The 226,225-nt window shown below is 64.1% G+C and carries 214 protein-coding genes, 1 tRNA gene, 6 rRNA genes and 4 pseudogenes (2 of these 225 only partly in view); 71 read left to right on the top strand and 154 right to left on the bottom strand.

What is annotated here, in order from left to right; translation table 11 throughout:
• The 3 genes in view from ACUYMZ_RS02475 to ACUYMZ_RS02465 are tightly spaced (at most 8 nt apart) and all read left to right on the top strand, a layout consistent with a single transcriptional unit that may run on beyond the window.
• Positions 1-241: the final stretch of a phytoene desaturase family protein gene (locus tag ACUYMZ_RS02475; protein ID WP_481601986.1), read on the top strand. Its footprint begins 1,352 nt before the window's first position; only the last 241 of its 1,593 coding nucleotides appear in the window; its start codon lies beyond the left edge, outside the window; its stop codon occupies positions 239-241.
• Between the two features lie 8 nt (positions 242-249).
• A complete protein-coding gene (locus ACUYMZ_RS02470) occupies positions 250-1,026 on the top strand; it encodes a cyclase family protein (protein ID WP_481601985.1) in 777 nt (258 codons plus the stop codon).
• The gene (locus tag ACUYMZ_RS02465; RefSeq protein WP_481601984.1) at positions 1,023-2,708 is read left to right on the top strand and encodes a thiamine pyrophosphate-binding protein; all 1,686 of its coding nucleotides are present in this window, start codon (positions 1,023-1,025) and stop codon (positions 2,706-2,708) included. The genes ACUYMZ_RS02470 and ACUYMZ_RS02465 overlap by 4 nt, the downstream gene beginning before the upstream one ends.
• Positions 2,709-2,789: 81 nt before the next feature.
• On the opposite strand, the gene ACUYMZ_RS02460 is transcribed toward ACUYMZ_RS02465, so the two are convergent.
• Positions 2,790-3,221, bottom strand: coding sequence for a universal stress protein (locus tag ACUYMZ_RS02460; protein WP_481601983.1), 432 nt, complete (start codon positions 3,219-3,221; stop codon positions 2,790-2,792).
• Positions 3,222-3,375: 154 nt separating this feature from the next.
• Here ACUYMZ_RS02460 and ACUYMZ_RS02455 point away from each other — a divergent pair, with 154 nt between their 5' ends.
• Both ACUYMZ_RS02455 and ACUYMZ_RS02450 read left to right on the top strand, forming a co-directional pair.
• Positions 3,376-4,182: an SDR family oxidoreductase gene (locus ACUYMZ_RS02455; RefSeq protein WP_426005393.1), complete on the top strand. Its 807-nt coding sequence runs from the start codon at positions 3,376-3,378 to the stop codon at positions 4,180-4,182.
• Positions 4,183-4,295: 113 nt separating this feature from the next.
• Positions 4,296-4,505, top strand: coding sequence for a dodecin (locus ACUYMZ_RS02450; RefSeq protein WP_426005392.1), 210 nt, complete (start codon positions 4,296-4,298; stop codon positions 4,503-4,505).
• Between the two features lie 63 nt (positions 4,506-4,568).
• On the opposite strand, the gene ACUYMZ_RS02445 is transcribed toward ACUYMZ_RS02450, so the two are convergent.
• Entirely contained in the window at positions 4,569-5,450 is an 882-nt protein-coding gene (locus ACUYMZ_RS02445) for a helix-turn-helix transcriptional regulator (RefSeq protein WP_481601982.1), read from the bottom strand.
• A 214-nt stretch (positions 5,451-5,664) separates the two neighbouring features.
• Here ACUYMZ_RS02445 and ACUYMZ_RS02440 point away from each other — a divergent pair, with 214 nt between their 5' ends.
• The 5 genes and pseudogenes from ACUYMZ_RS02440 (at position 5,665) to ACUYMZ_RS02420 (ending at position 10,440) form a co-directional block, all read left to right on the top strand.
• Positions 5,665-6,486: an aldo/keto reductase gene (locus tag ACUYMZ_RS02440; protein WP_481601981.1), complete on the top strand. Its 822-nt coding sequence runs from the start codon at positions 5,665-5,667 to the stop codon at positions 6,484-6,486.
• Between the two features lie 25 nt (positions 6,487-6,511).
• Positions 6,512-7,483, top strand: coding sequence for an aldo/keto reductase (locus ACUYMZ_RS02435; protein WP_442424266.1), 972 nt, complete (start codon positions 6,512-6,514; stop codon positions 7,481-7,483).
• Entirely contained in the window at positions 7,480-8,496 is a 1,017-nt protein-coding gene (locus tag ACUYMZ_RS02430) for an NAD-dependent epimerase/dehydratase family protein (protein ID WP_481601980.1), read from the top strand. Before ACUYMZ_RS02435 ends, ACUYMZ_RS02430 begins: the two co-directional genes overlap by 4 nt.
• A gap of 77 nt (positions 8,497-8,573) precedes the next feature.
• Positions 8,574-9,403: pseudogene (locus ACUYMZ_RS02425) on the top strand (aldo/keto reductase).
• A 2-nt stretch (positions 9,404-9,405) separates the two neighbouring features.
• Entirely contained in the window at positions 9,406-10,440 is a 1,035-nt protein-coding gene (locus ACUYMZ_RS02420; RefSeq protein ID WP_481601979.1) for a lactonase family protein, read from the top strand.
• 71 nt (positions 10,441-10,511) lie between these two features.
• Here ACUYMZ_RS02420 and ACUYMZ_RS02415 read toward each other — a convergent pair whose 3' ends face one another.
• The 4 genes from ACUYMZ_RS02415 to ACUYMZ_RS02400 form a co-directional block, all read right to left on the bottom strand.
• The gene (locus tag ACUYMZ_RS02415) at positions 10,512-10,742 is read right to left on the bottom strand and encodes a hypothetical protein (protein WP_426005380.1); all 231 of its coding nucleotides are present in this window, start codon (positions 10,740-10,742) and stop codon (positions 10,512-10,514) included.
• Positions 10,739-10,936 carry a hypothetical protein gene (locus ACUYMZ_RS02410; RefSeq protein WP_347109223.1) on the bottom strand — a complete coding sequence of 66 codons (198 nt, stop codon included), beginning with the start codon at positions 10,934-10,936 and terminating at the stop codon, positions 10,739-10,741. Before ACUYMZ_RS02410 ends, ACUYMZ_RS02415 begins: the two co-directional genes overlap by 4 nt.
• 192 nt (positions 10,937-11,128) lie before the next feature.
• Entirely contained in the window at positions 11,129-12,142 is a 1,014-nt protein-coding gene (locus ACUYMZ_RS02405; RefSeq protein WP_481601978.1) for a hypothetical protein, read from the bottom strand.
• Position 12,143: 1 nt separating this feature from the next.
• Positions 12,144-12,653 carry an RNA polymerase sigma factor gene (locus tag ACUYMZ_RS02400; RefSeq protein WP_481601977.1) on the bottom strand — a complete coding sequence of 170 codons (510 nt, stop codon included), beginning with the start codon at positions 12,651-12,653 and terminating at the stop codon, positions 12,144-12,146.
• Positions 12,654-12,787: 134 nt separating this feature from the next.
• Here ACUYMZ_RS02400 and ACUYMZ_RS02395 point away from each other — a divergent pair, with 134 nt between their 5' ends.
• Positions 12,788-13,756, top strand: coding sequence for a serine hydrolase domain-containing protein (locus tag ACUYMZ_RS02395; RefSeq protein ID WP_481601976.1), 969 nt, complete (start codon positions 12,788-12,790; stop codon positions 13,754-13,756).
• 136 nt (positions 13,757-13,892) lie between these two features.
• Here the strand turns inward: ACUYMZ_RS02395 and ACUYMZ_RS02390 are convergent, their stop codons facing one another.
• The 8 genes from ACUYMZ_RS02390 to ACUYMZ_RS02355 form a co-directional block, all read right to left on the bottom strand.
• On the bottom strand, positions 13,893-14,936 hold the full coding sequence (locus ACUYMZ_RS02390; protein WP_481601975.1) for a HoxN/HupN/NixA family nickel/cobalt transporter: 1,044 nt from the start codon (positions 14,934-14,936) through the stop codon (positions 13,893-13,895).
• Complete coding sequence (locus tag ACUYMZ_RS02385) at positions 14,936-15,685, bottom strand: urease accessory protein UreD (protein ID WP_481601974.1); 750 nt, start codon at positions 15,683-15,685, stop codon at positions 14,936-14,938. Before ACUYMZ_RS02385 ends, ACUYMZ_RS02390 begins: the two co-directional genes overlap by 1 nt.
• 263 nt (positions 15,686-15,948) lie before the next feature.
• Positions 15,949-16,566 (bottom strand): urease accessory protein UreG, encoded by a 618-nt coding sequence (gene ureG, locus ACUYMZ_RS02380; protein WP_481601973.1) that lies wholly within the window; start codon positions 16,564-16,566, stop codon positions 15,949-15,951.
• Positions 16,567-16,579: 13 nt separating this feature from the next.
• Positions 16,580-17,260 (bottom strand): urease accessory protein UreF, encoded by a 681-nt coding sequence (locus ACUYMZ_RS02375; protein ID WP_481601972.1) that lies wholly within the window; start codon positions 17,258-17,260, stop codon positions 16,580-16,582.
• Positions 17,241-17,717: an urease accessory protein UreE gene (gene ureE / locus ACUYMZ_RS02370; RefSeq protein ID WP_481601971.1), complete on the bottom strand. Its 477-nt coding sequence runs from the start codon at positions 17,715-17,717 to the stop codon at positions 17,241-17,243. The genes ACUYMZ_RS02375 and ureE overlap by 20 nt, the downstream gene beginning before the upstream one ends.
• A gap of 8 nt (positions 17,718-17,725) precedes the next feature.
• Positions 17,726-19,471 (bottom strand): urease subunit alpha, encoded by a 1,746-nt coding sequence (ureC, locus tag ACUYMZ_RS02365; RefSeq protein WP_481601970.1) that lies wholly within the window; start codon positions 19,469-19,471, stop codon positions 17,726-17,728.
• On the bottom strand, positions 19,468-19,806 hold the full coding sequence (locus ACUYMZ_RS02360; RefSeq protein WP_481601969.1) for an urease subunit beta: 339 nt from the start codon (positions 19,804-19,806) through the stop codon (positions 19,468-19,470). The genes ureC and ACUYMZ_RS02360 overlap by 4 nt, the downstream gene beginning before the upstream one ends.
• Before the next feature lie 8 nt (positions 19,807-19,814).
• Complete coding sequence (locus ACUYMZ_RS02355; protein WP_426005358.1) at positions 19,815-20,117, bottom strand: urease subunit gamma; 303 nt, start codon at positions 20,115-20,117, stop codon at positions 19,815-19,817.
• 301 nt (positions 20,118-20,418) lie between these two features.
• Between ACUYMZ_RS02355 and ACUYMZ_RS02350 the strand changes: the two genes are divergently transcribed.
• Together ACUYMZ_RS02350 and ACUYMZ_RS02345 are read left to right on the top strand one after the other, a co-directional pair.
• Entirely contained in the window at positions 20,419-21,618 is a 1,200-nt protein-coding gene (locus tag ACUYMZ_RS02350) for a pyridoxal phosphate-dependent aminotransferase (RefSeq protein ID WP_481601968.1), read from the top strand.
• Positions 21,615-22,574 carry a 2-hydroxyacid dehydrogenase gene (locus ACUYMZ_RS02345; protein WP_426005356.1) on the top strand — a complete coding sequence of 320 codons (960 nt, stop codon included), beginning with the start codon at positions 21,615-21,617 and terminating at the stop codon, positions 22,572-22,574. The genes ACUYMZ_RS02350 and ACUYMZ_RS02345 overlap by 4 nt, the downstream gene beginning before the upstream one ends.
• A 49-nt stretch (positions 22,575-22,623) precedes the next feature.
• On the opposite strand, the gene ACUYMZ_RS02340 is transcribed toward ACUYMZ_RS02345, so the two are convergent.
• The gene (locus ACUYMZ_RS02340; RefSeq protein ID WP_481601967.1) at positions 22,624-23,727 is read right to left on the bottom strand and encodes a D-TA family PLP-dependent enzyme; all 1,104 of its coding nucleotides are present in this window, start codon (positions 23,725-23,727) and stop codon (positions 22,624-22,626) included.
• The gene (locus ACUYMZ_RS02335; RefSeq protein ID WP_481601966.1) at positions 23,724-24,749 is read right to left on the bottom strand and encodes a LacI family DNA-binding transcriptional regulator; all 1,026 of its coding nucleotides are present in this window, start codon (positions 24,747-24,749) and stop codon (positions 23,724-23,726) included. Before ACUYMZ_RS02335 ends, ACUYMZ_RS02340 begins: the two co-directional genes overlap by 4 nt.
• Before the next feature lie 217 nt (positions 24,750-24,966).
• Between ACUYMZ_RS02335 and ACUYMZ_RS02330 the strand changes: the two genes are divergently transcribed.
• Both ACUYMZ_RS02330 and ACUYMZ_RS02325 read left to right on the top strand, forming a co-directional pair.
• A complete protein-coding gene (locus tag ACUYMZ_RS02330) occupies positions 24,967-25,215 on the top strand; it encodes a hypothetical protein (protein WP_426005350.1) in 249 nt (82 codons plus the stop codon).
• 106 nt (positions 25,216-25,321) lie between these two features.
• Positions 25,322-25,684, top strand: a complete 363-nt coding sequence (locus ACUYMZ_RS02325) for a hypothetical protein (RefSeq protein WP_442424251.1) — start codon at positions 25,322-25,324, stop codon at positions 25,682-25,684.
• On the opposite strand, the gene arfA is transcribed toward ACUYMZ_RS02325, so the two are convergent.
• From arfA to ACUYMZ_RS02295, 6 genes are all read right to left on the bottom strand, one after another.
• Positions 25,681-27,204, bottom strand: coding sequence for an arabinosylfuranosidase ArfA (gene arfA / locus ACUYMZ_RS02320; RefSeq protein ID WP_481601965.1), 1,524 nt, complete (start codon positions 27,202-27,204; stop codon positions 25,681-25,683). The two genes, ACUYMZ_RS02325 and arfA, sit on opposite strands and share 4 nt — an antisense overlap.
• A gap of 170 nt (positions 27,205-27,374) precedes the next feature.
• The gene (locus tag ACUYMZ_RS02315; RefSeq protein WP_481601964.1) at positions 27,375-27,872 is read right to left on the bottom strand and encodes a hypothetical protein; all 498 of its coding nucleotides are present in this window, start codon (positions 27,870-27,872) and stop codon (positions 27,375-27,377) included.
• A 191-nt stretch (positions 27,873-28,063) separates the two neighbouring features.
• Entirely contained in the window at positions 28,064-28,549 is a 486-nt protein-coding gene (locus ACUYMZ_RS02310; protein WP_481601963.1) for a hypothetical protein, read from the bottom strand.
• Positions 28,550-28,741: 192 nt separating this feature from the next.
• Positions 28,742-29,335, bottom strand: a complete 594-nt coding sequence (locus ACUYMZ_RS02305; protein ID WP_481601962.1) for a hypothetical protein — start codon at positions 29,333-29,335, stop codon at positions 28,742-28,744.
• A gap of 23 nt (positions 29,336-29,358) precedes the next feature.
• Positions 29,359-31,404 carry an alpha/beta hydrolase gene (locus tag ACUYMZ_RS02300; RefSeq protein ID WP_481601961.1) on the bottom strand — a complete coding sequence of 682 codons (2,046 nt, stop codon included), beginning with the start codon at positions 31,402-31,404 and terminating at the stop codon, positions 29,359-29,361.
• 124 nt (positions 31,405-31,528) lie between these two features.
• Positions 31,529-31,601 (bottom strand) — tRNA-Lys (locus ACUYMZ_RS02295).
• A gap of 225 nt (positions 31,602-31,826) precedes the next feature.
• On the opposite strand from ACUYMZ_RS02295, the gene ACUYMZ_RS02290 reads away from it, so the two are divergent.
• On the top strand, positions 31,827-32,486 hold the full coding sequence (locus ACUYMZ_RS02290; RefSeq protein ID WP_426005336.1) for a hypothetical protein: 660 nt from the start codon (positions 31,827-31,829) through the stop codon (positions 32,484-32,486).
• A gap of 179 nt (positions 32,487-32,665) precedes the next feature.
• Here ACUYMZ_RS02290 and ACUYMZ_RS02285 read toward each other — a convergent pair whose 3' ends face one another.
• A complete protein-coding gene (locus ACUYMZ_RS02285) occupies positions 32,666-33,391 on the bottom strand; it encodes a hypothetical protein (protein WP_481601960.1) in 726 nt (241 codons plus the stop codon).
• A gap of 211 nt (positions 33,392-33,602) precedes the next feature.
• Between ACUYMZ_RS02285 and ACUYMZ_RS02280 the strand changes: the two genes are divergently transcribed.
• Together ACUYMZ_RS02280 and ACUYMZ_RS02275 are read left to right on the top strand one after the other, a co-directional pair.
• A complete protein-coding gene (locus ACUYMZ_RS02280) occupies positions 33,603-34,220 on the top strand; it encodes a DUF47 domain-containing protein (protein WP_426005333.1) in 618 nt (205 codons plus the stop codon).
• A 1-nt stretch (position 34,221) separates the two neighbouring features.
• Complete coding sequence (locus tag ACUYMZ_RS02275) at positions 34,222-35,244, top strand: inorganic phosphate transporter (RefSeq protein WP_442424248.1); 1,023 nt, start codon at positions 34,222-34,224, stop codon at positions 35,242-35,244.
• A 180-nt stretch (positions 35,245-35,424) separates the two neighbouring features.
• On the opposite strand, the gene pstB is transcribed toward ACUYMZ_RS02275, so the two are convergent.
• From pstB to pstS, 4 genes are all read right to left on the bottom strand, one after another.
• The gene (gene pstB / locus ACUYMZ_RS02270; protein WP_426005329.1) at positions 35,425-36,204 is read right to left on the bottom strand and encodes a phosphate ABC transporter ATP-binding protein PstB; all 780 of its coding nucleotides are present in this window, start codon (positions 36,202-36,204) and stop codon (positions 35,425-35,427) included.
• A gap of 64 nt (positions 36,205-36,268) precedes the next feature.
• Positions 36,269-37,372, bottom strand: coding sequence for a phosphate ABC transporter permease PstA (gene pstA, locus ACUYMZ_RS02265; protein WP_442424247.1), 1,104 nt, complete (start codon positions 37,370-37,372; stop codon positions 36,269-36,271).
• Positions 37,373-38,305 (bottom strand): phosphate ABC transporter permease subunit PstC, encoded by a 933-nt coding sequence (gene pstC / locus ACUYMZ_RS02260; RefSeq protein ID WP_426005325.1) that lies wholly within the window; start codon positions 38,303-38,305, stop codon positions 37,373-37,375. It lies immediately after the preceding gene.
• Between the two features lie 136 nt (positions 38,306-38,441).
• Complete coding sequence (gene pstS, locus ACUYMZ_RS02255; RefSeq protein WP_481601959.1) at positions 38,442-39,563, bottom strand: phosphate ABC transporter substrate-binding protein PstS; 1,122 nt, start codon at positions 39,561-39,563, stop codon at positions 38,442-38,444.
• Between the two features lie 237 nt (positions 39,564-39,800).
• Here pstS and ACUYMZ_RS02250 point away from each other — a divergent pair, with 237 nt between their 5' ends.
• From ACUYMZ_RS02250 to disA, 5 genes are all read left to right on the top strand, one after another.
• Positions 39,801-40,928, top strand: coding sequence for an FUSC family protein (locus ACUYMZ_RS02250; protein WP_426005321.1), 1,128 nt, complete (start codon positions 39,801-39,803; stop codon positions 40,926-40,928).
• 47 nt (positions 40,929-40,975) lie between these two features.
• Positions 40,976-41,680, top strand: coding sequence for a phosphatase PAP2 family protein (locus ACUYMZ_RS02245; protein WP_481601958.1), 705 nt, complete (start codon positions 40,976-40,978; stop codon positions 41,678-41,680).
• Positions 41,681-42,064: 384 nt separating this feature from the next.
• The gene (radA, locus tag ACUYMZ_RS02240; RefSeq protein WP_426005317.1) at positions 42,065-43,438 is read left to right on the top strand and encodes a DNA repair protein RadA; all 1,374 of its coding nucleotides are present in this window, start codon (positions 42,065-42,067) and stop codon (positions 43,436-43,438) included.
• 54 nt (positions 43,439-43,492) lie between these two features.
• Positions 43,493-44,116, top strand: coding sequence for a Pr6Pr family membrane protein (locus ACUYMZ_RS02235; RefSeq protein WP_481601957.1), 624 nt, complete (start codon positions 43,493-43,495; stop codon positions 44,114-44,116).
• 220 nt (positions 44,117-44,336) lie between these two features.
• The gene (gene disA, locus ACUYMZ_RS02230; protein WP_426005313.1) at positions 44,337-45,413 is read left to right on the top strand and encodes a DNA integrity scanning diadenylate cyclase DisA; all 1,077 of its coding nucleotides are present in this window, start codon (positions 44,337-44,339) and stop codon (positions 45,411-45,413) included.
• 86 nt (positions 45,414-45,499) lie between these two features.
• Here the strand turns inward: disA and ACUYMZ_RS02225 are convergent, their stop codons facing one another.
• Both ACUYMZ_RS02225 and ACUYMZ_RS02220 read right to left on the bottom strand, forming a co-directional pair.
• Positions 45,500-46,201, bottom strand: a complete 702-nt coding sequence (locus ACUYMZ_RS02225) for a hypothetical protein (RefSeq protein WP_481601956.1) — start codon at positions 46,199-46,201, stop codon at positions 45,500-45,502.
• A gap of 104 nt (positions 46,202-46,305) precedes the next feature.
• Positions 46,306-47,763: a protein adenylyltransferase SelO gene (locus tag ACUYMZ_RS02220; protein WP_481601955.1), complete on the bottom strand. Its 1,458-nt coding sequence runs from the start codon at positions 47,761-47,763 to the stop codon at positions 46,306-46,308.
• A 152-nt stretch (positions 47,764-47,915) separates the two neighbouring features.
• On the opposite strand from ACUYMZ_RS02220, the gene ACUYMZ_RS02215 reads away from it, so the two are divergent.
• The 3 genes from ACUYMZ_RS02215 (at position 47,916) to ACUYMZ_RS02205 (ending at position 49,831) form a co-directional block, all read left to right on the top strand.
• Positions 47,916-48,866 (top strand): HhH-GPD family protein, encoded by a 951-nt coding sequence (locus ACUYMZ_RS02215; RefSeq protein ID WP_481601954.1) that lies wholly within the window; start codon positions 47,916-47,918, stop codon positions 48,864-48,866.
• Positions 48,867-48,972: 106 nt separating this feature from the next.
• Positions 48,973-49,455, top strand: a complete 483-nt coding sequence (locus ACUYMZ_RS02210; RefSeq protein WP_481601953.1) for a hypothetical protein — start codon at positions 48,973-48,975, stop codon at positions 49,453-49,455.
• 88 nt (positions 49,456-49,543) lie between these two features.
• Positions 49,544-49,831: a DUF3040 domain-containing protein gene (locus ACUYMZ_RS02205; protein ID WP_426005304.1), complete on the top strand. Its 288-nt coding sequence runs from the start codon at positions 49,544-49,546 to the stop codon at positions 49,829-49,831.
• A gap of 68 nt (positions 49,832-49,899) precedes the next feature.
• Here the strand turns inward: ACUYMZ_RS02205 and ACUYMZ_RS02200 are convergent, their stop codons facing one another.
• The 13 genes from ACUYMZ_RS02200 to ACUYMZ_RS02140 form a co-directional block, all read right to left on the bottom strand.
• Positions 49,900-51,363: an APC family permease gene (locus tag ACUYMZ_RS02200; protein WP_481601952.1), complete on the bottom strand. Its 1,464-nt coding sequence runs from the start codon at positions 51,361-51,363 to the stop codon at positions 49,900-49,902.
• 122 nt (positions 51,364-51,485) lie between these two features.
• On the bottom strand, positions 51,486-52,145 hold the full coding sequence (locus tag ACUYMZ_RS02195; protein WP_481601951.1) for a TetR/AcrR family transcriptional regulator: 660 nt from the start codon (positions 52,143-52,145) through the stop codon (positions 51,486-51,488).
• A gap of 51 nt (positions 52,146-52,196) precedes the next feature.
• Positions 52,197-52,850, bottom strand: a complete 654-nt coding sequence (locus tag ACUYMZ_RS02190; RefSeq protein WP_442424238.1) for a carboxyltransferase domain-containing protein — start codon at positions 52,848-52,850, stop codon at positions 52,197-52,199.
• 90 nt (positions 52,851-52,940) lie between these two features.
• Positions 52,941-53,138 (bottom strand): hypothetical protein, encoded by a 198-nt coding sequence (locus ACUYMZ_RS02185; protein WP_426005296.1) that lies wholly within the window; start codon positions 53,136-53,138, stop codon positions 52,941-52,943.
• Between the two features lie 138 nt (positions 53,139-53,276).
• Positions 53,277-56,198, bottom strand: a complete 2,922-nt coding sequence (locus ACUYMZ_RS02180) for an FAD-binding and (Fe-S)-binding domain-containing protein (RefSeq protein WP_481601950.1) — start codon at positions 56,196-56,198, stop codon at positions 53,277-53,279.
• Positions 56,199-56,319: 121 nt separating this feature from the next.
• Positions 56,320-57,288: a sugar ABC transporter substrate-binding protein gene (locus ACUYMZ_RS02175; protein WP_426005292.1), complete on the bottom strand. Its 969-nt coding sequence runs from the start codon at positions 57,286-57,288 to the stop codon at positions 56,320-56,322.
• An 88-nt stretch (positions 57,289-57,376) separates the two neighbouring features.
• Positions 57,377-58,375 carry an ABC transporter permease gene (locus ACUYMZ_RS02170; protein WP_426005291.1) on the bottom strand — a complete coding sequence of 333 codons (999 nt, stop codon included), beginning with the start codon at positions 58,373-58,375 and terminating at the stop codon, positions 57,377-57,379.
• Entirely contained in the window at positions 58,372-59,283 is a 912-nt protein-coding gene (locus tag ACUYMZ_RS02165) for an ATP-binding cassette domain-containing protein (protein ID WP_481601949.1), read from the bottom strand. The genes ACUYMZ_RS02170 and ACUYMZ_RS02165 overlap by 4 nt, the downstream gene beginning before the upstream one ends.
• 314 nt (positions 59,284-59,597) lie before the next feature.
• Positions 59,598-60,608, bottom strand: a complete 1,011-nt coding sequence (locus ACUYMZ_RS02160; RefSeq protein WP_481601948.1) for a Gfo/Idh/MocA family oxidoreductase — start codon at positions 60,606-60,608, stop codon at positions 59,598-59,600.
• Positions 60,609-60,643: 35 nt separating this feature from the next.
• Positions 60,644-62,101 carry an APC family permease gene (locus ACUYMZ_RS02155; RefSeq protein WP_481601947.1) on the bottom strand — a complete coding sequence of 486 codons (1,458 nt, stop codon included), beginning with the start codon at positions 62,099-62,101 and terminating at the stop codon, positions 60,644-60,646.
• Between the two features lie 37 nt (positions 62,102-62,138).
• On the bottom strand, positions 62,139-63,092 hold the full coding sequence (locus ACUYMZ_RS02150) for a D-2-hydroxyacid dehydrogenase (RefSeq protein WP_481601946.1): 954 nt from the start codon (positions 63,090-63,092) through the stop codon (positions 62,139-62,141).
• Positions 63,093-63,215: 123 nt separating this feature from the next.
• A complete protein-coding gene (locus tag ACUYMZ_RS02145; protein ID WP_426005284.1) occupies positions 63,216-64,973 on the bottom strand; it encodes an IlvD/Edd family dehydratase in 1,758 nt (585 codons plus the stop codon).
• Between the two features lie 53 nt (positions 64,974-65,026).
• A complete protein-coding gene (locus ACUYMZ_RS02140) occupies positions 65,027-65,779 on the bottom strand; it encodes an SDR family NAD(P)-dependent oxidoreductase (RefSeq protein ID WP_481601945.1) in 753 nt (250 codons plus the stop codon).
• A gap of 187 nt (positions 65,780-65,966) precedes the next feature.
• Between ACUYMZ_RS02140 and ACUYMZ_RS02135 the strand changes: the two genes are divergently transcribed.
• A complete protein-coding gene (locus tag ACUYMZ_RS02135; protein WP_481601944.1) occupies positions 65,967-67,151 on the top strand; it encodes a Gfo/Idh/MocA family protein in 1,185 nt (394 codons plus the stop codon).
• A 76-nt stretch (positions 67,152-67,227) separates the two neighbouring features.
• On the opposite strand, the gene ACUYMZ_RS02130 is transcribed toward ACUYMZ_RS02135, so the two are convergent.
• From ACUYMZ_RS02130 to ACUYMZ_RS02085, 10 genes are all read right to left on the bottom strand, one after another.
• On the bottom strand, positions 67,228-68,583 hold the full coding sequence (locus ACUYMZ_RS02130) for an aldehyde dehydrogenase family protein (protein WP_426005279.1): 1,356 nt from the start codon (positions 68,581-68,583) through the stop codon (positions 67,228-67,230).
• A gap of 78 nt (positions 68,584-68,661) precedes the next feature.
• Positions 68,662-70,623, bottom strand: a complete 1,962-nt coding sequence (iolD, locus tag ACUYMZ_RS02125) for a 3D-(3,5/4)-trihydroxycyclohexane-1,2-dione acylhydrolase (decyclizing) (RefSeq protein WP_481601943.1) — start codon at positions 70,621-70,623, stop codon at positions 68,662-68,664.
• 187 nt (positions 70,624-70,810) lie between these two features.
• Entirely contained in the window at positions 70,811-71,944 is a 1,134-nt protein-coding gene (locus ACUYMZ_RS02120) for a Gfo/Idh/MocA family protein (protein WP_262276846.1), read from the bottom strand.
• 82 nt (positions 71,945-72,026) lie between these two features.
• Positions 72,027-73,787, bottom strand: coding sequence for a hydantoinase B/oxoprolinase family protein (locus tag ACUYMZ_RS02115; protein ID WP_426005277.1), 1,761 nt, complete (start codon positions 73,785-73,787; stop codon positions 72,027-72,029).
• Positions 73,788-73,789: 2 nt separating this feature from the next.
• The gene (locus ACUYMZ_RS02110; protein ID WP_426005276.1) at positions 73,790-75,880 is read right to left on the bottom strand and encodes a hydantoinase/oxoprolinase family protein; all 2,091 of its coding nucleotides are present in this window, start codon (positions 75,878-75,880) and stop codon (positions 73,790-73,792) included.
• Between the two features lie 33 nt (positions 75,881-75,913).
• Complete coding sequence (locus ACUYMZ_RS02105) at positions 75,914-76,813, bottom strand: fumarylacetoacetate hydrolase family protein (RefSeq protein WP_426005274.1); 900 nt, start codon at positions 76,811-76,813, stop codon at positions 75,914-75,916.
• 2 nt (positions 76,814-76,815) lie between these two features.
• On the bottom strand, positions 76,816-78,111 hold the full coding sequence (locus ACUYMZ_RS02100; RefSeq protein ID WP_481601942.1) for an aspartate aminotransferase family protein: 1,296 nt from the start codon (positions 78,109-78,111) through the stop codon (positions 76,816-76,818).
• 36 nt (positions 78,112-78,147) lie between these two features.
• The gene (locus ACUYMZ_RS02095) at positions 78,148-79,095 is read right to left on the bottom strand and encodes a C-terminal binding protein (RefSeq protein WP_481601941.1); all 948 of its coding nucleotides are present in this window, start codon (positions 79,093-79,095) and stop codon (positions 78,148-78,150) included.
• A gap of 312 nt (positions 79,096-79,407) precedes the next feature.
• Entirely contained in the window at positions 79,408-81,204 is a 1,797-nt protein-coding gene (locus tag ACUYMZ_RS02090) for a sigma-54-dependent Fis family transcriptional regulator (protein WP_481601940.1), read from the bottom strand.
• Between the two features lie 31 nt (positions 81,205-81,235).
• On the bottom strand, positions 81,236-81,460 hold the full coding sequence (locus ACUYMZ_RS02085) for a hypothetical protein (protein ID WP_481601939.1): 225 nt from the start codon (positions 81,458-81,460) through the stop codon (positions 81,236-81,238).
• 139 nt (positions 81,461-81,599) lie between these two features.
• On the opposite strand from ACUYMZ_RS02085, the gene ACUYMZ_RS02080 reads away from it, so the two are divergent.
• Positions 81,600-82,253, top strand: a complete 654-nt coding sequence (locus tag ACUYMZ_RS02080; RefSeq protein ID WP_481601938.1) for a TetR/AcrR family transcriptional regulator — start codon at positions 81,600-81,602, stop codon at positions 82,251-82,253.
• 39 nt (positions 82,254-82,292) lie between these two features.
• Positions 82,293-83,096, top strand: coding sequence for an SDR family NAD(P)-dependent oxidoreductase (locus tag ACUYMZ_RS02075; RefSeq protein WP_481601937.1), 804 nt, complete (start codon positions 82,293-82,295; stop codon positions 83,094-83,096).
• 44 nt (positions 83,097-83,140) lie between these two features.
• Here ACUYMZ_RS02075 and ACUYMZ_RS02070 read toward each other — a convergent pair whose 3' ends face one another.
• From ACUYMZ_RS02070 to ACUYMZ_RS01980, 19 genes are all read right to left on the bottom strand, one after another.
• Positions 83,141-83,503 carry a VOC family protein gene (locus tag ACUYMZ_RS02070; protein ID WP_481601936.1) on the bottom strand — a complete coding sequence of 121 codons (363 nt, stop codon included), beginning with the start codon at positions 83,501-83,503 and terminating at the stop codon, positions 83,141-83,143.
• Between the two features lie 3 nt (positions 83,504-83,506).
• Positions 83,507-83,767 (bottom strand): DUF4235 domain-containing protein, encoded by a 261-nt coding sequence (locus ACUYMZ_RS02065; RefSeq protein WP_426005262.1) that lies wholly within the window; start codon positions 83,765-83,767, stop codon positions 83,507-83,509.
• A 97-nt stretch (positions 83,768-83,864) separates the two neighbouring features.
• Complete coding sequence (locus ACUYMZ_RS02060; protein WP_426005261.1) at positions 83,865-84,041, bottom strand: CsbD family protein; 177 nt, start codon at positions 84,039-84,041, stop codon at positions 83,865-83,867.
• Between the two features lie 86 nt (positions 84,042-84,127).
• On the bottom strand, positions 84,128-84,811 hold the full coding sequence (gene dhaM / locus ACUYMZ_RS02055) for a dihydroxyacetone kinase phosphoryl donor subunit DhaM (RefSeq protein ID WP_481601935.1): 684 nt from the start codon (positions 84,809-84,811) through the stop codon (positions 84,128-84,130).
• Positions 84,808-85,476, bottom strand: coding sequence for a dihydroxyacetone kinase subunit DhaL (gene dhaL / locus ACUYMZ_RS02050; protein ID WP_481601934.1), 669 nt, complete (start codon positions 85,474-85,476; stop codon positions 84,808-84,810). Before dhaL ends, dhaM begins: the two co-directional genes overlap by 4 nt.
• A 2-nt stretch (positions 85,477-85,478) precedes the next feature.
• Complete coding sequence (gene dhaK, locus ACUYMZ_RS02045) at positions 85,479-86,480, bottom strand: dihydroxyacetone kinase subunit DhaK (protein WP_481601933.1); 1,002 nt, start codon at positions 86,478-86,480, stop codon at positions 85,479-85,481.
• Positions 86,481-86,574: 94 nt separating this feature from the next.
• Positions 86,575-86,793: a hypothetical protein gene (locus ACUYMZ_RS02040; RefSeq protein ID WP_481601932.1), complete on the bottom strand. Its 219-nt coding sequence runs from the start codon at positions 86,791-86,793 to the stop codon at positions 86,575-86,577.
• Positions 86,794-86,817: 24 nt separating this feature from the next.
• Positions 86,818-88,263: an FAD-binding oxidoreductase gene (locus ACUYMZ_RS02035; RefSeq protein ID WP_481601931.1), complete on the bottom strand. Its 1,446-nt coding sequence runs from the start codon at positions 88,261-88,263 to the stop codon at positions 86,818-86,820.
• A 125-nt stretch (positions 88,264-88,388) separates the two neighbouring features.
• Positions 88,389-88,901 carry an amino-acid N-acetyltransferase gene (locus ACUYMZ_RS02030; protein WP_426005255.1) on the bottom strand — a complete coding sequence of 171 codons (513 nt, stop codon included), beginning with the start codon at positions 88,899-88,901 and terminating at the stop codon, positions 88,389-88,391.
• A 47-nt stretch (positions 88,902-88,948) separates the two neighbouring features.
• On the bottom strand, positions 88,949-89,227 hold the full coding sequence (locus ACUYMZ_RS02025; RefSeq protein ID WP_481601930.1) for a hypothetical protein: 279 nt from the start codon (positions 89,225-89,227) through the stop codon (positions 88,949-88,951).
• Positions 89,228-89,334: 107 nt separating this feature from the next.
• The gene (locus ACUYMZ_RS02020; RefSeq protein WP_481601929.1) at positions 89,335-90,009 is read right to left on the bottom strand and encodes an SDR family NAD(P)-dependent oxidoreductase; all 675 of its coding nucleotides are present in this window, start codon (positions 90,007-90,009) and stop codon (positions 89,335-89,337) included.
• The gene (locus tag ACUYMZ_RS02015) at positions 90,006-91,247 is read right to left on the bottom strand and encodes a sialidase family protein (protein ID WP_481601928.1); all 1,242 of its coding nucleotides are present in this window, start codon (positions 91,245-91,247) and stop codon (positions 90,006-90,008) included. The genes ACUYMZ_RS02020 and ACUYMZ_RS02015 overlap by 4 nt, the downstream gene beginning before the upstream one ends.
• A 2-nt stretch (positions 91,248-91,249) precedes the next feature.
• On the bottom strand, positions 91,250-92,044 hold the full coding sequence (locus ACUYMZ_RS02010; RefSeq protein WP_481601927.1) for an HpcH/HpaI aldolase family protein: 795 nt from the start codon (positions 92,042-92,044) through the stop codon (positions 91,250-91,252).
• Between the two features lie 39 nt (positions 92,045-92,083).
• A complete protein-coding gene (locus ACUYMZ_RS02005) occupies positions 92,084-93,073 on the bottom strand; it encodes an aldo/keto reductase (RefSeq protein ID WP_442424218.1) in 990 nt (329 codons plus the stop codon).
• 51 nt (positions 93,074-93,124) lie between these two features.
• Entirely contained in the window at positions 93,125-93,958 is an 834-nt protein-coding gene (locus tag ACUYMZ_RS02000; RefSeq protein WP_481601926.1) for an ATP-binding cassette domain-containing protein, read from the bottom strand.
• Positions 93,955-94,893 (bottom strand): ABC transporter ATP-binding protein, encoded by a 939-nt coding sequence (locus tag ACUYMZ_RS01995; protein WP_481601925.1) that lies wholly within the window; start codon positions 94,891-94,893, stop codon positions 93,955-93,957. Before ACUYMZ_RS01995 ends, ACUYMZ_RS02000 begins: the two co-directional genes overlap by 4 nt.
• Position 94,894: 1 nt before the next feature.
• Positions 94,895-95,824, bottom strand: a complete 930-nt coding sequence (locus tag ACUYMZ_RS01990; protein WP_481601924.1) for an ABC transporter permease — start codon at positions 95,822-95,824, stop codon at positions 94,895-94,897.
• Entirely contained in the window at positions 95,821-96,756 is a 936-nt protein-coding gene (locus ACUYMZ_RS01985; protein WP_442424214.1) for an ABC transporter permease, read from the bottom strand. The genes ACUYMZ_RS01990 and ACUYMZ_RS01985 overlap by 4 nt, the downstream gene beginning before the upstream one ends.
• 3 nt (positions 96,757-96,759) lie before the next feature.
• Positions 96,760-98,334, bottom strand: a complete 1,575-nt coding sequence (locus ACUYMZ_RS01980) for an ABC transporter substrate-binding protein (RefSeq protein ID WP_481601923.1) — start codon at positions 98,332-98,334, stop codon at positions 96,760-96,762.
• A gap of 186 nt (positions 98,335-98,520) precedes the next feature.
• Here ACUYMZ_RS01980 and pdxA point away from each other — a divergent pair, with 186 nt between their 5' ends.
• Both pdxA and ACUYMZ_RS01970 read left to right on the top strand, forming a co-directional pair.
• Positions 98,521-100,899: a 4-hydroxythreonine-4-phosphate dehydrogenase PdxA gene (gene pdxA, locus ACUYMZ_RS01975; protein ID WP_481601922.1), complete on the top strand. Its 2,379-nt coding sequence runs from the start codon at positions 98,521-98,523 to the stop codon at positions 100,897-100,899.
• Between the two features lie 76 nt (positions 100,900-100,975).
• Positions 100,976-101,791, top strand: a complete 816-nt coding sequence (locus ACUYMZ_RS01970; RefSeq protein ID WP_481601921.1) for a DeoR/GlpR family DNA-binding transcription regulator — start codon at positions 100,976-100,978, stop codon at positions 101,789-101,791.
• A 478-nt stretch (positions 101,792-102,269) separates the two neighbouring features.
• On the opposite strand, the gene ACUYMZ_RS01965 is transcribed toward ACUYMZ_RS01970, so the two are convergent.
• Positions 102,270-102,650, bottom strand: coding sequence for a DUF7793 family protein (locus ACUYMZ_RS01965; RefSeq protein WP_481601920.1), 381 nt, complete (start codon positions 102,648-102,650; stop codon positions 102,270-102,272).
• A 111-nt stretch (positions 102,651-102,761) separates the two neighbouring features.
• Here ACUYMZ_RS01965 and ACUYMZ_RS01960 point away from each other — a divergent pair, with 111 nt between their 5' ends.
• Complete coding sequence (locus tag ACUYMZ_RS01960; protein ID WP_481601919.1) at positions 102,762-103,502, top strand: ANTAR domain-containing protein; 741 nt, start codon at positions 102,762-102,764, stop codon at positions 103,500-103,502.
• A gap of 122 nt (positions 103,503-103,624) precedes the next feature.
• Here ACUYMZ_RS01960 and ACUYMZ_RS01955 read toward each other — a convergent pair whose 3' ends face one another.
• The 17 genes from ACUYMZ_RS01955 to lysS form a co-directional block, all read right to left on the bottom strand.
• Positions 103,625-104,107 carry a hypothetical protein gene (locus ACUYMZ_RS01955; protein WP_481601918.1) on the bottom strand — a complete coding sequence of 161 codons (483 nt, stop codon included), beginning with the start codon at positions 104,105-104,107 and terminating at the stop codon, positions 103,625-103,627.
• Complete coding sequence (locus ACUYMZ_RS01950) at positions 104,104-106,569, bottom strand: molybdopterin oxidoreductase family protein (RefSeq protein WP_481601917.1); 2,466 nt, start codon at positions 106,567-106,569, stop codon at positions 104,104-104,106. Before ACUYMZ_RS01950 ends, ACUYMZ_RS01955 begins: the two co-directional genes overlap by 4 nt.
• Before the next feature lie 153 nt (positions 106,570-106,722).
• On the bottom strand, positions 106,723-107,043 hold the full coding sequence (locus ACUYMZ_RS01945) for a hypothetical protein (protein ID WP_481601916.1): 321 nt from the start codon (positions 107,041-107,043) through the stop codon (positions 106,723-106,725).
• Positions 107,040-107,642: an Asp23/Gls24 family envelope stress response protein gene (locus tag ACUYMZ_RS01940; protein WP_481601915.1), complete on the bottom strand. Its 603-nt coding sequence runs from the start codon at positions 107,640-107,642 to the stop codon at positions 107,040-107,042. The genes ACUYMZ_RS01945 and ACUYMZ_RS01940 overlap by 4 nt, the downstream gene beginning before the upstream one ends.
• Positions 107,639-108,214: an RNA polymerase sigma factor gene (locus tag ACUYMZ_RS01935; protein ID WP_481601914.1), complete on the bottom strand. Its 576-nt coding sequence runs from the start codon at positions 108,212-108,214 to the stop codon at positions 107,639-107,641. The genes ACUYMZ_RS01940 and ACUYMZ_RS01935 overlap by 4 nt, the downstream gene beginning before the upstream one ends.
• A gap of 234 nt (positions 108,215-108,448) precedes the next feature.
• Entirely contained in the window at positions 108,449-108,679 is a 231-nt protein-coding gene (locus ACUYMZ_RS01930; protein WP_481601913.1) for a CsbD family protein, read from the bottom strand.
• 35 nt (positions 108,680-108,714) lie between these two features.
• The gene (locus tag ACUYMZ_RS01925) at positions 108,715-109,320 is read right to left on the bottom strand and encodes a hypothetical protein (protein ID WP_481601912.1); all 606 of its coding nucleotides are present in this window, start codon (positions 109,318-109,320) and stop codon (positions 108,715-108,717) included.
• Positions 109,317-109,898, bottom strand: a complete 582-nt coding sequence (locus ACUYMZ_RS01920; protein ID WP_481601911.1) for an Asp23/Gls24 family envelope stress response protein — start codon at positions 109,896-109,898, stop codon at positions 109,317-109,319. Before ACUYMZ_RS01920 ends, ACUYMZ_RS01925 begins: the two co-directional genes overlap by 4 nt.
• Positions 109,895-110,239: a hypothetical protein gene (locus ACUYMZ_RS01915; RefSeq protein ID WP_481601910.1), complete on the bottom strand. Its 345-nt coding sequence runs from the start codon at positions 110,237-110,239 to the stop codon at positions 109,895-109,897. The genes ACUYMZ_RS01920 and ACUYMZ_RS01915 overlap by 4 nt, the downstream gene beginning before the upstream one ends.
• Positions 110,236-110,427 carry a DUF2273 domain-containing protein gene (locus tag ACUYMZ_RS01910; RefSeq protein WP_426005203.1) on the bottom strand — a complete coding sequence of 64 codons (192 nt, stop codon included), beginning with the start codon at positions 110,425-110,427 and terminating at the stop codon, positions 110,236-110,238. Before ACUYMZ_RS01910 ends, ACUYMZ_RS01915 begins: the two co-directional genes overlap by 4 nt.
• Positions 110,424-110,927, bottom strand: coding sequence for an Asp23/Gls24 family envelope stress response protein (locus ACUYMZ_RS01905; protein WP_426005201.1), 504 nt, complete (start codon positions 110,925-110,927; stop codon positions 110,424-110,426). Before ACUYMZ_RS01905 ends, ACUYMZ_RS01910 begins: the two co-directional genes overlap by 4 nt.
• A gap of 146 nt (positions 110,928-111,073) precedes the next feature.
• Entirely contained in the window at positions 111,074-113,170 is a 2,097-nt protein-coding gene (locus ACUYMZ_RS01900; RefSeq protein WP_481601909.1) for a S9 family peptidase, read from the bottom strand.
• Between the two features lie 111 nt (positions 113,171-113,281).
• A complete protein-coding gene (locus tag ACUYMZ_RS01895) occupies positions 113,282-114,466 on the bottom strand; it encodes a glycosyltransferase (protein ID WP_481601908.1) in 1,185 nt (394 codons plus the stop codon).
• Positions 114,467-114,598: 132 nt separating this feature from the next.
• Complete coding sequence (locus tag ACUYMZ_RS01890) at positions 114,599-117,091, bottom strand: ATP-dependent Clp protease ATP-binding subunit (protein ID WP_426005196.1); 2,493 nt, start codon at positions 117,089-117,091, stop codon at positions 114,599-114,601.
• A gap of 438 nt (positions 117,092-117,529) precedes the next feature.
• On the bottom strand, positions 117,530-117,856 hold the full coding sequence (locus ACUYMZ_RS01885; protein ID WP_426005194.1) for a histone-like nucleoid-structuring protein Lsr2: 327 nt from the start codon (positions 117,854-117,856) through the stop codon (positions 117,530-117,532).
• A 129-nt stretch (positions 117,857-117,985) separates the two neighbouring features.
• Positions 117,986-118,159 carry a hypothetical protein gene (locus ACUYMZ_RS01880; RefSeq protein ID WP_426005193.1) on the bottom strand — a complete coding sequence of 58 codons (174 nt, stop codon included), beginning with the start codon at positions 118,157-118,159 and terminating at the stop codon, positions 117,986-117,988.
• A 2-nt stretch (positions 118,160-118,161) separates the two neighbouring features.
• The gene (gene lysS, locus ACUYMZ_RS01875) at positions 118,162-119,691 is read right to left on the bottom strand and encodes a lysine--tRNA ligase (RefSeq protein ID WP_481601907.1); all 1,530 of its coding nucleotides are present in this window, start codon (positions 119,689-119,691) and stop codon (positions 118,162-118,164) included.
• Positions 119,692-119,747: 56 nt separating this feature from the next.
• On the opposite strand from lysS, the gene ACUYMZ_RS01870 reads away from it, so the two are divergent.
• From ACUYMZ_RS01870 to ACUYMZ_RS01855, 4 genes are all read left to right on the top strand, one after another.
• Positions 119,748-120,638, top strand: coding sequence for an alpha/beta fold hydrolase (locus ACUYMZ_RS01870; protein ID WP_426005191.1), 891 nt, complete (start codon positions 119,748-119,750; stop codon positions 120,636-120,638).
• A 9-nt stretch (positions 120,639-120,647) separates the two neighbouring features.
• Positions 120,648-121,511 (top strand): alpha/beta hydrolase, encoded by an 864-nt coding sequence (locus ACUYMZ_RS01865; RefSeq protein WP_481601906.1) that lies wholly within the window; start codon positions 120,648-120,650, stop codon positions 121,509-121,511.
• A 62-nt stretch (positions 121,512-121,573) separates the two neighbouring features.
• Positions 121,574-122,407 carry an alpha/beta fold hydrolase gene (locus ACUYMZ_RS01860; protein WP_481601905.1) on the top strand — a complete coding sequence of 278 codons (834 nt, stop codon included), beginning with the start codon at positions 121,574-121,576 and terminating at the stop codon, positions 122,405-122,407.
• Positions 122,408-122,500: 93 nt separating this feature from the next.
• The gene (locus ACUYMZ_RS01855) at positions 122,501-123,658 is read left to right on the top strand and encodes an IS30 family transposase (protein ID WP_481601904.1); all 1,158 of its coding nucleotides are present in this window, start codon (positions 122,501-122,503) and stop codon (positions 123,656-123,658) included.
• 157 nt (positions 123,659-123,815) lie between these two features.
• Here ACUYMZ_RS01855 and rrf (ACUYMZ_RS01850) read toward each other — a convergent pair.
• The 3 genes from rrf (ACUYMZ_RS01850) to ACUYMZ_RS01840 form a co-directional block, all read right to left on the bottom strand.
• Positions 123,816-123,932 (bottom strand): 5S ribosomal RNA (gene rrf, locus ACUYMZ_RS01850).
• 145 nt (positions 123,933-124,077) lie between these two features.
• Positions 124,078-127,225, bottom strand: a 23S ribosomal RNA gene (locus ACUYMZ_RS01845).
• Positions 127,226-127,811: 586 nt separating this feature from the next.
• Positions 127,812-129,337: ribosomal RNA gene (locus ACUYMZ_RS01840) — 16S ribosomal RNA — on the bottom strand.
• The 16S, 23S and 5S rRNA genes sit together here, the layout of an rRNA operon.
• A 591-nt stretch (positions 129,338-129,928) precedes the next feature.
• Between ACUYMZ_RS01840 and ACUYMZ_RS01835 the strand changes: the two genes are divergently transcribed.
• Positions 129,929-130,504, top strand: a complete 576-nt coding sequence (locus ACUYMZ_RS01835) for an HhH-GPD-type base excision DNA repair protein (RefSeq protein ID WP_442425147.1) — start codon at positions 129,929-129,931, stop codon at positions 130,502-130,504.
• Between the two features lie 72 nt (positions 130,505-130,576).
• On the opposite strand, the pseudogene ACUYMZ_RS01830 reads toward ACUYMZ_RS01835, so the two are convergent.
• The 15 genes and pseudogenes from ACUYMZ_RS01830 to ftsH all read right to left on the bottom strand — a co-directional run.
• Positions 130,577-130,921: pseudogene (locus ACUYMZ_RS01830) on the bottom strand (IS30 family transposase); the annotation flags it as partial.
• 854 nt (positions 130,922-131,775) lie between these two features.
• Positions 131,776-131,892 (bottom strand): 5S ribosomal RNA (gene rrf, locus ACUYMZ_RS01825).
• A 145-nt stretch (positions 131,893-132,037) separates the two neighbouring features.
• Positions 132,038-135,185: ribosomal RNA gene (locus tag ACUYMZ_RS01820) — 23S ribosomal RNA — on the bottom strand.
• 586 nt (positions 135,186-135,771) lie between these two features.
• Positions 135,772-137,297, bottom strand: a 16S ribosomal RNA gene (locus ACUYMZ_RS01815).
• 659 nt (positions 137,298-137,956) lie between these two features.
• Positions 137,957-139,435 (bottom strand): DHA2 family efflux MFS transporter permease subunit, encoded by a 1,479-nt coding sequence (locus ACUYMZ_RS01810; RefSeq protein WP_481601903.1) that lies wholly within the window; start codon positions 139,433-139,435, stop codon positions 137,957-137,959.
• Between the two features lie 103 nt (positions 139,436-139,538).
• Entirely contained in the window at positions 139,539-140,441 is a 903-nt protein-coding gene (gene panC / locus ACUYMZ_RS01805; protein WP_481601902.1) for a pantoate--beta-alanine ligase, read from the bottom strand.
• 5 nt (positions 140,442-140,446) lie between these two features.
• Positions 140,447-141,355 (bottom strand): Rossmann-like and DUF2520 domain-containing protein, encoded by a 909-nt coding sequence (locus tag ACUYMZ_RS01800; RefSeq protein WP_481601901.1) that lies wholly within the window; start codon positions 141,353-141,355, stop codon positions 140,447-140,449.
• Complete coding sequence (locus ACUYMZ_RS01795; protein WP_481601900.1) at positions 141,348-143,102, bottom strand: PH domain-containing protein; 1,755 nt, start codon at positions 143,100-143,102, stop codon at positions 141,348-141,350. Before ACUYMZ_RS01795 ends, ACUYMZ_RS01800 begins: the two co-directional genes overlap by 8 nt.
• On the bottom strand, positions 143,099-143,611 hold the full coding sequence (locus ACUYMZ_RS01790; RefSeq protein WP_426005180.1) for a PH domain-containing protein: 513 nt from the start codon (positions 143,609-143,611) through the stop codon (positions 143,099-143,101). The genes ACUYMZ_RS01795 and ACUYMZ_RS01790 overlap by 4 nt, the downstream gene beginning before the upstream one ends.
• Complete coding sequence (locus tag ACUYMZ_RS01785; RefSeq protein ID WP_442424626.1) at positions 143,592-144,113, bottom strand: DUF3180 domain-containing protein; 522 nt, start codon at positions 144,111-144,113, stop codon at positions 143,592-143,594. Before ACUYMZ_RS01785 ends, ACUYMZ_RS01790 begins: the two co-directional genes overlap by 20 nt.
• Positions 144,114-144,115: 2 nt before the next feature.
• Positions 144,116-144,655: a 2-amino-4-hydroxy-6-hydroxymethyldihydropteridine diphosphokinase gene (gene folK / locus ACUYMZ_RS01780; protein ID WP_426005178.1), complete on the bottom strand. Its 540-nt coding sequence runs from the start codon at positions 144,653-144,655 to the stop codon at positions 144,116-144,118.
• The gene (gene folB, locus ACUYMZ_RS01775) at positions 144,652-145,014 is read right to left on the bottom strand and encodes a dihydroneopterin aldolase (RefSeq protein ID WP_426005177.1); all 363 of its coding nucleotides are present in this window, start codon (positions 145,012-145,014) and stop codon (positions 144,652-144,654) included. The genes folK and folB overlap by 4 nt, the downstream gene beginning before the upstream one ends.
• Before the next feature lie 12 nt (positions 145,015-145,026).
• On the bottom strand, positions 145,027-145,932 hold the full coding sequence (gene folP / locus ACUYMZ_RS01770; RefSeq protein ID WP_426005176.1) for a dihydropteroate synthase: 906 nt from the start codon (positions 145,930-145,932) through the stop codon (positions 145,027-145,029).
• Positions 145,933-145,939: 7 nt separating this feature from the next.
• On the bottom strand, positions 145,940-146,572 hold the full coding sequence (gene folE / locus ACUYMZ_RS01765; protein ID WP_426005175.1) for a GTP cyclohydrolase I FolE: 633 nt from the start codon (positions 146,570-146,572) through the stop codon (positions 145,940-145,942).
• 10 nt (positions 146,573-146,582) lie between these two features.
• Positions 146,583-148,652, bottom strand: coding sequence for an ATP-dependent zinc metalloprotease FtsH (gene ftsH, locus ACUYMZ_RS01760; protein ID WP_481601899.1), 2,070 nt, complete (start codon positions 148,650-148,652; stop codon positions 146,583-146,585).
• Between the two features lie 451 nt (positions 148,653-149,103).
• Here ftsH and ACUYMZ_RS01755 point away from each other — a divergent pair, with 451 nt between their 5' ends.
• A complete protein-coding gene (locus ACUYMZ_RS01755) occupies positions 149,104-150,084 on the top strand; it encodes a hypothetical protein (protein ID WP_481601898.1) in 981 nt (326 codons plus the stop codon).
• 195 nt (positions 150,085-150,279) lie between these two features.
• Here ACUYMZ_RS01755 and hpt read toward each other — a convergent pair whose 3' ends face one another.
• From hpt to dacB, 4 genes and pseudogenes are all read right to left on the bottom strand, one after another.
• A complete protein-coding gene (hpt, locus tag ACUYMZ_RS01750; RefSeq protein WP_426005171.1) occupies positions 150,280-150,831 on the bottom strand; it encodes a hypoxanthine phosphoribosyltransferase in 552 nt (183 codons plus the stop codon).
• Positions 150,832-150,862: 31 nt separating this feature from the next.
• Entirely contained in the window at positions 150,863-151,909 is a 1,047-nt protein-coding gene (gene tilS, locus ACUYMZ_RS01745; protein ID WP_481605794.1) for a tRNA lysidine(34) synthetase TilS, read from the bottom strand.
• 92 nt (positions 151,910-152,001) lie between these two features.
• On the bottom strand, positions 152,002-153,123 hold the full coding sequence (locus tag ACUYMZ_RS01740) for a zinc-dependent metalloprotease (RefSeq protein WP_426005170.1): 1,122 nt from the start codon (positions 153,121-153,123) through the stop codon (positions 152,002-152,004).
• Positions 153,124-153,309: 186 nt separating this feature from the next.
• Positions 153,310-154,754 (bottom strand): annotated as a pseudogene (gene dacB, locus ACUYMZ_RS01735) (D-alanyl-D-alanine carboxypeptidase/D-alanyl-D-alanine endopeptidase).
• 213 nt (positions 154,755-154,967) lie between these two features.
• Here dacB and ACUYMZ_RS01730 point away from each other — a divergent pair.
• The 6 genes from ACUYMZ_RS01730 (at position 154,968) to ACUYMZ_RS01705 (ending at position 159,455) form a co-directional block, all read left to right on the top strand.
• A complete protein-coding gene (locus ACUYMZ_RS01730; protein WP_426005168.1) occupies positions 154,968-155,456 on the top strand; it encodes an inorganic diphosphatase in 489 nt (162 codons plus the stop codon).
• Positions 155,457-155,686: 230 nt separating this feature from the next.
• On the top strand, positions 155,687-156,667 hold the full coding sequence (locus tag ACUYMZ_RS01725) for a hypothetical protein (protein ID WP_426005167.1): 981 nt from the start codon (positions 155,687-155,689) through the stop codon (positions 156,665-156,667).
• Positions 156,664-157,476, top strand: a complete 813-nt coding sequence (locus ACUYMZ_RS01720) for a hypothetical protein (protein ID WP_481601897.1) — start codon at positions 156,664-156,666, stop codon at positions 157,474-157,476. Before ACUYMZ_RS01725 ends, ACUYMZ_RS01720 begins: the two co-directional genes overlap by 4 nt.
• 46 nt (positions 157,477-157,522) lie before the next feature.
• Positions 157,523-158,158 carry a hypothetical protein gene (locus ACUYMZ_RS01715; protein ID WP_426005164.1) on the top strand — a complete coding sequence of 212 codons (636 nt, stop codon included), beginning with the start codon at positions 157,523-157,525 and terminating at the stop codon, positions 158,156-158,158.
• Entirely contained in the window at positions 158,145-158,780 is a 636-nt protein-coding gene (locus tag ACUYMZ_RS01710; RefSeq protein ID WP_481601896.1) for a hypothetical protein, read from the top strand. The genes ACUYMZ_RS01715 and ACUYMZ_RS01710 overlap by 14 nt, the downstream gene beginning before the upstream one ends.
• Positions 158,781-158,855: 75 nt before the next feature.
• A complete protein-coding gene (locus tag ACUYMZ_RS01705; protein WP_426005161.1) occupies positions 158,856-159,455 on the top strand; it encodes a hypothetical protein in 600 nt (199 codons plus the stop codon).
• 194 nt (positions 159,456-159,649) lie between these two features.
• On the opposite strand, the gene ACUYMZ_RS01700 is transcribed toward ACUYMZ_RS01705, so the two are convergent.
• Genes ACUYMZ_RS01700 through ACUYMZ_RS01690 form a run of 3 tightly spaced genes read right to left on the bottom strand, consistent with a single transcriptional unit; the run spans position 159,650 to position 161,594 of the window.
• Positions 159,650-160,246: a DUF3618 domain-containing protein gene (locus ACUYMZ_RS01700; RefSeq protein ID WP_442424622.1), complete on the bottom strand. Its 597-nt coding sequence runs from the start codon at positions 160,244-160,246 to the stop codon at positions 159,650-159,652.
• Positions 160,243-160,674, bottom strand: coding sequence for a phage holin family protein (locus tag ACUYMZ_RS01695; protein WP_426005157.1), 432 nt, complete (start codon positions 160,672-160,674; stop codon positions 160,243-160,245). Before ACUYMZ_RS01695 ends, ACUYMZ_RS01700 begins: the two co-directional genes overlap by 4 nt.
• The gene (locus ACUYMZ_RS01690; protein ID WP_481601895.1) at positions 160,671-161,594 is read right to left on the bottom strand and encodes a hypothetical protein; all 924 of its coding nucleotides are present in this window, start codon (positions 161,592-161,594) and stop codon (positions 160,671-160,673) included. Before ACUYMZ_RS01690 ends, ACUYMZ_RS01695 begins: the two co-directional genes overlap by 4 nt.
• 175 nt (positions 161,595-161,769) lie before the next feature.
• On the opposite strand from ACUYMZ_RS01690, the gene ACUYMZ_RS01685 reads away from it, so the two are divergent.
• The gene (locus ACUYMZ_RS01685; RefSeq protein WP_481601894.1) at positions 161,770-162,852 is read left to right on the top strand and encodes an FUSC family protein; all 1,083 of its coding nucleotides are present in this window, start codon (positions 161,770-161,772) and stop codon (positions 162,850-162,852) included.
• Positions 162,853-162,875: 23 nt separating this feature from the next.
• Here the strand turns inward: ACUYMZ_RS01685 and ACUYMZ_RS01680 are convergent, their stop codons facing one another.
• Together ACUYMZ_RS01680 and rfaE2 are read right to left on the bottom strand one after the other, a co-directional pair.
• Positions 162,876-163,910 (bottom strand): NAD-dependent epimerase/dehydratase family protein, encoded by a 1,035-nt coding sequence (locus ACUYMZ_RS01680; RefSeq protein WP_481601893.1) that lies wholly within the window; start codon positions 163,908-163,910, stop codon positions 162,876-162,878.
• Between the two features lie 23 nt (positions 163,911-163,933).
• On the bottom strand, positions 163,934-165,451 hold the full coding sequence (gene rfaE2, locus ACUYMZ_RS01675; RefSeq protein ID WP_481601892.1) for a D-glycero-beta-D-manno-heptose 1-phosphate adenylyltransferase: 1,518 nt from the start codon (positions 165,449-165,451) through the stop codon (positions 163,934-163,936).
• A gap of 114 nt (positions 165,452-165,565) precedes the next feature.
• Between rfaE2 and ACUYMZ_RS01670 the strand changes: the two genes are divergently transcribed.
• Positions 165,566-166,774, top strand: a complete 1,209-nt coding sequence (locus ACUYMZ_RS01670; protein WP_481601891.1) for a glycosyltransferase family 9 protein — start codon at positions 165,566-165,568, stop codon at positions 166,772-166,774.
• Here the strand turns inward: ACUYMZ_RS01670 and ACUYMZ_RS01665 are convergent.
• Genes ACUYMZ_RS01665 through ACUYMZ_RS01635 form a run of 7 tightly spaced genes read right to left on the bottom strand, consistent with a single transcriptional unit; the run spans position 166,743 to position 173,723 of the window.
• Positions 166,743-167,438, bottom strand: coding sequence for an SDR family oxidoreductase (locus ACUYMZ_RS01665; protein WP_442424616.1), 696 nt, complete (start codon positions 167,436-167,438; stop codon positions 166,743-166,745). The two genes, ACUYMZ_RS01670 and ACUYMZ_RS01665, sit on opposite strands and share 32 nt — an antisense overlap.
• Positions 167,439-167,482: 44 nt before the next feature.
• Complete coding sequence (locus ACUYMZ_RS01660) at positions 167,483-168,931, bottom strand: PfkB family carbohydrate kinase (protein WP_481601890.1); 1,449 nt, start codon at positions 168,929-168,931, stop codon at positions 167,483-167,485.
• Entirely contained in the window at positions 168,928-169,608 is a 681-nt protein-coding gene (locus tag ACUYMZ_RS01655; RefSeq protein WP_426007636.1) for a D-sedoheptulose-7-phosphate isomerase, read from the bottom strand. Before ACUYMZ_RS01655 ends, ACUYMZ_RS01660 begins: the two co-directional genes overlap by 4 nt.
• 56 nt (positions 169,609-169,664) lie before the next feature.
• Positions 169,665-170,933: a glycosyltransferase gene (locus ACUYMZ_RS01650; RefSeq protein WP_481601889.1), complete on the bottom strand. Its 1,269-nt coding sequence runs from the start codon at positions 170,931-170,933 to the stop codon at positions 169,665-169,667.
• Complete coding sequence (locus ACUYMZ_RS01645; RefSeq protein ID WP_481601888.1) at positions 170,930-172,030, bottom strand: glycosyltransferase; 1,101 nt, start codon at positions 172,028-172,030, stop codon at positions 170,930-170,932. Before ACUYMZ_RS01645 ends, ACUYMZ_RS01650 begins: the two co-directional genes overlap by 4 nt.
• Positions 172,027-173,115 (bottom strand): glycosyltransferase family 9 protein, encoded by a 1,089-nt coding sequence (locus tag ACUYMZ_RS01640; protein WP_481601887.1) that lies wholly within the window; start codon positions 173,113-173,115, stop codon positions 172,027-172,029. Before ACUYMZ_RS01640 ends, ACUYMZ_RS01645 begins: the two co-directional genes overlap by 4 nt.
• Positions 173,112-173,723, bottom strand: coding sequence for a D-glycero-alpha-D-manno-heptose-1,7-bisphosphate 7-phosphatase (locus ACUYMZ_RS01635; RefSeq protein WP_481601886.1), 612 nt, complete (start codon positions 173,721-173,723; stop codon positions 173,112-173,114). Before ACUYMZ_RS01635 ends, ACUYMZ_RS01640 begins: the two co-directional genes overlap by 4 nt.
• Positions 173,724-173,809: 86 nt before the next feature.
• On the opposite strand from ACUYMZ_RS01635, the gene ACUYMZ_RS01630 reads away from it, so the two are divergent.
• The gene (locus ACUYMZ_RS01630; protein WP_481601885.1) at positions 173,810-174,778 is read left to right on the top strand and encodes a glycosyltransferase family 9 protein; all 969 of its coding nucleotides are present in this window, start codon (positions 173,810-173,812) and stop codon (positions 174,776-174,778) included.
• 33 nt (positions 174,779-174,811) lie between these two features.
• Here the strand turns inward: ACUYMZ_RS01630 and ACUYMZ_RS01625 are convergent, their stop codons facing one another.
• The gene (locus ACUYMZ_RS01625) at positions 174,812-175,582 is read right to left on the bottom strand and encodes a sigma-70 family RNA polymerase sigma factor (protein WP_426005137.1); all 771 of its coding nucleotides are present in this window, start codon (positions 175,580-175,582) and stop codon (positions 174,812-174,814) included.
• A gap of 142 nt (positions 175,583-175,724) precedes the next feature.
• Between ACUYMZ_RS01625 and ACUYMZ_RS01620 the strand changes: the two genes are divergently transcribed.
• Positions 175,725-176,468: an ANTAR domain-containing protein gene (locus ACUYMZ_RS01620; RefSeq protein WP_481601884.1), complete on the top strand. Its 744-nt coding sequence runs from the start codon at positions 175,725-175,727 to the stop codon at positions 176,466-176,468.
• A gap of 27 nt (positions 176,469-176,495) precedes the next feature.
• Complete coding sequence (locus tag ACUYMZ_RS01615) at positions 176,496-176,945, top strand: SRPBCC family protein (RefSeq protein WP_426005134.1); 450 nt, start codon at positions 176,496-176,498, stop codon at positions 176,943-176,945.
• Between the two features lie 6 nt (positions 176,946-176,951).
• Here ACUYMZ_RS01615 and ACUYMZ_RS01610 read toward each other — a convergent pair whose 3' ends face one another.
• The 4 genes from ACUYMZ_RS01610 to serS all read right to left on the bottom strand — a co-directional run bounded on the left by ACUYMZ_RS01610 (position 176,952) and on the right by serS (position 180,567).
• On the bottom strand, positions 176,952-177,347 hold the full coding sequence (locus ACUYMZ_RS01610; protein ID WP_426005133.1) for a DUF1761 domain-containing protein: 396 nt from the start codon (positions 177,345-177,347) through the stop codon (positions 176,952-176,954).
• Positions 177,348-177,436: 89 nt separating this feature from the next.
• Positions 177,437-178,279 (bottom strand): DUF6597 domain-containing transcriptional factor, encoded by an 843-nt coding sequence (locus ACUYMZ_RS01605; protein WP_481601883.1) that lies wholly within the window; start codon positions 178,277-178,279, stop codon positions 177,437-177,439.
• Positions 178,280-178,297: 18 nt separating this feature from the next.
• Positions 178,298-179,143 (bottom strand): HAD family hydrolase, encoded by an 846-nt coding sequence (locus ACUYMZ_RS01600; protein WP_481601882.1) that lies wholly within the window; start codon positions 179,141-179,143, stop codon positions 178,298-178,300.
• 137 nt (positions 179,144-179,280) lie between these two features.
• The gene (gene serS, locus ACUYMZ_RS01595; RefSeq protein ID WP_426005129.1) at positions 179,281-180,567 is read right to left on the bottom strand and encodes a serine--tRNA ligase; all 1,287 of its coding nucleotides are present in this window, start codon (positions 180,565-180,567) and stop codon (positions 179,281-179,283) included.
• 55 nt (positions 180,568-180,622) lie between these two features.
• Between serS and ACUYMZ_RS01590 the strand changes: the two genes are divergently transcribed.
• Positions 180,623-181,684, top strand: a complete 1,062-nt coding sequence (locus ACUYMZ_RS01590) for a diacylglycerol/lipid kinase family protein (protein WP_481601881.1) — start codon at positions 180,623-180,625, stop codon at positions 181,682-181,684.
• Here the strand turns inward: ACUYMZ_RS01590 and ACUYMZ_RS01585 are convergent.
• From ACUYMZ_RS01585 to ACUYMZ_RS01575, 3 genes and pseudogenes are all read right to left on the bottom strand, one after another.
• A complete protein-coding gene (locus tag ACUYMZ_RS01585; RefSeq protein ID WP_426005125.1) occupies positions 181,681-181,911 on the bottom strand; it encodes a hypothetical protein in 231 nt (76 codons plus the stop codon). The genes ACUYMZ_RS01590 and ACUYMZ_RS01585 overlap by 4 nt on opposite strands.
• A 108-nt stretch (positions 181,912-182,019) precedes the next feature.
• The gene (gene pheA, locus ACUYMZ_RS01580; RefSeq protein ID WP_481601880.1) at positions 182,020-182,952 is read right to left on the bottom strand and encodes a prephenate dehydratase; all 933 of its coding nucleotides are present in this window, start codon (positions 182,950-182,952) and stop codon (positions 182,020-182,022) included.
• A gap of 26 nt (positions 182,953-182,978) precedes the next feature.
• Positions 182,979-183,305, bottom strand: a pseudogene (locus ACUYMZ_RS01575) (rhodanese-like domain-containing protein).
• Between the two features lie 140 nt (positions 183,306-183,445).
• On the opposite strand from ACUYMZ_RS01575, the gene ACUYMZ_RS01570 reads away from it, so the two are divergent.
• The 6 genes from ACUYMZ_RS01570 to ACUYMZ_RS01545 all read left to right on the top strand — a co-directional run bounded on the left by ACUYMZ_RS01570 (position 183,446) and on the right by ACUYMZ_RS01545 (position 190,462).
• The gene (locus ACUYMZ_RS01570) at positions 183,446-184,189 is read left to right on the top strand and encodes a Type 1 glutamine amidotransferase-like domain-containing protein (protein ID WP_481601879.1); all 744 of its coding nucleotides are present in this window, start codon (positions 183,446-183,448) and stop codon (positions 184,187-184,189) included.
• Complete coding sequence (locus ACUYMZ_RS01565) at positions 184,182-185,594, top strand: amidase (protein ID WP_481601878.1); 1,413 nt, start codon at positions 184,182-184,184, stop codon at positions 185,592-185,594. Before ACUYMZ_RS01570 ends, ACUYMZ_RS01565 begins: the two co-directional genes overlap by 8 nt.
• A gap of 54 nt (positions 185,595-185,648) precedes the next feature.
• On the top strand, positions 185,649-187,148 hold the full coding sequence (locus ACUYMZ_RS01560; RefSeq protein ID WP_481601877.1) for a peptide MFS transporter: 1,500 nt from the start codon (positions 185,649-185,651) through the stop codon (positions 187,146-187,148).
• A 257-nt stretch (positions 187,149-187,405) separates the two neighbouring features.
• A complete protein-coding gene (locus tag ACUYMZ_RS01555) occupies positions 187,406-189,319 on the top strand; it encodes a hypothetical protein (protein ID WP_481601876.1) in 1,914 nt (637 codons plus the stop codon).
• A complete protein-coding gene (locus ACUYMZ_RS01550; protein WP_481601875.1) occupies positions 189,316-189,834 on the top strand; it encodes a hypothetical protein in 519 nt (172 codons plus the stop codon). The genes ACUYMZ_RS01555 and ACUYMZ_RS01550 overlap by 4 nt, the downstream gene beginning before the upstream one ends.
• 178 nt (positions 189,835-190,012) lie before the next feature.
• The gene (locus ACUYMZ_RS01545) at positions 190,013-190,462 is read left to right on the top strand and encodes a hypothetical protein (RefSeq protein WP_481601874.1); all 450 of its coding nucleotides are present in this window, start codon (positions 190,013-190,015) and stop codon (positions 190,460-190,462) included.
• 181 nt (positions 190,463-190,643) lie between these two features.
• Here ACUYMZ_RS01545 and ACUYMZ_RS01540 read toward each other — a convergent pair whose 3' ends face one another.
• The gene (locus ACUYMZ_RS01540) at positions 190,644-191,306 is read right to left on the bottom strand and encodes a DUF4190 domain-containing protein (RefSeq protein ID WP_481601873.1); all 663 of its coding nucleotides are present in this window, start codon (positions 191,304-191,306) and stop codon (positions 190,644-190,646) included.
• Positions 191,307-191,527: 221 nt separating this feature from the next.
• On the opposite strand from ACUYMZ_RS01540, the gene pgm reads away from it, so the two are divergent.
• A complete protein-coding gene (gene pgm, locus ACUYMZ_RS01535; RefSeq protein WP_481601872.1) occupies positions 191,528-193,189 on the top strand; it encodes a phosphoglucomutase (alpha-D-glucose-1,6-bisphosphate-dependent) in 1,662 nt (553 codons plus the stop codon).
• Here the strand turns inward: pgm and ACUYMZ_RS01530 are convergent.
• Together ACUYMZ_RS01530 and ACUYMZ_RS01525 are read right to left on the bottom strand one after the other, a co-directional pair.
• A complete protein-coding gene (locus ACUYMZ_RS01530) occupies positions 193,179-193,715 on the bottom strand; it encodes a 2'-5' RNA ligase family protein (protein WP_481601871.1) in 537 nt (178 codons plus the stop codon). The genes pgm and ACUYMZ_RS01530 overlap by 11 nt on opposite strands.
• A 188-nt stretch (positions 193,716-193,903) precedes the next feature.
• Positions 193,904-194,509, bottom strand: a complete 606-nt coding sequence (locus tag ACUYMZ_RS01525; protein ID WP_426005110.1) for a malonic semialdehyde reductase — start codon at positions 194,507-194,509, stop codon at positions 193,904-193,906.
• A 247-nt stretch (positions 194,510-194,756) separates the two neighbouring features.
• On the opposite strand from ACUYMZ_RS01525, the gene ACUYMZ_RS01520 reads away from it, so the two are divergent.
• Entirely contained in the window at positions 194,757-196,112 is a 1,356-nt protein-coding gene (locus ACUYMZ_RS01520) for a uracil-xanthine permease family protein (RefSeq protein ID WP_481601870.1), read from the top strand.
• 260 nt (positions 196,113-196,372) lie between these two features.
• On the opposite strand, the gene ACUYMZ_RS01515 is transcribed toward ACUYMZ_RS01520, so the two are convergent.
• Positions 196,373-196,594 carry a helix-turn-helix domain-containing protein gene (locus ACUYMZ_RS01515; RefSeq protein WP_442424594.1) on the bottom strand — a complete coding sequence of 74 codons (222 nt, stop codon included), beginning with the start codon at positions 196,592-196,594 and terminating at the stop codon, positions 196,373-196,375.
• On the bottom strand, positions 196,594-197,085 hold the full coding sequence (locus ACUYMZ_RS01510) for a DUF2975 domain-containing protein (protein ID WP_481601869.1): 492 nt from the start codon (positions 197,083-197,085) through the stop codon (positions 196,594-196,596). Before ACUYMZ_RS01510 ends, ACUYMZ_RS01515 begins: the two co-directional genes overlap by 1 nt.
• Before the next feature lie 225 nt (positions 197,086-197,310).
• On the opposite strand from ACUYMZ_RS01510, the gene ACUYMZ_RS01505 reads away from it, so the two are divergent.
• Both ACUYMZ_RS01505 and ACUYMZ_RS01500 read left to right on the top strand, forming a co-directional pair.
• Positions 197,311-197,877, top strand: a complete 567-nt coding sequence (locus tag ACUYMZ_RS01505; RefSeq protein ID WP_481601868.1) for a type 1 glutamine amidotransferase domain-containing protein — start codon at positions 197,311-197,313, stop codon at positions 197,875-197,877.
• 212 nt (positions 197,878-198,089) lie between these two features.
• Positions 198,090-198,401 carry a hypothetical protein gene (locus ACUYMZ_RS01500; RefSeq protein WP_426005104.1) on the top strand — a complete coding sequence of 104 codons (312 nt, stop codon included), beginning with the start codon at positions 198,090-198,092 and terminating at the stop codon, positions 198,399-198,401.
• A 122-nt stretch (positions 198,402-198,523) separates the two neighbouring features.
• Here ACUYMZ_RS01500 and ACUYMZ_RS01495 read toward each other — a convergent pair whose 3' ends face one another.
• On the bottom strand, positions 198,524-198,823 hold the full coding sequence (locus ACUYMZ_RS01495) for a hypothetical protein (RefSeq protein ID WP_426005103.1): 300 nt from the start codon (positions 198,821-198,823) through the stop codon (positions 198,524-198,526).
• A 235-nt stretch (positions 198,824-199,058) separates the two neighbouring features.
• Between ACUYMZ_RS01495 and ACUYMZ_RS01490 the strand changes: the two genes are divergently transcribed.
• On the top strand, positions 199,059-199,802 hold the full coding sequence (locus ACUYMZ_RS01490; protein WP_481601867.1) for an MBL fold metallo-hydrolase: 744 nt from the start codon (positions 199,059-199,061) through the stop codon (positions 199,800-199,802).
• A gap of 12 nt (positions 199,803-199,814) precedes the next feature.
• Here the strand turns inward: ACUYMZ_RS01490 and ACUYMZ_RS01485 are convergent, their stop codons facing one another.
• Positions 199,815-200,258: a YdeI/OmpD-associated family protein gene (locus ACUYMZ_RS01485; protein ID WP_481601866.1), complete on the bottom strand. Its 444-nt coding sequence runs from the start codon at positions 200,256-200,258 to the stop codon at positions 199,815-199,817.
• Positions 200,259-200,359: 101 nt separating this feature from the next.
• Between ACUYMZ_RS01485 and ACUYMZ_RS01480 the strand changes: the two genes are divergently transcribed.
• The gene (locus tag ACUYMZ_RS01480; RefSeq protein WP_426005099.1) at positions 200,360-200,602 is read left to right on the top strand and encodes a DUF2630 family protein; all 243 of its coding nucleotides are present in this window, start codon (positions 200,360-200,362) and stop codon (positions 200,600-200,602) included.
• Between the two features lie 3 nt (positions 200,603-200,605).
• Here ACUYMZ_RS01480 and ACUYMZ_RS01475 read toward each other — a convergent pair whose 3' ends face one another.
• Both ACUYMZ_RS01475 and ACUYMZ_RS01470 read right to left on the bottom strand, forming a co-directional pair.
• Positions 200,606-201,748, bottom strand: coding sequence for a glycerate kinase (locus ACUYMZ_RS01475; protein ID WP_481601865.1), 1,143 nt, complete (start codon positions 201,746-201,748; stop codon positions 200,606-200,608).
• A 94-nt stretch (positions 201,749-201,842) separates the two neighbouring features.
• Positions 201,843-202,805 carry a D-2-hydroxyacid dehydrogenase family protein gene (locus tag ACUYMZ_RS01470; RefSeq protein ID WP_481601864.1) on the bottom strand — a complete coding sequence of 321 codons (963 nt, stop codon included), beginning with the start codon at positions 202,803-202,805 and terminating at the stop codon, positions 201,843-201,845.
• A 122-nt stretch (positions 202,806-202,927) separates the two neighbouring features.
• Between ACUYMZ_RS01470 and ACUYMZ_RS01465 the strand changes: the two genes are divergently transcribed.
• Complete coding sequence (locus ACUYMZ_RS01465) at positions 202,928-204,763, top strand: glycoside hydrolase family 2 protein (RefSeq protein WP_481601863.1); 1,836 nt, start codon at positions 202,928-202,930, stop codon at positions 204,761-204,763.
• Positions 204,764-204,835: 72 nt separating this feature from the next.
• Here the strand turns inward: ACUYMZ_RS01465 and ACUYMZ_RS01460 are convergent, their stop codons facing one another.
• The 5 genes from ACUYMZ_RS01460 to ACUYMZ_RS01440 form a co-directional block, all read right to left on the bottom strand.
• Positions 204,836-205,975: a baeRF2 domain-containing protein gene (locus tag ACUYMZ_RS01460; RefSeq protein ID WP_481601862.1), complete on the bottom strand. Its 1,140-nt coding sequence runs from the start codon at positions 205,973-205,975 to the stop codon at positions 204,836-204,838.
• Entirely contained in the window at positions 205,968-206,180 is a 213-nt protein-coding gene (locus tag ACUYMZ_RS01455) for a hypothetical protein (RefSeq protein WP_481601861.1), read from the bottom strand. Before ACUYMZ_RS01455 ends, ACUYMZ_RS01460 begins: the two co-directional genes overlap by 8 nt.
• A gap of 45 nt (positions 206,181-206,225) precedes the next feature.
• Entirely contained in the window at positions 206,226-206,504 is a 279-nt protein-coding gene (locus ACUYMZ_RS01450) for a hypothetical protein (protein WP_481601860.1), read from the bottom strand.
• A 196-nt stretch (positions 206,505-206,700) separates the two neighbouring features.
• Positions 206,701-207,480: a glycerophosphodiester phosphodiesterase family protein gene (locus ACUYMZ_RS01445; protein ID WP_481605792.1), complete on the bottom strand. Its 780-nt coding sequence runs from the start codon at positions 207,478-207,480 to the stop codon at positions 206,701-206,703.
• A gap of 38 nt (positions 207,481-207,518) precedes the next feature.
• A complete protein-coding gene (locus ACUYMZ_RS01440) occupies positions 207,519-207,767 on the bottom strand; it encodes a hypothetical protein (RefSeq protein WP_481601859.1) in 249 nt (82 codons plus the stop codon).
• Between the two features lie 139 nt (positions 207,768-207,906).
• Here ACUYMZ_RS01440 and ACUYMZ_RS01435 point away from each other — a divergent pair, with 139 nt between their 5' ends.
• A complete protein-coding gene (locus ACUYMZ_RS01435; protein WP_481601858.1) occupies positions 207,907-208,764 on the top strand; it encodes an SDR family oxidoreductase in 858 nt (285 codons plus the stop codon).
• 27 nt (positions 208,765-208,791) lie between these two features.
• Here ACUYMZ_RS01435 and ACUYMZ_RS01430 read toward each other — a convergent pair whose 3' ends face one another.
• Positions 208,792-209,601 (bottom strand): HAD family hydrolase, encoded by an 810-nt coding sequence (locus ACUYMZ_RS01430; protein ID WP_426007635.1) that lies wholly within the window; start codon positions 209,599-209,601, stop codon positions 208,792-208,794.
• Positions 209,602-209,684: 83 nt separating this feature from the next.
• On the opposite strand from ACUYMZ_RS01430, the gene ACUYMZ_RS01425 reads away from it, so the two are divergent.
• Positions 209,685-210,740 carry a glutathione S-transferase family protein gene (locus tag ACUYMZ_RS01425; RefSeq protein ID WP_481601857.1) on the top strand — a complete coding sequence of 352 codons (1,056 nt, stop codon included), beginning with the start codon at positions 209,685-209,687 and terminating at the stop codon, positions 210,738-210,740.
• A 4-nt stretch (positions 210,741-210,744) separates the two neighbouring features.
• Here ACUYMZ_RS01425 and ACUYMZ_RS01420 read toward each other — a convergent pair whose 3' ends face one another.
• Together ACUYMZ_RS01420 and ACUYMZ_RS01415 are read right to left on the bottom strand one after the other, a co-directional pair.
• Positions 210,745-211,680 (bottom strand): carbohydrate kinase family protein, encoded by a 936-nt coding sequence (locus tag ACUYMZ_RS01420; protein WP_481601856.1) that lies wholly within the window; start codon positions 211,678-211,680, stop codon positions 210,745-210,747.
• 39 nt (positions 211,681-211,719) lie between these two features.
• Positions 211,720-212,541 (bottom strand): alpha/beta hydrolase, encoded by an 822-nt coding sequence (locus tag ACUYMZ_RS01415; RefSeq protein WP_426005086.1) that lies wholly within the window; start codon positions 212,539-212,541, stop codon positions 211,720-211,722.
• Positions 212,542-212,651: 110 nt separating this feature from the next.
• Here ACUYMZ_RS01415 and ACUYMZ_RS01410 point away from each other — a divergent pair, with 110 nt between their 5' ends.
• The 3 genes from ACUYMZ_RS01410 (at position 212,652) to ACUYMZ_RS01400 (ending at position 216,423) form a co-directional block, all read left to right on the top strand.
• Positions 212,652-213,758, top strand: a complete 1,107-nt coding sequence (locus tag ACUYMZ_RS01410; protein WP_481601855.1) for a GTP pyrophosphokinase — start codon at positions 212,652-212,654, stop codon at positions 213,756-213,758.
• A gap of 6 nt (positions 213,759-213,764) precedes the next feature.
• Positions 213,765-215,261 carry a SulP family inorganic anion transporter gene (locus ACUYMZ_RS01405; RefSeq protein ID WP_426005083.1) on the top strand — a complete coding sequence of 499 codons (1,497 nt, stop codon included), beginning with the start codon at positions 213,765-213,767 and terminating at the stop codon, positions 215,259-215,261.
• A 181-nt stretch (positions 215,262-215,442) separates the two neighbouring features.
• The gene (locus ACUYMZ_RS01400) at positions 215,443-216,423 is read left to right on the top strand and encodes a bile acid:sodium symporter family protein (RefSeq protein WP_481601854.1); all 981 of its coding nucleotides are present in this window, start codon (positions 215,443-215,445) and stop codon (positions 216,421-216,423) included.
• Here ACUYMZ_RS01400 and ACUYMZ_RS01395 read toward each other — a convergent pair.
• Entirely contained in the window at positions 216,420-217,424 is a 1,005-nt protein-coding gene (locus ACUYMZ_RS01395) for a LacI family DNA-binding transcriptional regulator (RefSeq protein WP_481601853.1), read from the bottom strand. The two genes, ACUYMZ_RS01400 and ACUYMZ_RS01395, sit on opposite strands and share 4 nt — an antisense overlap.
• Positions 217,425-217,551: 127 nt before the next feature.
• On the opposite strand from ACUYMZ_RS01395, the gene ACUYMZ_RS01390 reads away from it, so the two are divergent.
• A complete protein-coding gene (locus ACUYMZ_RS01390; RefSeq protein ID WP_481601852.1) occupies positions 217,552-218,805 on the top strand; it encodes an FAD-binding protein in 1,254 nt (417 codons plus the stop codon).
• A 68-nt stretch (positions 218,806-218,873) separates the two neighbouring features.
• On the opposite strand, the gene ACUYMZ_RS01385 is transcribed toward ACUYMZ_RS01390, so the two are convergent.
• Genes ACUYMZ_RS01385 through ACUYMZ_RS01370 form a run of 4 tightly spaced genes read right to left on the bottom strand, consistent with a single transcriptional unit; the run spans position 218,874 to position 224,426 of the window.
• On the bottom strand, positions 218,874-220,625 hold the full coding sequence (locus tag ACUYMZ_RS01385) for an acetyl/propionyl/methylcrotonyl-CoA carboxylase subunit alpha (protein WP_481601851.1): 1,752 nt from the start codon (positions 220,623-220,625) through the stop codon (positions 218,874-218,876).
• A 7-nt stretch (positions 220,626-220,632) separates the two neighbouring features.
• Positions 220,633-222,276: a 5-oxoprolinase subunit B/C family protein gene (locus ACUYMZ_RS01380; protein WP_481605790.1), complete on the bottom strand. Its 1,644-nt coding sequence runs from the start codon at positions 222,274-222,276 to the stop codon at positions 220,633-220,635.
• Between the two features lie 18 nt (positions 222,277-222,294).
• Positions 222,295-223,632 (bottom strand): MFS transporter, encoded by a 1,338-nt coding sequence (locus tag ACUYMZ_RS01375; protein WP_426005075.1) that lies wholly within the window; start codon positions 223,630-223,632, stop codon positions 222,295-222,297.
• On the bottom strand, positions 223,629-224,426 hold the full coding sequence (locus ACUYMZ_RS01370) for a LamB/YcsF family protein (RefSeq protein WP_481601850.1): 798 nt from the start codon (positions 224,424-224,426) through the stop codon (positions 223,629-223,631). Before ACUYMZ_RS01370 ends, ACUYMZ_RS01375 begins: the two co-directional genes overlap by 4 nt.
• Positions 224,427-224,535: 109 nt before the next feature.
• On the opposite strand from ACUYMZ_RS01370, the gene ACUYMZ_RS01365 reads away from it, so the two are divergent.
• Positions 224,536-225,234, top strand: coding sequence for a GntR family transcriptional regulator (locus tag ACUYMZ_RS01365; protein WP_481601849.1), 699 nt, complete (start codon positions 224,536-224,538; stop codon positions 225,232-225,234).
• A gap of 34 nt (positions 225,235-225,268) precedes the next feature.
• On the opposite strand, the gene ACUYMZ_RS01360 is transcribed toward ACUYMZ_RS01365, so the two are convergent.
• A complete protein-coding gene (locus tag ACUYMZ_RS01360) occupies positions 225,269-226,021 on the bottom strand; it encodes a LysR family transcriptional regulator substrate-binding protein (protein WP_426005069.1) in 753 nt (250 codons plus the stop codon).
• Between ACUYMZ_RS01360 and ACUYMZ_RS01355 the strand changes: the two genes are divergently transcribed.
• Positions 226,020-226,225 carry the 5' end (the start) of a DUF5997 family protein gene (locus ACUYMZ_RS01355; RefSeq protein ID WP_426005068.1) on the top strand. 241 nt of this gene lie beyond the right edge of the window, so the window shows 206 of its 447 coding nt (coding positions 1-206); the start codon lies at positions 226,020-226,022; its stop codon lies off the right edge, out of view. The genes ACUYMZ_RS01360 and ACUYMZ_RS01355 overlap by 2 nt on opposite strands.

Here is a 226,225-nt window from a genome sequence, read left to right as displayed (position 1 = left end):
CACGGACCTCGCGGCTGCCAATCCGAATGCAGTCCACGGCGATCCCTACGGCGGCTCTGCGGAGCTCTTCCAAAACCTTTTGTGGCGCCCGTTCCCGCAGGCCGCTGGGCATCAAACACATATCAGGGGTCTCTGGCACATCGGCGCGTCGACCCACCCGGGACCGGGCCTGTCGGGCGGGTCCGGCCACCTTGCGGCGCAGCGCCTTACGACCAAACGATCCAAGAACACCACGCGATAGGAGAACAAATGTCTGTTCTGGCCGGGCTCACAGCAGCCCTTTCGAATGGCTCGGTGGAGATTATCGACCTCACCACCCCGCTCAGCTCCGAAACACCCATCCTGAACCTTCCGCAGCCGTTCGCGAACACGGTTGGATTGTCCGTCTCACCGGTCAGCAATTTCGACGACGCCGGACCGGCCTGGGCGTGGAACGACGTCACCGTAGGTGAGCACGCAGGGACGCACCTGGACGCCCCGGTCCACTGGATCACCGGCAAGGACGGCAAGTCAGTGGACAAGATCGAACCCCATCGCCTGGTGGGACCGCTGGTGGTGATTGATAAGACAGCCGAGGCGGCGGACAACCCAGACTTCCTGCTGGAACCGGAACACTTTGAGCAGTGGCAGTCCGAGTACGGGTTGTTCCCGGAAAACTGCTGGGTCATCTTCCGCACGGGATGGGCGGCCCGTGGCGGGGACGCTGCAGCTTTCGTCAACGCGGACGACGCCGGTCCCCACACTCCCGGGGTTTCCGCGGCGGGTGCCAAGTGGCTTGCGGGCAACGCATCGATCAGCGGTTTTGGCGTGGAAACCGTGGGCATCGACGCCGGGCAGGCCGGTGCCTTGGATCCGATGTTCCCGGTCCACTCCTTCCTGCTGGGCGCGGACAAGTATGGTGTGACGTCGCTGCGGAACGTGGACCGGCTCCCCGTCACGGGCGCCACATTGGTGGTTGCCCCGCTGCCCATCGTTGGTGGCACGGGAAGCCCCAGCCGCGTGTATGCGCTGGTAGAGCACGCATGAGCGCGGAACTGGAATCGGTCAGAGTTTCCACACTGGTCGGACGAACGTTGGCCAAGCTCGGCGTCGGCCATGTCTTCGGGGTGGTGGGCAGCGGCAACTTCGATGTCACCGGCACGCTCATGGCCGAAGGTATCCCCTTTACGGCTGCACGGCACGAAGGTGGTGCCGCCACCATGGCCGACGCTTACGGGCGGATGTCCGGCAAGGTTGGCGTAGTCACCACCCACCAAGGCTGTGGACTCACCAACGCCATCACCGGCGTAGGAGAAGCCGCGAAAAGCCGCACCCCCATGATCGTCCTGACCGCAGACACCCAGGCAGCCGCCACCAGGTCCAATTTCAAGATCGACCAGGATGCCTTGGCCCGCAGTGTCGGGGCGGTGGCCGAAAGGATTCATTCGCCCGCCTCGGCCGTCGCGGATACGGTCCGGGCATTCCGCACGGCCGTCAACGAACGGCGCACCGTGGTCCTCAGCTTGCCGCTGGACATCCAAAGTGGAACCGCCGCAGACGAGGTGGGTGCCGCCGTCGTGCCTGTCCCTTTGAAGGTGCGGCCGGACGCTGCCGCGGTTCAGCAGCTGGTGGCGTTGATCGCCGGGGCTGACCGGCCGGTGTTCGTGGCCGGGCGTGGCGGACGGGGTGCCCGGGAGGAGATCCTGGTTCTGGCTCGGCATGCCGGTGCCTTGGTGGCTACCTCCGCGGTGGCGAGCGGCCTGTTTAACGGCGATCCGCACAACCTCGGAATTTCCGGGGGCTTCTCCTCGCCTGTGACCGCGGAGCTCATCAGTGGAGCCGACCTGATTGTTGGATGGGGCTGCACGCTGAATATGTGGACGATGCGGCACGGGCGGCTGATTTCGCCGGGCACCAAAGTGGTGCAGATCGACGTCGAGGATGCCTCGCTGGGTGCCAACCGTCCCATCTCGCTGGGCGTGCTCGGGGATGCCGCCCTGACCGCCACGGATGCTTTGGCGGCGCTGCGTTCCGTGCAGGCAGAACCGGTGGAAAAGTACCGCACGGAGGCCGTTGCGACGGCCATCAAGGAGCGCTCGCGCTGGCGCGACGTCGCCATCCAGGATGTGTCGACCGAATCACGGATCGACCCACGCGTCCTGACCCGGGAACTGGATTCGATGCTGCCCATCGAGCGGATCGTGTCCGTGGATTCAGGCAACTTCATGGGCTATCCCAGCCAGTACCTCGCCGTCCCGGATGAGTTTGGGTTCTGCTTCACACAAGCATTCCAAGCGATCGGGTTGGGGCTGTACACGGCGATCGGGGCCGCCGTGGCGCAACCGGGCCGCTTGCCGGTGCTCGGTGCCGGCGACGGCGGTTTCCTCATGGGCATCAGCGAACTCGAAACCGCTGTCCGGATGAAGCTGCCGCTGGTCTGCATCGTGTACAACGACGCAGCGTACGGGGCAGAGGTACACCACTTCGCATCAGGTCATCCCGAGCAGGACCTGTCCAGCGTCGTGTTCCCGGACACGGACATCGCAGCAATCGCGCGGGGGTTCGGGGCGGAGGGTGTCACTGTAAGGACCGTGGGCGATCTGGCCGCAGCCCAGCCGTGGCTGGAGGCGTACGCTGCCGGAACGCAGGACAGGCCGTTGGTCATCGACGCCAAGATCGCCTCTGACGGCGGATCGTGGTGGCTGGCTGAGGCATTCCAGGGCCACTAAGCCCCGGGCTTCCCCAACTGGGTCGCAGTTAAGCGCGTTATGAGCCCTCAAAACGCGCTCAACTGCGACCTACTTGGGTGCTTACGCGTCCACTTCCGTGTTCACGATGTACACATCGCACGGCGCCCCGTGGGCCACGCTGTTCGCGATGCTGCCCAGGACGCGGCCCAGGCCCTTCATCCGCTTGTTGCCCACCACGATCAAGGAGGCGTTGTGCGTCTCCGCGTAGTTGATGAGGGCGTTCGCCGGAGTGCCCCGGGCGGCGTAGTACTTAACGCTGTTGCCGGGGATGTCCAGGTCTTCGGAGACCTTACGCGCCACGTACTCTGCGGAGTCCGCCGAAGAAACCGTAATGCGGTCGCTGCCACTGCCGAACTCTTCGATGCGGTCATCAGAGAAACCGCTGATGACGTGCAACTCGGCGCCGAGCGCAGTAGCCAGCTTGGCTGCTGCCACGGCCGCACGCTTGGCTGTTTCACTGTTGTCAACGCCGACAACGATTACATCTGGCATGAGTTCTCCTCATTGATGGATTCATGGGTGGTGCTCCACAGCAATTTACACGCCATCACGCCCGCCAGGGATCCCTCCCGTCAGTGTGTTTACGGTGCGCCGATACGGGTAAGGGTAAATCATCGAAAACGATCACTGACCGGAAGGCAAGATCATGAGCGACCCAGAGTTTTCACCGCAAACCGCCATCGTCACGGGATCGGATTCAGGCATCGGCCGGGCAACCGCCGTTGCCCTGGCCAAGGCAGGCCTGGACGTGGGCATCACCTGGCATTCGGACCAGCAGGGCGCCGAGGAAACCGCCGAAGAGGTCCGCAGCCTGGGGCGCAAGGCCGTTGTACAGCAACTCGACACCACCAAAGCGGCGGAGACTGCCGCCGCCGTGAACCAGCTGGCCGACCAACTGGGCGGCGTGGATGTGTTCGTCAACAACTCGGGCACAGGCGACGGCACCAAGTTCCTGGAACTGGACTACGCCACCTGGATGTCCACCCTGGACACCAATCTCAACGGGGCCTTCGTGGCGATGCAGGCCGCGGCCAAGCGCATGGTCCAGGCCGGCAGAGGTGGCCGGATCATCGCCGTCACGAGCGTGCACGAATTCCAGCCGCGCGTGGGGGCGTCGGCCTACGACGCCTCCAAGCATGGACTGGGCGGGCTGATCAAGACCATGGCCCTGGAACTTGCCGAGCACGGGATTACCGCCAACAACGTGGCCCCTGGCGAGATCGCAACGCCCATGACGGGCCAGGAAGATGAGGATCCGCGGCAGAAGGAACGCCCCGGCGTGCCCCTGGGACGCCCCGGTGATGCCCGCGAAATCGCCGCCGTCATCGCCTTCCTGGCATCCCCGCAGTCCAGCTACGTCACCGGCGCTTCCTGGCCCGTGGACGGCGGGATGCTCCAGATGGGGCCGCAGGCCGGCTCGCATATTACGGGCAATGACTGGCGGGAAAGCTAGGCCCTGCCAACCTCTGGCCGCACGGTAATCCGTGGGCTAGTCTGCATGGACGACCTGCCTGGCGGGTCTGATTTACCTTTCCAAAGATTCGTAAGACGTTGATGAGGAGCACCATGGCTGGCCACACATATAGCGTTTCCGAAATTGTAGGAACTTCCACCGAGGGTGTGGATGACGCCATCAGGAATGGCATCGCGACCGCCTCGCAGACGCTGCGGCACCTGGACTGGTTTGAAGTCAAGGAAATCCGTGGCCACCTTGAGGACGGCGCGGTTGCCGACTGGCAGGTCACCATCAAGCTTGGCTTCAGACTGGAACGCTGAATTACCCGCCCCGCCCTTCGCCGAATTGACAGTTGATGCCAATGTTTTCAGCAAACATTGGCATCAACTGTCATCTCGGCGGGCGGGCTCGGGGACCTCGGCCTGGGTGGCCACGCCGCCGAAGCTGCTGAGCAGCGTCAAAGCGTCCGACGACGGCGAGCCGGCCTTCGCGGAATACACCCTCAGCAGCTGGTCGGGATCGTCCGGGAGACCGAGCGTCTCGAAGTTCAGTTCAAGGTCCCCCACCACCGGGTGGTGCAGCCGGATGGTACCGGCGGAACGGGTGGCGACCCGGTGCCCGGCCCACCATTGGCGGAAATGCTCGCTGTGCACGGCAAGCTCGCCCACCAGCTGGTTGGTCCGGGGATCGTTGGGGTGCCGTCCGACATCCATGCGCAAGGACCCCACTGCCTCCGCGGCCACCGTTTTCCAGTCCCGGAAAAGGTCCCGCGCGGCGTCGTCGAGGATCGTCCAGCGGGTGAGGTTCCGTTCGGTTGCCGGCATGGAGGAGAAATCCGTCAGCAGCAGGCTGGCCATGCGGTTGGCGGCCAGGACGTCGGCCCGCCTTCCGAGCACCATGGCAGGTACATCCCCGACGGCGTCCAGCAACTGCCGCAGGGCAGGCCTCACTTTTTGCGCGGGGCCGGGGTTGGCGGCAGAACTTGCACAGTGCTCCAGGAGGTCCATCATGTGCGCGTGCTCACCGGTGTCCAGCCGCAGTGCACGCGAGACCGACTCAAGCACCGCTTTGGAAGGGTGGATGTTCCTGCCCTGCTCAAGGCGGGTGTAATAGTCCGTACTCACGCCGGACAGCCTGGCCACCTCTTCGCGGCGGAGCCCGGGTACGCGGCGGGAACCGCCGGACTCTGTCGCCCCGGCGTCCTCGGGAGAGAGCCTGGCCCGCATGGCTTTGAGGAACTTGCCGAACTCAGCGCTTTGACCCATCCGTCCATTTTGCCGCCCCTGGCCTGCCAAAACCACACCAGTGGGTAGGACTGGCAGACCTAGGAAAAACAGAATCAGGCAGAACTGCTGACTCCGTGCACAAAACTGAATAGGCTCATGAAAGAGCCGTCCGAAAACGCTTTCACACAGACGGCCCACCGGTTGCCCGGTGGATTCGGAAGGACCACACTTTCTACCTCTTAAGGAGACCCTCATGGCAGAGCTGACCTTGAACAACGGCGTCACCATTCCCCAGCTCGGATTCGGTGTCTTCCAAGTGCCTCCGGAAGAGACGCAAAAGGTGGTGGAAGACGCTCTCGAAGCCGGATACAGGCACATCGACACAGCTGCCGCCTACCGCAACGAAGCCGGCGTGGGGGCTGCCATTGCGGCTTCCGGCATCCCCCGCGGGGAGCTCTTCATCACCACCAAGCTTCGTAACGGCGAACAGGGCGAAGCCTACGACGCGTTCCAGCGCAGCCGTGACGCCCTGGGCCTGGACGTTGTTGATCTGTACCTGATCCACTGGCCGGTCCCATCGCAGGGCCTCTACACCCAGGCCTGGAAGGAAATGGAGAAGCTCTACCAGGACCAGCAGATCCGGGCGATCGGCATCTCCAACTTCCTGCCCGACCATGTGGACACTTTGCTTCGCGAGGCCGACGTTGTGCCGGCAGTGAACCAGATCGAGCTTCACCCCACCTTCCAGCAGGCTGAGCTTGCCAACAAGTGCCGCGACCTGACAATCGCCGTGGAGGCATACAGCCCCCTCGGACAGGGCAAGGACCTGAACGCGGAGGCCGTCGCCTTGGTCGCAGCAGCCCATGAAACCACCCCGGCGCAGGTGATCCTCGCCTGGCACCTCGCCCAGGGAACGATCGTGATTCCCAAGTCTGCAGACTCGGCACGCATGCGGGAGAACTTCGGCGCGGCCGACCTCACCCTCACGGAATCAGAACTCGCCGCCATCACCGCCCTGGAGGCGGGAGCCCGCATTGGTTCCGATCCCGCCGTCGCGGCCTTTACCCAGCTCTGACCCTCAACCCGAAGGACCCACCACCATGCAGTACACGCACCTCGGCCGTTCCGGCCTTAAAGTCTCCCGCCTCTGCCTGGGCACCATGAACTTCGGCCCCAAGACCGAAGAAGAGGCCTCGCACTCGATCATGGACTCCGCCCTGGATTCGGGCATCAACTTCTTTGACACCGCCAATGTTTACGGCGGCACCGAACACCGCGGCTGGACCGAGGAGATCATCGGCCGCTGGTTCGCCAAGGGCGAGGGGCGGCGCGAACGGACCGTGATTGCCACCAAGCTCTACGGCACCATGACCGACCGCCCCAATGAATCCAAGTTGTCTGCACTGAACATCCGGCGAGCGCTGGATGCCAGCCTGAAGCGCCTGCAGACCGACTACATCGATATCTACCAGTTCCACCACATCGACCGCGATACTCCGTGGGACGAGATCTGGCAGGCTATCGAGGTCGCGGTCCAACAGGGCAAGATCCTGTATTCGGGCAGCAGCAACTTCGCCGGTTGGCACATTGCGCAGGCCCAGGAGGCGGCACGACGCCGCAACTACACCGGGCTGGTCAGCGAGCAGTCCATCTACAACCTCTTCCGCCGGGAGTTGGAGCTGGAGGTCATCCCCGCAGCCCAGGACTACGGTCTTGGACTGATTCCCTGGTCACCGCTGCAGGGCGGCCTGCTGGGTGGTGTCCTCAAGCAGGAGGAACAGGGCGTCCGCCGCACGGAAGGCCGGGCCCTGGAGACCCTGAAGAAGCACGAGGACCAGATCCGGCAGTACGAGGATTTTGCCGACGAACTGGGACACGCACCCGGCGATGTCGCACTGGCCTGGCTGCTCCACCAGCCGGCGGTGACGGCACCGATCGTCGGTCCCCGCACGCAGGAACAGCTGGACTCGGCCATCCGCGCCCTGGATGTCACGCTGAATGAAGATGCGCTCAAACGGCTGGATGACATTTTCCCGGGCCATCGCACCGCTCCGGAAGACTACGCCTGGTGAGCAACATCCTGTTCATCGGCGGGACGGGCGTCATCAGTGCGGCGGCGGCTGAACGCGCCGTCGCACTGGGCCACCGGCTGACCATCCTCAACCGAGGGCGGTCAACCGGGAGACCGGTTCCCGAAGGTGTGGAGATCCTGCACGCCGATATCCGCGACGCCGCGGCGGTACGTGGGGTACTTGGCGCACAGGAGTACGACGCCGTTGCGGACTTTATCTCCTACACTGCAGAGCAGGCTCGCACGGCCTTGGAGTTGTTCCGCGGGCGGACGGGGCAGTATGTCTTCATCAGTTCCGCTTCGGCGTACCAGAAACCGCCAACCACCCTGCCGATCCGGGAGTCCACGCCCCTCAAGAACCCGTTCTGGCAGTACTCCAGGGACAAGATCGCCTGTGAAGAGCTGTTCTATGAGGCGTACCGCGAGCAGGACTTTCCCGTGACCGTGGTCCGGCCATCCCATACCTATGACCGGACCAAGATCGCCATGCTGGGTGGCTGGACGGACATCCACCGGATGCGGGCCGGACTCCCTGTCCTTGTCCACGGCGATGGCACGTCGCTTTGGACATTGACCCACAGCCGTGACTTTGCCAAGGCCTTTGTCGGTTTGCTGGGTCGGCCGCAGGCCATTGGCGAGAGTTACACCATTACTTCGGACGAATATTTGCCGTGGGACCAGGTGTTCCGCTTGTTTGCCCGCGCCGCTGGTGTTCCGGATCCCGAGCTCTTCCATGTTTCCTCGGAGACGATTGCGGCCCACGCCCCGGAGCTTGGGCCCAACCTGCTGGGCGACCGTTCCCATTCCGTGGTCTTTGACAACTCCAAGATCAAGGCTTTGGTACCGGATTACCGGGCCACGATCCCGTTTGCGGATGGCGCCCGCGAGATTGTGGAATGGCACGACCAGCACCCGGAACTTCAGGTGGTGAAGGATGACCACATGGAGCTGAGCGACCGCCTCTATCAGTGGTCGCAGCGTCAATTGTTGCCAAGTACCGCTTCACCAGCGTAGAAAAGCAAGGAACCTTTCTTTTTTCGCCACAGCTAATACGCACAGCCACTTCGCCCAGCTAGAAGGAGATCGCGCCCATGGCCCAAGCCCCGCTCGTGGAACTCAACGACGGCCACAAAATCCCGCAACTGGGCCTGGGCACCTGGCCCTGGATGACGCAGAGGTTGCGCAGGCTGTAGCTGAAGCCGTCTCGCGCGGATACCGCCACATCGACACCGCCGTGAAGTACGGCAATGAGACCGGCGTGGGCAATGGAATCCGGAACAGCGGCGTGGACAGGGAAGAACTGTTCATCACCACCAAACTCGACGGTGAGTTCCAAGGCTCCGGCAAAGCCGTCGCCGGCCTTGACGGCTCCCTGAAGCGCCTCGGCCTGGATTACGTGGACCTGTTGCTGATCCACTGGCCCCTGCCCCGCCGCGACGAGTACATCTCAACATGGAAGACTTTTGAGGAACTGCAGGCCTCGGGGAAGGTCCGTTCAATCGGCGTCTCCAACTTCAAGCCCACCCATCTTGACCGACTGTTCCGCGAAACCGACGTGGTGCCGGCGGTCAACCAGATCCAAGTGAGCCCGTCCATTCCCCGTCCGGCAGCCCGCGCCTACAACGGCAACCACGGGATCGTCACCGAGTCCTACAGTCCCCTGGGCGCCAGGAGCGACCTCCTGAACGCCCCCGTCCTGGCGGGAATCGGCCACAAACATGGGAAGACGCCGGGCCAGGTGGTCCTGCGCTGGCACATCCAGCAGGGACTCGTGGCCATTCCCAAGACCTCCAATCCCCAGCGGATGGAAGAGAACCTGGACATCTTCGACTTCCAGCTGGACCAGGAGGATCTCACCGGACTGCAAACCCTCGACGCCGGGCCAGACGCCGGCGTGGACTCGGACGTACAGGGGCACTGATCATGAACACGCTTATCTGGACCGGCTCATACACTGCAGACCGCAACGCCAACGGCAAAGGGATCGGCGCGATCAGCGTGGACTCGGATGGAAAACTGACATCGCTGGGTCTCGCTGCAGCCGCCGATTCTCCGTCCTTCCTGGCCAAGCACCCCACCCTGCCGGTCATCTATGCGGTCGCCGAAGAGGGCCAGGTAGTCCAGGCCTACCGGCGGACACGGACCGCTGAACTGGAACCCATGGGCAAGGCCTGGCACTCGGGCGAGGCCACGTGCCACGTCGCCGCCGATCCCCACGGGCGCTTCATCATTGCCACCTGCTGGGGTGATGGTCAGGTGGTCCTCTACGAACTTGACGACGACGGCGCCATCACCTCGCGCACGAGCGCGGAAGCCGCCGTCGACCCTCACCAGACCGGCCCCACCGATGACCCGCGCCCCAGCAGGGCGCATTCGAGCCACATGCTCCCGGATGGCCGGATACTCACCACGGACCTCGGCCACGACCTGGTGCGGGTGTGGCGCTACCAGCAGGGAACGGGTTTGGTGCCTGACCACCAGGTGGTGCTGCCCAAGGGCTCAGGCCCCCGGCATATGGTCCGGCATCCCAGCGGCACGGTGTTCATCGACACCGAGTACTCCGTTGAGGTAGCCGCAATCCGCGCCGAGCCGCAGGGCGTTTACGAACTCACCGCGATCGTCCCCGCCAGCGTGAACAAAGCGTTCGACGGCGACGCTGCGGCCGAGATTGCCCTTTCACCTGACGGCCGGTTCGCTTATGTGGGCGTGCGGGGCTCCGACCGCATCTGCATCCTGAAAGTGATTGACGGCGGAACCGCGCTGGAACCGCTGGCGGACGTGCCCAGCGGCGGGGACTGGCCGCGCCACCATCTGGTCCACGGCGAGTGGCTCTTTGTAGCCCACGAGGGGTCCGATGACGTGGTCAGCTACAGGCTGGATCCGCAGACAGGCCTTCCGGACGGACCCGTCAGCAGGGTGGAAACCGGCTCACCGAGCTTCCTCATGGCCGCCCATTAAACCCGCCGAGATGGCATTAAGTGCCAATGCTCCGCTCAAACATTGGCACCTAATGCCATCTCGGTGGTGTTTCAGGCGGCCCAGACCTCAACGTCGTCGGTGCCGCAGATGAGCTTGCGACCGGTGGGCTCGAGGATGACCCAGAGGAGTTCCTGGTGCTGGGATACATCGTCCACCCGGCCGGTCCCGGCGCCCCAGGCGACGTCGTAGATCCAGACGGGGTCGCCCGTTTTCAGGCTGGTCCATTCCGATGCCGGGACGTGCTGGTAGTCCTCGGGCCTGCCCAGGGTGGCCCGGGTCATGCCGTGACGTCGGCGGAGACCCGGCGGCGCCACACCGTCGGTACGCCATTGTGGGCCGGAAGGACGTGGCCTTCGGGGAACACCTGGACTGCGTCCGGTTCGGAGTCCGGGCTCCATACACCCGAAGCCGGGCAGTGGGAACCAGTGGGCATGACGCGGGTGGCTCGTTCGCGCAGGAGGGCGATGCTCTTCATCGTTGAAACTCGTCCTTGGTAGTTCTGGCTCTGCGGGTGTGAAGCAGATCTCCTCAACCGTATGAAACTCCCAAGACGTTTGTTATAGGCAAATGCACAAGGTTTTCGCACGGTGGTATGCAATTGACCAGCATGGTAGGGGCGGGTCCCGCAGCACAACGGAAGAGTGGCTGCGGGCCCGCGCGATCCGGCCTATTTGTAACTCAGGCTCATCAGCATCGCCTTGAGTTGGGCATACTGCTGGGTGCCCATCCAGGCCTTCGCTGCCGCGGGGGTGGCGAAGGTGGGTTGCTTCTCGTAGTCGAACAACACACGTGCAGTCATGAAAAGGCTTGGCGTCATGACCAGCGGTGGACCCGAGCCCATCTCACCGTCTTTGAACTCCCCTGCAATACGAACATCCATGAAATAGTAGGCGCTGCTCTCCGACCAGGACTCTGTCGGAGTCGGCAGGCCTTGGCTGGTGTGGGGCAGGATGATGTCCGAAGCGAATCCAAACTCCGTAGCCCGTCCCGAGCTGTCTGTAAGTCCAGGGACCACAGCCTTGTCCAGGACAGTCCTTCTGACCCAGCCGCCCGTTCCTCCGCCGTAGGAGCCGCTGGCTACAAAGGCCACCTCCGCACCGGAACTGTCCATGATGGTCGCGTTCACGGCACCTGCCTTCGTTTCCTCCGTCAGGTAGGCCCCCTGCCCGGTCTTAACCGTCCAATCTGACGGGTACGTGAAGGACAAGTGGCCGTCCGGAAAGGTGAATGTCTTGAGCGCTGGCGCCTGGACCGGGGGAACTACCGGAACTGTGGTGGCCACTGCCGGCACGGTGGGCGTCGGCACCTGGGCGGGCTCCGGCGTCGTGCTTGCCGAAGGCGTTACGGAAGGCGTGGGGGTGGGTGCGGCAGTGACCGAAACCGTGGGTGACGGCGTGCTGGTTTCCATAGTGACCGCCGGCGCAGGAGTGGAACTCACCTGGCCGAAGTTGGCAGCCACCAGCACGCCCGCGGTCACGGCCGCTGCCCCTAAGAGCAGGCCGCCCGCGATCCGGGCCTTCCGCCGCCGACGATCCTCCAGCGAGGGGACGCCCCGCAGCGGTTTGGCGTCGCTGTACATCGTGGAGCCTGACAGCATCCGGTGCAGCGCTTCCTGCCCATCCGGCTCCGTTCCCGGTTCGAACGGGTCGATTGCGGCAATCTGGTTCTTGATCGGATCCATGTCAGACCCCCAACTTTTCTGTAGCGGATGCGGAACCTGCAGGCAGTTGTTTTTGGAAGGCTTTGCGGGCTCGGTGCAGGCGGACCTTGGCGGCCGACTCGCTGCACTGGAGGACCCCGGCTATTTCGGCAGGGCCCAGTCCGTCCCAGTAAGCCAGCTGAAGGATGTCGCGGTCCTGCCCACGCAGGCGTTCCATGGCGTCCTGGACCATCGCGTTGCCGGAGTCGGGACCAAAGCGTTGGACCGCCGTCGTCCGCAGTTTTTCCTGGAGTGCCGACTGACGCTCGCGGCTGCGGTAGGCGTTACCCACCAGGTTGCGGGCGATCCCGAGCAAGTAGCCGAGCTCGGGCCGGGTATCGTCCGACCACTTCTGCCAGACCACCCGGAATACATCGGCGGCAATTTCCTCCGCCACCTCCAACGACTCAACGCGTCGGCCAACAAATCTGAAGACGGCTGGGTAGCTGTCTTTGTGAATGGCGATGAACGCCAGTTCGCGCTCGGAAAGCACGATTCCCCCTGATAAATAGAGCCCGGACTGCAGGATACCCATATAGTTTCCGGCCCCCCTCCCGCGGTTACACGCGCCCAAAAAATTCTGCGGAAGCGACCGTCTCCGACGTATAGTCAACAACCATGGTGACTATGGGACCGGCCGCTGACTGGGCACGCAGGCAAGTGGACACCGGACGCGTTCCGGTGGCTGCGCTGGGCGTCGCGTCGAGCCACGGCATTGAGGACATTGTGGCATTCGGCAGCGACGATGGCCGCCCGGCCTCCACGGAGGACCACTTTGCGTTGTTCTCCGTCACCAAGCCCATCACTGCGCTGACGGTGATGCGCAACGTAGAGCTTGGCCGGCTGGCGTTGGGGACGCCGCTGTCCGCCGCGGTGCAGGGTTTCGGCGCCAGCCGTACGGACACCGTCACGCTGGAACACCTGCTGAGCCATCGGTCCGGTATCACCGACCCGAAGATCGACGACGTCACTCCCCTGCGTGATTCCCTCATGGCCGCGGGACAAACCTTTTACGCGGGTTCGCTGGTGCAGTACTGCAACCTGGCGTTCGAAGGGGCTGCCGCCATGGCTGAGTGGGCCGCCGGGCGTCCGTTCGAAGCCCAGGTCCAGGCCTTGGCTGACGACACCGGCGCAGGCGGGCTTACCTTTGACTCCGATTGCAATCCGCACACTGTCCATGTGGACAGCGAGCCCAGCCTCAACGTTCACGCGATGTACAAGAACCGGCACCCCGGGGCGGGCCTGTTCGGAAGGGCAGCGGATCTCCTCAACCTGGGCACTGAACTGCTCCGTGACTCAGGCAAGGCCGTCCAGCCGGCTACGTTGGCGGCGATGCGTCGGCCGCGGACCACGGGCGTGCCGTTCATCAGCATCCTTGAGTCTCCCCGCCGCCACACAGGGCTGGGCTTCCAGATGCCCGCGTACGAATCGGAGCTCCTGGCCAACGGAATCTACGGCCACCCGGGGTGGGCGGGCACGGAGTGGTGGATGCTCCCGGAGCAGGACAGGTGCGTGGTGTTCCTGACCAACGTTCTGGACACTCCGGACCTTGGCGTGGACACCACGGAACTGTTCAACGCGGTAGCGGCCTCCTAGCCCCGGCTCACCCAACTGGGTCGCAGTTGTGCGCGTTTTGAGGGTTCTAAACGCGCTTAAATGCGACCTAGTTGGGCAAGGGACATAGGGCGGGACAGGGGGCACAGGGCGGGGCAGGGGACACAGGGCGGGCAGGTCAGACGGCGGGCTTGGTCCGGCCGCGCCACGCCGAGACGGCCCACACGATCACGAACAAGCCGACCAACACCAGGCCCGCGTCACCCAGATCCAGTGCGCCCAACCACGCGGTCAAGGGATCGTCCAGGCCAAACGCTGCATTTGCCAAACCGCCCAGCGTGATCACCGAGATGAAGAGCGCCGAGACCGCGGAAATGCCCGTGATCACCGCGTTGAAGCCGAGCTTCCGCTGCGGATCCGCGATAGCCGAACGGTACATGCGCATCATCGCCACGCCGTTCACGGAATCACACAGCGTCATGGCGGCCGTGAAGGCCAGCGGCAACGCCATCAAGGCAAGCGGCGGGACTCCGGCGAGGGTCGCCGTCGTGGTGATCAGCAGCAGCCCGATGGTAGTGGCGGTGTCGAACCCCAGCCCGAAGAGGAAACCAATGACGTAGATGTTCCTCGGCCGCTCCACCCGCGCCAAAGGTTTGGCCAGGAGCCTGGCCCCGAAACCCTTGGCCTCCAGGTCTTCTTCCCGGACTGCGGCACCTTCCTGCGCGCTTCGGTAAACCTTCAGGGCACGCAGGAACGCCGAACCGTTGAACAGTCCCATGGCCAGCAGGAACAGTCCCGAAACACCGCCGCCGATCATCCCCAGCACCATGTTCCCGGTTGTGCCATCCTCCATGAGCTGCCCGATCATCGATGCCCCGGCCACCACCAGCAGCCCGGCCAGAACCACCACGGAACTGTGACCCAGGCTGAACGCGAACCCGACGCTCACCGGGTCCTTCCGCTGTGCCACGAACTTCCGGGTGGAGTTGTCGATCGCTGCGATATGGTCCCAGTCGTAGCTGTGCTTGACGCCCGCCAGGTAGGCGGTGACCACAAGCCCCAACGCCAGCGGCTCCGCACCACCGGCGGAGCCCAGCAGCAGAAGTACGACGGCGGCACCGTGCAAAGCGGCCACCGCACCGAACGTGAACAACAGCCTCGTGCGGAGGGACAGGGCATCCCGTTCCCGGTACAGGGTGGTGAATCCGGTCAGAGCGCTCATCAGTGTTTCCTCAAGTTCAAGGGCGCCTGCCCATACCAGCGCTCGCGCAGCAGCCCGGTACAAGCACCCAGCAAGCGGTTCAGTTCCCCGGTGCTGTTGGACAACGACCTCAAGACGAGCCCCCGGGTCCCGGCAGTGCCCATGGTCAATGAAACACCGGTACAGGCATCAAAATCACGGGCCACCGAATGCAGTAGGTCAGCCAGCTCCTGGTTCACCCTTGGGTCGACCACCACCAGTGAACCCAGATGGCTGTATCCCTCCATGAACCCCAATCCTGTGACGTCGACCAGGGGCGGCCTGATAAGCACGTTGTCCAAAGCCAACAGCCTGCTGCCCTGTTGCGTTTCCACCCGGATTTCGTTGCGGAGCCGGATCTCTTCGAAGCCAAACGCGCCGCCGTCCGGCGACCACCCCGGCGTGATGACCTCCGCCATGACAAGGCTCGATGACGGGTGGACACTGATGTGCGAAACCTGCCTGTAGCTGGCCTCCCGGTAGGCGATCAACTGGTCCGGCACCAATTCCAACCGGGCCCCCTCCCCCAAACGGACGGTCATGCGCTGCTCAGCAAACGACCCCGGAGTCCTGTAAACCTTGGTGGCCGACTGCGTGGTCAGAAGCAACTCAGCCCCGTCCCCCACGTCCAGCTCAACAAGGAACAAATCCGCCCCCAAATAAGCCCCGCCAGGATTGACCACGACATAACAAACCTGTCCACTGTCGTCGAGGTAGTGCGGCCGCAACACGCGTAAAGCTCCCTCGTGGAACTGCCGCGAAGCAACGGACTTCCCACCCCGCTCGACGATCCCCAGCCTGAGTTCGCCCCGCGGTGAGAGGACCGTTGAGGCGGCTGAGCCGGATTTTTGGGCCGCGGCGTGGCGGGCTCCGCGGGGGGCCCACTGCTGCGAGGGCCCGGACTCGAGCTTGCGAGAGTTGGGAGCAGCTGGGGACGGGCACGGCCCAAAATCCGGCGAAGCCGCCGGAGCCGCGGCAGCGCTGCTGGCGCTACTCACTGCGCCAGATCGAGCATCAGGACGTCCCGCTTGATCCAGCCAAGGACCTCCCCCAACCCCTCATCGGTCTTCAAATTCGTGAAGCAGAACGGCTTGTTGCCCCGGAATTCCTTGGAGTCCCGCTCCATAATGGACAGGTCCGCCCCCACGTGCTGCGCCAAGTCGGTCTTGTTGATGATGAACAGGTCGGACTTGATCATGCCTTGCCCGGCTTTCCGGGGGATTTTTTCGCCCTGGGCGACGTCGATGATGTAGATCGAGAAGTCCACGAGTTCCGGGCTGAAGGTGGCGGAAAGGTTGTCGCCGCCGGATTCGACGAAGATCACCTGCAGGTCGGGGTGGCGTTGCTTGAGTTCTTCGATGGCGGCGGTGTTCATGGAGGTGTCTTCGCGGATGGCGGTGTGGGGGCAGCCTCCGGTTTCGACGCCGATGATGCGGTCCTCGGGCAGGATGCCGTTGGCGGCCAGGATCTTGGCGTCCTCGATCGTGTAGATGTCGTTGGTGATGGCGGCCATGGAGGTGTCGCCGCTCATGTGGCGGGTGATCCGCTCCACGAGCTGGGTCTTGCCGGCTCCGACGGGCCCTCCGACGCCGATGATGATGGGTTCTGTCATGTGTCCTCCTGCGTTAGCTCATGAACATGCGGGCGCGTTGCCGTTCGTGCTGCATCTGTGAAATTTCGAGGCCGGGGATGACCGCGCCGAAGTCGTCCCAGCCCAGGTGGGGTACAGCGTCGACGGCGGCAGCAACGGCGTCGTGCGCGTGCCGAAGTACCCGCTGCCCGGCGTTCTGGCCGAGCGGGATGGCGCGGACGGCGTTCTGGGTCAGTGAAGTGGCGGTGGCGAAGAAGTAGGCGGCCAGCGCCTCGCGGAGTGGCACCCCGAGGGAGCGCGCGACGACGGCGAACGCCAGGGGCTGGTGGCCCGCCGCCCGATCCTCCCGGACCAGCGAGCGGTAGGCGTCGAGCTCCGGGGAGGGGAAGACCTCGGTCCCGATGTCGAGCAGCCGCCCACCCATCTTGATGGAGGCTTCCCGGCCCTCCTTCGCCAACAAGCAGCCGGTCAGCATCCCGTCCAGCACGCCGATGTCCCCGCCCTCATAGAGGAGGCGGACAGCCAGCCCGTCCGTGTAAACCAACTGATGCCTGACAAACACCGTCAGCCAGGTCGAAAAGGTCCGCTCATCCCGGACGACCCCTCGGTCGATGTAGGTCTCAAACCCCAGGGAATGGGCGAACGCCCCGGTGGGCAGCGCCGAATCAGTCAGCTGCTGGAGGGCCAATTGGTAGTCAGTGCGTGTGCCCTGCATGGCGGAATGGCACCGGCATCACCCGTTCCTGCCTCTGGTAGGGCACGCCGACGTGCTTCAAGTAGTCCTCCACGGTGTGGTCGTATTGGCAGACCATGACCTCTGCCGCGTACTCGGAGGACGCGTCGAAGAACTGCGCCTGCAGGTGCCGGTTGCCCAGCGAGTGTGCCACAACGCCCATCTCGTGGATGGTCCGGGGTGAGATGACCAGGACGTCGGTAGGCAGGACGGATATGACAATGAGGTTCGTGTCCTCCATGGCGAGGATGTCGCCGTCGCGCAGGTCCCCCGAGCCGGCGGGAAGTCGGATGCCCAGTTCCTTGCCGTGGTCTGTGGTGACGCGCTGGATGCGCTTGACCAGCAGGCTGCTGGGCAGCACCACCTTCTCCTTATGGTGCCCTGCATAGGTTTCCGGCGGCTGTTCATGCAGGTTGCCCAGGATTTTTTCGATGATCACGGTAGCTCCTAGAACAAGAAGTAGCGTTGGGCCATGGGCAGTACATCGGATGGTTCGCACGTGACGTCCACGCCGTCCACCTTCACGCTGTAGGTTTCGGGGTCGACGGCGATGTCCGGGGTTTCGCCGTTGTGCTTCAGGTCAGCTTTGCGCAGCGTCCGGATACCGCGGACGGGCCTGACGATGCGCTCAAGGCCGAGCTGCGCGGGGACGCCGGCGTCGATGGCGGCCTGGGACAGGAACGTGATGGACGTTTCCTGCACGGCCTTGCCGTAAGTAGCGAACATGGGCCGCATGGTGCGGGGCTGCGGTGTGGGGATGGAGGCGTTCGAGTCGCCCATGAGGGCATATGCGATCTGCCCACCTTTGATGACAAGTTCCGGCTTCACCCCGAAGAATGCAGGGTCCCACAGCACCAGGTCGGCGAACTTCCCCTCCTCGACGGAGCCGATGACCTCCGCCATGCCCTGGGCAATGGCGGGATTGATGGTGTACTTGGCCACGTAGCGCTTGAGCCGGAAGTTGTCGCTGTCCGGCGAACCGTGCACCGTGCCGGAGGGGTCGTGGAGAACCCCGCGCTGGCGCTTCATCGCGTCCGCCACCTGCCAGGTCCGGGTGACCACTTCACCCACGCGGCCCATGGCCTGGGAGTCGGACGAGGTGATCGCAAAGATGCCCAGATCGTGAAGAACGTCTTCGGCCGCGATGGTCTCTGCCCGGATCCGGGAATCAGCGAAGGCCACGTCTTCCGGAATGTCCGGGTTGAGGTGGTGGCACACCATGAGCATGTCCAGGTGCTCTTCGATGGTGTTCTTCGTGTACGGCAGGGTAGGGTTGGTGGAGGCCGGAAGGACATGGGGCAGGCCTGCGATCCTGATGATGTCCGGCGCGTGGCCCCCACCTGCGCCTTCGGTGTGGAAGGTATGGATCACGCGTCCATCGATTGCGCGAATGGTGTCTTCGACGAATCCGCACTCGTTGAGCGTGTCCGTGTGAATGGCCACCTGCACGTCGTATTCGTCGGCAACCCGCAAGGACATGTCGATGGAGGACGTGGTGGACCCCCAGTCCTCGTGGACTTTAAGCCCCACGGCACCGGCGCGGACCTGCTCCGCCAGCGGTTCGACGGCGGACGCGTGCCCCTTCCCGAACAGGCCGATATTGACGGGCAGACCTTCAGCGGCCTGCAGCATCCGGGAGATGTGCCACGTACCCGGGGTGACGGTGGTGGCCTTGGTCCCTTCGGCGGGTCCGGTGCCGCCGCCCACCATGGTGGTGACTCCGCTGCACAGCGCCGCGGGTACCTGCTCCGGCGAGATGAAGTGGATGTGGGTGTCGATGCCACCGGCAGTGAGGATCCTGCGTTCACCGGCGATGATCTCCGTGCTCGATCCAATGATGATGTCCACGCCGTCGGTGATCTGCGGGTTGCCCGCTTTGCCGATCTTGAAGATGTGGCCGTCCTTGAGGGCAACGTCAGCCTTGTAGATCCCCGTGTAGTCCAGAACCACAACGTTGGTGATGACGGTATCCGGCACACCGTCGCCGGGACCGGAACCGTCGCGCGTCAGTTGGCCGTTCTGTCCCATCCCGTCGCGAATGACCTTGCCGCCTCCGAACACCACCTCTTCCCCGTGCACCGTGTAATCGTGCTCAATCTCGAGGAACAGTTCCGTGTCGGCGAGCCGGATGGCGTCACCTGTGGTGGGGCCGTACAGCTCAGCGTATTGCCGCCGTGGAAGCTGGAAGCTCACTGCGCGCCCCCCTTAAGGTGAGTGCCGCCGTCGAGCTTTCCGTTGACCGCATTGCTGAGGCCGTAGACCTCGCGGCTGCCGGCGATCGTGATCAGGTTGACGGTCCGGCGGTCGCCGGGTTCAAAACGGGCCGCGGTCCCGGCAGGGATGTCCAGGCGGCGGCCGTGCGCGGCGTGGCGGTCGAACTCAAGGGCAGGGTTGGCCTCGGCAAAGTGGAAGTGGGAGCCCACCTGGACGGGGCGGTCGCCGCGGTTGACGACCTCGACGACGATCGCCTCACGTCCGCGGTTGCATTCGATGGATCCTGGGCCGAGCCGGTATTCACCGGGAATCATGGCTGCTCCTAACGGATGGGGTTGTGGACGGTGACGAGCTTGGTGCCATCCGGAAAGGTGGCCTCGATCTGGACGTCGTGGATCATCTCGGGAACCCCTTCCATGACCTCGTCGCGGGCCAGCACCGTGGTCCCGAAGCTCATGAGGTCAGCTACGGTCCGCCCGTCGCGGGCGCCCTCGATCAGCTCGTAGCTGATGACGGCGACGGCTTCGGGGTAATTGAGCTTGAGCCCGCGGGCCTGGCGGCGCCGGGCGAGGTCGGCGGCCACCACGATCATGAGTTTTTCCTGCTCACGTGGCAAAAGGTGCATGGTTCTCCTACAACCTGGGGATCACCGGGGACGGTTGCTGCCAGCGTAGGGAGCGGACGTTTCGACGACGTTTCCAAACTGTCTCAGCCGCGGGTCAAAACTCTGTGCAATGGCGGCGAGGGGGCTGGGCAGGGGCCATTCCAGGGCCGGCGCGGAGGCCGCGCGAAAGCGGCGCGGGGCAGCGATGCGGGGGCCGCGCGAAAAGTTATGGAAACCGTAGACAGCCTAATACATCACTAATATACTAGTTGCGTACTTCACGCTGCTGGCGTGATCAGCTCGACGAGGAGTTATACCGCATATGCAGAAACTCGCACACCGGCTCGAACGACTTGGCACTGAAACTGCTTTCAGCGTCGCGCAGGCCGCCGCTGCGTGGAAGGCGAAGGGCAACCTGGTCTACCCCTTCCACCTCGGTGACATCAACATTCCCACCGCACCGCACATCATCGAGGCCATGAACAAGGCGATCGCCGATGGCTACACCGGGTACTGCCCCGGCCCGGGCATCCCGCAGCTGCGCGAAGCGCTGGCCGAGGACATCGGATCGCGCCGCGGAATCGAATTCACCCCGGAGAACGTGGTGGTCATGACCGGCGGCAAGCCCGTGATCACCAAGTTCCTGCAGGCGGTCATGAACCCGGGCGAGGAAGTGCTGTACCCGAACCCGGGCTTCCCGATCTACGAATCCCAGATCGAGTACCTTGGCGGCACGGCCGTGCCTTACCGCTACGTGCCCACAGACAAGGGCTTCGCGATCGACCTGGACCAGGTCCGGGCCTCGATCACGCCGAACACCACGGCGATCATCTACAACGACCTGCAGAACCCGATCTCGGCCGAGTCCACCGCCGCCGAGCGTGAGGCAATCGCCCGGATCGCGATCGAACACGATCTCTGGGTCCTCTCCGACGAGGCGTACTTCGAGACCCGCTACGAAGGTGTTTCCTCCTCCATCACCTCCATTCCGGGCATGGCCGAGCGCACCGTGATCCTGTACACGTTCTCCAAGAAGTTCGCCATGACCGGTTCCCGCCTGGGCTGCGCCGTCGCGCCCAAGGAGATCGCCCAGGTCCTGTCCACCCTGAACACCAATGACGAATCCTGCACCACCCACTATGTCCAGTGGGCCGGCATCGAAGCCCTCCGCGGCCCGCAGGAACCCGTCCAGGACATGCTTGACATCCTCAAGGGCCGCCGCGACGCCGCCTGCGACATCGTCAACTCCATCCCCGGCATGAGCGTCGCCGTTCCGCAGTCCACGTTCTACCTGTTCCCGGACGTCACTGAAGCCATGCAGAAACTCGGGTACACCGCTGTGGGCGACTTCGCCTCCGACGCCCTGTACAAGACCGGCGTGTCCTTCTGCACCCGCGAGCACTTCGGCCGCCGCCTGCCCGGCGAAGACCGCCAGTACATCCGGCTGGCCTACTCCGGCATCGAAACACCAGCCATCCAAGAGGGCCTCGGCCGCCTGCGTGAATGGATCGCAAACGCATGAGCCGCGTCGTCGTCACGGGGCGCATCCCCGAAGCCGCCCTCGAAAACCTCCGCGCCAACCACGACGTCCTTGCTTGGGAAGGCGAGGGGTCCATCAGCCGCGAGGAACTCCTCCGCCGCGTCGCCGGGGCTGACGCGATCGTCAGCCTCCTCACCGAACGCGTCGACGCGGAACTGCTTGACGCTGCCGGCCCGCAGCTGAAGGTTGTCTCCAACGTTGCCGTCGGCTACGACAACATCGACGTCCCGGCCTGCACCGAGCGCGGCATCACCGCCACCAACACCCCCGGTGTGCTCACCGAGGCCACCGCGGACATCGCCTTCGGACTGATCCTCATGGCCACCCGCCGCCTCGGCGAAGGTGAACGGCTCATCCGCGCCGGCCAGCCGTGGAAATGGGGAATGTTCTTCCTGCTCGGCTCCAGCCTGCAAGGCAAAACCCTCGGCATCGTGGGCATGGGCGGCATCGGCCAGGCCACCGCACGCCGCGCCAAAGCCTTCGGCATGGAAATCGTCTACCAGTCACGCAGCGAAATCGACCCCGCCATCGCCGCTGAACTCGGCGCCCGACGCGTGGAACTGGACGAACTGCTGGCCATCTCCGACGTCGTCTCCCTGCACTGCCCGTACGGACCGAACACCCACCACCTCATCGGACCCGAGCAACTCGCAGCCATGAAGGACACCGCCTACCTGGTCAACACCGCACGCGGACCCATCATCGACGAAGCAGCCCTCGCCACCGCACTGCGCGAAAACCAGATCGCCGGCGCCGGACTGGACGTCTTCGAAAACGAACCCAAGGTCCACCCCTGGCTCCTCGAACTCGACAACGTCACCCTCGTCCCGCACCTCGGATCGGCCACGGTGGAAACCCGCACCGCCATGGCCGTCCTCGCAGCCACCAACACCCTCGCCGTCCTGGGCGGCGAACAACCACCAACACCCATCAACTGACAACAACAAAGCGGCGGTCGGGGCACTCCCCGACCGCCGCTTTTCCTTACTAGTTGTTCTTCCCCCGGGCTGCGACTTTCCAGGTGTCCACCACCGCACCATCCCGGACCGCCGTGACGTGGTCCACCAGGTTCATGGCCAGGCACACGTGGTTCGGGATGACCCTCAACCGTTCGCCCAGACGCGGCAGGCCGGCATCATCAGGCCACACAATAGTGGCATGGTGCTCTGACAAGGCCGTGATCCGGGCGTCGCGGAACCCGGGAAGCCGCCCATATCCGGAAGCCCAATCCGGCCTGTCGCTGCCCAGGACCTTGCTTCCGGCATCCACGACGATCCGGCGCACATTTCCGCCGCCCGCCCCGTGTCGGCTTACTACCGTGGCGGCCACCGTCAGTGCGATGTCGTCCCACGAGCAACGCTCAAGCTCAAGCTGCTGGGCATCCCCCAAAACGTAGACGCCCGGACGCAGCTCCGTGGCCGCAGTTTCATTCCCGATCAAGGCCGTGGGAGTTGACCCGCCGCTGATGGTCCGTACCGTGAAACCTGCACGGGTCAACGCCGCGGCTGCCTCCCCCAGTGCCTGGTTCTCGTTGTTGGCAGCGCCCGTGGGCATGCCCGGCTTGTAACTGTGGCCGGGGAACGTGAAAACGCCCGCAACATCAAGGCCTGCATCAGCTGCTGCCCGTGCCACCTCCACCGCTTCCTCCGGAAGGACCCCACTGCGATGGTGCCCGCTGTCAATCTCCACCAGCACCCCAACGGCACCAGCGCTTTCCCCGAGGCGGCGGCCCATCGCCGTCGCACCTTCCACCGAATCGACGCCCAGCGCCAGGGTGCAGGCCCCGGCCAACCGGCGCAGCCGTTCAGCGTGGTGTTCTTCCACCCACAACGGATAGGCAATGAAGATGTCCCTCACACCGCCGTCGGCAAATACCTCAGCCTCGCCGATCGTGGCCACGGTAATGCCCACAGCCCCGGCCGCGAGCTGCCTGGCCGCGATTTCCAGCGTCTTGTGCGTCTTCACGTGCGGGCGGAGCCCGATGCCCCTGTTCTTCATCGCCGCGGCCATGCGATGGATATTCCGGTCCAGGACGTCGACGTCGATCATGATGGCGGGCGTGACAATATCTGCGGGAATTACCTGGGTCATCCTTCGACAGTAACGTCCCCCGGTGCCGACTGCCGCACCCGCAACGAGAACGCCGCCTCCGGCTGCTCCACGTCCACGGCGTTGCCCTTGCGCTCGATCCTCTTGATGAGGAGTTCGACGGCGCGCTCCGCAATTTCCGTACGGCCCGGCGCCACCGTGGTCAGGGAAGGAGAGGCGAAGCGGGCCTCATCGATGTCGTCGAAACCGGCCACGGCAATGTCTTCCGGAACCTTCCTGCCGCGCACCAAGAGTTCGTGCAGGGCACCGAGGGCCACTGCGTCATTCAAACCGAACACGGCATCGAACTCCGTCCCGCTCTCCAGCAACCGTCCAACGGCGTCCGCCCCGCCGTCACGCCGCCACCCACAAGGAATCACCAGCTCAGGGTTGTACTCGACACCCGCGGCAGCGAGCGCAGCCCGGTATCCCTGAAGGCGGAGGCCGCCACTGCCGCTCGTGTCGCCGTCGTTCGCGCCAAGGACGGCTATACGACGGCGGCCGCCCGCCAGCAGGTGCGTGGTCACCGCCGCGGCGGCCTCGTGGTTCTGGATGAGGACCATGTCCAGACGCGGATCCTGCACGTACTCACCGAGGAGGACCAAGGGTTTCTGCCCTGCCGCCTGAATGATCTGGTCCGCATCAAGTCCCAAGGGGATGAACAGCAGCCCGTCCGTGAGGCTCCGGAACTGGCCCTGGAGCGCTGCCCGTTCATGGTCCGCCTGGTTGCCGGACTGCTCCACCAGCACCCGGTAGCCCTTGGCCCAGGCCGCCTTCATGATGTCCGACGCGAGCTCGGCGTAGTACGGGACGTTCAGGTCCGCGAGGACCAATCCGATCATGTTGGTCTTCCCCGAACGGAGGCTGCGGGCCGTCAGGTTGGTCTCATAACCGAGCTGGTCGATGGCATCAAGGACGCGCTGCTTGGTTTCCGGGCGGATGAACTCGTAATTGTTGATCACATTGGAGACCGTCTTGAGGGAAACGCCTGCAGCGCGCGCAACGTCGTTCATGGTGACGGCCATGCCTGTACTCCTTTGGATCGCCGGGCAGCCGGCTGGCGGGTGTCCCTTGCCGGAGGTCCTTTTTACTGGTGGTCCCGGCACGGGAGAAGCTACGATGGGAACTACACGGAAGTCTAGCGATCACACACGCACACCGGCCGCCCACGGCACCTATACCAAGCCGACCATCATGAGCTTCTATCCGAATGAACCTGAGCAAAGCAGAAGGCTCCAAGCAGTGCTGACAGCAGCGGATATCAGCAGCGATTCGCTCTGGCTTTACTACTTCAGCATCGGCGGGTCCATGGGCGAATGCGAGGTCGAAGCGTACGTCCAGGGCATGTTCTCCGTCCCCGAACTCGAACGCGACCTCCTGGCCATGGCAGCCAACGAGCTTACCGACGACGCAGCACCCCATGCACCGTACGCGGAAGAACTCCGCAAGGGCGACCCCACCTCCGGGCCGCAGAACATCTCCGCCCCATAGCCGGTCACAGGCGCCGTCACACAGCGCTCATCATTTTGCAACGCCCCCGCAACATGAATGCGGAAAGCTGGATTCAACGGAGCCAGCCCAGCTGAAGGGGACAGACATGAGCATCGCAAACAGGGACCTATTCCTGGCACTCAAGACACAGGCCAGCCTGGCCCAGGCGTTCGGCAGCCTGCCGGGAACCACGGAAGACACGCACCCGCTGGCGGAGGGCCAGTTCATTGAAGCCTGGCACAACGGGCGCCTCTACCACCGGGGCACGGTGGTCAAAACCGTTGCTGGTACGGAACTCTTCTGGCTGCAGGATGAGACCGGCAACCGGCGTCTGCTGGACATGGAGTCACTGGAGATTGTCACGGCAGAGGGCGAAGCTCCGGCCCCCATCAAGGAGCCGGAGCCGGCCACGGTCACTCCGCTCTCGGTGTTTCCCGTTTTCCAGGACGGTTCCCAGGCAATTGCCTAGGCCAGCTGCAACCTGACCATGGTCCAGGACACCGCCGGAAGCCCGGCGGTGAGGCGGCCGCCGTCGAGCTTTACACTGACGTTCTCGGATGGCAGGACCGACGTCGAATCATCAGCAGTTGCCTGCCAGTACGGATCCTTGTTGGTGTAGGTCACCGCCTCAATGACCTTGGTTGCGCCCAGGCTTCCGACGGCGGCATCCAGGGTGAGTGCCTCGGTCGCCGAACGGTTGACGGCGAAAACCACAGCTTCCTTGGCCCCGGCATCATAAGTGGCCACCGCGGAGAGCGCCGGGAAGCCGGACGTCTTGCCGCTATCCAGGGTTGGCGATTCCACCGCGAGATTCAGCACCGTTCCCGAGGCATGCCTGGACGTGAGCGCGAACGGGTGGAAGGTGGTTTGCTTCCACGAGCGGCCACCCGGCTCGGTCATGATGGGGGCGATCACGTTGACCAGCTGCGCCAGGCTCGCGGAGTGGACCCTGTCCGTGTTCCGCAGCAGGGTGATGAGGAGATCGCCCACCACCACGGCGTCGGCCACGGTGTAGCGGTCCTCCAACAGCACGGGTGCCACGGGCCAATCATCACCTGTGGGCGCCTTGGACTCGTCCCGGGACATGTGCCACACGTTCCACTCGTCAAAGGAGATGTTGACCTGCTTTTGGGACTTCAGGGCGGACTTCACGTGGTCGATGTGGGACACAAGATCCTTGATGAAGGCTTCCATCCGGTGCCCGGCGGACAGGTGCTCCTGCAGGTCACCGAAGTCCTCGAAGTACTGGTGGGCTGAAATCAGGTCAACAACGTCATAGCTTTCCGTGAGCACCACCCGCTCCCATTCGCCGAAAGTGGGCATGGCAGGAGCCGAACTACCGCAGGCCACAAGCTCAAGGCCCGGGTCCACCATGCGCATGGCACGCGCAGTTTCTGCCGCCAGCCGGGCGTACTCAGACGCCTTCTTGTGCCCGATCTGCCACGACCCATCCATCTCGTTGCCCAGGCACCACATCCGGATGTTGTGCGGTTCCACCGTGCCGTTGGCCTTGCGCTGCTCAGACAGGGCCGTGCCGCCCTTGATGTTGCAGTACTCCAGGATGTCCAGGGCTTCCTGCGTTCCCCGCGTGCCGAGGTTCACGGCCATCATGGGTTCCACGCCGGCCTTCCTGGACCAGGCACCGAACTCGTCCACGCCCACCAGGTTGGGGTCCGTGGAGTGCCACGCGAGGTCCAGGCGTGCAGGGCGTTGTTCTTGGGGGCCAACGCCGTCCTCCCAGCGGTAGCCGGAGACAAAGTTGCCGCCCGGGTACCGGACCGTTGAGACGCCGAGTTCCTTGGTGAGTTCGAGGACGTCGGTTCGGAATCCGTCTTCGTCGGACTTGGGGTGGTCCGGTTCGAAGATGCCGGTGTAAACGCAGCGGCCCAGGTGCTCGACGAAGGCTCCGAACGTCTTCCTCCGGACAGGGCCCACGGCAAACGCGGGGTCAATGGTGATTTTGGCTGTGGGGATTTCTGGGGTTTCCAAACGGGGCGTCCTCTGCGTGGGCTGGGCTTTACTGGTTTACAACGTTGTAGAAACCATGCTGACGGGCCGGAGGGGTGGGAGTCAAGAGATTTCTTAATGCGCCCCGGGTTGCTTGGGCTGCTGGATGCGCCGAGGCGTTGATCTGGCGTTGGTTTCAGCGGGCATGAGGCTTACCCGGACGTCGCGGAGGAACTGGGACTGGGACGGAGGCCGAAGTTCCCGGGATACAGCTCCTTATAGATTGCCGTTTGGTCGCCGGCGACGCAGGCACTGTCCATCTCGAGGCTGGAGCCTTTGCTGGTGGCGGTGAAGGATATGAGGTGTCCGCCGTTCTCGTTGGCGTAGAGGCGGATGACTCCCGGCTCCCTGGGGTTGGTTTCAGTACGGGTGGCGAAGCCCTTGGACTCCCAGAACGATTTGACCACGTTGACCGAGGCTTCCAAGTCGAGGGTTTCCATTGTTTGGCTCATGACGCTGTAATTCACGCCTTCTTGCCCGTCTGGTGTGGTGCAGGCACTATTTCGGAGGTTCTTGTCCGTCCACTGCTGGGGCCCGATGGCTTTTTGGGTTTCGGTTTTGAAGGCGTGGAGGTCCGCGAGGGCCTGCTTGAGTTTTTCGACCCGGGCCTTGACGGTTGCCGGGTCGCTCGGATTGTTCGAGCCTGTCATGGGTTTCTCCGTGGTGGTGGATGTGCAGGCGCTCAACGCAAAAACTGCGCAGAGCAGCACGGCAAGAAAACTGCGGGCCTTTGGACGGCCATTGAATTCAGCGGCATGCGTATCACTCTTTCCAAGACTGCTACCCGGCCCACACCGCAATGAGCGGGCCGGCCACCCAGGAGACATCATGCACAACCGATTCAAGTAGTGGCGGGATCGGGACTGGAACTCGCGTCCTGCCTGTCCAGCTCTTTGTAGATCGCCGTTTGGTCGCCGGCGACGCAGGCGCTGTTCATCTCAAGGCCGGAGCCGTCAATGTTGGCGGTGAACGATATGAGATGCCCGCCATTCTCGTTAGCGTAGAGGCGGATGACTCCCGGGTCTCTGGGGTTGGTTTCGACGCGGGTGGTGAAGCCCTTGGACTCCCAGAACGATTTGACGACGTTGACGGAGGCTTCCAAGTCGAGGGTTTCCATTGTTTGGCTCATGACGCTGTAATTCACACCGTCTTCCCCACCAGGTGTGATGCAGTCCATGTTTCGGAGGTTCTTGTCCGCCCACCGCTGGGGCCCGATGACCCTTTGGGTTTCGGTTTTGAAGACGTAGACATCGGCGAGGGCCTGCTTCAGTTCTTCGACCTGGGCCTTGACGGTTGCCGGGTCGCTCGGATTGTTCGAGCCTGTCATGGGTTTCTCCGTTGTCGTGAGTGTGCAGGCGCTCAACGCAAAAACTGCGCAGAACAGCACGGCAAGAAAACTGCGGGCCTTTGGACGGCCATTGAATTCAGCGGGCATGCGTATCACTCTTTCCAAGACTGCTACCCGGCCCACACCGCAATGAGCGGGCCGGCCACCCAGGAGACATCATGCAAAACCGATTCACGTAGTGGCCGGAACGGGACTGGAACTCGCGTCCTGCCTGTCCAGCTCTTTGTAAATTGCGCTGAGGTCGCCGGCGACGCAGGCGGTATCCATTTCCAGCCCGGATCCTTTGACATTTGCGAAATAGGACAGGATGCGTTCGCCGCCCTTATGAGCGTAGAGGCGGATGAGGCCCGGCTCCCTGGGGTTGGTTTCGGTACGGGTGGTGAAGCCCTTGGATTCCCATAACGTCCTGACGATCTCTGTTGACGATTCCAGGTCTACAGGATCGGCTGTTTGGCTCAAGATGATGTAGTTCACACCATCCTGCCCCCCAAGCGTGGTGCACGCACTGTTTCGGGCGCCCTTGTCTTTCCATGTCTGGGGTCCGATGGCCTTCTGGGTTTCGGTTTTAAAACCGTGGAGGTCCTCGAGGGCCTGCTTGAGCTCTTCGACCTGGGCCATGACGGTTGCCGGGTCGCTCGGATTGTTCGAGCCGGTCATGGGTTTCTCCGTCGTGGTGGGTATGCAGGCGCTTAGCGCGAAAGCTGCGCATAACAGCACGGCAAGAAAACTGCGGGCCTTTGGAGGGCAATTGAATTCAGCGGGCATGCGTTTCACTCTTCCTGTGTTGATCATCGGCCAGCAAATCCTGCGGGAGGTGTCATGGGCCGCGCGCCTTGCAGGACACTGTCTCCGTGACCGGTCGATGTGAGGGCAGCTTGATGTAGGGCGGTGGTTCCTCGGTCCAGGTATCCGTAGCCGTCGCCGTCTTTTCTGTGGACCAGCGTGTTGTGTTCCGTGGTGCCTCGATAGCGAGTCCCATCAATGGTGGCCTCTTCCGAGGAGAACACTTTGGCGCCGAAAGACTCCAGACGCGGATCCTGGCGCAGGAAGCGGCCCATCTGAGCCAGACCATCACCTGCTGCGTGGCTGACGTACACCTCTCCAGCAGGCACATTAAGCGCTGCGGCGCTCCCGATCTCCTTTTCCATGCCGGCAGAGCCCAGCATGGTGAACGAGGCGACATTCAGTTCCCCGGTGGCAAGGGCATTGGACGTCACGGTTGTCCCGTAGGAGTGGCCCAGTACGTGCAGGGTCTCCGACGTTCCGTTTCCCAGGCCTTTCCTGACGGCGTTGAACCCCTGAAGGTCAGCCACGAAGCGGGTGGCACCGACCCGGGCGGCATCACCGCTGTTCACGGTGGCCGGGTTGGGCGGTTCGTAATTGATCCAAGCCACCACCGCGATGGATTCACCTTCGTCAAGCAAGAGTTGCTGCTCCGCAAGGTTCGCAGCATTCTCGGCCCAGTCGTTGAACCCGCTTTGGGGAGTGATGTTCATGCCGGACACAGCGTAGGTGACATTGTCAGCTGTGTCCGGATTGCCCGCAGAGACCTGCGCCTTGGGTGAGCCGGGAGCGAGATCGAAACCAAGCAGGACAGCGTTGATGCCTCCTGCGTTTCTCAGTGCTTCCGTGATCCCATCAAGTGCCTGCTGCTGCGTCTGCAGGTTTGTCCAGTTCGGGTTGGGTATGGCCTGTCCCGTGGTGGTGAACAGGAATTCCGGCGTCCTGGCCAGCTCCGAATTGATGCGTTCCTGCTCGGTGATGAGACGCTTCCGGTTGGCGAGATCCCGTGCTGTCGCGGTCACCCCGTTCAAGTTCCCGATAACCCCGGGGAGGGCTACGATCAGGAGCTGCTGCCTTTCACCGACAATGACGGTCCCGGCGTCCACGGACTGGCCGAACCCGGCCCACCACTTGGCAATCACTACAGGGTCCAAGCCAGGTTGTCCGAGGAGCCCCTGAAGCCGGCTCTTGTTCGCAGGCGCGGCGAGCCAGGCTTTCAGTTGCCCGGCGTTCAGCGCCCCGATGTCGTTCAGATTGACTTGTTCTGGTGGCGCATACAGTATGAGTGCACTGTTGAGCATTGTGTCACTCATGGACCCGCTGCCAGCCGTCTCGAATGCCGTGGCGATCTGCTCAAGCCAGGTCGCGTCAGCGCCGTTTTCAGCCAGCAGTTGCTCGAAGCCCGACACGAGCGTGATGGTGCCCCTGTTCACCCATGAACACGAGGCGACGAATCCGCTCCATGCATTCCTGACCCGCCCAAGCTCCGCCTCCAGGAAAATCGTCGAGGCGCGGGATCGTGCCGCGCACTCGCGCAGCTTTCCGGCATCGGCCGAGCTGGTTCCACCTCCGGATCCACCGGCGAAACGCACCCGCTCCTGCGCGGAAAACACCGCTGAAATTGTCGGTGCGGCGATCGGAATTTCCTCGGGCTTCGGATCATGAGCCATGCTCAGCAGAGCCGCGGACTGACGGGCAGGGTCAAGGGACGCCAGTTCCTGCTCACGGGCAACGGCGCGTCCCCGCCAAGCAGCAACTTCCTTGAGCCGGGCCTTCTCCCGCTGGGCCAGCAGTTTCGCTTCCCGGACATCGTCAGCCAACGCCGCGAGAACAGCGGCAAGCCGGCCACGATCCTCGGCCCTCATGGCACAGGCTTGGGTGAACAAGCGTGCATAGTCGCCCTTGAAGTCCTCCATCGCAAACTCCAAGGCGCCGGCCAGCGACCAGCCCTCGGAACGCAGCGCGTTGTCAGCGGAATCGGCAGCGCTGATCAGGGCGTCGGCAGCGCCGTCGTCGAACGCAATCTCCATCGCCACATCAAAAACCGTCACAACCAATCCCCCAAACAGTTAATCCATCGAATGGCGTAACCGATATTCGAGCAAGGATCAGCCATGGCCAGGGAACGAAAAAAGACAGGCCGGAGACTCATGGTCTCCGGCCTGTCTTGGAGGGTGGGCCCTGTGGGGATCGAACCCACGACCCACGGATTAAAAGTCCGATGCTCTACCAACTGAGCTAAAGGCCCTCCAGCTGTAGAAACAGCCATGAATACTGTACCCCAATGCCGGAGCTGCAACAGAACCGTACCGCCACCACCCACTTTGAGCGGAGAACGACGACGGCGCGCAGCCACAGCGGCGCGTCGGCCCACCGGCGGCCGCAAAGTGGGTGGCAGCGGTACAGCCAAACGTCGAACCAGCCCAAACAACCGTTACTCGACCCCGCCAGAGCACAGGAGTACGGTGAACTCATGAGCGAACAGTCAGGATCACGTGCGTACGGCGGAGCGAACAGGCACCACAAACCCAAGCCTTTTGCGCCCATCGATTTCGAACCGTTCGCTGGCGGAGCGGATCCTGCCCGGGTCTCTGAAGCAGCGCATCTGGCCGCCCAGGCATTGGTCAGGCGCGGCCGCGACAGTGACGACCCCAAGGTTACCCGGCGCCTGGTGAAGCTGGCCGACGAACAAGGCCTTGAGGCAATTGCAGAAATGTGGGCCGAAAGCCCCGCCCGATCCCTCCCGGGTGCCCTGTGGCGGCTCTACGCACTGCGGGCTGCCACCATCCAGAACCCCGAACGCATCTCCGTATACTTCAGGGCCGGACGCGACACAGCACAGGTATCCAATGTGGTTGCCGGCGCCGCCGAGCCTCCCGGAGCCGAAGAGATGAAGACCATGGCGGACGCCATTTTGTCCGGAGCCTTCGATGGAGATTTCGACGTCGCCTTGGAACGTTCCGCTGCGTTCTGCCGGGTGGTGGCACTCGGCCAGGCGACCCTCGCCGACGGCGCCGAGCACAGCAACGAAGGCCACGCCAGCAAGCTCACGCGCAACTCCCACCAACTGGTGAAGACGGCCGAAGACCTCGAACACGCCGCCAACGCATGGCGCCTAGGCGAACTGGACTAGGCCGAAACCAAAGCCGGACCGTACCTACTGCTCGCCGCCGATGTCAATGTTGACTTAGGAGCGGCCCCGTAGAAAACTAAAACTGGTGCCGAACCGCGAAACCCCCGGGCTTCAACTTATAGCCGCTTCGAGCGGCCTACCGCCGAGAGGCGTATCCGGTTCGGCACCATTTTCATGCCCTACTTCAGGGTGACCGTGGTTTCAGCCTTTTCCTTCTTGTCATGGTCCAGATCGCCGGACGCATCAACAGGCGTCATGGTTGCCGAAATTTCCGCTTCCTTTCCCGCCGTGTACCCAAAGTTCTCCGCGATGTTGAACGACTCCCCCGGGCCCAACTTGAACGGAGCTTCCTCCTTGAGCTTCATGCCGGAGTTAGTCAGTCCGTGCTTCTTGTAGCCGTCAGTGCTTGAGTCGGAGGGCATACCGCCCAGGTACTTCCAGTCCGTGTACTTGGCCGACGGGGAAACCAGTGAGTGCCCCAAGGGGATCTCCGCCGATGACGTGTTGGTGACCACGTAGTTGATGTAGACGATGGGCGCGCCCTTCTTGAGCAGGTTTTCCTTGGTCTCCTTGTCCACGAACATGCTGTCCTTGGACGCCGCATCGGTGGCCACCTGGTAGATGTCCACACTGAAGCTTTCGCCCTTGATGGTTCCGAGCTTGTCCCCTGCTTCCGAGATGGGCTGGGCCCAGGAAGCCGCCTTGTAGGCACCCGACGACGTGCCGGCATCCGCCGAGGCAGAGGTGGACGGTGAAGATGACGGCGAAGAAGCCGAAGAGGAGGACGACGACGGCGGCTGGGAACCTTCCGCCGTCGTGCTTGAACTTCCGTTGCCGCAGCCGCTCAGGGCGAGCATCCCCGCGATCGCAAGCCCGGTAATCTTCACTACATTATTGACTGGCATAGTTCCCCCATTGAGTGGATTAATTGGTAACCCGCCTAGACTTTCACGCCTGCTTGGGTTTTGCCATGGGGAGATGTGTCCCGCTTGCCGATCGGCGCAGCGCCCATCGCGAAGCACGGACCTGAGTCCGGTACCGGTAAAGTTGGGGCTGAAACGGTCAGCGTCAAGTCAAGCTGCCCGCCCCACCCGACCGCCCCCGACCGGAAGCGTTATGAAGCTGCGCCTTTTCCCCCAGGAGCCCGCAGGACTTGCACTGCTCGCGCAGATGGCAGGCGTTATTGTGGCTGCGACCGGAACCCTGTCCGAGATTCTCGGCGCTCCCGCGAGCGAACACGATCGGCTCAGCGAAGAACTCCACGAACACGAATCCAAGTCGCTCGACCTGCATTTCGCGCTCCTGACCCATATGCGCACGAGCTTTGTGAACCCGCTCCCCCGCGAGGACATGTACACGCTCTCCCGGCACCTGAACGAGGCCATGGAGAAGCTGGACGCCGCCGGGGAACTCGTTGCCCTGTACAAGCTGGACCGCTTGCCCAAGCGCGCCGCTGACCAACTGGAAATCATCAGCCGCCAAGCGGAACTCACGGTCAACGCCATGCGGAAGCTGGAAGACCTCGATGAGCTGGAAGATTACTGGATCGAGGTGCTGCGGCTAGCCAAAAGGGCCGAACGGACGCATCGGATCTGGGTGGCGGAAATGCTGCGGGACATGAAGCCGACGCCCTACTCACGGCACCGGGACATTGCCAACCAGTTGGTGGAAGTCACCAAGGACATGCGCAAGATCGCCACCCAGGTAGGCAGCATCATCGTCAAGGAATCATGACGTGACCACTGCAATCCTGTTCCTGGTGGTGGGCTTGGCCGCAGGATTCGCGTTCCTCAATGGATTCCGCGACGTCTCCAATGCCGTGGCCCTGTCCACCAGGACCCGTGCGCTCACGCCGTCCATCGCGGTGTTGCTCGCCGTGATCTTCAACTTCGTGGGCGCCATGCTGAGCGGCGGCTTCGTGCTGGCGTTCACCCAGGCATGGATTTCCCTTCCCTCCGGGATCAGCGGGCTCACCATGCTGGCCTCGTCCTTGACGGCAGCCATCCTGTGGGGTGTTTATGCGTGGTGGCGGGGCATCCCCCTGTCCTCTACGAACTCGCTTATGGGTGGCTTGGTGGGTGCAGGCTTGGCGAGTATCTCGGTGGGCGGCAACTTCATTGACGGCGTGGACTCGGCACTGGTGGGGCAAGTGGTGCTGCCGCTGCTGGTCTCGCCCCTGGTGGCCTTCGTGGCTGCCTACCTGTTGGTGTGGCCCGTGACGTGGGCGGCCCGCTACGCCCAGCCCAGCGTGATCAACAGGCGCTTCCGCCGGGCGCAGGCAGTGTCTTCGGCGGCGGTGGCGTTCGGCCATGGACTGCAGGATGGCCAACGTACTACCGCCGTCCTGTTGCTGGCACTGGTGGCCGCGGGCCTCGATTCCGGGGACGACGTACCCTTCTGGATCCTGCTCCTGACGGCCATCATGCTCACGGCGGGAACCCTGTTTGGCGGGTGGAGGATTTCCCACACCCTGGGCCACAAGCTCATCCGCGTCGATCCCCAGAGGGGCTTCATCGCGCAGACGTTGACGTCCGTGATGCTCTTTGTCGGCGCGATCGGGCTGCACTTCCCGTTGTCCACCACCCACACCCTGACAGCGTCCGTGCTGGGCGCCGGAACCAACCAGCGCTTCCACGTTGTGAACCGCCGGGTGGTCCGCCGCATCCTGCTCTTCTGGCTCGTCACTCCCCTGGTCACGGCCGCCATCGCGTTCATTCTGGAGCTCGCGTTCTCTCCCCTCGCAGACCTCCCCAACTAGGTCGCAGTTAAGCACGTTTAGCGGGCTCAAAACGCGCACAAATGCGACCCAGTTGGGTAAAAAAGTGGGTGGCGGGAGCGGGTATGACGGTATGACAAAACGACGGCGGCCGTACCCCCAAGGCGACGGCCGCCGTCGTTGTCACTGCCGGCTCCCCCATGAAGCCGGAACCTGCAACCCTTATCCGAAGCGGCCGGAGACGTAGTCTTCCGTGGCCTTCTGGGAGGGGTTGTTGAAGATGGTGGTGGTGTCGGCGAACTCGATCAGGCGGCCGGGCTTGCCGGTGCCGGCGATGTTGAAGAACGCCGTCTTGTCCGACACACGCGCAGCCTGCTGCATGTTGTGGGTCACGATCACCACGGTGTACTGGTCCTTCAGCTCATTGATGAGGTCCTCAACGGCCAAGGTGGAAATGGGGTCCAGGGCGGAGCACGGCTCGTCCATGAGGATCACCTGCGGCTCCACGGCAATGGCGCGGGCAATGCAGAGACGCTGCTGCTGGCCACCGGAAAGACCCGAGCCGGGCTTGTCCAGGCGGTCCTTGACCTCGTTCCACAGGTTGGCGCCTACCAGGGACTTCTCAACGAGCGCGTCAGCAGCACCCTTGGAGATCCTCTTGTTGTTCAGCTTGACCCCGGCCAGCACGTTGTCGCGGATGGACATGGTGGGGAACGGGTTGGGGCGCTGGAACACCATGCCCACCTGGGTGCGGACGGTCACGGGGTCCACGCCGGGTCCGTACAGGTTGTCGCCGTCGAGCAGGACTTCACCCTCAACCCGGGCGCCGGGCAGGACTTCGTGCATGCGGTTCAGCGTGCGGAGGAAGGTGGATTTGCCACAACCGGACGGGCCGATGAAGGCGGTGACGGACTTGGCTTCGATGTTGATGTTCACGTCCTGTACGGCCAGGAAGTTGCCGTAGTAGACATTCAAGTCTTTGACGTCGATGCGCTTGGACATGGTGTTCCTTTTTTCCTTGGGGGGTTTGGAAGTGTGTAGTGGGGCAGCAATGCTGCCCGCCCGGTTACCGGCCCGTCTTGGGCGCGAAGATGCGGGCGATGAGGCGTGCTCCGAGATTCAGGAGCATCACCAGGATGATCAGCACCAAGGCGGCACCCCAGGCACGCTGGTCTGACGGACCAGGGTTGGACGGCGACGTCGGGTTGAGGATCTGGGTGTAAATGAACGTGGGCAGGGAGGCCATCCAGCCGCCGAACACGTTGTTGTTGATGGTGGTGGCGAAGCCTGCGGTGACGAGGATCGGCGCGGTTTCGCCGATAACCCGGGCAATGGCCAAGGTGACACCGGATGCGATGCCGGAGATCGCCGTCGGAATAACCACCTTGGTGATGGTGCGCCACTTGCGCACGCCGAGCGCGTACGAGGCTTCGCGGAGTTCGTTCGGGACGATCTTGAGCATTTCCTCGCTGGAGCGGACCACCACCGGGATCATCAGCACTGAAAGCGCGACGGCGGCTACCGCACCGGTCTTGGTGCCGGGGCCTACGAGTGCGAAGAAGAAAGCCGCAGCGAAAAGGCCGGCCACGATGGACGGGATACCGGTCATGACGTCCACGAAGAACGTGATGGCACGGGCCAACGGGCGGTCGTTGCCGTACTCCACCAGGTAGATCGCGGTCAGCAGGCCAACGGGCACGGAAATGACGGTGGCCAGCAGCGTGATCTGGATGGTGCCGAGCAGGGCGTGGTAGATACCGCCCAGCACGGGAGCGCCTTCTTCGGCTGCCCGGTTGTCGTAGACGCCAGTGACACCGTTCATGGACGTGGAGAGGAAACCGGGGGTGACCAGGCCGGGGATGCCGTTGACCAGTACGGTCCAGATCACGGAGATCAGCGGAAGCAGGGCGATCAGGAAGGCGCCGACCACGAGGCAGGTGGCCAGTTTGTCCTTGGCCTTGCGGGCTCCTTCAACAGCGCCGCTCCAGGAAACCAGTCCGATGGTGAAGAGTATGGCCGAGACAATGCCCCAGCCGAAGGCATTGAAGCCGATGAGGGCAAGGATGGCCGCGCCGACGATCAGTGCGACGGCAAGGACGACATACGGTGCGAACCTGGGCAGCTGCCCCTTGGTGAGCGCCGAGCGCTTACGGACTACTGTGGCGGTCATTTAGTTGGCTCCCGAGAATTCTTTGTGCCGGGCAATGATCCAGCGGGCGATCATGTTGACGCCGAGCGTGATGACGAACAGCACCAGGCCCGCGGCGATCAACGTGTTGACCTTGAGTCCGCTGGCTTCGGGGAAGTTCAGGGCGATCTCGGCGGCGATGGTCTGGTTGCCCGACTGGATGAGGCTGGCGGTCAGGACACCGGAGGAGAGCACCAGGGCAACGGCCATGGTCTCACCGAGGGCACGACCCAGGCCGAGCATAACGGCGCTGATGATGCCGGGGCGGCCGAACGGCAGGACGGCCATCTTGATCATTTCCCAGCGGGTGGCTCCCAGGGCCAGCGCGGCTTCCTCGTGCAGCTTGGGGGTCTGCAGGAAGATTTCGCGGGACAGGGAGGTGATGATCGGAAGGACCATGACGGAGAGGACGATGCCGGCGGTGAGGATGGTCTTGCCGGTTGCGGAGGCCGGACCCTGGAAGATCGGCAGCCAGCCCATGTTGTTGGCCAGCCAGTCGTAGGCGGGCGAGATTTCCTTGGCCAGGAACGCAGCGCCCCAGGCGCCGTACACCACGGAAGGGATGGCGGCCAGGAGGTCCACCACGTAGCCGAGCCCGGATGCCAGGCGGCGGGGTGCGTAGTGGGAGATGAACAGGGCGACGCCGATGGCCACCGGCGTGGCAATGATGAGGGCGATCACGGCGGCGATCAGCGTGCCGACCACGATCGGGGCGATGTAGGCAAAGAAGCCGTTGCCGCCCTGGATGTCCGCCGCAGGGGCGGTCAGCGCGGGGATCGCCTGGACTACGAGGAACAACGCAACCCCGAAGAGGACCGCGAGGATAAGGCACCCTGCGGCCAGGGCGGCCCCGGAGAAAACCTTGTCCCCGGCGCGTCCGGCGCCTTGGGAGGTTGTCAGGGAGTTGGTGGTCACTTCACGATCCTTCAGGTTTCAGTGAACTGGTCATACATGGCTAGTTCCCTGTCCCGCGGAGCGGCTTCTTCAGCCACTCCGCGGGACAGGGAACTTCAGTGTTCAGCCGGGTTCAGGCGAACCTACCGGGGAACCCTCAGGCCTTGGCCTTGACGGTCTCGATGGCAGCCTTGGCCTTGTCCTGCAGCGCCTTGGACAGCGGTGCGGACTTGGCGGCGTCAGCAGCGGTCTTCTGGCCCTCGTCGGAGACAACGTAGGACTCGAAGGCCTTGACCAGGTCGGCAACTTCCTTGGTCTCGTACGTCGTGCAAACAACGTGGTAAGAGACGAGGACTACCGGGTAGGCACCGGCAGCGGTGGTCTTGCGGTCCAGCTTGATGGCTACGTCGTTGGCTGCGCGGCCTTCGACGGGAGCGCCGGCTTCGACAGCCTTGGCAGCAGCCTCTGCGGAGATCTTGACGAATTCCTCGCCGACCTTGATGGACGCGGTGCCCAGCTTGCCGGAGACAGCGGAGTCGTCAGCGTAGGTCACGGCACCGGGGGTGTCGGTAACGGTCTTGACGACGCCGGAGGTGCCCTTGGCGTTCTCGCCCTGGAGGCTGGCGGGCCACACGCCTGCAGCCTTGTCGGTCCAGACCTCGGGAGCAGCAGCTGCCAGGTAGTCGGTGAAGTTGGTGGTGGTGCCCGAGTCGTCGGAGCGGTTCACGGGGGTGACCTTGAGGTCAGGCAGGGTAACGCCTTCGTTGAGGGCGGCGATCGCGGGATCGTTCCAGTTGGTGATCTGGCCGCGGAAGATCTTGGCGACCGTTGCTGCGTCGAGCTTCAGGTCGGTGACGCCGGGGACGTTGAAGGCGACAGCGATCGGGGAGATGTACACCGGGATGTTGATGGCGCCGTCGGGGCCGCACTTGGCCTTGGAGCTCTCCAGTTCCTCGTCCTTCAGGTAGGCGTCGGAACCGGCGAACTGGGCGGAGCCGTCGATGATGGCCTTGCGGCCTGCGCCGGAGCCGTCCGGGGAGTACTGAACGGTGGCGCCCTGGTTTGCGGCGGAGAAGCCGGCCTTCCAGGCGTCCATGGCTGCGCCGGTGGAGGAAGCGCCGATGCCGGTAAGGGTACCGGTGACGTTGGCGCCGGATGCAGCAGACTGGGTGCCGGCCGAGGTGCCGGTTGCGTTGTCTGAACCGCAGGCAGTGAGCGCCAGAGCGCCGGCTGCGATGACCGCGAGTGCCGCGTTGCGGCCGAAGTGAGTTGCCTTCACTTGGATGTGCCCCTTCCAGGGTTTCTTCGATGCGGGCCGAACGGAGATTTCGGCGTGCGCGAGCTAAGGACCTTTTCGTTCCTTTACTGAAGGTAAAGAGCGCAGGTAACGGGACCTGTTGTGGAAAGTGAACGGAAGGTGAACGACGGCGGACCATTGGGTTATGTGGCGCGCGCCACCTTGAGTGGGGCGCCCCGTCCCGTTCGGGTGCGGGCTGCGGCAAATAGACTGGAAGGCATGGCCGCCGTGAAGGGACTTTCCGCAAGCAAGAGATTCGTGCGGGCACGGTTCCGCACCGGCCTGGTCCGCAGCCGCACGTCCCTGGTCCCCGCGATCCAGATGACCGTGTGCGCGGTAGGCGCCTATGCCTTTGCTGAGTACGTCCTGGGCCACCAGGGTCCCCTGTTCGCGGCCACCTCGTCTCTGATTGCCCTTGGATTCTCCCGCGACCCGCGCCTGCGGCGGGTCATCGAAGTCGGCCTTGGCTGCACACTCGGCATCGTGGTTGGCGACCTGCTGCTCCACTGGCTGGGCGCCGGAATCTGGCAGGCCGCCGTCGTACTTCTTTTCTCCATCCTGCTGGCCAGGTTCCTGGACAGCGGCACCATCTTCACTACCCAGCTGGGACTTCAGTCGCTGCTGGTGGTGCTGCTGCCGGCGCCGGCCGGCGGGCCGTTCACACGCAGCCTGGATGCCGTGATCGGGGGCGTGTTTGCGCTCCTGGTGACCATCCTGGTGCCCAAGGATCCACGCCGCGAGCCGCGCAAGGATGTCCAGAAGATCCTGCATGAACTCTCGGAAGTGCTGCGCGAGTGCGCCAAGGCGATGATCGAAAGCGACTCCACGGCCGCCTGGCATGCCCTGATCCGCGGCCGTAATTGCCAGCCGCTGGTGGACCGGATGCGGCAGACGCTGCGGGCGTCCGGTGAGGTGGCCACGCTGGCTCCTGCGCACCGACGGCACCGGGATGAGCTGGCCAGCCTCGAGCATTCGCTGGAGTACATCGACCTGGCGCTCCGGAACAGCCGGGTCTTCGCCAGGCGATTGACCAGTGCCATCAACCACGCAGCCCTGTCCGATGAGGCGATCGACAGCATCGCCGAGGTCCTCCAGGAAACGGCCGCCGCCGTGGACGAACTCAATATCGGCCTGTCCGAGCAGAGTGAAGGGGCGCGGCGGGTGCACCTGAGGCGTGCCCGGACCGATCTGTCCGTGATCGCGTCCCGGCTGCACCCCAAGATGCTGGATGTCCAAAGGCTCGAGGGCGAAACCGTGGTCATGCTGTTCCGCCCGCTCATGGTGGATCTTTTGGAGGCCAGTGGCGTGGAGCCGGACGAAGCCCGGGCGGTACTGCCGCCGCTCTAGCGCCCTGCGTTTAGGGAAGCCCCGGCTTCATGGGGGAAAATGGGGCGATGACTCCCGCCGCCCCGACGCGTTTCCGCGCCGCACCCGCCCTCAGGCTGCGCCAGCAACCGCTGTTCCTGTGGGCAGGTGGTTTGCTGGTGGCAGGAGATGTGGTGTTCTGGCTGATGTTTGCCGCCGTCATGTCTGAGTCCGGCCTGGCCACTGCCGACGTTTCGGTGCACACCTTCGTGGTGGACTCGCGCACCGGTTGGGCTACGGCACTGTTCGCGTTGCTGTCCACCATCACCTCGCCGCCGTGGTTGTCCGTACTTACCGTTGCCGTGGCCGTCGGCTGGGCTCTGTGGAAGAAGGAAGTGTGGCGCCCGGCCATCCTGGCAGGTGCCATGGGATTGTCCGTGGTGCTGACCACTCTCGTCAAGCACGAAGCGGGGCGCTCCCGCCCGCCGTCCTCGGACTTCCTGATGGGCCCGGACGATGCCCTCTCCTTCCCCTCCGGCCACGTCATGGGCGTCTGCATCTTCGCCCTGGTCCTCACCTACCTGCTGGTCTCGCGTTCGGGCACACGGACGACGGCGGTCCTTGCCTTCGCCGCGGCCGCTTTGTTGTCCCTGGTGGTCGCCTTCAGCCGGATGTACCTGGGCTACCACTGGCTCACCGACGTGGTGGCATCCTTGGGTGTGGCACTGGGCGTGACGGGCATTGCCATTTTTGTGGACGCTGCACGGCACGGCAGGGCCCTTGAAACTGCTTGATCCAGGCCGTCATTCCGGCCGACTGACCAAGTAGCCGCCCCCGGCAACCTGAGTACAGGACGGGTGCCGGCGCCCCGGAATGCCTGAACTAATCGAGTACCAACTACTCGTGTACTGATTTTCGCCGGGCGGTTAACTGTTTCTTGGAAGAACGGTTAGCCCCAAGCATCGCCGGATTTCCACAGTCGCAACAACCGCATCGGTGGTCTCTTTGAGCCGATGCCCCGGCCGCCACCGCGCGGTCCGGCCCTTGACGAAGCCGGCGGCGACAGAGTCTTCTGAGACCGAGACTCTCCCCCCAGCCGCCGCCGGCTTCAAGGCCACGTTGCCGCTTCCGATCCCCTGGCACCTATCCTGTCAGTCCCCGCGGCTAACCTTGGATCCATGGCTTCAAAGACCTCCCGTGCTTCCAAGACCCCTGCCTACAAATGCTCCGAATGCGGCTGGACCGCCATCAAGTGGGTGGGCCGGTGCGGTGAGTGCCAGGCGTGGGGAACCGTTGAAGAGTACGGCGCCACTGTTGCGCGTACGACGGCGGCCGCTTCAGTCCTGGAGCCTGCCCGCCGGATCGCGGAGGTAGACGGGACCACGGCAGCGTTCCTGCCCACGGGCGTTGATGAGCTTGACCGCGTTCTGGGAGGAGGGCTGGTTCCTGGTGCCGTGATCCTGCTTGCCGGGGAACCCGGCGTCGGGAAATCCACCCTCCTGCTGGACGTCGCCGCCAAGTTTGCCCGCACGGGGCAGGACGTCCTGTACATCACCGGTGAGGAGTCAGCTGCCCAGGTCAAGCTCCGGGCGGAGCGGATCGATGCCGTGGCGCACACCCTCTACCTGTCCGCAGAGACGGACCTTGGGCAGGCCCTGGGCCAGGTGGAGAAGCTCGAACCCAAGCTGCTGATTGTTGATTCCGTGCAGACGCTGAGCAGCACGGAAGTGGAGGGCAGTGCCGGCGGCGTATCCCAGGTGCGCGAGGTTGCCGCTTCCATCATCGCCGCGGCCAAGCGCCGCAACATGACCACCCTGCTGGTAGGCCATGTCACCAAGGACGGCACCATTGCCGGCCCACGCCTGCTGGAGCACCTGGTGGATGTGGTGTGCCAGTTCGAGGGTGAGCGCCATTCCCGGTTGAGGCTGCTCCGCGCCGTCAAAAACCGGTACGGAGCAACGGACGACGTCGGGTGTTTCGACCTGAACGAGGCCGGAATCGAAGGCCTGGCCGACCCCAGCGGGCTGTTCGTTTCCCGGACCCGGGAGCCGGTGTCCGGCACCTGCATCACCGTCACCATGGAGGGTCGCCGCCCCCTGCTGGCCGAGGTCCAGTCACTCCTGGCGGAAAGCGCCAATGCCCAGCCACGGCGTGCCACCAGCGGACTGGAAAGCTCCCGGGTGGCCATGCTGCTGGCGGTCCTGCAGCAGCGGGCCGGGTGCATGCTCCATAAAGACGACTCCTATGTAGCCACCGTGGGAGGCGTCAAGCTCAGCGAACCTGCTACGGACCTCGCCGTGGCCCTGGCGGTCGCTTCGGCGAAGTCGCGGAAGGCACTCCCCCAGCGGCTCATTGCATTCGGCGAGGTGGGCCTGGCCGGAGAGGTACGGCCGGTGCCGGGGATCAACCAGCGCATCCAGGAGGCCCACCGGCTGGGCTTCACCCACGCGATTGTCCCAGCGAGTCCGGCCGGCGCAGGCGTCATTCCGGATGGTTTCTCTGTCAAGGAAGTCGGCCACCTGGCCGAGGCGCTGGAACTGCTGATCACTTAACCCTTTCGGGGTGTCGCAGGGCTGCCGCAAGGGCGTTCGGCAAGGATGGGACGCATGACCAAACGGACGGTGCTTATCGGGGGACGCTTTTTCTTTGGGATTCTGACGTTGGTGGCTGTGGCGACCCAGCTGGTGGTCCACATCAGCCTGAACTACGACGTCGGCAACTTCTTCAGCTACTTCACCAATCTCTCCAACATCTTCGCGGCGGTTGTGCTGCTGGTCAGCGGATACCGGGTGCTGGTAGGAAAGCGACCCAGCGAGGCTGACGACGTCACCAGGGGAACGGCAACCATCGCCATGGCCGTGGTGGGCATTGTCTTCGGCGCGCTGCTGGCCGGGGAAGACCTCGGCTCCATGGTCCCGTGGGTCAACTTCGTGGTGCATTACCTGATTCCCGTAGTCATGGTGGTGGACTGGCTTTTCCAGCCGCCGCGGGCCAAACTCCTGCTCCGGCACATCTGGTACTGGTTGATCTACCCCGTCGCCTATCTGACCTACAGCCTGGTCCGCGGGTCGATCGTGAACTGGTACCCGTACTGGTTCATCAACCCGGATCGCGCCGGCGGGTGGGGTGGCGTGGTGTTCTACGCCATCGCGATCGCCATCGGTTTCCTGGTGGTCAGCCTTGCCATGCTCTGGCTTGGCAACAAAATGAAGCGCAACGTGGACTACTGACCCCTCAAATGGCTCTGCCGGGCGCCGGCCGAAACCCACTTTTGGGAGCGCCTCGCTGATAACAAAATGGTCCACTTTGGGGCTTGCTGGTGCGGTTAACGGTGCCGGGAAGCCCTATCATGGTGCTAGTCGCCTTTGGGGCATTTTTGCTGCGCCCCTGAACGCGAAGAACCAGCTTGTCTGTGAGCCGTGGCTTGCACCTTCGAAAGGGAAAGACCGTATGGCCCGGAGCCCGGAAGAAACGCTCAAAGCGACCCTGGCCAGGGTCGCCCCCGGAACTCCCCTCCGTGACGGCCTTGAACGCATTCTCCGCGGCCGCACCGGCGCCCTGATCGTCCTCGGATACGACCGCACCATCGATTCCATCTGTTCCGGCGGCTTCGATATCGGCATCGAGTTTTCCCCCACCCGGCTCCGGGAGCTGGCCAAGATGGACGGCGCCATCATCTGCGACAAGGACGCCAGCAACATTGTCAGGGCTGCAGTGCAACTGGTGCCGGACGCAAGTATCGAAACCCAGGAATCGGGCACCCGCCACCGCACGGCCGAACGCGTGGCCATCCAGACCGGCGTCCCGGTGATCTCCGTGAGCCAGTCCATGCAGATCATCGCGCTGTACGTCAACGGCCTGCGCCACGTCCTGGAAGGCTCCGAGAAAGTCCTGGCCCGCGCCAACCAGGCCCTGGCCACGCTGGAGCGTTACAGCGCCAGGCTTGACCAGGTCACCAGCTCCCTCTCGGCATTGGAGATCGAGGCGCTGGTCACGGTTCGCGACGTCGCCGTCACGCTGCAGCGCCAGGAAATGGTCCGCCGCATTTCAGAGGAAATCGCCCAGTACGTGTTGGAACTCGGCGAAGACGGCCGTTTGCTGTCCCTGCAGCTGGAAGAGCTCACCATGGGCCGGGGCCCGGGCAGCGACATCATCATCCGCGACTACGCCGACCCCAACGCCACCCCCGAGGACATTGAGGAGTCCGTCCAGGCGCTTCTCAACCTCGGCCCCACGGAACTGATCGACCTGAGCCGGATCGCCCACATCATCGGCTTCGCCGGCGGCGTGGAACAACTCGACGCCGTGGTCCAGCCGCAGGGCTACCGACTGCTGTCCGGGCTGAAATCCGTACCCAAGGCTGTTGCAGACCGTTTGGTGGAGTATTTCGGCGGGCTCCAGAACCTGATGGCCGCCACCATCGACGACCTCATGACCGTGGATGGAATCGGCGATCAGCGCGCCCGCACAGTCCGCGAAGGCTTGAGCCGCATGGCTGAGGCCAGCCTTCTGGACCGGTTCCTTTAAGGCGGGATCCGCCGTCGTGCCTTCACGGAAGCGACCCGGCACGAGCTTAAGCGATCCGCGAGCCAAAGCGCCCCGGCGCGTGAACGTCAGTTGAGCTGGAAGACAGCCTTGGGGCTGGACTTGTTCCCGAGCCGCGCCTCGAACGTGTAGTAGGCGCCGCCCGCGCCGGGCTTGGCGTTGATCGCAGCGCAGCCTTCCAGGGTGCGGTTGCGCTGCCACGGGAAGTTGGCGGTTTCGCTCTTGCCGGGCTGGATGGTTTTGATGAGGTCCACGCCGCCGGTCTGGCAGTCCTTGGAGGAGAAGATCCGGTCCGCCCCGCTCATGACCAGGTACTCCATTTGGGAGGTGCCCACGTTGACTTCGCAGGGGGCCGAGCCGCCGTTGGTGATGGTCATGGTGAGCATGGGTTTCTCATCCGCGCCATAGGCAGCCTTATCGGTCTTGGCTGCGACGGTCATCAGGTTGAAGTCGCACACGGGGGTGGGTTTGGCCGACGGCGACGCTGAAGCGGCGGCCGTTGGCGCGGCGTCCTGGGTGGGGCCCTGGCTGGCCTCCGGCGTGCCCGTCGCCTGGGGTGCAGGGCTGCCGGCCAGCGCAGAACCGATGGCGACTACGCCGCCCACGAGGAGTGCCACCACCACCAGCAAGGCGCCGAACACCACGAGTCGTCGACGGCGGTACACGGCAGGGCTCGGACGTCGCCGGGCGCCGGGGCGGCTCTGTCCGCGGGCAGCGCCTTGCGCCGGCGCGGACTTGCGCACGGTGGACTGCTTACCCTGATTGGCCATGTTTCTAGGCTAGGCGCGCCGGGCTGGGCCAGCCCCGCCACCACGCCGCCGGGCGCCAAACCGGACGCATGTGACGTGTGCCATGCCGTACCCCGCGGGCACTGTCACGTCCCGCAGAAGGTCCTGTAGGGGCCGAAGTCGTCCGGAGCCGGCTCAGCGTAACGTTCCCGGCCGGGACGTTCGTCGAAGGGGGCGGTCACGTCGGTGAGCAACTGCCGGGCAGGTTCCATGTCGCCAGTGGTCGCAGCCGCGAGCGCCTCTTCAACAAGGTGGTTGCGGGGGATGTAGAGGGGGTTGACCTTGTCCATGGCATCGGCGTCGGGCTTCAGGGCCTGCCACCGCGCCAACCATTCGTCGAACGCGGGCAGGTCCAGCACCATGCCCCGCGCCGGTCCGGTATGTCCGCGGGCTGCTTTGCCGAGATTCCGGAAGAAGGAGGTGTAATCCGCCCGTGCTTCCTGGACCAGTTTGAGCAGGTCATCCACAAGGGGCGAGGCCTGATCGTCATCAAGGTCCGGCAGTCCCATCTTGGCCTTCATGCCGGAAAACCACGCGGCACTGTACTGCGTGCGGAACCCGTTGAGGGCCTGCACTGCCAGTTCCACGGCCTTGTCCTGGTCGTCGTGGATGAGGACTGCCAGCGATTCGGCGAACCGGGCCAGGTTCCACTCGGCCACCACCGGCTGGTTGCGGTAGGCGTATCGTCCGGATTCGTCGATTGAGCTGTAGACGGCGCCCGGATCAAAGCCTTCCATGAAGGCGCAGGGGCCGTAGTCGATGGTTTCACCGGAGATGGTCATGTTGTCCGTGTTCATGACACCGTGGACGAAGCCCACCAGCATCCACTGGGCCAGCAGCCTGGCCTGGACGGCGATGACCCCTTCGAGCAGGGCCAGGTACGGATTCGGTTCCTCCGCCGCCGAAGGGTGGTGGCGGGCGATCGCGTGGTCGGCCAGGCGACGCAGCAGGTCCAGGTTGTTGGTGTTCCTGGCGTACTGGAAGCTGCCGACGCGCAGGTGGCTGCCGGCAACCCGGGCCAGGACGGCACCGGGCAGGAGCGACTCACGCTGCACCTGCCGTCCCGTGGCCACGACGGCCAGCGACCTGGTGGTGGGAATCCCCAGGGCATGCATCGATTCGCTGAGGAGGTACTCGCGGAGCATGGGTCCCACCACGGCCTGCCCATCACCATTGCGGGCAAACGGAGTGCGGCCGGACCCCTTCAAGTGGAGGTCACGCAGGCCGCCGTCTGAGTCGACCTCGCCCAGCAGGAGGGCACGGCCGTCACCCAGCCGGGGCGAATACCAGCCGAACTGGTGCCCGGAGTAGGCCTGGGCTACCGGCGTGGCGCCTTCCGGGACATGGTTGCCGGTGAGGAACCGTACCCCTTCGGGGCTGCGGAGGTATTCCGGGTCCAGGCCGAGCTCAACGGCAAGGGCGTCGTTGAGGACCAGAAGCTGCGGTTCCGGGGCGTCCTCGGCCTGCCACGGAATGGCCATCTCCTGGAGTTCGCGGGCAAACCGCCCCTGAAGCGTGATGGTTGAATGCGCAATGCCACTCATCGAACAAGTTTACCTTCTGCTCCCGCGGAACAACCGGCCGGCGGGGTAGCAGCACGGCCTGCCGGACCGTGACCTTCCACTACAGTTGATGTCAGCCAACACCGTTCCGCACCGGCGGACCACGCCATCCAGAACAGGGATTCCCAGCACGCATGACGCTTCCGGGCACCGACGAACTCGCCGGCCTGCACCAGGCCCTGGACCACTGGTTCACGCAGGCAGCCAGGGATTTGCCATGGCGCGACCCGGACTGCGGCCCGTGGGGAATCCTGGTCAGTGAGGTCATGCTGCAGCAGACCCCGGTGGTCCGGGTGTTGCCCGTCTGGCGGGACTGGATGGAGCGCTGGCCCTCCCCTGCCGACCTCGCCAACGAACCGTCGGGAGAAGCGGTGCGGCATTGGGGGCGGTTGGGGTATCCCCGCCGGGCTTTGCGCCTCCATGCCGCTGCCGTGGCCATCCGGGACATTCACGATGGCAAGGTACCCGATACCTACGCCGAACTCCTGGGCCTGCCAGGGGTCGGCAGTTACACAGCTGCCGCCGTCGCCTCCTTTGCGTTCGGCCGCCGCGAGACCGTGGTGGACACCAACATCCGCCGCGTCCACGCCAGGCTTTTCATGGGCACAGCGCTGCCGGCCCCTGCCCTGACGGCCGCCGAGATGAAGCTGGCGGTTGCTGCCCTTCCGGAGGACCGGCAGCTGTCCGTCCGGTGGAACGCGTCCGTTATGGAGTTGGGCGCCACGGTTTGCACGGCACGCAGCCCCAAATGTGCCGACTGTCCTGTCCGCGCACGGTGCGCCTGGTTGGCGGCAGGCGAGCCTCCGCCGTCGTACACCCCCAAGGGTCAGGCCTGGCACGGCACCGACCGGCAGGTCCGCGGTGCCGTGATGGCCGTACTGCGCGAGGCCGCCGCGCCGGTTCCGCGTGAGTTGTTCGAGCGGGAGCCGGCGGACCTCGGATTCGGACCGTCCGGCGTCGGGGTTCCCCTGGCGGCGCTACACCGGCTCAATACTGCTCCGGAGCAGCTCGAGCGGGCACTGGACGGCCTGCTCCAGGACGGTTTGGCTGAAATGCACGACGGCGGGCTGCGGCTTCCAGCCTGACCGGCCGGGTGTCGCTTTGGCCACAGAGCGGGACGACGGGTAACAATGCGGGCGCTGTTCCGCGGATACCGGATCCCCCCGGGCGTCGCCGGGCCTACCCTGAAGCATGGGGAAAACCGCACTGGCGTTGACCTTGGCCGGAACGGCGGCGCTGCTGCCCGGCTGTCTGGAGGAACCCGTGGCGTGCCCCGCCGTAGGGCAGGTTCCCGGGGTTTCAATCACGGTGGCTGCCAGCTACGCGCCCTCGGTGGATTCCTTGACCATGAAAGCCTGCCAGGACGGGACGTGCACACAGGAAGAGCTTGTCCTGCACCCCGGGGCCGTGGCTGTGGACCAGGGATGCACGCCGGAGGGTACGTGCTCGGCCACGACATCGCCCGACGGCACTTTGCAAGGGTCCCTCATGCTTCCTGTGCTCACGGAGTCACCGCTGGAGGCGACTGTTTCCGGAACGGCCCCGGACGGAGCGTCCCTCCCTGTCAGGAGCCTGACGTTCACGCCCAAGGGTGAATATCCCTTCGGTGAGCAGTGCGGGCGGTTTATCACCGCGCATGTGCTGCTGGACGCCGCTGGCCTGAGGCAGGACTAACCAATTTTGTTGGGGGCTGCCGCATAACCGGGCCGGAAACGGGTACGCGTGCATTCATCACCATGTGGATCCACGCTGGAGGTCTCCCGTGCCTTTGTCCGAACATGAGCGACGGGTTCTGCAGAACGTCGAACGTGAACTTTTCATAGAAGACCCCGCTTTGGCCCGACGGCTTGAATCGGGCCGGGCCGAAGACGGCCATGTCCCGCGGCGGACGTTGGGCCTGGTTGCCTTGGCGGCAGGTGTCCTGTTCTTCCTGCTGGGGCTGCTGGAGAACCTCGCGGCGGTGGGCTGGCTCGGATTCCTGGTGGCGGGGCTGGCGTTGGTCGACTTGTGGACGCACCGGAGAGAAGGGCGGGGCAGGAGGGGCAGATAGGCGATTCCCAAGGGGATGTATCGCGTTCAGACTTGCCCGGGAGGCAACTCCCTGCTCTGCCCCTCTTGTCAATCGACTACCCGCCGTCCCAGCCGGGAGTATACGTCCGGTCGCTTTGAGCGAAGGTACAGCGCGTAGACGATGCCGCCGATGAACAGAGCGAACGTGAATGACATAAAGATGACGGTCAGAACGGCCGATCCGCCAATCAACTCAGGGTAATTGGTGATGGCCAGCCACGTAATGGCACCGAGGAACAGCACACTGATCAAGGGGGCCACGATCGTCTTCCAGACAGACCCCGGAGTGGTACCGCGGCGGCGGGCAAAGTAGACCAGGACAGCCCCGCTGGTGATAAACATCAGGAGCAATACAGCAAAGGTGCCACTGCCGCTGGCAATCGGATAGAGGACCTCCGGAGCAACCCCCAGAACGGTGAAGAGCACCGTTGCCGCCGCCCAGACCAAACCAACAGCAAGCGCAGATACGTATGGAGACCTATGGCGCGGATGGACACGGCCCAGGATTGAGGGCAACGCATGGTCCTGCGCCAGCGAGAAACTGTACCGGGCCGAGATGTTCTGGATGGACAGCATGCAGGCCAGAACCGAGGTGATCAGCAGAACCATGGCAATATCGGCGAAGATCCTTCCCGCCAGGGCCGCCGCGGCATCATTGAAGAGATTGACGGTGTTCTCTTGGGCAGCGGTCTGGATATTGTCAGCTCCAAGGAAGGCTATGTATGCCCATGCCGCCACCGCATAAAAGATTCCGATTCCCACCACGGCAATGTATGTTGCCCGGCCGATGGTCTTGTCGGGGTTCTTGACCTCATCGCGGTAGATGACCGTCGCTTCAAAACCAAAGAAATTGCCCACAGCAAAAAGCAACGCCAAACCAAGCGAAGCATCCGTGACCGACGGCAGGGCGAAGCCGGCGGTTTGCACTGCCTCCAGGCCGCTGGCGGAGAACGACACCAGATCGAAGACCACGATGACGGCAACTTCGAGGAGCATCACGATCGTGAGGACCTTGGCGGAGAGGTCGATCCGGTGATAAGCCAGAATGGTCGTCACCGCAGTGATACCCAGCGCGTACCAGTACCAGGCAATCTCCGGACCACCCAGCGTGTTCACCACGAAGCCCTGGAGCGTGACGCCGAAGAACGACGGGGCGAAGAAGCCGATGAAGATGTAGCCGAAGAGTGCGAGCAGCGCGCCGCCAAGGCCCGCCGGTTTGCCGAGGCCCTCCGTCACGAATGAATAGAATCCTCCGGCGCCTTTGACGCTGCGGCTCATCTTCACAAAGCCAACGGAAAAGATCAGCAGCATCAACGTCACCAGCAGGTAGATCGCCGGGGCGGTCTTTCCGCTGAACATCAGCAACACCGGCAAGGTTCCGGCTACCGTTGCCAGCGGCGAGGAGAACGCAAGCACATTCATGACGAGCTCACCAACTCCCATGTTGCCACTGAGCTTGTTCGTCCGGACCTGGCGCGCCAACCCAGGTGTGTCTGTTGCGGTGTTGTTCATGTAATCCTCATCACTGGATATTGCGTGCCGGATCACACTATCCGGGCGGCAATTGGGGAACATGTGCCATGTTGGGACACCACCGCCCTGGAAGTCGATGCCGGCGGCAAAGGGCGGTTGACCTAAGTCGGGACTCCGGAGCCGATCTCGAGAATGGAACGTGAAAGCGCCACTGTGCGGTCCACCAGGACCTGCAACTCCGGCTCGCCGCCGTTCCAGGCCGCCCATCGTCCCGCACCGTCAAGGAGCGTAAGAATAACGTGGGCAGTCTGGCGGGAGAGCGGGTATCCCATGTCCTGCGCCGACGCGACAAACATGGCTTCGCGCAAGCGCAACCAGGCGGAAATTTCTTGCCGGACTTCCTCGCTGAAGAACCGGGACACCTTGTCCGTAGCGACCAGCAGATCCCCGAGATCGGCCTCAAGGCCCCTTAGGTGCTGGACCAGGTGAAAGCGGACCAAAGCTGCCCAGTACTCTTCCGGACCAGCAGTAGCCTGCACGGCCGCCAGGAGTCCGAGGGCAAACCTCCGCCTGAACCCCAGAAGGACCTCAGCCACGATTTCCTCACGTCCACCCGGAAAGCTTGAGTAGAGGCTTGGTGCTTTGAGGCCCAGTTCACGGCTCAAGGTGCGCATCGTCACGGATTCGAAACCATGCGCCCCGGCAAGTCGGAGGAAGGCTGTAACGATCCGCTGCTGGGAGGTCGTCAGTAGGGGCCTGCCGCGGTCGGAAAGAAATTCTGCCAGGGCCGCGGTGGCCTGATCACGCGACGAATAGTTCAATGCCATCCTCGGCCTGCTGGTGAAACCATCTCCCACTCTAGCGAACGATCGTTAGTAAGGTAAAGGACTGCCGCGCCGTAGCCACAAAGAATCTCCCATCCGGAGATCCGGCAGGGAAGTGAGGAATCCGGCGCCCACGCGTCCCACGACGAGTTCGTCCGAGTAGCTGCTGCGGCTGGTCAGCGTCACTCCAGGGCGGGACAGGGTGAGCGAGCCTTGGGGGACCAGTTTGGCGGGTCGGCTCCCTTGCGCGGATTGGTGCCAGTCCCCGGCCCAGGGTACTTCGAGCAACGCCGAGGCTCCTGGGGAGGCGAACGTCCTGACCTTGTGTTTTGTGCGGCACAATCGCCGGATCAAGCTACGTTCCGGCACGTTCAGGAGCAAGCAGGCCACTGCCAGATCCGGACCATCAAAAATGGCAGGCACACTGTGCGTCATGGCGGAAAAGTCACCGCGGGCATAGGAAACCTTGGAAAAAGCGGCCACCAGCACGGCGCTGAGCCCTTTCAGATCAACGGCTCCGGCAACGTAATCCACAATGACGCCGTCACGGAGGCCGCGGATGTCCGTGATGCCGTCGAAATCCAAGGACTTCACCGCTTCGATAAACGGAGCAATCCATGGCCCGCAGCCAGCAGGCTGTGGAAGTTCCACCAGGAGGGTGCCAGGCCTGCATGAAAGGATCGTGGGTGCATAACCAGCCATCTTCACCTCCACCAAGGGCTAAGGAAGCGGACCGCAACGCCTGGAACAGTGCCGGCTCCAAGCGCTGCGGCCCGCGGTCTTCAGGAGGGGTTACGCCCCCGGGTACGGCCAGGGCGTGGCGTCGCTGATGTCGCGCCCTTCGACCATGTCTTTAAGAAGCCGGTGAACGTTGCGGCCGGACCGCTTCATCTGGTGGTCGCTCCGCTCCCCAAGTTCAGTCTCGTTAATATGTGCTGAGGCCCGCAGCCATTCAACATGCCGTCCTTGGGCGAGCTTCCTGTTCATCATCGGAATCAACTCTCAAAAACTAGTGGTGCCTTTTGGTCTTTCCAGAATCCAACTTTTGAGGTGCCGCTGATCGTGTCAGTTTGGGACACGGTGATCAGAAGAGGTCCGGTTGTCACCGGGAGCGGGCAGGATTTCCTCCTACTCCGTCCCACCGGATGGACCGGGATCCAGGGCAATGGCCAAGTGCTTGCTGGAAAGCTCCGGGTCGATCTGCGAAACCTGCATGGCGCAGCTGAACCCGTCCGTGAGGACCAGGGCATCCGACGCGCCCGCGAGCGCCGGAACGATGGAGTGCCCGGCAACCTTCATGGACATGTCAAAGTGTTCGGCTTCAAAACCGAAGTTGCCTGCCACGCCGCAGCATGAGGAGGATTCCACGAGCTGCGGCACCCCCCAGGCTTCGAGGACGCGTTTCTGGGCGCCGGAACCGAATACGGCGTGCTCGTGGCAATGGGTTTGCAGCACTGCCGTGACGGGCGGTTGGGCAGTGGGTTTCCAGCCACGATTTATGGCCTCATCCACTGCGACAGAGAACGAGCGGACCCGGTCCGCAACCCTCGATGCCGCCGCACCACCCACCAACTTTGGTCCTTCGTCGCGAATGGTGGCGGCACAGCTGGGTTCCAGGACCACGATGTCGCGGTCTGTGCCGTCGTCGAGCTTTTCGATCAACTGGGCCAGCCGCCGGCGGGCACCATCACGCTGCCCGGTTGAGATCCAGGTCAGGCCACAGCAGGCATCCGGGGTACAGCCCACGGAACTGCCGGAGTCGCGGAGCACACGGGCGGCGGCGGGAACGACTTCGGGACGGAAAGCGCGGGTGAAGCTGTCGATGAACAGCAACGCATCGGCACCGTCCGTGAAGCCGGCCTCCTGTATGCGTTGCCGGATGCGGCCCCGCTGGGCGAAGTCCGGGAGCCGACGCCGGGCGCTGACACCCAACCATTCGCCCACCAGGCGGAACGGACGGAATCCGGACCCCAGGTTGGCGAGGGCCGCTATGCGGGTCAGCAACGGCAGCCAACGGGGCAGCCAGCCGATGGAGTAGTGCGTGAAGGGGCGGATCCTGCCTTTGTAGTGTTCGTCTACCAGCTGCGATTTGGCTTCGGCGATATCCACGCCGGTGGGACAGTCGGCGGAGCACGCTTTACAGGACAGGCAAAGGTCCAGGGCTTCCCGGACTTCCGGGCTGGACCAACCGTTGTGGCTGGTTCCCTTGCTCCGCGTCAGTTCCTGGAGGACGCGGGCACGGCCCCTCGTGGAATCCTTCTCGTCTTTGGTGGCGCGGTAGCTGGGGCACATGAACCCACCGGTCGTCGCCCGGCAGCGTCCCACGCCGATGCACGCGTGGGTATTTCCTACGAAGGGGCTCACCACCGGCAGCAGCTGCCGGCTTTCAGTGGAAGGCAGGACGGCGGCACCTGCCACTGCGTGCAACCCGCCGTGGTCGGGGCCCGGCAAGGGAACCCCTTCCAAGGCAAGCGAGGCAGCAAAGGGCTTCGGGTCCACGATGATGCCCGGATTGAGGATTCCCGCAGGATCCCACAGGTTTTTGAATGCCTTGAAGATGCCCACCATCGAGGAGGAATACATGACATCCAACAGCTCACTGCGCGCCCGTCCGTCGCCGTGTTCCCCGGATAGTGAACCTCCATGGGACACCACCAGCTTGGCCGCTTCGCGGGTGAAGTCGCTGAAGGTCGTCCGGCCTTCGTCACTGCGGAGATCGTAATCAAGGCGCATGTGCACGCAGCCTGCGCCGAAGTGTCCATACATGAAGGCTGTGTAACCGTATTTTTTCACCAGTGGCAGCAGCTCCGCGAGGTAGTCTGCCAAGCGCTCCGGGGCTACCGCTGAATCTTCCCAACCCGGCCACGTCTGGATCCCGTCGATTCGCCGGGATGAAAGCCCGGCTCCGTCCTCGCGGACCCTCCAGAGCTTGGCGCGTTCCGAGGGCTCCGTCACTATGGCGTGGTCGATAACACGGCCGTCGGCGGCGAGTTTCTCCAGCAGACGTTCGCAGTCTGACGCCGCTTGACCGATGCTGTCTGCGGAGAATTCGACCATCAGGAAGGCGTTGCCCTCGGGAAGGGAGTCGACGCTGGCGGAGCCGCGGCGGTGCCGCATGATGTCCACGATCGAAGCGTCCAGGCCTTCGATGGCACTCGGCTTCGCGGCGAGGATGGTCATCACGTCGCGGGCCGAGTCAATGGTGTTGGCGTAACCGAGGCAAAGCAGGGCGGTGGTGCGCGGCTTGGGGACCAATCCCACCCTGGCCCGCACCACTATGGCACAGGTTCCCTCGCTGCCGGCAAGGGCGGCCGCGACGTCAAAGCCGTACTCAGGCAGGAGGTGTCCCACATGATATCCGGACACCTGGCGGGGAATGGACTGGAGTTCTACGCGTAGGGGCGCCAGGTTGGCCTGGGCGAGTTCCTTCAGCCCGTCCATGAGCTCACCGGCCCGGGTCACCGAGTGTTTGTCCGTGGCATCCACAGCCTGCAGGAAGTCCTTGCCGGCGCGCAGGTAGGCGCCGTCAGCTGTGACCAGTTCCAGTTCCTTGACGTGGTGCGTCATGCGTCCGTAAGCCACTGAATGATTGCCGCAGGCGTCGTTGCCAATGGAGCCGCCGATCGTGGCGCGTGTCAGTGATGACGGATCCGGGGCGAACGTCAGCCTGCCTTCGCTGGCCCTTTCAACGTAGGAACGCAATTCACCCAGCACCACTCCGGCGTCCACCCATACGGTGCCGTGATCGGCGTCGAGCGTTCCCACGGACGTCATTCGGCGCGAGAGATCGACGACGAGCCCCTCGCCTATCGCGTTGCCGGCCATTGATGTTCCGCCGCCGCGAGCGGTGGTGGGCACGCCGGAGGCGGAGCATGCGCGCATGACTGCACGGACCTCGTCCACATTCTGCGGGAAGGCGACAGCGGACGGACGCACGCGATAGTTCGATGCGTCATAGGAGTACTCGGAGAGCCTTCGCGGAGTCTCCTCCACCTCGATGCCCGCGTCCCGAAGTTCGTTCAAAAGGACTGCGACGTCGTTCTTGGGCATGCTTACGTTCTCCATTTCTGTGGTTCCACGGCAGTGTAGGCAGGCGGGGGTGGTGCCGCAGTGTGCCAAAACAGAACGGGCGCAGCGGATCTCTCCGCTGCGCCCTTGTCTGCTTGGGTTTTTACTTCAGGAACTCGGACAGGTTGTCCTTGGTGATCAACGTGAACGGCAGCGTGTACCGGTTCTCCGCTTTGCCGCCATTGAGGAAGTCTGTGACGACCTCGACCGCCTTGACGCCCTGACCGGCAGAATCCTGGCGAACAGTTGCCGACATGGTGCCAGCTTTGATGTTCTGCAGCGCAGGCTCGGTGCCGTCGACGCCCACCACTGCCTTGAACTCGGCAGTACGGCCCGCATCGGTGATTGCGGAGGCGGCGCCAATGGCCATCTCGTCGTTGTTGGCCACTACGGCGTCAATCTCACCCTTGCCAAAGCGCTGCAGGGTGTCTTCCATGTTGCGCTTGGCCTCGTCACGGCTGCCCTTCGCCTGGAATTCAGCGACAACCTTGAAGTTCTTGTTGATCTTGCTGTCGAAGCCCTTCTTGCGACGGTCGGTCCAGGACGCGCCATAAATGCCGGCTGCGAAGACGATGTCGCCGCCTTCAGGCATCGTTTTGTTCAGGTACTCTGCCTGCATTTCACCGGCCACAGTGTCGTCAACACCGATGTAGCTCTTGTAGGCCACGTCTGCACCTTCTGCGAATTCGGTGGAGAGGATGAACAACGGGATGTTGGCCTCAATGACGCGCTTGGCGGCGTTCTGGCTGCCTTCGCCGTCCAACGGTTGCAGGATGACGGCGTCAACCTGACGGGTGAGCAGGTCCTCCACCTGGTTGAGTTCGCTGCCAACGTCCTTCTTGGAGTCGGTGATGTTGAGCTTGACGCCCTTCTCGTCGGCAGCCTTCTTCATGGCGTCCGTCATGTGTGCCAGATCCGGGTCCTGCAGGTCAAGGACCACAACGCCGATGTTGTAGCTCTTGGCTGCCCCCTCGGAACTGCTGGCATTGGTGCTGCCTGCGCACCCGGTGAGTGTCAGGGCGCCGGCGGCCAACATGGCGGTGGCTGCGGCGAGCTTCTGTCGCATTCCCATGGTTGTTCCTTTCAGTGGTTCTTGATGCTGGGGAGATGTGTTGCTGGGTTGGTGGGGCCCAAGGGGTTGTGGGCCCCCGGACGCTGGTTCAGTCCGACTTCCAGCGGTTCAGGAGGACTGCAAGCACGAGGATTACGCCTTGCACACCTTGCTGGAAGTAAGAGGAGACGCCCATCAGGTTCATGCCGTTCATCACGACGCCCAGCAGGAGGACGCCGATGACGGTTCCGCGGATGGTGCCGACGCCGCCGAAGAGGCTCGTGCCGCCGATCACGACCGCTGCAATGACCTGGAGCTCGTAGCCGGTGCCGGCCACGGGGGCAGCGCCGTCGAGACGGGCAGTGAGGACCAAGCCTCCCAGGGCCGCGGTGACGCCACCGATCAGGTAGACGGTGAACAGCACCCTGCCTGTGGAGATACCGACCTTCTTGGCCGACTCCTCATTGCCGCCCACGGCGTAAACGTGGGAACCGAATTTGGTGCGGCTAAGGACAAACTCGCAGATGACGGCCGCGATCAGGAACACGATGACCGGGACCGGGATCGGTCCGACGAACCCGGACCCGAGCCACTCAGCGGGTCCGCTGAGTCCCGAGACGACCTGGCCATCCGTCACCACCAGTGCTGCGGTGCGGGCGATCGCCATGGTGGCCAACGTCGCCAGGAAGGGAAGGATGGCACCCCAAACCACCATCGCTGCGCTAAGGAATCCCACCAGGAGGCCCACTGCCAGGCCGGCTATCAGGGGTATCCAGAATGCCCCGCCGCTTGCTGGTGCCATAATGGCGAACACCATGCCGGCCAGGCCCACAATGGAGCCGACCGACAGATCAATGCCGGCGGTAATCATGACGAAAGTCATTCCAAGCGCGATCAGGCCAATGATGGAGGACTGCCGGACCACGTTGACCAGGTTGTTCACCGTCAGGAAGTTCGGGGCGGCAACCGCGAGGAAAATGATAATGAGTGCGAAGAAGATCAGGATGCCGTAATCGCCGACGAACCTCTTGACCTTGGTGGACAGGTCACCGTCTTTCAGATCAGCCGGACCCAACTTAGTCTTCAGGCTTTCCATGGTGAGGCTCATGAGTTGCTCCCGTTGATTGTTGTTCCGCGGGCAGCCATGGCGTCCACTACAGGCAGGGACGAGGTGCTGCCGATCTTCCGCCGCTTGTCAGGTATGCCGTCCCCGTTATCGATGTAGTCGTCCAGGGTCCCGTGGGAAATAAGGTGGGCTACCTGGGCTTCGGTGACGTCCCCAACGTGGAAGCGACCCACCACCTGTCCCTGCCGCATCACGGCGAACCTGTCAGCCACGGCAAACGCCTCGTCGAGGCGGTGCGTGATGATAATGACGGCAATGCCCAGGTCTTTGAGTCGCTGGGTGACTTCAATGAGCTTGTCCACCTTGGCCACGGACAGGTTTGCCGTGGGCTCATCCATGATGATCAAGCGTGCATCGAAGGCCAGGGCGCGTCCGATCGCGACGGCCTGCCTTTGGCCGCCGGAGAGCCGTTTGACCTTGAGCCGGGGGTTGATGGGGATGTCCAGGCGGTCCAGTACGCGCTTGGTTTCCGCTTCCATCTTCTTACGGTCGATGATCCGCACCAAGGGGCCAAGGAGGTTCTTCTGCGGTTCCCGTCCCAGGAATACATTGGTCCGGACATCGAGGTTGTCTGCCAGGGCGAAGTCCTGGTAGACCATCTCGACGCCTTGGTCGCGGGACGCTGACGGTGTGGGAAACTCCGTTTTCTTTCCGTCCAGCTCTATCGAGCCCCGGTCCGGCTGGTAGACACCGGTGAGGACTTTCATGAGCGTGGATTTGCCGGCAGCGTTATCGCCAAGGAGCGCAAAGGTCTCGCCTGGCATGACATCGATGCTGACGCCCCGCAAGGCGGACACCGCCCCGAATGTCTTGTGAATGTCTTTTAGTGCGACCAGCGGAGGGGTCGCAGGTGGTGCATCGGTCATCTCGTCCTCGTTTGATTGGGCCATGTAATGAACCGGTGAAACGCCTCCGGCGAGGATCAACCAAACAACGTTGTTTGATTCTGCAGATGATAGGAGCGGTTTTTAAAAAGCCCCGTCACTGCGTGACCTCCGCCACAATGTTTCACTTACTTGAACTTTGACGGACGGGATGATGGGGCATTTGTGCCAATTTGGAACACGGCTCTGAATCGATTCATTCCAGCAGGTCAATTCCTGGAGAATCGACCGGGCAACACCTGTTCCTTAAACGGCAAAACCCGGCCCCGGGCATGGACGGTTGCGAAAGCATCCATGCCCGGGCCGGGCATCAAGGGGTCCTAGGCGGACAGATCCACGGCGATCGCAACCCCGGTCCTGGCCGACCTCTCCGCGGCATCCGCAAGAATCAGGGCGGCCCGGCCGTCCTCGAAACCGGGATTCCGGTAAGGCAGGCCGCGGACGGCGCGAAGGAACTCAGCGACCTCGAGCCGGTACGCCTCCGCATAACGCTCCAGGAAGAAGTTTTGGTACGGTGCGATCCCCTCCACGGTTCTGGAACCCCAGTGCCGGACAAGGTTGTCATTCTTGTTTGATACGTGGAGCAGGCCGGTGGAGCCGAAGGCCTCTATGCGCTGGTCATAACCAAAGACGGAATGCCGCGAGTTCAGGATGGTCACAAGTTCACCCGTGGATCCCCTGAGGGTAACCACGGTCGAGTCGAAATCATCAGCCTGCCGGATAGCGTCGCTGAACACATTGGCGCCCCGGGCCGATACCTCCACGATGTCCGGAATGAAATAGCGGGCCATATCCAGGTCATGGATGGTCATGTCCCGGAAGATCCCACCGGACTGGGGAAGGTATGCTGCGGGCGGCTCACCTGGGTCCCGGCTGGTGATAATCAGCTGTTCCAAGGTTCCGATCTCGTTGGCAGCCACACGCCGTTTCAACTCCACGAAGTGTCTGTCGAAGCGCTTGTTGAAACCCAGGGCTATGGGAACATCAGCGGCCGCCGCCTTTGCCCGGAGCGCGTCAACACGCGAAATCTCCAGGTCGATGGGCTTTTCGCACAGCACCGGAATGCCTGCGTCGATGGATTGCTCCATCAGGTCCACGTGCGTGGCCGTTGGAGAGGCAACGATAACGGCGTCGACCTCCCCTGAGGCGAAGACCTCCGCAGGATCGTCGCTCACACGGCCACCAAACTCAGCCGCCGTTCGCTTCGCTCCCTCCACGAAGGGGTCGCAGACCCACGTGAGGATGGCTTCGTCCAGGGTTGCCAAACTCATGGCGTGTACTTGACCGATCCTGCCGGTCCCGAACAGGCCAACTCTGATCTGTTGCGTCATTGCAGATCTCCAGGATATTCAAAAGGAAAGGAATTTCAGTCGACTTTTTGCCGACCCAAACGCGCATAAACATCCGGCCGCTTTGAGCGCAGGAAGAATGCATAGATCATTCCACCGATAAACAAGGCGAAGGTGAAAGTCATGAAAATAACCGTCATGATTGCCGAACCTCCGATGAGTTCGGGATAGTTCGCAATTGCCAGATAGGTAATGAGGCCGAGGAACAGCACACTGACAATGGGGGCAATGATGGACTTCCATACCGACTCCGGGGCGAAACCACGTCGGCGGACAAAGTAGACCAGCACGGCAAAGCTCGTGATGAACATCAGGAGCAACACGGAGAAGGTACCGCTGCCGCTGGCGATCGGATACAAAGCCTCCGGGGCAACCCCCAACAGGGTGAAGACCACGGTGGCCACCGCCCACAGCAGACCCACTGCCAGCGCTGACACGTACGGCGACTTGTGCCGCGGGTGCACCCTGCCCAAGGCCTTGGGCAGGGCTCCGTCAGCCGCCAGCGAGAAGCTGTACCGTGCGGCAATGTTCTGGATCGAGAGCATGGAAGCCAGGATCGAGGTGATGAGCAGAACCACTCCGATGTCAGCGAAAATCTTGCCCACCAAGGCAGTAGCCCCATCGTTGAAGAGGTTCACTGTGTTGGCTTTGGCAGCTTCCTGCACGTTGTCTGCGCCCAGGAATGCCGTGTAAGCCCAGGCTGCCACCGCGTAGAACAGGCCGATTCCAACCACGGCCAGGTAGGTAGCCCTGGGGATGGTGCGGTCGGGATTCTTCACCTCGTCGCGGTAGATGACCGTCGCTTCGAACCCGAAGAAGTTACCGACGGCGAACAGCAGCGCGAGGCCCAAACCGGCGTCGGTAATCCACGGCATGGAAAAGCCAACACCCTGGGAGGCGTCTCCTGCGGCAAACGCGGCAACGTCGAAAATGATGACAACGGCAGACTCAAGCAGCATCACCACCGTGAGGACCTTGGCGGAAAGGTCGATCCGGTTGTATGCCAGCACAGTGGTGATGGCTATGATGCCCAGCCCGTACCAGTACCAAGGGATGTCCGGTCCGTTAAGCGTGTTCACCACGAAACTCTGCAGGGTCAGGGCGAACAGGGAGGGGGCAAAGAATCCGATGAACACGTACCCGACAAGCGCCAGCAGCGCCCCGCCCAGGCCCGCCGGCTTGCCCAGCCCGGCCGTGACGAAGGAGTAGAAGCCACCGGGGGCCTCGACGCTCCGACTCATCTTGACGAATCCCACCGAGAAAATCAGGAGCATCAGGGTCACCAGGAGGTATATCCCTGGAGCCGTGTGGCCGCTGAAAAGGAGCATCACGGGCAAGGTGCCTGCGACGGTGGTCAGCGGGGAGGAAAACGCAAGCACGTTCATCACGAGCTCGCCCACCCCCATGTTGCCGCTGAGCTTGTTTTCCTGGGTTTGGGTGGGCGTTATCGGCTTCCCCTTTGTTGAGCTTGACATGTAATCCTCGTCACGAAAGTACTAGTGCTGAATCACACTATCGACGCGGATCGTGGCAGCACTGTACCAGCTTGGGACACGGTATTTGGAGCACTTCCGCCAAGCTTTTGAGGTCCACAACGTCGTTGAGGGGCTGGCCTGCCTTCCACTGCTGAAGGTTCCGCGCAAAGCAGTCCACTACCCGCCCACGCCACCCGATCAGGTCGCCGGAGGCGTGCGGGGAAACCAGGATGTTGTTGCGGCTCCACAACGGATTTTCGGCCGCCAACGGTTCATTCTCAAAAACATCCAAGGCTGCTGCACCGACGTGTCCGGCATCAATGGCATCGAGCAGATCCTGCTCCACCACCACGGCCCCACGGCCCACGTTGACCAGCCGGGCGCCCGGACGCATCTTGTCGAACCGGGCAGCGTTGAACAGGCCCCTTGTCTCCTCGGTCAGCGGAACCGTCAACACCACGTCCTGCACCTCACCGAGCACCACATCCAACTCATCGAAGGAGGCGATGGCCCCCAACTGTTCGTCCTCGCGGGCACTCCTGCCAACGACAGTCACATCCATGCCCGCCGCCCGCAACAGCAGCACAGTCTCGCGACCCACAGGGCCTGGACCGACCACCAGGACTTTGCGGCCCAGCAGCGGTTCAGTTTCGCGGTGCTGCCACGTCCTTGCCTGCTGCAGCTCTATGGTCCGGCGCAGGTCCTTGGTAAACATCAGAAGGACACCCAGGACCCATTCGGCGATCGGCCGCTCACAGACGCCGCGGGAGTTGCTGACGACGATGTCACTGTTGATGATCTCGTCCGTCATAAGGCTGTCGACGCCGATGCTGGACGTGTGGATCCACCGCAGCCCGCCCGGACCTACTTCTCGCAGAAGCTTGGTCCGGAAGTCGTTCAGGAACAGGATTTCCGTTCCGGGCAGCGCCGCCCTGAACTCCCCTGCCGTCCGAACCACCACCACATCGGCTTCGGCGTCTAAGCGTTCCACGGGAGGAACCGGGCGGCCCTCCTGGACTATGACAATCACTTTTGGTCGTGACACACGTGCTCCCTCCCGGGCCGCTCCCCCCAGGAGCGGCCCAATGTTTTGTAGTTTGTCGTTTGCGGCTGCTTACCAGCCGCCCTGCCAACCGCTCATGAGGCCGTACGGCAGCCGCTGCGGCTCTTCGTCCGGCAAGCCCTTGAGGAAATCGAAGTCGCAGCCTTCGTGTGCCTGGTTGACGTGGTCGATAAAGAGCCGGCCGTAACCACGCCGATACTTGGGCGCCGGGAGGTTGAGTTCGGCGAGTCGGGCCTTGATCTCCTCCTCCGGCAGGTCCAGGTCCAAGCGCTGGTTCTCGACGTCCAGGATGATCGGATCGCCGTCGCGAACGATCGCGAGCGGTCCGCCCACGGCGGCTTCGGGCGACACGTGTAGCACGGTTGTGCCAAATGCGGTGCCGCTCATGCGGGCGTCTGAGATGCGCACAATGTCACGAACACCTTTGCGCAGCAGCTTCTGCGGAATGGGCAGCATGCCCCACTCCGGCATGCCCGGAGCACCCACCGGACCACTGTTGCGGAGCACCAGGACGGAATCCTCCGTGATGTCCAGGTCCGGATCGTCAATCCTGCGGCCGAGGTCGTAGATGTCATCGAATACCACGGCCGAACCCTTGTGCTGCAGGAGTTCCTTCGAAGCAGCGCTCCGCTTGATCACGGCACCGTTGGGGGCCAGCGAGCCGCGGACGACGGCGATGCCGCCTGAGGCGTCGAAGGGCGTCTCGAGCTTGCTCACGACGACGCCGTCCGGCTCGGGTGCGTTGATGTAGCCCTTTTCGAGGGACTCGCCCGTGACGGTCAGGGCGTCCCGGTTCAGGAGCGGGTCCAGCGCCTTCAGCACGGTGGAGATGCCGCCCACCTGGAACAATTGCTGCACCAGGTACTCACCGGACGGGCGGACATTGACGATCCGGGGGGTCCGCTGGGAAATCTCGTGGAAGCGGTCCAACTGCAGTTCGTAGCCCACCCTGCGGGCCAGAGCCAAAAGATGAACCACTGCGTTGGTGGAGCCACCCACGGCCATGAGCAAGGTGATGGCGTTGTCGAACGCTTCCTTGGTCAGGATCTCGCTGGGCTTCGGTCCTGACAGCGCCATTTCCACTGCCCGGCGGCCTGTGGCTTCCGCCGCCTGCCCGCGGCGTGAATCGACGGCGGGAATGGACGCAGTGCCGGGAAGGCACATGCCCAGCGCTTCAACGAGCGACGTCATGGTGGAGGCCGTGCCCATTTCGCTGCAGTGGCCGGCGGAGGGCTTGGCAGAGGACTCAAGTTCATCGAAGTCCGCCTCGGTGATCTTGCCCGCGCGCAGTTCGTCCGCGTACTTCCACGTGTCCGTGCCAACGCCCAGCTGCTTGCCCCGGAAGTACGCCGGTTCCTGCGGGCCACCCGTCAGCATGATGGTGGGAATGTCCGCGCTGGCCGCTCCCATGAGCTGTGCCGGAACCGTCTTGTCACAACCACCCAGCAGCACGATCGCATCCAGCGGGTACGCGCGGATGGATTCCTCAACGTCCATGGCCATCAGGTTGCGGAACTGCATGGCCGAGGGCTTCATCAGGCTTTCGCCCAAGGAGATGGTGGGGAACTCCAGCGGCAAACCGCCGGCCATCAGGACGCCGCGCTTCACGGCCTCGGCAAGGAGCTTGAAGTGGATGTTGCAGTTGACCAGCTCCGACCAGGAGTTTGCGATGCCAATGACCGGCCGGTCCTTGATGGCGAAGCGCGAGAAGCCTTCGGCCTGGATGGCAGTACGGTGCACGAATCCCGTGAGGTCGTGCGGCGCGAACCAGTGCGCACTGCGGAGATCGTTGTAGTTCGACTCAGGCATATCTCTCAAAGCTCCTTGGCTTGTTCGTCTCTTGTCAGGTCTTGGGCGGGCAATCAGGCAGCAGATGTGCCGCCGTCGAACGCCATGCTGGTGCCGGTGGCGAAGGTGCCGTCGACCGCCAGGAAGTAGATGGCGGCGGCCACTTCGCCGGGGTCCGCGAGCCGGCTCAGCGGAACCGTGCTTTCCTTCTGCCGCAAGGCCAGGGCGGGGTCCGGTTCGGCCTCAAGGCCGGTACGCAGCATGGGGGTGTCAATGGGTCCGGGGCAGACGGCATTGACGCGGACATCGGGGGACAGTTCCAGCGCCAGCGCCCTGGTAAGACCCACCACACCGGCCTTGGCTGCACAGTAGTGGGCCAACCCTGCAACCCCCATGGCCGCCAGGTCAGAGGCGACGTTCACGATGGCCCCTCCCCCGGACCTGCGCATGTGCAGGCCGGTTTCCCTGGCGACGTAGAAGGTGCCGGAGAGATTGGTGCCTAACACCTCTGCCCAGCGGTGCTCGTCCAGGTCCTCCAGTGCGGCGTAGCCGGCAACCCCGGCCGCATTGACGGCTACATCCAGGCCACCCAGTGCATGGATTGCACTGCGGACACCGTTCCGCGCTGAACCGGGGTTGGAGACGTCGGCGACCACCTGGTGCGCACCGCCGTCGATTTCCTCCGCAACCCGCCGGAGTTCAGCAGGCCGCCGACCCAGCAGCGCGACCCGGGCTCCGCGACGGGCGAAAAGTTTGGCCGTTGCTTCACCGACACCCGATGTGGCTCCGGTGACGAGCACCCGCAGGGGTTTGGTTCGATCCATCATCGTCGACGGGCTCCTTTGTTGGCGTTGGCGGACTAGTACGTTCTACATAAACAGCACGCCACACTCTCCGGATGTCTCAGATTGAGACACAGCACACACCGGCAGACTTCATAGGCTGATCGGCAGATGCCGCCATTTGCGTGGCACCGTTTCCCCGAACCCAGTTGCTAGACAAGAGGAGTCTCCCTTGGAAGACCAGAACCGCATTGGCGTAGGCCTTATCTCCGTTGGGTGGATGGGACGCCTGCATTCCCGCGCCTACCTCGCCACCAAGCAGTTCTTCCCTGAACTGCCGCGTCACCCTGAGCTTGTGATCGCCGCAGACCCCGACGACGCCGGCCGTCACCACGCGGAGGACGCGCTCGGTTACAAGGAAGCGGCTACTGACTACCGGAAGGTGCTGGAGAACCCGGACGTCGATGTCGTCTCGATCTGTTCCCCCAACTTCCTGCACCACGAGATCGCGCTGGCCACCATCGAGGCGGGCAAGCATTTCTGGATCGAGAAGCCCATGGGCCGCAGTGCCCGGGAATCCCGGGAGATCGCCCAGGGCGCCGAAGCTGCCGGGCTGATCACCTCGGTGGGTTTCAACTACCGGCACACCCCGGCTATCGCTGAGGCACGACGGTTGATCCGTTCCGGGGCGCTGGGCAAGGTGACCAACGTGCAGATCCGCCTGCTGACCAGCTACGCCTCGGACCCGACGCAGGTGTTCACATGGCGCTACGAGCAAGCGCGCGCAGGTTCCGGCGTATTGGGCGACATCCTGAGCCACGGTTTCGACCTGGCCCAGTTCCTGATAGGCCGCATCACCTCGGTCAACGCGGTGACGGAAACGTTCATCAAGGAACGTCCGCTGCCAGCCGGAACGTCGTCGAATTCCTTCAACAAGGGTGAGGCCTCGGATGTGACCCGGGAGGTGGAGAACGAGGACTACACGGCCATGCTCGCCCGGTTCGAGGGCGGTGCAGTGGGCATGTTCGAGACAACCCGCGTCGCGATCGGCCCGCACGCCGAATACATCGTGGAGGTTTACGGCACCGAAGGATCCATCCGCTGGAACTTCGAGCGCATGAACCAGCTGGAAGTCGCAACGGACCGCAGTGGATACCGGACCATCATGACCCCGCCCTCCTTCGGCGAATTCGGGCGCTTCCAGCCCAACGCCGGGCCCGGCATCGGCTTCAACGACCTCAAGACCATCGAGGCCGCGCTGTTCCTGCGTTCGGTGGCCGAAGGCAAGCAGCTTGGACCTTCTGTGGCCGACGGTTGGTCGGCATCGGAACTGGTGGATGCCTCCCTGCGCAGCGCAGAGTCTTCCGCTTGGGTGGAGGTCCCGGAAGTCACAGGGAACACCACGTACGGGGCCTAGGCTCCTGCGACAAAGATGGAGGCCGGATCGCGTGATCCGGCCTCCTTTTGCTGCGCTGAAATTTAGTCGCTGAAACCTACTTCGCGAAGCGGAACAGCTTCTTGTTGGCGAACTCCAGCATGCCCACCTTGCCCAGTTCGCGGCCGTAGCCGGACTTCTTGACGCCGCCGAACGGCACGTCCGCACCGCTGAGGTCGTAGGCACCCACGAAGACCATGCCGACGTCGAGCTGGTTGCCGACGCGCTCGGCGCGCTCAACGTCGTCACAAATCACTACCGATCCCAGGCCGTACGGCGAGGAGTTGGCCAGCTTGATGGCTTCCTCGTCGCTGCTGACCTTGTATAGCTGCGCAACAGGGCCGAAGAGTTCCTCGCTGTAGACGTCCATGGCCGGCGTGATGTTCGTGATCACTGTCGGGGTGAACACGTTGCCCTGGGGCTCATTGTTGCCCACCAGGATCTCTGCGCCTTGGTCCAGGGCACCCTGCACCTGGGAAGCCAGGAACTTTGTGGCCGAATCGGAGGACATCGGTCCGAAATCGCCGTTCTCGTAGGACTGTCCGGCGATGGCTGCCTTGAACTTCTCGGAGAACTCGTCGAAGTACTTGTCCAGCACCACGATCCTCTTGGAACCGTTGCACGACTGCCCGGTGTTGCCCATGCGGCCCATGACGGCCTTCTTCACGGCAAGGTCCACGTTGTCCGTGTCCAGGACCAGGAACACATCGGCGCCGCCGAGCTCCAGCACGCACTTCTTCAGCGCACGTCCGGCCTGTTCAGCCACGATCGCTCCCACCTGCTCGGAGCCGGTGAGCGAGACACCCTGCACCCGGTCGTCCGCGATCATGGTGGAGATCTGCTGGTGGGTGGCGAACAGGTTGACGTAGGAACCCTCCGGGAAGCCGGCATCGCGGAAGAGTTCCTCCAATGCCAACGCCGACTCCGGACACTGGCTGGCGTGCCGGACAATGACGGTGTTGCCCAGGATGATGTTGGGAATCGCGAACCGTGCCACCTGGTAATACGGGTAGTTCCATGGCATGATGCCCAGGATCACGCCGAGGCCCTGGTAGCGGAAGAAGCTCCGCAGCCCGTCGGCTACCTCAAGTTGCTCATCGGCGAGCCATTCTTCGGCATGCTCAGCAAAGGCAGCGGCAATGGAGCCGGAGAACTCGGCCTCGCCGGCGGCCTGCTGCAGCGGCTTGCCCATCTCGCGGTTGATGATAGCGGCCAGCTTGTCCTTCCGCTCAACAAACAGATCCGCGAGGCGTTTGGCCAGGGCAGCGCGCTCGGCGACTGTGGTGGTGCGGGACCACTCCTGGTAGGTCTGCTGGGCGGCGCTGAGCCCGGCTTCCACCTCTGCGTCAGTGGCGGCGGGGTACTCGGCGTGGATGGTTCCGGTAGCCGGATCAGTAACGGCAAATGTGCTCATAATGATTGCTCCTTGGTCAGTAAATCCCGTAAAAGAAACGGGCGGGACCGCTGGATGGAGCGGTCCCGCCCGGTGCGCCTAGCGTGCGTCAGGTGCGGTGGTGGCAGCGTAGAAGCGCTGGCGCTCACGGCCCTTGAGGTGCTTGGCAGCACCCTCCAGGGTGGCAGGCCGCTCCGAGGTCATCGGAGCTCCAACGTCCCAGAAGGCCCCGTTGCCGGAAAGGTAGCGCCACGGCTCCACCCGGGCGACGATCACTGCGGGACCCTCGGCCTCCTGCGCCTCGGTGAGGGCGGCGGAGAACTCCTCGACCGTCGTCGTCGACCATGCCGCACAGCCCATGCTGGCCGCGTTGGCGGCGATGTCGAACTCGAGTACTGCCCCGTCCAAGCGGCCGGACTCCTTGCTGCGTTCCCGGTACTGTGTGCCGAATTCGCGGCCCGGACCACCCTTGGCAACCTGGAGCGGCCAGATGCACTGGTGGCCGCGGTTGTCGATCACGATCGTGATGATCTTCTTGCTTTCCTGGACGGCCGTGACCAGTTCCGTGGGCTGCATGAAGTAGGTGCCGTCACCGATCAGGACATACACCTCGCCCGGCGCGTCATCGCGGGCAATCCGGTAACCCAGGCCTGCGGGGATCTCGTGGCCCATGCAGGAGTTGGCGTACTCGAAGTGGATTTCGGTGCCGTTGGACGGGTCCCAGGCCTTGTGGATACCTTCGACCACGCCGCCGGAACCCAGGATCAGGGTGTCTTGGCTGGTGGTGCGCTTGTTGAGCACGTCGATCACCTGGGCCTGGCTCATCAGTTCGCCCGGGAAGGCCTGGAGGTCGTGCTTGCGCACTTCCAGCGTGGCCTTGCGTGCGTCCGCGATGTCGCTGCGGAACTCGTCCGACGTCGAGTACCCGACGGCGGTGAGCCGCTCACGCAGGCCGGCCAGGTTGAGCCTGGCGTCGCCGATGACGGGGAACGAGCCCATCTTGTGGGCGTCGAACGAACCCACGTTGAGGTTCACGAACTTCACGTCCGGGTTCTGGAACAGCGAATGCGAGGCGGTGATGAAGTCCTGTAGGCGCGAGCCAACGGTAATGACGCAGTCCGCGCCGTCGGCGATCTCGTTGGCTCCCACCGTGCCGGTCACGCCCAGCGCACCGAGGTTGAGGTCGGTGATGGGTCCGCTTCCCTTGCCCGCGTAGGTCTCGGAGACCGGGATGCCGAACTCGGAGCTGAAGCGCGCCAGTTCTTCCTGCGCCTTGGAGTAGCGGACGCCGCCACCGGCGATCAGCAGCGGACGCTTGGCGTTGCGGATGATTTCCGCGGCGTCGCGAAGCTCGTCCTCAACAGCCGGACGACGGCGGATGTGCCAGACGCGCGGGGTGAAGAAGGACTCCGGGAAGTCGAACTCCGCGCCCTGGATGTCCTGCGGCAGGCAAACCACCACGGCACCGGTTTCCGCGGGATCGGTGAGGACGCGCATTGCCTCCGGGAGCGTGGACAGCAACTGGGCGGGGTGCGTGATGCGGTCGAAGTAGCGGCTGACAGGACGGAAGCAGTCGTTGGCGGACACGTCGCGTTCCACGGGGTGCTCGATCTGCTGCAGCACGGGATCGCCGAAGCGGTTGTTGATGATGTCCGCGGGGAAAAGCAGCACGGGCAGGCGGTTGGTGGTGGCTGTGGCGGCACCGGAAACCATGTTGGTGGATCCCGGACCTGCGGAAGCGGTGCAGGCCAGGGTGGCGGCACGGTTGGAGGCCTTGGCGAAGCCGATGGCCGCGTGGACCATCGACTGTTCGTTCTTGCCCTGGAAGTGCGGGAAGTCCACACCGTACTCGTCGATGCCTTGGGCCAGGCCCACGGAGTTGCCGTGTCCGAAGATGCCGTACATGCCGGCGATCAGGCGGCGTTGTTCGCCGTCGAGTTCGCTGTACTGGACCTGCAAATACTCGACGATCGCTTGTGCGACAGTGCGGCGGCGGACGGCCTTTTTATCGGCTGCGATATTGACCTCGGTGCCGATATCAGCAGCGGCTGTGCTAGTCATGCGTTCTCCTAAATTCGTAGGTGCGTCGGCATTTGCAAACCGATTCGCCCGAACATCAGGTTTTCACCGTGGGGAAGCAAAGTTGTGTCCCAGTTTGGGACGCGGGCCACCTGCCCGGACACGCAAGAACAGCAGCCGACGGCGGTACGCGCGTACCGCCGTCGGCTGCTGTTTGTTTTCGCTTGTCTTAGTCGAAGCGGTAAGGCTCCTGCGGTCCCACGGAGGGCAGCGGCCGGGGCCGCTCGCAGGTGCTTTCGATCGCGATGTGCTTGCCCTGCTCCGAAGATGCCTCGAAGGCGAGGAGGACTTCCAGCACGTGGTAGGCGAAATCGCCGCCCGTCCGGGGTTCCACGCCGTTGCGGATGGCGTAGCCGAACTCGGCCAGGCCAATGCCGCGGTAGGCGTCGTCGCGGTGGGTGATGGGCGTTTCGCGCCAATCGCCGCCGCCGGGAGGCGTCATGTCCAGCGCGAGGTCACCAGGCTCACCGCGCCGCAGCACGGGAGCGCCAGAGAAGTGGTCCGGGTTCGGTGCTGCCAAGGAACCACCCGTGCCGTAGATCTCCAGGTGCGGCAGGTTGTGGTTCCAGATGTCCCAGCTGACGATCACGGTGGCAGAAGCGCCGGACTCGAAGTCGAGGGTGCCCGTGACGTGCGTGGGGGTCTGGATCTGGATGACTTCGCCGTCCTTGCCGGGGCGGGGACGGGTCTCGGACGAACGCGGCGTGGTTGCGGAGACGCGGGAAACGGGGCCGAAGAAGTTCACCAGGTTGGTGATGAGGTACGGTCCGATGTCCAGCATGGGGCCGGCTCCGGGGCTGTAGAAGGGGTCCACGTTCGGGTGCCAGTGCTCGTAGCCGCGGCACGCGAAGGAAGCGAAAGCTGCAACGGGCTCACCGATCCAGCCATCGTCGATGAGCTTGCGGCTGGTCTGCATGCCGGAACCCAGGAAGGTGGTGGGCGCGGAGCCAACCTTGACACCGGCTTCCCGTGCCGCGTCCAGGATCTGCTTCGCTTCCTCAAGGGACGTGGCGAAGGGCTTCTCTGAAAGGACGTGCTTGCCGGCCGCGATCGCCTGGAGCGTGACGGGCGCGTGGAGCTTGGGCGGTGTGAGGTTCAGGACCAGCTCCACGTCCTCGTCCGCCAGCAACTCGTCCGGGGTGAGTGCTTTGGGAACGTCATACTCGGCGGCGCGCTTCCGCACGGCCTCGGGGTTCACATCCGCGAGCGCCACGATGTCCACGTCAGGGTGGACGCCGATCTTGTCCAGGTATTGGTTGAGGACGTTTCCGACGCCGATAATGCCGACTCGAATGGGTTCCATGTGAATCTCCGTTTAATGATTGTTGGAACATCCCGGGGCGAGGACTATACCTCGCCCCGGGATGGGTTGCGATAGCTGCGGTTTAGCCGGCCAGGCGTTCCACGCGGGTCTTCGCCGTGGCTGCCTCGTCGATGGCACCGTCGGTGATGACCACGCCGTAGTGTGCGGCCGCGGCTTCGAGGGTCACGCGGGACTCGCGGTAGTCGTCGAGTACAGCCAGGACGTCGCGTTCCAGCGGGTCGCCGTAGCCGCCACCGCCGGGAGTGATGGAAACGACCTTCTCGCCCGACTGCAGGTCGTAGCGGCCCACTACGGGAATTTCGCGGCGTTCGCCGGTCTTGAGGTCTTCCACCCACGCGGACGGTTCGGCTCCGTCGTGGCCACCGCGGACACCCTTCGGCGGGTTGATCTTGCCTTCGATGCCATAGGTAAGGGTGACGCTCTCGCCGCGGGGCTCCATGGTGACGCGTGTGGCGAGTCCGCCGCGCTGGCGGCCGGCTCCGCCGGAGTCGGCAACCAAGGTGCGCTCGTGGACCAGGATCGGGTAGCGCTGCTCGTCCACTTCCACGCTGTCGTGGTACAGCAGGGCGCCGCACACGGGACGCTGGTAGGTGGGCCAGCCGTCTACGTACGGTGTTGCCGGACCGCCGACGCCACCTACCAGGATCTGGTTGACGTAGGGGTTGCCGTTGCGTTCGTCCGTCCCGGAGATGACCGACTTGGCAGGTGCCTGGCCGGCTGCGCCCTCGGCGGTGCCGTAGCCGTCGTCGATCTGGGAGAAAGCGGCCTGGACGATGTTGACCACGCGGTCAGCGAGGTTCGTGGTGCCGGAGGAGCAAGAGTACGGGTGCTTGGGAACACCGACGGCGCAGCCGTCCCGCAGCAGCACCTCGACACGGCGGAAGGTTCCCGCATTGCTCGGCAGGTTCTCCGGGATGCCGGAAAGGATGCCGGCCAGGGCGGCGCCGGTGGCAGTTGCCTTGGTGAGGTTCAGGCCGTTGGGCAGGTTGTCCGGGTTGTCGCGCAGGTCGATCACCACTTTGCCCTGCTTGGGCTTCACCTCGAGGGTTGCCTGCAGCTGCACTCCCTCCGGTCCGGTTCCGGGGAACGGATCGTGGGCGGAAGTGCCGTGTAGGACGTACTCGGGCAGCTTCTCGATCGCGCTGGCGGTCAGGCGCTCGGAGTAGTCGAACCAGGCGTCCACGAAGTCCACCAGGTCATCCACGCCGAACTTCTCGGCGAGTTCGTGGATGCGGCGCTCGGCGATGCGCGAGGCGCCGACGGAGGCCAGGTAGTCGCCGTACCACTGGTCCGGAACACGGATGCGGGACCGGCACATGCGGATGATGTCGTCGATGTCCGTGTAGTCGCGCTGGATCCGCACGCAGGGGAAGATCAAGGCGCCTTCCTCGTAGACGTCCCGCGCGGTGGCGAAGAACGTGGTGGGAAGCGAGTTGCCGCAGTCGGCCTGGTGGGCCTTGGTCACGGCGGTGAAGAGGTGGCGGCCCTGGATGAAGATGGGCACCAGGATCACGTGGTCTGCTGCGTGTGAGTTACCCATGTAGGGGTCGTTGTGCAGGAACGCGTCGCCTTCGCGGATGTCCTTGTGGAGTTCCACCATGTCCTCGCCCAACGGGCCGGCACCGAAGACGTGCACGGGAACACCTTCAGCCGCGGCAAGCAACTGGTTGTCCGCGGTCAGCACGGCGCAGGAGAAGTCGCGGGCCGTGTTGATCACGGAAGAGCGGGCGGAGCGGAGCAGGCCGCTGGTCATCTCGCGGACAATGCCGTCGAATGCGTTGGCAAGGACCGAGAGCTTTACGGGATCGAATTCGCGGGTCACGGTTACGCCTCCTTACGGGTGAGGTAGATGTTGGATCGTTCATCGAGCGTCGCGTCCCATTCCGGCGGTACTACGATGGTCGTGGTGGGCTGGTCGATGACGGCCGGTCCCACGATCTTGTCGCGCGGAGCGAGCGTCACACCGCGGTAGCGCTGGGTGCTGAAGGGTTCGCCGCCAAAGACGATGCTGTCAGTGCGGTGGATTTCCGCGGTGCGGCTGAGTTCACTTTCGGACCTGGTGTGCTCCGGACGCGGGATTTCCACGCGGACACCCCAGGTGATGATCTCCACGCGGCTGTCCGGATCGTGGGTGCCGTTGCGGCGGTCGTGCTCTTCGTGGAAGGCCCGCTCGATGATGCCTGCCGCGTCACCAGAGGTGTCCGGGGCGGCGTCGAGGTAGACGCGGAGGTCCCAGGCCTGGCCGGGGTACCGAGCATCCACGAAGTAGGTGACCTTGGGCGCTTCGCCTACGCCGTCGAAGCGCTTCACGAAGAGCTCAGCCTTGGCTGTCAGATCCTCCACGGCGCGGGAGGCCGAACCGGCGTCGAAACTGCGGGTGTCGTTGTGCAGCGGGGAGAGGAACTCGGTGGCGATCGGGGCACGGTGGGCGCCGTACGCGGCCAGGACGCCGGCTGTCGCCGGGATCAGGACGGTGTCCGCTTCCAGGAGCCTGCCAATGATCGCTGCGACCATGGCGCCTGCGCCGCCGCCGGCAACAATAAGCGCACCCCGGGGGTCAACGCCCTGTTCCAGGGCAGACTGCCGGATGGCGGTAGCCATGTGGTTGGCGGAGACATCCAGGATGGCCTGGGCGGCCTGCAGGGTGTCCATCTTCAAAGGCCCGGCGATGCGGGTATCGATGGCCTTGACGGCGGCCTCGCGGTTCAAGGTAAACCCGCCTTCGAAGCCCTCCGTGTCGAGGTAGCCAAGCGCCACGCAGGCGTCGGTGACGGTTGGCTCTTCGCCCCCGCGGCCGTACGCTGCGGGACCGGGAGTGCTGCGCGCACTCTGCGGGCCCACGCGAAGGAGGCCACCGCCGTCGATCCAGGCGATGCTGCCGCCACCGGCGCCGATGCTGGAAACCGCAACGGAAGACAAGCCGGTGAGGTGACCGACGAACGGCTCCCCCAACCAAGCTTCGCGGGTGTGGCGGACCACGCCGTTCTCCACCAGCGACACATCGAAGGTGGTGCCGCCCATGTCGCAGACCACCACGGTGTCGTGGTCCGGGGCTGCCGCCGCACCCACCAGCGGTGCCATGGACGGGCCGGAGTTCAGCAGCAGGACGGGACGGTCAAGGACATCGGCGACGTCGAGCACGGCACCTTCGGAGGTCACTACCAGGAGGTCGCCGGCGAAGCCGTATTCCTGCAGGTCCGAGCGCAGCTTACCCAGGTGGTCGGCCATGAGCGGCTTCAGGGAAGCGTCGATCGAGGCTGCCGAGGAGCGTCGGTATTCGCGGATGGTGGGGTTGGCCGCGTTGGAGAGCGTGTACGGAACGCCGGGGAGGATTTCCTTGATCAGCTCGGCAACCCGCTTCTCGTGGGCGTCGTTGATGATGGACCACAGGAAGGACACCGCAACGGCTTCGATGCCCTGTTCCTTAAAGGAACCGAGGACTTCGCGGACCTGCTCTTCGTCCAGTTCCACCAGGATGTCGCCCTCGGCCGAGATGCGCTCGGTGATTTCAAAAGTCAGGTGACGGGGAATGTAAGGCGGCGGGTAGGCAGCCTTGGAATCGAAGGCATCGCGGCGGCCACCTTCGCGGAGCAGCAGGGTGTCGGCGAAACCGTCCGTGGTCAGCAGCGCTGTTTTGGCGACCTTGCCGGTGAGCACTGCGTTGGTGGCATGCGTGGTGCCGTAGACAATGACGTCAGCGTTGCGGAGAACGTCGTCGCCGCTCCAGCCAACGGACTCGGCCGCGCGGCGGACCGAGGCTTCGAAGCCGGTGAACACGCGGTCGTAGGTGGTCAGCGCCTTGCCGACCGCCATGTCACCGCTGTTGGAACCGACCACGACGTCGGTAAAGGTACCGCCGGTGTCGACGGCGATGCGGTACCGGGCCTCGCCTGGTTGTGTTTGTACATCACTCATGGTCTTCATTACTTTCGTAGAGCTTGCAGGGGGTTAGAGCTGGGGCTTGCCCACGGTGTTGCGGAGCAGACCTACCTTGTCGATTTCGATTTCCACGGTGTCTCCCGGTTCCAGCCAGACAGGCGGGTTCCGCTTGGCACCGATGCCCTGCGGGGTTCCTGTGGCAATGACGTCGCCGGGTTCCAGGGTGAGGAAGCTTGAGAGGTAGGAGACGATCCGCGCGATCGGGAAGATCTGGTAGCTCGTGTTGGAGCGCTGCACTTCAATGCCGTTCACGCGGGTTGCGAGGTCCAGGTTCTGGGGATCGCCCACTTCGTCCAGGGTGACCAGGGCAGGGCCCCACGGGGTTGACCCGTCCACGGCTTTGCCTGCCAACCACTGGGTGCCGCGGTACTGCAGGTCGCGGGCAGTGACATCGTTCAGCGGGGCAAGTGCGGCCACATAGTTCAGCGCCTCTTCTTCCGTGACTTCACTGGCCTTGCGCCCGATGACTACTGCCAGTTCGCCCTCGAAGTCGAGGTTTTCGCTGACCTTCGCACCGCCGATTTCGTCCTCGGGCCCAACCATGGTGGAGGCGAACTTGGCGAAGACGTCAGGGTATTCCGGGAACGCGCGGCCGGTCTCGGCAACATGGTCCTTGTAGTTCAGGCCAATGCAGAGCACCTTGGAGGGATTGGGCACCGGAGTGGTCAGGCGGACATCGGCCCGGGCACCAACGTGTGCTTCCGGATCCTGTCCGGCCAAGGCGGCTGTCTCCGCGGAAATGGCCTCCAGCCGGTCGCCGTAAAGTTCCAGGAATTCCCGCACGGACGTGGTGGCTCCGTACACTGCCTGGCTGGAACCCTGCAGCAGCAGTTCCAGGTCATAGACGGTGTCCTCGATCAGGACGCCGCCGCGGATACCGGATTCGTGTTCGTAGGAAACGATCTTCATGGTTACTTGGCACCTTCCGTAGTGGGAGCCTCCGAGGCGACTGCCAGGACAGCGTCGGCCAGGCGGTCGGTAATGTCGGCCACCACCCTTTCGTCCATGGGCGTGGACAGGGACAGCAGGTTGGCCGGGGAGCCGAGCAGTCCGCGCTCGTAAGAGGCCCACCACAGCTTGTGCTGGGTGTGCTCGTCCACCTTCTCCGCACCGGCAGGCACCGCGCGGAGGAGCGAGCCGTGGCCACGGATCTCCCAGCCGGCGTCGGCAATCCTGGCGTTCACGGTTTCGCGGGCGGTGTCGCCCAACTGGTTCAAACGCGTTACCTCTGCTTCCGTGTAGAGACGCAGGGCCACGGAACCGGCGGCCATGCTCACCGGGTTGCCGGAGAACGTACCGCCGTGCGGCAGGCTTCCCGGGCGAGTCGGGTCCACTTCGGCCATGAGCTCGGCCTTGCCGCAGACTGCCCCGACGGGGAAGCCACCTCCGATGAGCTTGCCCGTGGTCAGCAGATCCGGGGAAACCCCGTACTCGCCGCTGAAGCCGCTGTAGCCAAGTCGGAGGCTGATGACCTCGTCGATGATCAGCACAATGCCGTAGCGGGTAGCCAGCTTCCGGGCGGTCCGGACGAATTCCTCGTTGATGGTGAGCAGGCCGGCACGGTTGGGCAGCAGGTCCAGGATGATGGCGGCGTAGGCGTCCGGAGCGGCTTCAACCGCCTGGCGCAGGTATTCGACGTCGTTCAGCGGCACCGCAGTGACGTCGTCGATCACGCCGCGGGTCACGCCGCGCTGGTAGGACGGTCCGCCCGGGACCAGGGCAACCTCGGACGTTCCGTGGTAACCGCCTTTGGTGACGATAACGCGCTCGCGCCCCGTCGACGCACGGGCGATGCGGATCGCGGACATGACGGCCTCGGTGCCGGAATTCGCGAAGCGGACCTGGTCCAACTCCGGGAGGCGGCCGAGCAGGAGTTCGGCGAGTTCCCATTCGTAAAGGTTCGGGATGCCCCAGCTCGCCCCGGTGGTGAGCGCCTTGGTGGCGGCCTCGGTGATTTCCGGGTGGGCGTTTCCGTGGATCAGGGAGGTGAAGTTGTTGTTCGCGTCGATCAGTTCACGGCCGCGGTCGTCCCACACGCGGTAGCCCTCACCCTTGATGGCGTAGGGGCTCGGAGCGCCGGTGTAGTACGTTGAGCGGCCGTAGCCGCCCGGCAGCAGCGGGAAACCACGCGGTCCACGGCGCAGGTGCGGATCTTCTACGGGGTTCTGCAAAGCAGCGAGGTCTTCAAGATGATTGGTGGTTGCCAAGTCGGGTTCTCCAGTCTCTTCAGTTCACAGGTCGTTTCAGTTCACGAGGTCGATGAGTGGCTGGCCGGTCAGCGCGAGGCGGACCCGCTCCACAGCGCCGTCCTGCAGGGCGCCCGTCGACCGGTTGGAACGCCAGGCAATGTGCGGGGTGAGGATGGCGTTGGGTGCCGTGCGCAGGGGGTGGTCAGCGGCGAGCGGTTCCTGGGCGAAGGTGTCGATGCCGGCGCCTGCGATGTGACCCGAGGTCAGGGCCTCGGCGAGCGCGGCCTCATCGATAAGTCCGCCGCGGGACACGTTGACGATCACAGTGCCCTTGCGCATCTTTGCGAGGACTTCGGTGGAAATGAGGTTCGCCGTCTCGTCGTTCAGCGGCAGGTGGAGGGAAACGACGTCGGAATTCTCCAGGATGTCTTCCAGCCCGGCCATCTCCACGAAGCTGTCCGTCACGAAGGGATCGTAGGCGCGGACCCGGGCGCCGACGGCCGAGTACATGCGGGCTACGTGCTGGCCGATGCGTCCCATGCCCAGGACGCCTACCTCCAGCTCGGAGAGGACAGGGGTGTCGTAGCCGATGGTTCCGGCCCAGCTGAGGTTGTTGATCGCTGCGTTGCCGGCGGGCAGGCGGCGGGCCAGCGCCAGTCCCATCGCGAAGGCGTGGGAGGCAACTTCCTCCGACGCCGTGCCGGGAACGATCGAGACCGGGATGCCCGCCTCGGTGGCCGCGGCGACGTCGATGTTGTCGTAGCCGATCCCGTACCGGATGACTGCACGGCACTTGGCCATGAGCGGGAAGTCCGCCGCAGTGAGCTTGGCGTAGGGAGTGATCATCACAATGTCGGCTTCGGCCAGCCCGTCGCGGAAGGCGTCAGTGTCCGCCGCGGGGTTGAGTGCGTAACCGAACTCCTCCGCGAGCGCGTGCTCACGGTCCAGGTCCGGGAAATGGTGAGGGGCCACAAGAATGGTTCCCTGGGCATCGCGGGTCATAGTCAGTCGTCCTGTTCGTGTTGGTACCCTCGGTCCTGCCGGACACTCCTTGGGACGGGTGCCGGTGTCGGGTGATTTCCAGTACAACGCGATATCGGGGCGGCCATCCGTGCCAGATCGAGACACCGCCGTGGGACACTGTCCCAGCGCCTGGGTGTCTGGGCCCCGGACGCGCAAAGCGGCCACCCGCCGTCGGCCCTTTCGACGCCGGAGGGCAGCCGGGCAGCGCAAGCGGCCACCCGCCGTCGGGCCTTTTCGATGGGCAGCACGCAGCAGCCGGCCCCTTGGGAGGTCGGCTGCTGCTGCGTTGAATCAGAGGTCGAAGCCGCGGCTGCGGAAGTAGTCCATGCGCCGGTACAGGGTGGAACGGCCGATCTGCAGGGTTTCGGCCGCAAGGCTGCGGTTGCCGCCCGCTTCCTGGAGCGCCGTACGCAGTTCGCTGAGCTCCGCATCCTCCAGGCGGGACAGCCTGCCCTTGGTCAGGACGCGGTGGAAGCCCTGTGGCAGGTCGTCGGCCGTGACCTCGGCCCCTTCTGCCCGTTCCACGGCATTGGAAACGACGGCCCGCAACTGATCGATGTTCCGCGGCCAGTCGGCTTGAGTGAGGGTGGTGAGGAGCCGGCGGGACAACCGGCGCTCCCCCAGTTCCTCTGCTATGGCATTGGCGAGTTGCGGTATGTCTTCGCGCCTGTTCCGCAGAGGTGCCACCGATACTTCCAAGACATCAAACGCCTCCGATAAGACCAGCGTCGCATCAGTGGGGCGGGTGACGGTGAAGATCAATGCGGTGGTGGAGTTGCCGCGAAGACTGCGGGCGATCTCGGCGGCTTCATTTTGCGAGAGCTCATCTGCGTGTTCAACAATCAGGGTGGCCGGCAGCTCGGTGGCCACCCGGTGCAGGACATCCCTGAAATGGGGATTTCTAAGGTCACCGTTGCGGGCATCAACCAACATGTGGCCACCTCGCAGGGACGCCATTGCGGTGGCCAATCGCAGTTTCCCGCTCCCCAGCTCACCGATGATCACCACAGACCGGTCCTGGTCCACGGCCTTCCGGGCCAGATTCAACGTGCGTTTGAATTCCGTGCTCGTGCCGTCCACGTGCTTCATGAGCCGTTCGGCGGTTCCCTGGGGCGCCGATTCCAACGACAGGGCGGCGCTTCCGGGAACGGCACCCCGCTCCTTTGCCGGTGAGTGCGGGCGGACCACAACAATGGCTCCCACATTCGCCGCCGACAGGGTCACGGGCGAAATCTCCAGGGTGGACAGCCCAGGCCCTTGCAGCATGACTTCGCAGTTCATGTCCCGGCCTGAGGACATCACCGCTTTGGCGTAACCCGAAACAACCGAAAAATCGCTGTCCAGCAGTGTGGCCGTGGCCGAGGCGTTCTGCAGGGAGTTCTTGCCATCCACCGCGATCACGGCCCGGTTCCCCCGGCGGCGGGAGATGCGCAGGTACTCGCTCAGGAGGGCCCGTTCCTTGGACGAAGTGCGCACCTCAATGTCCCGCTCGATACGGGAAGCGACCCCCTCCAGCATCAGCAGCGTCGAGGACGGCTCCAGGGTTGTGACGCGGCTGGCCGGGAGCGTCAGCCCTATTACCGCCCGCACACGGTTATGGAAAGGATCGCGAACCAGCGAGGCAAAGCACCAATTGCCGCGCATGTCTTCGCGGAAATGTTCTTCGGGGGCCAGCCAAACGCCACGGCCCTCTTCCAGGGCGAGGCCTTCGCCGTTGCTGCCGCAACTCTCCTCCAGAAGCGAGTATCCGGCGGGGAATCCATCGTCACGCAGGAAGCTTGCTTTGACGAGGACTCCGTTCGGTGCGGTGATGCTGACGTAGCCGCCCAGGTCCGCAGCCACTTCATCCAATTTCTGCAGATGCGGGCCGGCAGCAGCAATGGTGTATTCGTCAACGCGGCCTTCATCGAAAATGCCGCGGTCGGCCACGGCATCCACACCGGCAGCCCGGCTCCTGTACCAGGACCGGGCAACGATCGGGCGGATGCCGCTCAAATCGGCCTGGGGTTGCATCAGGAAGAGTTCGCGGAGCCGGTCGGTTTCACGCAGGGACTCGTAGGGCCAGGGTGACATCACTTCTGCAGACATTAGGGCAGGTTCTTTCTGGGTTTTGCAGGAATCAGGAGGCCAGGGCCGGTCCGGTGCCGCCGGGGCGGGGTTTTCTGCGCAGCCATCGGGGCACCCGGGGGCGGAATGCCTGTTCAGCGCTCCATTGCTCAAGCAGTGGAGCGTTGTCCTCCTGTGCCCGGGCGTTGATGTACGCGGCGACCATGCCGGACAGGCCGCTGGCGAGAATGACGTTGTTGTTTCGAGAGGCCCCCAGGCTCGTGTTTTCGGTGACCATGTGTTTTGCTCTTCCCGTTCAAACCGTGTGAGAAGCTACGGACTTATTGTGTTCCGCGCCACTCACCAGCGTACCTAACTAACAGACGTTAGGAAAGGGTGCAGACCTCAGAAACTAACGACTGTTAGGATGGCGGCTTATGAGCACCATGTCCTACAAAGCCGCCCGGAGTGCCTTCGAACTCCAGCTGAAGGAATGGAACTGGAGCGGCCAGAAGGCTGCGCGCCAAAACATCCTGCGGGCCTTCCTCGAGCTCGCCATCACCAACGGAATCAACTCCGTCTCCATGCGGACAATTGCCAACGCGGTCAATATCAAGGCACCCAGCCTGTACTCCCACTTCCCCAATGGCCGGGACGAGATCGTGGCGGAATCCCTCCGCTGGCACTTCCACCGCTTCGGGGTCGCCCTCCTCGAAGCCGTGGACCCGACCGGGAATGCAGACGAGTTTTGGGATGCCATGGTCAAGCTCCACTTCACCCGCCAAGTCCGGCTTCCTGAAAGCAATCTCTGGGACCTGCTGGTGGCGACGGACAGGATGGCCGGGATTCTGCCGAAAGACCTCCGCGCGCAGGTGGACGCCTGGGTCACGCTCCATGAACAGATGTACGTCGCCGCCGCAGAAGACATGGGATGCGTCGAGGCGTCCGAGCATGTCAAGGTGGTCATGACGCTGCTTGAGGGTGCTACGCGCTGGGCACCCACGGATTGCACCGATGCTGAGCTTGCTATCCTTGCCGACCGCGCTGTCGCCCTGTCACGCACCATTCTCTCCGTGGACTTCGCGGCATAACGCTGCCCATCAGGCCGGATGGTAAGTAGGCTGTCTTTTATGACAACCGACACCCGCCCCCTCGCCATGGTCACCGGAGCCTCTTCCGGGATCGGCTATGAACTGGCCAAACAGTTCCTCACCCATGGCTTCGACACCGTCATGGTGGCGGACGGGCAGGACATCCGGAGTGCTGCTGACAGCCTGGCGGGACTGGGCGGGTCAGCCATCCCCCTGCAGATCGACCTGGCTGACCGGACCGGCCCGGGTACCCTCCAGTCCGCGGTCAACGCACTGGGCACACCCCTTGAAGCGGCAGCCATCAACGCGGGCATCGGCGTCGGAGGACCCTTCATCGAAACCGATCTCGCCCAGGAACTGAGGATCATCGACCTCAATGTTGCGTCCACCGTCAGCATCGCCAAATGGGTGGCCCGGGACATGGCCGCGCGGAACAGCGGACGGATACTGTTCACGTCCTCGATCATCGCGCGCACCCCCGCGCCGTTCCAGGCGATCTACGGAGCGTCCAAGGCGTTCGTCCAGTCCTTTGGGCAGGCTTTGCGCAACGAACTCAAGGACACGGGCGTCAGCGTCACCACCCTGCTGCCCGGCCCCACGGAGACGCCGTTCTTCGAGAAGGCCGACCTCCTGGACACCAAGGTCGGAGCCGAGGAAAAGGACGATGCCGCCCAGGTGGCAGAACAGGGCTTCACGGCCTTGATGAAGGGCGAAGGCAACGTCCTGGGCGGCTCGTTGAAGTCCCGCACCATGGGGCTGGGATCGAACATCCTCCCGGACGCCTTGGGCGCGGCCTTCGGGAGGCGGCTCAGCGAACCCGGCTCCGCCGATCAGGATGAGTGAACACCAACCGCCCACAGTCCGGCGGTACGTAGCTGGTCACGCCATCAGGAAACGCACAAGCAGAACGGATGCCCCGCGGGGTCCAAAAAGACCCTGAACGTCTCACCCGGCTGGTGATCATGCTTGCTGGCGCCGATCGCCAGCACGGCCTCTTCGGCCTTGTCCAGGTCCTCGACGATCACGTCGAAGTGCATCTGCTGCGGGATGGTCTGGCCGGGCCACACAGGCGGCTGATAGACCTCCACCTGCTGGAACGAGATGCAGTTGCTGCCGTCGGCCGGGCGGACGTCCGCCCAGTCATCGTCTTCCCGGGTGACCTCCCAGCCGAGCAGTTCGGCGTAGAAGGCGGCCAGGGCGGACGCGTCGGGACAGTCGATCACAACGCTGGGGTGTTTGGCGATAGCCATCGACTAAACCTCGTCCGCAGTTTTCTTGAGTCGGGCCAAGGCACTCTTGGTGCCCCGCTGGGTGAGGACGTGCACCACGGCGCCGACGCCCGCCGATACCACCGCGAAGACCAGTACGCCCGGAAGTGAGTCATCCAGGTCCGTGCCGTCCTTGGGCGCGGGCTTGCCGGTCTTCTTCTCCCAGAGGCCCTCGAGGGTCTTGTTCGCCAGGGCACCTGCACCCAGGCTGACCACCAGTCCGAACAGTTTCACGAGCAAGTTCACGAAAAAATCCTCCATCCGATCGCGGGGCAGTTCCCCACAATGTACGCCCAACAGCATGGCGGGGCCGCTGCAACCCGCAGCGGCCCCGCCATCTTTGCTAATCCTTCTTGAAGGCGTCCTTGACCTTTTCGCCGGCATTCTTGAGGTCGGCCTTGGCCTGCTCGCCCCTGCCTTCGGCTTCAAGGCGTTCGTTGTCAGTCAGCTTTCCAGCTGCTTCCTTGGCCTTGCCCGCGATCTTCTCGCCTGTGTTCTGAGCTTTGTCGTCAGCACCCATGTTGCACCTCTTTCGTAGTGAACCTGTACCTCTACAACATCACTAATCAGGATACTTATCAACGTTTTGGGTGGATTCGGCGTGTATCAGGACTCACCGAAACCCTCTTCCACCAACCGGCGTACGTACTGCACCGCTTTCAACGCATCTTTCCCGTCCGCTTCCACGTGCAGGTTTGCGCCCTGGCCGGCGGCGAGGGTCATCAGCGCCATCACGGAGGTACCGTCGACGCCGTTGATGGTCACTTCCGCGTCCAGCGAGGAGAGTCCGCCGGCGATCTTCGCGGCAGGCCGGGCATGGATGCCCATGGGATTCACGAGCTCGAAATCGCCGGATGCTTCGGGTTCGCGAGGGGCAGGTTCCCCGGCCGGCTGGCCTTCCGCGCTACCGAACCTGACGCTCTCCGCAGCATTGCGGACATCCACGACGGCGGCACCACCTTGCGCTGCCACGGCAGCAGCCACCAGCCCTTCCACCAAGGGGGCATCGGCCAGCACCACGGCATCCGGATCGCTGCAGAACTCGATCGCCGACTCCGCCGTCATCACTGCCGAGCCGAGATCGGCGAGCACCACCACGCCATCACCTCCGGCGTCCACCAGGGATTGCTCGACGGCGGCAAGCACCTTCTCCAGGCTGGTGCCGATCCGGCCGTCGTCAGTTCCCCCGGCGGCGGCGAGGTCGACGTCGGGAGCCATTTGCGCGGCGAGTTCCACCGCACCGTCAGCAATTCTGCTGCTATGCGATACCACCACAATGCCAACCGTCATGAAGCGTCGGCCCCAGAGGCTCCCGGCCCTGCGACTCCGCCCGCTGCCTCCGCGGCCGCCCGCAGGAGAAGCGCTGTGGAGGCGGCCCCGGGATCACGGTGTCCCGCACTGCGCTCCCCGAGATAGCTGGCGCGGCCCTTCCGGGCAACCAACGGGTCCGTCGCTGCGGCACCGGCTTCGGCTGCTTCGGCGGCCTTTTCCAGGACGGACACCACATCGCCGCCGTTTTCCACGGTGGTCGCGGCAGCTGCCACGGCAGGGGTCCAGGCATCCACCATCGTCTTATCGCCCGGTTCGGCCTTTCCCCGCGCCACCACTCCGTCGCGGGCCGCAGCCAGTGCGGCGGCCATGGCGGCAGGGTCGATGTCCGTAGCATCACCCAACGAGGTCGCCGCGCGCAGGTACGCGGTCCCGTAGAGCGGTCCGGCAGCGCCGCCCACCTTGGACATCAACGCCATGGCCGCTGCCTTCAACGCAGCGCCTGCCGTCTCCGGCGGAGTTTCCTCGAGCTTCTGCAGCACGGCCTGGAATCCGCGGTCCATGTTCTCACCATGGTCCGAATCGCCGACCGCCCGGTCCAATTCGATGAGTTCGGTGCGGTGTTCTGCCATGGCCTTGGCGGACAGCCGGATCCAATCCAGTGCCCAATCGACTCCGAGCCCCATGCTCACACTCCCCACCGCAAGGCTGCGGTGTGCACTGGAGCGTCCCACAGGGCGGTCAGCTCGTCATCCAGGCGAAGCACGGATACCGAGCAGCCCTGCATTTCAAGGGACGTGACGTAATTGCCCACCAGCGAGCGCGCCACCGTGGCACCACGTTCGGCCAACATCTGGGCGGCGCGGCGGTAGACGATGTAGAGCTCGCTTTGTGGAGTTCCGCCCATGCCGTTGACGAACAGCAGCACGTTGTCCCCCGAAGCAAGAGACAGGTCTTCCAGCACCGGTTCCAACAGGCGGTCCGTGATGGCGTCCGCACCTTCCATGGCGATCCGGTGCCGGCCAGGCTCGCCATGGATGCCGATTCCGATCTCGATTTCGTCATCGGCCAGTTCGAAGCTTGGCGTTCCTGCGTGCGGAACGATGCATCCGGACAGGGCCACGCCCATGGTCCGCACGTTGGCCACCACCCGCTCTGCGATAGCTGTCACGGCGTCCAGGTCATCCCCGCGTTCCGCGGCGGCACCTGCGATCTTCTCCACAAGCACAGTACCGCCCACGCCCCGGCGGCCCGCCGTGTACAGCGAGTCCTCCACCGCGACGTCGTCGTTGACCAGCACGGACCGGACGGCCACGCCTTCGGCCTGCGCCATCTCTGCGGCGGTTTCGAAGTTCAGGACGTCACCGGTGTAGTTCTTGACGATATGTACGACGCCGGCGCCGGAGTCCACGGCGGTGGTCGCCGGAATGATCTGGTCGGGTGTGGGCGACGTGAAAACTGCCCCTGGTACAGCTGCGTCGAGCATGCCCAGGCCCACGAAGCCGGCGTGCAATGGTTCGTGACCGCTGCCGCCACCGGATACAAGGGCTACCTTGCCCTGGACCGGGGCACCTTTCCGGACGACATACTTGGGCTCGGGATGGACGTCCACCAAATCGGCATGCGCCATGCCGAACCCTTGGACGGACTCGTCCACCACGGCGCGAGGATCATTGATGAGCTTTTTCATGGGTTGCTCCTGGGCATGCAGTGGCTGGTGCTCTGACCCTACTACCGGCGGGCCGGACCGCGGTAGGGCTTCCCGCGCGGTCCGGCCCGGCCTCTTAGCCTCGGCCGTCGACCGGCGGTTCGGTGCCGACGTCGGTGGCCGCGGGCGTGCCAACATCGGTGGCCGCGGGAGTGCCGATGTCCGGCCAAAAGGCCGCATAGAGGTCGGGGTCGGGGTGGCCGCCACCGGCCCACAGGGTTTGGTGCGCGTCGGTGCTGTACGGGATGTCGATCTGGAAAGCCGAGAAATCCGGGAACACAGGCCTGTCCTGCATAGTGGGCTCCTGCACGGCGCGCCCCTAGTTGCCCAGGGCGGCGTCGGCGCCGGAGGTCACAACGTCTTCGAGCAGCACGGTCTGGTCGATCACCGGGAGCCCCACCACGTGCCCAAAGCTGAACATGTTCTGCGGATCCAGTTCAGCTTTTGCCTTGCGGAGGCGTTCACGGATGGCCGGGCCCCAGGCACGCTCCCGGTCCTCGGCGTCCACGAAGTGCCCGTGGAGATTGACGAAAGTCCCGCTGTTGGAGGCATCGCGCAGGTCCTGGCGAACGGCGTCGTACACCTTGGGAAGCAGCTCCGCCAGAGGCGGGACAGCCATGCCCGCCATGAAGAAACTGAACGCCGCGTCGCGGCCACCCACAGTGTCCTGGCCGTCGCCGGCGGCAAGGGCTCCGCCAAGCAGCCGGAGCTCGGCCATCAGTACGGGACTTTCGACGCCCGGACCGAAGTGCCGCAGGATGGCCTCCCGGGCCGGGCCGTCCAGTCGGTCCAGGAGGAAGCCGCATTCACGGGCCGGCACGGGCTGATCCGGGTCCATGTGGATGGTGTCGAACCGGGTGGAGTCCAGCGGACCGGTGCCGTCCATCATGAAAGGAGCACTCCTGCGCATGGGCTCCAGCAGCTGCGTGGCAGTGGCGGCGTCACCCTGGTAGGCGTACCGCAGATGCACCACGAATTTGCCGCGCAGCGGCTCGGGGATGATGTCCATGTCCGGCAACCGCAGGAAAGCCAGCGACGCCGACGCCTCCGTTGGAAGCGTCCCTACCCATTCACTGAACTGCTGGAGGACGGTGGCTGCGTGGTCGCCGTCGAAGTAGATGCCGCCGGCGAAGATGTCCTGGCTCGGAAAGAGATGGAATTCCATGGCAGTGACAATGCCCAGGTTTCCCTTGCCGCCTCGCAGGAGGAAGAAGAGCTCCGGATTCTCGTCTTGGGTGACCCGGTGCTGCGTTCCGTCGGCGGTGACGAGTTCGAAGGCGATCACATGGTCCGAGGCGAACCCGTATTTCCGGCCCATGATGGGCAGGCCGCCGCCGAGCGTGTAGCCCACCACGCCCACGTCCGTTGTGGAACCGCAAAGGCCCATGAGTCCGAAAGCCGCAGCCTCGTCCACCACTGCCTTCCACCGGACGCCGGCTCCGACCCGGGCTGTCTTTTCAAGCGGGTCGATGCTGAGTTCCAGCATGCGGCGGGTGCTGATCAGCAAACCGCCCTCGATCGCATTGGTGGCGCCGTGGCCGGTGGACTGGACGGCCACGGGGATTGCACGTTCCGCCGCCCACTTCACTGCTGCCGAGACATCCTCTGCGTCGAGGGCGCCGAAGGCTAAGTGGGGCTGGTGCTGTGTTGAAAGGTTGAAGGCCGCTACCTCGGTTGCGAAGCCCGGGTCGGCCGGCGTGAACACGGGACCGCGCACGCTGAGTTGGAGTTCTGAAACGGCTGAAATGGACGCGTGGGACTGCATGATCTTCTCTCGATTGATGCATATTGGCGGAAGCTCCCCAGCAAGCCTCGACCAGTTTATCCATCAAGTTTAGATAAGAGAAGATGGTTTAAATCAGGCATTTTCCTTGTGTTTTGCCGCGCGTGTTACTGAAGGTGCTTGATCATACGGGTGTTACCCAAGGTATTGGGCTTAACCCGGGCGAGGTCGAGAAACTCAGCCACGCCCTCATCATGCGAACGCAGGAGCTCCGAGTAGACCTGCGGATCCACGGCAGACTGGTCCGCCATCACCTCGAAGCCGTGCCGCTTGAAGAAGTCCACTTCGAACGTGAGGCAGAAGACCCTGCTGACGCCCAGGGCCTTGGCTTCCTTCAGCAGGTCCTCCACCAGGACATGGCCCACACCCTTGCCACGCCATGAATCCGCCGCTGCCAGGGTGCGGATCTCCGCGAGGTCTTCCCACATGACGTGCAGTGCGCCGCAGCCAATGATCTCGCCATCCACGGATTCAGCAATCCGGAATTCCTGGAGGCTCTCGTAATAGGCCACGGTCTCCTTGGCCATGAGGATCCGCTGCTCAGCCAGCGGCGCCACCAGCCTCTTGATCTGGGCCACGTCGCTGGTGCGGGCAGGGCGAAGGCTGAAGGCGGAATCCACTCCCCCATCCTAGCCAGCCGGGGGCAGGGTCCTTGTTTCTGTTGCTGTTAGTGCCAAGGCAGCCGTTCGCTCACGAACAAACCCATCACAGAAACCGTCGTCCCGCGCACCTTTGGACCGTCGGAGTTCTGCCAAACAAGCGCCAATGAATTACTGCCAATAGAGGTGGCGTTCCCCGGAATTCCTGAAGCCATGCCGGCCGCCATCAGATTTCGCTTTATCGGCGGTGGAGCCCAACCAACAAAGGCAAAAAACCCGCTGACCCCCTGCAAGCACGCTCCTGTGACGAGCACGGATGCCGGGACAGACAGCTCAACGACGGTCACGCTAAATCCCGCAATCCTTCCTTACACCCAGTAACCGTTGTTTGCCCACGCAGACAGAGGCAAGGAAAACAGGACTTCAGATGATGCTGCCCATCCGACAAGCGGATTTACAGGGATGCACCGCCACAGATGACGTAGTTCTGGCCGGTGATGGACTTGCCGTGGGGACCGAGGAGGAACGCGGCCAGCGCGGCCACGTCCTCCGGATCCACCAACGAGCCGAGAGCGGGCACCTTCACCGGAGTGGCGGCGCGGCCGGGATCATTCAGCATCGGGGTGTCGGTCGGGCCTGGGGACAGCACATTCACGGTGATCCCGCGCGGCGCCAGTTCCTGCGCCCACGTCCGGCCGAGTCCCATCAGCGCGGCCTTCGTCGCGGCGTAGTGGCTCTTGCCCGGCATCCCTGTGGAGGTGCGGCTGCCCAGCAGGACGATCCGGCCGCCGTCAGGCATGGACGGCACCAAAGCGTTGGCCAGCACCGACGCAGCCGCCACATGAACCGTGAACATCCCCTCCAGGGCCGCCGGATCCAGGTCCCCCAAATGCGCAGTCCGCTGGAACCCGGCGGCATGCACCAAGGCATCGGCCGGTTCCAGACCTGAAACTGCACCCGCAAGCGACTCCGGCGCGGACAGGTCGGTCTTCAGCCACTCGAATTTTCCGCTTAGGGCAGACTCGGTACGGCTCAGCCCGGTGACCTTCCAGCCGTCGGCCAGCAGCCGCTCAGCGATCGCCCTGCCGATGCCCGAGCTGGTCCCGGTGACCACCGCATGCTTCGTCATTCGTCCCCGCCCGGCGTGGTGGTCCCCTCGTACGCCCACTGCGGGTCAACCCGGACGAACTTGATGGCCTGCCGGAAATACGTGTACGCGATGTTCAACGCACCGTCCGGGCCCTGATGGATGGACGGGTAGGAGTATTCACGGTTCAGCCCGTCGCGGGAGTTGTTGGACAGGCAGTACCCGTCCCCCACATCCAGGTTGCGGCGGATCGGCCACGTGCGGCCGGAGTCCTCGGAAATGGCCAAGGTCATCGGTGAGCGCGGCGTGCCCCAGAAGGCGCGCTTGACGCCGTCGTCCTCGGCAAAAGCAGAGGCGTCCGGCTCGGCGACGCCCTGCTCCTCGGCCAGCCCGTCATCGTCAATCTCGTCATAGAGCGAGAGGCGCCGCTCGGTGCCCTCCCCCGCCCGGCTGTGGTTGTACACCAGCGCGAGGCGGCCGTCGCCCAAGGCAACAAACTGGATGGACGAGTTGTTGTTGGGCAGTTCGGTGGGGACGGGTTCGCTCCAGGTGGAACCGTCGTCGGTGGAGCGGGATTCGTAGATGGAGTCTGCCCAACGACTGCGGAACAGGGCAAGCAGGGAGCCGTCGGCGACTGGCTGGATGTTCATGTGAACGCAGCCGAGGCTGCCGGGGAGGACGGTTTCGGTCCAGGTGGCGCCGGCGTCGTCGGAGATCATCACGGCGCTGTCGTCACTGTTGCCAACCCACTTCTCACCGGGCGTGGTGATGCAGCGGAAGATCGGGATGATCAGCCGGCCGGATGGCAGGACCACCGGCAGCTGGCGCACGAACACGCCGCCGGTTTGGTTGGCCGGGAACAAGGTCTCCACCTCGCCCCAGGTGCGGCCGCTGTCCGTGGAAACACGACGGCGAACCTCGGCGGTGTCCTGGTTGCCCGCCTTCTGCGCGGTGTACAGGAGCCAGAGGGCGCCGTCGGTGTTGGTGAACAGGATGGGGTTTTGTTCGGAGCGGGTGGAATCGTCCGAGAGTTGCTGCGGCTCGGACCACTGGCTGCTGCCTGGCTCCAGGGTGGAGAACCAGATGGAGATGTCCGGCACGCCCTCCTGGGTGCCGCCGAACCAGACGCAGCCCAGCCGCCCGTCAGGGAGGGTGAGCAGGTTGGCGGCGTGGCTTTGCACGGTCGGGGCGGGCAGGTAGGCGAAGTCGGCGCCGTCGGCGCGCTTCACCGCCCCGTCCGGGGTGATGGTGCTGTAGACGTCGGTGGTGGTGTTGGGCATGATTACTGCTCTTCCTTGGTTCCGGCAGCGGAGGTAGCGGCGTCGAGGTGGGATTTCGCGATCTGTTCCAGATGGGTCAGGTCCGAGGCGATCGTGGCGAAGGTGTAGCCCTGCTGGAGGCGCTGGTTGGCTACCGAGCCGGCGGGGGTGTGGATGCCGGCGGCGACGCCCGCGGAGGCAGCTGCTTCAGAAATGGTCTTAAGCGCGGCGTTGAATTCCGCTTCAACCTGAGGATCGCCGGGGAATGCACCGCCGACGGCGATGGACAGGTCCGACGGCCCCACGTAGATGCCGTCCAGTCCCTGAGTGGCGCAGATTTCCTTGACGTTGGCCAGGCCCTCAGGGGTCTCGATCATGGCGAATACCAAAGTGGTGCTGTTGGCGTCGGCCGGCTTGGGGCCGATGCGCAGGGCCGAGCGCATCGGCCCGTAGGACCGGCCGCCCATTGGCGGGTACTTCGCCGCCGCCACGGCCGCTGCGGCGTCTTCGGCGTTGTTGATCAGCGGCACGATGACGCCCACGGCGCCGGCGTCCAGGGCCTTGCCGATCGCGGTGAAGTCGTTGGCCTCCACCCGGACCATCCCGACGGCCTTGTTTCCGGCGTCAATGGCCATCAGCCCATTGAGCACGCCCGAGTACCCGAGCAAGCCGTGCTGGGCGTCCAAGGCGACGTAGTCGTAGCCGAGGCGGCCGACGCGTTCGGTGGCCACGGGCGCGTCCAGCACCGCCCAGTAGCCCACCGCCTGCTCACGGGCACGGATCTTACGGGCGAATTCGGTGGCCAGTTGGGAGGTCATCAGAGTCCTTCAGTTCGTGATTAGCGGTTCGGTAGGAAGTCAGCGGTTGTAGGCGGGCATCGGGCCGCGCAGTGAGATGCCGACGGCGTCGCAGGCTTCGACGACGTCGGCCGGGAGCGGTCCGTTGGCGACGGCGGCGATGTTGGCGCGCAGCTGTTCGACTTTGGATCCGCCGAGCAGCATGGAGCCCACACCTTCGCGGTAGGCGAGCCAGCGCAGTGAGAGTTCGGCCAGTGATACTCCGGCGTCCGAGGCGATGCGTGAGAGCTCCCCGATGGCGTCGAACAGTTGCTTGTCCCAGTAGCGCTGGGTGTACATGGCGGCGAGTTTCGAGTCGCCGTAGCGGCCCTCGGTGGGTTTGGCGTCGAAGCTGTGCTTGCCGGTGAGCAGCCCGCCGCCCAGCGGGTTGTAGACCATGGTGTGCACGTTGTGGATGGCGGCGAACTCGAGGTATTCCTCCTCGAGCCGGCGGGCCACCAGGTTGTAGAGCTGCTGTGCGACGACGGGTTGCGGGGCCCCCACTTCACGCGCCGCGTGAATGACGTCGGCAATCTGCCAGGCGGCAAAGTTGGACACACCCAGCGCGCCGATCTTCCCCTCGGCTTTCAGATCGGCAACTGTGGACAGTGTCGAGGCAAGCTGTGTGGCCCGGTCCGGCTGGTGCAGGTAGAACAGGTCGATGCTGTCCACGCCCAGCCGGCGGAGACTGCCTTCGACGCTGGCGCGCAGCCCCTCGGGCGACAGCGGCGAATGGGAGCCGTGGTCCGCGTGGGGCATGCCGGCCTTTGACGCCAGGATGACGCCGTCGCGCTTTCCCTTCAAAAGGCGCGCCAGCATCTCCTCGGTCACACCGCCCACGTAGGCGTTCGCGGTGTCGATGGTGGTGATGCCAGCGTCGAGCGCTTCCTCCACCATCCGGCCGGCGGTGGCCTCGTCTACGGTGTCGCCGAACGTCATGGTTCCCAGGACAAGCCGGGAGATGGGGAGTTTCAGGCCGTCCACCTGGGAGCCTTCGGGCTGGGTGCTCATGTGTTGATTCCTCGTGGTTGCGTTCGTGAGTAAGGATCTAGGCCGGTTCGGCTAATTGGCTTGGTTGGCCAGGGCCAGTGATCGGACGACATGCCGCGGCTTCAGCCCGGTCATGGTGGAGGGGTCCAGCGCGGCGCGGCGGAGCTTGCGGGTGTAGTCCTCCTTGGGCGCGGTCAGGACGGACGCGGTGGTGCCGTGTTCCACGAGCTTGCCGCGCTGCATCACCATGACGGTATCGCTGATTTCCTGCACCACTCCCAGGTTGTGCGAGATGAAAACGTAGGTTATGCCGGTTTCGTCCTGAATGGACTCCAGCAGCCGCAGCACCTGGGCCTGCACGGACACGTCAAGCGCGCTGGTGGCCTCGTCACAGACCAGCAGTTCCGGCTTGGAGGCAAGTGCCCGTGCGATGCCGATGCGCTGGCGCTGGCCGCCGGAAAACTCAGAAGGCCGTTTCTCCAGGGACCGGACGGGCAGGCCCACCTGGTCGATCAGCTTCGCCGCCGCCTTGTGCCGCTCGGCCTTGGAGCGGACACCCTGCAGCTTCAGTGGCTCGGCCACGATTTCCTGCGCGGTCATGTGCGGGTCCAGCGAGCCGTAGGGGTCCTGGAACACCATCTGGAACCTGGAGCGCAGCGGCCGCAGCTTGGCCTCGCTCATGCCTGCGATGTCCGTGCCGTCCAAAGTGATGGACCCGCTGGTGGGGGTGACCAGCCGCATCAGGGCCTTGGCCACGGTGGACTTGCCGCAGCCTGATTCGCCTACAACGGCGATCGTTTTGCCTTTGTCCACGGAGAAGGAGACGTCGTTCACGGCCCGGAAGGTGCCGCCGGGCACGTGGTAGTCCACTACCAGGTTGTTGACGGCGAGGAACGGCTTCGTCATGGCTTTGCTCCGGTCTGGGTGAGGGCTGGGTCGGTGCTTGCTGCGGTTCCTGTAGTGCCGGCGGAGCGGCGGCCGGTAGAGGCAGGTGTTTCGTCCCACTCCCCCAGGACGGGAATGGCGGCCAGCAGGGTTTGGGTGTATTCGGTGGCCGGGTGGTCCACTATCTGCTGGACCTCGCCGGATTCGACGAAGGAGCCGTCCTTCATCACGTGGATGCGGTCCGAGATCAGCCGCGCCACACCCAGGTCGTGGGTGATCATCAGGATGCCGACGCCGCGCTGTTCCTGGAGTTCGAGGAGCAGGTCCAGGATTCCGGCCTGCACGGTAACGTCCAGGGCCGAGGTGGGCTCGTCCGCCACCAGCAGCTGCGGCTCGGAAGCCAAAGCGATGGCGATCAGCACACGCTGGAGCATGCCGCCGGAGAGCTGGTGCGGATATTTCTTCAGTTGCTTTTCCGGCGTTGGGATGTGCACCTGTTCCAGCAGGCGCACGGCCCGGGCCTGAAGCGCAGTCTTGTCTTTGGCCGAGGCGGCGCCGGCGATCTTGATGGCTTCGAAGAGCTGGCTGCCGATCGAGTGGACCGGGCTCAGCGCCGTCATGGGATCCTGCGGAATCAGGGCCAGGGTCTTGCCGCGCACCTTGTCGATGGCCTTGGGGTCAGCTGAGATGTCGACGCCGTCGATCTTCACTGTGCCGGACAGGACTGCCAGGTCCTCGGGCAGGAGACGGAGGATTCCCATCGCCGTCGTCGATTTCCCCGAACCGGACTCCCCGATGATGGTGACCGTCTCGCCGCGGTGAATGCTGAAGCTGACGGCGTCGACGGCGCGGACGATGCCGGTCTCCGTGATGAGCTCCACCTGGAAGTCGCGGACTTCCAGCAGCGGCTGCTCGATGGGGTCGGGCTGATCTGCAGGTGAGTTAGCAGTGCTCATGTCAGGCACCCTTCTTCTTGCGGCGGGGACGGTCGCGGAGGCCGTCGCCCAGCAGGTTGACGCCCACCACCATGAGCACGATCACCAGGCCGGGCAGGGTGACCATCCACCAGGAGGTGGTGATGTAGTCCTGGCCGTCGGAGATGATGCGGCCCCAGGTGGCGAACGGCCGTTGTGGGCCGGCACCCAGGAAGGACAGCGCGGACTCGAGGAGCACGGCTTGGGCCAGCAGGAGCAGGACTACCAGGGTTGCCTGTTTGATGACGTTGGGGATGATGTGCCGGATCAGGATCTTGATCTTGTGCAGGCCTAGAATCCGGGCTGCGGAGACGTATGGCTTTTCGCGTTCCACCAACACCATTGAGCGCGTGAGGCGGGCGACTTCGGGCCATTGGGCGATGGCGATCACGAAGGTGATGACCGGGATGGACGGGCCGAACAGGGCCACCACCAGCAGGAGCATCATCAGCAGCGGCAGGGACATCTGCGCTTCGAGGATGCGGGAGACAATGGTGTCCACCCAGCCGCCGTAGTAACCGGCGGCCGCTCCGAGGATCACGCCGATGGCCCCGGACACCAGGACGGCCAACACCCCAATGGTCAGGGAGACCTGGCCACCGTGCAGGACCCGGGAGAGGAGGTCGCGCCCGAGTTGGTCGGTGCCAAACAGATGACCGTCGGTCAGCGGCGGGAGGCGCCGGGCGGCGAGGTCCTGAAAGTTCGCGTCCGGGAGCGGGAGCACCTGGGCGAGAATGATCGGGATGATCACCAGCAGGGTGCAGATGGTGCCAACGATGAGCTTCCACCGGGCGGATTTACGACGCCGTGTGGCGCCTGCCTTGGCGATGTCCGCTTTGGTGACGGCGCTGGGGCCGGGCTGTTTCGCTGGTGCGCCGGAAGACGCTGCCGGGTTTGCGGTGTCGAGGCTCATGCTGTGGCCGCCTTTCCAAGACGAACGCGGGGATCAAGGAGCGGGTAGGCGAGGTCGATGAGCAGTTGCACTCCTACCGCCAGAAGCGCGGTGATGAGGACCGTGGCCTGAATGAGAGGGTAGTCGCGGGTTTCGAGGGCCCGGACGATCAGGGAGCCGACGCCGGGCCAGGCGAACACTACTTCCACCACCACCACACCGTTGAGCATGGCGGCGAACCGGGTGCCCAGGGCGGTGAAGACGGGGATGGCGGAGTTGCCCATGGCGTAGCGCCAGGTGAGTGCGGAGTTGGTGACGCCGCGGGAGCGGGCCACGGTGAGATACGGGGCGGCGAGGTTGTTGCTCATTTCGCGGCGGACCATCCGGGAGATCAGGGCGATCTGCAGGATGGCGATGGTGATGGTGGGCAGGACCAGCCCGCCCCAAGTGGCGAAGCCGGAGGCCGGGAACAGCGGGATCAGCACGGCGAAGCCGGTGAGGAGCATGATGCCGGTCCAGAAGTCCGGCATGGACTGCCCGGCGATGGTGAGCACGTTGACGCCGAACTCGCGGCCGGTGTCCGGGCGGCGGGACATCCATACACCCAGCGGGATGGCGACGACGGCGGTCAGCAGGATCGCCGACGTCGCCAGGGTCAGGGTGTAGGGCATCCGTTCGAAGACCACTTGCATGGCCGGGGCCTGGAAGGAGTAGGACTGGCCGAGGTTTCCGGTGAACAGTTGCTGGATGAAGATCCAGTACTGTTCCAGCACCGGCCGGTCCAGGCCGAACTGCTCACGGACGGCGGCGAGCTGCTCGTTGGTGGCCAGCGGGCCGGCGTAGGAGACAGCGGGGTCGCCCGGGGCCATGCGGATCAGGATGAACACGGTGGATACGGTGAGGAACACGGTCAGCAGGCCCTGTCCCACACGCTTGAGGATGTAGTTCGTCATGGCTTAGGCCTCCAGCCGGACATCAACGAGGGGGTAGGAATTCGTGGGCGCCAGGTTGATGCCGGATACCCGCTCCCGGTGGGCGAGGACGGACTTGGGCACGAAGGCCCAGGCGCATGGCCACGTGTCCCAGACTGCCTGCTGGGCTTCGTTCAGCAGTTCGGTCCTGCGCGCCGGCTCTGCTTCCTCTGCAGCGGCCCGGACCTTGGCGCTGACCTCCGGGATCACGTAACCCTGGTAGGTATCGCGGGTGGCTTCCTTTTCCGGGGTGCCGGCGTACATGCCCTGCAGCATGGTGATGGCCAGGCCGGTGGGGCTCGGATAGCCGTTGCCGAGCAGGTCCCAGTCGCCCTGCTTGCCTTGGCGCCAGGCCAGGATGTTGCCGCCGGGTTCGAACTGCTGCAGCTCGGCCTTCACACCGATCTTGCCGAACATTTCCACCAGCGCTTCCATCACGGAGGTGTCCGAGGCGAACTCGCCGGTTTCCCAGATGATCTTCAGGGTGAGGTCCTTGACGCCGAGTTCGGCCAGCGTTGCCTTGGCCTTATCGGGGTCGTAGACATATTCGCCGGTCTTGTAGTAGCCGGTGAGGCTGGACGGGGTGACGCCCTCTGCCTGAGTGACGGAGTCCACCAGGACGTCGCGGACCAGAGATTCGCCGTCGATGGCCATGCTCAGGGCCTGCCGGACGCGCGGGTCGGCGAGGGGGTGACCGGCGGGCTTGCGGAAGTTAAAGAAGATCTGGTTCAGGCGCAGGCTTGACGCTTCCTGCAGTTCGACGCCGGGCAGGCCGCCGAGCTGTTCGCGGGAATCCGGAGTGATGGAGTCGATGACGTCCACCTCGCCGCTGCGCAGGGCGATCACGCGGCTGGATTCCTCCGGCAGGAACCGGACTTCCACGTTTTCGATCTCAGGCTTGGGGCCCCAGTAGTTCTCGTTACGCTGCAGGCTGTAGGTGCCGGCACCGCGATTGAACTTGGTCACCACGTACGGGCCGGTACCGATCCCTTCCTGCAGTTCCTCCGGCTTGTTCTGCGCGGCGGGGGTTATCAGGATCATGCTCATCAGCGAGTCCAGGATGGGGATCGGCTTCTTGGACACCATCTTGAAGGTGCGGTCATCCACCGGGACCACTTCGGGGAATTCGGGGAAGAAGCCGGCGACAAAGGAGCCCTGGACCTGCTGATACATCTTCAGGGCGGTGGCGACGTCCTCCACCTCGACCGGGCTGCCGTCGGAGTAGCGGATGCCTTCGCGGAACCGAACAGTCCATTCGGTGGGGCCGGTCATCTCGAAGCGTTCGGCCAGCACCAGCACGGGCTTGGTTTCGGGACCGATGGCCGTCAGGCCCTGGCGGACCGAGCGCTGCACGGTGACGGCTGCGTCGAACTGGTTGAGCTTGTTGTCCAGGCTGACCAGGGAGCGGTTCAAGGCCAAGGTCAGGGTGCTGGGGCCCGGGAGGCCGGTGGGGCCGGCGCAGCCGGCGAGGCTGCCGGTGCCCAGCAGAAACCCGGCCGCCGCGCCGAACTGCAGCAGACGACGGCGGGAAATCTCACTTCCTTGAGGAAGAACGGTCATCGTTGACCTCTCGGTAGATCGGGGACGGCGTACGAGGTGGCTGCGCCGAATGTTGTCTCCATCACTTTGCCACTTTTGCACAAACCACGCAAGCCCTCTAGCGTGATTCGCGCACCCATGCCATGATGGTGGAAAGCTTCCCGCATCTTTGGCGGGGTTCCAGCCAATGATGACGAGAGGAGCAGCGTGGCTTCCGTATTTGTGCAGGCCGACGATTTCTCCGGCGCCGCCGAGGTTGGCTACTGCTTTGTGGAGCACGGCTTGTCCGCACAGGTTCTGCTCGCCACGGATTTATCGAACGCTGCGATAAGGCACGACGGGGCCACCCCTCTCAGGGGGCCCGCTACCGAAGTGGTGGTCACTGATACGCATTCCCGCGGACTGTCTGACCTTGCAGCCGAGGCATTGGTGAAGGACGCCTTCTCCGGCCCCGAAACGTCCGACGTGCAGGTGATGTTCAAGAAGATGGACTCCCTGTGGCGCGGCAACGTCCGTGCGGAAATATCGGGGCTGACCAGCCTTGGCTTCCACGCTGTTGTTGCGGGAGCACTCCCCCAACTGCAGCGCTCTGTTGTGGAAGGCCAGCCGCTGGTGGCTGGCACTCCGCTGGCAGAGACGGGCCTGTGGCAGGCGGAAGTTTCGGCCCCGCCGACGGACGTTCCGTCACTGCTTCGGCCCAAGGATCCCTCGTCGGTCCACACGGTGAATCTGAACGCGGTCCGGTCGAGCGTCCTCAACACCACGCTGGCCGGGCTGCTGAACACCAACGAGCCTCAGGTGCTGGTAACTGACGGCGAGAACGTCCAGGACCTGGAGCGGGTGGTTGACGCACTGCTTGACCTGGATTTCCAGGCTGGTGGCCGCCGCATCGTCCTGGTGGGAACCGGAGGGGCGGCGGACGTCCTGGCCCAGCGGCTCGGTGCTCAACCTGCGCGAAACACGCAGAGAGCGCCGGCCGTGGACTTAACCGTTGCGGAACGGCACCAAGCGGAACTGCCGGTGCTCGCCGTCGTCGGCTCAGCGTCCACGACGGCGCAGGTACAGTTGGCCAGTCTTGAAGCCGAAGGCTTCACAGTGGTCCGGCTACATCCTCAGTACGCAGGTGCAGCGGGCGCATACGCAACGCAGCTTGAGGAAACCAAGCAGGCGTTGCAGTCAGGCGCCAGCGTTGCCATCACGCTGGCGTCGACAAAAATCGATCCTGCGAGGGCGGCAAGCATCGTGCAAGCTCTGTCAAAGTTCGCCGCCGAGGTCGCGAAGGAAACCCGGGCCGACTTGATCCTCACCGGCGGTGAGACGGCCAGGGAAGTCCTGCAAACCGTCGGCCGCTCCAGCCTGGTGCCGCTCGCCGCGGTCCAACACGGGGCCGTGCTCAGCCGGGCCGACGATGGCACGCTGGTGGGCACCAAGCCCGGCAGCTTCGGCGACGACCTCGCCCTCCTGCAGCTTTATCACGAGATCCGGGAGCGCCGCCGCCAGACCGCGGGAGCTCCCGCCTCCACCCTTCCCCGCAAGACTTCCGAACAATCTGGAGCAACAATGACAACCGTTGAAACCACTTCATCCCTCCCCTACGTCGCCGTCACTATGGGCGACGGTGCCGGCATCGGCCCGGAAGTTATCGTCCCGGCCGTCCTTGACCAAGGCATCCTGGCCGAATGCCGACCGGTGGTGGTCGGCGATGCGCTGCGCTTGCGCCAGGCCGCTGAAATCGTGGGTGTTAAGGCCGACATCCAGGTGATTGAGAACGTTGCGGACGCGGTGTTCACGCCGGGCCGGGTGAACGTGATCGACCTGGCGCTGCTGCCGGAGGACCTCGCCTGGGGCCAGCTTTCCCCCGTCGCCGGGCACGCAGCCTACGAATACATCCGGGTGGCCAGCGAGCTGGCAATGGCCGGGAAGGTGCAGGCCATCTGCACGGCGCCGCTGAACAAGGAAGCACTACACTCGGCCGGGCACATCTACCCGGGGCACACCGAGCTGCTGGCGCACCTGACCGGCATCGAGGAAGTGTCCATGATGCTCTCTACTCCCAAGATCCGGGTGATCCACGTGACCACGCACATCGGCCTGATGGATGCCGTCCGCAAGATCAACCCGGACCTGGTCGAACGCACCATCCGCCGCGGGCACGAAGCGCTCGTCCGGGCGGGCATCCCCAACCCGAAGATCGGCGTCTGCGCCATCAACCCGCACGCCGGTGAGAACGGCCTGTTCGGCCAGGGCGAGGAAGCCGAGAAGATCGAACCCGGCGTCAAGGCCGCCCAGGCGGACGGCATCAACGCCGTGGGCCCGCTGCCCGCCGACACCCTGTTCTTCCTGGCCGGCCGGGGCGACTACGACCTGGTAGTGGCCATGTACCACGACCAAGGCCACGGGCCGGTGAAGGTGCTGGGCATCGAGGCCGGGGTAAACATCACCGTGGGCCTGCCCGTCATCCGCACGTCCGTGGACCACGGCACTGCATTCGACATCGCCGGCAAGAACATCGCTGACTCCCGCTCCATGGTCGAGGCGCTGCACCAGGCAGCGGAAATGGCCACTCGCCCATCCGTTGCCGTGTAGGTGACTGGTTTGATTGGGGGCCGGAACTAGGATGGTTAGCACTGCAACCGCCATGCCCACGGGGAGGAAACCGGGAATGCTGTCCGCTAATGCGCGGCGCGAGGAGATCTACCACCTCGCCGTGACCACCGGCCTCGCTTCCGTGGAGGAACTGTCCGACCGGTTCGAGGTTACCGCCTCTACCATCCGCCGCGACCTCGCACTGCTGAACAGCCAGGGCCGGCTGGCGCGGACCTACGGTGGTGCGATGGCGCTGGGCGCGCACCCGGAGGCGTCGCTGCGGCAGCGGATTGGCGAGGCGTTCGACCAAAAACACGCGATTGCCCGGTGGGCGGCGTCGGTGATCCAGAACGGGGAGAACATTCTGCTCGACGCGGGTTCCACCGCGGGTGCCCTGGCCCACGAGCTGCGGGGGTTCGGTCGGTTATCCGTCACCACCCCGGGAATCAACACTCTGCAGGAGCTTGCGGACTCCGTGGGCGTCGAGGTGGATTGCCTCGGCGGGAGGTTGCGTGGCGTGAGCCAGAGTTTTGTAGGGCCGCTGGCCGAGGCGGCGCTGGAGCGGATGAGCTTCGACCGCGTCTTCCTCGGCGCCGACGCCGTCACCGCCGAGGACGGCATCTGCGAGGCCGACCACGCCCAGACCCGCCTTAAGGAACTAATGGCCCGTCGCGGCCGGGAAGTCTATATTTTGGCGGATTCCTCAAAGCTCGGCCTCCGGCCGTTCCACGCATGGGCACGGCTCCCGCTGCCGTGGACGCTGGTAACGGACGATCGCGCCGACCCCACCCAGGTCCGCAAGTTCCGTGACGCCGGAGTACAGGTGGAAATAGCGTCCACCGAAGCCTCATCCTTCAGCAGTGTCAACGAGCCGATCCCGGACGACGCCTAGCAGCCGCAGCCTTCCGCGTGAAAGTAAGTTGGGCAGATGGAGCCTGGCCATCTGGATGTTCATGAGATCCGGGGCAAAAGCCCCTCCGATGCAGGTCAGCGAAAAGTGAATCATGGCCTCAAAGTTGGATCTAAAACCTGCTCAAGAAGACATCGGCGGAGCCATCAGTGCACCGTAAATGTCTTGTGGCGCAGAGATCCTTGACCACCGCTTACGGCCAGATCGGCTTTGCCAACCCAGGCCCACCCGAATACCGCAGAAAAACGCTCGCTACTTATCGTTGTGGTTCACCACGGGGCCGCCAACGGGCCCCAAGGAAACTTGGCACGGCGAAGTGAGTCTTCAAGGTCGTCACGACATGCTGGCGGCCAGGTGTGCCGCTGCCAGCGTCAGCGTTGCTGGATCCCGGACCCGGCCCCCTTCGCGGGCGTTGGTCGCGCTGCGGAATCCTTTAGCCGCTGCCGCGACCGGCAACGAATCAGGAATACTCAGGAGTCAGCAGCCAGGTGATGGCTTCATCGTGGGAGGCGAAGAACCGGGTGGGAACCGGCAGCGTGCGCCGTGACATGGCGAAGTTGGCGATGACCCGGTTGACCGGGCTTGAACCCACCAATGCGATCCGCGAAGCAGCGCATTTCGTACTGAAAGCCGATTTGGCTTCCCGGGTGACCGACTGGGTGTGGGTGATGTCGATCAGCATCGGATACTCGGCGTCACCGGCGAGTTTGTTGATCTTGTCCATCGCCGCGTGAACGTCCTGCACTGTCAGGACGGTGCCCTGTCCCCAGATCAGCTGCAGGATTCCTTGCCCGTCGAGCCCGACGGTTCCTTTGCCGCCGTCCACGGTCTCTTGCTCCATCTGGCACTCCCCCCATTGCGTCCTGTGACGCTAAGACTAACCCGCAGCACCCGGCCCGTCCGGGAGGTGCCATATTGCGAGGTCAAAATACCCGCACCTACAATGCTGGATGTGGAAACTGAGGAGCAGAATGAGGACTTCCAGCGACTGCACCAACTCATCGCTGGTTCCGATGATGTTAAGTCCTTTTTGGACCGCATGACCGGCTACGCCGCGGCCACTCTGAGCCGGGCTACCGGTACCCGCATCGAATGCGCCGTGACCCTTTGGCGCCGCAAACGGGCCGTGACCTTGGCTGGCAGCAGCGATAACGCCATCCTCTGGGACGGCATCGAACAGGCCCTGGGTGACGGTCCTGTCCTGGAAGCCCTGCAAACCCGGTCACCGGTGGTTCTGGCCGACACCAGCACAGCTTCCCCGTGGCCTGCATACGCAGCGACCCTGGATTCCGCCGGGGCACGCAGCGTCCTCGCGGCGCCGCTGGAGCTGGGCAAAGACGCTTCCGCAGCACTGAACTTCTTCGCCCCCAACACCCACGCGTTCACCGACGACGCAGTGAGTGAAGCGAAGATATTCGCGGACATGGCCGGGCAGGCACTGCGGCTTGCGCTGCGGATCGCGGCAGCGGACCTGCTCGCCGAGGACCTCAAAGCCGCCATGAAACGCCGCACCGTCATCGACCTTTCAACCGGAATCATCATGGCCGAAAACAACTGCACCCAGGAACAAGCCTTCGCTTTCCTGAACCAGGCCTCGCAGAACCGCAACCAGAAACTGCACGACGTAGCCGCTGGCATCATGACCGAACGCAATGGCACCAACGCCGTCCCCTCAACGCACTTCGAAGACTAGCGCCGGCTTGTTACGTGTGGACGTGCGCCGCGCACGGACTCAGTCGTCAGATTAGGTTTTGCGCGGGGGCGGACGCCATCAAACCGCACTTGTGCTGACGCCGGTTTACGGTGCCTGCGGCGTTAGCTGACCAGCACTTGCGTAGATGATTCCTTGATCTTGCCGTTTGCCCAGGCCATTTGTCGCAAGGTTTGGGGATGGCAGTGCTGTGCCACCGCCAGGAGCCTGGTGTGTTGGATGCCTTGGGCGGCCTGGGCGAGCATTTCCCAGTCCGAGGAGACACCGCACGCCATCGTGTAGGCCTCCCGAAGATCGCGTAGCAGCAGCAGTCCTGCTTCCTTTTGACGGCCCATAAGCTGGCTGCTCTTTTCCCTTGCCTTGGCCAGTAGGGTGGTGTCATTGACTGGTATGGGGTCCAGTTCCTGATCGTATTCCCTGGCGATGTCCGCGATCTCGCGCACGTGCTGTTGGGACCACATGGCCAGGTCCTGGCCAAGATGGAAGATTTCGTGGTCGACTTTGTGCCGTTCGGAGATGTGCAGCAAGTGCTTGGCCAGTTCGTTTTCATCCCTGTGCAGCCCTTTGAGTACCAGCCCGATCTTCACTGGTTCTGCTCCGTTTCAATGAGTTCTTCCTCTGCCGAGGCTGAATGGATGCCTTTGGTCTTGGGGATGCTTGGATAGCGGGCGGCGGGGGCAGAAGCTGTGTTGGTCGGTGCCGTTGCCGGCCCCGTACATGCGCGGACGCGGTCGATGCGGGCGGCGGCGGTTTTGAAGATCGGTTGCTTGGATGCGGCGTCCCAGTCCGTGATGGTCAGCTCGTTAGCTGCCCGGCCGGAACCAACTGGCTCGTGTCCGCCCTCGGTGTCCCAGTAGCCGTAGTGGAAGGGCAGGAAGATCACTCCTTCGCGGATCCCGCCGATGCGTACCTGCGCCTGAACTGTGCCCCGGGGAGTTCGAATTTCGGCGAGGTCTCCTTCAGCCAGCCCTTGGGCCTCGGCGTCGGGTACGGAGACTTCACACCAGACGTCCGGGGCTGCGGCCTGCAGTTCGGGGCTTCTCCCTGTTTTGGTGCGGCTGTGGAAATGGAACAATGTCCGGCCCGTGATCAGTTGCAGGGGGAACTGCTCGCTGGGCAGCTCGTGCGGTGGCATGTACTCGGCGGCTTTGAGGATGGCTTTGCCCGCTGGGTTCATGGCCTTGTAATCGCTCGGCTCGACGGGGGCGCCGGTGATCAGGTCGCGGCCGTAGCTTTCGCAGTATTCCGGGTGCGCCCAGAACGTGCCGTCCTGATAGATCCGTTCTGTTCCGTCCGGGTTTTCCTCGTTGCAGGGCCACTGGATACCTGAACCGCCACGCAGCTTGGCGTAGGTAATTCCGGTGTAATCGCAGGGCCGGCCCCGGGAGCATTCCTTCCACGCCTCGAAGGCAGTTTCCGGGTCGTGCCATTTAATGAGCGGTTGGCCGTCCTTGTCCTTCAATCCCATCCTGTGTGCGTAGTCAATGATGATGTCCAGGTCCGGTCGGGCCTGTCCAGGCGGGTCGACGGCTTTCTCGGACAGGTGCACGGTCCTGTCCGCGTTCGTGAACGTCCCGGTCTTTTCGCCCCAGGTCGCGGCGGGCAGGACGACGTCTGCCAGTTGAGCCGTTTCGGACATGAAAATGTCCTGTACCACCAGGAACAGTCCTTCCTGCGACAGGATCGAGCGGATCCGTGCCAGCTCCGGCAGTGATACAGCAGGGTTCGTGCCGGTGACCCACAACAGCCTGATCGAGCCCTCCTCGATGTAGCGCAGGATCTGCAGTGCGTGCGTCGGAGGTGAATAGTGCGGGATGGACATTGGATCGACGTTCCAAACCCGGGCAAGGTCCTGCACATGGGCGTCGTTGGACCAGTTCCGGAACCCGGCAAGGTCCCCGTCGGCGCCGCATTCACGGGTGTTCTCCGCCGTGGGCTGGCCGTTCATCTGCAGGATCCCGCACCCCGGTTTTCCCAGCATGCCCCGGACGATGTTGACGTTGTTGACCTGGACCGCGGCCGCGGTGGCCTGGTTGGACTGGTAGAAGCCCTGAAGCACCGTGGACAGGAGCCGTTCGGCATGGCCGATGATCCTGGCTGCTTCCTTTATCTGCTCCTCCGGCACTCCGCAGATACCGGCCGCTACGGACGGAGGATACTTTTTAACTTCCCGTTCCAGGGCCTCGAAGCCGACGGTGTGGGCCTGGATGTAATCCTGGTCGACCCAGCCATTACTGATGAGTTCATGCAGGATCGCGTTCATCAGGGCCAGGTTCGTTCCCGGCAGAGGTGCCAGATGCACCGTCGCCGCCCGGGCCACAGGCGTCAGTCGCGGATCGACACAAATGATCTTGGGAGGATTCGGGCCGGCGAGACGGTCCAGCATCCTGGTCCACAACACAGTTTGGGTCTCGGCCACATTATGGCCGTATAGGGCAATGACATCAGCGTGGTCGACGTCCGTGTAGGAGCCGGGCTGCCCGTCGGAGCCAAACGATTCCTTCAACGCCTCCGCCGCCGTCGCCGTGCACAACCGGGTGTTGCCATCGACGTGGTTTGTGCCGATTCCGCCATGGGCCACCGTGCCGAGGGTGTAGTACTCCTCCGCGAACAATTGGCCGGTGGTGTAAAAAGCAAGCGCGCTCGGACCCTGCTCATCCAACAGCTCCTTGGACCGGGAAACCAACGCGCTCATCGCGGTGTCCCAGTCCGTTTCAACGAGTTTGCCGTCCCGACGCACCAGCGGCCGGGTCAGCCGGTCACCTGAAGCATTCGCCTGCCACCCGTAAAGGTCTTTCGGGCCCAGCCGGCCGTGGTTGACCCGGTCCCCGGCACGACCGCGAACCCCAACGATCCGCTCATCCTGAACCGCAATGTCCATCGCATCACCGTTCGAATGCAGAATCGATGCGCTCTGGACCCATCGCTGCACCTTCCCAGGGTCCACTCCTTCTGCAAGATACGAATCGACCCTCACCGGCCACGTTTCCCCGGCGCCGTAGGGCGTCCTGCTTCCCCACGGTTCAGCAATGCGGTCAATCCGTGCCATCAGCGCTCATCTCCTGCCAGAACAGTAGTGCCACCGCTACACGTACCCACCTCCACCGACCCTCAACCGCCGCCCCACCATGACGTCATGAAGCAGCCACTGCCCGTGCACCGCTCACCGCAGTGGGCCGAGCCGCCGACCCGCAAGGGCCGGTCAGCCTCCGATTTTGACCACGGAAACCTCGACGGCGGCAGCCGGCCCGTGCAGGTGGCTTCGGATCGCTTGGGCTACTCTTCGCGCCACCGCTGGGGCGGAATGGGCAGCGTCGACCCCGATCCTCACCTTGACGGACACTCCGCCGGGGCTTTCCGTCAGCGCAACCAGGGGCAGCGCTTCACCCGTTATGGCTTGCAGGGCCACTCCCGCCACGGACTGCCACAACGGCCGGGCGGGGAACAGCGCACTGACCCCATCAACGGCCTGGGCTATCCGCGTCAGTTCGTCGGCGAGCGCACCGGTTGCCGGTTCCGTCATGGTTGCTCCTCCCGGTTGTTCTCTGGACTGGCAGCGGGTTCGAGCACGTCGGTGATGGTCACGTCGATCCCGGTGACGTTCAACTCCGTATGCGTCCCCAGTGCCTCTGCCAGACGGGCGCGGACTTCACTGGCCCGTTCTTCAAGGTGCCGGCCATACATCACGGCCACGTCCACGTGGACGCTGATTCCAGCGCCTGGCTCCGTGACGTTCCCCAGCAGGCTGCACCTCCCCGCGGCGGTTCCGGGAATCTCATCCACGAGGGACCGGATGAGCGCAGCAATGGCTCCTTCTGTTTCCGAAAGCACATCGGCCGGGTTGTCCGAACGCAGCGGGATTGTCCGCCCGGGCCGAAGCTCCAAGCGCAAGTTGGACAGGATCGATTGCATCCATTCATCGGTGCCCGAGCCTGCCTCGGCCGTATCTGCGTGCACAAGGTTGCCCGCGAAGCGGGAGAGGCGGCGGAGGCTTGCCAGTCCTGCTTGGCATTCGGGGCACGATTCCAGATGTGCCGGATCACTGAATTCGCCGGTATCAAGGTAGTCGCTCAACTCCGCAAGGGAATGTCCGCATTCCATGGTGTCATGCGAAGCGTTCATCGCCATTCCTCCATTCTGCGTGCGAGGGTGATGCGGGCCCGGGCCAGTCGGCCGCGGACGCTGTCAGGGCTGATCTTCAACGTCTCGGCGATCTCCTCATAGCTTTGGTCATTGAATTCCCTGAGAACCCAACATCGCCTTTGTTCTTCCGGTAACTCGGCGAGGGCAGCCTTGAGGGCTTCCACCCCGGATCCGTTGAGGGCGGCCGGTTCCGGGTCCTGGGCCCTGGGCTGCGGCGCCGGCACTTCCGCAGATTCAAGTTCCGCATGGTTCCGGCGCTTCCGCAGGTGGTCGATGCTCCGGCTGCCAACAATCCGCAACAGCCAGCTTCGGACCGCCGCAGGGTCCCGCAGGCTCTCGAGTTGCCTCCATGCCTGGACCAGCGACTCCTGGACAACGTCGTCGGCGTCGGCCCAGGATCCGGTGAGGCGGCGGGCGCTGGCCCGCATCACAGGTCCATGCCGCCGGGCCAAAGCCTCGAAGGCTGCGGTGTCACCGTCGCCCGCCCTTCCGGCAAGAATGGCGTCCGGAACATGATCCAACGGATTCCGGGCCCGTTGTGCGTTTGTCACGCGACTCCTTCCTTCGCTGCTTTGCGCGATGCCCGGGGAGGCACTGCGCAAACTCGGGAAACGTCCGTTTGCCCGCCTTGTTCAAGCCGATTCAGGCATCGATGGTGATTCGGATCAGGTCCGGCACCGGATGGCTCAACCTTGACTTTGCTGCCCGGCTTCCAGCGAGGGGATCCCGGAGGGCGGGCTGCCGCGTCCGTTCTTCGCTGCAGTCCGCCCTCACGGGTTCAGTGGCTATTTCCTGGACAAGCCTTCCTTGATCTTCTGGGCTGCGTCCTTGAGGTTTTCGGCGATGTCGGCTGCTGCGTCCTTGACCTTCTCGCCGGCCTGCTGAACCTTGGCCTCTGCCTGGTCTTGCTGGCCTTCACGTTCCAGGGATTCGTTCCCGGTCAATTTGCCGGCATTTTCCTTGGCTGCGCCGAGGTGCTCAGTGGCTGCGTTGTTGATTTTGTCGTTGATTCCCATGATGGTTTTCCTTCCTGTTGTGTTGTTGATGGTTCCTAGCGGGCCCGGCCGGTGCCGGCCAACCGGCTTCGGGTGCCGGCGGTGATGCGCACCAGCACGGGTGTCTGGCCCCCAAGCCACATGTCGATCGACTGGACCAGCAGTTCGGCTGTCTCCACCAGCTCACGCGGCGAAGCTCCCTTGCGTGCCTCTATCCGGAGTTTGATCGCCGTCCCTTTGCGCAACTCCCATGCTGAAACGGAACTGGCGAGGATTTCGCGGTTGCCTTTGACTGCTTCCTGCACGGCCGAGTTGATGAGTCCGGTGTCCACCACGGTGCGTCCGCGGTCGCCGTCGTGCACTTCCGCCAAGCGGGCCGTGCGACCGCCGCCCTGCGAGACCAACCAGCCCACACTGAGTGCCGCCGCAACCAGCAGCGCAGCGACGGCCACCACTGCCCACCAGCTTCCTGGCGGATCTGCCAACGGGGCGGATGTGAGCAGTTCCCGCGACTGGTCGCGGAGCCGGTTTCCGGTGGAGGTCCACGTCTGCGCGAATCCGGGAACGACGACGGCCGCGATCAGTGCGGCGCCTGCACCCGCCAGGACTACGCCCAGAAGGGCAAGCAGTGTCCGGTTCAAAGCCCTGTTGGTCTTCCTCATTGCCCCACCGCTCCTTGGCTGGCCACCTTCACTGACGATGTGAACGGGCCAGCCATTCCGTAGGCGGCCAGTTCGTCGTCCACCGCTTTGCGGATGGCGTCCCGGTCCAGCGCAATGCCCGACGTCGGACGCACCCGGACGCGTACGGACCGTCCACCGACGGTGGTGGTCACTTGGCCGGGCGCGAGGCCCGCGACCTGGCGGGTCTTGCCGGAGACCGCCGCTGCAATGACCTCGTCGTCAACGACGACCGCACTGCGGTCACTGCTGAGGGCTCGCCGTGCCTTGCGGCCACGCCCGAAGGCAAGGCCCAGGAGAAGCATCCCCAGTAACCCAAGTCCCGCTCCTGCGGCGGCCAGACCCGCCGGGATGGTCCTCACCGGCAGGTCCGTCAGCCACTGAAGCAGCTGCGCCGGCCCTGCGATCACGGCTGGCCCGCGCACCAGCCACAGCACGATTTCCGCTGCCAGCCACAGGAAGACGCCAGCCACCAGTACTGCGCAGATGGATGAGGCCAGCGCCCGCGAGGAGTGGGTCTCCCTGCGGATCATGCGCCTGCTGATGCTGTCCGCACTCACCGCGCCCTCCTTTCCTGGTTGTGTGGCGGTTTGCCTGCTGTGAGCCTGATGTCTACCCGGCCAAAGGTCATTCCCGTCAATTGCAGCCCGCGGGCCACGATCCTGGAGCGTGCGCTTTGAGCCTGTTCAAAGACGTTTCCCCCGTGGCGGGGATCGGACTGCGGGGCGGGCAACCGGGGGAGGGCCAGCTGTACGGCTACCCTCACACCCAGCTTGCCGCCGTCGTCGTCGAGTTCCGCGGTGACGTTCCTGTCACTCACCCGGAAAGCTTCTGCTGTGACGGCCTCCACGGTCTTTCGCAGCGCCGTGCGGGCAATCCGGGTGTACCCGGGCCGCGTCATGAGGACGAGCGCTTGCCGCGCAGGGCGTCCAACACCCCGCCGAGGTCAAGCTTGCCTTCTGCCGATCTGCCCAACACTGCTCCGATCCCCATGAACAGCGCCGTCAGCAGCAGCCCCCAGAATCCGAACCACAAGCCGGCAATCGCCAGGACGGCTCCTATGGCGATGCCGGTGACCGTGGGACTCATGCCACCCTCGGTTCCCGATCGTCGTCGTCGGATTCATCGGAGGGGACGTGGATGTCGGTGATGGTGATGTTGACTTCGGTGACTTCCATGCCAACGAGGTCTTCGATGGCGGTGTAGACGGCGTTGCGGGCGTTGTCGGCAACTTCCTGAAGGGGGTACGGGTATTCGACGACGAGGGTGACGTCAACAGCAACCTGGGTTTGGCCGACTTCCACGCTGACGCCCTGGGTCAGATCCTTCTGGCCCACCTTTTCGCGCAAGGTGCCGATGGCGCGTGCAGCGCCGCCACCCAGTGCGTGAACGCCGGGGATTTCCTGGATAGCGATCCCGGCGATCTTGGCCACCACACCGTCAGCGACGTTCGTTGCTCCGCGGCCGTCCTTGCCCTTGTACTCCACGGCTTCCTTAAGGGAAGGAGCGGACGTTGCTCCGGTCTTTGCCACAGCAGATGAGGTGTTCCTTGCTGCAACCTCTGCGGGGGTATGCGTCTGGTTTGTCATAGCACTCGCTCCTGTCGGTGAGATGGTCGCGTTTTGCGCCTTCATAAGGAGGACGGGAGGAGGCACCGAAAGCTCACGGAACTTCATGTGTGATATGGCTCACATATAGAACACGGTGACGTAAACAGCGGCATCGGCGCCCAGGGCTAAACTCCCAGCTCCTCCGGCAGCTCCACGTCCTCCCCGAGCACCTGCTTGGCCAGGAAGTGCTCCACCACTCCGTACCAGATTTTGGCGTGCTGCGGCTGGAGTACCCAGTGGTTCTCGTCCGGGAAGTACAGGAACCGGTGCGGACTCTGCCCATCCTCACCCGCAGGCAGCCCGGACGACGAAAGCAGCTCATACCAAAGCCTCAGGCCTTCGCCGATCGGCACGCGGTAGTCCTTGTCCCCGTGGATCACCAGCATGGGTGTCGTGATGTTGCCGACGTTCAGGTGCGGTGAGTTCTCCATGGCCATCTCCACGGTCATTTCCTTCAGCCAGTACTGCGCAGCATCAGTCGTGGGTCCGAACTGGTCCAGCGCCCACAGGCTTGCGTGGGTCACGATCGCCTTGAACCGGTCCGTCTGCCCGGCAACCCAGTTGGCCATGTACCCGCCGAACGAACCACCCATGGCCGCGGTCCGGGACTCGTCGATATCCGGGCGCGCAACCACAGCGTCCGTCATGGCCATCAGATCGGAGTACGGCTTCTTTCCCCACTCACCCCAGCCACGCTGAATGAACTCCTGCCCGTACCCCGTGGACAGCGCCGGATCCGGAAGCAGCACGGCATAGCCCTTGGCCACCAGGAGCCACGGGTTCCAGCGCCAGGTCCACGCGTTCCAGGAACCAAGCGGTCCACCGTGGATCCACAGCAACAGCGGGGCAGGCGCGCTCTCGGACGCCCCCAAAGGCAGAGCCAGGTACGCAGGCACCCGCGTACCGTCAGCCGCCGTCGTCTCCACCCGCTCCAGCCGCCCGTCAAAAACGGGCCGCTCCGCTGGAGCCGGAAGCCGGACAACGTCACCGGAGGCAAGGTCGATCCGCACGGCTTCCGACGGGAATTCGTACGAACTCCGCAGCGCATACGCTGTGCTGCCGTCACGGGAAACCACGACGTCGGTATACGCCGCCGCGTCATTCGTCACCCGGGTTACCCCACCGTCGGCGACGTCCACCCGGAAAACCGGCGACGCGCCGTCGTCGTCCGCTGTGACAAGGACGGCACCGCCGTCCGGAAGCCAGGCAACCGGGATGGCCCAGCGGTCCCAGTTGTGCGCAAGCGGCACCAGGTCAGTAGTTTCACCGCCTGAGACATCGAGCAGATGCAGCTTGACCTCCGGTGCCTGGGTTGGGGTGGTGTCGCTTTCGCTCTGCACCACCAACGTGCGGTTGTCCGGGCTGACCGGGCCGGGGAAGTAGCTCATGCCGTCGTGGTCCAGCAGCACCTTGACGGTGCCGGTGGCGACGTCGACGGCGGCCAGCACCTCGCGGCTGTCAGCCTTCGCAAGCGCTTTGGTGAGGCTCGTGTAGATGGTCTTGCCATCGGGACTCACCACGGTCTTCGCCTCCCGGAGCGAACCTCCGACGGCGGGAGTCAGGTTCCGGAGCCTGACCGGCGGCCCGGCGTCAATGGTCGCGGGCTTCCCTGGCTCACCGACCTCGCCTGCCTCCACCGCGAAAATCCTCGGCTGCGAAGGACCGAGGTCGGCATCCCAATAGCGCACCGGATAGCCGCTGTGCAGGATGGCCGAGACCTTGTTGTCCTTGCGGGCCTTGCGGCGCTCTTCATCGTTTTCCTCGTCCGTGGAGCCGGCCAGGACGTCCGCGACAACAAAGGCGGCATCCGCGTCTGCCGCGGCGAGGACGGAACCGACGCCTCCGGCGCGGGAATGCGCCACCCGGGCCTCTCCCCCAGCCGCGGGCAGCAGCCAGAGTGCGTTCACAGGATCCTCGTCCGGACTCTCCGGGTCCGGACGGGCCGAGGTGAAGTAGAGGTCGCCGTTGGCCGCGAACGCAGCGCCGGCCTCGCCCTTGGCACTGCGGGTGATCCGGCGCGCCTGCTTGTCCCCCGCGGGGTCGAGCTCCCACAGGGCCGTCACGAACTCGGTGCCCTTGCCGTTGAGTGTCGTCACCGTGGTGACCAGCCGCGTGCCGTCCGGGCTGAGGGTGAGGCCACTGACCCGGGGAATGGCCAGGTAGTGGTCCAGATCGTGGAAAGGAGTCTTTGGTTGCGGGGTGTGGGAGTCAGTCGAAGGCATGATCCGATTCAACACTTAATGTGCCCTCAATCACAGAGTGGTTCACTAAGAGTGAAACACTGCTTTCACATCCACCCCCCTCACCCAACTGGGTCGCATTTGTGCGCGTTTTCAGCCCTGTAAACGCGCTCTGCTGCTACTTAGTTGGGTGAGGGCTTGGAGGACCGGGCCGGTTCCGTCCTCAACCGCGATACGTCCGGCGAGCAGCCTTGCCCGGGAAGCGTACGACGGCGACCTGACCGCCTTGGCGATGGCGTCGCCAAGGCGCTCCGCCGTGAGCTCACGGAACGGGACAGGCCTCGGCCCGGCCCCCAGCGCGGCAATGCGGGAGGCCCACAGCGGCTGATCCGTGAAGACCGGGACGCAAACTGTTGGTACCCCCGCGCGGAGACCGGCCGCCGTCGTACCTGAACCTGCGTGGTGCACAACAGCCGCCATCCTGGGGAAGAGCCACTCGTGGGGGACGTCGCCGACGCCCAGGGCGTCATCTTCCCGCACGCTCCCGCCCTGCATCACCACACGGACGGCGGCCCGACGGGCAGCCTGCAGGACGAGCTCCACGTCCAGGGCGGCGCCGCTGCCGAAGCCAACGAACACCGGCGCGGGACCGGCGGCAAGGAAGTCCACCAACTCCGCATCCGGACGCCATTCCGGCCGGGATGGTGGCCACCAGTACCCGGCCATGACCAAACCGGGGTGCCAGTCGGCCGGCCGCGGAAGGACCGTGGGACTGATGCCATGGAGGACGGTTGCGTTCCGGCGCCTTCGACGGCGGTCCGCGGCTCGGCGGGACAGCTTGGGCAACCCGAGTTCCCGCCGAAGCCGGGCGCCCGGTGCATCATAGGGAGCAGGTCCGGCCAGGGCACGCTCCCCGACGATCCTGTTGCCCAACTTTCCCAGGTCCCGGGCGGACCCCATCAGCACGGGCGGGTAGTCGGCGCTGGGTTCCACCGGTTGCAGGTGCGCGCCTATGGCGGTGATGCCCAGCGCCGCCGCGATGTCGTACGCGTAGGGAGCCACCGAATTGGCGAGAATGACATCGGCCCCCGCTTCCGCCGCCGCCAGCGTTCCTGTGGCGGCGCGGTCCATGTACTCCCCCAGCGCCCGCCATGTGGTGGCCAGGTCCCCCATGGCCGGTTTGGTGCCAGGGGCCGTCCGCGTGATGATGCGCGTCAGGTCCCCGGGCAATGGGCTGTACCCGCAACCCGACGACACCACCAGCTGTGCATAGGCTGGGTTGGCAGCAACCGTGACCTCAAACCCGTGCTCCTGCAATCGGCGACCGAGGCCCGCCATGGGAGCAACGTCCCCACGGGTCCCCGGCGCCACCATCAAAACCCGCATCAAGAAACCCACTTCCTGGAAACACGAATGCCCCGCACACTCCCAGGAGAATGTGCGGGGCACGCTGCTTGTGTAGCTTCTGCCTTACGCGGTAGGAGCGATCTCCGGGATCCGCGGCTTGGCGTTGCCTTCGAACGTGAACTTGGCGTCGTCGCCTTCGCCTTCCACATCCACCACAACGATGTCACCGGTGTGGAGATCGCCGAACAGGATCTTCTCGGACAACTGGTCCTCGATCTCACGCTGGATGGTGCGGCGCAGCGGCCGGGCACCCATGGCGGGGTCGTAACCTCGGGTAGCGAGCAGGACCTTGGCGGCCTTGGTGAGCTCGATGCCCATGTCCTTGTCCTTGAGGCGACGCTCCAAGCGGGTGACGAACAGGTCCACGATTTCGATGATCTCGTCCTGCGTCAGCTGCGGGAACACCACGACGTCGTCAACACGGTTGAGGAACTCGGGGCGGAAGTGCTGCTTGAGCTCTTCCGTAACCCGGGCACGCATGCGGTTGTAGCCGGTCTGGGTGTCGGTTCCGGACTGGAAGCCGGTAGCGACGCTCTTGGAGATGTCGCGGGTACCCAGGTTGGTGGTCATGATGATCACGGTGTTCTTGAAGTCCACCACGCGGCCCTGGGAGTCGGTCAGGCGGCCGTCTTCCAGGATCTGCAGCAGGGAGTTGAAGAGATCGGCGTGGGCCTTCTCAACTTCGTCGAACAGGACCACGGAGAACGGACGGCGACGAACCTTCTCGGTCAGCTGGCCGCCTTCTTCGTAGCCGACGTAGCCCGGAGGAGCACCGAAGAGACGCGAAACCGTGTGCTTCTCGGAGTACTCGGACATGTCCAACGTGATGAGGGCGTCCTCTTCACCGAACAGGAACTCGGCAAGTGCCTTGGCGAGCTCGGTCTTTCCGACGCCGGTGGGGCCGGCGAAGATGAACGAGCCACCCGGACGCTTGGGGTCCTTCAGGCCGGCACGCGTGCGGCGGATGGCCTGCGACAGGGCCTTGATGGCCTCGTCCTGGCCAACAACGCGCTTGTGCAGTTCCTCTTCCATCTTGAGCAGGCGCGAGGATTCTTCCTCGGTGAGCTTGAAGACCGGAATGCCCGTGGAGTTCGCGAGGACTTCTGCGATCAGGTCCTCGTCAACCTCGGAGATGTCGTCCATGCCGCCGGACTTCCAGTTGCGCTCCTTCTCTGCGCGCTCGGCAATGAGCTTCTGCTCCTTGTCGCGCAGCGAAGCGGCACCCTCGAAGTCCTGGGCGTCAATCGCCGATTCCTTCTCCAGCTTCACGTCAGCAATACGCTCGTCCATGGCCTTGAGCTCCGGCGGAGCGGTCATGCGGCGGATGCGCAGGCGCGCGCCGGCTTCATCGATCAGGTCGATCGCCTTGTCCGGCAGGAAGCGGTCCGAAATGTAGCGTTCGGCCAGCTGCGCAGCGGAGGCAAGGGCGCCATCGGTGATCGTCACGCGGTGGTGTGCCTCGTAGCGGTCACGCAGGCCCTTGAGGATCTCGATCGCGTGGGCGACGGAAGGCTCCTTGACCTGGATCGGCTGGAAGCGGCGCTCCAGGGCGGCGTCCTTCTCGATGTGCTTGCGGTACTCGTCCAGCGTGGTGGCACCAATGGTCTGGAGTTCGCCACGGGCCAGCATTGGCTTCAGGATCGACGCGGCGTCGATGGCGCCTTCTGCCGCACCTGCACCGACGAGGGTGTGGATCTCGTCGATGAACAGGATGATGTCGCCGCGGGTGCGGATTTCCTTGAGGACCTTCTTCAGGCGCTCTTCGAAGTCACCACGGTAGCGGGAGCCTGCCACCAGCGAACCGAGGTCAAGCGTGTACAGCTGCTTGTCCTTGATGGTCTCCGGGACGTCGCCGCGCACGATCGCCTGGGCGAGGCCCTCGACGACGGCGGTCTTGCCGACGCCGGGCTCACCAATAAGCACGGGGTTGTTCTTGGTGCGGCGGGAGAGGACCTGCATGACGCGTTCCATCTCCTGCTCGCGGCCGATCACGGGATCGAGCTTGTTCTCGCGGGCAGCCTGGGTCAGGTTGCGGCCGAACTGGTCAAGCACCACGGAACCTGCCGGGGTGCCTTCCTGCTGGCCCTGTCCACTGCCTGCGCCGGCAGTTTCCTTGCCCTGGTAGCCGGACAGCAGCTGGATGACCTGCTGCCGGACGCGGTTGAGGTCCGCTCCGAGCTTGACCAGCACCTGGGCAGCAACGCCCTCGCCCTCGCGGATGAGGCCGAGCAGGATGTGCTCGGTGCCGATGTAGTTGTGGCCGAGCTGAAGTGCCTCGCGGAGGGAAAGCTCCAGCACCTTCTTGGCGCGCGGCGTGAACGGGATGTGCCCGGACGGAGCCTGCTGGCCCTGGCCGATGATCTCCTGCACCTGCTCGCGGACGCCATCGAGCGAAATGCTCAAAGACTCAAGCGCCTTTGCGGCAACACCTTCACCCTCGTGGATCAGACCCAAGAGGATGTGTTCGGTACCGATGTAGTTGTGATTCAGCATCCGTGCCTCTTCTTGGGCAAGGACTACCACGCGACGGGCACGGTCTGTAAATCTCTCAAACATTTCGCCACACTCCTAGCTACGACGTACTTTGATGCTACGTGGCGAAGCCGGAGATTTGGAGCGTGTTCGCCACAGGGGAAACATGACGCCTTGCGGAATAAATTTCCCCCACTTCTCCCGCAGCCCCCACATGCCGCCAGGGCCGGTGCCGGGGAGCACGGCGCTCGGGACCCGGAGGACTTTTCCTGCCGGTCCGCGCCCGAAAATCCGGCTGGTCCCGGCACCTTGGGAGCAAACGGCAATAGCCGGGCGACGCCCTGAATTACCAAACCGGCATTGCGCGGCGTCGTCTTTGCCGGATCACGGCGCGGATATTGACCGCCGCATCGCCTGTCGTGATTCCCGCATATTCCAGGCAGGAAGGAAGCAGAACCCAACAAAGGGCGCCCGTTAAACGCCAATGCCCCGGCACGCAGCCGGGGCATTGAGGCAGGTGAATCAGGAATTGGCCTTCTGGTACGCTTCCTGAATTTCGGCCTGAATACGGCCGCGGCTGTTTACCGTGTAACCGTTGTCGCGGGCCCACTGGCGGATCTGCGCGGAATCCTGGTTACGGGCAGTGGTGGAACGGCCCTTGGTGGCACGGCCACCTGATGTCTTCCGTGCTTTGGCCACATACGGCTCAAGAGCCTGGCGCAGGGAAGAGGCGTTGGCGGTGGACAGGTCCATCTCGTAGCTGACACCGTCCAGGCCAAAGCGGACGGTTTCATCGGCTGCCCCCTCATCCAGGTCATCGACGAGGATGATTTTTACTTTTTGTGCCATGAGTAGCCTCTCTTTTGGAGGGTTGGATATTCAGAAATCCCCATAGTGCTATTCCTGATTATCGTTCACGGCAAGCACACTCGTCAAAGGCATATGTGGATTACCGCTTACACCCCGCCAATTTACGGGCTATTTAGCGGCCGGACCCTCGGTGTCAGGCGTCGAATTGCGCATATCGGCCTCGGCCTGGGCGCGGGCTTCGGCCTGGCGCTCGGATTTGTCCGCATTAAAGATCGACTTCATGGCGAACCAGAAGATCAATCCAACAACGATGGACGGCGCCAGGACTGCGATGTATTCCATGGTCAGTGGCCTTCAGGCTTCAGCAGGGGGAACAGGATGGTTTCACGGATGCCTGCACCCGTGAAGAGCATGACCAGGCGGTCAATACCCAGGCCGATACCGCCCATGGGCGGTGCACCGTATTCCAGGGCACGGAGGAAGTCCTCGTCCAGCTGCATGGCTTCGACATCGCCCGCGGCCGAGCGCCGTGACTGCTCCGTCAGCCGTTCACGCTGGATGACCGGGTCGATGAGCTCGGAGAACGCCGTGCCCCGCTCCATGCCGCCGATGATCAGGTCCCAGGCCTCGATCAGGCGGCCGTCCTCGCGGTGCGGACGCGCCAGGGGCTGGGCGGACGGCGGGTAGTCGTACACAAAGGTGGGGTTCAGCAATGTGGGTTCGACGATTTCGCCGAACAGTTCAACCACCAGCTTCTCGGCGTCCCACTGGGGATCGACCTTGACCTCATGCTTGGCGGCGATGGCCTGCAGTTCCGCCACCGTGGTGTCCGGGGTGATCTCAACCCCCACGGCCTCGGACAGACCCGGGTACACCGGAAGCCAGGCCCATTCGCCGTCGAGGTTGATCTCGCCTGCCTCCGTCTGGATGGTGCGGGTACCTACGACGTCGGCCACATTCAGGATGATTTCCTTCATCCGCTCGGCCATGACGAACTGGTCAGCCCACGCCTCGTAGCACTCCAGGGTGGTGAATTCCGGACTGTGGGTTGAGTCCACGCCCTCGTTGCGGAACACGCGGCCCATGTCGTACACGCGGTCGATACCGCCAACAACTGCACGCTTGAGGAACAGCTCTGTTGCGATGCGAAGGGTCATCTTCTGGTCGAACGCATTCATGTGCGTCTCGAACGGACGGGCAGTAGCACCACCGTGGACCAGCTGCAGGATGGGGGTCTCCACCTCGACATAGCCATGGCGGTCCAGGGTGTCGCGGACAGAGCGGGTGATGGCGGCACGCTTGTAGACCATCTCGCGGGCTTCGTCGCGGACCATGAGGTCCACGTACCGCTGGCGCACACGGGTTTCCTCGTTGAGTTCAGCGTGCAGCACCGGAAGCGGCCGCAGGGCCTTCGAGGCCATGGACCAGGAATCGGCCATGACGGAGAGCTCACCGCGGCGGGAGGAGATGACTTCTCCCTTGATGAACACGTGGTCGCCAAGGTCCACCAGGGCCTTCCACTCGGCCAGCGCCTCTTCCCCGACGTTCGCGAGGCTGAGCATGGCCTGCAGGCGGACCGCTTTGCCGTCTACGCCGCCTTCCTGCAGCGTCGCAAAGCACAGCTTGCCGGTGTTGCGGACAAACACCACGCGACCGGTGATGCCCACGGTGTCGCCGGTAGTGTCATCGGCTTCCAGATGGGCGTACTTCTCCCGGATTTCGGCCAGCGAGTGAGTCCGCTCGACACCCACGGGGTAGGCCTCCGAGCCACCCTCGATCAGCTTGGCGCGCTTCTCCATGCGGATGCGCATCTGCTCGCTGGCGTCGGCTGGTTCTGCGGTGGCGTTCTGGGCGGGGGTGTTTGCGGAAGTCACAGTCCTTAAGTTTACCGTTGATTACGGGCCGCCACTTCCGGACATAGACTCGGGCTGTGGAGACATGGACGGTTGAAACGGACGACGGCGGCGGGCAGCTTGAGGTGCACACCTTCCGCCCGGCGTCGGGAGCCTCCCTTCCCGGATCTTCGGCACCTGCGGAACCACCCGGCGTCGTGGTTGTCCACGGCACCTTGGTGACGGATTCCCTGTACTGGCCGTTCGCCCGGACCCTGGGCGCCATGCTTGGCCGGCCGGTGCATTGCTACAACAGGCGCGGGCGCGGCAGATCGGCACCCCAGCCGGCGGGGTACTCGGCAGAGACGGAGGTTGCGGACCTGCAGGCAGTGATGGCCAAGAGCGGTTCGTCGGACGTGGTGGCGCACAGCTACGGCGGCTTCATCGCCCTCCAGGCTGCGCGCTCGGCCGCGATCAACCGGCTGGTCACCTACGATGCCGCAGTGTCGCTGTCCGGCAACCTCTCCAGCCGTTGGCGCCCCGAGCTGGAGCTGGCCGTGACGGCCGGGCAACTCGACCACGCGTGGGCGCATCTTGTCCAAGGGCTGGGTACAGCCGGGCCAATTTCCTACCTGCCCATGGGCGCGCTCCGCATGCTCAGCATCATGTCCGCCCGTACCCGGCTGGGATTCGAGATGCGCTCCCTGCTGCCCACCGCCGTCGTCGAAATGCGCGCCGTCCTCGACGCCGACGCTCACCTCAGCGACTTCGTGAAGCTCGCCACCCCCACGCTGATGCTCAGTGGCGGATGGAGCCCTTCCTACTTCGCTGAAACGGGCCGCGTCCTCGCGGGGGCTGTGCCGGCCATCGACTTTGCGATCGTGCCGCTGCAGTTCCACGAAGGGCCGCTCCGGCCAGGACGGCGCCTGGCCGCCCGGATTGCACGTTTCCTGTCGGCGGAACCGGCCGCCACTGTTCCGGCCACCTAGGATGATCCGGTGAGAGAACGCGACATTAAAACGCACGACGGCGGCAAACTCGCCTTATACACCTACGGCACGGAAGACGCGCCCGGGGAACATCGTGTAGTCCTGGTGGGCGGAGCGTTCCTGACGGCCCTGATCTACCGGCCCTTCTCGATCGCCCTCGCCAAGGGGCTGGGCGAGGGCTGGGCCGTGGACGTGTACGACCGCCGCGGCCGCGGGAAGTCGACGGCACAACCCCACAACTACTCCATGGCCACGGAAATCGCCGATGTCCGCACCATCATGGACGCAACCGGCGCCAGGAACATCCTGGGCCACAGCCTCGGCGGCTCGGTGGCATTGAACGCCGCACAGGCGTTCGCCGGCACGTGGCACGAGCCGGGAAAGCTGGCCGTGTACGACGCCGCCGTGAACATCGACGGAAGCATGGACACCAACTGGCTGGACGCGTTTGCGAGTTCCGTGGACCAGGGCAACATCAATCTGGCCCTTGCCCGGCTGAAGCGGGGAATGCATCCCGGAACGGCTCTCGCGCGCGTGCCGGAACCGGTCCTTGCCGGGCTAATGGCCGTGGTATCCCGTACCAAGATCAACAGGTTGTTCCGCGAACTCCTCCCCTCGGGCGTGGGCGAACTCAAGGCAGCCTTTGAGGCCAGCGGAAAAGCCAGCGACTTTTCAGTCCTGCCCGCGAACACGCATTTCATGGTCGGGAAGAAGAGCCCCCAGTACTACAAGGTGACAGCCACACGACTGCACGCCGCTGTTCCGGGAAGCACGTTGGAAGTCTCCCCCAAAGGCTTCCATGGCTCGGTGCCGGCGGCCGTGAAGGAACTGGTCACGGACATCTCCGACTACTTCATGCGGCCGCACGGATAGGACACCTTCCACACGGCAAGGGCATGCTGCCGGCATTCAGGTGGCTCGGTTAGGCTCGGAACATGACTCGCGAGATCATCACCACAGCGGACGGCGGACACCTCGAAGTTCTCACCACGGGTGGTGACCTGACAGGGGCAGGTTCCGGCGTCGTGGTGGTCCCCGCCTCCATGGTGACCGCCGCCGATTACACGCGTTTTGCGCAGAAGCTGAGCGAAGCCCTGGGCCGGCCGGTTCACACGTTCAACCGTCGCGGGCGGGGCAACTCTTCACCACAGGCAGAGGACTACACCCTGGAAGCCGACATCCGGGACCTCTCGGCGGTCATGAAGCACACCGCCAGCACCGACGTCTTCGGCCACAGCTTTGGCGGGGCAGTGGCGCTGCATGCCGCCCGGACGCTGCCCGTGGAGCGGCTCGCAGTGTACGACCCCGCAGTTTCGGTCAACCACAGCGTCAAAGCCGACTGGACGCCGGAATATGAACGCGCGACGGCGGCGGGAGACTACGACCGTGGCCTCGCCGTCCTGATCAAGGGCGTTGAAACCGGCGGCGCCTTTTCGCGGATGCCGCTGTCCATGCTGACACTCGCCACCAAACTCACCTCGGGAACGCCCATGGGAAAGCAGATGCGTGAGCTCATGACCTGTGGAGTCCGGGAGATCAAGGCCGTGATCGCCGCTGACATGCCCGCTGAACCGTTCCTTGAACTGCCCCTGGAAACACTGATCGTTGTGGGTGAAAAGAGCCCGGCCTACTTCGGTGTGGCCTGCGGGCAGATCCACGATGTCCTGTCCGGTTCCAGTTACACCATCCTGCCGGGGTTCGGGCACGACGGGCCCAACAAGGCGCCGGACAAGTTGATCTCTGAGTTGTCGGTGTTCTTCTCAGCCTAGTCGGCCCCCAACTAGGTCGCATTTAAGCGCGTTTTGAGCGCTTCGAATCATGCGGTGATCGCAACGCCTGATTATTGAAGGGTGTCGATTGCCATGGTGAAGTTCTCAAGTCGTTTGGTTGCTGAGGTTGTTCAGTCGTTCTGGCAGCAGGTAGCGGAAGGCTCCCGTTTTGAGGAAGCGGGAGAGTCCGTTGGCTGGTCCATCACGACCGTTCGGCGTGAACTGAGGTCCTCGGGAGGGGTCCGGCCCCGCAGGGGTCGGACCCTTACCGGGCGTTCGCTGTCCTTTGATGAACGCGAGCAGATCGCTTTGCTCAGGGGCAAGGAATCCATCCGTGAGATCGCCAAGCGGTTGGGCCGGTCGCCCTCGACGATATCTCGGGAACTACGTCGTAACGCTGATGAGGTCTACTACTACCGGGCCACTACTGCCCATGCCCGCGCCCATGCCCGGGCAGCCAGGCCCAAGACCGCTAAGCTCAACAGCAACAAACCTTTGCGCCTGGAAGTCGAAAAGCGACTGGAAAAGAAAGGCTCACCGGTCCAGATCGCCGGCAGACTCCGCAAGGACCACCCGAACAACCCGGAGATGTGGGTGTCACACGAGACCATCTACCAGTCCCTCTATCTCGAGTCCCGGGGCGGACTGAAGCGGGAACTGGTCAAGAACCTGCGCACCGGCCGGACCCTGCGCAAACCCCAACGCCGCCCCGACGAACGCCGCGGCAGAATCCCAGGCATGGTCATGATCGCCGACCGCCCCGCCGAAGTCGAAGACCGTGCCGTGCCAGGGCATTGGGAAGGGGACCTGATCGTCGGCAAGGACGGAAAAACCGCCATCGGCACTGTTGTGGAGCGCACCACCGGGTTCGTGATGCTCGTCCATATCCCCACAGATCAGAACCGTGCCGAGGCCGTCCGGGATGGGCTGATCCGCAAAATGGGCGCCCTTCCCGACGAACTGAGGCTTTCACTGACCTGGGACCAAGGCACTGAAATGCACAGGCACAAGGAAGTGAAGATCGCAGCCGACATCGACATCTACTTCTGCGATCCCCACTCACCTTGGCAACGCGGCTCGAACGAGAACACCAACGGGCTCCTGCGCCAGTACTTCCCCAAAGGTGCAGACCTAAGCATCTACAGCCAAACCGACCTCGACTACGTCGCCCACGAACTCAACGACAGACCCCGCCAACGATTCGACTTCTGCACCCCAAATGAGATGATCAGAACCTTCCTGTTGCGATAACCGCTAGAAACCGCCGCGCTGGGAACGGCCTTATCTGCGACCTGGTTCGCCGGGCTAAAATGGGTTTAGCCCCGACCGTCCGTGGTCGGGGTTTTTGTTTGGGTGGTTAATGTGGGAGACCCCCCAACGTGGTTGGGGGGTCTCGACCTGAATGGTTGTCCGGCGGTGTCCTACTCTCCCACACCCTCCCGGGTGCAGTACCATCGGCGCTGTGGGTCTTAGCTTCCGGGTTCGGAATGGGACCGGGCGTTTCCCCCACGCTATGACCGCCGTAACCTTGTTACCCGTCCCCCTGGTTGTTGGTGGGGGTGGGAAGTTTGTGTGGTTACAACTGTGGTGTTGTTATTTGGTTGTGGTTGGTTTTCCTGAACGGGTTGTTGTTCGGGAACCACATAGTGGACGCGTGCATGCAAGTGTGTGTGGTGTTAGTTGTTGGCCTATTAGTACCGGTCAGCTTCACGAGTCTTTGGTCCTCGCTTCCACGTCCGGCCTATCAACCCAGTGGTCTGGCTGGGGGCCTCTCACACGCTAGGTGTGTGGAAATCTCATCTTGAAGCGAGCTTCCCGCTTAGATGCTTTCAGCGGTTATCCCATCCGAACGTAGCTAATCAGCGGTGCACTTGGCAGTACAACTGACACACCAGAGGTTCGTCCGTCCCGGTCCTCTCGTACTAAGGACAGCCCTTCTCAAATTTCCTGCGCGCGCAGCGGATAGGGACCGAACTGTCTCACGACGTTCTAAACCCAGCTCGCGTACCGCTTTAATGGGCGAACAGCCCAACCCTTGGGACCTACTCCAGCCCCAGGATGCGACGAGCCGACATCGAGGTGCCAAACCATGCCGTCGATATGGACTCTTGGGCAAGATCAGCCTGTTATCCCCGAGGTACCTTTTATCCGTTGAGCGACGGCCATTCCACAATGTACCGCCGGATCACTAGTCCCGACTTTCGTCCCTGCTTGAGATGTCTCTCTCACAGTCAAGCTCCCTTGTGCACTTACACTCGACACCTGATTGCCAACCAGGCTGAGGGAACCTTTGGGCGCCTCCGTTACTCTTTAGGAGGCAACCGCCCCAGTTAAACTACCCATCAGGCACTGTCCCTGACCCGGATCACGGGCCGAAGTTAGATGTCCAAAGTGACCAGAGTGGTATTTCAACGATGACTCCACCCGAACTGGCGTCCGGGCTTCAACGTCTCCCACCTATCCTACACAAGCCACTCCGAACACCAATACCAAACTATAGTAAAGGTCTCGGGGTCTTTCCGTCCTGCTGCGCGTAACGAGCATCTTTACTCGTACTGCAATTTCGCCGAGTTTATGGTTGAGACAGCGGGGAAGTCGTTACTCCATTCGTGCAGGTCGGAACTTACCCGACAAGGAATTTCGCTACCTTAGGATGGTTATAGTTACCACCGCCGTTTACTGGGGCTTAAATTCTCAGCTTCGCCACGCGAGGTGGCTAACCGGTCCTCTTAACCTTCCAGCACCGGGCAGGAGTCAGTCCGTATACATCGTCTTGCGACTTCGCACGGACCTGTGTTTTTAGTAAACAGTCGCTTCCCCCTGGTCTCTGCGGCCCACACCCGCTCCACAACGCAAGGTCGTTTCACGGGGCAGGCCCCCCTTCTCCCGAAGTTACGGGGGCATTTTGCCGAGTTCCTTAACCATAATTCTCTCGATCGCCTTGGTATTCTCTACCTGATCACCTGTGTCGGTTTGGGGTACGGGCAGCTAAAACCTCGCGTCGATGCTTTTCTAGGCAGCATAGGATCACCGGATCCCCCCGAACGGGGGTCCCATCAGATCTCAGGAGCGTGCTCGAAGCACACAGGAACGGATTTGCCTATCCCTGACCCTACATCCTTGGACCGGGGCTACCATCGCCCGGCCCGGCTACCTTCCTGCGTCACACCTGTTAATACGCTTACCTCCCGGGATCAGGTCCCAGCCACCACCACAACCATCACACCACAAGTGGTGATCCGGCCAGGTGGGGGGTGGTTAGTATCCCCCGCTCAGTATTGGCGGTTTTTCGCCGGTACGGGAATATCAACCCGTTGTCCATCGACTACGCCTGTCGGCCTCGCCTTAGGTCCCGACTTACCCAGGGCAGATTAGCTTGACCCTGGAACCCTTGATCATTCGGCGGACGGGTTTCCCACCCGTCTTTCGCTACTCATGCCTGCATTCTCACTCGTGTAGGCTCCACCGCTGGTTTCCACCGCGACTTCACCGCCCACACGACGCTCCCCTACCCATCCACACCCCTGAACCACAAAGGGCTGAGGTATATGTGTGAATGCCACAACTTCGGCGGTGTACTTGAGCCCCGCTACATTGTCGGCGCGGAATCACTTGACCAGTGAGCTATTACGCACTCTTTCAAGGATGGCTGCTTCTAAGCCAACCTCCTGGTTGTCTAAGCAACTCCACATCCTTTCCCACTTAGCACACGCTTAGGGGCCTTAGTTGGTGGTCTGGGCTGTTTCCCTCTCGACTATGAAGCTTATCCCCCACAGTCTCACTGCTGCGCTCTGACTTACCGGCATTCGGAGTTTGGCTGACGTCAGTAACCTTGTAGGGCCCATCGGCCATCCAGTAGCTCTACCTCCGGCAAGAAACACGCAACGCTGCACCTAAATGCATTTCGGGGAGAACCAGCTATCACGGAGTTTGATTGGCCTTTCACCCCTACCCACAGCTCATCCCCTCCATTTTCAACTGAAGTGGGTTCGGTCCTCCACGACGTCTTACCGTCGCTTCAACCTGGCCATGGGTAGATCACTCCGCTTCGGGTCTAGATCACGCCACTCAAACGCCCTGTTCAGACTCGCTTTCGCTACGGCTGCCCCACACGGGTTAACCTCGCGACGTAACACTAACTCGCAGGCTCATTCTTCAAAAGGCACGCCATCACAACAACAAGGCTGCTCTGACGGATTGTAAGCACACGGTTTCAGGTACTGTTTCACTCCCCTCCCGGGGTACTTTTCACCTTTCCCTCACGGTACTGGTCCGCTATCGGTCATCAGGAAGTATTTAGGCTTATCAGGTGGTCCTGACAGATTCACACGGGATTTCTCGGGCCCCGTGCTACTTGGGATCCTCACCAAAGGCGGTGCACAACATTACGGTTACGGGACTCACACCCTCTCTGGCCGGCCTTTCAAGACCGTTCACCTATACCTGCACTCTCACCCCACCGGTCCGGCAGAACCAGTACAGCAAGTCCCACAACCCCGCCCACGCAACGCCCGCCGGCTATCACACATGGGTCGGTTTAGCCTCATCCGCGTTCGCTCGCCACTACTAACGGAATCACTCTTGTTTTCTCTTCCTACGGGTACTGAGATGTTTCACTTCCCCGCGTTCCCCCCACGCACCCTATGAGTTCAGGTACGGGTCACACAATCACCTTGCAGCGTTATGCGGGGTTTCCCCATTCGGACATCCTGGGATCACCGCTCGGTTATCAACTCCCCCAGGCTTATCGCAGATTCCTACGTCCTTCTTCGGCTCCTGATGCCAAGGCATCCACCGTGCGCCCTTAAAAACTAGACCACACACACCAAACCCCACCAAGGGGCCTGGCTGATGCTTGAATCCATTCGAGAGAACCACAGGAAAACCACCACCCACCCAACAGGCAGGCAGCAGTCCCAGGTTCTAAATCAAAGAAATTGCTACGAACACACACACCCAACAGGTGCATGCGTCCAGATGCTCGCGTCCACTATGTAGTTCTCAAACAACAACCCCAACAACCACCCCCACCACACAACCCCACAAAAAAGAGGGGCACCCGTGTGACAAGGAAACGGCCGCAGGAAAACAAAGAAACACCAGAAACGTGTCTCCCCGCAAAAAGCTGCGTGAAGGTCCTGTTGCCTCAGGACCCAACAGTGCGCCAAACACAACCCCCACCACCAACACCCCGGCACCTTCCAAACAACCCCACCACAAAAGGGCAGGACCGCCGTACTAACACCAGAACACCAGCAGCAAAAACCATGCCACCACAAAAAATGATTCGTTGATATTCCACCCATGAGCACCCACCGCAGAACATCCGCCTGCGCAATGGGCAACACTGACAACCACCAACACCCCCTACAGGGGCACCGGCAAGTTGTTAGCAGCTCCTTAGAAAGGAGGTGATCCAGCCGCACCTTCCGGTACGGCTACCTTGTTACGACTTAGTCCCAATCGCCGGTCCCACCTTCGACGGCTCCCCCCACAAGGGTTAGGCCACCGGCTTCGGGTGTTACCAACTTTCGTGACTTGACGGGCGGTGTGTACAAGGCCCGGGAACGTATTCACCGCAGCGTTGCTGATCTGCGATTACTAGCGACTCCGACTTCATGGGGTCGAGTTGCAGACCCCAATCCGAACTGAGACCGGCTTTTTGGGATTAGCTCCACCTCACAGTATCGCAACCCTTTGTACCGGCCATTGTAGCATGCGTGAAGCCCAAGACATAAGGGGCATGATGATTTGACGTCGTCCCCACCTTCCTCCGAGTTGACCCCGGCAGTCTCCTATGAGTCCCCGGCCGAACCGCTGGCAACATAGAACGAGGGTTGCGCTCGTTGCGGGACTTAACCCAACATCTCACGACACGAGCTGACGACAACCATGCACCACCTGTAAACCGGCCGCAAGCGGGGCACCTGTCTCCAGGTCTTTCCGGTCCATGTCAAGCCTTGGTAAGGTTCTTCGCGTTGCATCGAATTAATCCGCATGCTCCGCCGCTTGTGCGGGCCCCCGTCAATTCCTTTGAGTTTTAGCCTTGCGGCCGTACTCCCCAGGCGGGGCACTTAATGCGTTAGCTACGGCGCGGAAAACGTGGAATGTCCCCCACACCTAGTGCCCAACGTTTACGGCATGGACTACCAGGGTATCTAATCCTGTTCGCTCCCCATGCTTTCGCTCCTCAGCGTCAGTTACAGCCCAGAGACCTGCCTTCGCCATCGGTGTTCCTCCTGATATCTGCGCATTTCACCGCTACACCAGGAATTCCAGTCTCCCCTACTGCACTCTAGTCTGCCCGTACCCACTGCAGAACCGGAGTTGAGCCCCGGTCTTTCACAGCAGACGCGACAAACCGCCTACGAGCTCTTTACGCCCAATAATTCCGGATAACGCTTGCGCCCTACGTATTACCGCGGCTGCTGGCACGTAGTTAGCCGGCGCTTCTTCTGCAAGTACCGTCACCCCGAAAGGCTTCTTCCCTACTGAAAGAGGTTTACAACCCGAAGGCCGTCATCCCTCACGCGGCGTCGCTGCATCAGGCTTGCGCCCATTGTGCAATATTCCCCACTGCTGCCTCCCGTAGGAGTCTGGGCCGTGTCTCAGTCCCAGTGTGGCCGGTCACCCTCTCAGGCCGGCTACCCGTCGTCGCCTTGGTAGGCCATTACCCCACCAACAAGCTGATAGGCCGCGAGTCCATCCAAAACCACAAAAGCTTTCCACCACCATGACATGCGCCAGATGGTCATATCCGGTATTAGACCCAGTTTCCCAGGCTTATCCCAGAGTCAAGGGCAGGTTACTCACGTGTTACTCACCCGTTCGCCACTAATCCCCCCAGCAAGCTGGAGATCATCGTTCGACTTGCATGTGTTAAGCACGCCGCCAGCGTTCATCCTGAGCCAGGATCAAACTCTCCGTCAAAGTAAAACAAAAACGAAAACACAACAACCCCCACCGGAAAAAGACAGGAGAAGCCATGCAAAAATCTGAAACCAGCTGAAAACCAAACCACCACACACGGGGGTGCACGGCGGCCCGGCAAAATCCAACCAATCAAAAAACAATCGGTATCAACAAACTTGGCACACTATTGAGTTCTCAAACAACAACCCTCCAAAACATAACCCCGAAGCGCACCACACAAAGCAGCACACCCACCAAGGGCCATTGGAAAAGAAGAGTTATTTATCCGCCGCCTCCCGGCCCGTACACACCTTCCGGCTTTCCGTTCCGCTCCCGGCGACTCAGAAAACAATACACGCCCCCAACCCCCAACGCAAATCCACCCACCGCAGTGCCTCTCGAAGGCAACCGGACACACCGTTGTCCCATATGAAGCGCTCATGAATCTCCCGTGAAGAAGCCACGATCCACGGGCTATCCGCCCCCCACTCAACCGCCCGGCCCAGGCTACCCACCGTCGGCGCTTGCGCTGACGACTCCCCTCATCCAGGGGCCACCCTCCGCTGACGTTTCTGGCTGGACGTTGTGCCGTGGTGGGAGGATTGGCACATGGAACTGCACATCACAGGAGATCCCACAGCCGACCGACTGCTCAGTGACGACGCTTTCGCGCTGCTGACGGGAATGCTGCTTGACCAACAGGTCACTATGGAGTCCGCCTTTGCGGGGCCCGAGAAGATCCGCACCCGCATTGGCTCCCTGGAGCCTGGAGCCATCGCCGGCTACGATCCGGCAGGCTTCGTAGAGGTCTTCAAGGAAACACCTGCCGTCCACCGCTTCCCTGGCTCCATGGCAGGACGCGTCCAGGCCCTGGCCGAAACGGTCCACAGCGACTGGGGCGGCGACGCCACCGCGATCTGGACCCGCGGCAACCCGGATGGAGCTGAAGTTCTCCGCCGATTGAAAGCACTGCCCGGTTTCGGGGACCAGAAAGCGAAGATCTTCCTGGCTCTCCTCGGGAAGCAATGCGGCCTCCAGGCTGAAGGCTGGCGCGAGGCCGCGGGCCACTACGGCGAGGAAGGCTCATACCTCTCAGTGGCGGACATTGTGAGTCCGGAATCTCTGGCCAAGGTCCGTGCGAGCAAGCAGGCTGCCAAGGCTGCTGCCAAAGCCGCGAAGGCCTGAGGTTCCCTGCCGCAAACAGCGAAAGCGCCGACCGTCCAGGCGATTTCTAGGGGTCGTTGCAACACCTGTTGGTTAGGTGGTTAGTAGTAAATCACGTAAACGCTCGGCTGGAGTTTTCCAGCCGAGCGTTTTGCGTGGGCGGCCGTTGAGTTCCTGGGCTACGTGCTCGAGGTCTTCGGGTCCGTAAACGGACAAGTCGGTGCCTTTGGGGAAGTACTGTCGCAGCAACCCGTTGGTGTTCTCGTTGGATCCGCGTTGCCAAGGGCTAGCCGGGTCGCAGAAGTAGACCTGCATGTCGGTGGCGAGGGTGAAGGACTTGTGGCCTGCCATTTCAGCGCCTTGGTCCCAGGTAAGGGAGCCTCGCAGGTGCGCCGGCAGGGTGGCCATGGTCTTGATGAGGCCGTCGGGGACTGTTTCGGCGGTGTGGTAGCCCATCCGGGGATCGGAATTGCGGGCAAGTTCCCCGCTGACTGTTGAAGCCGGTCGTGCCAGGGTGCGTGCGATCGCCCTGATGGAGGACCCTGCTGCTTGCAGGTCCCGGATCATCTCCCGTTCCTGAACGTTCAGGTATCGCGGGTCGATGGGCCTCTCCTGGTGGTCACACCACGTTTGTAATCGATGACGCGGCCGTCGGGGTAAATGCGTCTCCCACCAGTCTTCCGGATTCCTTGATCCCACTCTTCGGCGGTTCGCAGATGTATCCCGATCGCCATGGCAGCTTTGCGCCGACTTACGCCGGTCTTGCGCAGCCGGAAGTACTCATCCCGCCCCGGGTGAGGGCCCGCGCCCGGTTTCCCATGGCTTTTCAGCCCGGCTCTACGAACCCATCCGGCGCATGTATCGGGGTTCAGTGCGAGTTCCCTTGCAGCTTTCCTCGTGCTCTTGATCCGGTCGAACACTTTGAAGAACTCCGCCTTCTGGGCCGGCGTGTATTTCCGCTGCCCAGCCTTGCGATCCCGGGGGGCCCGTTGAGGGAGTCGTGATTTATGCACCCACTGATAGCACGTCGTCTGATTGAAGCCGAGCTCCGCAGCGGCCGCGCTCACGATCCCACAACTATCCAACACAAGGAAGAACTGGGCCTTCTGCTCGGGCGTGTACTTCCTCCGCCCGGCAGTTTCCCCGTTAAAGACGACACGGTCGTTGCAACTCCCAAAAATTCTGGGTGTTGCAACGACCGCTAGAACCCGCCCCATGGTCGGGGTTTTGTGTGGGTGGTTAATGTGGGAGACCCCCCAACGTGGTTGGGGGGTCTCGACCTGTGAATGGTTGTCCGGCGGTGTCCTACTCTCCCACACCCTCCCGGGTGCAGTACCATCGGCGCTGTGGGTCTTAGCTTCCGGGTTCGGAATGGGACCGGGCGTTTCCCCCACGCTATGACCGCCGTAACCTTGTTACCCGTCCCCCTGGTTGTTGGTGGGGGTGGGAAGTTTGTGTGGTTACAACTGTGGTGTTGTTATTTGGTTGTGGTTGGTTTTCCTGAACGGGTTGTTGTTCGGGAACCACATAGTGGACGCGTGCATGCAAGTGTGTGTGGTGTTAGTTGTTGGCCTATTAGTACCGGTCAGCTTCACGAGTCTTTGGTCCTCGCTTCCACGTCCGGCCTATCAACCCAGTGGTCTGGCTGGGGGCCTCTCACACGCTAGGTGTGTGGAAATCTCATCTTGAAGCGAGCTTCCCGCTTAGATGCTTTCAGCGGTTATCCCATCCGAACGTAGCTAATCAGCGGTGCACTTGGCAGTACAACTGACACACCAGAGGTTCGTCCGTCCCGGTCCTCTCGTACTAAGGACAGCCCTTCTCAAATTTCCTGCGCGCGCAGCGGATAGGGACCGAACTGTCTCACGACGTTCTAAACCCAGCTCGCGTACCGCTTTAATGGGCGAACAGCCCAACCCTTGGGACCTACTCCAGCCCCAGGATGCGACGAGCCGACATCGAGGTGCCAAACCATGCCGTCGATATGGACTCTTGGGCAAGATCAGCCTGTTATCCCCGAGGTACCTTTTATCCGTTGAGCGACGGCCATTCCACAATGTACCGCCGGATCACTAGTCCCGACTTTCGTCCCTGCTTGAGATGTCTCTCTCACAGTCAAGCTCCCTTGTGCACTTACACTCGACACCTGATTGCCAACCAGGCTGAGGGAACCTTTGGGCGCCTCCGTTACTCTTTAGGAGGCAACCGCCCCAGTTAAACTACCCATCAGGCACTGTCCCTGACCCGGATCACGGGCCGAAGTTAGATGTCCAAAGTGACCAGAGTGGTATTTCAACGATGACTCCACCCGAACTGGCGTCCGGGCTTCAACGTCTCCCACCTATCCTACACAAGCCACTCCGAACACCAATACCAAACTATAGTAAAGGTCTCGGGGTCTTTCCGTCCTGCTGCGCGTAACGAGCATCTTTACTCGTACTGCAATTTCGCCGAGTTTATGGTTGAGACAGCGGGGAAGTCGTTACTCCATTCGTGCAGGTCGGAACTTACCCGACAAGGAATTTCGCTACCTTAGGATGGTTATAGTTACCACCGCCGTTTACTGGGGCTTAAATTCTCAGCTTCGCCACGCGAGGTGGCTAACCGGTCCTCTTAACCTTCCAGCACCGGGCAGGAGTCAGTCCGTATACATCGTCTTGCGACTTCGCACGGACCTGTGTTTTTAGTAAACAGTCGCTTCCCCCTGGTCTCTGCGGCCCACACCCGCTCCACAACGCAAGGTCGTTTCACGGGGCAGGCCCCCCTTCTCCCGAAGTTACGGGGGCATTTTGCCGAGTTCCTTAACCATAATTCTCTCGATCGCCTTGGTATTCTCTACCTGATCACCTGTGTCGGTTTGGGGTACGGGCAGCTAAAACCTCGCGTCGATGCTTTTCTAGGCAGCATAGGATCACCGGATCCCCCCGAACGGGGGTCCCATCAGATCTCAGGAGCGTGCTCGAAGCACACAGGAACGGATTTGCCTATCCCTGACCCTACATCCTTGGACCGGGGCTACCATCGCCCGGCCCGGCTACCTTCCTGCGTCACACCTGTTAATACGCTTACCTCCCGGGATCAGGTCCCAGCCACCACCACAACCATCACACCACAAGTGGTGATCCGGCCAGGTGGGGGGTGGTTAGTATCCCCCGCTCAGTATTGGCGGTTTTTCGCCGGTACGGGAATATCAACCCGTTGTCCATCGACTACGCCTGTCGGCCTCGCCTTAGGTCCCGACTTACCCAGGGCAGATTAGCTTGACCCTGGAACCCTTGATCATTCGGCGGACGGGTTTCCCACCCGTCTTTCGCTACTCATGCCTGCATTCTCACTCGTGTAGGCTCCACCGCTGGTTTCCACCGCGACTTCACCGCCCACACGACGCTCCCCTACCCATCCACACCCCTGAACCACAAAGGGCTGAGGTATATGTGTGAATGCCACAACTTCGGCGGTGTACTTGAGCCCCGCTACATTGTCGGCGCGGAATCACTTGACCAGTGAGCTATTACGCACTCTTTCAAGGATGGCTGCTTCTAAGCCAACCTCCTGGTTGTCTAAGCAACTCCACATCCTTTCCCACTTAGCACACGCTTAGGGGCCTTAGTTGGTGGTCTGGGCTGTTTCCCTCTCGACTATGAAGCTTATCCCCCACAGTCTCACTGCTGCGCTCTGACTTACCGGCATTCGGAGTTTGGCTGACGTCAGTAACCTTGTAGGGCCCATCGGCCATCCAGTAGCTCTACCTCCGGCAAGAAACACGCAACGCTGCACCTAAATGCATTTCGGGGAGAACCAGCTATCACGGAGTTTGATTGGCCTTTCACCCCTACCCACAGCTCATCCCCTCCATTTTCAACTGAAGTGGGTTCGGTCCTCCACGACGTCTTACCGTCGCTTCAACCTGGCCATGGGTAGATCACTCCGCTTCGGGTCTAGATCACGCCACTCAAACGCCCTGTTCAGACTCGCTTTCGCTACGGCTGCCCCACACGGGTTAACCTCGCGACGTAACACTAACTCGCAGGCTCATTCTTCAAAAGGCACGCCATCACAACAACAAGGCTGCTCTGACGGATTGTAAGCACACGGTTTCAGGTACTGTTTCACTCCCCTCCCGGGGTACTTTTCACCTTTCCCTCACGGTACTGGTCCGCTATCGGTCATCAGGAAGTATTTAGGCTTATCAGGTGGTCCTGACAGATTCACACGGGATTTCTCGGGCCCCGTGCTACTTGGGATCCTCACCAAAGGCGGTGCACAACATTACGGTTACGGGACTCACACCCTCTCTGGCCGGCCTTTCAAGACCGTTCACCTATACCTGCACTCTCACCCCACCGGTCCGGCAGAACCAGTACAGCAAGTCCCACAACCCCGCCCACGCAACGCCCGCCGGCTATCACACATGGGTCGGTTTAGCCTCATCCGCGTTCGCTCGCCACTACTAACGGAATCACTCTTGTTTTCTCTTCCTACGGGTACTGAGATGTTTCACTTCCCCGCGTTCCCCCCACGCACCCTATGAGTTCAGGTACGGGTCACACAATCACCTTGCAGCGTTATGCGGGGTTTCCCCATTCGGACATCCTGGGATCACCGCTCGGTTATCAACTCCCCCAGGCTTATCGCAGATTCCTACGTCCTTCTTCGGCTCCTGATGCCAAGGCATCCACCGTGCGCCCTTAAAAACTAGACCACACACACCAAACCCCACCAAGGGGCCTGGCTGATGCTTGAATCCATTCGAGAGAACCACAGGAAAACCACCACCCACCCAACAGGCAGGCAGCAGTCCCAGGTTCTAAATCAAAGAAATTGCTACGAACACACACACCCAACAGGTGCATGCGTCCAGATGCTCGCGTCCACTATGTAGTTCTCAAACAACAACCCCAACAACCACCCCCACCACACAACCCCACAAAAAAGAGGGGCACCCGTGTGACAAGGAAACGGCCGCAGGAAAACAAAGAAACACCAGAAACGTGTCTCCCCGCAAAAAGCTGCGTGAAGGTCCTGTTGCCTCAGGACCCAACAGTGCGCCAAACACAACCCCCACCACCAACACCCCGGCACCTTCCAAACAACCCCACCACAAAAGGGCAGGACCGCCGTACTAACACCAGAACACCAGCAGCAAAAACCATGCCACCACAAAAAATGATTCGTTGATATTCCACCCATGAGCACCCACCGCAGAACATCCGCCTGCGCAATGGGCAACACTGACAACCACCAACACCCCCTACAGGGGCACCGGCAAGTTGTTAGCAGCTCCTTAGAAAGGAGGTGATCCAGCCGCACCTTCCGGTACGGCTACCTTGTTACGACTTAGTCCCAATCGCCGGTCCCACCTTCGACGGCTCCCCCCACAAGGGTTAGGCCACCGGCTTCGGGTGTTACCAACTTTCGTGACTTGACGGGCGGTGTGTACAAGGCCCGGGAACGTATTCACCGCAGCGTTGCTGATCTGCGATTACTAGCGACTCCGACTTCATGGGGTCGAGTTGCAGACCCCAATCCGAACTGAGACCGGCTTTTTGGGATTAGCTCCACCTCACAGTATCGCAACCCTTTGTACCGGCCATTGTAGCATGCGTGAAGCCCAAGACATAAGGGGCATGATGATTTGACGTCGTCCCCACCTTCCTCCGAGTTGACCCCGGCAGTCTCCTATGAGTCCCCGGCCGAACCGCTGGCAACATAGAACGAGGGTTGCGCTCGTTGCGGGACTTAACCCAACATCTCACGACACGAGCTGACGACAACCATGCACCACCTGTAAACCGGCCGCAAGCGGGGCACCTGTCTCCAGGTCTTTCCGGTCCATGTCAAGCCTTGGTAAGGTTCTTCGCGTTGCATCGAATTAATCCGCATGCTCCGCCGCTTGTGCGGGCCCCCGTCAATTCCTTTGAGTTTTAGCCTTGCGGCCGTACTCCCCAGGCGGGGCACTTAATGCGTTAGCTACGGCGCGGAAAACGTGGAATGTCCCCCACACCTAGTGCCCAACGTTTACGGCATGGACTACCAGGGTATCTAATCCTGTTCGCTCCCCATGCTTTCGCTCCTCAGCGTCAGTTACAGCCCAGAGACCTGCCTTCGCCATCGGTGTTCCTCCTGATATCTGCGCATTTCACCGCTACACCAGGAATTCCAGTCTCCCCTACTGCACTCTAGTCTGCCCGTACCCACTGCAGAACCGGAGTTGAGCCCCGGTCTTTCACAGCAGACGCGACAAACCGCCTACGAGCTCTTTACGCCCAATAATTCCGGATAACGCTTGCGCCCTACGTATTACCGCGGCTGCTGGCACGTAGTTAGCCGGCGCTTCTTCTGCAAGTACCGTCACCCCGAAAGGCTTCTTCCCTACTGAAAGAGGTTTACAACCCGAAGGCCGTCATCCCTCACGCGGCGTCGCTGCATCAGGCTTGCGCCCATTGTGCAATATTCCCCACTGCTGCCTCCCGTAGGAGTCTGGGCCGTGTCTCAGTCCCAGTGTGGCCGGTCACCCTCTCAGGCCGGCTACCCGTCGTCGCCTTGGTAGGCCATTACCCCACCAACAAGCTGATAGGCCGCGAGTCCATCCAAAACCACAAAAGCTTTCCACCACCATGACATGCGCCAGATGGTCATATCCGGTATTAGACCCAGTTTCCCAGGCTTATCCCAGAGTCAAGGGCAGGTTACTCACGTGTTACTCACCCGTTCGCCACTAATCCCCCCAGCAAGCTGGAGATCATCGTTCGACTTGCATGTGTTAAGCACGCCGCCAGCGTTCATCCTGAGCCAGGATCAAACTCTCCGTCAAAGTAAAACAAAAACGAAAACACAACAACCCCCACCGGAAAAAGACAGGAGAAGCCATGCAAAAATCTGAAACCAGCTGAAAACCAAACCACCACACACGGGGGTGCACGGCGGCCCGGCAAAATCCAACCAATCAAAAAACAATCGGTATCAACAAACTTGGCACACTATTGAGTTCTCAAACAACAGGTCACAAACCAGCACCACCACCAACCACACAGGCCAGCAGATCGCTCCGGAGCAACTTTTCAAACTTACCCGAACCAGCCCCACAAAGCAAACCAGCCCAAGCCCCCACCAACCCCGACAGCACACCAAAGCACCACCGGAAACCGGCCATTCAAAAGGGAGATCGTCGCCTTCAACCCCGCATCAGCGGCGGCAACTCGAATAACTTTACACACCCCCCACACCACAAACAAATCCACAACCCGTGAACCCCATCACACCCCAAAACACCCCACACAACGCGCCGGGAAGTGAGAGAGCGACGGCCCGAAAGCCAACACAGGTGAGAGAGCATCGACCCAAAACGGGCGATAGCTGAGAGAGCGTCGACCCAAAACGAGCGATAGGTGAGAGAGCGTCCGACCTAAACGGGCGATAGGTGAGAGAGCGTCCGACCTACTCGGGCACCCGGAACTACCCAGGACCAGCGTCCTAGTGGCCGCCGTGGCCTCCTGCGCCCTCGGTCCTGCGCATCATCGAGCCCAGAACTACGGCGGCGACGGCAATGATGGTGGCCGCAAAGAAGGCGGCCTGCATGCCGGCTACCTGCCCGGATTGCGCTGACACCACGGCAAAGATCGACACGAGCAGCGCGGTTCCTGCGGCGCCGGAGACCTGCTGCGCCGTGCTGATGATGGCAGAGCCATGGGAGTACAGGGTGGGCGGCAACGGGTTCAGGCCGGTGGTGAAGGCCGGGGTGAAGAGGAGGGCCAGGCCAAGGCTGAGGACAACATGCAGGGTGATGACCCACCAGAGGGCGCTAAATTCATCAAGTCGGGAGAAGGCCCACAGTGTAGCCACCATGAGGACTGATCCCGTGACCGTCAACGGCAGCGGCCCTACTTTGTCGAAGATGCGGCCGATCACCGGGCCCAGCAAGCCCATGGCGAGGCCACCCGGGAGCAGCGCCAGACCGGTTTCCATCGGGGCCAGGTGGAGGGTGTTCTGCAGGTAGAGCGGCAGCAGGATGACGCCGCCAAACAACGCCATCATGGCGACGACCATGAGCAGCGTGGACACCGTGAACATCCGGTAGTTGAAGGCTCGAAGGTCCAGCAGCGGGGCGTCGGATTTCTGCAGCCTGAGCTGACGAACCACGAAAAGCGCCAGGCAGGCCACACCCACAACGAGCGCGATGACGGGGACAATGCCGGCTTCGGCGCCGCCGATCTGGCTCAGCCCGTACACCAGCCCACCAAAGGCAGGAACGGTGAGGATGACTGAAGCAAGGTCCAGCGTCGTTTTTCCACGCTCACCCACATTGGTTAGGTACTTGGCCCCGATCGCGAATGCTGCCAGCGCAACGGGAAGGACGAACACGAACATGAAGCGCCAGGAGAAGTGGTCCAGGATGATGCCGGAAACGGTGGGACCCATGGCCGGCGCCACGGAGATGGCGATGCTGACGTTGCCCATGACGGCGCCACGCCTGGCCATCGGCACCAAGGTGAGGATGGTGGTCATCAGCAGCGGCAGCATGATGGCGGTACCACCGGCCTGCACGATCCGGGCCACCAGCAGCACCAGGAAGCCGGGCGCCAGGGCAGCCAGCAGCGTCCCGCCGCTGAAGAGGCCCATGGCCAGCATGAAGGCACCCCGGGTACTCATCCGTTGCAGGATGAAGCCCGTAGTGGGAATGACCACGGCCATGGTCAGCATGAACCCGGTGGCCAGCCACTGCACGGTGGACGCGTTGACCTGGAGGTCGGTCATGAGCCGCTGCAGGGCAACGTTCATGATGGTTTCGTTGAGGATCACCACGAAGGTGGCAACCAGCAGCGTGACAATGACCGTGACGGATTCGCGGGACATCTTCCCGGAAACGGGTGGCTGCGGGCCCGTCACCTCCGCTGGGGTGGCCTGCGCGGTCGCGGCAGAAACAGGCCCGTCGGACGTGACGTCGGAAGACATGGAAATTCCCTCTGCTTGAGATGTGGTTTCCGGCGATCCATGCCGGTAAAGACAGGAACAGTCTAGACGCCCGCTCCATTCCCGTCAGCAGAAAATCCAAACGTTAGGAATTCAGTGGCACATTGTCAATCAAGCGAACGGGCCCTACCTTCGCGGCAATGATCGCCAGTCCTTCCCCGCGGAACGGCGTCTCCTTGCAGTTCTCGGCGAGGGGTTCCAGGGTGGTGGGGCTGACGACGTCGAAATAGTCCAGTTCCACCCGTGGCTGGGACTTGACGAGCGCGACGGCGGAGTCCAGGTCCAGCGGTTCGCGCGCCTTGGCGCGGGACTCGAGCAGGCGCAATGCCCGCGAGAGCACCAGTGCCGCCTCGCGCTCTTCGTCGGAGAGGAACCGGTTGCGGCTGGAGAGGGCGAGCCCGTCGGCACTCCGGACGGTCGGCACGGGGACGATCTCTACCGGGAAGTTCAGGTCGGCGACCATGCGCTTGACCAGGGCCAGCTGCTGCGCGTCCTTTTGGCCGAAGTAGGCGCGGTAGGCCGCCGTCGTGCCGTCCGAAGCCGCACCGCCGGGAAGTCCATAGTGCAGCAACTTGGCGACCACTGTGAGTGCTCCGTCGAAGTGGCCCGGCCGTGAAGCGCCTTCCCATTTTTCGCCCAGCGGGCCAGAGGTGATCCGCACGAGCGGTTGTCCGCCGGGGTACACCTCGTCCACGGACGGCGCAAAGACCAGGTCCACGCCCTCGGCGTCCAGGAGTTCCATGTCGGACTCCAAGGTCCGGGGGTAGCGGTCGAGGTCCTGGGCGTCGCCGAACTGCAGGGGATTGACGAAGATGGTGGCAACAACGACGTCGTTTGCCGCTACGGCTGCCCGCGCCAGCGCAGCGTGTCCGGAATGCAGCGCGCCCATGGTGGGCACCAGGCCTTGGGATGAGCCGTTCTTTTCGGCCAGGAGGCGCGCACTTTCCGTGCGGAGCGCGGCCGCTGTACTGACGAGTTTGATGGCCATGCTGTTCAGTGTCCTTCCGGTTCCGCGGGGCCATCCCGCAGCACCTCGATGATGTCGGTGACTTGTTCGGCCCGCAGCAGCCCGCGGTTGGCTGCCCTTCTCGCGGTTGCCTGGGCCATGGCCTGGTAGGCCGCGAGGACGTCGCCCCCGGCACCGCCGTCGTACTCTTTCAGGGCCTGGGCGTGGGCAGAAACTGTCCCCACGTCGCCCCGGGCCACCGGCCCGGTCAACGCAGTTTCCCCCGACGCCAGGGCGTTTTCCAGCGTGGCGCGCAGCAGCGGCCCGAGCATGGCTTCAGGCGATTCGACGCCGATCTCCCGGAGCAGCTGCGAGGCCTGCGCCACCAGAGTGACCATGTGGTTGGAACTGTGGGCCAGCGAGGCATGGTAAAGGGTGCGGTCACCTTCGGCGATGGCCACCGGTTCCGCACCCATCTCCACCACCAGGGCCTGCGCAATCGGCAGCATGGCAGCGTCAGCCGTTACCCCGAAGGTGCAGTCCATCAAGCGGTTCAGGTCAAGGCTCAGCCCCGTGAAAGTCATGGCCGGGTGCAGGGCGAGCGGGATGGCACCGGCCGCGCGGACGGGTTGCAGGATGCCCACCCCGAACCGGCCCGAGGTGTGCGCTACCAACTGGCCGCTTTGCCACGCACCCAGCTTGGCCAGGCCGGACACCAGCTCTCCCAGGGAGTCATCCGGAACGGCGATCAGCACCAGTTCGGAACGCTCCACGATGTCCTGGATCTCCAGGATCGGGACACCGGGGAGCAGGGTCTCTACCCGCTCCCGGCTTGCCTCGGAGACGGCGGAAACCCCGACGACGGCGTGCTCGGCCCCGCGCAAAGCGGCACCAAGGACGGCACCCACCTTGCCGGCCCCGATGATGCCTACTCCGAGTCGTCCTGGCCTAGCCATTGTGGGGTTCCTCCTTGGTTGGTGGGGTGTCAGCGGGCATGACCTGGGCGAGCCACTGCTCGCTGGTTTGCCGCTTGCGGGCTTCGCGCGCCCTGGCCGCCTGCTGGTCGAACAGCGCCACCGCTTCCTCCACCCCTGCCTGGTAGAGCCGCGGCATCACTGGTCCGGTCGTGGTGTGCAGGACCAAGTCGGCAACCCTGAAACGCCGCGCCAGCGGCCCTTGCTGGAGGGCCATCGACTGGGTGCGCTGATGCGGGACCAGCACCAAGGTACGCCACCACCGGCCGGACCGCAGCAACAGCGCGGTCCCCGTGGCCAGGAAGCCGTTCCTTCTCCATCCCAGCGGGGCAAGCAGGCGCGCGCGGCGGGGAGTGGTGACGAATCCGTCGGGACCGGCGGCGGCTATGGTTGCGGCTTCGGGCACCTTCGCGGCTTCGGAAGCGCCAGACGTCCTGGCCGATCCGGCCGCAGGTGCCAGGCCTTCCAGTCCCGCCGTGAAGACCCCCACGGGATCGGCGATGCCCGGATCGGGCAGCACGAGCGAGAGCATCATCATGACGTGCTCCTTGCGGCCAACCGGAAGCAGGGTGGTCCGCGCCGCAGACTCATTCCCTGCGGAAAGGCCATAACCGGCAACATTGACGTGCATCCGGTACCAGCCGAAGATCCGCCACAACGGCGGCTGCGTTACCTTCACCGCCTGGATGCGCCCCGGCGGAAGCGTCTGTGCCCGGGTATCCAGAAGCCCATATCGCAGCCGGATACCGTCCGGCGAGATGGCGGCCGTGAAGTTGTACCCCTTGTTGAAAGAGCTCCAATACGCGGCTCCGATGCCCAGGATGGCGGGTATCAGTGCAAAAAAGATGGCACTGTTGTCCGTCAGCACGGAAACGGCTACGGAGACGGCCGCGCCCAGGACCACAAAGACAGTCTGCTCGCTCAGTAGCAGGGAACCCACCAGTCGCGACGGCGGGACGGACAGGACCACCTGCTCCGGAGCCTCGGGGTACTCCTCGAAGGCAGACGATTCAGCCGCGGGGCCCGGTCCTCCCGGCGCACGGTCCGCTGGTATAGCACCGTCCGCCGGTACAGCGCCGTTTACCGCTACAGCGCCTTCAGCCGGTACTGCACCGCCTGTCTGCCGGGGCGGGTACCCCGACCCGGGTAAGGGCTCCTGCCCGGGCACCGACCCCTGCGCGACTCCTGTTGCCGGGGACCCTCCGCGGGTAGCAGCTGCGACGCCGGCGGCCCTGGCCAGGATGGTGGCCCGGAGCTGCTTGGCCTGGGCGAGCGGCAGGTAGGCCAAACGCACGGCCGATTCACCGGCGTCGGCCACTTCGAACTTCAGCTCGGCGAGCCCGAAGATCCTGGCCAGCAGCGGCTGAACGATATCGATGGCCTGGACCCGGTCCAACCGTGCCTGGCGCTGTTGCTTGAACAGGAAGCCGGTGTTGACCCTGACGTACCCCTCGGCCACCTGGTAGCGCGTGAAGTACCAGCTCAGGATGAACCCGCCCACGGTCAGCAGCATCACCACGGCCCCGCCGGCCAGCAGCCACGGGACCCGGCCGCTGAGGTTGGGGTCCAGGAAATCACGGCCCTGCAGTATCCGTTCGAAGGCGTCACGGCCGAAGAAATACACGACGGCGGCAAGCGCCACCCAGCCCCGCACGAAGGGTGAGGCAGGGTGTACCCGCCGCCAGTCGCCGTCGACGGCTTTACCGGGAAAGACAGCCTCCGGGCTCACAGCCCGGCCAGCCTGGCTTCTCCACGGGCGGAAAGCTGCTCACGCAACCGTGCGCCTTCCGCAGCCGGAAGGCCGGGAAGCTGCGCGTTGGTACCCACCGACGCCGTGTGGAGTTTCAGGGTGCACAGCCCCAGGCTGCGTTCCACAGGGCCCACCGCAACGTCCACGTACTGCATGCGGCCATAAGGCACAACCATGGTCCGCTGGAAGAAGATGCCACGCCGGATGAGGAGGTCGTCGTCGCGCTCCGCGTACCCAATGGCCCGCACCTGGCGCGGAATCAGCACCAGCCGCCACAGCGCCAGGACCAACATCACCGCGGGAACGGCAACCGCAAGCCACAGCGGCGGCCACCGCCACCACCCCAGCTGCACAAAGATCAAAGGAAGGCTCACGATCAGCAGCATCACCGCGTTGCCGATCGCCCACTCAACCAATCGCACCGTGACGTACTTGGGCGAAACCCGCTGCCACTGGATGCCGGGAGGGTCAATCGCCTCGGTATGCATACTCGCCTTCGCCTTTGGACTCACCGCGACGGGTTTCCGGCCCCGTCGTGCCGCCTTCGAAATCCTCCGGGGGGATGCGGCAGAACCGCTCCACGACCAAGCCCACCACCAGCATCACCACGCCGCCGCCGCCCATGACCAGGGTGTTCCACAGAATGCCCTCGCCGCTGCGAAGCGTCCCGATGCGGAGCAGGTCAAGGGCAATCCCGGCGTGCCAACCCAGCAACAACGTGCCCGCATAGGCACAGGCCTGGGCAAGAATCAGCGTCCGGGCCGCCATGATCGGGTTGAGCAACGTCTTCTTCTTGCCGTTCCGCCAGCGCAGGACCCGGATCCCCATGACGAGCGTGAGGACGGCAATGACGCCCATGGTCACCAGGGCGGACACCGGCAGGACCGGGGTGGCCATGCTGTAACGGTTGGTGGCGGCGGTAGCCAGCAAGGCCAGGCCGGCAGCCAGGACGGCGATAATCACCAGGGTCAGCGGTCGCATGGCTTTCATGGCTACTCCAGGGCTCCTGTCGCCGGGACGCCGGCCACATCACCGTACCCGTCGAAACGCCGGATGTCCGGCATGTCGCTGGCACGTGCCGCGAGTTCCGCTACGCTCCGGCCGTCCAGTTGCGCATTCGGTTCCAGCAACGACCACGGGTAGAGGACGAAGGCGCGTTCGGCCGCGCGCGGGTGCGGCAGCGTCAGGACGGGGTCGTCGCTGTGCAGGTCGCCGAAGACAATGATGTCCACGTCCAGGGTCCGCGGACCCCACCGCACTTCCCGGGTCCGGTGGTGCTTCTGTTCCACGGCGTGGCAGTGCTGCAGCAGTTCCAACGGGTCAAGAGTGGTTTCCACGGCCATGACCATGTTCAGGAAATCGGGCTGCCCCTCCGGGCCACCCACCGCCTTGGTCTGCACCACGGGAGACACGCCAAGGAGCCGGACTTCCGGCGGGTCGACAAGGTCGGCGACGGCGGTCGTCAGGGTGTCGTTGCGCTCCCCCAGGTTGCTGCCCAGCGCCAGGATCGCCTTGGTATAGGAGCCGGTCATGTGCGCTCCCGGTGAACGCTGACCGTGACATCGCCGAACGGCACCTCGATGGGGGCCTTCGGTTTGTGGACAGTGACGTCGACGGCGGACAGGCTTCTGTAATTGGCCAGGATCCCCTCGGCGATCCTGACGGACAGCGCCTCGATCAGGTTCAAGGGCTCCCCCTCGATGTACGAGGTGATGAGCTCGGCTACCTCGCCGTAGTGCGCTGTGTACTGGAGGTCGTCCGTTTCCGCTGCCTTGGTGAAGTCCGTGTGCAGCACGGCATCCACCACGAACGGCTGGCCATCACGGCGCTCGAAATCGAACACACCGTGGTAACCGACGGCAGTGACGCCGGTCAGCGTAATCCTGTCCACAGCGCCCTCCGGTCAGCGTGCGATTCGAGCGGCGACCTTGACGGCGTCAAGGCTTGGACCGACGTCGTGCACCCGGACAGCCCAAACGCCCTGCGCGGCACTCAGGGTGGTGATCGCGGCAGTGGCGGCGTCACGTTCCTGCGGGGCCGCCGACTTCCCGGCAACCGTCAGCAGCGAGCCCAGGAAGCGTTTGCGGGACGCCGCGACCATGACCTTGTGACCGAGGCCGAACAGCTGGTCCAGGTTCTTGAGGATCTCCCAGTTCTGGTCCTCGTTCTTGGAGAATCCAATGCCCGGATCAACAATGATCTGCTCCGGGCTGACGCCGGCTGCGTAGAGTTTGTCGCGTACGCCCTGGAGCTCGGAGACGACGTCTTCGGTGACGTTGTCGTAGTCCGTGAGGCTGTCCATGGTCCGGGCATCGCCACGGCGGTGCGTGAGGATATACGGCACCTTGGTGCGGGCCACCAGCTCCGGCATGCCGGGCTCGATGGTCAGGCCGGAAACATCATTGATGATCGCAGCCCCGGCTTCCACGGCGGCGGCCGCAGTGGACGTGTGCATGGTGTCGATGCTGACCAGCGCCCCGGCCTTGACCAAGGCTTCCACAACGGGCAGCACACGGCGCTGCTCCTCTTCCGGCGACACGGGCTCGGCCCCCGACCGTGTGGATTCGCCGCCGACATCGATGATGTCTGCGCCGGCATAGAACATCCGCAGGCCCAGGGCGATCGCGGAGTCGGGGGTGCGATGGGCTCCGCCGTCGCTGAAGGAATCCGGGGTGACATTCAGGATTCCCATGACGAGGGTCCGGTCCGTTGGCAGGTCCTCGAACCTGGCCGTGGGTCGCGGCTTACGGAGAATCGGCAGCGGGCTTGTGGCCGGGCCGGTTCCGGGTGCTGCGGCGAGGGAATCCATATATTGCTTACCTTCCGAGTATGAGGCTCATGGCTTCGGCGCGGGTGGCCGGGTCATGGAGTTGACCGCGCACCGCACTGGTGACGGTCTTGGCGCCCGGCTTGCGGATGCCGCGCATGGACATGCACATGTGTTCGCACTCGACGACCACGATCGCACCGCGCGGGTTGAGGTGCTTCACGAGGGCCTCGACGATCTCCGTGGTCAGCCGCTCCTGCACCTGCGGCCGGCGGGCATAGATGTCCACCAGGCGCGCCAGCTTGCTCAGGCCCGTCACCTTGCCGTCATGTGACGGGATGTAGCCAACGTGGGCCACTCCATGGAACGGAACCAGGTGGTGTTCGCACGTTGAGTAGAAGGGAATGTCCTTCACCAGGACAAGCTCTTCATGGTCAAGGTCGAACGTGGTGGAAAGGACCTCGGCAGGGTTCTGGTGCAGCCCTGCGAAGACTTCCGCGTAGGCCTTGGCCACCCGCTTGGGAGTGTCTTGGAGGCCGCCACGGTCAGGGTTTTCACCGATGGCCAGGAGGATTTCACGGACAGCTGCTTCGATGCGCGGGCGGTCCACTTTGCTGCCCCGGTGGGCGTCCACGGCAGAACCGGGAACGGCGGCGAGGTCGTCGTCGTCGAAATGAGTCACAGCAGAAAGCTTAGCCGTGAAGCGGGGAGTCGTTGCCGCCGTCGGGTCCCGGCGCCTGGAAGTTGTCCTGGCTGCTGACGCCCTGCGCGTGCGGGGCAACGGTGTCCAGCGGCTCGTCCAGGCGCGCCTTCTTGGCTTCCTCCTGGGCCTCGCGTTCGGCACGTTCCGCGCGGCTTTCCACCGGCGGGATGGTCTGCACGGGACGCGATTCCTTGGACAGCCAGATCTCGCGGAAGTCGCGCTTGCGGACATCGCGGAAGATATCGGCGATCTCGGCCTGGTTCAGGGTTTCACGCTCGAGCAATTCCAGCGCCAGGCGGTCCAGGATGTCGCGGTTTTCGGTGAGGATCGCGTAGGCCTCGTCGTGCGCCTGGTCGATGAGCCGGCGTACTTCCTCGTCCACCACGTAGGCGATCTGGTCGGAGAAGTTGCGCTCCTGCGCTGCGTCGCGGCCCAGGAACGGCTCGCCGCCACCCTGGCCCAGCTTCACAGCGCCCACGCGTTCGCTCATGCCGTACTGGGTGACCATCTTGCGGGCGGTGCCGGTGGCCTTCTCGATGTCGTTGGAGGCGCCGGTGGACGGATCATGGAACACGATCTCCTCCGCCACGCGGCCACCCATGGCGTAGGCCATCTGGTCCAGCAGTTCGTTGCGGGTCACCGAGTATTTGTCGTCCTCCGGAACCACCATGGTGTAGCCCAGGGCGCGGCCACGGGGCAGGATAGTGATCTTGGTGACCGGGGCAGAGTTGCGCAGGGCTGCTGCAACCAAGGCGTGGCCGCCCTCGTGGTACGCGGTGATCTTGCGCTCGAGTTCCTTCATGACCCGGCTGCGCTTCTGCGGGCCGGCCATGACGCGGTCGATTGCCTCGTCCAAAGCGCGATCGTCAATCAGGTTGGCGTTGGAACGGGCCGTCAGCAGGGCGGCCTCGTTCAGGACGTTGGCGAGGTCGGCACCCGTGTAGCCCGGGGTCTTCTTGGCCACGGCCTTGAGGTCGATTCCCTGGGCCATCGGCTTGCCCTTGGCATGGACGTTCAGGATTTGCTCGCGGCCCTGCAGGTCCGGCGCTTCCACGGTGACCTGACGGTCGAAACGGCCGGGACGGAGCAATGCCGGGTCCAGTACATCCGGGCGGTTGGTGGCTGCGATAAGGATGACGTTGGTCTTGACGTCGAAGCCGTCCATCTCCACCAGGAGTTGGTTCAAGGTCTGTTCGCGCTCGTCATTGCCGCCGCCGATCCCGGCACCACGGTGACGGCCAACGGCGTCGATCTCGTCCACGAAGATGATGGCCGGGGAACTGGCCTTTGCCTGCTCAAACAGGTCGCGGACACGGGAAGCACCCACGCCGACAAACATTTCCACGAAGTCCGAACCGGAAATGGAGAAGAAGGGAACGCCGGCCTCGCCCGCGACAGCGCGAGCCAGCAGGGTCTTACCGGTACCCGGAGGGCCGTACAGCAGCACACCCTTGGGAATCTTGGCGCCCACGGCCTGGAACTTGGCCGGCTCCTGGAGGAATTCCTTGATCTCCTGCAGTTCTTCCACGGCCTCGTCAGCACCTGCGACGTCGGCAAAGGTCACCTGCGGCATGTCCTTGTTGACCAGCTTGGCCTTGGACTTGCCGAACTGCATCACCTTTGAACCGCCACCCTGCATGCGGGACAGCAGGAACCAGAAAAGCACACCCAGCAGCAGCACCGGAATCAACAGGGAGAACAAGCCGGAGAACCAGTTGTTCTCGATGGGCTGGTCAGTGAAGCCCTTCTCCGGGTTCGCATTGGTGACAGCCTTGACGACGTCCGGACCACGGTCCGTGACGTAGAAGAACTGGACGTTCTTGCCCTTGTCCTGGCCATCGATGTTCAGGTTGTCCTTGAGGACCAGGTCAACGCGGTTCTCGGCGTCGAAAATCTTTGCCTGCTCCACCTTGCCGCTCTGGGCGAGGAGCTCGAGGCCGACCTTGGTATCGATGCGTGCAGACCCGCCGGGGGCCAGGGTTGCGAATGCCACCAGGAGCAAGCCGACAACGACAACAATCCAGATGCCCGGGCCCTTGAAGAAACTCTTAGCTTTCATCTGATCGGGGTTGCGCCCCGTCCCTCCTGGTAGTGCTGCAAGGCGCAACTTCTGCGCGCAAGTGGTGCTGCTTCAGTTTCTAGCTATACACCCGTTCCCAGTAATTCACGCACTGGAATGCTCAAAAGTTCCCTCTGGGCGTACACAGGATACCCGCCTCCGACGGGCTGTAACAGGGGTTCCGGCTTGGCGCTCCCCTTTATCACCCGCACCCGCACCCCTTCCCGCCCAATGCACCCCGTCCCCCTCCTGACACCCCACCCGCAACCCTTCCCGCCCAATGCACCCCGTATTACGGGTGCGCCTGGCGGAACCGGGAGCGGAGACCACACCAGAGGGGTGCGCTGGGTGTGAACGGGTGCGGCCCTGGTTGACCAGACCCGTTCTCTTTTTCCACATACGGCTGGGCAGGCCTGCCTATCCGTGACGGGCAGGGGGCATCGTTGCTGTCATGCCTTCCTCCACTCTGATCTTGAGTTCCGACGCCACGCGGATCGGGCAGGACCCGCGCCTGCTTGCCAAGCGGGCGCGGCGGGGAGAGCTGATACGTGTGCGCCGGGGAGCCTATGTCTCTGCCCGGGACTGGTCTTCCCTCAACGATCGGCAACGGCACGGTCTCCTTGCTGCTGCACTGGCCGGGACCAGCCTGAAGACACCCGTCTTCACCTTGAAAACAGCGGGTTTGCTGTGGGGCTTGGGGGTAGTCGGGGTTCCACAGCAGCTCCAGACCGCTACCGATGATCCCCGCGGTGGGCGATCCAAGAACGGAGTCCTCCGCACTTTGGGGTCCCTCGACCACGGTGTCTGCGAACTCGGAGGATTTCGGGTTACTGACAAGGCGCGGACAACGATCGAATTGGCAAGCAGACTGGACTTTGCAGAAGCCCTGGCGGTTGTTGACTCCAGCCGCCGCGAACCATCCAAGGCTCCCATGGACACAGCCGCAGATTGGGACAAGGAGGCTCCGTGGGGCACGGCACTCAAGGAGAAGACCCTGGAGGACGCGGTCAGCACCCTTCCCGCATCATCCCGGCAACAGCGTGCCGCCAAAATCATCGAGTTCTCTACATCCGGGTCGGAATCTGTTGGCGAATCCATGAGCCGTGCAAGCATGATCCTCCACAGGATCCCACTGCCTCGGCTTCAGGCCGTCTTCCAGCTAAGGAATGGAAAGACAGCAAGGACCGATTTTTGGTGGCCGGAGTTGGACTTGGTCGGAGAATTTGATGGCCAGGGAAAGTACCTGCGGAACCAACTCCGGGGCGGAAAGACCCTTCAGCAGGTAGTCATGGCGGAAAAGGCACGGGAGAACGCCTTGCGTGCGCTCGGGCTAACCGTCATTCGGTGGGATTGGGCCGAGATGATGAATCCGCGTACTTTCATCAGGATCCTGACAGACGGCGGCCTCGAACCCGTTCGCACTGGGCGGTGACGATGCCAGGGAGGAACCTCGGGGCCTTGCAACTGTGCACCCCCTAAGCGCGTGCGCCGCACCCCCTCGCGCCAGATGCACCCGGTGTTACGGGGGCGCCGGGCGGAAGCGGGTGCGGCGGTATACGCGAGCGTCCGGGCCCACGCGAACCCCACGTACGGGGGCGCCGGAAACGGGTGCGGCTAAAGAAAAGGCTTACTCGTAGACGTGCGGGGCCAGGGTGCCCACGAAGTCCAGGTTGCGGTACTTCTCCGCGTAGTCCAGGCCGTAGCCCACCACGAACTCGTTGGGGATGTCGTACCCGACGTACTTGACGTCGATTTCCACCTTGGCGGCCGTAGGCTTGCGGAAGGCGGTGCAGATTTCGACGCTGGCCGTGCCGCGGGATTCAAGGTTGGACTTGAGCCAGGACAGGGTGAGGCCGGAATCGATGATGTCCTCGACGATCAGCACGTCCTTGCCCATGAGGTCGGTGTCAAGGTCCTTGAGGATCCGGACGACGCCCGATGACTGGGTACCCGAGCCGTACGACGACACAGCCATCCAGTCCATGCTGACGTGGCTGTGCAGTGCACGCGCCAGGTCTGCCATGACCATGACGGCACCCTTCAGAACACCCACGATCAGGATGTCGCGGCCCTCATAGTCCTTGTCGATCTGCGCCGCCAGTTCAGCGATACGGGCTTGGATCTGCTCTTTGGTGTAGAGAACGTGCTTGAGGTCTGCCTGGACGTCGTTTGAATCCACCAATGGCTCCTGTTTGATGCTCGGGGTGCGGCTACTGTTGGGCCGTTTTTTGATGCTGGAATACTAGCTTCCCACAGGGTGCGGCTTCCCGGGGAACGGGGGTAGCCTGGCCGGCTTCCACTGCCCTGCGTTCCCGCTCCAAATCACTGAGCGACAGGCGGTAGACGCTCACGTGGCCGGGCAACTCAACGGGGCCTGCGGAACCCTGCCGCCTGAGCAGCGCTTCGGCTGCTTGGAGCCGCCCGTACCCGGGCTGTTGACCCCCGACGTCGGCAGCTGCCTTGGCGATGACACGGAACCTGAGCGCCGGGGCCAGATCCCGGACGGCGTCCTCGGGCAGCTGCACGCCGCCGTCCCGCCGCTCCACCAGGGACAGGTAGGTCTGCCCGGCGAGGTCGTCCAGGAAGTCGGCGTCCTGCTGCAGGATCGCGGCGGTGCGTGCCAAGGATTCAGCGACTCCCGGGCCGAGCTTTTCTTCCAGCACCGGCATCACTTCACCACGGGTCCTGGACCTCGCGAAAGAGGGGTCGCTATTGCTGGGATCATGCCAGGGATCGAGTTCCTCGACTTCACAAATTTCCAGTGTTTCAATCCGCCGCAGCCCGAGGAAGGGCCGGAGCAGGCGGCCACGGGCCGGCCGCATCCCTGCCAGCGAACGCGTTCCGGAGCCACGGGCCAGACCCAGGAGAACTTGCTCGGCCTGGTCGTCCAAGGTGTGGCCGAGCAGGATCGCATCACAGCCAAGGGCATCGGCCGCGGCATTGAGCGCGGCATGGCGGGCGTCCCTCGCTGCAGCCTCAGGACCAAAGCCCGTGGACGCGACATCCACTGTCAACACTTCGACAGGCGACAGGCCCAGGTCACGCAGGACCGCGGCCGTCCGGGATGCGACGTCGGCTGAGCCGGGCTGCAATTGATGGTCAACCACGGCTGCCCCCACGGACACAGGATGCCCGTCCACATGGCCGCGCCGGGCAAAGTATGCAGCAACCGCAGCCAGAGCAAGGGAATCCGGACCGCCGCTGCAGGCCACCAGGACGCGCGCGGGGTAGCCGGCGTCGGCCAGGGCGTTCTGCACCTGCTTGCGCGCCTTGCCGATGACAGGCGCAAGGCGACCGGGCCGCCGTCGACCCTTAAGGGGCGGGGCGTCGCCGGAGGTGGGGCAAGGACTCAAAGTCCCATCCGCTCAAGCCACTGCCGGGAGTTGTGGATTTCGTCCTCCGTGGGGAGGTTCTCCGCCGCATCCCACACCCTGTTGAAGCCGTCCATACCTGCCACGGCCACGACCTCGCGCACGAACTTGGCGCCATCGGTGTACTGCCGCATCTTGGCATCGAGGCCCAGGATGTTCCGGATGAACTTCTCCACGATGCCGCGGTCCTTCCCGCGATCGTTGAAGCGCTGGCGGATGGTTTTGACGGACGGCACGATGCTCGAATCCACGGCATCCATCACCACGTTGGCATGCCCCTCCAAGAGGCTCATGACGGCGGTGATGTGCGAAATGGAGGCCTTTTCCTCCGGATCCTGCAGGAGGTCAAGGATGGCACCGCGGCCGGGCACGTTTCCCGTGGCGGAGCGGTCGCGCAACGACTTGGCCACGGCGCTGGCCCGCTCGACCAAGGTGTCCATGTTGCCCAGCAGGTGTCCGCTCAGCTTTTCGATCTCCTCCAGCATGTGGTGGCGGAGCCATGGAGCGGCGGCAAACTGCACGCGGTGGGTTTGCTCGTGGAGGCACACCCACAGCCGGAAGTCGTCCGGATGCACGTTGAGCTCGCGCTCCACGGAGATGATGTTGGGTGCGACCAGGAGCAACCTGCCCGCCGGTGGAACGTTGGCTGCCGGCGATAGCGCTGCGAAGGGGTCGTATTGGCCCAAAACCTTGCTGGACAGGAAAGCCAGGACGGCGCCCAGCTGGCTGCCGGTAATGGCTCCGCCTGCAGCGGCTGCGGCCGGGGTCATGGAGAGGCCGCTGCGGCTCTCCAGCATCTTCTTCAGCGCAGGTTGCAGCATCACGGCGAAGCTTTGGCTGTTGGCCTTGGACCAGGAAGCCCTGTCCACCACCAGCACATGGGAGTCGCGCAGGTCCTTGGCCGCATCCAGTCCGGTGATGTCATGGACGTGGGGCACGGAAATATCAGCATTGAAGCGGAGGTTCTCCACCGCCTTGCCGATCTCCCCGGCGCTCAAGGCAGGGCCGGGAGGGGCCAGCCGCGCAGCCGTGGACGCGGCCAGGTCCCAGTTGATCAGGGACTGGGCCCCTGCTGACGAATCTTGGGCAGATGACACCATAAGGTCCATCACACCACACGGCACAGACAGAGTGCGCTTAAGTTCGCTCCACGCGGAGCTTCGGTGGCACGCTGAGCCTCGCCCGGCACGGCTGGGCCTCGCCCGGCACGCGGAGCCTCGGTGGCACGCGAAGCCTCGCCCGGCACGGCTGAGCCTCGGCGGCACGCGAAGCCTCGCCGACGCACCTCAGCCCCGGCACCCGCAGGCGGCCAGGACGGACGCGGACCTGTCCATGGCCACCTTGTTTCCTCCGGCACCCGGTTCAAGGCCATTGCCGATGAAGGAAAAAACCAACAACCTGCCGTCGGCGTCCACAACGTATCCGCTCAATGCGATCACTGTATTAAGGGTGCCGGTCTTGGCCCGGACCAGGCCCGCGCCGCCTGCGGTGCCGGCCTCGACGTACCTGTCGTCGAGGGTTCCGGTCAGTCCGGCGATCGGAAAACCGTCCAAAGCGGTGCGCAGCGCAGGATCGGGGCCGCTGGTGATGGCGCGGACAACCTCGGCGAACTGCCGGGCGCTGACCTGGTTTCCCAGGGCAAGACCGGAAACGTCTGCCAACTCCATCGCGTCCGTGGCGAGGCCCAACTCCCCCAGCCTTTGCCGCACGGCCGCTGTGGCGCCGTCGTACGTTGCTTCCTTGCCCGACGCCTTGGCGGTCATCCGCCCCAAAGCCTCCGCCAGGAAGTTGTCCGAGGATTCCAGCATGAGGTCCACTTGGTCGCTGACGGTGGCTGACTCGGCGGCGGCCAACACATTGGCGGGGATGCCCTTGCCGCGCTCGACGCCGGGACGCACCTCAATCCCGGCCGCCGCCAACTGCCGGGCGAAGGCCTCCGCGGCGGTGGCGGCCGCATCCTGGGCCTGGGCCCCGTGGTGACGCCGGGTGCATAGCGGCCCGAGTTCAAGGCCAGCGGGAACAGCGGTGCGGTTTCACCGGCGGCGACGTCGTCCAGGCTCCATGCCGGGTTCAAGGGCGGGCCGGAAAAGAGCGAATCGTCCACTGTGACCGTGACCGGCCCCTTCACGCCCGCAGCGGTCAGTTTCGCCGCGGTCTCCTTTGCCAACGACGCAAGACCTGCATGACCCATGACAGCTGCCGGGTCCGAGTCCCCCGCTCCGAGCAGGACGTCCCCTCCGCCGGTGAGGACCACCGTGGAGGGATCGTCCGTGGCCAGGACGCGGGTAGTGAACCGGGCCTCAGGGCCCATCGCTTTCAGGGCGGCGACGGCGGTGAGCAGCTTCATGTTCGACGCCGGGATGCGGGCGGCGCCGGCCGCGCGGTCGAAGAGGACGTCGCCGCTGGAGGCATCCATGACCACCGCGCTGATGTCGCCGGGGCCGTCAGGCCGAAGGGTTTGGTTCAGCAGCCGGGCAACCTCCCCGGGCACCGGCACGGGAGCTTCACCGTCAAGGGGAAGTACTGCCTTGGTATCCGAAAGGCGGTCAGGCAGTTGCTGCCATGCCGGCACCGCAGGCGCTGCTTTGGGTGCGCTGAACAGGTGGGGAGCCATCCCGGCAACCACCGTGGCGCCCAGGAGCAGGAGGACCAGCAGCAACAGCAAGGGCCATCTGGAGCGGGCCCACAACGCCGAAAACCGCGAGCGGGCAGATCCGTCTTTAACGCCCATCATGGAAGTTGCTTGGTCCTGTCAGTCCTGAAATGTCCCCGCCGGTTCAAGAAACCCGGGCCTCTCGCTATATCCTCAATAGTAGTCGGCGGCGTCGGCTTACTTTTGCCTGCCGCCAGCCCCGGGCTGAGCAGCCTGCCCAGGCACCGTCACCCGTGGCGGCCACCGCTTCGGCGGAGCAACGCCCCACCCACACCCGTCAAGGAGCATTCCATGAAGCACGACGTGACCATCGAGATCCCCAAGGGATCACGCGTCAAGTACGAAGTCGACCACGAGACCGGCCGCGTCCGCCTGGACCGCGTCCTCTTCACCTCCATGCAGTACCCCACGCACTACGGCTTCTTCGAGAACACCCTGGGCGAAGATGGCGACCCGTTGGATGCACTGGTGCTCCTTCAGGACTTCGACCTTCACCCCGGCGTGATCGTTGAGTCCCGCCCGATCGGTGTCTTCAACATGACCGACGACGGCGGCGGAGACGCCAAAGTCCTCTGCGTTCCTGCCGACGCCCGCTTTGACCACATCCAGGAAGTCAGCGACGTCAGCGAATTCCTCATCAAGGAAATCGAGCACTTCTTCACCCGTTACAAGGACCTTGAGCCCGGCAAGTGGGTCAAGGCCGAGGGCTGGGGCGACCGCGCTGCTGCCGAAGCCGAGCTGGAAGCTTCCATCAAGCGCTTCTCCGCCGAAGGCCACTAGCCTCTCTCCCCAACTGGGTCGCAGCTGAGCACGTTTTGGACGTTCAAAACGCGCACAAATGCGACCCAGTTGGGTGACGACGGCGGGTGGTGCGGTTCCGTACGGGACGGCACCACCCGCCGTCGTGCTTTAAGCAGCGTTGGCGCACATGGGCATGTCTCCCCATCGCGGCTTCTTGCAGCTCCGCCTAGGCTGGTACGAGACTTTTCGATGCTTACAGGGGGTTCCATATGGCTGGGTTCTACGGCGCGGACATCGCGCAGCTCCGCAGTCTTGCAGGGGTCATGGGCAAGGCTGCCGATGCCATCAACCTGCAGAGCACGCAGCTGTCCAACGCCATCAACTCCACCACCGCGTGGCAGGGCCGCGATGCCACCGTCTTCAAGAGCGACTGGAACAGCCAGCACCGGCAAAGCCTGGTCAAGGCCGCCAACATGCTGCGGGAGAACGCCAGCCAGCTGAAGAAACACGCCAACCAGCAGGAGTTCGCCAGCCACAACGACGGCTCGGGCACTTCCGTGGGCGTGCTCAAGGACGTCTACGACACGGGCCTGGGCGTCAAGGACCTGGCCGCCCAGCTGTGGACGGCGTACAAGTACGGCAAGCTTGGCCACGCCGAATGGGTCAAGACGCGCGAAGTCCTGACCAACTGGCGGGCCGGCGGCACAGTGATCCGGGACGCGCTGACCGCACTGCGGAACGGTGAGAAGGTCACCGACGTCCTCACGGACCTCAAGGCCAACATTCCCTACAGCCAGGCCTTCCAGGATGCGAGCAAGTTCTCCAAGGGCCTGCGCATCGCCGGCGCACTGGCGGCTCCGCTGAACATCGTGGGCGGCATCAGCGACATGATCAACCCCGAACACGACGGCTGGCGCGGTACGGGCGACCGGATCGCCGGCGGACTTTCCGTGGTGGGCGGTGTGGGCAGCATCATGCTGATGACCGCAGGCGGCGCAGCCTTGCTCGGTCCCATCGGCGCCCCGATCGTGATCGGCGCGGGAATCGTTGCCGGCGCCTGGGCCTTGGGCAACCTGGTAGCGGACAACTGGGATTCCATCACCAACTTTGCGCGCAACCCCGGCAGCTACATTGCCGACGGCGCCCGGGAGGTGGCCGACTTTACCAAGGATGTAGGCAGTAAGGTGGCAGACGGGGTCAGTGACGCCGCCAAGTCAGTCGGAAACTTTGTCGGAGGGATATTCGGATGACCACCAGCACCATGAAATGGACTGCGCGGGACATTGAGGCTGCCGCGAAAGTGCTTGCCTCTGCCAGCGCCACCGGAGCCGCACTGCCAACCCTGACGGACGAGGAAGTCGTGGCGCTGGACGGCGTGCAGCATGAACAGATCGTCGCACTCCCCTGGCTTTCCACGCAGGATGCCAGCAAGGAACTCATGTGCGCCGTGGCCCTCCGCGGCCTGCTGGCCAAGGAACTGGTCTACCCCGTGATCTTCGAGGGCGAAACGGAGCCCAGCAGGCTTCATGCGACCGAGGAAATCACCGGCGCCCTGACGCTCCGCCGCAGTGGCAGCAGCGTGGTGTCCGTGGAGCGGACGGTCTCAACAGGCAAGCGGTGGCTTTACGGCTACCTCCACGACGACGGCGTGCTGCTGGAAGAAGTGGACGAGGGCGGCCTGCACGGCTTCACCGTCGTCACCCGGGACCAACTGGTGCCGCGCCTGGCCGAATTCGTTGATCCCAACCAGGCTGCATCCCGCGACTCGGACCCCGTGGAATATACGGAGGCGGAATTCGAACAACACGCCGCAACCGCCTTGGCCGACACCCAGGCGGCCAGCAACGTGGTGGCCTTCAACGCCGACACCAACGACTTCCCGACCCTCACCGTGTACACCGGCCCGTCCGGCGTCCACGTCCTCACGCCCCTCGTCCAAGGTTCGCCGGAAGGCCAGGGTGGTTCGCCGGAACAGGGCGGTTCTGTCAGGCTTGAAGTAAAGGAAACGTCCGCGTCCGGCCTCGCCGCAGTCCTGGGTGGACTCGCGGGCCTGTCCTGACGCCGCCCTCCCAGCCGTCCAACCGCCGTCGAGCTGAAAGCCACGCATGAGCAACCCGAAGTCAGAATCCGCCACCGGCCTGGTTGACGCCGTCAACGGACGGAAAGTCCGCCGCCACACCCAAACCGGCGCCTACTACGTGAAGGCGTCCGGTGCGGCCCACTTCTGGGGGCGCGTGTTGGATGCCGTGGTGTTCCTTGCGGCCTATTCGGTGCTCGCCGTGGTGCTGGCCGTTGTTCGGAACTCGATGATGAACAACGGCTCTGCGGCCGCTTACAACGACGGCCTGTGGCTCGCCCTCTACGTGATCCTCTGGTTTGTGGCGCTCCTGGCCTACGGCATGGTGTGGGGCACCGTGGGCAGCGTTGGGGACGCAGCTGCTGGAATGCGCTCCGTCAGGATCAAGGACGGCACGACGGCGGGCGCCTGGCTCGGCGGTTGGCGGGCCATCTGCTGGTCCTTCTTCCCGTTCTTCGTGGTCATGGTGATCGCCTCCGCGCTGACCGGCGGCTCGGGCGACACCTGGGACCCCAAGTTCGCCGCAATGGACCGCCGTTCCGGAACGGCGCAAGGCGTGCAGCCGGTACCGGATCCCAAGGCCGTGGCAGCCCAACAGGCTGCCGACGCCGAACGCGGGAACCTCCCGCATCTCTACAACCAGCACCCGGATGCGCGGCCGTAACTGGCTCGTCAGGGGTGCGGAACAGCGGCTCGGTCCGGAACTGGGTGAGCTGCGGTTCATTGCGTCTTCCCGGCATATCTACTGGAAGGCGCTCCTTCCATGCCTGGCGGTCGGCTTTGTTTTCGGAGTGATCGGTGAATTCATCACCCCGATCCGCTCGACCCGCAATCCCGCCCATTTTTCCGACCCCGTGCTGTTCGTAGTGGCGAGCATTCTCACCGGGCTGCTGCTGTGGAGCATGACCCTGCTGGGGAGCTTCCGAAAGCTGCTGGTGTTCCAGGGTGGCCTGGTGGCCCGCTACGCCCAGCCACGCACCACCATTGTGGTCCCTTGGAAAGACATCGCGCCGGAGTCCATCAAGGCTGTCACCACTCCGGACGGCACGGACCCCGAACGGCGGCTCGTGGCAAGCAGGAAAGTGTCCTTGGGGGCCGCGGGACGCCAGGCGCTGGTCTTCAAAGCCCTCGGAAGTTATTGGATCTTCTCTACCGACGACGACCCGGCCGGACTGCTGTCGGCGGTCCAACAGGGCATGGTGGACGCAGGCGCACCCGGGGCCGCCCAGGTCATGGCAGGAGCGCTGCCCGCCGTCGCCGTAGGCACCCGTACTGCACTGGATTGAACCATGCGGAACGCAATGTAATACGGAAAAGAAGCCCTTGCAGAGCAGCTACCAGCCGGTAGCATGTGATCCACTATGTTCACGCTGACGATCAACCAACGCGACAGCCGCCGCGACGGCGACCTCGTGCCCCAGCTCCTGAAGGACCTGCGGCATATTCCCGCACGGCTGGACTTTGACCGCTCAGTGGAAGACGAAGTCCAAGGCATCGTTGACGATGGCCACCAGGCTGTTGAAACCGCCTTGATCGCGCTGCGGACCGGCCAGTGGTATGTGGGGATCGGCGTTGGTCCCGTCAACGAACCGCTGCCCAACCTGGTCCGCGACGCGTCGGGCCATGGCTTGGTGTATGCGCGGAGGGCCGTGGACCGGCTCCGGAACGGCAAGGACCGCATCCCGGTGGCTGTGGACGGCCCCTTTGCCGCGTTGGCTGCCGAAGCCGAGGCTGTCCTGCGGCTGCTTGGCCACATCGTCCAGCACCGCAGCGCGGCCGAGTGGCGGGTCCTGGACCTGTTGACCCCGGGAGTGCGGGGCCAACAGCGGGCCGTGGCCCAGGAGCTGGGCATCACGACCCAGGCTGTGAGCAAGGCCGTGGCCCGGGCCCAGTGGGTTGAGGAACACGCGGCACGCCCGGCAGCGGCACGCTTGCTGCACATGATCCTCGAGGTCCGCTAGGAACCCAAGCGGAGGAACACCCTGGCCGGCGACCCGGGACCTCCGGAACCCCGGATAGCCGCCGTGCGGCGCCCCAAATAGCCGCCGCAAAGCCGCCGCAAAGCCGCCGTTAAGCGCCGCAAAGCCGCAGCCTGGCGGCGTCGCGCTCATCACGACGCCGCGTTGCTGCGGCCCGGCGGGGTGCCCGGTTGGGGTTACTGGTTGCCCAAGTTGTCCTTGGCCGTGGAGGCACGGTCCTGGACGTCTGCTGCTGCGTGCTGGCCTTCGTCCTTGACGTTGGCTGCCGCTTCGGTAGCGGTTTCCTTGACGCTCTGGACAGCTTCCTGTGCAGGCTCCTTGAGGTGTTCGGCCACTTCCTTGGCGGCGTGGCTCAGTTCCTCGGTGAGGGGCTGTGCCGCTTCCTTGACTGCCTGGGCGGCCTCGCGTTCCTTCTCCGACGGCGGGATCAGCGCCGAGACCAGCAGACCTGCGCCGAAGGCGATCAAACCGGCGGCGATGGGACTGCCCTGGGCCTTGCGCGTGATTGCCTGCGGAGCATCGCCGATGTCGGAGACGACGCCGGCCACGGCATCCTGGGCGTTGTGGGCGGCGTCGCTGGCCCGGTCGTGGACATGGCTTGCCCGGTCGTGGACGTCATCGCGCGCACCGAAGACGGCCGTCTTAATACGGTCAACCCTCCGGTGGACAATGTGCGAAGGAGTGACCTTGTCCGCCACTGCATCAACGTTGGTACTGAGCCGCCGGCGCGTTTCTTCGATATCGGCGCGCAGGGCATCGGGGTTCTGCGTCATCGTGTCTCCTCAGTATTCGGTTTGAAGGTTGGAGGTATTTCCTTGACTGTCTCAGCGGTGCGCGGCAGTCCTTTGATGTTGTTCAGTTCCTTGCGGCCCATGCTGGCCAGGACTGCGGCAATGATTCCCCAGATGACCGCCACGATCACGGCGGACCATCCCAGGCCGACGAGCTGGCCCAGCGCCCACCACAGGGCGATGGACAGGAACAGGACGGTGATGTGTCCGGCCCAGGCGGCACCGGCCAGCATGCCGGCGCCTTTTCCTGCCTTGGTGGCACTGTCCTTCAACTCGACCTTCGCCAGTTCCACTTCCTGGCGCATCAGCGTTGAGACGTCGCGGGTCAGGTCGCTGAGCAACTCGCCCAACGGAACGGATTCAGCTTTCGCGTGGGCCTCCGTAGGAGGAAGGTCGGCGGGACTGCTCATCGGGAACCTCCATACTGGGGGTCATCGGGATCGAGCGGTCCAGCCAGCGGATCACCCTGTGCCTTGACCCCGCCGGCGTCCGTCTCCGGGTAGGGAGCGGTGGACCCGTCCAGTCCGCCCGTGGTGCCCGCACCGTAGCCGGTGGTGGTTGCTGCGCCGTAGCCGGCGTTGGTTCCGTAGCCCGCTGTGGTGGCCTCCGGGCCGGGGAGATCAACCGGCGGCGGTGTCACAGCCGAACGCGAGGTGGGGTAGTACTCGGCACGGGGCGTGGTGGGGGCAGTACCGGTCGATGCGTCTTCGGAGGCGGCACCGGCCATTCCGCGGCCGAGCCTTCCGGCGAGGACACCCGCACCTGCTGCGATCAGGAGAAAGGCACCCGGCTTGCGGCGGGCGAAGCTCTTGACCTCATCCAGGAGCGAACCCGGATCACGGTTTTCCAGCCACTGGGCTACCGAGGAGGAACGCTGTGCTGCCTGCTGCACAAGGTCGGAGGCAACCCCGCCCTGCGTGGAAGCGTTGGCCATGGTGGACAGCTCGTCGGAGATGGACCGGAGTCCCTCGGCGACCCGCTGCTGCTGCGTTGCGGCCTGGTCGGTCAGCTCACCCTTGGTTTGGTGGAGCAGTTGCCGTGCATTCAGCTTGACCTCCTGGGCCACATGCGAGGCCTCGGTCTTTGCCGTATCCACGACGCCGCCGGCAGCATCTTTTGCTGCACCGGCTACACCAGCGGCTTCCTGCTTGGCGGTCTCGACCTTGCCCGATGATTCGGTGCCGCCGGTGGTACCCGGGGTTCCGGTGTACGTGGTTTCGGTGTCGACCGGCGCGTCGAGGTAGCTTCCGGAGTATGGCTCGGTCCCTGCAGGGACTCCAGTTCGTGGCGCCGCGAAGCTTCCGTCCTGCGGCGATTGGCTCTCAGTCATTGTCGCTCTCTTTCCACAGTTGGCAGGCTGCGGACAGCAGCCGGGATAGTAAGTATCGTTACTATCAAATGGGTGTGTACCCCCTTGTCCCGGCTTCAATCACACATATTTTCAAAAGTTCCCGGGCCCGACCGGGGGTTCGACAGGTCGGAGGCAACGTGCCTACGTTGGAACAATGAGCCATAAGCCCATCAGTGGGCGGCTGATCCCCGCTCTGCAAAAAACCGTGACCCGCCAGCGGCTGCTTTTCGCCGCCAAAACAGCGATCGCCGCCGGCCTGGCCTGGTACCTGGCCCCCTTCATGCCGGGCCCCGCGGCGGCCTACCCGTACTATGCCCCGCTGGGCGCCCTGGTGAGCATGCACCCCACCGTGGCCGACTCCGCCAAGCGCGGGCTGCAGAGCCTGTTGGGACTGGCGCTGGGGATTGCCATGGCCTTTGCCGTGACGACGGTAGCCAGTCCTACGTCGTGGGCCGTGGCCCTGGTGGTGGGCCTGGGCGTCATCATCGGTGGCCTGCCCCGCCTGGGTTCGGCCTCGGAGTGGGTCCCCATGGCCGCCTTGTTCGTGCTGGTCCTCGGTGATTCCAATGCCCAGGGCTTCTCCTTCGCCTATGTGCTCCAAATGGGCATGGGAGTCGCCGTGGGATTCGCCGTCAACTGGCTGGTGTTCCCACCGCTCCACCTGGACGACATCGATCCGGCACTGGCCGGACACCAACGGGCCCTCTCCCGGCAGCTCAGCGACATGGCGCGCGCCATGCAGGAGTCCTGGCCACCCGACCATGAGGCCTGGGCAAGCCGCAGCGGCGAACTGGATGCAACCGCGGCAAACGTGCGGACCGCCGTCCACCAAGCGGAAGTGAGCGCAAAAGCGAACCCCAGGTCCCGGCGTCGTCCTGGCCGTATCCCTGGTGCGCTGGCCGGAATGCGCACGGTGGAGCGCCTGACGTTCCACGTGCAGGACATTACGGACGTCCTCCAAAGCGTGATCTGGGAAGAGGACGCCGGGACCGTGATTCCGGACAGCGTCCTGGCCAATCTGTCCGAGGCCTTGGAAGCTGCGTCGGGGATGATCGATGAGTGGCGGACAGGTGATGCGGAGAAACGGAACGCCCGCTTGGATGAGGCCAGGGATAGGGTGGCGGCCCTCGGCGAGGCGATCAACGAAGCCGCAGCGGGCCAGGCCTCAGTGAATGCGGCAGCTTCCGTGGCCATGAGTATCCGGCGGATGATTACCGCGGTGGCCACAGCCGGTTGAGTGGCCACCTGGGTGCGGACCCATCAGCGTGGCGTCAGCGGCGGCGAAGCCTTCCGCCCCTTCCCCGCACCCAGGCCGTCCAGGATTTCGGTCAATGCCTCCAGCGAGGACTTGTGCGGCATCCAACCCAGCAACCCGTGCGCCCTGCCGGTGTCCATCACCGGCGCGCCCGCCGCCATGTCCACCCACCCCGGGTCCGTCACCTGCAGGCGGAGCCGCCAGGAAAGATCGACGACGGCGCGAAGCACCGGAAGCGGCAATGGCAGCAGCCGCCGGGCTTTGAAGATCCACGCCAGCGCATTGGGATCCAGTACAGGTTCCGCGGCGATATTGAACGCTCCCTCGGCGCGCTGGTCGAGGACGCGCCAGTAGGCATCGGCGACGTCGTCCGAGTGGACTGCCTGGAACACAAGCTCCTTTGGAACAGGTAGTACGGGCAGCCATGGTTTGCGGGGAATGAGCCGCGGAAGGAGCCGCCCCAGGAAGTACCGGCCTACCTCGCTGCCGGCCTCGGAACTGAAGATCAGCGCAGGGCGGAGCCGGGCCACCACAATGTCCGGATTCTCCTTGGCGAAGCTGTCCAGGAGCCGTTCCTGGGCGGCCTTATCCACGCTGTAGTGTGAGCCTTTCACCCCGCCGGCCGGCCAGCCTTCCTTGGTCCGCTGGTCCTTGGGTGCCGGAGAGTAGGCGCCCACTGACGAGGCGCACACGACATGACTGACCCCCGCGTGGCGCGCTGCCCCCAGGACATGGGCCGTGCCCGCCACGTTGGTGCGGCGAAGGAGCTCGCGGTTGTGGTTTGGCTGGATCTGCCAGGCAAGGTGCACCACGGCATCTGCCCCTGCCATGGCCTGTTCCAGTGCCCCACGGTCCTGGTAGTGGCCAACGTCCAGCGTGTGCCACTCCACACCCTTGTAGGGGGCGGCATTCCGGTCAGGTTCACGACGGGCAATGCCCACGAGTTCAAGGTCCGCGCCTTCCTCCGTCCGCGCCTTCTGGAGCCGTTTGAGCAGTGCAGTGCCGGCGTTGCCGGTGGCACCGGTAATGACGATCCGCATCTGGTTCCCCTTGAGGTTGGGACTTAGTCGGTGGGAGTGTCGCCCGTGGAGCGGATGCGTTCCAGGACGGCGGTGGTGGAGTGTTCGGGCACGTAGTCCAGGATGGTCACGGTGCCGCCGTATCGTTCCACGGCTTCCGTCTCCGCCAGCATTTCCGGCGTGTAGTCGCCGCCCTTGGCGTAGACGTCCGGCTCCAGCAGCTCAATCAGCGGGATCGGCGTCGGAGTGTCAAAGACGGTCACGTGGTCAACGCAGCTCAGCGCCGCGATTACTGCGGCACGGTCTGCCTCGTGGTTGACGGGTCGGTCGGGGCCCTTGAGCTTGCGGACGGAGGAGTCACTGTTGAGCGCCACCACCAGCACGTCGCCCAGTTGCTTGGCCTGGTTGAGGTACCGGGTGTGCCCGCGGTGCAGGACATCGAAACATCCATTGGTAAGGACGATTCTTTGGCCCTCCCGGCGGTGCGCCTCGATCTGCCGTGCAAGTTCATCTGCCGACAGGGCGGTATCCGCGAATCCGCCCAGGTGCCGGGCGAGTTCCTCCGTGCTGCACACGGAGGTGCCGGGCCGGTGGACCACTACGTCCGCGGCGGCCTGCGCGAGATCCACGCTGGTGGTCAGGGGCAGTCCCGCTGCCCGGGCCAGCGTCAGCGCCGCCACGAACGTATCGCCGGCACCGGATGCCTGCTTTTCGGCCTCGGGCCTGGCCCAGGTCCGGTGATGCGGGGGCAGGTTGCCGCTTTCGCCGGAGCGCAGGGTCAACGTGCCCTCCCTGTCGAGGGTAACGACGACGGCGGCGGCACCGGAGGCGCGAAGGAGCTGTTCCGCGTGGGCTTCCACAAAGGGGCACCGCGCGGCACCGCCGGGAAATTCCGCACCCAGGAGGGTGGCAGCTTCCATGGCATTGGGGGTGGTCAGGTCCGGGCGCAGTTCGGCCCAGCGGGCGGGATGGTGCGCATCCACCACCAGCAGGTTCCGCTGCTGCTCGGGACCAAGCGCGGCGAGCAACGCGGACCGGACCGGCCCGTCCAGGGTTCCGGCCTCGTAATCGCACAGGACCACGGCCTCCGCACCGGCCACTGCTGCGGGGATGGCACCTGCCAGCCCCCGGAGTCCGGCATCCGGCACCTCGGCCGCGGCGTCGTCCAAGCGCAGCATCACCTGCCCTCCACTGCTGACGCGGAACTTGGTGGTGGTGGTCATGTCAGGATGCGACACCACACCGGACACGTCCACTCCCGCGTCCGCCATCCGGTCCCTGAGCCGCTGGCCCGCATCGTCCTCCCCCACCAGGGAAACGAACCTGACCCGGGCGCCCAGCGCGGCAAGGTTCATGGCGGTATTGGCAGCCCCGCCAGGTGCGTACTCGCGGCGCTGCACCTGAACCACCGGCGCAGGAGCCTCGCGGCAAAAACGCTCGATCAGCCCCTCCCACCAGCCGTCCAGAATGGCATCGCCAATGACCGTGATGACGGGGCGTTCCTCGGCCAGGCGGCGGGGCAGCCACTCAGCCAAACCTTCTTGATTGGATAGGCGAACCATGGGGTACCTTCCGGTAGAGGCGGCATGTTCCTGTTCCCCTCAGGTACCCCGCGGTCCGGGCTTCACACGCCGCGCCGGAAGTTTTCCAGCACCCCCCCACGAAGGGAAATACTCATGGTCGTTCCCCCGCCTGCAGGCACCAACAACGGGATGCAAGCAGCCCGCCCGGCCGGATCCGCCCGCCGCGTGGGCCAGGGTGTTGGGCCGGTGCTGGAAAAGTTCACGGGAGTCGAACGGATCGCTGTTTTGCGGGGCGGCGGCCTGGGCGACCTGATCTACACCTACCCTGCGTTGTACGCCCTCAAGGCGGCCTACCCCACCGCTACCATCACACTCCTGGGCACACCGATCCACGCCGCCCTGGCTGCCGCCACGGATGGTCCCATAGATGCTGTGGAACTGCTCCCGTTCGCGGAGGGCGTGCGTGACGGTGGATCCGGAAATACCGACGAGGACGAGCAGGCCGTGGAGGATTTCTTCGCTTCCATGCGCGCCAGGAAGTTCGACCTTGCACTGCAGATGCATGGCGGGGGCAGGTACTCCAACCCCTTCCTCCTCAGGCTCGGCGCCCGGCATACCGCAGGCACCCGCACCAAGGACGCCCGGTTCCTCGAGCGGAACCTGGACTACGTCTACTACCAGAACGAACCCGACCGTTGGCTGGAGACAGCGGGCCTGGCCGGGGCGCCCACCATCATCCCGCCGTTGCTGCAGGCCCGGGACGAGCACCGCCGGAACACCGCAACCCTACGGAACCCGGACCGGGCCTCCCTCGTGGTGGTCCACCCGGGTGCCACCGATCCCAGAAGGCGATGGCCGGCGTCGTACTTCACCGGGGCCGTAGTGGGAATAGCGCTGGAAGGAGCACAGGTCCTGGTGGTCGGCGACCGCTCGGAGAAGGCCCTGGCCCAGGAAGTGGCGGAATGCGCCGCGGCCAAACTGCCGGCCGAACACCGTGACGCCGTCCGGTCCGTGGCCGGTGAGCTGGAGATCGGGGAGCTTGCAGCGCTCCTGGAGTCGGCCACGGTGATGCTGGCCAGCGACAGCGGCCCCCGCCACTTGGCCCAGGCCCTCGGCACGCCCACGGTGGGGATTTTCTGGGTCGGCAATGTCTTCAATGCAGGCGCCCGGGGTCGCAGCCAGCACCGCATCCACATGTCCTGGGTGACGGAGTGCCCCGTCTGCGGTGCTGACGTCACCCAGGTCGGCTGGACCGCACCGCACTGCGGCCACGACGACACCCTCATCAGGGGCATCGCCGTGGCCGACGTTGTTCAGGATGTGCTGGACCTTACGGCCACGAGCCTTCTTCTGCAGGAGTGATCAGAAGTTCGCGGACCTCGCTGCCGAAAGGCTGCGACAGCGCGAACACCACTGCCTGGGCCACATTTGCCGGATCGTTGAGCTTGGAGTCGTCCTGCGGCTTGTACTGTTCGTCACGGTCGTCGAAGAAGTGGGTCTTCATGCCGCCCGGGATGATGGTGGTCACGCCGATGACGCCGCCGGTTTCCGCGGCGAGCGCCCGGCTGAAGCCGATCACGCCGAACTTGGAGGCACAGTAGGCCGTGGCATCCGGCAGGGCCCTGAGGCCCAGGGTGGAGGCGATGGTGATTGCCCGGCCACGGGATTCCTTCAGGTACGGCAACGCGGCGCGGATGGTGGAAACGGTTCCCAGGAGGTTCACTCCGATGACTTTCTCCCACTCTTCCGCCGGGACGTCGCCCAGCTTGCCGCACCTGTCGATGCCCGCTGCCGTCACCACGCCGTCCAGGCCGCCCAGGCTTTCTGCGGCTTCCTTGACGGCGGCTTCCACGGATTCGCGGTTGGCCACATCCACCTCGAACGCCTTGGCGCCGGAGACGTTGCTGATGTTCCGGTCGAAGACCACCGGGGTGCCGCCGGCATTGCTGATGGCCTCCACGATTGCTGCGCCAAGGCCGGAGCCGCCTCCGGTAACGATGACGCGGCCAGGGGTTTGCGTGTTCATGCGGTTCCTTTCGTTGGTCGGTTCTCTGCAGGAGCAGGTTCTGTTCAGCCCACTTTGGCCAGGGCTGCCGCCAGGCCGCTGGTGGAGCGCGCCGGGTGGAAGGGCACTGTGACGCAACGCCCTCCCCAGCCCGCCACCAAGCGGGCTTCCGGCAAATCTTCGGGTTCGTAGTCGCCGCCCTTGACCCAGATGTCGGGCCGCAGGAGGTCGAGGCAGGCTTCCGGGGTGTCCTCGCCGAAGATCACCACGGCATCCACGCAGGACAATGCGAGCAGCAGTTCCGCCCGGTCTTCCTGGCTGACGATCGGCCGGTGCAGGCCCTTCAGCCGCCGGACGGACTCGTCCGAGTTCAGGCACACCACCAGGCAGTCCCCCATGCTGCGCGCCGCAGCCAGCGTGCGGGCATGCCCGGCATGCAGCAGGTCGAAGCATCCTCCGGTGGCTACCACCGTGCCGCCACTCCTGCGGACCGACGCAGCCAGTTGGATACCATCAGGCTCCAGCCCCATCGCATGGCCGCTGGGCAGGCCGAGGCCTTTGAGCTCGACGACGGCGCGCTCCCCATCGCCGGAGGGCCTCTTGCGCACTGCGGCAGGTGCGTCACCCACCGCGGCTACCAGGGCAGCTGCCCCGCCGGCTCCCAGGAATGCCGAGGCGTCCTCGACCGCGCGGGCGGCGGCCACGGGCAGTGCCAGACCGCGGCCGAGGTGCACGGCCAGGCTTCCGGCCAGCCGGTCCCCGGCGCCGCAGGGATCCGTGACCGAAGTTTTCGGCGCGGGTATCTCCACCGCATCGGCCGCAGCCTGGAGGAGCACGGCGCCTTCCTCGCCTCTGGTCACCAGTACTGCATCGCTCCGCCAGTGCTCCTGCAGGTGCCGCCCGGCCTCCATGGGACCGGCACCGGACGCGTCCAGTCCTGCCGCTCTGGCCACGGCCATTGCCTCGGAAAGGTTGGGAGTCACGACGGCGACACCGGGCACGGGCGCGGAACCGGACGGGTGGGGGTCCCACACCACCGGGACACGTCGCGCTGCTTCCGACAGTGCGGCGCGGATGTCCGGATTGGCGGTGATGCCCCGGCCGTAGTCGGCCACTACGATCGCGCCGGCAGATGCTATGGCCGCCACCATCTCCGGCGTACAGGCGGGGGTGGGGGCCGGCGCGCAGCCTTCATCGAAGCGCACCATCGGGTGTGATCCGATCCGCACCCGCGTCTTGGTGGGTGTCGGGGCAAGCGGCTCTCCGGCGAGCACGGTGATACCGGACAGGGCGCGCCTGAGGTGGCTTGCGCCGTCGTCGTCCGCTACCGCGGTGACCAGCGTGACATGGTTGCCGTCCCGCGAAAGGAGGGTAGCTACCAGGCCTGCTCCGCCTGCACGACGCCGGACGTCACCGACGTCCACCACCGGCACCGGCGCGTCGGGGCTGAGGCGGGAGGCGGTTCCGTTGATGTCCACGTCCAGGAGGACATCGCCCACGACTGTCACATTCATGACGATGCTCCAACGCTTGGTGAAGGCCCGCTGCCCGTGCGGCGGGCGACCTCGGCATCGAAGGCACGGCATACAGCGTGGACGGCGATGAGGTGGCCTTCCTGCGCGTTCGCGGCAATCGCGTCGACCATGATGGCTTCGTCGCAGGCTTCCGAGAGGGGGTTCGGTCCGGTGCCGGTGAGCGCCCACGTGGTGATGCCGCGTTCCTTGGCGGCACGTACTGCGTTCAGGAGATTGGGGCTGCGCCCACTGGTGGAGAGCAGGATAAGGACATCGCTGGCCCGGCCGTGCGCGCGGACCTGCCTGGCGAAGACTTCGTCGTATCCGTAGTCATTGGACAATGCGGTGACAGCCGATGACTCGGCGTGGAGCGAAATCGCGGAGAAGGGTGCGCGTTCTCCGTCGAAACGGCCCACGAGTTCGGCGGTGAGGTGCTGCGCTTCGGCGGCGGATCCGCCGTTTCCCGCTGCCAGCAGGCGCTGCCCGGCAAGGAGCCGATGGGCGAGCTCCGTCCCCCAGGCGGAGAGCCTGCCCGCCTGCGAGCGCAACGACTCGATCGCCGGGAGGACGTTGTCCAGATGCGTGGTGACTTCTTCGGTGCTGCCGGGGCCGCGAGGGTCCGGGGAACCTCCCCACCCGGCCGGTACGGTGTCCGGGATGGGCCTGCGGGCAGGCATGGGCTTGGCGGGTACGGGTTTGGCGGTCAGGGGCTTGATGGTCACGGGTTTGATAGTCACAGTGCCGTTCCTTCCAATGGTTCCAGGCCCTCACCGGCCTGCCGGGACAGACCGGCAGCCAGGACGGATCGGTATGCTTTTTCAGTGTCAGCGGCAATGCGGTCCCAGGAGTAGCGGGAGCGGGCGCGGCGCATGCCGGCCTTGCCCATGTCGGCCCGAGACGCGGGGTCGGCCAGGAGCTTGGCCAGGGCGTCGGCAATCGCTTCGGGGTTCCGTGGAGGGACATGCAGGCCGGTCTTCTGGTCCACCACTGTTTCACGGAGGCCACCCACCGCCGCTGCGACCACGGGAACACCGCAGGCCATGGCTTCCAGCGGCACGATGCCAAAGGGTTCGTACCACGGTGCGCACACCACGGCATCGGCGCTGCGGAAGATGCCGGGCATCGCGTCGCGGGGAACCTGGCCGCGCATGGTGACTTTGTCCTCGACGCCGAGTTCCTTGGTGAGTGCGCGCAGGCGCTGGGCCTCGGGATCTTCTTCCAGGGTGAGCGCATCCCCGGAACCGCCGACGATCAGGAGTTCCACGTCATCGAAGCCGGCTTCGGCCAGGAGGGGAAGCGCCTGAATAATAAGGTCCACGCCTTTGCGCGGCACCAACCGTCCAACACTGAGGATGCGGTGGGCCCTGGGTTTGGCCTCCGCCTGCTCCGTCCCTGGGAACAGGGTAAGGTCCACGCCGCAGGGTGCAATGGAGATCTTCGACCTGCTGATGCCCAGGGCCTTGAGTTCGAAAACCTCGTCCGGGCACGTGGCAATGACCCAGTCGGCGGTTCGGCCGACCCAGGGTTCGAGCCATTCGCGTGCCGGCGGGCTGGTGTCTGCTGCTCCCTGATGCCGCTTCTTGACGGCGCCCAGGGCATGGAAGGTCTGCACGACGGGGATTGCTGTGGCCGCGCCGGAGCGTCGGGCAGCCTGGATGGCGGCCAGCCCTGACATCCAGAAGTGTGCGTGGACGACGTCAGGTGTCTGGTTGCCCCAGTGGGCGCAGATGCCGTCGGCCAACTCCCCCATGAAGGGCAGGAGCTCGTCCTTGGGTATCCGGGCGGCCGGACCGGCGTCCACGTGGACCACGCTGAGTCCCGGGGCTACCTGCACCGTTGCAGGCAAGGAGGGATCGTCGCGCCGGGTATAGACGGTGACCTGGTGGCCGCGTCGGGCCAAACTGGAAGAGAGTGCCGCGACGTGGACGTTCTGCCCGCCGGCATCCACTCCTCCCAGCGCGGCCAGGGGGCTGGCGTGTTCGGAAACCATGGAGATCTTCATGGGTACGTCCTCTCTTTCTCATGGCTGACGGGCACCGTCCCGGGTTGCGGCCGGTGGTCCGTTCCGTGGTGCGGGTGGCCGGATTCCTGTGCCCGGCCGCCCCTTGGCTCCATGCCGGAATCGGCCACGAGATCGGCCAGGAGCCCGTCCCAGGCCTCCAGGAATTTGCCAAGCCCGTAGCGTTCCAAGGCGGCTTCACGTGCTATGAGGCCAACTGCGTGGGCCTCCTCCGGATCATCCAGGAGCCTGCGTGCGAAGGCGTGGAGCTCCTCCGGATTGTTGGAAACCATGCCGGCTCCCGGCGGTATGGCACGGGCGGCCTCCGTGGTGTCCAGGGCCAGGACGGGCATGCCCAGATGCATGGCTTCCAGCAAGGCAAGCCCCAAAGACGTCCAGCGGAGAGGATGCAGATAGACCCGGCAGCGTGCCAGTTCCTGGTGCATCCCGGCTGGCGGGACGTCCCCGGCAATCCTGAGCCGTTCTTCGCTGAGGCCATGGTTCTTCAGGTTCAAGGCCTGGGGCAGGGCCTCGGTTCCCATGCCGAAGACCCGCAACGGTCCAATGCCTGCAAACCCGGGAAGGAGGTCCGTCCCGGTCACCCGGCCCCGGCGGACGGGCTCGTTGACCACCACGCCCATTTCTTCACGTTCGCCGGTGTAGAGGTGGCCCGGGTCAGGGATGCCGTGCTCGATCACCACGGTAGGCGCAGATCCCGTGTCCCAGAACAACCGGTTGAAGTGGGTGACATGCACTACGGGAATGGAGTGCTGGTCGGCCATCGGATGCAGCGTAAAGGGAACATCGCCCTTGGGGGTGTTGTGTTCCAAATACACAGCCGGCAGGTCTGCGCCCGGTTTGCGCCCGAGGGTCCGCGCGACGGCGGCGATCTCCTCGGGCCGCTGCAGGACCACGGCGTCCACGCTGTCGGGGTCGATCGTGGCCAGGTCTACCTCCTTGGCAGCGGCCGGCCACTCACGGCCACCGCGCCCCAGGCCCCAAGGGCCGCCGTCGGGCTCAACCGGCAGAAGGTACTCGTGTCTGCCCCTGACAAATGCCTCCATCCATCCACCGTGGACATGCCACACCAGGATCCTCATGGTTTCCAGACCTTTCTTCGCGTGGCCAGTGACGACACTCCACCCAGGAGCCGCTCGACTGCTTCCAGCACTTGTTCGGGGGTTACGGAACTCAGGCAGGGGTGCCCTGGAACGGGGCAATGGCGTGCGCGCGTGTTCCGGCACGGTGCTTCCTGGTCGCCGAGCAGTTCCATCGGGACCCCGTACGGCGCCCACCTGATGGCCGGGACCACGGGAGCGAAGAGGCACACCACCGGAGTTCCCACCGCTGCAGCCAAGTGGGCGGGTCCGGTATTGCCCGTGACCACGACGGCGGCTCCCTCAAGGACCGCTGCAAGGGTGCGCAGGTTGGTCCTGCCACCCAGGTTCTGCGCCGAAGGCCCGGCCACGGTGGCCGTCAGTGACGTTTCGCCAGGTCCGCCCGTGACCACCACCCGGTGCCCATAGGCTTCCAGCAGTTCCACCGTGGCAGCGTGGTGCAGGGCCGGCCAGGCCCTCGCCGGGGCCGCGGCACCCGGGTGCACCACGATGTAAGGGCCTTCGTCGGCGAGTTGGTCCACCAGTTCGTCATCGTCAGGGGGCGGCTGGATGTGCAGTTTCCCGTCGTCGCCCTGCGGCAGTTCATAGCCGGCGGCACTGGCGATCCCGAGGGCCCGCACTACCTCCGGCTGGTCCTCGGGGAAGTCTTCTCCCGGCTTCAGCCGGACGTCCAGCAGCGAACCGGCGTAATCGGTGGACGCGCCGGTGATCTTCCCTACTCCCGCCAGACGCAGCATGAGTGCCAAGGGCAGGGGGGACTGGTGGAAGGACGTGAGGATCACGGCCTCCTCGATCCGTGAGCTGCGGACGAACTCAACCAGGCCCTGCGTCAGCTCTTCAGTGGCCGGCGGGGCGGGGTTCACGATCCACGGACACGGCCACGTGTGCACCTGGGTTACTCCGGGCAGCATCTCGGCTGCACCGGTTCCTTCAGGCCCGCACAGGAGGACAACCTCGTTGGGCGCGCTGCCATCCGGCCGCTTCCCGTTGGCTACCGCACGCACTGCCGGGCCGGAAAGGAGGACGTCGCCCATGCTGTCCAGCCGGGCCACCAGGACGCGGCTCATGCAGGCACATCCTCGACGGCGGCCCGCCCGGGTTCGGCGGCCGGCCCCGGTTCCGCGGCCGGCAGCGGCGGGGCTTCCTCCACCGGGGCCAGCAACAGTTCGATGGCGTGCCACAGGTCCTGTGCCACCAGGGGCGCCGCATCGATCTCTTCTTCGCGGGTCACGTCCGTGGGGATCAGGACAGCACGTGCGCCGGCAGCGGTGGCGGCCTGCATGTCGGCACCGATGTCCCCAACATATGCGGCCTCCGAAGGGCGGATGCCCAAGGCACGGCAGGCACTGAGGATCATTCCCGGCGCCGGTTTGCGGCATCCACAGCCGTCCCCCGGTCCGTGCGGGCACACTTCCCATACATCGAATGGCCCCAACAGCTGGTCCACCCGCTGGTTTACGGCTTCTACCTGCCCGATCGTCAACAGGCCACGAGCGACGCCCGACTGGTTGCTCACTACCCCTGTCGCCAGGCCTGCCCTGCGGACTTTTTCCAAGGCCGGGCGGGCACTGTCCATGGGCCGCACCAGTTGCGGGTCGCCGTTGTATGGCACATCAACGACGAGCGTTCCATCGCGGTCAAACAGGACCGCTTTCAACGTTCCGGTTCCTCCCATACCCGCAACGTTCCCCAGTTCTCCAAGCGCTAAACAGCGGCGGGATGATAAGTTTCCTGCCGATAGACTCCTGGCGGGAGGACTCAGTGAACACCATCGAAAACAACAAACAGCCGGTACTGCTCGCCCTGCGCGCGCTGAAACTAGGGGACCTGCTGGTTGCGGTTCCGGCCCTGCGCGGACTTCGCAAGGCCTACCCGGACCACCGGATCCTGTACGCGGCGCCGGCCTGGATCGCCGAAGCCCTGGAGTTGGTGGGTGGCATCGACCACCTGCCCACGCCGGGGCTGGACGACCCCTTGACCATGGCCCCGGGCACCGTTGACGTTGCGGTGAACCTGCATGGAAACGGCCCCGAAAGCCGCCGTCGGATTGACGAACTCCAGGCCCGGCGCGTGATCGCGCACCAGTCGCCGGCCTTGGACGGGCTGCCTGCACTGGAGGGGCCGGAGTGGGTTACGGGCCGTCACGAACGCGAGCGCTGGACCCGGCTCCTGGCCTGGCACGGTATCGACGCCGACCCGCTCGACTTCCGGCTCAACAAACCCGGCGTCCCTTCACCCCGTCCGGGCGCGACCGTCATCCATGTGGGCGCCGCCTACGGAAGCAGGCTCTGGCCGATCGAGCGGTTCGCGGACGTGGCCGTGGAGCTTGCGGCCGCCGGCCACAACGTGGTGCTCACAGGCGGGACATCGGAACGGGATCGCGCGGAAGCCACCGCCGCTTTGGCCAAGCTCAAGGGAGTAGACCTCGACGGCGGCGTGCTGGCCGGGCAGCAAGGGCTCGCCGCCTTTGCGGCCACCATCGCGGAGGCGCGGCTGGTGGTCTCGGCCGATACCGGAGCGGCGCACCTCGCGTCGGCCTACGGACGCCCGTCGGTCGTGCTGTTCGGGCCCGCTCCTGCCGAGGAATGGGGTCCGCCGCCCGGGCCGCACAAGGTGCTTACCGCCGTCGGGCTCCGACGCGGTGACGTCTTTGCTCCGGATCCTGACCCCGCGCTCCTTGCCGTGGGTGTCCGCGACGTACTGGAGGCCGTGGACTCGCTGGAGCCCTGAGCAGCCGCAGCGGCGCAGCCCTCCGGGTGCCCCTTAGGGAGCCGTCCCTGTCTGGCTGTGTACTTCCTCGTCCAGGAGCTGGGTCTGGAGTGCCACCAGGATCTTGGACAGCTTGCGGGAAACCTGCATCTGCGACATCCCCAGGGCGTCGGCGATGGTGGACTGGGTTTCCTCGCGGTAGTACCGCCGGTAGAGCAAGTGACGGTCTTCGGCGCTGAGGCTGCGGATGGCGTTCCGCAACGCCAGCACATCCTCCAGCCGCTCGGTCGGGCAGCCCTGCGCTGACAGGGAGCCCTGAAGTCCGTCGCGTCCCTCGCCCGCGGGAGCGTCCAGCGAATCGGGGCGTTTGCTGGTACCTGCCATAAGGGCTTCGCGCACCTGGCATGGTTCCAGCTTCAGGTCCTCGGCCACTTCCTCGGGCGAGGGTGTCCGCTGCAGCGCCTGGGTCATTTCCTCGGTGCGGGCCAATACCTGCCGGCGCACGTCCTGGATGGGGCGGGGCGGACGGACCACCCAGCAGTGATCGCGAAGATACCTTTTAACCTCACCGGCAATCGTCGGGGCGGCATAGGCGGGGAAGCTCACCCCTTTGGCTTCGTCGTAGCCGCGCGCGGCCTTGATGAGGCCCATGTACGCAACCTGCCTGACGTCGTCGAGGTCGTGGGTATGCGCGGAATAGCGCGCGGCGATGGACTTGGCCAGGTTCAGGTGGTCCAGGACGAGGCCGTCCTGGAAGCTCTGTCTAATGGTGCTTTCCGGGGCGTTGGCCCGGTTTGTGTACTGCAAGGGTCGGGCTTGTCGCATGTGGCTTCAATCCTTTGACCTGTTGGTAAGGGTGAGCCCACGGCAAGACTCCTTAAAAAGAGAAGCACACTTACTATTAGCTTTCAACGGGTGTACAGGACTAGGCTCGAAGAGTAGCCTCGTCCAGGGATCGGAGATCCAGATGGAAGACCCACAACTGACCCAAGAGTCCCCGCCGGTGGCCACGGACGTGCAGGACCTGCTCCTGGACAACCCCGAGGTCGGGGCGTTCCTCACCGAGCTTGCACGCCATTCGTCGGCAATGTTCAGCTCGCCTGCCGGTGAAGTTTTTTGCGGCCTGACCCTGCTGCGGCACCGCGAAGCCGCCACCGCCGCAAGCAGCGGTGAACGCGCGCTGCAACTCGACGAGCTTCAGTACCAGTTCGACGACGGTCCTTGCCTCACTGCCGCACGCGAAGGGACGCTGGTCCACATCACGGACCTGGAAAACGACGCCACCTGGCCCGAGTACAGCGAAGTAGCGATCCGGCAAGGGATACGTTCCGTCCTCGCCGTACCGTTTCCCTTGCCGGAAGACGGCGCCAAGGCAGGACTTAACCTCTACTCCGAACGACCGCACGCCTTCGACCAGACCGCCGTCCAACGTGCCACGGACTATGTCCAACAGGCATCCAAGGGACTCAGGCTGGCCATCATGATCGCCCGGCACAGCCAAACCGCCAGCAACCTGAAGGCGGCAATGGCGTCACGGACGGTCATTGACGTGGCCACCGGCATCATCATCGCGCAGAACCATTGCACCCAGGCAGAGGCCGTAGAGCTCATCAAGCGCGCCTCCAGCAACAGGAACATCAAGCTCCGCGAAGTCGCGCAGGCCATCGTCAACTCGGCCGGTGGCGGGCCCGTGGAAACGCACTTCAGCTAGGCACTACCAAGGCGAGGTACACACGCCATGCAAACGATTACCAAGGCCGTGGAACTCGAGGTTCCCGTTACGGTCGCCTATAACCAGTGGACCCAGTTCGAGACCTTTCCGCAGTTCATGACGGGGGTCGAGAGTGTCCGCCAAATCGATGACACTACCCTGCACTTCGCCACCAAGGTGGGCGGCGTAAAACGTGAATACGACGCCCGCATCACCCAGCAGGTACCTGACCAGGTGATCAGCTGGGAAAGCCTCGACGAGCCCCGCAATGCAGGGACCGTCCGGTTCGATAATCTGGGCCCGGAACACTGCGGCGTCAGCGTCACCCTGGAATGGGAGCCCGAAGGATTCCTCGAGAAAGCCGGCGCCGCGCTTTCGGCGGATGAAATGCAGGTGGCCGCGGACCTGGAAAAGTTCAAGGACTTCATCGAGGACCGGGGCCGCGAAACCGGGGCGTGGCGCGGACGGGTGGGCTGACTCCCCCTACGCCTGCAGGGCACCGATGATGGCGCCCATGGCCGTGAAAGTAACCACGTTGTAGCTGCCGTTGATGGCGAACAGCACAGGACTGCGCCGTTCAAACAGGTAATTGACGCCAAGGGCAGCAGCCACCCAGCCGATACCTGCAGCGAGGCCCGCGAACGTTCCGAATGCTGCCCCTCCCCGGCCGATGAAGGCCGCCAGGAAAACGGCCATGACCACCGCCAGGATGAACGACCCCGCGAACACCCGCACCGTTCCGGACCTCAGCTGCTCGTCGGTGACACCGGCGGCCCTCTGCCAGGGTTTGGCAAACAGCACGGAATACCACAGTCCGCCCACCACAAAGGTCGCCAACGCTGCCAGCACCACCGCCAGCCAGTTGATGTAGACGTCCACGCCTGCCCCTTTCACCTGCTGTCCTGTACTTGGGTGGACAGTACGGCGCACTGGCATGCTGCGTCTTGTAAAAAATCCCCATGCCCCGCTCAGACGGCCGGAACGCTCTCCATCGGCACGAACGTGGCGTACTCGGGACCATATCCCTGCACCACACGCAGGTACTCGGTGGGGGTGAAGCCGCTGAACCGCCGGAAGGTACGAATCAGATGTGGCTGGTCGTAGTAATCGGCCAACTGGAGGAGTTCACTGCCGGGTGCGGCGCCTTGGGGCAGGGCGGTAGCCTGGTTCACGAACCTGTAGAAACGGCAGACGTCGGAGTACGCCTTCGCCGTCACCCCACAGTCCCGCGCCATGATGCGTTCCAGCGTCGACCAGCTGATGCCCGCATCCCGGGCAAGCGCAGCAATCTCCATGTCACGCCCGGCCAGGGTTTCCGTGACCCGCACCGTCCTTGCATCGGCCCGGTACCCCCGCCTCAGCCTGCTCCGAAGGAAATCAGCGAGCGCTGAAAAGGCCTGGTCCGGGGACGCTTCCTCCAGCCGGGTTTGAAGCTGCGTGAACCCTGGAAAGAGGTCTTCCGCATCCACCACGCGGCCTTGGACCTCCGACGGCGGAAGCCCGGTAAAGGCAGGCAGGCCGAAAGGGGCCAGGCGTACCCCGACGTTGAACAACCGGTCCGGGTTCTCACTGATCAGGTAACTGCGCTGGAGCCCGGCATAGAATCCTGCTGCTACAGCCGTGGACGTGGCAGGTCCAGCGTCCACCGCAGGGGTAATCAGGCGGTACGGAGCGGACAAATTGAGGATCAGGTGCGCGGAAGGGCCCGGAAGGATCTTTTCGTACCGCGCCTGGGGCTGGGCCCGGATGAACCAAAAATGCGTGGCGAACGGCTGCAGATCCTCTGGTGCCGCGGCCTCCTGATACAGCACGGAGGACGTGAGTGGCTCTTACAGCAGGCCGCGCAGCACCAGGGCTGCGCCGTCGTCGAACACTGACGCGGTGACTTCATCCGCCACGGCGAGCACTTCCTCCGGCGCCTGTCCCATGGCCACACCGCGGCCGGCCCACGTGAGCATCTCGATGTCATTGCGGCCGTCGCCGATCGCCAATGTGTTGTCCGGGTCCGTGCCCAACTGAAGGCGCAGGGCCTCCAGTGCGCTTGCCTTGGTGACCCCCTCCGCCGCGATGTCCAGCCAGGCCGTCCAGCCCACCGAATACGTGACACCGGACAGGCCGATGTGGTGGATGGCTGCGTTGAACTCCTCGGAGGTGTTCTCGCTGCTGAAAACCACCACGCGCACCGCAACGGAATCCAGCATGGTCTGGAAGTCCACGCCGATGGATTCAACGCCGAAGCTGGCGTCCTGGAAGCGTTCGGTGGACAGGAAGTTGCCCTCTTCATCTTCCAGCGCGTACTTGGCATTGGGCAGCCGTTCGCGGAGCGCCTTCAACGCAGGAGCGGGATCGAACGTGGCCTTGTGAATGATCTCGTAGCCGGTGTCCAACGCGGGGTCCAGGCGAAGCGTCACCCCGCCGTTGCAGCACACGGCGTACCCGCGGTCCAGGCCGATCTGTTCGATGATCGGGAGGGTCGCGTTGAGGGAACGTCCCGTGGCGATCATGACGTCGTGGCCACTGGCGACCACAGCCTGGGCAGCTTCCCGGACTGCCGGCGACATGTGGCCGTCGTGGTCCACCAGCGTGCCGTCAACGTCCAGGGCGATCATGAGCTTTTGGTTGGTATTTGGCTGGTCATCGATGCCAGCAACTGTATTCTCAGTCAAAATAGTCATGGTTCCAGTAGAGCAGACACCCCGGACACGGCACTAGGACCGGGACCACAGCAGCGGCTGAACGGTGGGTGAACACTCCCCCCAACTGACTGGCAGCAGTGGTTGTTCTGAGAGCTCAGAACAACCACTACTGCCAGCTACTTGGACAGGACGGGAAGGACTTCCAGGCCGCCAAGGTACTTCTGCAGCGCCTTCGGTACGTTGACCGAGCCGTCCGGGTTCTGGTGGTGCTCCAGGAGGGCCACGATCCAGCGGGTGGTGGCAAGCGTGCCGTTCAGGGTGGCCACGGCGCGGGTTCCCTTGGCAACGCCTTCCTCGTTCACCACGCGTTCGCGGATGTTGAGGCGGCGGGCCTGGAACGTGGTGCAGTTGGACGTTGAGGTCAGCTCGCGGTACGCATTCTGCGTGGGAACCCAAGCTTCACAGTCGAACTTGCGGGCCGCGGACATGCCCAGGTCACCGGCCGCGGTGTCGATCACGCGGTACGGAAGCTCGCACTTGGCCAGCATTTCCTCTTCCCACGCCAGCAGGCGCTCGTGCTCGGCGGCGGCTTCCTCAACGGTGGTGTAGATGAACATCTCCACCTTGTTGAACTGGTGCACGCGGATGATGCCGCGGGTGTCCTTGCCGTGCGAACCGGCCTCGCGGCGGTAGCAGGAGCTCTGGCCGGCGTAGCGGATGGGGCCCGCAGAGAGGTCCAGGATCTCGTCCGCGTGGTAGCCGGCGAGGGCCACCTCCGAGGTTCCCACAAGGTAAAGGTCGTCTTCAGCAAGACGGTAGATCTCGGCGTCGTGCTTTACATCAAAGCCGGTGCCCTGCATGGTCTCCGGACGCACCAAAGTGGGCGTGATCATGGGGATGAAACCCGCCTCGATGGCCTGGTCCATGGCCATCTGCAGGAGCGCCATCTCCAAGCGCGCGCCAACCCCGCGCAGGAAGTAGAAGCGTGCGCCGGAAACCTTGGCGCCGCGCTCCATGTCAATCGCGCCAATCAGTTCGCCGATCTCCAGGTGGTCCTTCGGCTCAAAGTCTGTAAATTCACGCGGCGAGCCCACGGTCTTGACCACCACGTAGTCGTCCTCGCCGCCCTCGGGCACGCCGTCCACCACCAGGTTGGGGATGATGCGGAGCAGTTCCTCCTGCTTGGCCTGCGCCGCGTCCGCCTCAGCCGAGGCAGCCTTCACCGAGTTGGCCAGTTCCTTGACCTCGGCCAGCAGGGCCTGCTTCTCCTCGCCCTTGGCCTGGGCAACCTTCTTGCCAAAGGCGTTCTGCTCCGCCCGCAGGGTCTCGTAGCGGATCAGGGCCGCACGGCGGTCGGAGTCAGCGGAGATGATCGCGTCCACAACGGACTCGTCGGCGCCACGGGCGCGCTGGCTGGCACGGAACTTGTCCGGGTTTTCGCTGAGGTCTTTTACGTCGATCACCACACAAGAGTATCGAATCGGACGTGCCCTCCCAGGACGATAGTGTTGGATCACCATGAGCGACTGGATCCTGTACGTGATTCTCGCTGGGGGCGTGGTCTTTGCCGTCTCCAGTTGGTGGGGTGTGCGCCGGTTGAGGGCCCGGCACATCAGGAGCGCGGTGCGGGAGGACACCCACAAGCCGGATCCCGGCTACCAGAAGGTCGCCGTGATCCTCAATCCCATCAAGAACAACGCCGAAGAAGCCCGGCAAGGCATCATCGACGCCTGCGAGCTTGCCGGCTGGGACCCGCCCAGGTTCTTCGAAACCACGGTCGATGACCCCGGCTACGGTCAGTCACGGGAGGCCATGGAGTACGGGGCCGACGTCGTTCTTGCGTGCGGGGGCGACGGCACAGTACGCGTGGTGGCTGAGTCGCTGGCAAATACGGGGGTCGCGATGGGCCTGGTGCCGCTGGGCACCGGCAACCTGCTGGCCCGGAATGTCGAGCTGGACGTCAACGACGTCGCCGACTGTATCCAGATCGCGTTGTTCGGGCACCAACGGTACATCGACACCGCCACCATGGCCCTGGACAACAGCATCACGGGCGAATCCTCCGAGCACACCTTCCTGGTGATCGCCGGCATGGGCCTGGACGCGGAAGTCGTGGGCGACACCAAGGAAGACCTCAAGAAAACCGTGGGATGGCTCGCCTATACGGAGGCCGGCGTCCGCCACCTGCCAGGCCGCCGCAAGCGGGTGACCATCACCATGGACGACGAACCCGAACAGACCCGGAAGATCCGCAGCGTCCTGTTCGCCAACTGCGGCCTGATTCCGGGCGGCATCGACTTCATTCCGGAAGCGATGCTGGACGACGGCATGCTGGATATCGTGGTCATGAGTCCACGCAGCGCGTTGGGGTGGCTTGCCATGTACGCCAAGGTCCTGTTCAAGCACAAGGTGAACCTGCCGGTCATGAACTTCTACCGTTCCGGGAAGGTCACCATCCGCAGCCAGGAACCCATGGCCACACAGCTCGACGGCGATCCCTCGGGTGAGGCGACCAAGGTCACCGTCCAGGTGCGGCCGGGTTCATTGTTGGTTCGCGTCCCCAAGGCCGAAACCGCCTAGACAGCGCCCTTGTCCGGCTGCGCTGCAGTCTCTTCGGCAGCTTCGGTTGCTGCTTTCGCGGCGGCGCGAGCCTCTGCCTGTTCGCGGATCATGGCTTGTTCTTCTTCAAAACGGAGCCGATCCGCGCGGTCGGCTTCGTCACCGTCCCAGTCGTCCTTGTTGTCACCGGAGGGCTTGGGATTCACAATCATGCCCTGGCCGTCTTGGTCATCGCGATGTGCTGTCATGACCGCTCCCTTCGTTTGGGCATTCATCCATCGTTTGTGGATCAAGCAAGCATACGCACACTTGGTGGCTCGCGAAAGGGGTTGAAGCGTCAAGGAAATACGGCAGTTTCAGCCCTTGAGGATCGACTCCACCCAGGCATGCGCGGCAGCAAACGAGGCATCGGACGTGTGCGGCGCCACGACCGCCGCCTGCTGGTCAGCCCGGGCGTAGGACCCCAGGAAACGCGTGCCCGGGCTGATTCTGTGGAGACCTGCCAGCGCGTCCGCGACGCGGGAATCCGCGGCATGCCCGTCCGCGTCGATGCTGAAGAAGTAGTGCCCCAGGTACTGGCCGGTGGGGCGGGATTCGATCCGGCTCAGGTTGACTCCGCGGGAGGCGAACTGGTCCAGGATTTCCATGAGGGCACCCGGGTGGTCTTCGGGCAGGGGTACCACCACGGTGGTTTTGTCCGCACCGGTTCGCTCGGGCAACGTGCCGGGTTTGCTGACCAGGATGAACCGCGTGACCGCATCCGGGTTGTCGCCGATGTTTTCTGCCAGCACCCTCAGCCCGGGCTGCGATGCTGCCACCAGGGGGGCGCAGATTGCGGCGTCGTAAGGGGCTCCGTCCTCCAACAGGCCCATGGCTGCAGCCGCGGTCGAGGATCCGGGGACGTAGTCGGCTTGCGGAAGATGCCCGTCGACCCACAGGCGGCATTGCGCCCAGGCGTGGCCGTGCGTGGAGATCCGCTTGATGTGGGAAATTTCGACGCCGGGCCTCGCCACGAGGACGAACGTGATGGGTACCAGCGCCTCCCGGATGATGCGGAGCTCCGGGCCTGAAGCAATGGCGTCCAGCGTTGCGGTGACACCGCCTTCGACGGAATTTTCGATGGGCACCATCGCCGCGTCGGCCTCGCCGGACCGCACCTTGTCCAGGGCGGTGTTCACGTTGGTGCAGGGCACGCGCGAAGCCTCGGCTGCTCCGGGCACCTGCATAAGGGCAGCCTCGGTGAACGTCCCTTCCGGGCCCAGGAATGTATAGGTATGGGGCAACGGCATGAATATTCCTTGCTGGTTATAAACGCCTAAAGGACGACCGGTTTGAGCCCGTTGTCCGAGACCATGGGACGCCCGGACTCGAGCCACATGTCCATGCCGCCGGCCACGTTGACGGCGGAGTATCCCTGTCACACGAGCCACTGCACCACGCGGAAGGAGCGTCCCCCGGTGCGGCAGATGACGAACAGGTCGTCGTCCGGATCCAGTTCTTCCAAGCGCGCGGGAAGCTGGTCCATGGGAATGTGCACGGCGCCTTCGGCATGCCCGGCAACCCATTCGTAGTCTTCGCGCACGTCCAGGATGCTGGCGTTGTCCGGGATGTCTCCCACCGGCACTGTTTCGAAGTCGCTCATGGTGTCCTTCCTTCGATTTAAGTCACCATCAAGCCTAGTCCCCCGGACATGCGGCGGCAGCGTCGCTTGCGTGGCGCCGTCGTGGCACTAAGACTGGGACGCGTAGCTCTTCCCCAAACCGGCACTTGAGGAGTAGGACCATGGCGGCTGGACAGCCCACCATTCTGGCAACATCGGGCGGGTACAAGCAGGGAAACCGCACCAGGGTCGAGTTCAACCACCTCATGCATTACGCCGTGGAACTCTCCGGTGTGACAGGGCGGGCACCGCGGGTGACCCACTTGGGCACCGCGTCAGGGGATCAACGTTGGTGGGCTGCGGAAATGGACCAGGCCGCCCGGATTGCAGGCTTCGATTTCAGCCACCTGAACCTCTTCACCATGCCCAACGTGGAGGACCCCGAGGCCCACCTCATGGAGCAGGACGTGGTGTGGGTCAATGGCGGATCGGTGGTGAACCTTTTGGCGGTGTGGCGCGCCCACGGACTGGAGGCGATCCTCAAGCGTGTCTGGGAAAGCGGGGTGGTGCTGGCCGGCGTCTCGGCGGGCTCCATCTGCTGGTTCCAGGGTGGGGTCACGGATTCGTTCGGTCCTGACCTCAAGCCCGTCACGAATGCGCTGGGCTTCCTGCCTTACGCCAACGGCGTCCACTACGACTCGGAACTCCGCCGCCGGCCCACCGTCCACAAACTGGTGGCCAACGGAACGCTGGGCGAGGCCCACTGCACGGACGACGGCGTGGGCCTGGTTTACCGGGGCACCGACCTCGCGGAGGTGGTGTCCGAGGCGAAGGACAAGGCCGCGTACCGCGTTACGGCAGGAGCAGGCGAGAGCGTGGATGCAATCGCCGTGGAGGAACGGCTGGAGCCCCGCTTCCTTGGCTGATACGTCCGGAATCGCCGGGCTCAGCGCGGTTCGCCTCCGGGATGCCCTGGCCAAGGGCGAACTGTCGGCGCGGGAGACCACTGAACACTTCCTGTCGGTAATTGAGCAGCGGAACAGGCACCTGGGTGCCTTCATCACGGTGACAGCGGAGCAGGCGCTGACGGACGCAACTGCAGCGGACCAACTCCACGCAGGCGGCGGACCACTCCCCCTGCTTCACGCCATGCCAGTGGCCTTCAAGGACCTTACGGACGTGGCGGGCGTGCCCACGACCCACGGCAGCGCCGCCCTGGAGCACAAGCCTGCGCCGGAAGATAGTGCCTTGGCCGCCACGTTGAAGGAGCAGGGCACCATCCCGCTGGGCAAGACCCAGGTGCCGGAGTTCGGGCTCACCGCGTACAGCGAAAACCGCATCGCACCGCCGTCGCGCAATCCGTATTCCCCGGGCCGAAGCTCCGGCGGCTCATCCGGCGGGAGTGCTGCCGCGGTGGCCGCGGGGATGGTCCCGTTCGCGCCGGGGACGGACGGCGGCGGCTCCATCCGCATCCCGGCCGGGGCCTGCGGACTGGTGGGGCTGAAGCCCGGTCGGGGCGTGGTCCCGTCCGGAGCCGGCGCGGGAGATGCTGAACGGCTGGTGGTCGCCGGACCGCTGGCAAAGACCGCAGCGGATGCCGCGCTGCTGATGGATGCGCTGGTCCCGCCGCAGGACAAGCCCGACGGCGGCTACCTCGCCAACGTCGGCCGCACGCCCTCGGGCCTGCGCGTGGGCGTGAGCCTGGACAGCCCGTGGGCAGGCGTGTATCCGTTCAGGATCGGGCAGGAAGCCCACGACGCCCTGGCCGTCGGCATCAAGCTGTTGGAAGGCGCCGGCCATAGTGTGTCCGAGGCGGAGATCCGCTACGACAACCGCTATCCCCAGGCGTTCACTGCGGCGTGGACTGCCGGCGTCGGGGGAGCTCGGATAGCACCCCAGCGGGAAGCGCTGCTGACCCCGCTCACCCGGACGTTCCGGCGTCGTGCACAACAGCGCAGTGCCGCCAAGGTCAGCGAGGCCCTGAAGTTCCTGCGGCAATTCGAGCATGACACCGTGGCGCAGTACGCCCGCTGGGACATGATCCTGATGCCGTCCCTGGCGCAGACGCCGCGGCCCATCGGCTGGTTCACTGGCGGCGGGCACAGCACGGAGCAGTGGCCGGGCGAGTGGGCCGGAGACGCGGATGAGGACTACAAGCGGCAGTGCGAGTACGCACCGTGGAGTTCCATGGTGAACGTATGCGGACTGCCTGCCATCAGCATCCCGGTGCACACCACGGAGACCGGACTGCCCATGGGCATCCAGCTGATCGGGCGAACGGGATCTGAACTGCAGCTTCTCCAGGTCGCTGCCTCACTTGAAGCCCTCTGAAGTACGCGTCTAGCATATGGAAGCTGGTTGCCACGGGCATTCATCGATGTGACAATGCCCGCAGTCAGTGCCAGCATTGAGGAAATGAGCACACCTCAAACCACGGCTACGCCCGCCAAAACCCCGGGCGATACGTCATTCTTCGGCCACCCAAAGATGTTGGCCAGCCTCTTCTCCGTGGAAATGTGGGAGCGATTCTCCTTCTACGGCATGCAGGGAATCCTGCTGTACTACATGTACTTCACGGCCGACCAGGGCGGCCTTTCCATCGACAAAGGCCTCGCCGCAGGCCTGGTGGGCGCCTACGGTGGCGGTGTCTACCTGTCCACGATCCTTGGTGCCTGGCTTGCCGACCGGGTCTTCGGTTCCGAGAAGGTCCTCTTTGGCTCGGCCATCATGATCATGGCCGGCCACATCGCGCTGGCCCTCCTGCCCGGGATTCCCGGCCTGATCGCCGGCCTGGTGTTGGTGGGGATCGGCTCCGGCGGGCTTAAGGCGAACGCTACGGCACTGGTGGGAACCCTGTACGGGGAGAAGGACGAACGCCGGGACGCCGGGTTCTCCATCTTCTACATGGGCATCAACATCGGTGGCCTGATCGGCCCGCTGGTCACCGGCTGGCTGCAGGAAAGCCGCGGTTTCCACTGGGGCTTCGGAGCCGCAGCCGTGGGTATGGCGATCGGCCTGGCCATCTACGCATTCGGGCGCAAGAAGCTCCCGGAAGAAGCACACCGCGTCCCCAACCCGCTTCCGGCTGCAGAACGGACCAGGTACGGGCTGATTTTCCTGGGCATCCTCGCGGTGATCGGCGTGCTGCTCGGGACGGGCATCGTCAACGCGGGCAACCTCGCCCGCAGCATGGCCTACGCCGCGATCGGCGCCTCGGTGATCTACCTTTTCCTGATCTTCCGGAGCCCGCTGGTCTCCGCCCTGGAACGCAAGCGCGTGGTCGCCTTCATTCCGCTGTACGTGGCTTCGGCTGCATTCTGGGCGCTGTTCCAGCAGCAGTTCACATTCATCGCCGTGTACTCGGAGGAGAAGCTGGACCGCAACCTCTTCGGCTGGGAGATGCCGGCTGCCTGGGTGCAGTCCATCAACCCGGTGTTCATCATCATCTTCGCCGGCGTCATGGCTGCACTGTGGACCAAGCTGGGATCCCGGCAGCCCAGCTCGCCGTTCAAGTTCTCCATGGGCCTGTTCATCATGGGCCTGGCCTTCCTTGCCTTCATTCCGCTGGCCGGCGACGGCAAGACCCCGTTGTTGGCGCTGGTGGGCATCCTGTTGCTCTTCACCTTGGCGGAACTGTGTCTCTCCCCCATCGGCCTGTCCGTGAGCACCAAGCTTGCACCCAAGGCCTTCCATACGCAGATGGTGGCGTTGTTTTTCCTGTCGGTTTCGCTGGGCACCACCCTGGCGGGCATCCTCGCCGGACTCTACAACCCTGACGACGAGTTGCCGTACTTCCTGGGCATCGGTGGTGTGGCGGTCGTCCTGGCCATTGCCCTGGCCGTCGCGTCGCCCGCCATTAAGAAGCTGATGGCAGGCGTGCGGTAAGGCAGCCCCACGCCGGTCGGCCATCGAAATCCAAACAACTACGCTTCCCTTATACTCTTAGGCATGCCGCCCTGGTGACGGCATGAACATTCCCCAGGGATCCGCAGGGGCACTTTTCTTGGCCCCCGCCGATCGATTGAGATTCCTGGCGCCACAGCCTTGCCCCGGCTGTGATCGTCGACGAAACAGGACCCTTCCGGGTGCACTCGGAAGGGTCCTGTTTGACCGAGTGGATGTTTAACAGTTTGGGGGGCTTTGTGAACTTCGATGGGGACGTTTCCGACCGTCTTATCGGTGCTTGTCGTGATGCGGTGTGGGTGTTGTCGGAGCAACGCAGTAGCCGGGATACGGCCTCGAACGGTGCCCTCGGGGAGTTCCGGGGCGTGTTCGCCGACTGCTTCCAGGACAACATGGCTGCTGAACGGGCGGCCCGGGTGGAATTGGTCCATATGTTGGAGGATGTTGCCCGTCAGGTCCAGGTAGCCAAGAGCGCTGCGGAGGTTGAGCAGCGCCGTCTGGAAGAGGTGACGGCGTGGGCTGTTGCCTCCGGTTGGGCGAGCGGTGTTGCCGTTGATGTAGGGCCTCGCCCGCCGTTGGAGGAGGCTGACCGTCCGGTGGTCAGCGTTGACACCGCACGTCAGGGTTTGCGTGCTTGGGTGAGCGGAAGCACTGCAGGGGCGAGTTCGGCTGAGCCGGATGCGCTGGATTCCGCGGTGTCCATTTTCAGGACCCAGGACGAGACTGCCCGGCGTGCCGCCGACCACGTCAGCGCAGCGGTGTGGGAGTTCGAGCAGCATTGTTCATGGGTGCACACGGATCTGGACGCTGTGGGTAGCGGGCTGCGGCGGTTCCTGGAAGACAACCATCAGGATTCGGACCGGCTTGGCGAGATCGCTTCGGCGTTCCGGGCCGCCGGTGGCAGCGGGCACGTGGGACAGGTGACGGTTTCGAACGGAGCCCTTGTACTTGCCACGGTGCCGGCCTCGTTATCGGGTGCGGCGCTGCTGAACTACCTGTCCACGGCTACGGCTGCTGACGTGAAAGCGTTGGCCACATTGCCCGGATGGCAGAGGACGCTGCAGGGCATGGCCCCAGCGAAGATCGCGGCCTGGTGGGCGGGCGTGGACACCGGCACCGGGAACGAGAACGACGGCGGCGGGTTCGCGCCGCTGCAGGAGTTGCTGCTCGCCGCTGCTCCCGCCATGTTCGGCTCTTTGGACGGGATGCCCGCCCTGGCCAGGGTACGGGCCAACCAGTTGAACGCCTCCCACCTGCTCAGCGCGGCGGAGAAAGACCTGGGCACAGCGCTGAGGTTGTCGGGGGTCGGGCAAGCCCATCAGGACCCGAACCGGATAAGGATGCTGGAAAATGAGGTCGCCTACCTCAAACAGGTCGAAGCGGGCCAAGTGCAGCTTTACCTCTATGATCGGGACCGCTCACGGATCGTTGAAATGATCGGCACTCCGTCCCCTGAAACACGGCACGTGATCACCTATGTTCCGGGGACATTCACCGGAATGAACATCTTCTACGAGGGCGGGGTACAGCAGGTCCCGACATATCTGAACGGCGCGGTGCCGGGGACCGTGGCCTTCGTCTATAAGGACGGGCGGTTCCCCGGGGAGGAGGCAACCGCAGGAGGTCCCAACCTGGGGAGGATCGGTGAGGCGAACGATGAGGACCTTGCCCGCACATCCGGGCAGCAACTGGCTGGCTTCGAGACCGGAATGCGCACCGACCCCTTCCTGACCGGTGCCGAACAGATCGGCATCGGGCACAGCTGGGGCCTCGCGAACGTCACCAGCTCCGAGGTCGCAGGAGCCCGGTACAACAAGGTGGTTTCCCTCTCGGGGGCCGGGATGCTCCCCGACTGGAAACCACAGCCGTCCACCAGGTACTCGAATCTGTACTACTACGACCTGCTCGTCCACGCCCAAGGAATCATCAACCCCGTCACCGATAAAGGGGCGGTGTGGGATGGCAACAACCCCATGTTTCGTAGAGAGTTCGAACAGCACTTCTACCAAGGCCCCGACGACGAAAAAATCCACGGTGCGATCAATACCCCCGAAGAAGGGAACATCCTCATGAACAACCACAACCTCATTGCCTCCAACAATAAGGACAACAGGGAAGCGCTCCGGGATCTACAAGGTTTGGTTAACAAGTGAGCTACGCAGGCCACAAAGCCTTTGCAGTTCTACTGATGGCAAGTCTAGGCGTCTCTGGCTGTGCAGATACAGCAGTTTCAAAGGATGAAGGTAAGTTGGAATCGCCCACCCTCACCTGGCAGCATGCGAAAGCCCAGACGCAGAAGACCGCACTGGAGATCGCCGACGTAATTCCAAAAGACAAAGTTGTCTCCATCATTCAGAAAGAAGCCGGCGTGCTTCTCTCTTGCAACAAGACCGAGCATAATTGGAATGGTTGGACAGACGTTACCCTTACGGCGGGCACGAATGTAAAAGAAGTTATGGAAAACCTTGAAAGCCACTACAAGAAAAGCAGCTTCGAGGTCACAACCAGAACGGGAATCAACGGCGACTATCAAGTGCACTTGCTTGGTCCCGCACCCGGCGAAGGATATCTGATCGGCATTGGTCTGACTCCAATGGAGCTCCGCATTGATTCAGGTTCACCGTGCTTTACGTTGCCCGACGGTATCTACCCGGGAGGGGATTTCTAATCCTCATGGATAACGACAAGCCCTCCAGCAGCGACGGCAACGAGCAAGCCCTCCAGGACATGCCTGGGATCGTGGCTCGTTGAGGGCTCGGAGCAGTGCATTGGCGTTGGTGCTGGTCGCTTCGACCGGCCTTGCCGGTTGCGCCGGGACACCCACAGCGAGTCCAACAGAGTCAAGTGTGCCCACTGCGGCCAAAACATTGGCGGAACCGGTGGAAGCCAAACTCACGTGGCAGGAAGCCAAAGTTCAAGCCCAAGCAGCGGAACTGGAGATCGCAGCACTGATCCCCAAAGACCTGGTTGTCTCGATCGATCAGAAGACGAAGGGCGTGCTGCTGTCCTGCAACAAGACCCAGCACAATTGGCATGGCTTCACGACCATCACGATTAGCGAGGGCACCCCTGCCGAGCCGATCGTGAAAGACATCGAGGCCCACTACCGTGCGAATGGACTCAAGGTGTCCATCGATAAGGATGTTGACGCGAAGTATCTTGTCCAAATCGATTCACCCCCGCCCGGTGAGAATTACCTGGTTGGTGAAGGCATCAAGGCCAATGAGATTTGGATTGATTCCGGTTCGCCATGTTTCACGTTGCCGGAAGGTGTGTACCCCGGAGGGGATTTCTAATCCTCATGAACACCCAAAACCCCTCCAGCACCGACGGCAACGAGCAAGCCCTCAGGACTTACCTGGATCTGAGGCGCGATAAGGGCGAAAGGGCCGGAATGGTTCGCTGCCAGGCACGACTGCGGCCGCGGCTCCGGCGAGGTTCCCACCTGAGGCCGCGGCCGCCGTCGTGCGTTATTGATCAGTAGTTATAGCTGCTGGAGGCGCCGATCGCGGCGACCATGACGGCGATGAACACCACCGTGAGCGCCACGCCGATGTAACCCATCACCAAACCCGCGATCGCCATGCCCTTTCCGGCGGGTTCGCGCTTCAGGGCGAGGTGGCCGAGGATCACGGCGGCGATCTGCGGGAGGATGAAGAACCCGAAGCCCACGAAGATCGCAATACCGCAGCACATGCTGGCAATGCTCAGGCCCTTGGGTTGGTTGGGCATGGCATAGTAGGCGGGCTGGCCGTACGGGTTCGACTGGCCGTAGGGGCTTGACTGCCCGAAGGCCTGCTGCTGGTAAGGGCTGGGCGGCTGGCCGTAGGGGTTCGGCTGGCTGGGCTGGCTGTAGTCGCCCGGCGTGTAGGAACTGGAAGCAGACGACGACGGCGACGGCGACGGCGAATAGAAATCGTCCTGGCCCTGGGCGTTCTGGGTGTACGCGCCTTGGTCGTACGGCGGCAGTGGCTGGGTGGCTCCGGCGCCCTGGTCGGACTGCTGCGAAGAACCGTACGACGGCGGCGGCGGTACAGCGCCGCTCTGGCCGGGCGCACTGAATTCTGCCGGCGGGACGTATTGCGGCGGCTCGTAGCCCGCGGGCTTGTCCTCGTTGCCCTTGGATGGCTGGTCTGACATGAGATATCCCCCTGGAATCGGTCTTTGATTCCCACCCTACAACTGCGGGGTGCGCCGCATAAGACATGGCGCCTTGTGGTGTCCGCCTTCCTTAAGGGCGGATGAACTTTGGACGGCCAGGAACCCGATTCGGGTCTGCGACGGGCGCCATTCAGCGTCACAGGTGTCTTATCCGGGTCATTTCCTGTCAGCGGGCGTGACGGTCTGGCATGCTGGACGACATGGCTAGCCGAGCGGGCACAGTTGCCCTTCCCCAGGACCTTGTTGACATCACTGCCCTGCTGGACGCGTACTTCGACGTAGTTCCGGATTTGGGCGATCCCGCGCAGCGCGTGGCGTTTGGAACGTCGGGCCACCGTGGATCGAGCCTGAAGGCCTCCTTCAACGAGGCCCATATCCTTGCCATCACGCAGGCGATCGTTGAATACCGTGGCCGCCAGGGAATCACCGGGCCGCTCTTCATTGGTCGTGACACCCACGCCCTGAGCGAGCCTGCGCAGAACTCCGCTTTGGAGGTGCTGGCCGCCAACGGCGTGACCGTCTTGGTGGATGCCCGCCACGGCTACACGCCCACGCCGGCGCTGAGCCACGCGATCCTGAAATACAACCGCGAAGCGGCGCCGGGCACACCCCAGGCCGACGGCATCGTGGTCACCCCCAGCCACAACCCGCCTGCGGACGGCGGTTTCAAGTACAACCCTCCGCATGGCGGCCCGGCAGACACGGACGCCACTGGATGGATCGCCGAGCGCGCCAACCAACTCTTGGAGAACGGCCTCCGCGGCGTCAAGCGCATTCCCCTGAACGATGCCCTGAACGCCGACACCACCGGAAAGTTCGACTTCCTCAGCAGCTACGTCGATGACCTCCCCTCCGTCCTGGACCTCGACGCCATCCGCAACGCTGGTGTGCGGATCGGCGCCGATCCCATGGGCGGTGCCTCCGTGGACTATTGGGGCGAGATCGGCGAGCGCCACCAACTCAACCTCACCGTGGTGAATCCCACGGTGGACCCGCAGTGGGCGTTCATGACCCTCGACTGGGATGAGAAGATCCGCATGGACTGCTCCTCGCCGTCGGCCATGGCTTCCCTGATCCAACGGATGTCCGTCGGCGCGGACGGCAGGGCTGCCTACGATGTCGCTACCGGAAATGACGCCGACGCTGACCGCCACGGCATCGTAACCCCCGATGGTGGGCTGATGAACCCCAACCATTACCTCGCCGTGGCCATCGACTACCTGTACCGCAACCGCAGCGGCTGGAACCCGGAGTCCGTGGTGGGCAAGACCCTGGTTTCCTCCTCGATCATCGACCGGGTTGCCGGTGGACTGGGCCGCAAGCTGGTTGAGGTTCCCGTGGGCTTCAAGTGGTTCGTTCCCGGCCTGCTGTCCGGCGAAGGTGCGTTCGGCGGCGAGGAATCGGCCGGTGCTTCCTTCAACAAGCGTGACGGCAGTGTGTGGACCACGGACAAGGACGGCATCCTGCTGGCTCTACTGGCCTCGGAAATCACCGCCGTCACAGGGTCTTCGCCCTCCCAGCTCTACAAGGGACTCACCGACCAGTTCGGCGCCCCCGTGTACGCCCGCATCGACGCCGCCGCCTCGCGTGAGCAGAAGGCAAAGCTGGGCAAGCTCTCCGCTTCCGACGTCACCGCCACCACCCTGGCCGGCGAGGAGATCACCGCCAAGCTCACCGAAGCTCCCGGCAACGGTGCGTCCATCGGCGGCCTGAAGGTGGTTACCGAGAACGCCTGGTTCGCTGCACGGCCTTCCGGTACCGAGGACGTCTACAAGATTTACGCCGAGTCCTTCAAGGGCGCCGACCACCTCAAGCAGGTCCAGGAAGAGGCCAAGGCCCTGGTGGACGGCGTCATCGCCTAGCCTCCGGGGTCATCTTCTCCGGGTCATCACCGTCCGTCGCGTCCTGGCTCCACAGCTTAAGGATGCGGCGGATGGTGTGGTTTCCTTCGGGGGCCATGTCCACCAGCGCTATCTGGTCAAGCACGACGACGTCTCCGGACTTGGGGCGCTTGCCGTTGTGGTGCGAGATGTGCGGCCGATAACGGTCCAGGATGTATTTGGGAGTGGCGATGCGCCCTCCCACGCTGCCGACACCTTCCACGATCTCCTCGTGGAGCCCCTGCAGCAGTGGATTGTGTTCGATCAGGCTTACCGGGATCGACCCCATGTGCCCGAACCCAGCGTCCCCGCCTACCTGCAGCCGGGTTCCCAGCGCACCTTTGACGGGCGCTTCTGCCAGGTCCGCGAGGACGCCGACGACGTCGGCACTTCCGTCAGTGCCGACGTCGAACCTTAACAGGGTGATGTGGAGCGGCCAGTCGCTGCGCGGAAAAACCAGCCCTTCTGTCACCGGCTCCGTAAACGCCACCCAGATGAGGTTCCGCATAGGGACAGTCTCCCACCGTCACCCAAAGGTGAGAGAGCGTTCCCCCGAAAGGGCGTTTCCCTAATAGAGGATCCAACGCTCTCTCACCTAAACGCCCTTAAACACCAACGCTCTCTCACGTAAACACGCCCTTAAACACCAACGCTCTTGCACCTAAGGGCAAGAGCGTTGGCGGTTGGAAGCGTGGATCAAACGGTGCGGACAACGTCCTCGTAAGCGAACTTCGGCTTGGCTTCGCCCCAGGCGTCCGGGCCGGGCTGGCCGATGTTGACGATCAGGAAGCTCTTCTGGTCGCCGTTCGGGAAGAATTCGGCGTCGATGGCTGCGAAGTCGGCGCCGGTCATCGGGCCTGCAGCGAAACCGAGGGAGCGGACGGCAAGGATGAAGTAGCCGGCCTGCAGGTGGGCGTTGTTGTTGCCCGTGGCGGCGGTGAGTTCGGCGTTGTCGTCGTACATGGCCTTCGGGGCGCCGTAGGCCGGGAGGAACTTGTCCCACTGCTCGTGCCAGTCGGTGTCGTAGGACAGGATGGCCACCAGCGGAGCCGAGGCGGTCTTGGCCTGGTTGCCACGGGACAGGTGGTCGACCAGCTTGGCGCGGGCCTCGTCGGAGCGGACGTAAGTCACGCGGAGGGGCTGCGAGTTGAAAGCAGTGGGGCCGAACTTGGTGAGCTCGTAGATCGCACGGGCTTGCTCGTCGGTGACCTCACCGGAGAAGCTGTTGGCGGTACGGGCTTCGGCAAAAATGGCGTCGACTGCTGCGGCGTCAATGACTGCTTCTTCATGGGCAATCGTCATGGATAAACCTTTCGCTGTGCCCTCGCCTCAGGGGAATGGCCGGGCTCTTTTGCTCTCCATGGTTGCAACTTCAACTTCGCCTGTCGTCTTCCCGTGACCGCGCGTGACGTTGGGCACACGGGACCTGTGGAGTTGGCGGTGTGAGGCCCGGCTTGCGTCCCAATCCAACGCGAGGCGCGTAGAGCAGGCCCCACAACGGCGGTAATGTTGCACCGAACCCCAACTTTTCTTCTGAGGAAGGCCCGCCATGAGCATGCTCGGCATCAAATGGAAGCTCCACGGCAACGGCAAGACCATCCGCCCCGGCCACGTGGTTGCCCCCGACGAGCGTCTCGCGTGGCCGCTCACCATCGGCGTGGGCATGCAGCACGTCGTGGCCATGTTCGGCGCCACCTTCCTCGTCCCGATCATCACGGGCATGCCCCCGGCCACCACGCTGTTCTTCTCCGGTATCGGCACGTTGCTGTTCCTGGTGATCACCAAGGGCCGCGTGCCCAGCTACCTCGGTTCGAGCTTCGCGTTCATCGCCCCGATCATGGCGTCCCAAGAGCAGTACGGCGTTGCCGGCGCCCTGGGCGGCGTGGTGCTTGCCGGCGTCGTACTGGCGCTCATTGGCGCGGTCGTGCAGAAGTTCGGCGCCGAATGGATCAACCGGCTCATGCCCCCGATCGTCACCGGCGCGATTGTCGCGCTGATCGGACTTAACCTCGCACCTGCGGCCAAGAATAATTTCGACGCCGCTCCCGTCACCGCACTCGTCACGCTGGTAACGATCATCCTGGTTTCCGTCTTGTTCCGCGGGATCCTGGGGCGCCTCAGCATCCTGGTGGGCGTAGTGGTGGGCTACCTCGTCGCCATGATGCGCGGCGAGGTCTCCTACGAAAAGATGGACGCCGCGGCCTGGGTTGGCCTGCCCACTTTCCAGACGCCCGAGTTCCACCTCGGCGTGGTAGGCCTGTTTGTTCCAGTGGTGCTGGTGCTCGTCGCTGAAAACGTGGGGCACGTGAAGTCGGTTGCCGCGATGACAGGCCAAAACCTCGACGGCGTCTCCGGCCGCGCGCTGATGGCCGACGGTGCCGCGACGGTACTTGCCGGATTCGGCGGCGGTTCCGGTACCACGACCTACGCGGAAAACATTGGCGTCATGGCCGCCACCAAGGTCTACTCGACGGCGGCGTACTGGGTGGCCGGCGTGTTCGCCATCCTGCTGAGCTTCTCGCCGAAATTCGGTGAACTGATTGCGACCGTACCGGCAGGTGTCCTTGGCGGTGCCGCGACCATGCTGTACGGAATGATCGGCGTCCTCGGTGTAAAGATCTGGGTGCAGAACGAGGTCAACTTCTCCAACCCGATCAACCTGACTACCGCCGCCGTCGCGCTGATCATTGGCATCGCCGACTACACGTGGACCATCGGAGAACTGAAGTTCACGGGCATCGCCCTGGGTTCCGCCGCTGCATTGGTGATCTATCACGGCATGAAGGGCCTGGCCCGCTGGCGCGGGACCGTTGCTGAGCCCGAAACCGAGACGGCGGGACTGCCGCCTGCAGTGAAGTCCGCGATGAACGCCGCGGCGAAGCGGAGCGGGAAGAAGGGGAAGTAGGGGGCTCCCGGTCCCTACCCGGCCCGCTGTGGAGCAACAAAGCTCCCGACCTCGGGCTCTAGACCTCGCGACCACTAGGGGCCCGCGACTGCGGGCATCCTCCTGACTACACAAATAGTCGCTCCACTGATCGCCAATGCCCTATATGGTCAAGTTCTAACTATCGGAGCAGCCGGTATCCTCGGAGCGATTACGGGGAGCCTTCTTGTGTCTGCTTATAGCCGCGAGGCCCGCCTCTTCACGTACTTCAAGGAACGTAATTAGGCAACCTCCGGGACCTCCGCTTCCCACCGCAGCAGGTCCCCCGGCTGGCACTCGAGTACCTCGCACAGGGCTTCCAGGGTGGTAAACCGGACAGCTTTGGCACGGCCGTTCTTAAGGACCGCCAGATTGGCGGGCGTGATCCCCACTCGGTCGGCGAGCACTCCCACGGGCATCTTCCGCTTAGCGAGCATGACGTCAATATCCACGATGATCGGCATCAGATCACCTCGTCGAGCTCGGCCCGAAGCCCGGCCGCCTCGACATCCCGCGCCACGGCCTGGGCCAACAGCGTTCGGAGCACCAGCACAAGCAGCGCCACTCCCCCCGTCATCAGCGCCGCTCCGCAGATGAGCATCACGATCCCTGGCGCCACATCACCCGGCGCCAGCATCACGGCGATTGAGAAGACCAGCACAGCGGCAATGGCCACAGCCCAGAAGATGACGTCCACGAACCGGAAGGCGCCGTGGGAAAACACTGTTCCGCGGCGAACCATGGTCAACAACCGCCACACGCAGAACGCAACAACCTGAACACACGCAATCCCCAGAACGACGACCACCAGGAACGCGATCCGCAGTCCGTCCGGCGCGCCCGCATTCGAGAGGTCCGCGGAAATCAGCGGCACCATCCACACCTGCACAAACAGGGAACCAGCCAGCACCATCGCGATAACAAGCCTCAGCGCGAGAATCGCAAACCTACCCACGAGCACCACTCCTCCATCGAACAACAATTAGATCCTATCGTTAATCGATAGAAAGAGAAGCAATATGCAACAAAATATATAGTCAGCTTGCTTAGTAGTTTGATGATCAATAGGGTTGAACAGGTCAAGACAAACAACTCTCGCAGAAGCGGTTGCGCCAGAGCCGGGGCCACAAGCCCAGGGCATCAAGCCATAGCAGCGCCCACCGCATAAAGAGGAGGAACAATGTCAGAGCACAGCATTGCAGGCAAGAAGGTCGCCTTCCTGTTGACGGATGGCGTGGAGCAGGTGGAGCTCACCAGTCCATGGCAGGCCGTCAAGGATGCAGGAGGGGAGCCAACCCTCGTCGCCCCCGAAAAGGGCAAGCTCCAAGGCTTCAACGGCGTGGAGAAGGGTGACACCTTCGACGTCGACCTGGCCGTGGCAGACGCCGACGCCTCGGACTTCGACGCCCTGGTTCTCCCCGGTGGCGTCGTCAACGCCGACCACCTTCGAGTCGACAAGGACGCCCGGAACTTCACGCGCTCGTTCTTCGAGCAACACAAGCCGGTAGCCTCGATCTGCCACGGACCGTGGATCCTGATCGAGGCAGGTGTCATCAAGGGCCGCAACGTCACGTCCTACCACACGCTCCAGACCGACCTCCGGAATGCCGGAGCCAATTGGAGCGACCAGGAAGTGGTGGTGGACCAGGGCCTGGTCACCAGCCGGAACCCGGACGACCTCCCGGCTTTCAACAGCAAGCTCGTTGAGGAAATCTCCGAGGGCCAGCACGCCGGCCAAACAGCGTAGCGCTTACCAGCGCGCGACCCACACACGGTGAGTGCCGCCGTCGTAAGTCCACAAGACGTACGACGGCGGCACTCGCCTCCCTCACGCACCGAACCACCCGCACCCACAGCAAAAGACAACACCAGCACCTCGTCGTAATGTTGCGCAGATCACATTCGATGCTTACGCTGGGGAGGCTGCAGCGTGGCAGCACACCGATGAAAGGCAACAAATTGACCAGCGACAAGCTCTCCGTAGTGGTTCGCGTCGACGTTGACGGCGAACAAATCCAGATTGCAGCAACCGGTCGTGTCACAACCTCGAGCCTTCAGGGGCTCTACCCCGTAGTCCAGCGCACCAAGAGCCTCGGCAGCGGACTCGACGTGGAGATGGACCTTTCAGAGGCCACAGTGGACGCCGACGCCATGGACGAGCTGCAGATTTACTCGGAGCTTTACGAAGTGCCCGTCCGCCTTGCGGCTGAGGCCGCCAATGTCACTGCATTGCCGACGCGGGCAGCGCGCCTGGCGACGGCAGCCGCCTAGGGTCCGCTCGGCTCCAGCACAGGCCCTGCGAGCAACCCGCCACGACCGGCTCGTTACGCGATACCGAGGAAGACCAGCAGCGCCTCCCGCCCTGAACCAGGACGGGAGGCGCTGTTCTGCTGCTAGTGGCTGCCGGTGATGTCCTGCCACGGGAGTTTGTGCGCATTACACAGGAGCTTCGGGGATTCGCCCATGGCAGCAAGTTCATCCTTGAACCCCTGCTTGACCGCCTGTCCATACGATTGCACGCGCCCACCCTCGGGGTACGCAGCGTCAGGATCGTCGTTCAGGCCAGAGTAGGAACAGATGGAGTTCGAGTTTTCCGGACCACGTTCCGACTGCCCGGCGGCGAAGGCCGGTGTGGCCGAGAACGCCGTCAACGCACCAACACAGAGTGCAGCGGAGAGAATTTTGATTCGCATTGCTTTACCTCGCTTCGTTAGACATGGCGCGCGCTCCCCAGCCGGCCCGACGCAGGTTGGACCAAGATAACGCAACTCGCGGCCGAATATAAGACCCCTCACCAAGCCTGCACTGCCGTCCTGAAATGCCGTCGACAGCAGCCCTCACAATCAGCAGACCTTGCCCCGAAATACTAAGCATGCTTATGGTAAGTGGACCGGCAGTCACCCAACGGAAGTACCCCAGGGGGCACCCATGACCATGACCCAAGTCGCCGACGGTGTGCATCGATTCTCGGATGCCTACGTCAACTTCTATTTGGTGGAAGGCCGCGAAGGACTGACCCTGGTGGACTCCGGCCTGCCGGCGATGTGGACTCCGCTGGAGCGCGCACTCCAAGGGGAGGGATTTGAACTCGGGGACATCAGGGCGCTCGTGCTGACCCACGCGCACTTCGACCATCTGGGCCTGGCCCACCGCTTCCACCAGGAACTGAGAATTCCGGTGTGGGTCCACAGGGAAGACTCGTACATCGCCAGGCATCCCTACCGGTACCGGCACGAAAGGTCCCGTCTCATTTTCGCCCTGACCCACCGCAAGGGCCTTCCGGTGTTGACCAGCATGGCAAAAGCAGGTGCCTTCAAGGTCCAGGGCCTGGAGGACGTCCGGCATTTTCCCGGCACCGGCGCACTCCCGGTTCCGGGCAGCCCGGAGATCGTGTTCTCACCCGGGCATACCAGCGGCCACTGCGCCCTGTTCCTCCGCGAACGCGGCATCCTGTTCAGTGGGGACGCCCTGGTCACCCTGGATCCCTACACGCAGCGGAAAGGCCCGCGGATCGTGGCCGGGGCGGCCACAGCGGACAGCGTCTTGAACATCGCCTCGCTGAAGCAGCTCGCCGCTACCAAGGCACAGCTTGTCCTGCCCGGACACGGCGAACCTTGGGAGGCCGGCATCGAATCCGCGGTTTCCATCGCCCGCGCAAACGGTCCGGCCTAGGCCCAGCAGGTGCTACTTCTTCCCCGCCTTCAGGTCCGACACGACCTTGGCGATCCGCCGGGCCCGCGTCTCCTCCGACTTGGCATCGCCAATCGGCTCGACATAGCGCCGCTGCGCGCTGTAGTTGAGGGTTGCATAGAACGCCTTCGCGTCCGGTTCGGCGTCGAGGGCTGCGGCAAGGTCGCCGGGAACCTCGATGACGCGTGGCCGGGTATCGACTTCGAGGTCAACTTCCAGTGTGTCCCCGGCAGAAACGCCGGTCAGCTCCCGGTTGGCCGCACTGACTCCCACCATGTACTTGCCGCCCATGACAGCGATACTGCTGCGATAACTCTTGCCGTTCATGGTCACCACCACCGGGGGCCGCTTGCCCGCACCCAGCCCAGTGACCACATCTTCGGGAACCTCAATGCCGGCCTTGTTACCCTCGCCCTGAATTGTCGTGGTGAATTTCATGAGCCAAGTATGCAGGGCGGACCGGCACCAGCGGCACCATGGACGCACCCGTGACGCAGGACTACGGTCAGTATCAACGCCCACAACCCAAGGAGAAAGCCATGGACAACCAGGACATCCTCGAACGCATCCAGTCGCTTGTCGAGGAGGAGCACCGGCTCCGTGACGCCGATACCAGCACTGAGGCCGGCGACGACAACACGGCACGGCTCGCCCAACTGGAGGCCCAGCTGGACCAGTGCTGGGACCTGTTGCGCCAGCGCCGCGCCAAGAGGGACGCCGGCGCCAATCCGGACGAGGCCGAAGCCCGCCCCGTCAGCGAAGTGGAGGGCTACCGCCAGTAAAGGCTACGCCCCTTCAAGCACCTGGCTGGTGGCCCAGGCAACATACTTTCCGGCGTTGGCCACGGCGTCGGCCACATCAGGGACGCCGTCCTTGCGCTGGGCAACGTCCAGCAACTGGGCTGCGGCCACGATGCCGTGCTTGGCCAAATCCTCCGGGGTGACCGTGATGCGGCCGGCGACAGCCACCACGGGGATGCCGTGAACGCTGGCGGCATCGGCCAGCGCGATGGGCGCCTTGCCGGTGAGCGACTGCTCATCCATGGAGCCCTCGCCCGTGATCACGAGATCGGCCTCACCCAGGTGCTTGGCCAGTCCGGTCAGCCCTGCCACCAAGGCAAAGCCGCCTTCCAGTGCCGAATCCGTGTAAGCAAGGAACGACGCCGGGAACCCGCCTGCCGCTCCGGCTCCCGGGACGTTGACGTCACGGCCCGTGGCTTCCCGAAGGAGCGAGGCCCAGTTGCGGAGACCGGCGTCGAGCTTCTCAACCGCGTCACCATCTGCCCCCTTCTGGGGACCGAAGACATGCGCCGCGCCTTCCGGCCCATACAGCGGATTTTGGACATCGACGGCGATCCGGAACTTCACGCTGGACAGTCGCGGATCCAGCCCTGAGGCATCCACGGAAACGACGTCGGCCAGGGCACCTCCGCCGAGGGGAACCACATTCCCGGCAGCATCCAGGGGCCTGAGCCCCAGTGCACGCAAGGCACCGCTCCCGCCGTCTGTCATCGCCGAACCGCCCAGCCCGAGCACGATCTCGGTGGCGCCGGCGTCCAGAGCGGCGGCAATCAGCTGCCCGCAGCCGTAGCTGTGTGCGCGGAGGCTGTTCTCCGGCGTCGGCTCCATGAAGGCGAGGCCGGATGCCTGGGCTGTTTCAATGACGGCAGTTCCTCCACCAAACGCGTCCTTGCGGATGGCCCATGAGGCACCGACGGGCTTGACGATCGGACCCACAACGGCGTTGTTGTGTTCCTCGTAGCCCGCAGCGAGTGCCGCATCGAGGGTTCCTTCCCCGCCGTCGGCGACGGGAAACTGGGTGGTCACGGCGTCCGGATAAACACGGAGGGCGCCCTCGGCCATGGCTGACGCGGCTTCGGCGGCGGTCAGTGATCCCTTGAACTTGTCAGGGGCAATGAGAATACGCATGGTCTACATCTTGCCAGCAATTCCCTGGAAAGCGCTTGCCGCGCGCGTAATGTCCGCGTTGTGGGATGTCGTGGGCGACCCGCCAGGGAGGTACTCAGCCGTTCAAGACCCGGACCGGAGCACCGGACAACCAGGCCTTCACGTCCTCGAACGCTCCGCCATAAAACTGCCGGTAACTTTCGTGGGTTACATAGCCCACGTGCGGCGACAGCACGGTCCGTGGCGCGTGCACCAGGGCGTGACCGGCCGGGAGCGGCTCTTCATCGAAAACGTCCAGGGCCGCTCCGCGGATCCATCCCTCTTCCAACGCCCGGATCAACGCCGCCTCGTCCACCAGGGGACCGCGCGCCGTGTTAACCAGCAAGCCCTCCGGCCCCAGCAGCTGCAGTTCCGCGGCACCAACGATCCCTTCCGTCCGCTCAGACAAGCGCAGATGCAGGGTGACAATGTCCGACTCTCTGAACAGCTCCTCCTTGCTGACGTTCCGGGCACCCGAAGCAGCAGCAGCTTCCTCCGTCAGATTCTGGCTCCACGCCAGGACGTCCATCCCGAAAGCCCTGGCGTACCCGGCAATGCGCTTGCCGATCTTGCCGAGGCCCACGATCCCGAGCGTCTTGCCCGCCAGTTCAAATCCGACGCCGGTCTGCCACCCGCCTGCCCGCAGCGAGTTCTCTTCCACCGTCAGGTTCCTCGCGAACGCCAGCAGGAGCGCCCAGGTCAGCTCGGGGGCCGCGGCAGGGGAACCCGCAGTTCCGGCCACCACGATGCCGCGCTCGGTGGCGGCCGCAAGGTCAATCGAGGCGTTCGCCATTCCGGTGGTGACCAGGAGCTGCAGGTTGGGCAATGCTTCCAGGACGTGGCGGGGAAAGCGCGTACGTTCACGCATGGCGACGACGATATCGAACGGCTCCAGCGCTGCCACCGCCTGCTCTTCGGAGACAAAAGGCGCACTGAAGACCGTGACCTTCACGCCGTCGTCGAGCAGTTCCTCCCACGGCGCGTAGTCGCCGGAGACCTGCTGGTAATCATCAAGGATGGCCAAACGGTACTGGGTCATGGACGCTCTCCTCGCGGCGACGGTTGGTACACACACCATCTCACGGCAGCAAACCCTCGCGTCATCAACGGAAAGATTCTAACGTTGTAAAGATGAACCAATCCCGTTCCGAAGGAGTTATCTTGACCGAGCCCAAGACGAACCCGTCCCTTCCCAAGCCCGAACATCCGCGGCCGCAACTTTTCCGGGAGAACTGGCTCAACCTCAACGGCACCTGGGGTTTTGAGATCGACGCCGGGGACTCCGGCCTGGAACGGGGACTCCGGACGCGTGGGCTCACAGGAGAAATCCTTGTTCCCTTCGCCCCCGAATCCGTGCTGTCAGGCGTGGAGCACGTCGACTTCATGGAAGCAGTCTGGTACCGGCGGACAGTCACTGTTCCCCAGGAGTGGTCGGGACTGAAACCACTCCTGCATTTCGGCGCGGTGGACCACGACGCCACAGTCTGGGTCAACGGTGTTGAGGTTGCCCGGCACCGCGGCGGCTTCACGCCGTTCACCGCCGACCTCAGCGATGCCGTGGAGCCCGGCGCCGAAGCCGTCATCGTGGTGCGTGCCCGCGACTCCCGGCACGAAATGCAGGCGCGCGGCAAGCAAGCCACCTGGTACAACAACACGCACTGCCAGTACACCCGCACCACAGGAATCTGGCAGACGGTCTGGCTCGAGGCAGTGCCGGAGGTCCACATCAAGCGACTTCGGATGACGCCCAACCTGGCAGATTCCAGCCTGACCATCGAGATTCCGCTGTCGCAGAACCGCGCTGGTTACACAGTGACCGCCACCCTCAGCAGCAACGGCACAGAGGTGGCAGTGGCCCAGGCGCGGGCAGACCTTGACCTTTCCCCTTCCCTGCGGCTCGGCATCCCTGGGGATTCCCTGCGTCCCTGGTCACCGGAGGATCCGTTCCTTTACGACCTCGAGGTCCGCATCAGCGACCCGGACGGCCGTGTGGTGGACCAGGTCAGCAGCTACGCCGCTGTCCGCTCCGTAGCCTTGGATGGCAAGGTGGTGCGCATTAATGGGAAGGCGGTCTTCCAGCGGCTGGTCCTGGACCAGGGGTACTGGCCGGAGTCGCTGATGACCTCCCCGGACGACGCCGCCCTGGTCAAGGACATCGAGTTGGCCATGCAGGCCGGCTTCAACGGTGCCCGGCTGCACCAGAAGGTCTTCGAAGAGCGCTTCCTCTACCATGCAGACCGGCTCGGCTACTTCGTGTGGGGTGAGTTCGGGGACTGGGGTGTCTCCGGCGGCGGCACTGTCGGCCACAACCAGAAGCCCACCGCCAGCTTCGTGGCGCAATGGCTGGAGGTCCTCCAGCGCGACTACAACCACCCCAGCATCATCGGCTGGTGCCCGCTCAACGAGACCCACCAGCACCTCCACGATCGGATCACCGTCCTGGACGATGTCACCCACGCCATGTTCCTGGCCACCAAGCTCGCCGACCCCACGCGCCCCGTGATTGACTCCTCCGGCTACTCGCACCGGGTCCGGGAAACCGACATCTACGACTCCCACTCCTACGAGCAGGACCCGGTCAAGTTCAAGCTGCAGCAGGAAGGCCTCGCCGAAGGCAAACCCTTCCTCAACCGCGGACACGACGCCGTGGACTACTCCGTCCCCTACAACGGCCAGCCCTTCTTCGTCTCGGAGTTCGGCGGGATCTGGTGGAACGAGGCGGAGGCGAGGCAGGCCGCGGAAGCCGCGGGCACCGACGTCGAAAGCTCCTGGGGCTACGGCCAGCGGGTGGCCAGTGAGGAAGAGTTCTACGAACGGTTCGAAGGCCTCTGCGCGGTCCTGCTGGAGAACCCGGACATGTTTGGCTACTGCTACACGCAGCTGACGGACGTCTTCCAGGAGAAGAACGGCATCTACAACTTCGACCGGACCTCCAAGCTGGACCTTGCCAGGATCAGGGCCATCCAGGAGCGCCAGGCTGCGATCGAACGCGGCTAAGCTGCCAGCCGCTTACGCGCAGATGCCCGACGGCGGTACGCACCGCCGTCGGGCATCAAGCCTTGCTTGCCGCTAGCTTCCCGCAGGTACTTCCGGTCCTGTTGGCCAGCGCAGCAAGGCTGCCACGTTGACGCCATCAGGAAGCGCGCCTGAGGGAACCAGCTGAACCCGGGCATCGGTCAGAGCGGCAGCGCGCAACAGTGCTCCCGGAGCGGACACCTTGCCCACAACGTCCGCCGCCAACGACTCGGCCTCGGATGTTGCCACCCACGGCTCGGCACTTAAGGCCAGCAGGGTGTGATCGGCGAGCGCAGTGTCGTCGAGAATCAAATCGTCAACCTGGGCCTGCTGCAGCGCGTGAACCACGGAGCCCAGACCGGTGGCAGACTGCGGGTTGGCCTGGCCCTCCTGCTCGGCCAGCCGGTCCATGAGTTGCCGCTGTTCCTCGGCCCACTGCCGGGCAACCAGGGAGTTGACCTCGTCATCGAACTTTTCGCGGTCCGATCCTGCGGCGAGGGTGTGCGACTCAATGGTCGAAAGAACGGCTTTCGAGGCCTCTGCGAGCTGATCGGCCACCAACTGGCGGGCTCGGATGTCACCGGAGAGGATCACCAACCTGGCTTGGCGTTCCCGCACCAACTTGTCGACTTCCTCAGCCACCTGGTCGGCATTGCGACGCCAGACTTCTTCCGTGTGGCGCTGATAGCGGCCTTGTGACCAGCCGCCCACTGGCACCTTCTTGATGGAGTCGTCGTCGCCTTGGACGTGCTGGCTCGCCTCGACATCGGGAGCTCCGGCCTTGTAAAGGCGGATCTCACCCTCGTCACGGCTGGCCTCCACAACAACGTATGCGAAACCGTCGGGGTGGTGCTTCAACAGCGGCAGGAGATCCGGAACCTCGTCCATGGAGACCCGTTCGGGAACAACCAGCGCACCCGGAAGCACCTCGTTGAGCACCACTTCGCCGTTGCGCACCAGAACAAAACGGCTGACAGGCGACGGCTCTCCCTTGGCAGGTTGGATCGCTCCCTCCATGGCGTTGAGATCCTCCTTCGAGGCGCCCAAGCCTTCAAGAGTGTTCCGGACGTTGTCCGGCTGCACCTCCGCATTTTCCAGGCCATCCACGGTGCCTGTGCTCGCGTCGACGTAGGCAACGCACCAAGGTCCGGGCTCACGATAGAGGCCGGAGTACTTGGATAAGTTGTCAGTCATCCAGCCCACCCCCGGCTTCGCCTTTGCCGGCTCCAGGGTTCAGCGCGTCCTGGACTTCCTGGGGGTCTGTCTCGTCCGGGAAGGGTTCGGTCTCACGGCCTTCCTCGACGTGGGCGGGCTTGGTTCCCCGCACGATCCCCTCCGCCTCATGCTTCATCTGGTCGTCCAGTTCCGAGCCGTGCTTGGTATTTCCTCGTTCAGCCACGACACTCCTCCTTTTCACTTCGATGTTCCTGATATCGATTCGCGATCAGCGTTTGACGAGCTTGAAGAAGGTGCTGTCCTCGCCGCTCGCCTTCTTTGCCTGGTAGAGGAAGGCGAGTTTGCTCTCATCGAACTTCTCGAACCATTCGTCCCAGCTGATGTGCTCCAGGCTGTCTTCACCCGCACCGCCGGGGAAGTCGATGCGCAGGATGCCTGGATCATTTTTGTCGCCGGTTTTCTTGACGCTTGCCGGCTTGCCGTCGTTGCTTTCAACCCACTTGCGGATCTCGTCGTGGTCCGTGGTGGTGTGTGATTCCGAAGCCAAGGCGTGTTCCTTCCCTTCCCGATCGCCGGACACAGGTGCGGACACTGCTGCCGGCGAAGAATTATCCGGACACTTTCGACCCTAGCCCGGATCGGGTGGAAATAGAAAGGGTACTGACTATTTAACCCCGCCGAGTTGGCATTTAATGACAATGTTTGAGGCTGGGACTGTCGTTAAATGCCAACTCGCGGGGGGATCAGACCCACTCGCCTCGACGAACCAGCACTTCCTTGAGCAGATCCAGCCGGTCGGAGACAAGGCCGTCCACGCCCAGGTCCAGAAGCCGTTCCATCTCTGCGGGCTCGTTGATGGTCCACACATGCACCTGGAGGCCCGCTTTGTGGGCGCGGCGGACAAACCCGGAGGTCACCACAGGGAACCTGCCGTAGCGGGCAGGCACTTGGAAAACGTCGACGCCGGCAAGCAGCTTCCGGGTCAGCGCTGCGGGAAGGACCGGGCCAAGGAAAACGAACACGGCGGTCAGCGTGCTTCCGGCGGACGTGGCAACGCGCCGGCCGAGCCGCCGCAGCACAGCCCGGCGCCTGCGGTCCGAGAAGCTCGTGACCAGCACCCTGTCATGGATACCGTGCTTCCCGATGGCCTCGGCTACGGGCACCACCGAGTTCCAGTCCTTCACGTCCAGGTTCAAGCGCCCTTGCGGAAATGCAGCCACCAGCTCATCGAAGGTCGGCACGGGTTCCAGCCCCTTGATCCTGGCCTTGGCAACGTCCTCGGCCGTCAGCTCCGAGATCCGCCCGGCAGAATCGGTGACCCGGTCCAAGGATTCATCATGGAAAACGAGCAACACCCCATCAGAGGTGGTGTGGACGTCAGTTTCAAGGTGCACCGTCCCCAGCTCCACCGCAGCCCGAAACGCAGCCATCGAATTCTCCAGGCCATCCAGCGAGAACCCGCGGTGGGCGAAGGCCAGCGGGCCAACTGTGCCGTCTTTGCGGAGGAAGTATGGGAGCACCACACCGGTAGCGTATCGGAGCCGCACTCCCGGAGGGTCGCTCAGGAATCCTGCGGCACGATCGCCACGCCATCGCTGACGTGCACCAGCGTCCGGCCGCGACCGCCGTCGAGCTCCACCCAAACGGCAGTGGCGTCACCGGTGACGTCGTCCACCACGCCGTGCTCGGCGAAACCGGGAGCCAGCGTCAGGCTGACGCGGTCGCCCCGGCGCAGAGACCGCCAGTGGTGGTCCGGTTCGACGCGCCGCAGCGGCGCGTTGGTGAAGTCGTTGATCCGACGCTTTGCCATGGTTCCTCCTGCTGATCGAATGAGTCACAGAACACGATGCGAACGGGTCCGTGGCTGGAAGCCTACGTTTGCCAGTTGAACGCCGGTTGTATGGAAGCCGGGAGCCAGGTGACAGTTGCGGGACTGGCAAACTAAGGGCATGACTGTGTTGATTGCCGGCTGCGGCGACCTTGGAACCGAAGCCGGCCTGCGTTTTGTGGCGGCCGGTCATGACGTGATCGGGCTGCGGCGCTCTCCTGGCAAGCTCCCTGCCGCCATCCTCGGGATTGCAGCGGACCTGTCGAAGGGGGTTCCGGAGCTGCCTGGCGACGTGGACACGGTGGTGGTCTCGCTTGCCGCGGATGCGTCGACGGAGGAGGCGTACCGCGCAGCGTACGTGGACGGCCTGCAGAACGTGCTGGACGCCGTGGCGCGGCAGGACAACGGACCCCGGCGGATTATCTTTGTCTCCTCCACCGCCGTGTATGCGGACGCGGGCGGTGCCGTGGTGGACGAATCAACGCCCACCGAGCCCACGCGGTTCAGCGGAAAGATCCTGCTCGAAGCGGAGGACCTGTTGTTCGCGCGGGCACGTGAGGCCGGCTTCACCGCGGTGGCTCTGCGGTTGGGCGGCATTTACGGCCCGGGGCGGACCAGGCTGATCGACCAGGTCCGTTCGGGCAAGGCCGTCATCCCCGACCAGCCCAAGCACACCAACCGCATCCATCGGGACGACGCAGCCGCCGCGATCGTCCATCTGGCCACCATGGCCCAGGACCCCGAACCCGTATATGTTGGCGTGGATGACGAATCGGCTGAGTTGGGCGATGTCCTGAGGTTCCTCGCCGGGGAGCTGCGGCTTCCGGAACCGCAGGTGGGGCGGACGTCCGACGGCGGTGCAGGCGACAAGCGCTGTTCCAACCGGCGGCTCCGGTCCACCGGATTCACCTTCACCTACCCCAGCTACAAGGAGGGCTACCGGGCCATCCTGGCCGGGGAAGGCGCGCGGCACCCGTGATGGCGGGTCCGCGCTTGCGGACCTGGCTTAGACCTTCTGTTCCGTCAGCTTCGCTTCAAGGATCTGAGCCACGCCGTCGTCGTCGAAATGCGGCGCCTGCCGGCCCGCGGCAAGAATCGCCTCCGGGTGGCCGCTGGCCATCGCGTAGCCGTGGCCGGCCCAGCGCAGCATCTCAATGTCATTGGGCATGTCGCCGAAAGCCACCACGTCCGCGGCGCTGATGCCCAGCGATTCGGCGTAGGTGGCCAAGGTAACGGCTTTGTTGATCCCCGGCACGGACATCTCCAGCATGGCGGTCCGCGGCGCTGAGTGCGTGGTGGCCACCAAATGGGCCACGGCAGGTTGGACCTCAGCCAGGAACTCGTCCGGGGTGCCTTTTCGCGTAATGGCCAGGAACTTCACGACGGCGTCTTCCGCAGTCAACGTCCGGTCCAGCGGTGCGGGGGTGAACTCTGCGAGGAGCTCGCTGGTTTCGTTTTCGATGAAGCCGGGCTCGAGGTGGAATCCGGTCAGCGTTTCGGCCGCAAAGAGGGCGTCTGGACGGATCTTCTTGATGATGCGGCGCGCCTCGAACAGCGAGTCCAGGTCCAGCTCGGTAGACGACAGCGGCTTCTCCGTGGCCAGGTCCCACACCACGGCACCGTTTGAACAGATGACGATCCCGCTGTGACCCAGCTGCTCCTGCAACGGGTACAACCAGCGGGGCGGGCGGCCGGTGACGAACACAAGCTCCACTCCGGCGTCGCGGCAGTCCTGGAACGCCTTGATGGTCCTGGCGCTGATTTTTCCGTCATGGCCAAGGATGGTGCCGTCAATGTCACTTGCTACGAGCCGCATCATGTCAGTTTACGTGGGCGTTGGGCGGGCAAGGCCTCTGCAAGTGATAGCAGGTTCCGGAAAACACCACATAGTGTGGGTTCATGAGTGAGAAGACCAGGGAAGAGCACAGCACAAGGGGCGCATACGTAACCGGCGGCGAGTTCAACCGCGACACCAACTACATCGAAGACCGCATCACCCGCTCCGGACAGCCCGGACCGAACGGCGAACCGGGGTGGCCCGTGGAACCCGGGCGTTACAGGCTAATCGCCGCCCGGGCCTGCCCGTGGGCCAACCGTACCGTGATCGTCCGCAGGCTGTTGGGCCTTGAGGACGTCATCAGCCTCGGCCAGCCCGGACCCACCCACGACGCACGCTCCTGGACTTTCGACCTCGACCCGGACGGCAGGGATCCGGTCCTGGGCATCGAACGGTTGCAGGAAGCCTTCTTCAAGCGCTTCCCTGACTACCCGCGCGGCATCACGGTTCCGGCAATCGTGGATGTTCCCAGCGGGGCCGTGGTCACCAACAACTTCCCGCAGATCACGCTGGACTTCTCCACTGAGTGGACCGAATTCCACAGGCCCGGGGCGCCGGACCTGTATCCGGAACACCTGCGCCAGGAAATCGATGAGGTGAACAAGCGCGTCTTCACGGAGGTCAACAACGGGGTGTACCGCTGTGGTTTTGCCGGCTCCCAGGAGGCCTACGACGCCGCGTACCACCGGCTGTGGACCGCCATGGATTGGCTGGAAGAACGCCTGTCCAACCAGCGCTACCTGGTGGGCGACACCATCACAGAGGCCGACGTGCGGCTCTTCACCACTCTTGCCCGCTTCGACGCGGTCTATCACGGGCATTTCAAGTGCAATCGCAACAAGCTTGCGGAGATGCCCGCCCTGTGGGCCTATGCCCGGGACTTGTTCCAGACCCCCGGTTTCGGCGACACGATCGACTTCGTGCAGATCAAGCAGCACTACTACATCGTGCATGAGGACATCAATCCCACCCGGATCGTCCCGGCCGGCCCGGACCTCTCGGGCTGGCTGACCCCGCACGGACGGGAATCCCTGGGCGGAAGGCCGTTCGGCGAGGGCACTCCGCCGGGTCCGGTGAAAGCAGGCGAGGAAGTCACGGCCGGCCACGGAGCCGGGTAGCCCTCTAGGACGGACCGTGGTTAAGTTCCGCGCGGGTGGGCGGGTTTGCCCCGGCGCGGGACACGGTGACCGCTGCTGCCTTTGCGGCGTGTTCCATGATCGCGGCCAGGGTCTCGGCCGGCATGGCGCGCAGTTCGTCACGGTTTTGCGCGCCCACCAGGCCCCGGTCCACCAGGGCGGACAGTAGTCCTGCCATGAACGAATCCCCGGCACCCACGGTATCCACCACGTCCACCGACGGCGCAGGGACTTGCGTCTCCCCCGCCGCTGTGATGCCCCACGGCCCCCGTGCACCCCGCGTCACCACCACCATCGCAGGGCCTTCCGTCCCGCCCAGCGACAGCCAGCGCCGGGCCGACTCCAGGGGATCAACCTCCGGATACAGGAACGCCAGGTCCTCATCCGAGGCCTTGACGATGTCCGCCAGCGCGACGAACCTTTCGGCCTGCGTCCGCGCATGGTCGCGGTCCGCGATGAGGCTGGGGCGGCAATTGGGATCGAAGCTGATGGTGCTGTTCGGATGGGCATGCTCGACGGCGGCAAGCACCGCTGCGGCGCCCGGCTCCAAGGCCGTGGCAACCGACCCTGTGTGCAGCAGGGTGCCTCCCTGCAGCATGAGGGGCAACCGTTGGCCCAGGTCAGGCAGCTCCCAGGTGAGGTCGAACGTGTAGGTGGCGGCGCCGTCGTCGTCAATCAACGCAGTGGCCACGCTGGTTGGCTTGCTGTCCGGCGGAAGCGGAACCATGACCGAGCTGGAACGCAGGTGCGCCGCCACCGAATCTCCGTAGGCGTCCTGTCCGTAGCGGCCGATGAACTGCACCGGGTGGTCCAGCCGCGCCAAACCGACCGCAACGTTCAGCGGACTGCCGCCGACATGTGCCTCGATACCGCTGGGGCGTTGAACGACATCGACAAGGGCTTCACCAATCACAGTCAGCATGGGTCAACTCTGCCAGAGGCGTCCTGACTGGACCAGCGGTCAGGACAGCAACCGCTGCACCAGTTCCCGGCACTTCTTATAGGCCACGGCCTTGGGATCGATCAGGTCGAAGTGGTCACCGGGAACGCGAAGCAGCTGGGCAGCGCCGCCGGATGCGTTGCTCGCAGCGACATAGGCCTCTGACTGGCTGGCCGGAACGTCCTCGTCTTCGGTGGCGTGCACGGCGAAAACGGGAATTTCCAAGGGCAACGACGTCATGGGGTCGGCGTACTTGTGGCGCTTGGGGTAGCGGCCTGAATCGCCGCCCATCAGGTTGCAGACCGCGCCGTTGCTGAGGTTGAGGCGCTCTGCCGCGGCGAGGTTCAGCAGCCCGGACTGGCTGACCACGCCGGTGAGCCGCACGGCCTTTTCTTCCGGTCCCCGCACCAGCTGCCTGTCGGCGTCGGGCGTTCCAAGGGACGAGAGGCGGTGCCGTCCGGCCGCCCACACGGCCAGATGGCCGCCGGCAGAGTGGCCCAGGGCCACCACCTTGCCCAGCTGGAGGTCATGGTTGCCGGCGATCTCGGACAGATGGTCGATGCCGGCCAGGATGTCTTCGAAAGTATGGGGCCAGCCGCCGCCGTTTCCCGCCCTGCGGTATTCGAGGTTCCAGGCGGTGATGCCGTGCGCTGCGAGGTCCCGGGCAAGGGGCTCACCCAGCTCTGCGCCGTACTGCGAGCGCCAATAGCCGCCATGGATCACCACGGCCACGCCGCCTGCGATCGTCGACGGACCGCGATGGTTTCCGTTGCTTGGTTCAGGTATGAAGAGTTCGCCCCACTGACTGGGGTGTTCGCCGTAGCTGTACTTGTGCCGCAACATTGCGCCCTCCTTTGTACCGAGCCTATCGCGAGGATTCGGAACTTTGGGTAGATACACCCCGACGGCGGGTGGCCGGGCCCAGTGTCGGGGCTGCGCCGTAAGCTGGGGGCATGGCAAGCAATTGGGACAGGCTGGACCCTGAACAGCGGGAGGCCGTACAGGCAAACGTGGAGCTTTACGAGCGCGTGCGCCCCTCGTTGAAGCGGATTACACGCGATGTCCTGCTGACCCTTCGCGGCATCTTGAAGGAAGCCGAGGTCACGCCGTTGTTCGTCACGGGGCGGACCAAAACCGTGGAATCGTTCCGCGAGAAGATCTCCCGGACGGATGACCCGCTGGAGCCCGGGGGCCCGCGGGTCCTGAAGTTCCCGGACCCGTTCCGGACGCTGAACGACATGGTGGGCATCCGTGTCATCACCAAGTTGCCGGCGGACAATGCGGCAGTTGCCAACATCATCAAGCGCCAGCGGCACCTCTTTGATTGCCGCGGGGACCGTGAGAAGGACATTGGCTCCATTGAATCCGGGACGTACGGATACTCGAGCCGGCACTTGATCCTGCGGACCCTCCAGAACGAGACCGTCAAGGAGTACCAGCAGGTCTTCAACCCGGACCTTCCGGCCAACGGCAGCTACTTTTTCGAATGCCAGATCCGTACGGTCTTCGCCCACGCCTGGAGCGAGATCGAGCACGATATCCGTTTCAAGGCTGACGATCCCCGCGCGTGGACTCCGCAGTTCGACAGGCAGTTCACGGCCACGGCGGCAATGCTTGAAACGGTGGAGAGTGCCTTCGCTGACCTTCACGAGCGGTATGAGGAAGTCCGCGGGTTCTGGGACCTGGAGGGCGAGGGCGCTTCGCCCCTGACCCCCAACCGTGTGCGCGACGTCTGGCGTACCCTCCTGCCCCACGTTGACCGTAAAGTGGATGACGACTGGGGATGGGCGGCCGAACTCCTGGCAGCCCACGGACTGACCAAGACCGTGGAACTTGCCGGACTGCTCAGCGCCAACCGGATCACCGAGGTCCGCAAGGCACTGGACCACCGCTACTCCCCCGGCCCGGACCGCCTCCTGGACGACCTCCTGCTGTGGCAGTACGGAACCGAACACATCGATCTCACCGCTGAGGCGCCCGACGTCGTTCCGCACCCGCGGCGCGACAGTCTCCTGCGGCGTCTGAAGCAGATTGAGCGTTACCGCCAGACTGCACTTTAAGGACCCATGACCCCCGAGCAACTCATGTCACTGCGGGCGACCTTCCGCTCGCCCCGCCGCCTTCTGACGGAATCCCTGGCAGGACTCGTGGTGGCCCTGGCGCTCATCCCCGAGGCCATCGCGTTCTCGGTGATCGCCGGAGTGGATCCGCGGATCGGGTTGTTCGCTTCCTTCACCATGGGAGTGGTCACGGCCCTGGTGGGTGGGCGTCCCGCCATGATTTCCGCGGCCACAGGTGCCGTGGCCCTGGTGATCGCACCGGTCATGAAAGAGCACGGCCTCGACTACCTGATCGCCACCATTATCCTCGCCGGCGTTTTCCAGATCATTCTCGCGGTCCTCGGGGTCACCCGGCTCATGAGGTTCATTCCCCGTTCGGTCATGATCGGATTCGTCAATGCGCTGGCCATCCTGGTGTTCATGTCCCAGATGCCGGAGCTCTTCAACGTGCCCTGGATGGTCTATCCCCTCGTTGCCGTGGGCTTGGCCATGGTGTTCCTCCTGCCGCGCTTGACCAAGGCCGTTCCGGCTCCGTTGGTGGCAATTGTGCTCATCACGCTGGTGACGGCACTGGGTGGCATAGATGTTCCCACCGTGAGCGACAAGGGCGAGCTCCCGGACAGCCTGCCCGGGTTCTTCCTGCCCAACGTGCCGCTGAACCTGGAGACGTTCCGGATCATCGCACCCTTCGCCTTGTCCATGGCCCTCGTGGGGCTGTTGGAGTCCCTCATGACTGCCAAGCTGGTGGATGACATCACGGACACTCGTTCCAACAAGACCCGGGTCTCCTGGGGTCAGGGTGCGGCGAACATCATCACGGGGTTCCTGGGCGGTCTGGGCGGTTGCGCAGTGATCGGCCAGACCATGATCAACGTCAAGGGCTCGGGTGCGCGGAGCCGCCTCTCCACGTTCCTGGCCGGTGTCTTCCTGCTGATCCTCGTGGTGGCCCTCGGCGACATCGTGGGCATGATTCCCATGGCAGCCCTGGTGGCCGTGATGATCTTCGTTTCGCTCATAACCTTCGACTGGCACTCCATCCGCCCCTCCACGCTTCGGCGGTTGCCAAAGTCCGAGACCGCCGTCATGCTCCTGACTGTTGCCGCTGTGGTGGCGACGCACAACCTGGCGGTGGGTGTCGGCGTCGGGGTTTTGGCCGCAATGGTGCTGTTCGCCCGCCGGGTAGCCCACTTCGCCACCGTGGAGCGCACTGAACTGAAGCTCAATGGGGAGACGGTAGCTACCTACGTTGTGGATGGAGAGCTTTTCTTCGCTTCCTCCAACGATCTTTACACCCAGTTCGATTACGCAAAGGATTCCTCGGAAGGCATAGATCGTGTGGTGATCGACCTCCATGCCTCGCATCTGTGGGACGCGTCAACTATCGCCGTCTTGGACTCCGTGACGGAAAAGTACCGGAACCACGGGCGAGAGGTGGAGCTCATCGGGCTGAACGAGGCGAGCATCAGGATGCGCGAGCGCCTGGCCGGCAAACTGAACCCCTGACCCCAACCCCACCCAACCCAACCCCCACCCAACTAGGTCGCATTTGTGCGCGTTTTGAGCGTTCTAAACGCGCACAAATGCGACCCAGTTGGGTGCTGGGGATGACGGATGTCTGACATATACCGCCGGACGGATGTAACGAAAGTAGTTCCGTTTGAGGCCCGGGTGTCAGCATGGATAAATGCTTGAGGCAACAAAATCCACCACGGCAATCCCTGAAAACCCTGCGCTTGCGGCCGAGGCGCGGATTGCGCGCATCGCCGTCACCGCTTTCCCGATTTTGGTGGTCATCGCCGGCGTCCTCGGATTCCTCCTGTCGGATCTGTTCAAACCTCTTGGCGTCAGCGTGCCGTACCTGCTGGGAGTCATCATGTTCTGCATGGGCCTCACGCTGACCCCGCCGGACTTTGCCTCGGTGGCCCGCCGCCCCTGGGCCGTGGCCCTGGGCATCGTGGCGCATTACGTGATCATGCCCGGCGCAGGCTGGCTGATCGCCGTCCTTCTGCAACTGCCGCCTGAGCTCGCCGTCGGCTTGATCCTGGTGGGCTGCGCTCCGTCCGGCACTGCCTCGAACGTGATGGCATTCCTGGCCAAGGGCGACGTGGCGCTGTCCGTAGCTGTGGCTTCGGTTTCCACGCTGATCGCACCGCTCGTCACTCCCGCACTGACGTTGCTCCTGGCCGGTTCCTTCCTCCACATCGACGCCGGGGCCATGGTGCTGGACATCGTGAAGACCGTCCTGCTCCCGGTCATCGCAGGCCTTCTTGCCCGGTTGTTCCTCTCCAAACTGGTGGCAAAGGTGCTTCCCGCGCTTCCGTGGGCATCCGCCGTCGTGATTTCACTGATTGTGGCGATCGTGGTGGCCGGCAGTGCCGGCAAGATCGTTGCCGCGGGCGGAATCGTGTTCCTGGCAGTTGTCCTGCACAACGGCTTCGGCCTGGGTCTCGGTTACCTCGCGGGCAAGCTCGGCCGCCTGGATGACAAGGCCCGCCGAGCCCTGGCATTCGAGGTTGGCATGCAGAACTCCGGCCTCGCCGCGACCCTTGCCACAGCGCACTTCAGCCCCCTCGCGGCCCTGCCTTCCGCAGTCTTCTCACTCTGGCACAACATTTCCGGCGCCATCGTGGCCGCTTGGTTGGCCCGCCGTCCGCTGAAAGGCTAGCCCAGCGTGGTTCCCCGGCGGTGCAGCTTCCATGCCGCCGGAACGCGGATCCCCTCCACCGGTGTGGCACCTGAAAGCCGGTCCAGCAGCATGCCTACCACGCGGTCAAAGATGGGCTCCGGCCCCACTGTTGTCAGGGCGGGATCGTATTGCTGCCCCTCGGTGGAATTCCCGACGCCAACAATCTGGATGTCCCCGGGAACCCGAAGGCCCAGGCGGAATGCCGCGCGGACAGCCTGCAAAGCCTCCATGTCGTCTGTGGCAAAAATGGCAGTGGGCCGGTCCGGAAGCTGCAGCAGCTCCAAGGCCGACTGGTAGGCAAGATCCGGGCGGTGCTGTGAGGTACGGACCAAGGATTCATCCAGGCCGATGCCTGCCGCCTCCAAGCCGGCAGCGTACGCCGCAAACCGGCTCTTCCGCCTGCCGGACGGCTCCGCCCTGCGGATGCAGGCAATCCTGCGGTGGGAGGCCGTGAGGAACTCCATGCACTCCTTGAGGCCGGCCTCCTGCTCCGGGGCCAGCACATCGAACCCCGCCGGCTCCATGGTGCCCGAGATGACCACTTGCGCCACCCCGCGGCGGGCCAACTCCGTCACGGTCGCATCCTCGGCGGTGGCTTCCGGGAAATAGCCGATGATCACGCCATCGGCTCCTCCGGACATCATGAACTTCCGCCAGTCGTCCCCCAGCAGGATCACGGGCTGGTACCCGTGGGTCGGCAGGATCCGTGCCGCGGCCGTCGCGAGTGCGCGGTCCCAGGGCCACTCCAGGTTGCCGATCGCAACAGCCACCACATCCGTCTTCCCGCGGCGCATACCCCGGGCTGCCTGGTTGGGGACGTAGCCCAGTTCCTTCACGGCAGCCAGCACCCGGTCCTGCGTCGGTTGGCTGATCCGGGTAGTCCCTCCATGCCGGCCGGACAACACATAGGACACTGTGGTCAGGGAGACGTTCGCAGCGGTCGCAACGTCCCGGATGGTGGGCTTGGATCCCTTGCTCACATGGTGCTCCTGCTGGTCGGCGGCTTTCCTGCACTCTATCGCCACCACGTGGGCACCTCTTGACGGCTCGTTTTGTGAACGCTCACACTGTTGGGACGCCTCGAAGACCATAGGGAAAGATCACGTCATGAAGAACTGGGCAGGAAACCTCGAGTACTCGTCTGCCGAAGTGCGCCGGCCACGCTCCGTGGCTGAACTGCAGGAACTGGTGGCCGCGGCTGCCAAAGTCAAAGCCATCGGCAGCCGCCACTCTTTCAACACCGTCGCGGATACGGACGGCACGCATATCCTGCTTGATGCCCTGCCACAGGACATCACCGTAAATCCGGACAAGGGAACGGTCCGGGTCAGCGGCGGAATCAGTTACGGCGCCTTGGGCCGGGCGGTCGAGGAACAAGGCTACGCGATCCACAACCTCGCCTCCCTCCCCCACATCTCCGTCGCCGGGGCCATCCAGACCGGCACGCACGGCAGTGGAGTGGACAATCCCTCCCTGGCAGCCGCCGTCGTCAGTATCGACCTGGTGCGGGCCTCCGGCGAACTTGTCACCATCACCCGTGGCGACCGCGATTTCCCGGCCAGCGTGGTGGGGATCGGCTCGCTGGGTATTGTGACAGCTCTGGAACTTGAGGTGCGCCCGAGCTTTCAGATGCGTCAGCGCGTATTGACCGGCCTGCCCTGGGAGCGGGCGCTGGCTTCCTTCCGGGAGATCGCATCGTGCGCGTACAGCGTCAGCTTCTTTACCGACTACACCGGTGACACCATCCCGCAGGTATGGCTGAAGGCACTGGACACGGAAGCCGCGCTGCCTGACCTGTTCGGCTCCACCGCTGCCAGCGTCGCCATGCACCCGCTGCCTGGAATGTCCGCGGAGAACTGCACTGGCCAGTTGGACGAGCCCGGCAAGTGGCTGGACAGACTGCCCCATTTCCGCCACGAGTTCACCCCCAGCAACGGTGAGGAACTCCAGAGCGAATTCCTCCTCCCCCTGGACGAAGCTCCTGCGGCCCTGGAGGCTGTCCGCGGTTTGGCGGACCGGATCGCCCCGTTGCTGTTCGTCTCGGAGATCCGCACCGTGGCGGCAGACGACTTCTGGCTCAGCCCGTTCTACCAGCAACAGAGCGTGGCCCTGCACTTCACGTGGAAACCCCTCCAGGCCGACGTGGAGAACGTGCTCCCCGAACTGGAGGCCGCCCTGGCACCCTTCGGAGCCCGCCCACACTGGGGCAAGCTCTTCACCCCGGAGCTGTACGACTTCGCGTCACTGTACCCGCGGTTCGAAGATTTCCGCGCCCTGGTCCGGGCCAATGATGCCAGTGGCAAGTTCCGCAACGCCCTTCTGGACACGGTGCTGGGCGTCGCGGTTCCGGCGGACAGCTAACGGACGTTAAGGCCCGACGGCGGACCTGTCACCTGCCGGGGCGGTGCGGTGTTTGGGTGCCGGCCCGCTTACTCGATGTGGGCCAGCACAGCACCCGCAGTGACCACGCCACCGGCCTGCGACAGCACCTCGGTGAGGGTTCCGCCGCGGTGGGCCGGCACTTGAGTCTCCATCTTCATGGCTTCGAGGACCACCAAAGGGTCTCCCTCTGCGACGTCGGCACCTGGTTCAACCAGCCACTTCACCACCGTCCCGGACATGCTCGAGACCAAAGCGGACTCGGCGGGTGAATGATCGGAGTGCGGCGCATCGGCTTGGGCAGAAACTGCGGGCAGCCCCTGTCCTGATCGGGCCCAGCCGTCCAGGAGGTCAGCCGGGAGTCCCAGGGCCAGACGCTTGCCGTCGACATCCACGGTGATGGTGCGGCGGGAACCGCTGGGAGCAACCGGGTTGTAGGCGGGATCGGCTGGGATCCGGTCTGCGAAGTCCGTTTCGATCCACCGGGTATGCACCGCGAGGCCTTCCGGGGAAGTGAAGTCGCGGGCTTCCAGGACAGCCTGGTGGAAGGGAAGCACGGTGGCCACGCCCTGGATCCTGAAGTCGGCCAAGGCGCGGCGTGCCCTGCGGATGGCCTGCTGGCGATCCGCCCCGGTGACGATCAGCTTGGCCAGCAGGGAATCGAACTGCGGAGCAACCGTCGAGCCGGCACGAACCCCGGTGTCCACGCGGATGCCCGGGCCGGAGGGGATGTCGAAAGCTGCAACGGTTCCGGGCGACGGCAGGAACCCCCGGCCAACGTCCTCGGCGTTGATGCGGAACTCAAAGGAATGGCCCTTCGGTTCCGGGTCCTCGGTGATGCTCAACGGCAAGCCGGCGGCGATGCGGAACTGCTCCTGCACCAGGTCTACCCCGGAGGTTTCTTCCGTGATGGGGTGCTCAACCTGGAGCCGTGTGTTGACCTCCAGGAATGCCACAGCGCCCGTGGCGGACACCAGGAACTCAACCGTTCCGGCTCCGTAGTAGCCGGCCTCACGGACGATTGCCTTGGCGGCGTCATGGATGCTGGTCCGCTGCTGCCCCGTGAGGAACGGTGCCGGGGCTTCTTCCACCAGCTTCTGATGACGCCGCTGCAACGAGCAATCCCGCGTGCCCACCACCACAACGTTGCCGTGCTTGTCGGCAATGATCTGGGCTTCCACGTGCCGGGGCCGGTCAAGATACTGCTCCACGAAGCATTCGCCACGTCCGAAAGCCACCACGGCTTCCCGCACAGCGGAGTCGAAAGCCTCCTCAACCTCGGCGAGCTCCCGCACCACTTTGAGCCCGCGTCCGCCACCGCCGAAAGCGGCTTTGATGGCCACAGGAAGACCATGCTGCTCGGCAAATACCCGGGCTTCGGCAGCAGAAGAAACCGGGCCGTCGCTGCCCGATACCAGTGGCGCACCGGCCCGGACGGCGATCTCCCTGGCCGTGATCTTGTTCCCCAGCTGGCGGATGGACTCCGGTGACGGGCCGATCCACTCCAGTCCGGCGTCGAGGACCGCTTGGGCGAAGTCCGCATTTTCAGACAGGAAACCATAGCCGGGGTGCACGGCATCAGCGCCGGAGCGCGCGGCAACTTCCAGGAGTTTGCCGACGTTCAGGTAGGTTTCGGCGGGGCTGTTGCCGCCAAGGCTGTAGGCCTCGTCGGCCGCGCCCACATGCATGGCATCGGCGTCGATATCCGCATACACAGCAACGGAGGCGATACCGGCATCATTGCAGGCTCGTGCTACCCGGACGGCGATTTCACCGCGGTTGGCAATCAGGACCTTGCGCATCAAAAACTCACTTCTTCGAGGAAATCGTGGGGGCAGGAGAGGCTTCCGGTACGGGACGGAACCGGATGCGGCCTCCGATGGGTACCTGTGCGGCACGGTCCAGATGCCCGTCGACCACCACGCCGATCACGGGATATCCACCGGTGATGGGATGGTCGGCCAGGAAGAGGACAGGCAAGCCCGCGGGCGGCATCTGAACCGCTCCGGCCATGGTCCCTTCACTGGGAAGTTCACCCTGCCGTGCCCGTTGCAGGGGTGTCCCGTCCAGGCGCATGCCCACCCGGTTGGATTGCGGGGTCACCAGCCATTCCTGGCTGTAGAGCGAATCGATCGCTGCTTGGTCGAACCAATCGGCCCGGGGACCAGGAACTACATCCAGGACGGTGACGTCCGTGCCTGGGAAATCCGGCTGCAACTCCGGGCTGCCCACCACAGTCGAGGCCGTGAGGCCGCCCGCTGGTACCTGGCTTCCGATGCGCAGGGGCGCCGGGCCGATCCCGGACATCGTGTCCGATGAACGGCTCCCCAAAACCTCAGGAACGTCCACCCCGCCCCGGATGGCCACGTAATTCCGGAAGCCGGAGTCGGGGGCGCCCAAAGACAGGACTTCCCCGTCGAGCAGCGCGAAAGGCGTGGCCATGGCAACGGTGCGGCCGGCACCTTGCCGGGCTCCGCCGTCGTGATCAACCCACGACGGCGGCTGGATGGTGAGCGTCGTCGGGGCACCGGTCACGGCAATCACCTGATCACCCACGGCCTCCACCACCAACCCGCCGTTGACGGTCTCGATGGCTGCCGCAGATGAAGGGTTTCCCACAAGCCGGTTGGCGCGGCGCAGGGAAGCCCTGTCCAGCGCACCGGCCGCTGACACACCCAGCGGACCGAAGCCCTTCCTTCCCAGGTCCTGGATAAGGCTCTGGGCTCCCGGGTTCAGGACGCGGAGGCCGGGGCCGTCGGACTCGCCGGCTTCGGGGGTCTTCGCCGCAGAGGGAGCAGTCACGACTTCGCGGACTGCACGGTACTGGACCCTGTCGCCCGGCCGGACCAGAGCAGGTTGTGGCCGGTCCAGGTCCCACATCCGGGCTCCGGTACGGCCGATCAACTGCCAGCCGCCGGGAGACTTCCGCGGGTACACGGCCGAGTACTGGCCTCCCAATGCCACCGAGCCTGCCGGAACCGCTGTGCGCGGGGAGGACCTGCGCGGGACGTCCAGGGCCTGGTTTTCGCCGACCATGTAGCCAAAGCCAGGAGCGAAGCCCGCGAAGGCCACGGTCCAGACCTGCCCGGTGTGGGCGGCCACCACGCCGTCCACACTGAGGCCGGTGAGTTCCGCGACATCGGCGAGGTCCTCGCCGTCGTACACGGTCTCAATAACAACCAGGCTGGAATCGGCGGCTTCGGGTGGCGTGAGTTCCACGTCCTGGAGCCGGGCACCGATGGCACGGGTGGCCGAGGCCGACTCGCCCACCACCATGACGGTCTCCGCTGCCGCCAGGACATCCACTTGTCCGGGCAGCGGCGACCGGTTCAGGAGATCCTGCAGGGCAAGGACTTCCTGGAGGTCGTCGAGTTCAACCAGCACCGCCCGGGTGCCCACAGGGCGAACGGAGCGGAGCTTCCTGGGTGCGGCGGTTTGCGTCACGGTGTCCATCATTGCCGAAACCGCCGCCTAGGCGCGCTGCTCCTGCAGGAGCAAAGCTTCCTCTTCGGGCTTGGGGTCACGGCCCATGAGCATGCCCACGATCGTGACGATGGCCGTGGCGAGGAGGTAAAGGGCAATGAGGTACCAGCCGCCGGAGGCCGCACCGTAAAGGGCAGTGAAGATGATCGGTGCCACGGCTCCGCCAATGACACCGGCCAACGTGTAGGCCAGGGAGCTGCCAGCGTACCGGAGGCGTGCAGGGAACTGTTCGGTGATGAATGCTGCCTGCGGACCGTACATGAAGGCGTGCAGGGCCAGGCCGATCACCACGCCGATGGTCAGCATGGCCACGGACTTCCCTTGGATCATGAGGAAGAACAGCGGAATGTAGGCAGCCGTGGCCGCAGCGGTGACGCCGTAGACGAGTCGGCGGTTGAAGCGGTCGGTCAGGGCACCGGCGGCCGGGATGAGGAACAGCTGGAACGCGGAACCGATGAGGATGGCCGCCAGGACGTTGCCTGTTGTCATGCCCAGTTCCTTGGTGGCGTACACCGCGACGAAGACGGTGAACAGTGCGTACAGGACATCAGGGCAAACGCGGGACAGGGCGGCGGAGACCAGCGCCTTGGGCTGGGTGGTGAAGACTTCCTTGATGGGTGCCTTGGGACGTTCACCGTGAGCCTGGATGGCCTTGAACACGGGCGTTTCCTCCAGCTTGAGCCGGATCAGCAGGCCGAACACCACCAGGAGGGCCGAGGCCAGGAAGGCCACACGCCAGCCCCAGGACAGGAAGGCATCGGTGGGGAGCGAGGCCGCGAGGATCGCGAGTACGCCGTTGGCCATCAGGTTGCCGGCGGGCGGGCCGATCTGGGCTGCGGAAGACCAGAATCCACGCTTGTTCGGATCGCCGAATTCGCTGGACAGCAGGACCGCGCCGCCCCATTCGCCACCAACACCGATGCCCTGCGCAAGGCGTAGCAGCACCAGGATGGTGGGTGCGGCAACGCCAATGACCGAGTAGTCGGGAAGCGCACCGATGAGGACTGTGGCCACGCCGATCAGCACCAGCGTGAAGACCAGCACGAACTTGCGCCCGATTTTGTCGCCCAACCGTCCGAAGACGACCCCACCGATGGGACGGGCCAGGTAGCCCACGGCGAAGGCTGAGAAGGACAGGAGGAGGCCAACGAATTCGTCGCCCGCCGGGAAGAAGATCTTGGGGAAGACCAGGGCGGAGGCCACGGAATAGATGGCGAAGTCGTAGTACTCCAGCGACGTGCCGGTGAGGCTGGCGATGTATGCCTTGAGGGCGCCGGCCGGTGGCTTCCTTGTCACGGCCTTGGCTGCCTTGTTGGTGCTGGTCATGGTTTTCCTCCGGGGATGAGGGATTCTGTTGGGGTTTGGACGAACGGGGAGATGCTGACACCGGCATCATCCAGGGCGGACTTCACGGCGCCCGCCATGGCCACGGCACCGGGTGAGTCACCGTGCAGGCAGATGCTGTCCGGCTGGACGCTGAGGATGGAGCCATCGATTGCCTGGATGCTGTTTTCAGTAGCCATGCGGAGAACGTGGCGGGCGACTTCCTCCGGATCGTGGAGGACTGCACCGGGCCGGGAACGGGAGACCAGGGTGCCGTCGGGGTTGTAGGCACGGTCCGCGAAAGCTTCGGAGACACCCCGCAGACCTGCCTCGTCAGCCAGCCGCAGCACTTCCGATCCGGGAAGGCCAAGGATTGGCAGTGTGGGATCCACCGATTTCACGGCATCCACCACGGCGCGGGCCTGGGCAGTGTGGCTGACGATCGCGTTGTAGAGGCCACCGTGCGGCTTGACGTACTGGACTGTGCCGCCTGCGGTTGCAGCCAGCGCCTGCAGTGCTCCGATCTGGTAAACGACGTCATCGGCGAGTTCCCTGGGATCGATGTCCAGGAACCGGCGGCCAAAGCCCGCCAGGTCGCGGTATCCCACGTGGGCACCAATAACGACGCCGGCCTGGACCGCCTTGTGGCAGGTGCTGCGGATGACGCTGGGGTCACCGGCGTGGAATCCGCACGCAACGTTGGCGCTCGAGACTGACTGGAACATGGCTGAGTCATCGCCCAGCGTCCACCGGCCGAATGATTCGCCGACGTCGCTGTTCAGGTCAATGCTGGGCATGGTGTGATCCCTGTCTCGTGAGGTGCGTTACATCAAGAATGCACCAAATCGCCGGATTGTTCAACAATCCAGCGATTCCCCTTTTCGGCAATCGTGTAAATTTTGATGCATGGCCAGCGCAGACGGGATCGTTAACAGCACGGCGGACGCCTCGGGCTCCAAAGCCCGCATGCGCGTCCGCGTCCCCTCGGTGGCCGAACGGGTGGCAGAGGAAATCCGGTACCAACTGGCAGAGGGATTCCTGGTACCGGGCGCCAAGCTGACCGAAGCCACCATCGCCGAAGACCTTGGAGTCTCCCGCAATACCGTCCGGGAGGCCTTTGCGGAACTGGCCAGTGAACGCCTGCTGGTCAGGCTTCCCAACAGGGGCGTGTTCGTGGCCACCCTGGAGGCCGGGGACATCCACGACGTCTACACCGTGCGCCGCGCCATCGAGGTCAGCTCCATCCGGGCGGGGGGTTCCCCGGACCGCATCGCCGCCGTCAGGGCCGCCGTCGAGGAGGGCAAGCGCGCCTCAGCCGAAGGTGACAACGACGGCCTGGGCAGTGCGAACCAGCATTTTCACGGGGCGATCGTGGCCCTGGCGGAAAGCAGCAGGCTCAACACGATCATGGCCCAGGTACTGGCCGAGATGCGGCTCTACTTCCACAAAGCCACCGTTGACGCGCACTTTTATGCCGACTGGCTGGCCGAAAACGACCAGATCTGCGCGGCGCTGGAAAGCGGCGAACTTGAGAAAGCCGGCGATCTCCTCCTGGCCTATCTCAACCGTTCAGAGGCACAGCAGGCCGCAATCCACGGCGAGTAGGCCACGGCGAGTAGACCTTGGCGGGGCGGAAACGTCAGCGCTTGCCCTTCTTCCGCGAACCGCGGCCGCGGCCTTTATCCGGGTTGGGCGCATACCGCTGGGCGACGGCCGGCTTCTTCGCGCCGGAAGACCCTCGGCGATCAGGCTTGGGCGCCCTCTTCGGCTTCTCCGCCTGCGCCGACGGTTGCCGCGAGCTCTGGGCAGTACGACCCCTGACGATTCCAATGAATTCCTGAATCAGCGGGCTGTCCTTGTCAGCGAGCCACGCAACACCGATTTGTGTCCCCGGTACGCCTGACAGACGCCGGCTCACGGTCTGCTTGTTGTTCAGGTGCCTGGCCACGGGCATCGGCAGGATCACCAGGCCGGCCCCCGAGGCCACTACCTGCAACGCCATGTCCGGGCCGCCCATGTCCGCGACGTCCAGGAAGTTCTCCTCGGCGAGGTCCTCCACTGCCACGTCCTCGAAGACGGAGATCTCGTGTCCCTTGGGAGCCACCACCGCAGGCTGCTCCTCATAAAGGGGAATGAGGTTCAGGCCTTCCCGGTCCACCGGCAACCGCACAAAGCTGACGTCAGCGGAACCGTCACGCAGTACCGACAGTTGAGTGCCGTCGTCGGACATGAACGCATGCAGCGGGACGTCCGGCATCCGTTCCTCCCACCGGCGGATCCACTTGCCGGGCGTTACACCGGCCACATAGGCGAAGCGGAGCTCAGGAGTTTCGGGGGTTTCTTCGGGGGCTGGCACACACTCACAGTACCGGGCCGGATACCCTTGAAGCATGACTCCCAAGAACTCCCAGACCATGAAGCCGGCAACAGCTGCCAAGAAACTCGGCATCTACCTGCCCGCCGCACCGCAGGAGTTCCAGGACTCGCCCGTCACCCGCGACGAATACGCCGAGCTCCAGGCCAACCCGCCGGAGTGGCTCGCCGAACTGCGCCGCAACGGTCCGCACCCGCGTCCGGTAGTGGCACAGAAACTGAA

Source organism: Arthrobacter sp. T572, assembly GCF_056780115.1.
This window is presented reverse-complemented; position numbering and strand designations above follow the sequence as displayed.

Coding starts and splice junctions, on each gene's coding strand:
- ACUYMZ_RS01700 (WP_442424622.1), bottom strand. CDS start 160,246: ATGACGCAGAACCCCGATGCCCTGCGCGCCGATATCGAAGAAACGCGC.
- ACUYMZ_RS02435 (WP_442424266.1), top strand. CDS start 6,512: ATGCAGTACACGCACCTCGGCCGTTCCGGCCTTAAAGTCTCCCGCCTC.
- pgm (WP_481601872.1), top strand. CDS start 191,528: ATGGCTAGCCGAGCGGGCACAGTTGCCCTTCCCCAGGACCTTGTTGAC.
- ACUYMZ_RS01655 (WP_426007636.1), bottom strand. CDS start 169,608: ATGCCTGCCCGCAGGCCCATCCCGGACACCGTACCGGCCGGGTGGGGA.
- ACUYMZ_RS02335 (WP_481601966.1), bottom strand. CDS start 24,749: ATGGCCGTCACCATGAACGACGTTGCGCGCGCTGCAGGCGTTTCCCTC.
- ACUYMZ_RS02035 (WP_481601931.1), bottom strand. CDS start 88,263: ATGCAGTCCCACGCGTCCATTTCAGCCGTTTCAGAACTCCAACTCAGC.
- ACUYMZ_RS02390 (WP_481601975.1), bottom strand. CDS start 14,936: ATGAGCGCTCTGACCGGATTCACCACCCTGTACCGGGAACGGGATGCC.
- ACUYMZ_RS02360 (WP_481601969.1), bottom strand. CDS start 19,806: ATGATTCCCGGTGAATACCGGCTCGGCCCAGGATCCATCGAATGCAAC.
- ACUYMZ_RS01670 (WP_481601891.1), top strand. CDS start 165,566: ATGGTCGTTCCCCCGCCTGCAGGCACCAACAACGGGATGCAAGCAGCC.
- ACUYMZ_RS01365 (WP_481601849.1), top strand. CDS start 224,536: ATGGCCAGCGCAGACGGGATCGTTAACAGCACGGCGGACGCCTCGGGC.
- ACUYMZ_RS01515 (WP_442424594.1), bottom strand. CDS start 196,594: ATGCCGATCATCGTGGATATTGACGTCATGCTCGCTAAGCGGAAGATG.
- ACUYMZ_RS02465 (WP_481601984.1), top strand. CDS start 1,023: ATGAGCGCGGAACTGGAATCGGTCAGAGTTTCCACACTGGTCGGACGA.
- ACUYMZ_RS02020 (WP_481601929.1), bottom strand. CDS start 90,009: ATGACGAAGCATGCGGTGGTCACCGGGACCAGCTCGGGCATCGGCAGG.
- ACUYMZ_RS01385 (WP_481601851.1), bottom strand. CDS start 220,625: ATGCGCAAGGTCCTGATTGCCAACCGCGGTGAAATCGCCGTCCGGGTA.
- ACUYMZ_RS02415 (WP_426005380.1), bottom strand. CDS start 10,742: ATGACCCGGGCCACCCTGGGCAGGCCCGAGGACTACCAGCACGTCCCG.
- ACUYMZ_RS01980 (WP_481601923.1), bottom strand. CDS start 98,334: ATGACCGTTCTTCCTCAAGGAAGTGAGATTTCCCGCCGTCGTCTGCTG.
- ACUYMZ_RS01985 (WP_442424214.1), bottom strand. CDS start 96,756: ATGACGAACTACATCCTCAAGCGTGTGGGACAGGGCCTGCTGACCGTG.
- ACUYMZ_RS01585 (WP_426005125.1), bottom strand. CDS start 181,911: ATGACAGCACATCGCGATGACCAAGACGGCCAGGGCATGATTGTGAAT.
- pstA (WP_442424247.1), bottom strand. CDS start 37,372: ATGACCGCCACAGTAGTCCGTAAGCGCTCGGCGCTCACCAAGGGGCAG.
- ACUYMZ_RS01900 (WP_481601909.1), bottom strand. CDS start 113,170: ATGCCTTCGACTGACTCCCACACCCCGCAACCAAAGACTCCTTTCCAC.
- ACUYMZ_RS01490 (WP_481601867.1), top strand. CDS start 199,059: ATGACCATGACCCAAGTCGCCGACGGTGTGCATCGATTCTCGGATGCC.
- ACUYMZ_RS02075 (WP_481601937.1), top strand. CDS start 82,293: ATGACAACCGACACCCGCCCCCTCGCCATGGTCACCGGAGCCTCTTCC.
- dhaK (WP_481601933.1), bottom strand. CDS start 86,480: ATGAAAAAGCTCATCAATGATCCTCGCGCCGTGGTGGACGAGTCCGTC.
- ACUYMZ_RS01665 (WP_442424616.1), bottom strand. CDS start 167,438: ATGAACACGCAAACCCCTGGCCGCGTCATCGTTACCGGAGGCGGCTCC.
- ACUYMZ_RS02015 (WP_481601928.1), bottom strand. CDS start 91,247: ATGCCCAACACCACCACCGACGTCTACAGCACCATCACCCCGGACGGG.
- ACUYMZ_RS01680 (WP_481601893.1), bottom strand. CDS start 163,910: ATGCGGATCGTCATTACCGGTGCCACCGGCAACGCCGGCACTGCACTG.
- ACUYMZ_RS01495 (WP_426005103.1), bottom strand. CDS start 198,823: ATGCGAATCAAAATTCTCTCCGCTGCACTCTGTGTTGGTGCGTTGACG.
- dhaM (WP_481601935.1), bottom strand. CDS start 84,811: ATGACGGTTGGCATTGTGGTGGTATCGCATAGCAGCAGAATTGCTGAC.
- ACUYMZ_RS01895 (WP_481601908.1), bottom strand. CDS start 114,466: ATGGCGGGCCTCGGTCGCCGATTGCAGGAGCACGGGTTTGAGGTCACG.
- ACUYMZ_RS01710 (WP_481601896.1), top strand. CDS start 158,145: ATGCGCGGCCGTAACTGGCTCGTCAGGGGTGCGGAACAGCGGCTCGGT.
- ACUYMZ_RS01695 (WP_426005157.1), bottom strand. CDS start 160,674: ATGAGCAGTCCCGCCGACCTTCCTCCTACGGAGGCCCACGCGAAAGCT.
- ACUYMZ_RS02285 (WP_481601960.1), bottom strand. CDS start 33,391: ATGCCAGTCAATAATGTAGTGAAGATTACCGGGCTTGCGATCGCGGGG.
- ACUYMZ_RS02120 (WP_262276846.1), bottom strand. CDS start 71,944: ATGGAACCCATTCGAGTCGGCATTATCGGCGTCGGAAACGTCCTCAAC.
- dhaL (WP_481601934.1), bottom strand. CDS start 85,476: ATGGGGCTCGGAGTCGATTGGGCACTGGATTGGATCCGGCTGTCCGCC.
- ACUYMZ_RS02245 (WP_481601958.1), top strand. CDS start 40,976: ATGACTCCCGCCGCCCCGACGCGTTTCCGCGCCGCACCCGCCCTCAGG.
- ACUYMZ_RS01640 (WP_481601887.1), bottom strand. CDS start 173,115: ATGAGCCGCGTCCTGGTGGCCCGGCTGGACAGCATGGGCGACGTCCTC.
- ACUYMZ_RS01810 (WP_481601903.1), bottom strand. CDS start 139,435: ATGTCTTCCGACGTCACGTCCGACGGGCCTGTTTCTGCCGCGACCGCG.
- ACUYMZ_RS02185 (WP_426005296.1), bottom strand. CDS start 53,138: ATGATGAACAGGAAGCTCGCCCAAGGACGGCATGTTGAATGGCTGCGG.
- ACUYMZ_RS01755 (WP_481601898.1), top strand. CDS start 149,104: ATGCCTTCCTCCACTCTGATCTTGAGTTCCGACGCCACGCGGATCGGG.
- folP (WP_426005176.1), bottom strand. CDS start 145,932: ATGGATTCCCTCGCCGCAGCACCCGGAACCGGCCCGGCCACAAGCCCG.
- ACUYMZ_RS02215 (WP_481601954.1), top strand. CDS start 47,916: ATGACGCTTCCGGGCACCGACGAACTCGCCGGCCTGCACCAGGCCCTG.
- ACUYMZ_RS01425 (WP_481601857.1), top strand. CDS start 209,685: ATGAGTGAGAAGACCAGGGAAGAGCACAGCACAAGGGGCGCATACGTA.
- ACUYMZ_RS02375 (WP_481601972.1), bottom strand. CDS start 17,260: ATGCAGGGCACACGCACTGACTACCAATTGGCCCTCCAGCAGCTGACT.
- ACUYMZ_RS02340 (WP_481601967.1), bottom strand. CDS start 23,727: ATGACCCAGGTAATTCCCGCAGATATTGTCACGCCCGCCATCATGATC.
- ACUYMZ_RS01410 (WP_481601855.1), top strand. CDS start 212,652: ATGGCAAGCAATTGGGACAGGCTGGACCCTGAACAGCGGGAGGCCGTA.
- ACUYMZ_RS02010 (WP_481601927.1), bottom strand. CDS start 92,044: ATGACCTCCCAACTGGCCACCGAATTCGCCCGTAAGATCCGTGCCCGT.
- ACUYMZ_RS01570 (WP_481601879.1), top strand. CDS start 183,446: ATGGCGGCTGGACAGCCCACCATTCTGGCAACATCGGGCGGGTACAAG.
- ACUYMZ_RS02315 (WP_481601964.1), bottom strand. CDS start 27,872: ATGACAGGCTCGAACAATCCGAGCGACCCGGCAACCGTCAAGGCCCGG.
- ACUYMZ_RS02140 (WP_481601945.1), bottom strand. CDS start 65,779: ATGATGGATCGAACCAAACCCCTGCGGGTGCTCGTCACCGGAGCCACA.
- ACUYMZ_RS02290 (WP_426005336.1), top strand. CDS start 31,827: ATGAGCGAACAGTCAGGATCACGTGCGTACGGCGGAGCGAACAGGCAC.
- ACUYMZ_RS02090 (WP_481601940.1), bottom strand. CDS start 81,204: ATGTCTGCAGAAGTGATGTCACCCTGGCCCTACGAGTCCCTGCGTGAA.
- ACUYMZ_RS01945 (WP_481601916.1), bottom strand. CDS start 107,043: ATGACGGAACCGGCAACCGGTGCGCTCGCCGACGAACTGACGCGGATA.
- ACUYMZ_RS01730 (WP_426005168.1), top strand. CDS start 154,968: ATGAAGCACGACGTGACCATCGAGATCCCCAAGGGATCACGCGTCAAG.
- ACUYMZ_RS01485 (WP_481601866.1), bottom strand. CDS start 200,258: ATGAAATTCACCACGACAATTCAGGGCGAGGGTAACAAGGCCGGCATT.
- ureG (WP_481601973.1), bottom strand. CDS start 16,566: ATGACAGAACCCATCATCATCGGCGTCGGAGGGCCCGTCGGAGCCGGC.
- ACUYMZ_RS01885 (WP_426005194.1), bottom strand. CDS start 117,856: ATGGCACAAAAAGTAAAAATCATCCTCGTCGATGACCTGGATGAGGGG.
- ACUYMZ_RS02395 (WP_481601976.1), top strand. CDS start 12,788: ATGGGACCGGCCGCTGACTGGGCACGCAGGCAAGTGGACACCGGACGC.
- ACUYMZ_RS02000 (WP_481601926.1), bottom strand. CDS start 93,958: ATGACGAAGCCGTTCCTCGCCGTCAACAACCTGGTAGTGGACTACCAC.
- ACUYMZ_RS01855 (WP_481601904.1), top strand. CDS start 122,501: ATGGTGAAGTTCTCAAGTCGTTTGGTTGCTGAGGTTGTTCAGTCGTTC.
- ACUYMZ_RS02170 (WP_426005291.1), bottom strand. CDS start 58,375: ATGAGCCTCACCATGGAAAGCCTGAAGACTAAGTTGGGTCCGGCTGAT.
- ACUYMZ_RS01690 (WP_481601895.1), bottom strand. CDS start 161,594: ATGACTGAGAGCCAATCGCCGCAGGACGGAAGCTTCGCGGCGCCACGA.
- ACUYMZ_RS01660 (WP_481601890.1), bottom strand. CDS start 168,931: ATGAATGTGACAGTCGTGGGCGATGTCCTCCTGGACGTGGACATCAAC.
- ACUYMZ_RS01995 (WP_481601925.1), bottom strand. CDS start 94,893: ATGAGCACTGCTAACTCACCTGCAGATCAGCCCGACCCCATCGAGCAG.
- ACUYMZ_RS01415 (WP_426005086.1), bottom strand. CDS start 212,541: ATGTTGCGGCACAAGTACAGCTACGGCGAACACCCCAGTCAGTGGGGC.
- ACUYMZ_RS02080 (WP_481601938.1), top strand. CDS start 81,600: ATGAGCACCATGTCCTACAAAGCCGCCCGGAGTGCCTTCGAACTCCAG.
- ACUYMZ_RS01520 (WP_481601870.1), top strand. CDS start 194,757: ATGAGCATGCTCGGCATCAAATGGAAGCTCCACGGCAACGGCAAGACC.
- ACUYMZ_RS01650 (WP_481601889.1), bottom strand. CDS start 170,933: ATGAAGATCTCCATGGTTTCCGAACACGCCAGCCCCCTGGCCGCGCTG.
- ACUYMZ_RS01720 (WP_481601897.1), top strand. CDS start 156,664: ATGACCACCAGCACCATGAAATGGACTGCGCGGGACATTGAGGCTGCC.
- ACUYMZ_RS01800 (WP_481601901.1), bottom strand. CDS start 141,355: ATGGCTAGGCCAGGACGACTCGGAGTAGGCATCATCGGGGCCGGCAAG.
- ACUYMZ_RS01475 (WP_481601865.1), bottom strand. CDS start 201,748: ATGCGTATTCTCATTGCCCCTGACAAGTTCAAGGGATCACTGACCGCC.
- ACUYMZ_RS02460 (WP_481601983.1), bottom strand. CDS start 3,221: ATGCCAGATGTAATCGTTGTCGGCGTTGACAACAGTGAAACAGCCAAG.
- ACUYMZ_RS02200 (WP_481601952.1), bottom strand. CDS start 51,363: ATGAACAACACCGCAACAGACACACCTGGGTTGGCGCGCCAGGTCCGG.
- ftsH (WP_481601899.1), bottom strand. CDS start 148,652: ATGAAAGCTAAGAGTTTCTTCAAGGGCCCGGGCATCTGGATTGTTGTC.
- ACUYMZ_RS02130 (WP_426005279.1), bottom strand. CDS start 68,583: ATGAGCACATTTGCCGTTACTGATCCGGCTACCGGAACCATCCACGCC.
- ACUYMZ_RS01590 (WP_481601881.1), top strand. CDS start 180,623: ATGAGCGACTGGATCCTGTACGTGATTCTCGCTGGGGGCGTGGTCTTT.
- pheA (WP_481601880.1), bottom strand. CDS start 182,952: ATGCCGTTGCCCCATACCTATACATTCCTGGGCCCGGAAGGGACGTTC.
- ACUYMZ_RS01480 (WP_426005099.1), top strand. CDS start 200,360: ATGGACAACCAGGACATCCTCGAACGCATCCAGTCGCTTGTCGAGGAG.
- ACUYMZ_RS02310 (WP_481601963.1), bottom strand. CDS start 28,549: ATGACAGGCTCGAACAATCCGAGCGACCCGGCAACCGTCAAGGCCCAG.
- ACUYMZ_RS01615 (WP_426005134.1), top strand. CDS start 176,496: ATGCAAACGATTACCAAGGCCGTGGAACTCGAGGTTCCCGTTACGGTC.
- ACUYMZ_RS01460 (WP_481601862.1), bottom strand. CDS start 205,975: ATGACTGACAACTTATCCAAGTACTCCGGCCTCTATCGTGAGCCCGGA.
- ACUYMZ_RS02040 (WP_481601932.1), bottom strand. CDS start 86,793: ATGCAGGACAGGCCTGTGTTCCCGGATTTCTCGGCTTTCCAGATCGAC.
- ACUYMZ_RS02410 (WP_347109223.1), bottom strand. CDS start 10,936: ATGAAGAGCATCGCCCTCCTGCGCGAACGAGCCACCCGCGTCATGCCC.
- ACUYMZ_RS01835 (WP_442425147.1), top strand. CDS start 129,929: ATGGAACTGCACATCACAGGAGATCCCACAGCCGACCGACTGCTCAGT.
- disA (WP_426005313.1), top strand. CDS start 44,337: ATGGCCCGGAGCCCGGAAGAAACGCTCAAAGCGACCCTGGCCAGGGTC.
- pstB (WP_426005329.1), bottom strand. CDS start 36,204: ATGTCCAAGCGCATCGACGTCAAAGACTTGAATGTCTACTACGGCAAC.
- ACUYMZ_RS02225 (WP_481601956.1), bottom strand. CDS start 46,201: ATGGCCAATCAGGGTAAGCAGTCCACCGTGCGCAAGTCCGCGCCGGCG.
- ACUYMZ_RS02095 (WP_481601941.1), bottom strand. CDS start 79,095: ATGACCCGCGATGCCCAGGGAACCATTCTTGTGGCCCCTCACCATTTC.
- ACUYMZ_RS01375 (WP_426005075.1), bottom strand. CDS start 223,632: ATGACCAGCACCAACAAGGCAGCCAAGGCCGTGACAAGGAAGCCACCG.
- ACUYMZ_RS02180 (WP_481601950.1), bottom strand. CDS start 56,198: ATGCCCAAGAACGACGTCGCAGTCCTTTTGAACGAACTTCGGGACGCG.
- ACUYMZ_RS01790 (WP_426005180.1), bottom strand. CDS start 143,611: ATGCATACCGAGGCGATTGACCCTCCCGGCATCCAGTGGCAGCGGGTT.
- ACUYMZ_RS01625 (WP_426005137.1), bottom strand. CDS start 175,582: ATGCGACAAGCCCGACCCTTGCAGTACACAAACCGGGCCAACGCCCCG.
- ACUYMZ_RS02405 (WP_481601978.1), bottom strand. CDS start 12,142: ATGGATCCGATCAAGAACCAGATTGCCGCAATCGACCCGTTCGAACCG.
- ACUYMZ_RS01645 (WP_481601888.1), bottom strand. CDS start 172,030: ATGAGGATCCTGGTGTGGCATGTCCACGGTGGATGGATGGAGGCATTT.
- ACUYMZ_RS01940 (WP_481601915.1), bottom strand. CDS start 107,642: ATGAACGCTTCGCATGACACCATGGAATGCGGACATTCCCTTGCGGAG.
- ACUYMZ_RS01470 (WP_481601864.1), bottom strand. CDS start 202,805: ATGACCCAGTACCGTTTGGCCATCCTTGATGATTACCAGCAGGTCTCC.
- ACUYMZ_RS02445 (WP_481601982.1), bottom strand. CDS start 5,450: ATGGGTCAAAGCGCTGAGTTCGGCAAGTTCCTCAAAGCCATGCGGGCC.
- ACUYMZ_RS01990 (WP_481601924.1), bottom strand. CDS start 95,824: ATGAGCCTCGACACCGCAAACCCGGCAGCGTCTTCCGGCGCACCAGCG.
- ACUYMZ_RS02085 (WP_481601939.1), bottom strand. CDS start 81,460: ATGGTCACCGAAAACACGAGCCTGGGGGCCTCTCGAAACAACAACGTC.
- ACUYMZ_RS02250 (WP_426005321.1), top strand. CDS start 39,801: ATGGCCGCCGTGAAGGGACTTTCCGCAAGCAAGAGATTCGTGCGGGCA.
- ACUYMZ_RS01785 (WP_442424626.1), bottom strand. CDS start 144,113: ATGAAAGCCATGCGACCGCTGACCCTGGTGATTATCGCCGTCCTGGCT.
- ACUYMZ_RS02175 (WP_426005292.1), bottom strand. CDS start 57,288: ATGGGAATGCGACAGAAGCTCGCCGCAGCCACCGCCATGTTGGCCGCC.
- ACUYMZ_RS02160 (WP_481601948.1), bottom strand. CDS start 60,608: ATGACGCAACAGATCAGAGTTGGCCTGTTCGGGACCGGCAGGATCGGT.
- ACUYMZ_RS01950 (WP_481601917.1), bottom strand. CDS start 106,569: ATGGCACGGATTGACCGCATTGCTGAACCGTGGGGAAGCAGGACGCCC.
- ACUYMZ_RS01925 (WP_481601912.1), bottom strand. CDS start 109,320: ATGAGGAAGACCAACAGGGCTTTGAACCGGACACTGCTTGCCCTTCTG.
- ACUYMZ_RS01560 (WP_481601877.1), top strand. CDS start 185,649: ATGCCCGCAGTCAGTGCCAGCATTGAGGAAATGAGCACACCTCAAACC.
- ACUYMZ_RS01380 (WP_481605790.1), bottom strand. CDS start 222,276: ATGGACACCGTGACGCAAACCGCCGCACCCAGGAAGCTCCGCTCCGTT.
- ACUYMZ_RS02190 (WP_442424238.1), bottom strand. CDS start 52,850: ATGGCTGGTTATGCACCCACGATCCTTTCATGCAGGCCTGGCACCCTC.
- iolD (WP_481601943.1), bottom strand. CDS start 70,623: ATGACTAGCACAGCCGCTGCTGATATCGGCACCGAGGTCAATATCGCA.
- ACUYMZ_RS01440 (WP_481601859.1), bottom strand. CDS start 207,767: ATGGCAAAGCGTCGGATCAACGACTTCACCAACGCGCCGCTGCGGCGC.
- ACUYMZ_RS01430 (WP_426007635.1), bottom strand. CDS start 209,601: ATGCGGCTCGTAGCAAGTGACATTGACGGCACCATCCTTGGCCATGAC.
- ACUYMZ_RS02235 (WP_481601957.1), top strand. CDS start 43,493: ATGACCAAACGGACGGTGCTTATCGGGGGACGCTTTTTCTTTGGGATT.
- ACUYMZ_RS01880 (WP_426005193.1), bottom strand. CDS start 118,159: ATGGAATACATCGCAGTCCTGGCGCCGTCCATCGTTGTTGGATTGATC.
- ACUYMZ_RS02210 (WP_481601953.1), top strand. CDS start 48,973: ATGGGGAAAACCGCACTGGCGTTGACCTTGGCCGGAACGGCGGCGCTG.
- ACUYMZ_RS02345 (WP_426005356.1), top strand. CDS start 21,615: ATGAGCCGCGTCGTCGTCACGGGGCGCATCCCCGAAGCCGCCCTCGAA.
- ACUYMZ_RS01905 (WP_426005201.1), bottom strand. CDS start 110,927: ATGACAAACCAGACGCATACCCCCGCAGAGGTTGCAGCAAGGAACACC.
- ACUYMZ_RS02470 (WP_481601985.1), top strand. CDS start 250: ATGTCTGTTCTGGCCGGGCTCACAGCAGCCCTTTCGAATGGCTCGGTG.
- ACUYMZ_RS01635 (WP_481601886.1), bottom strand. CDS start 173,723: ATGGGAGGAACCGGAACGTTGAAAGCGGTCCTGTTTGACCGCGATGGA.
- rfaE2 (WP_481601892.1), bottom strand. CDS start 165,451: ATGGTTCGCCTATCCAATCAAGAAGGTTTGGCTGAGTGGCTGCCCCGC.
- ACUYMZ_RS01525 (WP_426005110.1), bottom strand. CDS start 194,509: ATGACGATTGCCCATGAAGAAGCAGTCATTGACGCCGCAGCAGTCGAC.
- ACUYMZ_RS02070 (WP_481601936.1), bottom strand. CDS start 83,503: ATGGCTATCGCCAAACACCCCAGCGTTGTGATCGACTGTCCCGACGCG.
- ACUYMZ_RS02355 (WP_426005358.1), bottom strand. CDS start 20,117: ATGCACCTTTTGCCACGTGAGCAGGAAAAACTCATGATCGTGGTGGCC.
- ACUYMZ_RS01715 (WP_426005164.1), top strand. CDS start 157,523: ATGAGCAACCCGAAGTCAGAATCCGCCACCGGCCTGGTTGACGCCGTC.
- ACUYMZ_RS02350 (WP_481601968.1), top strand. CDS start 20,419: ATGCAGAAACTCGCACACCGGCTCGAACGACTTGGCACTGAAACTGCT.
- ACUYMZ_RS02005 (WP_442424218.1), bottom strand. CDS start 93,073: ATGAGCACCCAGCCCGAAGGCTCCCAGGTGGACGGCCTGAAACTCCCC.
- ACUYMZ_RS02305 (WP_481601962.1), bottom strand. CDS start 29,335: ATGCCCGCTGAATTCAATTGCCCTCCAAAGGCCCGCAGTTTTCTTGCC.
- ACUYMZ_RS01420 (WP_481601856.1), bottom strand. CDS start 211,680: ATGCTGACTGTGATTGGTGAAGCCCTTGTCGATGTCGTTCAACGCCCC.
- panC (WP_481601902.1), bottom strand. CDS start 140,441: ATGGCCATCAAACTCGTCAGTACAGCGGCCGCGCTCCGCACGGAAAGT.
- ACUYMZ_RS01505 (WP_481601868.1), top strand. CDS start 197,311: ATGTCAGAGCACAGCATTGCAGGCAAGAAGGTCGCCTTCCTGTTGACG.
- ACUYMZ_RS01915 (WP_481601910.1), bottom strand. CDS start 110,239: ATGACGCGGCCCGGGTACACCCGGATTGCCCGCACGGCGCTGCGAAAG.
- folK (WP_426005178.1), bottom strand. CDS start 144,655: ATGACCGGCTCCTATACCAAGGCGATCCTGGCGCTGGGCAGCAACCTG.
- ACUYMZ_RS01390 (WP_481601852.1), top strand. CDS start 217,552: ATGAAGAACTGGGCAGGAAACCTCGAGTACTCGTCTGCCGAAGTGCGC.
- ACUYMZ_RS02440 (WP_481601981.1), top strand. CDS start 5,665: ATGGCAGAGCTGACCTTGAACAACGGCGTCACCATTCCCCAGCTCGGA.
- ACUYMZ_RS01360 (WP_426005069.1), bottom strand. CDS start 226,021: ATGCTTCAAGGGTATCCGGCCCGGTACTGTGAGTGTGTGCCAGCCCCC.
- ACUYMZ_RS02110 (WP_426005276.1), bottom strand. CDS start 75,880: ATGAGTGATGTACAAACACAACCAGGCGAGGCCCGGTACCGCATCGCC.
- ACUYMZ_RS02420 (WP_481601979.1), top strand. CDS start 9,406: ATGAACACGCTTATCTGGACCGGCTCATACACTGCAGACCGCAACGCC.
- ACUYMZ_RS01725 (WP_426005167.1), top strand. CDS start 155,687: ATGGCTGGGTTCTACGGCGCGGACATCGCGCAGCTCCGCAGTCTTGCA.
- ACUYMZ_RS01930 (WP_481601913.1), bottom strand. CDS start 108,679: ATGGGAATCAACGACAAAATCAACAACGCAGCCACTGAGCACCTCGGC.
- ACUYMZ_RS01890 (WP_426005196.1), bottom strand. CDS start 117,091: ATGTTTGAGAGATTTACAGACCGTGCCCGTCGCGTGGTAGTCCTTGCC.
- ACUYMZ_RS01530 (WP_481601871.1), bottom strand. CDS start 193,715: ATGCGGAACCTCATCTGGGTGGCGTTTACGGAGCCGGTGACAGAAGGG.
- ACUYMZ_RS02155 (WP_481601947.1), bottom strand. CDS start 62,101: ATGTCAAGCTCAACAAAGGGGAAGCCGATAACGCCCACCCAAACCCAG.
- ACUYMZ_RS01685 (WP_481601894.1), top strand. CDS start 161,770: ATGAGCCATAAGCCCATCAGTGGGCGGCTGATCCCCGCTCTGCAAAAA.
- ACUYMZ_RS01405 (WP_426005083.1), top strand. CDS start 213,765: ATGACCCCCGAGCAACTCATGTCACTGCGGGCGACCTTCCGCTCGCCC.
- ACUYMZ_RS02280 (WP_426005333.1), top strand. CDS start 33,603: ATGAAGCTGCGCCTTTTCCCCCAGGAGCCCGCAGGACTTGCACTGCTC.
- ACUYMZ_RS01435 (WP_481601858.1), top strand. CDS start 207,907: ATGACTGTGTTGATTGCCGGCTGCGGCGACCTTGGAACCGAAGCCGGC.
- ACUYMZ_RS01620 (WP_481601884.1), top strand. CDS start 175,725: ATGGAAGACCCACAACTGACCCAAGAGTCCCCGCCGGTGGCCACGGAC.
- ACUYMZ_RS01400 (WP_481601854.1), top strand. CDS start 215,443: ATGCTTGAGGCAACAAAATCCACCACGGCAATCCCTGAAAACCCTGCG.
- ACUYMZ_RS01705 (WP_426005161.1), top strand. CDS start 158,856: ATGTTCACGCTGACGATCAACCAACGCGACAGCCGCCGCGACGGCGAC.
- ACUYMZ_RS02165 (WP_481601949.1), bottom strand. CDS start 59,283: ATGGCCCAATCAAACGAGGACGAGATGACCGATGCACCACCTGCGACC.
- ACUYMZ_RS01860 (WP_481601905.1), top strand. CDS start 121,574: ATGACTCGCGAGATCATCACCACAGCGGACGGCGGACACCTCGAAGTT.
- ACUYMZ_RS02060 (WP_426005261.1), bottom strand. CDS start 84,041: ATGGGTGCTGACGACAAAGCTCAGAACACAGGCGAGAAGATCGCGGGC.
- ACUYMZ_RS02145 (WP_426005284.1), bottom strand. CDS start 64,973: ATGCCTGAGTCGAACTACAACGATCTCCGCAGTGCGCACTGGTTCGCG.
- ACUYMZ_RS01540 (WP_481601873.1), bottom strand. CDS start 191,306: ATGTCAGACCAGCCATCCAAGGGCAACGAGGACAAGCCCGCGGGCTAC.
- radA (WP_426005317.1), top strand. CDS start 42,065: ATGGCTTCAAAGACCTCCCGTGCTTCCAAGACCCCTGCCTACAAATGC.
- ACUYMZ_RS01965 (WP_481601920.1), bottom strand. CDS start 102,650: ATGGAGCAAGAGACCGTGGACGGCGGCAAAGGAACCGTCGGGCTCGAC.
- ACUYMZ_RS01740 (WP_426005170.1), bottom strand. CDS start 153,123: ATGGTGTCATCTGCCCAAGATTCGTCAGCAGGGGCCCAGTCCCTGATC.
- ACUYMZ_RS02325 (WP_442424251.1), top strand. CDS start 25,322: ATGAGCATCGCAAACAGGGACCTATTCCTGGCACTCAAGACACAGGCC.
- ACUYMZ_RS02455 (WP_426005393.1), top strand. CDS start 3,376: ATGAGCGACCCAGAGTTTTCACCGCAAACCGCCATCGTCACGGGATCG.
- ACUYMZ_RS02220 (WP_481601955.1), bottom strand. CDS start 47,763: ATGAGTGGCATTGCGCATTCAACCATCACGCTTCAGGGGCGGTTTGCC.
- ACUYMZ_RS02450 (WP_426005392.1), top strand. CDS start 4,296: ATGGCTGGCCACACATATAGCGTTTCCGAAATTGTAGGAACTTCCACC.
- ACUYMZ_RS01600 (WP_481601882.1), bottom strand. CDS start 179,143: ATGACTATTTTGACTGAGAATACAGTTGCTGGCATCGATGACCAGCCA.
- ACUYMZ_RS02105 (WP_426005274.1), bottom strand. CDS start 76,813: ATGAAGATCGTTTCCTACGAACACGAATCCGGTATCCGCGGCGGCGTC.
- ACUYMZ_RS01910 (WP_426005203.1), bottom strand. CDS start 110,427: ATGAGTCCCACGGTCACCGGCATCGCCATAGGAGCCGTCCTGGCGATT.
- ACUYMZ_RS01970 (WP_481601921.1), top strand. CDS start 100,976: ATGCTGTCCGCTAATGCGCGGCGCGAGGAGATCTACCACCTCGCCGTG.
- ACUYMZ_RS01370 (WP_481601850.1), bottom strand. CDS start 224,426: ATGCCCAGCATTGACCTGAACAGCGACGTCGGCGAATCATTCGGCCGG.